This window comes from Bacteroides sp. M10 (assembly GCF_014334015.1).
GTDB classification, from domain to species: Bacteria; Bacteroidota; Bacteroidia; order Bacteroidales; family Bacteroidaceae; genus Bacteroides; species Bacteroides intestinigallinarum.
In genome coordinates, this window is the sequence record NZ_CP060488.1 from 5546898 (window position 1) to 5777583 (window position 230686).

The 230686-nt window shown below is 41.1% G+C and carries 187 protein-coding genes, 4 tRNA genes, 3 rRNA genes, 1 other RNA gene, 3 pseudogenes and 1 riboswitch (2 of these 199 only partly in view); of the genes and pseudogenes, 70 read left to right on the forward strand and 128 right to left on the reverse strand.

Annotated elements, in window-relative coordinates; genetic code table 11:
* Positions 1–92, reverse strand: the 5' portion of a protein-coding gene (locus tag H8796_RS20490; protein WP_004300101.1) for a hypothetical protein. 49 nt of this gene lie to the left of the window's left edge; 92 of the gene's 141 nt are visible here — the first part of the coding sequence; its start codon is at positions 90–92; its stop codon lies beyond the left edge, outside the window.
* Positions 93–452: 360 nt separating this feature from the next.
* Here H8796_RS20490 and trpB point away from each other — a divergent pair, with 360 nt between their 5' ends.
* The 13 genes from trpB (at position 453) to H8796_RS20555 (ending at position 14732) form a co-directional block, all read left to right on the forward strand.
* The gene (trpB, locus tag H8796_RS20495; RefSeq protein WP_099146521.1) at positions 453–1640 is read left to right on the forward strand and encodes a tryptophan synthase subunit beta; all 1188 of its coding nucleotides are present in this window, start codon (positions 453–455) and stop codon (positions 1638–1640) included.
* A gap of 48 nt (positions 1641–1688) precedes the next feature.
* Positions 1689–3095, forward strand: a complete 1407-nt coding sequence (locus tag H8796_RS20500) for an anthranilate synthase component I family protein (protein ID WP_117935759.1) — start codon at positions 1689–1691, stop codon at positions 3093–3095.
* A gap of 45 nt (positions 3096–3140) precedes the next feature.
* Positions 3141–3707 carry an aminodeoxychorismate/anthranilate synthase component II gene (locus tag H8796_RS20505; RefSeq protein WP_008651733.1) on the forward strand — a complete coding sequence of 189 codons (567 nt, stop codon included), beginning with the start codon at positions 3141–3143 and terminating at the stop codon, positions 3705–3707.
* A 4-nt stretch (positions 3708–3711) separates the two neighbouring features.
* Positions 3712–4707 carry an anthranilate phosphoribosyltransferase gene (gene trpD / locus H8796_RS20510; protein ID WP_004300106.1) on the forward strand — a complete coding sequence of 332 codons (996 nt, stop codon included), beginning with the start codon at positions 3712–3714 and terminating at the stop codon, positions 4705–4707.
* A 48-nt stretch (positions 4708–4755) separates the two neighbouring features.
* Entirely contained in the window at positions 4756–5538 is a 783-nt protein-coding gene (trpC, locus tag H8796_RS20515; RefSeq protein ID WP_117935761.1) for an indole-3-glycerol phosphate synthase TrpC, read from the forward strand.
* A 26-nt stretch (positions 5539–5564) separates the two neighbouring features.
* Positions 5565–6188 carry a phosphoribosylanthranilate isomerase gene (locus H8796_RS20520; RefSeq protein ID WP_117971680.1) on the forward strand — a complete coding sequence of 208 codons (624 nt, stop codon included), beginning with the start codon at positions 5565–5567 and terminating at the stop codon, positions 6186–6188.
* 18 nt (positions 6189–6206) lie between these two features.
* The gene (gene trpA / locus H8796_RS20525) at positions 6207–6977 is read left to right on the forward strand and encodes a tryptophan synthase subunit alpha (RefSeq protein ID WP_004300109.1); all 771 of its coding nucleotides are present in this window, start codon (positions 6207–6209) and stop codon (positions 6975–6977) included.
* A 755-nt stretch (positions 6978–7732) separates the two neighbouring features.
* Positions 7733–8773, forward strand: a complete 1041-nt coding sequence (locus tag H8796_RS20530; protein WP_004300111.1) for an asparaginase — start codon at positions 7733–7735, stop codon at positions 8771–8773.
* 241 nt (positions 8774–9014) lie between these two features.
* Positions 9015–11399, forward strand: coding sequence for an LruC domain-containing protein (locus H8796_RS20535; RefSeq protein WP_004317858.1), 2385 nt, complete (start codon positions 9015–9017; stop codon positions 11397–11399).
* A gap of 234 nt (positions 11400–11633) precedes the next feature.
* Positions 11634–11999: a PleD family two-component system response regulator gene (locus H8796_RS20540; protein WP_004300114.1), complete on the forward strand. Its 366-nt coding sequence runs from the start codon at positions 11634–11636 to the stop codon at positions 11997–11999.
* Between the two features lie 17 nt (positions 12000–12016).
* A complete protein-coding gene (locus H8796_RS20545) occupies positions 12017–13174 on the forward strand; it encodes a sugar transferase (RefSeq protein WP_117971678.1) in 1158 nt (385 codons plus the stop codon).
* Between the two features lie 11 nt (positions 13175–13185).
* Positions 13186–14133 carry a glycosyltransferase family 2 protein gene (locus H8796_RS20550; RefSeq protein WP_117971676.1) on the forward strand — a complete coding sequence of 316 codons (948 nt, stop codon included), beginning with the start codon at positions 13186–13188 and terminating at the stop codon, positions 14131–14133.
* Positions 14085–14732, forward strand: coding sequence for a DapH/DapD/GlmU-related protein (locus H8796_RS20555; RefSeq protein ID WP_004303727.1), 648 nt, complete (start codon positions 14085–14087; stop codon positions 14730–14732). The genes H8796_RS20550 and H8796_RS20555 overlap by 49 nt, the downstream gene beginning before the upstream one ends.
* A 543-nt stretch (positions 14733–15275) precedes the next feature.
* On the opposite strand, the gene H8796_RS20560 is transcribed toward H8796_RS20555, so the two are convergent.
* Entirely contained in the window at positions 15276–15887 is a 612-nt protein-coding gene (locus H8796_RS20560) for a LuxR C-terminal-related transcriptional regulator (RefSeq protein ID WP_004300118.1), read from the reverse strand.
* Complete coding sequence (locus H8796_RS20565) at positions 15877–16581, reverse strand: hemerythrin domain-containing protein (protein ID WP_004311871.1); 705 nt, start codon at positions 16579–16581, stop codon at positions 15877–15879. Before H8796_RS20565 ends, H8796_RS20560 begins: the two co-directional genes overlap by 11 nt.
* Positions 16582–16789: 208 nt before the next feature.
* On the opposite strand from H8796_RS20565, the gene H8796_RS20570 reads away from it, so the two are divergent.
* The 10 genes from H8796_RS20570 (at position 16790) to ccsA (ending at position 28730) form a co-directional block, all read left to right on the forward strand.
* The gene (locus H8796_RS20570; protein WP_117971674.1) at positions 16790–17965 is read left to right on the forward strand and encodes a phosphoribosylaminoimidazolecarboxamide formyltransferase; all 1176 of its coding nucleotides are present in this window, start codon (positions 16790–16792) and stop codon (positions 17963–17965) included.
* A 134-nt stretch (positions 17966–18099) separates the two neighbouring features.
* Entirely contained in the window at positions 18100–18606 is a 507-nt protein-coding gene (fldA, locus tag H8796_RS20575) for a flavodoxin FldA (protein ID WP_004311873.1), read from the forward strand.
* Positions 18607–18639: 33 nt separating this feature from the next.
* A complete protein-coding gene (locus H8796_RS20580; RefSeq protein WP_004300123.1) occupies positions 18640–19002 on the forward strand; it encodes a DUF2023 family protein in 363 nt (120 codons plus the stop codon).
* A 390-nt stretch (positions 19003–19392) separates the two neighbouring features.
* Positions 19393–20733, forward strand: a complete 1341-nt coding sequence (locus H8796_RS20585; protein ID WP_117971672.1) for a hypothetical protein — start codon at positions 19393–19395, stop codon at positions 20731–20733.
* Between the two features lie 26 nt (positions 20734–20759).
* Complete coding sequence (locus H8796_RS20590) at positions 20760–21914, forward strand: imelysin family protein (protein ID WP_008776579.1); 1155 nt, start codon at positions 20760–20762, stop codon at positions 21912–21914.
* A 110-nt stretch (positions 21915–22024) separates the two neighbouring features.
* On the forward strand, positions 22025–23455 hold the full coding sequence (locus H8796_RS20595; RefSeq protein WP_117971670.1) for a di-heme oxidoredictase family protein: 1431 nt from the start codon (positions 22025–22027) through the stop codon (positions 23453–23455).
* 27 nt (positions 23456–23482) lie between these two features.
* Positions 23483–24697, forward strand: a complete 1215-nt coding sequence (locus tag H8796_RS20600; protein WP_117971668.1) for a porin — start codon at positions 23483–23485, stop codon at positions 24695–24697.
* Between the two features lie 23 nt (positions 24698–24720).
* Positions 24721–25434: a hypothetical protein gene (locus H8796_RS20605; protein WP_008999702.1), complete on the forward strand. Its 714-nt coding sequence runs from the start codon at positions 24721–24723 to the stop codon at positions 25432–25434.
* Between the two features lie 21 nt (positions 25435–25455).
* Positions 25456–26610 carry a Rid family hydrolase gene (locus H8796_RS20610; RefSeq protein WP_004300129.1) on the forward strand — a complete coding sequence of 385 codons (1155 nt, stop codon included), beginning with the start codon at positions 25456–25458 and terminating at the stop codon, positions 26608–26610.
* 20 nt (positions 26611–26630) lie between these two features.
* Positions 26631–28730, forward strand: a complete 2100-nt coding sequence (gene ccsA / locus H8796_RS20615; protein ID WP_117971666.1) for a cytochrome c biogenesis protein CcsA — start codon at positions 26631–26633, stop codon at positions 28728–28730.
* Positions 28731–29047: 317 nt separating this feature from the next.
* Here the strand turns inward: ccsA and H8796_RS20620 are convergent, their stop codons facing one another.
* The 4 genes from H8796_RS20620 to H8796_RS20635 all read right to left on the reverse strand — a co-directional run bounded on the left by H8796_RS20620 (position 29048) and on the right by H8796_RS20635 (position 35747).
* Positions 29048–29656, reverse strand: a complete 609-nt coding sequence (locus H8796_RS20620) for a TetR/AcrR family transcriptional regulator (RefSeq protein WP_117971664.1) — start codon at positions 29654–29656, stop codon at positions 29048–29050.
* Positions 29657–29673: 17 nt separating this feature from the next.
* Complete coding sequence (locus H8796_RS20625) at positions 29674–31410, reverse strand: ABC transporter ATP-binding protein (RefSeq protein WP_117971662.1); 1737 nt, start codon at positions 31408–31410, stop codon at positions 29674–29676.
* Positions 31403–33175 (reverse strand): ABC transporter ATP-binding protein, encoded by a 1773-nt coding sequence (locus H8796_RS20630; RefSeq protein WP_117971660.1) that lies wholly within the window; start codon positions 33173–33175, stop codon positions 31403–31405. The genes H8796_RS20625 and H8796_RS20630 overlap by 8 nt, the downstream gene beginning before the upstream one ends.
* A 265-nt stretch (positions 33176–33440) precedes the next feature.
* The gene (locus H8796_RS20635) at positions 33441–35747 is read right to left on the reverse strand and encodes a family 20 glycosylhydrolase (RefSeq protein ID WP_117971658.1); all 2307 of its coding nucleotides are present in this window, start codon (positions 35745–35747) and stop codon (positions 33441–33443) included.
* Positions 35748–35931: 184 nt separating this feature from the next.
* Between H8796_RS20635 and H8796_RS20640 the strand changes: the two genes are divergently transcribed.
* Positions 35932–36846: a cation diffusion facilitator family transporter gene (locus tag H8796_RS20640; protein WP_004300135.1), complete on the forward strand. Its 915-nt coding sequence runs from the start codon at positions 35932–35934 to the stop codon at positions 36844–36846.
* Between the two features lie 335 nt (positions 36847–37181).
* Here H8796_RS20640 and H8796_RS20645 read toward each other — a convergent pair whose 3' ends face one another.
* The 8 genes and pseudogenes from H8796_RS20645 to H8796_RS20680 form a co-directional block, all read right to left on the reverse strand.
* On the reverse strand, positions 37182–39521 hold the full coding sequence (locus H8796_RS20645; protein ID WP_117971655.1) for a TonB-dependent receptor: 2340 nt from the start codon (positions 39519–39521) through the stop codon (positions 37182–37184).
* Positions 39522–39634: 113 nt separating this feature from the next.
* Complete coding sequence (locus H8796_RS20650) at positions 39635–39952, reverse strand: hypothetical protein (protein WP_004317848.1); 318 nt, start codon at positions 39950–39952, stop codon at positions 39635–39637.
* Between the two features lie 148 nt (positions 39953–40100).
* Positions 40101–42422 carry a TonB-dependent receptor gene (locus H8796_RS20655; protein ID WP_117971652.1) on the reverse strand — a complete coding sequence of 774 codons (2322 nt, stop codon included), beginning with the start codon at positions 42420–42422 and terminating at the stop codon, positions 40101–40103.
* Positions 42423–42506: 84 nt separating this feature from the next.
* The gene (locus H8796_RS20660) at positions 42507–42887 is read right to left on the reverse strand and encodes a hypothetical protein (protein WP_004317845.1); all 381 of its coding nucleotides are present in this window, start codon (positions 42885–42887) and stop codon (positions 42507–42509) included.
* Between the two features lie 46 nt (positions 42888–42933).
* Entirely contained in the window at positions 42934–44532 is a 1599-nt protein-coding gene (locus H8796_RS20665) for an aspartate:alanine exchanger family transporter (protein WP_004300141.1), read from the reverse strand.
* Between the two features lie 47 nt (positions 44533–44579).
* A pseudogene (locus H8796_RS20670) lies at positions 44580–45482 on the reverse strand (cation diffusion facilitator family transporter).
* Between the two features lie 274 nt (positions 45483–45756).
* Entirely contained in the window at positions 45757–46425 is a 669-nt protein-coding gene (locus H8796_RS20675; RefSeq protein WP_008999681.1) for a bifunctional 4-hydroxy-2-oxoglutarate aldolase/2-dehydro-3-deoxy-phosphogluconate aldolase, read from the reverse strand.
* 61 nt (positions 46426–46486) lie between these two features.
* The gene (locus H8796_RS20680) at positions 46487–47512 is read right to left on the reverse strand and encodes a sugar kinase (protein WP_007752090.1); all 1026 of its coding nucleotides are present in this window, start codon (positions 47510–47512) and stop codon (positions 46487–46489) included.
* A 253-nt stretch (positions 47513–47765) separates the two neighbouring features.
* On the opposite strand from H8796_RS20680, the gene H8796_RS20685 reads away from it, so the two are divergent.
* Entirely contained in the window at positions 47766–48830 is a 1065-nt protein-coding gene (locus H8796_RS20685) for a LacI family DNA-binding transcriptional regulator (RefSeq protein ID WP_004308063.1), read from the forward strand.
* A gap of 30 nt (positions 48831–48860) precedes the next feature.
* A complete protein-coding gene (locus H8796_RS20690) occupies positions 48861–50351 on the forward strand; it encodes a UxaA family hydrolase (RefSeq protein WP_117935793.1) in 1491 nt (496 codons plus the stop codon).
* Between the two features lie 116 nt (positions 50352–50467).
* Here the strand turns inward: H8796_RS20690 and H8796_RS20695 are convergent, their stop codons facing one another.
* The 4 genes from H8796_RS20695 to H8796_RS20710 are packed head-to-tail and all read right to left on the reverse strand — an operon-like array spanning position 50468 to position 54894.
* A complete protein-coding gene (locus H8796_RS20695; RefSeq protein ID WP_187343868.1) occupies positions 50468–52072 on the reverse strand; it encodes an MFS transporter in 1605 nt (534 codons plus the stop codon).
* Positions 52069–53139 (reverse strand): HlyD family secretion protein, encoded by a 1071-nt coding sequence (locus H8796_RS20700; protein ID WP_117935795.1) that lies wholly within the window; start codon positions 53137–53139, stop codon positions 52069–52071. The genes H8796_RS20695 and H8796_RS20700 overlap by 4 nt, the downstream gene beginning before the upstream one ends.
* Positions 53140–53153: 14 nt before the next feature.
* The gene (locus H8796_RS20705) at positions 53154–54473 is read right to left on the reverse strand and encodes a TolC family protein (RefSeq protein ID WP_117935797.1); all 1320 of its coding nucleotides are present in this window, start codon (positions 54471–54473) and stop codon (positions 53154–53156) included.
* Positions 54454–54894 (reverse strand): MarR family winged helix-turn-helix transcriptional regulator, encoded by a 441-nt coding sequence (locus H8796_RS20710; RefSeq protein WP_117935799.1) that lies wholly within the window; start codon positions 54892–54894, stop codon positions 54454–54456. The genes H8796_RS20705 and H8796_RS20710 overlap by 20 nt, the downstream gene beginning before the upstream one ends.
* A gap of 254 nt (positions 54895–55148) precedes the next feature.
* On the opposite strand from H8796_RS20710, the gene H8796_RS20715 reads away from it, so the two are divergent.
* From H8796_RS20715 to creD, 3 genes are read left to right on the forward strand one after another with little or no spacing between them, the layout of a single operon-like run.
* Complete coding sequence (locus H8796_RS20715) at positions 55149–55748, forward strand: hypothetical protein (protein ID WP_187343869.1); 600 nt, start codon at positions 55149–55151, stop codon at positions 55746–55748.
* Positions 55749–56045: a transcriptional regulator gene (locus tag H8796_RS20720; protein ID WP_004313179.1), complete on the forward strand. Its 297-nt coding sequence runs from the start codon at positions 55749–55751 to the stop codon at positions 56043–56045.
* Positions 56046–56071: 26 nt separating this feature from the next.
* Positions 56072–57424: a cell envelope integrity protein CreD gene (gene creD, locus H8796_RS20725; RefSeq protein WP_117935801.1), complete on the forward strand. Its 1353-nt coding sequence runs from the start codon at positions 56072–56074 to the stop codon at positions 57422–57424.
* Positions 57425–57635: 211 nt separating this feature from the next.
* On the opposite strand, the gene H8796_RS20730 is transcribed toward creD, so the two are convergent.
* The 7 genes from H8796_RS20730 to H8796_RS20760 all read right to left on the reverse strand — a co-directional run bounded on the left by H8796_RS20730 (position 57636) and on the right by H8796_RS20760 (position 63237).
* Positions 57636–58316: an RloB family protein gene (locus tag H8796_RS20730; protein WP_117935803.1), complete on the reverse strand. Its 681-nt coding sequence runs from the start codon at positions 58314–58316 to the stop codon at positions 57636–57638.
* Positions 58306–59598: an ATP/GTP-binding protein gene (locus tag H8796_RS20735; protein WP_158577282.1), complete on the reverse strand. Its 1293-nt coding sequence runs from the start codon at positions 59596–59598 to the stop codon at positions 58306–58308. The genes H8796_RS20730 and H8796_RS20735 overlap by 11 nt, the downstream gene beginning before the upstream one ends.
* A 629-nt stretch (positions 59599–60227) precedes the next feature.
* Entirely contained in the window at positions 60228–60749 is a 522-nt protein-coding gene (locus tag H8796_RS20740) for a DinB family protein (RefSeq protein ID WP_117935807.1), read from the reverse strand.
* Positions 60750–60810: 61 nt separating this feature from the next.
* The gene (locus H8796_RS20745; protein ID WP_117935809.1) at positions 60811–61491 is read right to left on the reverse strand and encodes an RNA polymerase sigma factor; all 681 of its coding nucleotides are present in this window, start codon (positions 61489–61491) and stop codon (positions 60811–60813) included.
* A 9-nt stretch (positions 61492–61500) separates the two neighbouring features.
* Positions 61501–61944 carry an N-acetyltransferase gene (locus H8796_RS20750; protein WP_117935811.1) on the reverse strand — a complete coding sequence of 148 codons (444 nt, stop codon included), beginning with the start codon at positions 61942–61944 and terminating at the stop codon, positions 61501–61503.
* 101 nt (positions 61945–62045) lie between these two features.
* Positions 62046–62885 (reverse strand): MBL fold metallo-hydrolase, encoded by an 840-nt coding sequence (locus H8796_RS20755; protein WP_233530358.1) that lies wholly within the window; start codon positions 62883–62885, stop codon positions 62046–62048.
* Positions 62878–63237, reverse strand: coding sequence for a helix-turn-helix domain-containing protein (locus H8796_RS20760; protein ID WP_117935812.1), 360 nt, complete (start codon positions 63235–63237; stop codon positions 62878–62880). Before H8796_RS20760 ends, H8796_RS20755 begins: the two co-directional genes overlap by 8 nt.
* A gap of 166 nt (positions 63238–63403) precedes the next feature.
* Here H8796_RS20760 and H8796_RS20765 point away from each other — a divergent pair, with 166 nt between their 5' ends.
* From H8796_RS20765 to H8796_RS20775, 3 genes are all read left to right on the forward strand, one after another.
* Entirely contained in the window at positions 63404–63931 is a 528-nt protein-coding gene (locus tag H8796_RS20765; RefSeq protein ID WP_117935863.1) for a DJ-1/PfpI family protein, read from the forward strand.
* A 496-nt stretch (positions 63932–64427) separates the two neighbouring features.
* Positions 64428–66023 (forward strand): HAMP domain-containing sensor histidine kinase, encoded by a 1596-nt coding sequence (locus tag H8796_RS20770; RefSeq protein WP_117935814.1) that lies wholly within the window; start codon positions 64428–64430, stop codon positions 66021–66023.
* 183 nt (positions 66024–66206) lie between these two features.
* Positions 66207–69326, forward strand: coding sequence for an ATP-binding protein (locus H8796_RS20775; RefSeq protein WP_117935816.1), 3120 nt, complete (start codon positions 66207–66209; stop codon positions 69324–69326).
* Between the two features lie 48 nt (positions 69327–69374).
* On the opposite strand, the pseudogene H8796_RS25520 reads toward H8796_RS20775, so the two are convergent.
* Positions 69375–70137, reverse strand: a pseudogene (locus H8796_RS25520) (LytTR family transcriptional regulator DNA-binding domain-containing protein).
* A gap of 136 nt (positions 70138–70273) precedes the next feature.
* On the opposite strand from H8796_RS25520, the gene H8796_RS20790 reads away from it, so the two are divergent.
* From H8796_RS20790 to H8796_RS20840, 11 genes are all read left to right on the forward strand, one after another.
* Positions 70274–71575: a Na+/H+ antiporter NhaC family protein gene (locus tag H8796_RS20790; RefSeq protein WP_117935818.1), complete on the forward strand. Its 1302-nt coding sequence runs from the start codon at positions 70274–70276 to the stop codon at positions 71573–71575.
* Between the two features lie 106 nt (positions 71576–71681).
* Complete coding sequence (locus H8796_RS20795) at positions 71682–72218, forward strand: 30S ribosomal protein S16 (RefSeq protein WP_117935820.1); 537 nt, start codon at positions 71682–71684, stop codon at positions 72216–72218.
* Positions 72219–72395: 177 nt separating this feature from the next.
* A complete protein-coding gene (locus tag H8796_RS20800; protein WP_117935822.1) occupies positions 72396–73391 on the forward strand; it encodes a GntR family transcriptional regulator in 996 nt (331 codons plus the stop codon).
* 69 nt (positions 73392–73460) lie between these two features.
* Positions 73461–75236 (forward strand): L-fucose isomerase, encoded by a 1776-nt coding sequence (fucI, locus tag H8796_RS20805; protein ID WP_117935824.1) that lies wholly within the window; start codon positions 73461–73463, stop codon positions 75234–75236.
* Positions 75237–75364: 128 nt separating this feature from the next.
* The gene (locus tag H8796_RS20810) at positions 75365–76003 is read left to right on the forward strand and encodes a class II aldolase/adducin family protein (RefSeq protein ID WP_004308079.1); all 639 of its coding nucleotides are present in this window, start codon (positions 75365–75367) and stop codon (positions 76001–76003) included.
* A gap of 17 nt (positions 76004–76020) precedes the next feature.
* Complete coding sequence (locus H8796_RS20815; protein WP_117935826.1) at positions 76021–77451, forward strand: rhamnulokinase family protein; 1431 nt, start codon at positions 76021–76023, stop codon at positions 77449–77451.
* Positions 77452–77456: 5 nt separating this feature from the next.
* Entirely contained in the window at positions 77457–77849 is a 393-nt protein-coding gene (locus H8796_RS20820; RefSeq protein ID WP_117935828.1) for an L-rhamnose mutarotase, read from the forward strand.
* 20 nt (positions 77850–77869) lie between these two features.
* Complete coding sequence (gene fucP, locus H8796_RS20825) at positions 77870–79180, forward strand: L-fucose:H+ symporter permease (protein WP_117935830.1); 1311 nt, start codon at positions 77870–77872, stop codon at positions 79178–79180.
* Between the two features lie 734 nt (positions 79181–79914).
* Positions 79915–81594, forward strand: a complete 1680-nt coding sequence (locus H8796_RS20830) for a response regulator transcription factor (RefSeq protein WP_117935832.1) — start codon at positions 79915–79917, stop codon at positions 81592–81594.
* A gap of 281 nt (positions 81595–81875) precedes the next feature.
* A complete protein-coding gene (locus H8796_RS20835; protein ID WP_117935834.1) occupies positions 81876–82535 on the forward strand; it encodes a DUF4840 domain-containing protein in 660 nt (219 codons plus the stop codon).
* Positions 82536–82656: 121 nt separating this feature from the next.
* Positions 82657–83349, forward strand: a complete 693-nt coding sequence (locus H8796_RS20840; RefSeq protein ID WP_187344004.1) for a DNA alkylation repair protein — start codon at positions 82657–82659, stop codon at positions 83347–83349.
* Positions 83350–83469: 120 nt separating this feature from the next.
* Here H8796_RS20840 and H8796_RS20845 read toward each other — a convergent pair whose 3' ends face one another.
* From H8796_RS20845 to potA, 4 genes are read right to left on the reverse strand one after another with little or no spacing between them, the layout of a single operon-like run.
* Positions 83470–84801, reverse strand: coding sequence for an ABC transporter substrate-binding protein (locus H8796_RS20845; RefSeq protein WP_008776543.1), 1332 nt, complete (start codon positions 84799–84801; stop codon positions 83470–83472).
* Positions 84802–84833: 32 nt separating this feature from the next.
* Positions 84834–85628 (reverse strand): ABC transporter permease, encoded by a 795-nt coding sequence (locus tag H8796_RS20850; protein WP_004297655.1) that lies wholly within the window; start codon positions 85626–85628, stop codon positions 84834–84836.
* The gene (locus H8796_RS20855) at positions 85622–86422 is read right to left on the reverse strand and encodes an ABC transporter permease (RefSeq protein ID WP_004308090.1); all 801 of its coding nucleotides are present in this window, start codon (positions 86420–86422) and stop codon (positions 85622–85624) included. The genes H8796_RS20850 and H8796_RS20855 overlap by 7 nt, the downstream gene beginning before the upstream one ends.
* 11 nt (positions 86423–86433) lie before the next feature.
* Positions 86434–87825: a polyamine ABC transporter ATP-binding protein gene (potA, locus tag H8796_RS20860; RefSeq protein WP_117935838.1), complete on the reverse strand. Its 1392-nt coding sequence runs from the start codon at positions 87823–87825 to the stop codon at positions 86434–86436.
* 138 nt (positions 87826–87963) lie between these two features.
* Between potA and H8796_RS20865 the strand changes: the two genes are divergently transcribed.
* The gene (locus H8796_RS20865) at positions 87964–89067 is read left to right on the forward strand and encodes a TlpA disulfide reductase family protein (RefSeq protein ID WP_117935840.1); all 1104 of its coding nucleotides are present in this window, start codon (positions 87964–87966) and stop codon (positions 89065–89067) included.
* Positions 89068–89277: 210 nt separating this feature from the next.
* Here H8796_RS20865 and H8796_RS20870 read toward each other — a convergent pair whose 3' ends face one another.
* From H8796_RS20870 to H8796_RS21035, 34 genes are all read right to left on the reverse strand, one after another.
* A complete protein-coding gene (locus tag H8796_RS20870; RefSeq protein ID WP_004297649.1) occupies positions 89278–91842 on the reverse strand; it encodes a glycosyltransferase family 1 protein in 2565 nt (854 codons plus the stop codon).
* A 37-nt stretch (positions 91843–91879) separates the two neighbouring features.
* Positions 91880–93541: a glycogen/starch synthase gene (locus H8796_RS20875; protein ID WP_117935842.1), complete on the reverse strand. Its 1662-nt coding sequence runs from the start codon at positions 93539–93541 to the stop codon at positions 91880–91882.
* Between the two features lie 202 nt (positions 93542–93743).
* On the reverse strand, positions 93744–94208 hold the full coding sequence (locus tag H8796_RS20880; RefSeq protein WP_004297644.1) for a V-type ATP synthase subunit K: 465 nt from the start codon (positions 94206–94208) through the stop codon (positions 93744–93746).
* Positions 94209–94282: 74 nt separating this feature from the next.
* Positions 94283–96100, reverse strand: a complete 1818-nt coding sequence (locus H8796_RS20885) for a V-type ATP synthase subunit I (protein ID WP_117935843.1) — start codon at positions 96098–96100, stop codon at positions 94283–94285.
* Entirely contained in the window at positions 96097–96702 is a 606-nt protein-coding gene (locus H8796_RS20890) for a V-type ATP synthase subunit D (protein WP_004297640.1), read from the reverse strand. Before H8796_RS20890 ends, H8796_RS20885 begins: the two co-directional genes overlap by 4 nt.
* 107 nt (positions 96703–96809) lie before the next feature.
* Positions 96810–98138 carry a V-type ATP synthase subunit B gene (locus H8796_RS20895; protein WP_004297639.1) on the reverse strand — a complete coding sequence of 443 codons (1329 nt, stop codon included), beginning with the start codon at positions 98136–98138 and terminating at the stop codon, positions 96810–96812.
* 29 nt (positions 98139–98167) lie between these two features.
* Positions 98168–99928, reverse strand: coding sequence for a V-type ATP synthase subunit A (locus H8796_RS20900; protein WP_004303858.1), 1761 nt, complete (start codon positions 99926–99928; stop codon positions 98168–98170).
* Positions 99929–99945: 17 nt separating this feature from the next.
* Positions 99946–100788 (reverse strand): DUF2764 domain-containing protein, encoded by an 843-nt coding sequence (locus H8796_RS20905; protein ID WP_117935845.1) that lies wholly within the window; start codon positions 100786–100788, stop codon positions 99946–99948.
* An 11-nt stretch (positions 100789–100799) separates the two neighbouring features.
* Complete coding sequence (locus H8796_RS20910) at positions 100800–101390, reverse strand: V-type ATP synthase subunit E family protein (protein ID WP_008999644.1); 591 nt, start codon at positions 101388–101390, stop codon at positions 100800–100802.
* Positions 101391–101824: 434 nt separating this feature from the next.
* Positions 101825–101935 (reverse strand): 5S ribosomal RNA (gene rrf, locus H8796_RS20915).
* Between the two features lie 77 nt (positions 101936–102012).
* Positions 102013–104892: ribosomal RNA gene (locus H8796_RS20920) — 23S ribosomal RNA — on the reverse strand.
* 152 nt (positions 104893–105044) lie between these two features.
* Positions 105045–105121: transfer RNA gene (locus H8796_RS20925), tRNA-Ala, on the reverse strand.
* A gap of 58 nt (positions 105122–105179) precedes the next feature.
* A tRNA-Ile gene (locus H8796_RS20930) sits at positions 105180–105256 on the reverse strand.
* A gap of 186 nt (positions 105257–105442) precedes the next feature.
* A 16S ribosomal RNA gene (locus H8796_RS20935) occupies positions 105443–106967 on the reverse strand.
* The 16S, 23S and 5S rRNA genes sit together here with 2 tRNA genes alongside, the layout of an rRNA operon.
* 1724 nt (positions 106968–108691) lie before the next feature.
* Positions 108692–110236 carry an ADP-ribosylglycohydrolase family protein gene (locus H8796_RS20940; protein WP_229128506.1) on the reverse strand — a complete coding sequence of 515 codons (1545 nt, stop codon included), beginning with the start codon at positions 110234–110236 and terminating at the stop codon, positions 108692–108694.
* 54 nt (positions 110237–110290) lie between these two features.
* The gene (locus H8796_RS20945; RefSeq protein ID WP_117938167.1) at positions 110291–110908 is read right to left on the reverse strand and encodes an IS630 family transposase; all 618 of its coding nucleotides are present in this window, start codon (positions 110906–110908) and stop codon (positions 110291–110293) included.
* Positions 110884–111300, reverse strand: a complete 417-nt coding sequence (locus tag H8796_RS20950; protein WP_117938168.1) for a helix-turn-helix domain-containing protein — start codon at positions 111298–111300, stop codon at positions 110884–110886. The genes H8796_RS20945 and H8796_RS20950 overlap by 25 nt, the downstream gene beginning before the upstream one ends.
* 202 nt (positions 111301–111502) lie before the next feature.
* A complete protein-coding gene (gene bglX, locus H8796_RS20955; RefSeq protein ID WP_117934834.1) occupies positions 111503–113782 on the reverse strand; it encodes a beta-glucosidase BglX in 2280 nt (759 codons plus the stop codon).
* A 20-nt stretch (positions 113783–113802) separates the two neighbouring features.
* On the reverse strand, positions 113803–115905 hold the full coding sequence (locus tag H8796_RS20960) for a beta-galactosidase (protein ID WP_117934836.1): 2103 nt from the start codon (positions 115903–115905) through the stop codon (positions 113803–113805).
* Between the two features lie 79 nt (positions 115906–115984).
* A complete protein-coding gene (locus H8796_RS20965; RefSeq protein WP_117934838.1) occupies positions 115985–117724 on the reverse strand; it encodes a hypothetical protein in 1740 nt (579 codons plus the stop codon).
* Positions 117725–117729: 5 nt separating this feature from the next.
* Positions 117730–119769, reverse strand: a complete 2040-nt coding sequence (locus tag H8796_RS20970; protein ID WP_147340110.1) for a glycoside hydrolase family 97 protein — start codon at positions 119767–119769, stop codon at positions 117730–117732.
* 7 nt (positions 119770–119776) lie between these two features.
* Positions 119777–121771: a glycoside hydrolase family 97 protein gene (locus tag H8796_RS20975; RefSeq protein WP_117934842.1), complete on the reverse strand. Its 1995-nt coding sequence runs from the start codon at positions 121769–121771 to the stop codon at positions 119777–119779.
* 12 nt (positions 121772–121783) lie between these two features.
* Entirely contained in the window at positions 121784–123226 is a 1443-nt protein-coding gene (locus tag H8796_RS20980; protein WP_117934844.1) for a DUF1735 domain-containing protein, read from the reverse strand.
* A 31-nt stretch (positions 123227–123257) separates the two neighbouring features.
* The gene (locus H8796_RS20985) at positions 123258–125156 is read right to left on the reverse strand and encodes a RagB/SusD family nutrient uptake outer membrane protein (RefSeq protein ID WP_117934845.1); all 1899 of its coding nucleotides are present in this window, start codon (positions 125154–125156) and stop codon (positions 123258–123260) included.
* 19 nt (positions 125157–125175) lie between these two features.
* A complete protein-coding gene (locus H8796_RS20990; protein WP_117934847.1) occupies positions 125176–128571 on the reverse strand; it encodes a TonB-dependent receptor in 3396 nt (1131 codons plus the stop codon).
* A gap of 163 nt (positions 128572–128734) precedes the next feature.
* The gene (locus tag H8796_RS20995; protein WP_117934849.1) at positions 128735–129814 is read right to left on the reverse strand and encodes a FecR family protein; all 1080 of its coding nucleotides are present in this window, start codon (positions 129812–129814) and stop codon (positions 128735–128737) included.
* A 43-nt stretch (positions 129815–129857) separates the two neighbouring features.
* Positions 129858–130442 carry an RNA polymerase sigma factor gene (locus H8796_RS21000; protein WP_229128505.1) on the reverse strand — a complete coding sequence of 195 codons (585 nt, stop codon included), beginning with the start codon at positions 130440–130442 and terminating at the stop codon, positions 129858–129860.
* Between the two features lie 257 nt (positions 130443–130699).
* On the reverse strand, positions 130700–131890 hold the full coding sequence (locus H8796_RS21005) for a clostripain-related cysteine peptidase (protein WP_117934851.1): 1191 nt from the start codon (positions 131888–131890) through the stop codon (positions 130700–130702).
* A gap of 90 nt (positions 131891–131980) precedes the next feature.
* Entirely contained in the window at positions 131981–132382 is a 402-nt protein-coding gene (locus H8796_RS21010) for a hypothetical protein (protein ID WP_004296669.1), read from the reverse strand.
* Between the two features lie 77 nt (positions 132383–132459).
* Entirely contained in the window at positions 132460–133083 is a 624-nt protein-coding gene (locus tag H8796_RS21015) for a murein L,D-transpeptidase catalytic domain-containing protein (protein WP_117934853.1), read from the reverse strand.
* Between the two features lie 134 nt (positions 133084–133217).
* Positions 133218–134078 (reverse strand): RNA polymerase sigma factor RpoD/SigA, encoded by an 861-nt coding sequence (locus H8796_RS21020; protein ID WP_002561589.1) that lies wholly within the window; start codon positions 134076–134078, stop codon positions 133218–133220.
* Between the two features lie 183 nt (positions 134079–134261).
* A complete protein-coding gene (locus tag H8796_RS21025; RefSeq protein ID WP_117934855.1) occupies positions 134262–135797 on the reverse strand; it encodes a trypsin-like peptidase domain-containing protein in 1536 nt (511 codons plus the stop codon).
* A 219-nt stretch (positions 135798–136016) separates the two neighbouring features.
* Entirely contained in the window at positions 136017–137168 is a 1152-nt protein-coding gene (locus H8796_RS21030; protein ID WP_117934857.1) for a dipeptide epimerase, read from the reverse strand.
* 4 nt (positions 137169–137172) lie between these two features.
* A complete protein-coding gene (locus tag H8796_RS21035; protein WP_117934858.1) occupies positions 137173–138153 on the reverse strand; it encodes a C40 family peptidase in 981 nt (326 codons plus the stop codon).
* Between the two features lie 98 nt (positions 138154–138251).
* Between H8796_RS21035 and rnpB the strand changes: the two genes are divergently transcribed.
* The 3 genes from rnpB (at position 138252) to H8796_RS21050 (ending at position 143406) form a co-directional block, all read left to right on the forward strand.
* Positions 138252–138637: RNase P RNA component class A (rnpB, locus tag H8796_RS21040), an RNA gene on the forward strand.
* Between the two features lie 112 nt (positions 138638–138749).
* Entirely contained in the window at positions 138750–140069 is a 1320-nt protein-coding gene (locus tag H8796_RS21045; RefSeq protein WP_117934860.1) for a YihY/virulence factor BrkB family protein, read from the forward strand.
* Positions 140070–140121: 52 nt separating this feature from the next.
* Positions 140122–143406 (forward strand): S41 family peptidase, encoded by a 3285-nt coding sequence (locus H8796_RS21050; RefSeq protein ID WP_117971688.1) that lies wholly within the window; start codon positions 140122–140124, stop codon positions 143404–143406.
* 213 nt (positions 143407–143619) lie between these two features.
* Here the strand turns inward: H8796_RS21050 and H8796_RS21055 are convergent, their stop codons facing one another.
* The 6 genes from H8796_RS21055 to pstC form a co-directional block, all read right to left on the reverse strand.
* Positions 143620–144165, reverse strand: a complete 546-nt coding sequence (locus H8796_RS21055) for a nitroreductase family protein (protein ID WP_008777194.1) — start codon at positions 144163–144165, stop codon at positions 143620–143622.
* A 32-nt stretch (positions 144166–144197) separates the two neighbouring features.
* A complete protein-coding gene (locus H8796_RS21060; RefSeq protein ID WP_004303876.1) occupies positions 144198–144800 on the reverse strand; it encodes a riboflavin synthase in 603 nt (200 codons plus the stop codon).
* Positions 144801–145175: 375 nt separating this feature from the next.
* The gene (gene phoU / locus H8796_RS21065) at positions 145176–145865 is read right to left on the reverse strand and encodes a phosphate signaling complex protein PhoU (RefSeq protein ID WP_004296659.1); all 690 of its coding nucleotides are present in this window, start codon (positions 145863–145865) and stop codon (positions 145176–145178) included.
* A 55-nt stretch (positions 145866–145920) separates the two neighbouring features.
* Positions 145921–146679: a phosphate ABC transporter ATP-binding protein PstB gene (pstB, locus tag H8796_RS21070; protein WP_004296658.1), complete on the reverse strand. Its 759-nt coding sequence runs from the start codon at positions 146677–146679 to the stop codon at positions 145921–145923.
* 8 nt (positions 146680–146687) lie between these two features.
* Positions 146688–147563 (reverse strand): phosphate ABC transporter permease PstA, encoded by an 876-nt coding sequence (gene pstA / locus H8796_RS21075; RefSeq protein ID WP_004321179.1) that lies wholly within the window; start codon positions 147561–147563, stop codon positions 146688–146690.
* A 1-nt stretch (position 147564) separates the two neighbouring features.
* The gene (pstC, locus tag H8796_RS21080; RefSeq protein WP_117934863.1) at positions 147565–148761 is read right to left on the reverse strand and encodes a phosphate ABC transporter permease subunit PstC; all 1197 of its coding nucleotides are present in this window, start codon (positions 148759–148761) and stop codon (positions 147565–147567) included.
* A 177-nt stretch (positions 148762–148938) separates the two neighbouring features.
* Between pstC and H8796_RS21085 the strand changes: the two genes are divergently transcribed.
* The 4 genes from H8796_RS21085 (at position 148939) to H8796_RS21100 (ending at position 153768) form a co-directional block, all read left to right on the forward strand.
* On the forward strand, positions 148939–149751 hold the full coding sequence (locus H8796_RS21085) for a PstS family phosphate ABC transporter substrate-binding protein (RefSeq protein ID WP_004310267.1): 813 nt from the start codon (positions 148939–148941) through the stop codon (positions 149749–149751).
* A 48-nt stretch (positions 149752–149799) separates the two neighbouring features.
* Positions 149800–151539, forward strand: a complete 1740-nt coding sequence (locus tag H8796_RS21090; RefSeq protein WP_004327222.1) for a glutamine--tRNA ligase/YqeY domain fusion protein — start codon at positions 149800–149802, stop codon at positions 151537–151539.
* A 102-nt stretch (positions 151540–151641) separates the two neighbouring features.
* Complete coding sequence (locus H8796_RS21095; protein ID WP_117515045.1) at positions 151642–153093, forward strand: lipopolysaccharide assembly protein LapB; 1452 nt, start codon at positions 151642–151644, stop codon at positions 153091–153093.
* Positions 153094–153123: 30 nt separating this feature from the next.
* Positions 153124–153768, forward strand: a complete 645-nt coding sequence (locus tag H8796_RS21100; RefSeq protein ID WP_117934865.1) for a DedA family protein — start codon at positions 153124–153126, stop codon at positions 153766–153768.
* Positions 153769–153880: 112 nt separating this feature from the next.
* On the opposite strand, the gene H8796_RS21105 is transcribed toward H8796_RS21100, so the two are convergent.
* Complete coding sequence (locus H8796_RS21105) at positions 153881–154765, reverse strand: DUF3078 domain-containing protein (RefSeq protein ID WP_074558996.1); 885 nt, start codon at positions 154763–154765, stop codon at positions 153881–153883.
* Positions 154766–154948: 183 nt separating this feature from the next.
* Positions 154949–155449: a thiol peroxidase gene (gene tpx / locus H8796_RS21110; protein ID WP_074559007.1), complete on the reverse strand. Its 501-nt coding sequence runs from the start codon at positions 155447–155449 to the stop codon at positions 154949–154951.
* A 137-nt stretch (positions 155450–155586) separates the two neighbouring features.
* Between tpx and H8796_RS21115 the strand changes: the two genes are divergently transcribed.
* The 4 genes from H8796_RS21115 (at position 155587) to H8796_RS21130 (ending at position 158388) form a co-directional block, all read left to right on the forward strand.
* The gene (locus H8796_RS21115) at positions 155587–156150 is read left to right on the forward strand and encodes an HdeD family acid-resistance protein (protein WP_004296649.1); all 564 of its coding nucleotides are present in this window, start codon (positions 155587–155589) and stop codon (positions 156148–156150) included.
* A gap of 83 nt (positions 156151–156233) precedes the next feature.
* Positions 156234–156713, forward strand: coding sequence for a DUF4494 domain-containing protein (locus tag H8796_RS21120; protein ID WP_004296648.1), 480 nt, complete (start codon positions 156234–156236; stop codon positions 156711–156713).
* A 6-nt stretch (positions 156714–156719) separates the two neighbouring features.
* Entirely contained in the window at positions 156720–157388 is a 669-nt protein-coding gene (locus tag H8796_RS21125) for a YggS family pyridoxal phosphate-dependent enzyme (protein ID WP_117934866.1), read from the forward strand.
* Between the two features lie 22 nt (positions 157389–157410).
* Positions 157411–158388: a dihydroorotate dehydrogenase-like protein gene (locus H8796_RS21130; RefSeq protein WP_074558993.1), complete on the forward strand. Its 978-nt coding sequence runs from the start codon at positions 157411–157413 to the stop codon at positions 158386–158388.
* A gap of 119 nt (positions 158389–158507) precedes the next feature.
* Here the strand turns inward: H8796_RS21130 and H8796_RS21135 are convergent, their stop codons facing one another.
* Entirely contained in the window at positions 158508–159833 is a 1326-nt protein-coding gene (locus H8796_RS21135) for a PhoH family protein (RefSeq protein ID WP_117934868.1), read from the reverse strand.
* 131 nt (positions 159834–159964) lie between these two features.
* Between H8796_RS21135 and H8796_RS21140 the strand changes: the two genes are divergently transcribed.
* Positions 159965–161455 (forward strand): folylpolyglutamate synthase/dihydrofolate synthase family protein, encoded by a 1491-nt coding sequence (locus H8796_RS21140; RefSeq protein ID WP_004327225.1) that lies wholly within the window; start codon positions 159965–159967, stop codon positions 161453–161455.
* Here H8796_RS21140 and H8796_RS21145 read toward each other — a convergent pair.
* The gene (locus H8796_RS21145; protein WP_004327226.1) at positions 161423–161797 is read right to left on the reverse strand and encodes a RidA family protein; all 375 of its coding nucleotides are present in this window, start codon (positions 161795–161797) and stop codon (positions 161423–161425) included. The genes H8796_RS21140 and H8796_RS21145 overlap by 33 nt on opposite strands.
* 95 nt (positions 161798–161892) lie before the next feature.
* Between H8796_RS21145 and H8796_RS21150 the strand changes: the two genes are divergently transcribed.
* From H8796_RS21150 to H8796_RS21160, 3 genes are read left to right on the forward strand one after another with little or no spacing between them, the layout of a single operon-like run.
* Positions 161893–163509 (forward strand): SUMF1/EgtB/PvdO family nonheme iron enzyme, encoded by a 1617-nt coding sequence (locus tag H8796_RS21150; protein WP_117934870.1) that lies wholly within the window; start codon positions 161893–161895, stop codon positions 163507–163509.
* Positions 163510–163530: 21 nt separating this feature from the next.
* Complete coding sequence (locus tag H8796_RS21155) at positions 163531–164199, forward strand: hypothetical protein (protein WP_117934872.1); 669 nt, start codon at positions 163531–163533, stop codon at positions 164197–164199.
* A 20-nt stretch (positions 164200–164219) separates the two neighbouring features.
* Entirely contained in the window at positions 164220–167501 is a 3282-nt protein-coding gene (locus H8796_RS21160) for a CHAT domain-containing protein (RefSeq protein WP_117934874.1), read from the forward strand.
* Here H8796_RS21160 and H8796_RS21165 read toward each other — a convergent pair.
* From H8796_RS21165 to H8796_RS21190, 6 genes are all read right to left on the reverse strand, one after another.
* Entirely contained in the window at positions 167476–167769 is a 294-nt protein-coding gene (locus H8796_RS21165; protein WP_004303891.1) for a RyR domain-containing protein, read from the reverse strand. The genes H8796_RS21160 and H8796_RS21165 overlap by 26 nt on opposite strands.
* Positions 167770–167791: 22 nt before the next feature.
* The gene (locus H8796_RS21170) at positions 167792–168859 is read right to left on the reverse strand and encodes a RyR domain-containing protein (RefSeq protein ID WP_117935023.1); all 1068 of its coding nucleotides are present in this window, start codon (positions 168857–168859) and stop codon (positions 167792–167794) included.
* 4 nt (positions 168860–168863) lie between these two features.
* Positions 168864–169436: a sigma-70 family RNA polymerase sigma factor gene (locus H8796_RS21175; protein WP_117934876.1), complete on the reverse strand. Its 573-nt coding sequence runs from the start codon at positions 169434–169436 to the stop codon at positions 168864–168866.
* Positions 169437–169440: 4 nt separating this feature from the next.
* Positions 169441–171699: a hypothetical protein gene (locus tag H8796_RS21180; protein WP_117934878.1), complete on the reverse strand. Its 2259-nt coding sequence runs from the start codon at positions 171697–171699 to the stop codon at positions 169441–169443.
* A gap of 127 nt (positions 171700–171826) precedes the next feature.
* Positions 171827–172333: a DUF805 domain-containing protein gene (locus H8796_RS21185; RefSeq protein ID WP_117934880.1), complete on the reverse strand. Its 507-nt coding sequence runs from the start codon at positions 172331–172333 to the stop codon at positions 171827–171829.
* 137 nt (positions 172334–172470) lie between these two features.
* Positions 172471–172830, reverse strand: coding sequence for a hypothetical protein (locus tag H8796_RS21190; RefSeq protein ID WP_117934882.1), 360 nt, complete (start codon positions 172828–172830; stop codon positions 172471–172473).
* A gap of 152 nt (positions 172831–172982) precedes the next feature.
* Here H8796_RS21190 and H8796_RS21195 point away from each other — a divergent pair, with 152 nt between their 5' ends.
* From H8796_RS21195 to H8796_RS21210, 4 genes are all read left to right on the forward strand, one after another.
* Positions 172983–175307 (forward strand): DUF3987 domain-containing protein, encoded by a 2325-nt coding sequence (locus H8796_RS21195; RefSeq protein ID WP_117934884.1) that lies wholly within the window; start codon positions 172983–172985, stop codon positions 175305–175307.
* A 255-nt stretch (positions 175308–175562) separates the two neighbouring features.
* Positions 175563–176051 (forward strand): HU family DNA-binding protein, encoded by a 489-nt coding sequence (locus H8796_RS21200; protein ID WP_117934886.1) that lies wholly within the window; start codon positions 175563–175565, stop codon positions 176049–176051.
* 70 nt (positions 176052–176121) lie between these two features.
* Complete coding sequence (locus H8796_RS21205) at positions 176122–176220, forward strand: smalltalk protein (protein ID WP_004303901.1); 99 nt, start codon at positions 176122–176124, stop codon at positions 176218–176220.
* Between the two features lie 16 nt (positions 176221–176236).
* Positions 176237–176680, forward strand: coding sequence for an N-acetylmuramoyl-L-alanine amidase (locus H8796_RS21210; RefSeq protein WP_009000065.1), 444 nt, complete (start codon positions 176237–176239; stop codon positions 176678–176680).
* Positions 176681–176744: 64 nt separating this feature from the next.
* Here H8796_RS21210 and H8796_RS21215 read toward each other — a convergent pair whose 3' ends face one another.
* From H8796_RS21215 to dnaN, 24 genes are all read right to left on the reverse strand, one after another.
* Positions 176745–176978, reverse strand: a complete 234-nt coding sequence (locus H8796_RS21215) for a DUF4248 domain-containing protein (RefSeq protein ID WP_004296628.1) — start codon at positions 176976–176978, stop codon at positions 176745–176747.
* A 412-nt stretch (positions 176979–177390) separates the two neighbouring features.
* Entirely contained in the window at positions 177391–178122 is a 732-nt protein-coding gene (locus H8796_RS21220) for a WecB/TagA/CpsF family glycosyltransferase (protein WP_117934888.1), read from the reverse strand.
* A gap of 439 nt (positions 178123–178561) precedes the next feature.
* On the reverse strand, positions 178562–179671 hold the full coding sequence (locus tag H8796_RS21225; protein ID WP_117934890.1) for a glycosyltransferase family 4 protein: 1110 nt from the start codon (positions 179669–179671) through the stop codon (positions 178562–178564).
* 4 nt (positions 179672–179675) lie between these two features.
* The gene (locus H8796_RS21230; RefSeq protein WP_117934892.1) at positions 179676–180908 is read right to left on the reverse strand and encodes an O-antigen ligase family protein; all 1233 of its coding nucleotides are present in this window, start codon (positions 180906–180908) and stop codon (positions 179676–179678) included.
* Between the two features lie 3 nt (positions 180909–180911).
* The gene (locus tag H8796_RS21235; RefSeq protein ID WP_117934894.1) at positions 180912–181796 is read right to left on the reverse strand and encodes a hypothetical protein; all 885 of its coding nucleotides are present in this window, start codon (positions 181794–181796) and stop codon (positions 180912–180914) included.
* Between the two features lie 121 nt (positions 181797–181917).
* Positions 181918–183228, reverse strand: a complete 1311-nt coding sequence (locus H8796_RS21240; RefSeq protein ID WP_158570822.1) for a lipopolysaccharide biosynthesis protein — start codon at positions 183226–183228, stop codon at positions 181918–181920.
* A 213-nt stretch (positions 183229–183441) separates the two neighbouring features.
* Positions 183442–184446 carry a glycosyltransferase family 10 domain-containing protein gene (locus tag H8796_RS21245; RefSeq protein ID WP_117934898.1) on the reverse strand — a complete coding sequence of 335 codons (1005 nt, stop codon included), beginning with the start codon at positions 184444–184446 and terminating at the stop codon, positions 183442–183444.
* Positions 184443–185339 carry a glycosyltransferase family 2 protein gene (locus H8796_RS21250; RefSeq protein ID WP_117935025.1) on the reverse strand — a complete coding sequence of 299 codons (897 nt, stop codon included), beginning with the start codon at positions 185337–185339 and terminating at the stop codon, positions 184443–184445. The genes H8796_RS21245 and H8796_RS21250 overlap by 4 nt, the downstream gene beginning before the upstream one ends.
* A gap of 234 nt (positions 185340–185573) precedes the next feature.
* Entirely contained in the window at positions 185574–186557 is a 984-nt protein-coding gene (locus H8796_RS21255; protein ID WP_117934899.1) for a glycosyltransferase family 2 protein, read from the reverse strand.
* Positions 186558–186566: 9 nt separating this feature from the next.
* Complete coding sequence (locus H8796_RS21260; RefSeq protein ID WP_117934901.1) at positions 186567–187457, reverse strand: NAD(P)-dependent oxidoreductase; 891 nt, start codon at positions 187455–187457, stop codon at positions 186567–186569.
* Position 187458: 1 nt separating this feature from the next.
* Positions 187459–188562, reverse strand: a complete 1104-nt coding sequence (gene rfbG, locus H8796_RS21265) for a CDP-glucose 4,6-dehydratase (protein ID WP_117934903.1) — start codon at positions 188560–188562, stop codon at positions 187459–187461.
* Positions 188559–188957 (reverse strand): WxcM-like domain-containing protein, encoded by a 399-nt coding sequence (locus H8796_RS21270; protein ID WP_117934905.1) that lies wholly within the window; start codon positions 188955–188957, stop codon positions 188559–188561. The genes rfbG and H8796_RS21270 overlap by 4 nt, the downstream gene beginning before the upstream one ends.
* A gap of 6 nt (positions 188958–188963) precedes the next feature.
* Positions 188964–189740 carry a glucose-1-phosphate cytidylyltransferase gene (gene rfbF / locus H8796_RS21275; RefSeq protein ID WP_117934907.1) on the reverse strand — a complete coding sequence of 259 codons (777 nt, stop codon included), beginning with the start codon at positions 189738–189740 and terminating at the stop codon, positions 188964–188966.
* A gap of 93 nt (positions 189741–189833) precedes the next feature.
* Positions 189834–191240, reverse strand: a complete 1407-nt coding sequence (locus H8796_RS21280; RefSeq protein ID WP_117934909.1) for an undecaprenyl-phosphate glucose phosphotransferase — start codon at positions 191238–191240, stop codon at positions 189834–189836.
* Between the two features lie 20 nt (positions 191241–191260).
* Complete coding sequence (locus tag H8796_RS21285) at positions 191261–192385, reverse strand: chain-length determining protein (RefSeq protein WP_117935027.1); 1125 nt, start codon at positions 192383–192385, stop codon at positions 191261–191263.
* A gap of 21 nt (positions 192386–192406) precedes the next feature.
* On the reverse strand, positions 192407–194821 hold the full coding sequence (locus H8796_RS21290; protein ID WP_187343870.1) for an SLBB domain-containing protein: 2415 nt from the start codon (positions 194819–194821) through the stop codon (positions 192407–192409).
* Positions 194799–195395: a UpxY family transcription antiterminator gene (locus H8796_RS21295; RefSeq protein WP_004325374.1), complete on the reverse strand. Its 597-nt coding sequence runs from the start codon at positions 195393–195395 to the stop codon at positions 194799–194801. Before H8796_RS21295 ends, H8796_RS21290 begins: the two co-directional genes overlap by 23 nt.
* Positions 195396–195752: 357 nt before the next feature.
* A complete protein-coding gene (locus tag H8796_RS21300; protein ID WP_004321252.1) occupies positions 195753–196697 on the reverse strand; it encodes a site-specific integrase in 945 nt (314 codons plus the stop codon).
* Positions 196698–197058: 361 nt separating this feature from the next.
* Positions 197059–198765, reverse strand: coding sequence for a serine protease (locus H8796_RS21305; protein ID WP_009000042.1), 1707 nt, complete (start codon positions 198763–198765; stop codon positions 197059–197061).
* Between the two features lies 1 nt (position 198766).
* Positions 198767–199510: a 23S rRNA (guanosine(2251)-2'-O)-methyltransferase RlmB gene (rlmB, locus tag H8796_RS21310; RefSeq protein WP_004297025.1), complete on the reverse strand. Its 744-nt coding sequence runs from the start codon at positions 199508–199510 to the stop codon at positions 198767–198769.
* Positions 199511–199551: 41 nt separating this feature from the next.
* Complete coding sequence (gene recN / locus H8796_RS21315) at positions 199552–201213, reverse strand: DNA repair protein RecN (RefSeq protein ID WP_117934911.1); 1662 nt, start codon at positions 201211–201213, stop codon at positions 199552–199554.
* Positions 201214–201245: 32 nt separating this feature from the next.
* A complete protein-coding gene (coaBC, locus tag H8796_RS21320) occupies positions 201246–202454 on the reverse strand; it encodes a bifunctional phosphopantothenoylcysteine decarboxylase/phosphopantothenate--cysteine ligase CoaBC (protein WP_117934912.1) in 1209 nt (402 codons plus the stop codon).
* A complete protein-coding gene (locus tag H8796_RS21325; protein ID WP_004297028.1) occupies positions 202454–203233 on the reverse strand; it encodes a 3'-5' exonuclease in 780 nt (259 codons plus the stop codon). The genes coaBC and H8796_RS21325 overlap by 1 nt, the downstream gene beginning before the upstream one ends.
* Before the next feature lie 101 nt (positions 203234–203334).
* A complete protein-coding gene (dnaN, locus tag H8796_RS21330; RefSeq protein WP_009000039.1) occupies positions 203335–204459 on the reverse strand; it encodes a DNA polymerase III subunit beta in 1125 nt (374 codons plus the stop codon).
* A 153-nt stretch (positions 204460–204612) separates the two neighbouring features.
* Between dnaN and H8796_RS21335 the strand changes: the two genes are divergently transcribed.
* A complete protein-coding gene (locus H8796_RS21335; RefSeq protein ID WP_009000038.1) occupies positions 204613–204987 on the forward strand; it encodes a DUF3127 domain-containing protein in 375 nt (124 codons plus the stop codon).
* A 103-nt stretch (positions 204988–205090) separates the two neighbouring features.
* On the opposite strand, the gene H8796_RS21340 is transcribed toward H8796_RS21335, so the two are convergent.
* The 5 genes from H8796_RS21340 to H8796_RS21360 form a co-directional block, all read right to left on the reverse strand.
* Positions 205091–206665, reverse strand: coding sequence for a DUF3352 domain-containing protein (locus H8796_RS21340; RefSeq protein ID WP_117934914.1), 1575 nt, complete (start codon positions 206663–206665; stop codon positions 205091–205093).
* Between the two features lie 83 nt (positions 206666–206748).
* Positions 206749–207507 (reverse strand): MBL fold metallo-hydrolase, encoded by a 759-nt coding sequence (locus H8796_RS21345; RefSeq protein WP_117934916.1) that lies wholly within the window; start codon positions 207505–207507, stop codon positions 206749–206751.
* Between the two features lie 158 nt (positions 207508–207665).
* Positions 207666–208658 (reverse strand): UDP-N-acetylmuramate dehydrogenase, encoded by a 993-nt coding sequence (gene murB / locus H8796_RS21350; RefSeq protein ID WP_117934918.1) that lies wholly within the window; start codon positions 208656–208658, stop codon positions 207666–207668.
* A gap of 47 nt (positions 208659–208705) precedes the next feature.
* On the reverse strand, positions 208706–209554 hold the full coding sequence (locus H8796_RS21355) for a DUF4348 domain-containing protein (RefSeq protein ID WP_117934920.1): 849 nt from the start codon (positions 209552–209554) through the stop codon (positions 208706–208708).
* Positions 209554–210507, reverse strand: a complete 954-nt coding sequence (locus H8796_RS21360; RefSeq protein ID WP_004311497.1) for an NAD-dependent epimerase/dehydratase family protein — start codon at positions 210505–210507, stop codon at positions 209554–209556. The genes H8796_RS21355 and H8796_RS21360 overlap by 1 nt, the downstream gene beginning before the upstream one ends.
* A 136-nt stretch (positions 210508–210643) precedes the next feature.
* On the opposite strand from H8796_RS21360, the gene kbl reads away from it, so the two are divergent.
* Together kbl and H8796_RS21370 are read left to right on the forward strand one after the other, a co-directional pair.
* Positions 210644–211837 (forward strand): glycine C-acetyltransferase, encoded by a 1194-nt coding sequence (kbl, locus tag H8796_RS21365; RefSeq protein WP_117934922.1) that lies wholly within the window; start codon positions 210644–210646, stop codon positions 211835–211837.
* Between the two features lie 202 nt (positions 211838–212039).
* Complete coding sequence (locus tag H8796_RS21370; protein ID WP_004304023.1) at positions 212040–212447, forward strand: DUF2721 domain-containing protein; 408 nt, start codon at positions 212040–212042, stop codon at positions 212445–212447.
* Between the two features lie 31 nt (positions 212448–212478).
* Here H8796_RS21370 and H8796_RS21375 read toward each other — a convergent pair whose 3' ends face one another.
* The 10 genes from H8796_RS21375 to purU all read right to left on the reverse strand — a co-directional run bounded on the left by H8796_RS21375 (position 212479) and on the right by purU (position 222579).
* On the reverse strand, positions 212479–214743 hold the full coding sequence (locus tag H8796_RS21375) for a sensor histidine kinase (RefSeq protein WP_117934924.1): 2265 nt from the start codon (positions 214741–214743) through the stop codon (positions 212479–212481).
* A gap of 155 nt (positions 214744–214898) precedes the next feature.
* Entirely contained in the window at positions 214899–215378 is a 480-nt protein-coding gene (locus H8796_RS21380; protein ID WP_117934926.1) for a ferritin, read from the reverse strand.
* A 141-nt stretch (positions 215379–215519) separates the two neighbouring features.
* Positions 215520–216680 carry a diaminopimelate decarboxylase gene (lysA, locus tag H8796_RS21385; protein ID WP_004304026.1) on the reverse strand — a complete coding sequence of 387 codons (1161 nt, stop codon included), beginning with the start codon at positions 216678–216680 and terminating at the stop codon, positions 215520–215522.
* A 78-nt stretch (positions 216681–216758) separates the two neighbouring features.
* Positions 216759–218078, reverse strand: a complete 1320-nt coding sequence (locus tag H8796_RS21390; RefSeq protein WP_117934928.1) for an aspartate kinase — start codon at positions 218076–218078, stop codon at positions 216759–216761.
* Positions 218079–218091: 13 nt separating this feature from the next.
* Complete coding sequence (locus H8796_RS21395; protein WP_004304028.1) at positions 218092–218820, reverse strand: cell division ATP-binding protein FtsE; 729 nt, start codon at positions 218818–218820, stop codon at positions 218092–218094.
* A 41-nt stretch (positions 218821–218861) separates the two neighbouring features.
* A complete protein-coding gene (hisIE, locus tag H8796_RS21400; RefSeq protein ID WP_117934930.1) occupies positions 218862–219473 on the reverse strand; it encodes a bifunctional phosphoribosyl-AMP cyclohydrolase/phosphoribosyl-ATP diphosphatase HisIE in 612 nt (203 codons plus the stop codon).
* A gap of 64 nt (positions 219474–219537) precedes the next feature.
* The gene (gene hisF, locus H8796_RS21405) at positions 219538–220290 is read right to left on the reverse strand and encodes an imidazole glycerol phosphate synthase subunit HisF (RefSeq protein ID WP_117934931.1); all 753 of its coding nucleotides are present in this window, start codon (positions 220288–220290) and stop codon (positions 219538–219540) included.
* A gap of 103 nt (positions 220291–220393) precedes the next feature.
* Positions 220394–221113 carry a 1-(5-phosphoribosyl)-5-[(5-phosphoribosylamino)methylideneamino]imidazole-4-carboxamide isomerase gene (gene hisA / locus H8796_RS21410; RefSeq protein WP_117934933.1) on the reverse strand — a complete coding sequence of 240 codons (720 nt, stop codon included), beginning with the start codon at positions 221111–221113 and terminating at the stop codon, positions 220394–220396.
* An 18-nt stretch (positions 221114–221131) separates the two neighbouring features.
* A complete protein-coding gene (gene hisH / locus H8796_RS21415) occupies positions 221132–221722 on the reverse strand; it encodes an imidazole glycerol phosphate synthase subunit HisH (RefSeq protein WP_008643438.1) in 591 nt (196 codons plus the stop codon).
* Positions 221722–222579, reverse strand: coding sequence for a formyltetrahydrofolate deformylase (gene purU, locus H8796_RS21420; RefSeq protein ID WP_004297049.1), 858 nt, complete (start codon positions 222577–222579; stop codon positions 221722–221724). The genes hisH and purU overlap by 1 nt, the downstream gene beginning before the upstream one ends.
* A 442-nt stretch (positions 222580–223021) precedes the next feature.
* Here purU and H8796_RS21425 point away from each other — a divergent pair.
* Positions 223022–223095, forward strand: a tRNA-Asp gene (locus H8796_RS21425).
* A gap of 54 nt (positions 223096–223149) precedes the next feature.
* A tRNA-Asp gene (locus tag H8796_RS21430) sits at positions 223150–223223 on the forward strand.
* Between the two features lie 91 nt (positions 223224–223314).
* Here H8796_RS21430 and H8796_RS21435 read toward each other — a convergent pair.
* The 5 genes and pseudogenes from H8796_RS21435 to H8796_RS21455 all read right to left on the reverse strand — a co-directional run.
* Entirely contained in the window at positions 223315–224478 is a 1164-nt protein-coding gene (locus H8796_RS21435) for an aldo/keto reductase (protein WP_117934935.1), read from the reverse strand.
* A 12-nt stretch (positions 224479–224490) separates the two neighbouring features.
* Entirely contained in the window at positions 224491–225054 is a 564-nt protein-coding gene (locus H8796_RS21440; RefSeq protein WP_117934937.1) for a flavodoxin, read from the reverse strand.
* 76 nt (positions 225055–225130) lie between these two features.
* Positions 225131–225697, reverse strand: a complete 567-nt coding sequence (locus H8796_RS21445; RefSeq protein WP_117935031.1) for a sugar O-acetyltransferase — start codon at positions 225695–225697, stop codon at positions 225131–225133.
* A 39-nt stretch (positions 225698–225736) separates the two neighbouring features.
* On the reverse strand, positions 225737–226564 hold the full coding sequence (locus tag H8796_RS21450) for a carboxymuconolactone decarboxylase family protein (RefSeq protein WP_004304034.1): 828 nt from the start codon (positions 226562–226564) through the stop codon (positions 225737–225739).
* A gap of 11 nt (positions 226565–226575) precedes the next feature.
* A pseudogene (locus H8796_RS21455) lies at positions 226576–226932 on the reverse strand (putative quinol monooxygenase); the annotation flags it as partial.
* Positions 226933–227188: 256 nt separating this feature from the next.
* On the opposite strand from H8796_RS21455, the gene H8796_RS21460 reads away from it, so the two are divergent.
* Entirely contained in the window at positions 227189–228085 is an 897-nt protein-coding gene (locus H8796_RS21460; RefSeq protein WP_117934940.1) for an AraC family transcriptional regulator, read from the forward strand.
* Positions 228086–228107: 22 nt separating this feature from the next.
* Here the strand turns inward: H8796_RS21460 and H8796_RS21465 are convergent, their stop codons facing one another.
* From H8796_RS21465 to H8796_RS21475, 3 genes are all read right to left on the reverse strand, one after another.
* Positions 228108–228485 (reverse strand): MmcQ/YjbR family DNA-binding protein, encoded by a 378-nt coding sequence (locus tag H8796_RS21465; RefSeq protein WP_117934942.1) that lies wholly within the window; start codon positions 228483–228485, stop codon positions 228108–228110.
* A 6-nt stretch (positions 228486–228491) separates the two neighbouring features.
* On the reverse strand, positions 228492–228956 hold the full coding sequence (locus H8796_RS21470) for a DUF4440 domain-containing protein (RefSeq protein ID WP_117934944.1): 465 nt from the start codon (positions 228954–228956) through the stop codon (positions 228492–228494).
* Between the two features lie 142 nt (positions 228957–229098).
* Positions 229099–229974: an AraC family transcriptional regulator gene (locus H8796_RS21475; protein ID WP_117934946.1), complete on the reverse strand. Its 876-nt coding sequence runs from the start codon at positions 229972–229974 to the stop codon at positions 229099–229101.
* Between the two features lie 109 nt (positions 229975–230083).
* A riboswitch (purine riboswitch) is annotated at positions 230084–230180 on the forward strand.
* Positions 230181–230190: 10 nt separating this feature from the next.
* On the opposite strand from H8796_RS21475, the gene H8796_RS21480 reads away from it, so the two are divergent.
* A protein-coding gene (locus H8796_RS21480; RefSeq protein WP_117934948.1) for a phosphohydrolase crosses the window boundary here: on the forward strand, positions 230191–230686 show its 5' portion. Its footprint extends 47 nt past the window's final position; only the first 496 of its 543 coding nucleotides appear in the window; it begins with the start codon at positions 230191–230193; its stop codon lies off the right edge, out of view.

Sequence of the window (230686 nt, forward strand, 5' to 3'; positions counted from 1 at the left end):
GGTTTCATATCCTCTGCTACCAATAACCAATACAATAATAATATAATGAAAATGGCAATAGCAATACCTACTAAAACTTTTCTCTGTTTCATAATTGTTTTTGTTTAAATATTCAATATTTATAAGAACAGTTCAGGTTGAAAATTGTTCTATATCAGAAAAATGAAGGCAAAAGAGAAAAAAAGTCATTTTTTGTTTGCTGTTTCAAACAAAGTGTCTATATTTGCCCCCATAAAATTACAAAAGACAATGAGAACAATGTTAGTAAATACATATTGGTGGTGGCACCCGTTACAACTCCGACAGTCGTAAGGGAGCAGTGCTCGTATGTATATACCTCATTAAAGATATAACAGATTTGAAAGAGCCCTGTCGCAACTTGCGGCAGGGCTCTTTTTATTTGCCCATTTTCGAACAGATTTAGATAATAACATAAAAAAATAGATAGGATTATGAAAAGTTTTTTAGTTGACCAGGATGGCTATTACGGAGAATTCGGTGGTGCTTATGTACCGGAAATCCTCCACAAATGTGTTGAGGAACTGACGAGCAAGTACCTCGAAGTGATTGAAAGCGAAGAGTTTAAAAAGGAATTTGAGCAATTATTACGCGACTACGTAGGACGCCCTTCCCCACTCTATCTGGCAAAACGCCTTTCCGAAAAGTATGGTTGCAAGTTGTATCTGAAACGGGAAGACCTGAATCATACCGGTGCACACAAAATCAACAACACCATCGGACAAATCTTGCTGGCACGCCGCATGGGAAAGAAGCGCATCATCGCCGAAACCGGAGCCGGACAACATGGAGTAGCAACAGCTACCGTATGTGCATTGATGGATATGGAATGTATCGTTTATATGGGAAAAACGGATGTAGAACGCCAACACATCAATGTGGAGAAAATGAAAATGCTGGGAGCTACCGTTATTCCCGTTACTTCCGGAAACATGACCTTGAAAGACGCAACCAACGAAGCGATCCGCGACTGGTGTTGCCATCCTGCCGACACTTATTATATTATCGGCTCTACCGTAGGCCCTCATCCTTATCCTGATATGGTGGCACGCCTGCAATCTGTTATCAGCGAAGAAATAAAAAAACAACTGCAAGAAAAAGAAGGACGTGACTATCCGGATTATCTGATAGCCTGCGTCGGAGGGGGAAGCAATGCTGCCGGAACGATTTATCATTATATCAATGATGAACGGGTAGGCATCATCCTGGCAGAAGCCGGAGGTAAAGGAATAGAAACCGGAATGACCGCCGCTACCATCCAACTCGGTAAAATGGGAATTATCCACGGAGCACGTACCTATGTCATCCAAAACGAAGACGGACAGATTGAAGAGCCTTACTCGATTTCCGCCGGACTGGATTATCCGGGCATTGGTCCGATACACGCCAATCTTGCCGCACAAAGACGTGCCAACGTTTTGGCGATCAATGACGACGAAGCAATAGAAGCCGCTTACGAACTAACTAAACTCGAAGGTATCATCCCTGCACTGGAATCCGCCCATGCATTAGGAGCTTTGAAAAAATTGAAGTTCAAACCGGAAGATATCGTTGTATTGACTGTTTCAGGACGAGGAGACAAAGATATTGAAACCTATTTATCGTTTAATGAACAGCAATAAGTAATTAGTAAACCATCATTCGTAATCAATAATCAAGCAATTATAGAAATGAAAACATTTAATTATACAACTCATAGCAAACAAGTGCTCGGAGATATGCATACTCCTGTCAGCATTTACCTGAAAGTGCGCGACATGTATCCGCAATCTGCATTAATGGAAAGTTCCGACTATCATGCCGGAGAAAATTCCTTGTCATTTATAGCCCTCTGTCCCCTGGCAAGTATCGGTATAAACGGCGGCATTGTCACTGCCAACTATCCCGATAACAGCCGCACGGAAGAACCCCTGACAAAAACCTTCCATGTAGAAAAGGCCATGAACCGGTTTATCAATCAATTCCAGGTGACCGGGGATAATAAGAATGTATGTGGACTTTACGGATACACGACGTTTAACGCTGTGAAATACTTCGAGCACATCCCGGTGAAAGAAAGTCACGATGAGCAAAATGACGCTCCGGATTTGCTATACATATTATATAAGTATGTCATTGTTTTCAATCATTTCAAAAATGAATTGACACTCGTTGAAATGTTGTCCGAAGGAGAAGAAAGCGGCTTGCCGGAACTGGAAGCTGCTATCGAAAACCGGAATTATGCTTCTTACAACTTCTCTGTAACAGGTCCCGTTACCAGCCCTATCACCGACGAAGAGCATAAAGCCAATGTCCGCAAAGGAATCGCACACTGTATGCGTGGAGATGTTTTCCAAATCGTACTTTCCAGAAGATTTATCCAACCTTATGCCGGAGATGATTTCAAAGTGTACCGCGCACTCCGCAGTATCAATCCTTCTCCTTATCTTTTCTACTTCGATTTCGGAGGCTACCGCATCTTCGGTTCTTCACCGGAAACGCATTGCAAAATCGAAGATGGTCGCGCTTACATCGATCCGATTGCCGGAACTACCCGCCGTACCGGAGATGTAGTAAAAGACCGGGAACTGACAGCAGCTTTACTGGCTGACCCAAAAGAAAATGCAGAGCATGTCATGCTGGTTGATCTTGCCAGAAACGACCTTTCCCGTAATTGTCATGATGTACGCGTACTATTCTATAAGGAACCACAATATTATAGCCATGTCATTCACCTGGTAAGCCGTGTCAGCGGTATGTTGAATGAGGGTGCAGACAAAATAAAAACGTTTATTGATACGTTTCCTGCCGGCACATTAAGCGGCGCCCCCAAAATACGCGCTATGCAGTTAATCAGCGAAATCGAACCACATAATCGTGGAGCCTATGGTGGCTGTATCGGTTTTATCGGATTGAACGGCGAATTAAATCAGGCTATCACTATCCGTACTTTTGTAAGCCGAAACAATGAACTCTGGTTCCAAGCCGGAGGAGGTATTGTAGCCCGCAGTCAGGATGAATATGAACTGCAAGAGGTGAACAACAAACTGGGAGCACTGAAAAAGGCGATTGATTTAGCTGTCAAATTAAAAAATTGAAAGCAGAGATAGTATTTGAACAACCATTTTACAATGACAATAAAAATGAAAATATTACTTTTAGATAACTACGACTCTTTCACTTATAACCTACTGCACGCAGTGAAAGAATTAGGGGCTACAGATGTAGAAGTAGTCCGCAACGACCAGATAGAGCTTGATGAAGTAGACCGATTTGATAAAATCATCCTGTCTCCCGGACCGGGCATACCCGAAGAGGCCGGACTACTATTACCTATTATTAAAAGATATGCTCCAACCAAAAGTATTCTGGGTGTCTGCCTCGGTCATCAAGCCATCGGCGAAGCTTTCGGAGCACGCTTGGAAAATCTCAAAGAAGTATATCATGGGGTACAGACTCCGATTACCATCCTTCACCAGGATTTGCTTTTTGAAGGGTTGGGAAAAGAAATCCCTGTTGGAAGATACCATTCCTGGGTAGTCAGCCGGGAAGGTTTTCCCGATTGTCTGGAAATAACGGCAGAAAGTCAGGAAGGACAAATCATGGCAATCCGCCATAAGACTTACAATGTACATGGTATTCAGTTCCATCCCGAATCAGTATTAACTCCGCAAGGAAAAGAAATTATTAAAAACTTCTTAAACGATTAAACTTATGAAACAGATTCTATACAAACTTTTCGAACATCAATATCTGGGACGCGATGAGGCTCGCACCATTTTACAGAACATCGCACAAGGAAAATATAATGATGTACAGGTAGCCTCTTTAATTACCGTCTTTCTGATGCGTAATATCTCTGTGGAAGAATTATGCGGTTTCCGCGATGCATTGCTTGAAATGCGTATTCCGGTTGATTTAAGTGAATTTGCTCCGATAGATATCGTAGGAACCGGAGGTGATGGAAAAAATACATTTAATATTTCTACAGCTTCTTGTTTTACTGTTGCCGGAGCCGGTTTCCCGGTTGTGAAACATGGTAATTACGGAGCAACATCAGTCAGCGGTGCCAGTAATGTGATGGAGCAACACGGTGTAAAGTTCACCAGTGACGTCGATCAACTGCGTCGTAGCATGGAAAAATGTAATCTTGCCTATCTGCATGCTCCTTTATTCAATCCGGCATTAAAGGCAGTTGCTCCGGTTCGTAAAGGATTGGCAGTGCGCACTTTCTTTAATATGCTCGGTCCGTTGGTCAATCCGGTATTACCGGCCTATCAGCTTTTAGGAGTTTACAACCTCCCGTTACTTCGCCTCTATACCTATACATATCAGGAAAGCAAGACGAAATTTGCCGTTGTTCATAGTCTCGACGGATATGACGAAATCTCTCTGACAAATGAGTTTAAAGTGGCGACCAGCGATCATGAAAAGATTTACGCTCCCGAGAGTCTCGGATTCTCCCGCTATAAGGAAACTGATCTGGATGGTGGACAAACACCGGAAGATGCAGCTAAAATTTTCGACCAGATCATGAATAACACAGCTACGGAAGCTCAAAAAAATGTAGTGGTAGTCAATTCAGCTTTCGCCATCCATGTGATTTGTCCGGAGAAGACTATTGAAGAATGTATTGCTCTCGCCAAAGAGTCATTGGAAAGTGGACGCGCATTAGCTACCCTAAAAAAATTCATTGAATTGAACAGTTAATGTTTTATTTTTGCAAATCCATCATTTACAATTAATAATCCCACATCAATGAAAGATATATTATCAGAGATTATAGCAAATAAACGATTTGAAGTTGACCTGCAAAAGCAGGCTATCTCCATCGAGCAATTACAGGAAGGTATCAGCGAAGTTCCGACCTCTCGTTCTATGAAGCAGGCATTAGCCTCGTCTGCATCGGGTATTATCGCTGAATTCAAGCGTCGGTCTCCATCCAAAGGATGGATAAAGGAAGAAGCATGTCCGGAAGAGATTGTTCCCTCCTATGTAGCAGCAGGAGCCTCTGCCCTTTCCATCCTTACCGACGAGAAGTTTTTCGGAGGAAGTCTGAAGGATATCCGCACTGCACGCCCTTTGGTAGAGATCCCCATTCTTAGGAAGGACTTCATCATTGACGAATACCAGCTTTATCAAGCCAAAATTGTCGGTGCCGATGCCGTACTTCTTATCGCAGCCGCATTAGAACCGGAGAAATGTAATGAACTTGCAGAAAAAGCTCATGAACTAGGTCTGGAAGTTCTCCTGGAGATTCATAGCTCCGAGGAATTAATATACATCGACAAGAAAATAGATATGGTAGGAATCAACAACCGTAATCTGGGTACTTTCTTCACTGATGTAGAAAACTCTTTCCGCTTGGCCGGACAGCTTCCCCAAGATGCTGTATTGGTATCCGAGAGCGGTATCTCCGATCCGGAAATAGTAAAACGACTTCGGGCAGCCGGATTCCGTGGATTCCTGATCGGTGAAACATTTATGAAAACACCGCAACCGGGAGAAACTTTACAGAATTTCCTGCAAGCAATCCAATAAACTAATTATTCAAAACGGACAGCCCTATGATTAACGGAAAAATTATCAAAGTATGCGGTATGCGTGAAGCTGAAAACATACAGGACGTAGAGTCTATCGAAGGCATAGATATGCTGGGATTCATCTTCTATCCTAAATCTCCCCGATATGTCTACGAGCTTCCGGCTTACTTGCCCATTCATGCCCGGCGTGTCGGAGTTTTCGTCAACGAAGATAAGCAGACGATCAGTATGTATGCTGATCGTTTCGGACTGAATTATGTGCAGCTCCACGGAAATGAATCGCCGGAATACTGCCGGTCCTTACATTCCACTGGATTGAAAATCATCAAGGTCTTTTCAGTAGACCGCCCCAAAGATTTGAAAAAGGTATATGACTACGAAAAAGTCTGTGATCTTTTTCTGTTCGATACCAAATGCGAACAGTATGGAGGTTCGGGAAACCAATTCGACTGGAGCATCCTGGATATGTACAATGGACATATACCCTTCCTATTGAGCGGAGGCATTAACTCATACAGTGCCAATGCCCTGAAAGAGTTTAAACATCCCCGGCTTGCCGGATACGATCTCAACAGCCGTTTTGAATTGAAACCGGGAGAAAAGGATCCGGAGCGTATCCGGACATTTTTAAACGAATTAAAATCATAATCTAAAAATTCCAACGTCATGAATAGAATTAATCAACTTTTCAATAGCAACAAGAAAGACATACTTTCTATTTATTTTTGTGCCGGTACTCCTACTTTGGATGGTACCGCTGATGTAATCCGCACGCTCGAAAAGCACGGAGTGAGTATGATTGAAGTCGGCATTCCTTTCAGTGATCCGATGGCAGATGGCATTGTTATTCAGAATGCCGCTACGCAGGCATTGCGCAATGGTATGTCTCTAAAACTTCTTTTTGAACAATTACGGGATATTCGCAAGGACGTAAAAATCCCACTTGTGCTTATGGGATATTTAAACCCAATCATGCAATTCGGATTTGAGAATTTCTGCCGTAAATGTGTGGAATGTGGTATCGACGGCGTCATTATCCCTGATCTCCCTTTCCGTGATTACCAAGAACATTATCGTATCATTGCCGAACGCTATAACATCAGAGTGATTATGCTCATCACACCGGAAACCAGCGAAGAACGGGTACGCGAGATAGATACACATACCGACGGATTTATTTATATGGTTTCATCAGCAGCAACCACCGGAGCGCAACAAGATTTCAACGAACAAAAACGGGCTTACTTCAAAAAGATTGAAGATATGCATCTGAACAATCCGTTGATGGTGGGATTTGGTATCTCCAATAAAGCAACATTCCAAGCAGCTTGCGAACACGCTTCCGGAGCTATCATCGGCAGTAAGTTCGTCACTCTGCTCGAAGAAGAAAAAGACCCGGAAAAGGCGATTACCAGACTGAAAGAAGCCCTGAAGTAAGAGCCTCGGATGAAAATTTCCGCAGGCCGCAGGGCTATTTCCGCAAACCGTGGGGCTATTTCTGCAAGCCGTGGGGAGGCCGTACTTCACCCGTGGGACGAGCAGAGACAAGCCGTGAGCTGAACAAAAACAAGACGTGGACTGAACAGGATCGAGGCGTGGGCTGACAATCTCGTTGCCCCTGTCATTCACCGAATCCGAAGTCCGAACAACAACAGCAGCAGTCTTCCTTTCCTCGCCAATATTGCTGCTGTTGTTTACAACAGTAGTAATATTTCTCTTCTCTTCTACTCTACTCTCTTGGGTTTCATTCGGTTTTTGCCCTTTATCCATCGGCGTTTCAGAGTTTTTTTTCCACTGCACTTTTTTCCACTGGTTTTTGCATACTATTAACCACTGATTTGCTGTAGTCATTCTTTGCACACAGATACAGCAACAACACATAAATCCCTACAAGTTGCACTCCCCCTATCTGATATATCATGACGCTCAAATTGTCGCCTGCCCAAAAACAGATTTCTAACGGAAAATACCGGTCATTTTTCATTTTCTCTTTCGTTTTTTATTTAAAGCCGGACACTTCGTCCAACCTGCCCCAAAGATGGGGACATTTTTTCATACTACATATCGCAAAAATGCAACATAGATATTTTTTATAGTCTTGTCCTTCCAACTTTATATAATTCGTCGTTTAGCACTCATTATTCGCATTTAATCCGTATCTTTGCCAATGTTTTAACAGTAATTCAACAATTATGAGAGCAGAAACTCCTTCCGTTTTGTTAATTTACACGGGTGGGACTATCGGAATGATAGAGAATCCGGAAACAGGTGCCTTAGAAAATTTCAACTTCGATCATTTGCTTAAGCACGTCCCCGAACTGAAAAGATTCAACTACCGCATTTCCTCCTACCAATTCGATCCCCCTCTCGACTCTTCGGACATGGAACCTGCTTACTGGGCAAAACTGGTAAAGATCATCAATTACAATTATGATTATTTCGATGGTTTCGTCATCCTTCACGGAACAGACACAATGGCTTACACTGCCTCTGCACTAAGTTTCATGCTCGAAAATCTAAGCAAACCTGTCATCCTCACAGGTTCCCAGCTCCCGATCGGGACTTTGCGCACAGACGGAAAGGAAAACCTCATCACAGCCATCGAAATTGCAGCAGCTAAAAATCCGGATGGTACAGCCATTGTTCCGGAGGTTTGTATTTTCTTTGAGAATCATTTGATGCGTGGCAACCGTACCACCAAAATCAATGCGGAGAATTTCAATGCTTTCCGCTCTTTCAATTATCCGCCATTGGCACGGGTAGGTATCCACATTAAATATGAGCCTAATCTCATTCGAAAACCAGACCCGACAAAACCGTTAAAGCCGCATTACCTGTTTGACACCAATGTAGTTATTCTAACGCTTTTTCCGGGCATTCAAGAGAGTATCGTGACTTCTCTGCTTCATGTTCCGGGATTGAAAGCGGTTGTCATGAAAACCTTCGGTTCGGGAAATGCTCCGCAAAAAGAATGGTTCATCCGCCAACTAAAGGAAGCTACCGATCGTGGAATTATCATTGTCAACATTACACAATGTGCCTCCGGAGCAGTAGAAATGGGACGTTACGAAACAGGAATGCATCTTCTGGAAGCAGGTGTAATCAGTGGATATGACAGTACCCCCGAATGTGCCATAACAAAGCTCATGTTTTTATTGGGACATGGATTACCCAACAAGGATATCCGATATAAAATGAACTCCTGCTTAATAGGAGAAATCACCAAGTCTTAAGTTAAATCCATCTATTGTAACCCCCTGATTTTCATTTTAAACAGTTGTATAAAAGTGAAAATCAGGGGATTTCTCTTCATCATCATCAAGACCGAATCAAACCTAAAAGAGCCAAAGAAGAACCAAAACGGAAGTATAGTTGTTTTCACTCCATAAAATAACAGAAAAAACATTTCCAATAAAAGATATGCAGTTATTTTTGTGATGGATTTGGTTACAAACAATCAAGCAATAATACATTATGATGAAGAAAACAATTCAATTTGTACCCATCATTGCAATAGCGATGGCAGGTACTATGTCTAGTTGTGTTGACTCTGGAAAGGATCTCTATGATCCGTCTTACGAAACACCTAACCCGATGGGAGATGGCTTTGCTGCTCCCGATGATATCGATTGGAACATGATAACCACTAAAAATGTCTCGGTCGAAGTGAAAGATGAAGAAGGAGGACTATTTGCTTATTTAGTTGAAATATATGCAGAAGATCCTTTGACTAATGAAAGCGCTTCCGTGCTCGCTGCAAGGACAGCTAATAAAGAAAACAACTTTAAATTTACAACCGCTGTCAGTCTGCTGCCAACTCAAAAGGGTATTTATGTGAAGCAAACCGACCCTAGAGGACGTGAACAGGTATATCAGTTCGATGTGCCGGAAAACAGTGATAATATTACCTGTAAACTCTATTATGCAGGATCTACTGCACAAAATAGAGCGTTGATGAGTCGTGCCGCTGCTACAAGAGGCCTTTCATTTGAAAAGCCGGATTACTATTCCATACCTGCTAATGCAAAAGAAGTGACTGAAATGTCAGGAACCACTTTGCTGCGTGATGCTTCTTACAAAATCACCTCTGACTATGCCGGCACATTCAAGTTTGACGGTTATGACGGTGAAATTGCAACCAAAGTTTATGTAGATGCTAAATGGACGATTCCCGCAACATTCCAATTCCAAAACGGTATTGAAATCATTGTGATGAATAATGCTAAAATTGAAGCATCAGGAACCATGACGTTCATTAGAAACTCCATGTTGACCATTATGGAAAAGGGAGAAGTGAATGCAGAGGATATATCATTCACCAATGGAGCGCCTGCTGCATTAAGAAACTGGGGTGCACTGACTGTAGCGAACACAATGACACTACATTCCGGTGCAACACTCTACAACAAAGGAACCATAACCAGCAAGAATATCTCAATCAATTCCAATACGAAAATTGTAAATGACAATAAAATCAGTTTGGAAGGAGAATTAAATCTGCCGTCTAATTTCTCTTTGGAAAATAACGGAGAGATTTATGGAGAGAAATTAATTGCAAATTCCGACGCTGTTGCTACCAACAACAACATCATGAAGTTTACAACCATCAGTCTCACCAATACGACTGTCAACAACGCTTGTAGCATGGAAGCAACGACTTCTTTCTATGCCAACGGAGCGACGTTTAACTTTACTCAAGGATATTTGAAAGCTCCTAAAATGGAGTTTGTTAATGGAACAGTAAATTTAAGTGATGGTTCTATGCTGGATGCTACGACAAGTATCAGCATACCTCCCGGTTATGCCAAGTTTTATGGAAAAGGCGAAAATACTTCTATGATAAAATCACCGGTTATCACCGGACAAGGTTTCACATATGATGGAAATTTGGTTATTGAATGTGATAGCCACGTTGAAAAGAACCAATGGTGGGAAAACTTCCATGTACTGAATGGCCCATACTTCACCAAAATGGGAGACTCTAAAGTCATCATCGATGTTTGTACAGGAATTAAAAATGGTGGAAATGAAGGAGGAGATCCTGAAGATCCTAAGTTCCCGATCATCATGGATGATAATCGCAATTATGCTTATCTGTTTGAAGACCAATGGCCTTTATATGGGGATTACGATATGAACGACCTTGTTCTGATTATCAAGGAAAGAAAGATCTCCATCAATAAGAGCAATAAGGCAGAAGAGTTCACGTTAAGTCTTGATTTATCGGCTGCCGGAGCTACCAAGAGTATTGGAGCTGCTATCATGCTGGACGGTGTTCCTGCCAGTGCCATTACGCAGCCGGTGGAATTCAGTGACAACTCTCTTTTTAAAGGTTTCAATGTGAATAGTAATCTGATTGAGAACGGACAGGACTATGCGGTTATTCCATTATTTGACGATGCTCACAAAGCATTGGGAAGAGACCGTTACGAACAGATCAATACGATTGCAGGTCACTCTGCCAATACGAGTCCTAAAAATATCAGTTTCACTATAAAGTTCAGCAATCCTATCTCTGTGGATGAGCTTAATATCAATAAACTGAATGTTTTCATTTTCGTAGAAGGAAACAGAAACCAGCGTAAGGAGATTCATATTGTCGGTTATCAACCAACTAAGTTGGCAAATACCGACTTGTTCGGAGGCAACAACGACGATAGTTCTACTTCCCGCAAGAGATATTACATCAGCAAAGATAACCTGGCATGGGGAATCATGGTTCCGACAGACTTCAAATGGCCTTTGGAATATGTGAATATCAAATCAGCTTACTCGTTATTCGAAAGTTGGGTGACCAGTGGCGGTACTAAGAATGAAGAATGGTGGAAAACTTTTGATTCATCAAGAGTATATAAATAAGCCTAACAATTAATCTTTAACACGGATTCCAGTTTTTATGGAATCCGTGTTTTTTCATTAAGATGCTGTAAGTTGCAATTAATAGAAAAAAAAGATATATCACGAATTTTACTCTCCTGATTGGGGATTATTCTAAAATAATATCTATATTTGCAGTGTATCACAAATATTATGTGACAACAATCTTAATCTATAAATCAAATAACAAAGCAAGCGATAGAAAGGTCTATTCGTATGAAGAAAAAAATATTACTAGTCGACGATAAATCGACAATCGGAAAAGTGGCCGGTGTGTATCTAGGAAAAGAGTATGATTTTACCTATTTGGAAGATCCCATCAAAGCAATAGAATGGCTTAATGAAGGCAATGTACCTGACCTCATTATTTCAGACATTCGTATGCCTCTCATGATGGGGGATGAATTCTTAAGATACATGAAGAACAATGAATTATTCAAGTCAATTCCTATCGTTATGTTATCCAGTGAGGAAAGTACAACGGAAAGAATCAGACTATTGGAAGAAGGAGCAGAAGACTATATCCTGAAACCATTCAACCCTTTGGAACTCAAAATCCGAATCAAAAAGATTATTGACTAATACCGGGTCTTCTACACATGCAATATTTTGTTTATATAGGCAGAGATAGCAAAACAATAGAACTACTCTCCCGACTAAGTATTGGGGTATTCTATGCTGCACCCAATTGTAGCAAAGCTGTCAAAGTATTGGAGAAAATACGCGAAAAATATGACGCAGCTCTATTTTTCGAACAAGTGAACATATCCAAAGATATTGCAGATATCCAATACATGCGTAAAAAGTATCCGGGGCTTTATATGGTACTCGTTATCGACTCCTTATCTAAGGAAGAAGCATCCGAATACCTTAAAGCCGGTATCAACAATACGATAAAATATGAAACAAGCCAGGAGGCTTTAAAAGATTTATCAACTTTCCTTAAACGAAGAAAAGATCAGAAAATAAAGGCACTTCAACTTAAAGCACAAAATATAAATGCTTTTCGCCTGCCTTTATGGAAAAGAACTTTTGATATTTTCTTTTCAGGAATGGCGATATTATGTCTTTCTCCTCTCTTAATATTTACCGCACTAGCTATCCGGATAGAAAGCAAGGGACCCATTATCTACAAATCCAAGCGCGTAGGAAGTAATTATCAGATATTCGACTTTCTTAAATTCCGTTCGATGTATACTGATGCAGACAAGCATTTAAAGGATTTCAATGCCCTTAACCAATATCAGCAGGAAGATGAGGATATTTGGGGAGAAGAACCGGAAGCGGAAGTGAATGAAGAAATCGATGAAGAAGAAATCCTCTTGATATCTGACGATTTCGTAATCTCCGAAGAAGACTACATAAACAAGAAGTCCAAGGAAAAAAGCAATGCTTTCGTTAAGCTGGAAAATGACCCTCGAATAACTAAGATTGGACGTATTATACGTAAATATAGTATTGACGAGTTACCCCAGTTTATTAATATTTTAAAAGGGGATATGTCAATAGTAGGCAACCGCCCTCTCCCACTCTATGAAGCCGAGTTGCTGACAAGCGATGAACACATCGACCGTTTCATGGGTCCGGCCGGATTGACCGGTTTATGGCAGGTAGAGAAAAGAGGCGAAGCCGGTAAACTTTCTGCTGAAGAACGCAAGCAATTGGATATCACCTATGCAAAGACATTCTCTTTCTGGTTGGATATAAAGATTATTCTGAAAACAGTTACTGCATTCATTCAAAAAGAGAACGTATAATCTCCTTCCAGATGATAGACTCTTATATCTACATAATAGATGATCTGGTATTCTTCTGTACAGGGCTTTTGCTCCTATACCTCTTTGTGATGGCCATAGCCTCACATTTCAAACATATCACCTACCCGAAGGCTCAAAAGGAATATGGTTGCGCCATTCTCGTTCCGGAGGGAAGTATTCTTCCGGATGTGTATAAAGAAGAAGCGTACGAGTTTATCACATACAGCGATCTATATCAGGCAATCAACAGTTTAGATCAGGAACGATATGATCTGGTTCTCTTCCTGTCCAATACAGCATGCGCTTTATCTCCGCAATTCCTGAATAAGATATATAATGCCTATGATGCCGGTGTACAAGCCATCCAACTACATACGATAGTAGAAAACCGCAAAGGCATCCGTAATCGCTTCCGGGCTATACGTGAGGAAATAAAAAACAGCCTCTGTAGAGCCGGCAATACACAATTCGGACTGTCATCCAATTTATTGGGGACTAATATGGCAATCGACCTAAAATGGCTGCAAAAGAACATGAAAAGTTCTAAGACTAATATCGAACGAAAATTATTCCGACAGAATATATACATTGACTACTTGCCGGATGTGATTGTTTATTGCCAGTCCGTACCCGCCTGTCCTTACCGTAAACGTATCCGGAAAACAACTTCCTACTTACTCCCTTCCATATTTGAAGGAAACTGGAGTTTCTGCAACCGGATCGTACAACAATTAACGCCTTCTCCACTTAAATTATGTATCTTCGTAAGTATTTGGACTTCGTTGATTACCGTATATAATTGGACCTTATCATTCGGATGGTGGATTGCACTTTTCGGTCTATTAATCACTTATAGCCTGGCAATTCCTGATTATCTGGTAGAGGACAAAAAGAAGAAAAAACATTCAATATGGAGAAGAAAACACTTAAACAGCGAATTAAAGAAAACCCCGGCTTAAAACAGGCTGTACATCGTTTTATCATGCACCCCGTTAAAACTCGCCCTAATTGGTGGATACGGCTCTTCGATTTCATATACCTGAAACGCGGAAAGGGTTCTGTCATCTATCGGAGTGTACGCAAAGACCTCCCTCCTTTCAACCGATTCTCTTTGGGTAAATATTCTGTTGTCGAAGACTTCTCTTGTCTGAATAATGCAGTTGGCGACTTGACAATCGGAGATTATACACGCATCGGATTGAGAAACACAATCATAGGTCCGGTTAATATTGGCAATCATGTCAACCTGGCACAGAATGTAACGGTCACAGGACTCAACCATAATTATCAGGATGCAGAAAAGATGATTGACGAACAAGGTGTCAGCACACTGCCTGTTGTCATCGAAGATGATGTATGGGTAGGCGCCAATTCGGTCATTCTACCGGGAGTAACTTTAGGGAAACATTGCGTAGTGGCCGCCGGAAGTGTAGTCAGTCATTCCGTCCCACCCTATTCAATATGTGCCGGATGCCCTGCAAGAATCATAAAAACATACGATTTCGAGACTAAAGAGTGGAAAAAAGTAGAGAAAACACCTGCTACTAACCATAAATAGTGAGAATAGCTACAGAATATACCTCATAAAGGTGATTGTGACACATTCTGAAACGCATTATCTTTGCAGTATCAGAATTGAATTAATTAGTCATAATTTTATTACGTAGCCACATTTAAGTAAAAAATGAAATAGAGTCCCGCCGAAGCGATTTCGTCGGGATTTTGTTTTTTATTACCTTAATCCAATCCACAGACTTAAATCCCATATAAATAAAAAACGAGCTAATTCTTTTTATAGAACCACTCGCCACTGCATCAGAAAAGCCTAAAGGCTTTTCCATAGTACCTCAAATTTCCTGAAAACTAATCTTCTTTTTACCTAAAAACGTCTTACCTATTGTTATCCTTTTACCTTCTACTAAAAACTTATCCTATTGAACTAAACTAAAAAACTTTTAATACCTTAAACTGTCTAATCTAATACCTTATTTAATATTTTCTTTTACCTTATAAACTAACAGCAATTTCTCAACTGCTTTGCAAAGGTACGAATATTTTTCGTGTACGCAAACGGTTTTATATTTTATAACACTTCCGCAGGCTATAAATCTTTCACATCGCTCAATGCAACCAGCTTATTTACAATAGCATAGATAGTCAAACCGGCAGCACTATGTATTTGCAATTTTTTGCTAATATTTCTTCGGTGTGTAATCACTGTATGAATCGACAAAAAAAGCTTTTCCGCTATTTCCTTATTTGTCATTCCCTTCACCACACAGATGACGATTTCCTTTTCCCGCTGGCTAAGCGTATCCTGATTATCCATCTCTTCTTCTTCGGAAACCACATTCAATAAACCTGCAATTTTCTTAGAAAGAGTTTCCAAATCATCGAATATCGAAATAGACTCGTCATACTTACCCAATAATGAAGCATCTACAAAAGAAGTAACCAACGCTATTAAACGTATTCTTTTACCGGATATTTCTTCTCGAAACTTAGCTACATCAAAGTAATCACCAAAAGTAGGATTGACAATCAACATCTCGGGACATTGCGTTCGGACGCAATCGTGCAAAGCTTCAACAGACAGTAATTCTATTGGTTGTACTTTTACGTTAGAAAGACGCTTCAATGCAGCAGTCAACCCACCACGAATAATTACAGAGGTCTCTGCAATAGCTATTCGAACTACTTCGTTATTTTTCATTTTCCCTAATCCTCCTTTCCAAATTCAGAATAGCAGGAACAAAAATATAGTCCTCAACCTTGCAATGAGATTCCAGTCCGGCTTCGCAAGCATATATGTCGAAAAGAGCCGCGTTCAAAAGATTTTCATTTGTTTTGGCAGGGCAATATTTAATAATGATATTTTTCAGTTCTGTCAATTTCTCCCCTACCTGATCGTGATGCTTGGAAAATGTACTGATCTGATAGTTTTTGGGAGCAACTCCTTTAATCAATGAATCGACATACTTAAATACGGTTTTCTCTTCATAATCCATGTGCTTACGCACCTCTCGTGTATATTCATCGAAAAACTTAAGGATGAGAAAAGCAACATCGTCTTGCGAACAGTCGATTGCCTCGATCAATTTACGACGAATAGCGGGAAGAGAAAAATCCAGAAAATAAATATGTGCCTGCCGCAGATAATCAATCAATGCAGGTATGGAAATATCATCTTTATCTCCATCGAGCCGGGAAAAGCCTTCAGCCATAAAGTTGACTACAATCAGAAAGGTCCGGCAGTCTACTCCATTCAGTTCACACACCTCCTTGACTGTCTTGTCACCGAACCCCAACGAAAGCCCAAAACGACTCATCACTTGCAACAAAGAATAATTATCGCTGATGAGATCGATCATCTTATCAGTTGGCTTATATTTTTGTAAATTATCCATCATACCTATTTATATTAGAGACTGCAAAGGAACGGAATATTTTGCTGAAATACAATCATCATTTATAGGTATTTTAATTCACCGGAAATAGCCAAATACTAATTATATGCTACTATTTTGTAGCGTAACTTTAGGCAAGCTAGTCTTTTTTTAGTAATTTTGTCGCTATCAATTTGTAATTAGTAACTCGTAATTTGTAATTAATAAAATGGCAAACGAACTCGAACTGAAATACGGCTGCAACCCTAATCAAAAGCCTGCCCGTATCTTCATGAAAGAAGGCGAACTCCCCATCGAAGTATTGAATGGACGTCCCGGTTATATCAATCTATTGGATGCATTCAACAGTTGGCAACTAGTGAAAGAACTGAAAGAAGCTACCGGACTGCCGGCTGCCGCTTCTTTTAAACATGTCAGCCCTGCAGGTGCTGCTGTTGCGGTAGAAATGAGCGACACGCTGAAGAAGATTTATTTTGTCGATGACATGAAACTATCTCCATTGGCTACAGCATACGCCCGTGCACGTGGAGCAGACCGTATGTCGTCTTACGGAGACTTTATCGCATTGTCCGACACTTGTGACGAAGAAACAGCACGCATCATCAACCGTGAAGTATCCGACGGCGTCATTGCTCCTGACTATACTCCCGAAGCACTGGAGATTCTAAAGAATAAAAGAAAAGGAACCTATAATGTAATAAAGATAGATCCTGCATACCGCCCGGCTCCTATCGAACATAAAGATGTATTCGGAGTAACTTTCGAACAAGGAAGAAACGAATTGAAGATCGATGAAAGTCTTTTGAAAGAGATGCCTACGCAGAACAAGGAAATCCCGGCTGATGCAAAACGCGACTTAATCATTGCCTTAATCACTTTAAAATATACACAATCCAATTCTGTATGTTATGCCAAAGACGGACAGGCAATCGGTATTGGCGCAGGCCAACAGTCACGTATTCACTGTACGCGCCTGGCAGGAAATAAAGCAGATATCTGGTATTTACGCCAACACCTGAAAGTGATGAACTTGCCATGGATTGAAAAAATCCGTCGTGCAGACCGTGACAATACGATTGACGTTTACATTTCGGAAGATTATGACGACGTACTGGCAGACGGTATCTGGCAACAGTTCTTCACTGAAAAGCCTGAAATACTGACACGCGAAGAAAAACGGGCATGGTTGGATACGATGACAGGCGTAGCTTTAGGATCAGATGCATTCTTCCCATTCGGAGATAATATAGAACGCGCACACAAGAGTGGCGTCAGCTATATTGCACAACCGGGCGGATCAGTACGTGACGATCATGTGATTGGAACTTGCGACAAATACAATATGGCAATGGCATTTACAGGCATCCGCTTGTTCCACCATTAAAAAGATCGACCATTTTTATTCCATATATCCCCATTTATAATGAGAAGGAGACAAATCTTCCATTATAAATGGGGATTTCCTATTTCTTTAAGACCCTCTATCTTTGCAGCGTTACATTTAAAAACGAATCAAAGATGAATAAAATTGGTGTATTTTATGGTTCCACAACCGGAACAACAGAAGACCTTGCCCGTCGAATTGCAGAGAAATTAGATGTACCATCGGCAGATGTATTTGATGTATCCAAGCTAACAGAGGCATTAGTCAATGAATATGACGTATTGGTGCTCGGCTCTTCCACATGGGGAGCAGGCGAACTTCAAGACGACTGGTACGATGGAGTAAAAGTTTTAAAGAAGTGTGATTTATCCCACAAATCTGTAGCCTTGTTCGGTTGCGGCGACTCTGACTCGTATAGCGACACATTCTGTGACGCAATAGGTATTCTTTATGAAGATCTGAAAGATACCCACTGCAAATTCTGTGGAGCAACAGATACTGCAGGCTATACCTTCGATTCTTCCATTGCCGTCGTAGACGGTAAGTTTGTAGGTCTTCCACTTGACGAAGTCAACGAAGATAGCAAAACAGACGAACGTATCAGCGCATGGGCCGAACAAGTGAAACAAGAAATTAGCTAATTTTACCTTAACATAAAAAGAATACTTTGCATCATGGCAACTGAAAGAATCATCCCCGGCGAAATCCGAATTTTTCTTAATCATATTTATGAGTTTAAGAAAGGCGTACGCAACATGGTACTTTACACAATGAGTAAAGAGCACGAAGAATTTGCCATCCGCCGATTGAAAAATCAAAAGATCAGTTATATGATACAGGAAGTAGGTACCAATAAAATCAACCTGTTTTTTGGAAAGGCAGAATGTATGGAAGCCATGCGGCACATCATCATCCGTCCTTTAAACCAACTGACTGCTGAAGAAGATTTTATTTTAGGAGCCATGCTGGGATATGACCTTTGCCAGCAATGCAAACGATATTGCAGTAAAAAAGAAGGTATAAAGATGGCAGTTTAAGCGATAACCTTAGCATAAGTTTAGCTTTGTTTGTATGTAGTTTGTCTGAGTTGAATCGTTTCTGAAAAGGTAGTTTCCTGATGGTAGATATACTCAAGGAAACTGGTTGTAGAAGAAACGATTCGCTCAATTACAAACAAAATCGGTGACACTATGAAATAATAAAGACAACTCTACACACTAACAACAGACAAAGGTGTATATCAGTAAAAATTATCATACTGAAATACACCTTTGTCTGTTTTATTTTATCTACTACTATATTTTTTTTACTCTTTAGATTAAAATTACCTACATATACTGAATTTAAGAAACAACTATGCCTAATATTAGGTATTGCCACATTTTTTAACCTCATCTAACTTTGCAGCCGATAAAATTATTAAAAAGATGAGAAAAATAACAGCAATCGTTATTCTTAGTCTCCTACCTTCTCTTACAATTCCAGCACAGGAGACAAAAGAAATTTCCAAAAGTAGTAATTCTTCTTCTACAGAAGAATATACAAAATTCCGTTTTGGAGGATACGGTGAAATGGTCGCTAATTTTAAAGATTATGGCATCAACCGTTTCTATGGAGGAAACGATGGTAATCCAAAGAAAAACAGGAATACCATTTCAATTCCCCGTTTCGTTTTAGCTTTTGATTATAAGTTCAATTCCAAATGGATACTCGGTGCAGAGATTGAGTTCGAATCTGGTGGAACAGGTACAGCTTTCGAATTAGAAAACACCGAAAACGGTGAATACGAAACAGAAGTTGAAAAAGGAGGTGAAGTAGCTATCGAACAATTTCACATCACACGTTTAATTCACCGCTCCCTCAATGTACGTGCCGGACATATTATTGTTCCGGTAGGATTGACTAACGCACACCATGAACCGATCAATTTCTTCGGAACTTCACGCCCGGAAGGTGAAACAAGCCTTTTGCCTTCTACCTGGCATGAAAATGGTCTGGAAATCTTTGGTTCTTTCGGAAAAGGGTATGCAAGCTTCGATTATCAAGCTATGGTGGTAGCAGGCCTGAACCCTAATGGATTCGATCGTAACACATGGGTAGGTAGTGGCAAACAGGGAATCTTTGAGGAAGACAACTTCACTTCTCCCGCGTATGTATTTCGTTTAGATTATAAAGGAGTTCCCGGTTTACGTGTAGGTGCATCATTTTATTATTGTGCAGATGCAGGAGCCAACTCTGATAAAGAACAGACTTATGCAAACTATGGAAAAATTCCGATAAGAATCTTCACCGCAGATGCACAGTATCGCAATAAATATGTAACGACACGCGGTAATATCTTATATGGAAATTTAGGAAATTCATTAGGAGTGAGTCAGGCAAATGTCAAATTATCCAATAAATCGCCTTACAGCCGTCTGGCTCCGGTAGCGAAGAATGCCGTAAGTTATGCAGCAGAAGCCGGTATTAATATCCGCTCGGTCTTCGGAGGCAATAAAAAGATTCCGGTAATCTATCCATTTGCCCGCTATGAATACTACAACCCACAAGAGAAAGGGGAAAAAGGGCAAACGATGGAAAAACGTTGCCAAGTAAGTATGTGGACAGCGGGATTAAATTGGTACGCTTTGCCAAACTTAGTGATAAAAGCAGACTATGCAACCCGCCAGATTGGTACAAATAAAGTTTTTGGCGTATCAAAGTCATACAACAGTGAAAACGAATTTTCTATTGGAATTGCCTATATAGGATGGTTTATTAAGAAATAACAAATAATCAATTATTTAATTTTTATATGATGAAAACAAAATTCTTTTATGTCGCAGCCCTAATATTGGGATTAGCATTCACAACAACTTCTTGCAGCAGTGATGATGACAACCCAACAGTAGATCCTGCCAATATTGATTACACTCCTGAAAACGCATCAAGCTGGCATAACTACATGAGAAATGTAGCAGCACTTCTAAAAACAGATGCAACCAATCTCTACAACGCATGGAATTCAAGCTATAAAGGAGGTGAAAGCTATGCTTCCCTGTTCAAGGCTCATAGTGGCTCTCCTTACGCAAGCGCCTTGAGCTGTGTGGAAGAAATCGTGGATAAATGCGCGGAAATTGCCAATGAAGTCGGTACTGCCAAAATTGGTGACCCATACAACTTGTATAAAGCCGGAAATACTGAAGAAGCATTATATGCTGTGGAATCCTGGTACAGCTGGCATTCTCGTGATGACTATACCAATAACATTTATTCCATCCGGAATGCATATTACGGTTCTTTAGACGGTAATATAAATGCTAATTCTTTATCTACTGTTATCGCCGGTGCTAATTCATCATTAGATACCAAGATAAAGAATGCTATCCAAAAAGCGGCAAAAGCCATTCAGGATATTCCGCAACCTTTCCGTAATCATATTCCCAGTAACGAAACGGTAGCAGCTATGGATGCTTGTGCAGAGCTGGAAAGTATACTGAAGAATGACTTAAAATCCTATATTGCAAATAATAGCAACAATATCAATACGGACGCAGTACTTAATCCTGTAGTAACACAATATGTAGATGCAGTAGTAGTGCCTACCTACAAAAGTTTGAAAGAAAAAAATGACGCTCTCTACAATGCAGTAATAGCCCTTGCAGACAATCCGTCAAATAGTGCTTTTGAAACAGCTTGTGATGCTTGGATCACTGCCCGTGAACCATGGGAAAAGAGCGAAGCTTTCTTATTCGGTCCGGTAGACGAAATGGGACTTGATCCTAACATGGACAGCTGGCCTTTGGATCAGAATGCTATTGTACAAATACTGAATTCTCAAAGTTGGAGTGATCTCGAATGGAGTGAAGGTGATGATGAAGCTGCTGTCGAATCGGCACAAAATGTACGCGGTTTCCACACATTGGAATTCCTTCTCTACAAAAACGGTGAACCACGTAAAGTACAATAAAGCTTTATCTTAGCTAAGATATTATTGAGAAGTAAAGGTTGGAATTCAATGATCCACCTTTACTTCTTTGGTATGTTTAAAACATATTATTGAAACAAAGTCAATAAACAATGAATCACTTTCTAAAATATTCATTCTCTTTCTTTTGCCTGTTGGCATGCTCTGCCTGTAATGATGACGGAATTGACATATTGGATATCGAGATTCCGGAGGGCTATGCTCTATCAGCCGGAACATCAACTATTTTCTTGAATTCGTCTGTTGCTTATGACACGCCTGCAGATTGGATAACAGGAGCATACGATGTACGTTTCACCCGAGGTGACAGACTATATGACGATGTACGTACAAGTAACAACGGTCATGGCGGCGGACTTGGTCCCGTTTATGCCGGTTATTCGTGCGGCAGTTGCCACCGGAATGCGGGACGTACCAAACCCTCTTTATGGACAGAGGGTGGATCGGGCAGCTATGGATTCTCTTCCATGCTAGTCTACATATCCCGTAAAAACGGAGCTTTCTTTCAAGATTATGGACGTGTGCTTCATGACCAGGCAATCTATGGAGTGCAACCGGAAGGCAAACTGTCTGTGGAATACACTTACGAGACATTTTCTTTCCCTGATGGAGAAGCCTACACACTTTGCAAACCCAATTATACTATATCTGAATGGTATGCCGAAGAAATCAAACCGGAAGATTTGTTTTGTACCGTACGTATTCCATTACGCCATGTAGGCATGGGGCAAATGATGGCACTAGATCCTGTTGAAATTGAAGCACTTGCAGCAAAAAGTAATTATCCCGAATATGGAATCAGCGGACGATGTAATTACATCACCGAACGCGGAGTGAGAAGTCTGGGATTGTCCGGCAACAAAGCTCAACATGCCGATTTAACTGTAGAATTGGGATTCTCCAGTGATATGGGCGTTACCAACAGCCGCTATCCGGAAGAAATCTGTGAAGGACAAATACAAGTAAACCAAGGTAGCATGATGGGGCTTTCTTACGACCAACTGGATGTCAGCACAGAAGAGATGGAAAACGTAGATCTCTATATGCAAAGTCTTGGTGTTCCCGCCCGGCGTAATGTAAACGATCCGCAAGTAATCAAAGGGGAACAGAACTTCTATAAAGCCAAATGCCATCTCTGTCATGTGACCACTTTACACACTAAGACACGTGGTAGTGTTTTATTAAATAATACTCAACTCCCGTGGTTAGGCGGTCAAACGATTCACCCTTATTCTGATTATCTATTACATGATATGGGTTCTGAAATTATGGGAGTCGGACTGAACGACAACTATGTAAGCGGGCTGGCACGTGGAAACGAATGGCGTACTACCCCTCTTTGGGGAATCGGCTTACAAGAAAAGGTCAACGGACATACTTATTTCTTGCATGACGGACGTGCCCGCAATCTGACAGAAGCCATCATGTGGCATGGCGGAGAAGGAGAAGCATCAAAGAACTTATTTAAGAATATGAGTAAGGAAGACCGGGATGCGCTGATTGCATTTTTAAATTCACTTTAAACTAAAAGTAGTATATATAAAGTAATTATGAAGAGATTTATAATCATTGCCATGCTGACTGCCATAATGCCTTTGGCCGCTATGGCACAACATGAAGAAGATACAGAAAATGGTGTAGTATCATTAGCTGGAAGAGAAGGATTCACTATCGAAACCAAGAAAGGAGATTTTGTATTCAAACCCTATTTGCTCGTACAGACCAGTGCAAACTTCAATTGGTACGACGATGAAGGACTGGATAAAGCATACAATCAAGATAACATAGCCAACTCCGGATTTTCAGTTCCTTACGCCGTACTCGGATTCACCGGAAAGGCTTTCGATAAAGTATCTTTCAACCTTTCCATAAATGCGGCAGCCAGTGGAGGCGCATTACTTCAACAAGCCTGGTTTGATGTTCAACTGAAAAAGCAGTTTGCCATCCGGGTCGGTAAATTCAAAACTCCGTTTTCACATGCCTACCTGACAACACTGGGAGAAACATTGTTACCTAGTTTGCCAGTATCACTGACTGCTCCCGTTATCCTCCCCTATTCTTTGAATGCGGTAACCCCCAATATTGGCACCGGATTCGATTTAGGTGTAGAGATTCACGGTTTGGTAGCTGATAAATTCGGGTATGAAATCGGTTTATTCAACGGTACGGGTGCAGCGGTAAATACAGCAACAAAAACATTTAGTGATGACTGGCACATTCCGTCTTTACTGTACGCCGGACGTTTCACCTATATGCCTAAAGGAGTGATGCCCGCTACACAGGGAAATCCGAACAGGCTGAATGAAGACAAAATCATGTTTGGTATTTCTACCTCTATCAATGTAGAAAGTGAAAATGAAAGTACCAATGATTATCGTGCCGGATTGGAGTTTGCAATGCTAAAGAACAAACTTTACCTGGGTGCTGAAGTCTATTATATGAATGTTGGCTTCACAAAAAGACAAAAGATTTCCGAGTCATATAATTACCTGGGCGGCTATGTACAAGGTGGTTACTTCGTTGCCCCCCGTCTGCAAGCAGCTGCACGCTATGATTTCTTCAACCGTAACGGAATGGACACCAATGGTTTTCTAAATATGCCAGCCGTGGGTATGAACTATTTTTTCAGGAACTGTAATCTGAAGTTACAAGCGATGTACCAGTATATTGCCCGTAAAGGTCATGATACCCAACTTGATCGGGATAACGACGATTTAGGTTTGGCAGTACATTCGGCCAGTATTCTACTTCAGTATACATTCTAAATAGCACAAGAAAGGATTTGTTTATGAAAAAATACATTCTTTTCGGGGGGTATCTACTGTTATTGGCATACATCACATCATGCGATGACGGACGTATTTACGAAAAGACAGAGACCCTATCAGAAGAAGGACGCACGCTGAAGATGAGCGGTAAGATCAATGGTATCAGTAAATGGCCCGATGGTTATAGTGTTGTAGTGGCAGGCTTCAGTGATGAGAGCGAGTATGCCGTTGTCACCAAAACAATTCCGGCGGTCGAAGATGATGAGATCCAGGTTACGATGACAGGAGTCAGTGATAAAGTAACCACTATTGAATTGTGCGTTATTAATAAATTGAGAAAACGAGTTATCAGTTTTCAGTCAATGGACGACCTTACAGCAGTTGACGACACCATCCTTATGGATGTGGGAACTGTAAATGTAGGTATGTACCATGGTATTCAAGAAAAAGTATTTAATACGACATGCGCACACTGTCATGGTGGAGGTAGTTCGGCAGCAGCCAACCTGTATCTGACAGAAGGCAAAAGTTACGAGGCACTGGTCAACCGCCCGTCGAAGAAAGTAGATGGCATGTTACTCGTCAAGCCGGGCAGTGCGCAAGAAAGCGTATTGCACACATTATTGAATACCACTATTAGTTCAACCTGGGGATACGATCACTCAAAAGAAATAGTATCATCTCCGATTTTGACCCTTATTGACGACTGGATCAATAACGGTGCGCAAGAATAAATAGTTATTTACCCAACTGATATGAACAACAAAAAACAACAGAATATTCAGTCTGAAAAGACGCTAACAGAGATTTTTAAATATAATGCAGGAGGAGAAGCTTCAGAGTATCATATTATCATTCATTCTACTAAACCGGAAGATACATACGAAGAACAGCTGAATGCAGTATTAAACACCTACGATTATTTACTTACCCAAGAATTGAAAGGAGCAGTTGCCATCCTCAAACGTTATTTCCTTAGTGACGCTGCCAATCAGGCAGATACACTACTGGCATTGACAACCGAAGGTTCGGACTGCGCACTTTCCATTGTGGAACAGCCCCCGCTGGACGGAACAAAAATAGCCTTATGGGTTTACCTGTTGACAGATGTACAGACACAAGTCTTACATAACGGGCTTTTTGAGGTGAAACACAGTGCCTATCGCCACTTCTGGGGCGGTAGTGCATTCAATCGTGCCGCCAATTCGGAATACCAGACCCGTCTATTATTGAACGACTATGTGATGCAACTCATGGAACAAGGTTGTAAACTGGCAGACAATTGTATCCGTACATGGTTTTTCGTGCAAAATGTAGATGTGAATTATGCCGGAGTAGTGAAAGCACGTAATGAAGTTTTCGTCACCCAAAACCTGACAGAAAAAACACATTATATTTCCAGCACAGGCATCGACGGCCGGCATGCCGACCCGAAAGTACTGGTACAAATGGATACTTACGCCGTAGCAGGACTGCAACCGGAACAGATTCATTTCCTCTATGCTCCTACCCATCTGAACCCAACTTATGAATATGGAGTAAGCTTTGAACGTGGCACGTATGTAGATTATGGCGACCGCCGACAGGTATTTATTTCAGGAACGGCAAGTATCAACAACAAAGGCGAAGTGGTATATCCCGGCAACATCCGCAAACAGACAGAACGAATGTGGGAGAATGTGGAAACCCTGTTGAAAGAAGCGGACTGCACGTTTGAAGATTTGGGACAAATGATTGTATATCTGCGTGACATAGCCGACTATGCAGTTGTTAAAGCAATGTATGACAAACGTTTCCCACATACTCCTAAAGTATTTGTTCATGCTCCGGTATGCCGTCCCGGATGGTTGATTGAGATGGAATGTATGGGAGTGAAAGAATGTAAGAATAAGGAATACGCTCCATTTTAATATCATAAAAGATTATACAGTTGAAAAGGTTACTTATTATCTTATATATCTGTCTGGTGGGACTACTCGCTGTGACTACTTTCGTAGAACAAGCGTATGGGACAGATTTTGTAGAAAGAAATATATATCATACATGCTGGTTTTGTTGTTTGTGGGGAACAATTGCCACCATTGCACTTGTTGCTCTCATCCGACGCGCTTTATGGCGACGGTTCCCCATATTGTTGTTTCATGGCTCCCTCCTCGTTATCTTGGTGGGGGCCATGATTACGTTTATCGGAAGCAAAAAAGGATACGTACACTTGCTTCCGGGGGCAACGATAGACAGTTTCCTGGAATCGGAAAGCGGCAGAAAAGCTGATCTGCCATTCACAATACAACTAGATAGTTTCCGTATAGCATACTATCCCGGAACAGAAGCACCGGCAGACTACATCAGCTATATCACCTACTCTCTTCCCGGACAGAAAAATGTTCTATTACACGAACAGATTTCAATGAATCGTATATTTACATCACAAGGTTTCCGTTTCTATCAGTCATCTTTCGATGATGACGGAAAAGGGAGCTGGCTGACTGTCAATTATGATCCATGGGGAACAGGAGTGACTTATGCAGGATATATCCTGCTCGGTCTCTCCATGATTTGGCTACTATTTTCCCGCAGTAGTGATTTCCGACGCCTGCTAAACCACCCGCTACTTAAAAAAGGAGGTGTATTTATACTGTTTATTTTCTGCCTTGCAGGTAACATGCAAGCACAAAAAAAACTCCTTCCTGCATTGAAACGAACACAAGCGGACAGTTTAGCACAGGAACAGGTTATTTATCACGACCGGGTAGTACCTTTCAACACATTAGCCCGTGATTTCATTCAGAAACTGACAGGAGAAGCTTCATATAAAGGATTGACACCTGAACAAGTGATAGGTGGCTGGTTACTTTATCCGGAAGTGTGGAGAAATGAGCCATTGATATACATCAAAAATACAGAATTACAGCATTTATTAAACATACAAACACCTTATGCTCGATTAACTGATTTATTTGACGGTTCTGTTTACCGTCTCCGTGAACATTGGCAACGTGAACAAGGACAACAAAGCAAACTCGCCAAAGCAATCCAGGAAACAGATGAAAAAGTAGGCCTGATCCTGATGTTGGAAAAAGGAACATTCATCCATCCATTACCCACTGATGGCAGCGTGCAACCTCTCTCCGAACTGGAAGTGAAAGCAGAATTACTCTACAACCGGATTCCGTTCAGCAAGATTCTTTTTATGATAAATCTGTCATTGGGAGTGTTGTCTTTCCTGCTTCTACTTCATAACAGCCTGCAAAGAAATATCCTCTCGCCCAAAGCCAAAACGATTTCCCGCACAGCAGGAACTTTCTTTTCTGTTGCACTCTATCTTGCTTTCATATTCCATTTAGCAGGATATTGCCTGCGCTGGTACATCGGCGGTCGTATTCCACTTAGCAACGGTTACGAAACCATGCAGTTTATGGCTCTTTGTATTCTTTTGATAGCCTGTCTGCTCCATCGAAGATTTTCATTTATACTTCCATTCGGATTCCTCCTCTCCGGCTTTGCTTTGTTGGTTTCCTATCTGGGACAAATGAATCCCCAGATAACCCCATTAATGCCGGTGCTCGTCTCTCCATGGCTAAGTATTCATGTTTCATTGATTATGATGTCTTATGCCCTATTGGCATTCATCATGCTAAACGGAATACTGGCATTATGCCTCCGGAAAAAAGAATCGGAAAACAATGTCTCCGGAAACGACGCTATACAAGACAACCGGATAGAACAGTTGACGCTAGTCAGCCGCTTGCTGCTCTACCCTGCCACCTTCTTTTTAGGAGCAGGCATCTTTCTGGGAGCAGTTTGGGCAAACGTTTCCTGGGGACGATACTGGGCGTGGGACCCGAAAGAAGTATGGGCACTGATTACTTTTCTGGTATATGGAGTAGCCTTCCATTCACAAAGTCTGCGCATTTTCCGCAAGCCTCTATTCTTCCATATCTATATGATTCTTGCTTTCCTGACCGTCTTAATGACCTATTTCGGGGTAAATTATGTTCTTGGAGGGATGCATAGTTATGCAAACGCCTGAACCACCATATATAGCTAGTAATTGATAGAAGAATACCCATTTTAGGGGATTGCGGGAAAAGCGGAAAGCCCCTATCTTTGCAGTATCAGAATTAAATTAATTAGTCATAATTATATTACGTAGCCACATTAAAAATACATAGAAATCGGCCGAAGTGATTCACCCGCATTTCTTTTATTTGGTTGTTAAGTTGAAAAACCATATAATGTATTCATTTTGGAATATGAATAGATGACATATTCTAAAAGAGGCAAGGACGTCCGGCTTGTGAAAGCCGGACGTTTTTTTATATCAGTAAGAGAATAAAGTGAGAGAGCTCATGCATTCATGAGCTCTTTCCAACCAGCCGTTTCAAAAGCGATATACTCCGCTATAAACTTCTCCATCTCTTCTTTCTTCACAGGATGCAACACCAGCTCTTCGAGTAGGGCAAACAACCATACCGTATTCAGGTGAATAAAGAAGTTAGTTATTACTATATTGATATGCGGATATTTCTGCTTCATTCCTTGAAAAAAAACAGAAATCGTACGCGTCATCAAATCTGTATATTCAGAACGGAAGTTCTCCAAAACAGAACCTTGTGCCTGAAAAAGCAGCAACCGCAAACGGTCACGATGTTCAGAGACCAATCTGATATATTCCCGTACAGACATTTTCTGATAATCCGAATCCATAAAGACGTCTATCGTCATCTGATCTGCATCGTGATTATAAATCATAGCATACAGATCATTCAATACCGGTTTCAGAATCGTACGGAATATCTCATCCTTATTGGTGAAATAATGATAGATATTACTCACCGTCACCCCTGCCCTCGAAGCTATTTCACGCATAGAGGCATCCTTGTATCCCTTTTCCAGAAACACTTCTTCGGCTGCCTTCAAGATTCCCTCTTGTATATCTCCTTTCAAAAATTGCATAGTATCGTTGCTACTTATCAATTCATATTTGTAACCTGTCTGTTCACCATCCGGGCAAATATACCATTTTTCTTTTTCAATTCCTCCGGTGTTCCCATTTCAGCAACACTTCCATTCTCCAATACTACAATTTTGTCGGCATTGGCAACGGTGCGCATACGGTGCGCAATAATCAGCACCGTTTTGTTACGTACCAATTCAGATATACCTGCCTGTATCTTGGTTTCATTCTCAACATCAAGCGAAGCCGTAGCCTCATCCAACAGAACAATCGGAGCATCCTTCAACAAAGCGCGGGCAATGGAAATACGCTGACGCTCACCGCCGGATAATGTTTCTCCATTCTCACCAATAATCGTCTGGTATCCCTGCGGCATTTTAGTGACAAACTCATCACATTGTGCCAAGCGGGCAACTCTCCGGACTTCCTCATCCGTAGCATCCCGTTTGCCAATACGGATATTATCCATAATGGAAGCATTGAAAAGAACTACATCCTGAAAGACAACGGAATAGTTTTTCAACAAAGTTTCAGGATCAATCCGACTGATATCCTGCCCGCCGAGGGTAATCTTTCCCGACTGGATATCCCAGAAACGTGCCGCCAACCTGGCCGCCGTACTCTTGCCACTACCTGAAGGACCAACCAAAGCCGTTTTTTCACCTTGCCGGGCAATAAAAGACAAGTTATTCAGAATTTGTTTTCCCTGCTCATAAGCAAAGTCTACCTGTCTGAATTCGATATCATAACCTTGAGGAGTGAATTCGGTAGTCCCGTTTTGTACCGGCAATGCTTCCATCTCATTCATTCTATTGATACGCACATCCAAATAGAACAAAGCGGCAATATTATTCATCACCTCACTGACCGGAGCATACACACGCGACCCGATAACCATAAATATAAGATAGGTAAACAAATCAACCGTACCCGAAGCCAAGAGATTGGCACCAACGATAATAACGCTTGCCAGTCCGAGTTTCAATACACTCTGGGAACCGTTTACCAACATGCCGAGCACCAGTTCATTACGAGTCAATACCTTTTCATAGATATCAATGCTCGCATCCAGTTTTTCCAGATAGTCTCTCTCCTGATTGTAGGATTTTATCTCCTGAATGGTATCGAGTCCTTCCTGGATATGCTCGGTCACCATCCGCTTGTTCAGATAATTACTTTCATTGCTTTTCTGTATTTCCTTCTTCGAGAAAAGAAGGATTGCGGCAGCAAGCGGCACTACCCAGAACAAAGCAATCGTCAACTGCCAGTTATAAAATGCCATGCCGACGGTAATAAGCAGAATACTGATAATGGAAGCAAACAACTGGGGAACCGCATGCGAGAAAGTATGCTCGAGATCAGTGCAGTCATCCATAATCGTGGCAGTGAGGTCGGAAAGATTCTTTTCGCCAAAGAAAGCCAGAGGCAACTTGCGAAGTTTTTCCGCCAATGAGATACGCCGGTTTGCACTCTCATCATAAACGGTGGTATAGGTACTACGATATTGCAATACCGCAAATATATACATGACTATCATAAAGACAATACCGAGTATGCTATAATAGAGAATACCATGCGTCACCGAAGCCGAAGGCTGAAATACAGGACGAAGATATTCCTCAAGAAAAAGAAAAACAAATACCGCCGGCAACATCAATACAATATCGAGTAGTGTAGTGAAAAACACACCTTTACAGAAATCTTTCGCTCCTTTAGTTGAAAGGGCAAAACGTCTTTTTATTACTTCAATCATTAGAAACCTCCTTTCCTATTGTCCAGCGAACAGATTGCTGGTATTCATTCCACATATGATAATAGATGCCTTGTTTTCCAAGCAGGTTGGCATGTGTACCTTGTTCCGCAATCTTCCCCTTGTCAATGACGAGGATATTGTCGGCATCAGTGATGCTTGAAAGACGATGAGCAATCATCAATACGGTTTTTCCTTTTGTCAGTTCTTTCAAGGCTTGCTGGATGAGATGCTCATTTTCGGGGTCGGCAAAAGCAGTCGCCTCATCCAGTACAATGATGGGAGCATTTTTCAGGATTGCACGTGCCAGTACGATCCGTTGCTGTTCCCCGCCGGAGAGATATGTTCCCTCCGTACCAATCTTCGTATTCAGTCCGAGCGGAAGTTTATTGATAATTTCCCGGCATTGTGCCATATCTACTGCCCGTTCCACTTCCTCCATTGTCGCGTCGGGATTACCATATTTGATATTTTCGAGCAGAGAAGTCTTGAACAGCTTTGTATTCTGGAACACGAAAGAAATATATTTCATCAGTTCTTCGGGAGCGATTTCTCTTACATTGATGCCACCTATTAAAACTTTCCCTTCCGTTGCCTCCCAGAAACGGGGAACTAGACGGGCAATCGTTGTTTTCCCTCCGCCCGAAGCTCCGACAAGAGCTACTGTGTTTCCTTGCGGAATAGTGAAACTAACATCATCCACCGCCTTTTGATTAGCTCCCGGATAGCTGAAGGAAACTTTTTCGAACTGAATACTGAATTCCTTTACCGGTTGTGGATGCGCTACAACAGTCAGGTGCTCATAAGCAACCAGATTCTCAAGACGTCCGATAGCTTCACTCGCCTGCCCCAAAGCCTGATTGAGATACATACTCTTCATGATACTTTGGGAGAATACAGGAGTAATGAGAACAAACAGGAAGAAATTAAGTAATACCGATGCATAATTACCTGAATAACCAATCAGCAAAATAGCCAACGGAGCAAGGAAAAACACAAAACCATTGATTATTACGGTATAGAGCGACATCGGCTTCTCCCACATTCGTGTATAGCCGAATACCATTTTATTATAATTCATGATACAGCGGTGAAAGTTTTTGAAAGAGTAAATAGTCTGCTGGAAAACCTTCACTACGGGAATTCCTCTCACATACTCTACAGCTTCGGTATTCATTTCCTCCAGAGAGGTCATGTAGCTTTTCATAAACTGCCGTCCCTCCGCATTCATCATAAAACCCATAACCAGCATGGCAATAATTACAGGGACGATACATGCCAGACCGAGTATCCAATCGAACACAAAAATCAGTATGGCAGCTACCAACGGCACTAGAAAAGTAGCCGCAAGGTCGGGCAACTGATGTGCCAGAAAACTATGGGTAACCCCTGCATTGTCATCTATAATCTTGCGAATACGTCCGCTCGTATTAATGTCAAAGAAGCCGAGAGGCATACGCACTATCTGGCGCATGGCTTCTTTACGCAAATTCGATTCAACCCGAAAAGCTGCAAGATGCGAAGACATCAATGCGGCAAAATAAAGGACGATGCTCGCCACGGCCATGCCTGCCGCCCACCAGGCATACGTCACCACATTACCGGAAGAGGTTATCTCTCCGTGTTCAAGCAGTTCTCTCACAATCAGCCAAATAAGGATATAAGGCAACATGCCCGCCAGGGCACTTAGGGCAGACAGCAGCATTGCCGCAGGCAAAAGCACTTTCCGTTTACCCATGTAGTTCTGAAGTTTTTTCAATGTACTCATAACGTACGTTCAATCTATATTAAGTTCGACAATCATTTAACTTATCGCTTGTTTTCAAAAAAGAACAATATTCGAAATCGTTCAAAAAAAAGAGAGCTTATATTTCTATAAGCTCTCTTCATCCCATTCAATCCGGTGCATGTGCACCTTTGATATATGATTAATCTCGACTCGTCTCTCACTGATTCGCATAAGTTTTCAAATATTTTCTGCAAAGGTACAGCTCGCCGGCAAGACGGACAATACCTAAAAATAATGAAATTTGCTATTCATGTTTCAGCCATGCACTTGGCAATACTTCTTTTTCACCTTTTTCATTCACCAGTTCCATCTGCAATACGCCTCCGTTACAATCGAAGTAACGTACCTCTATCGGATGAAGCCCAGCTTTCAAAGCCTTCTGCACAATAATCTCTACCGGCGAATGTGCTCCATCATTATCTCCCAACAATTCACCGTCAAGCATTAATGTGCTACCGTCGTCCGAGAGAAGGGCAAATGTATAGATACCATCGGCAGGAACTTCCAGATAGCCGGTCAATACCAGACCGATATTTCCTTTCACCTCTTCGGGAATGGATGCCGATTCCACCACATACTCCCCTTTGACAGGAGCTGCATCAATATCCGCACAAAGATTACCACGGAAATCGTGCCATACTGCTTTCAAGCCGGGCTGCAAAGCAGCCGGAGCAGTCACCGCCTCCGCATAAGGAGCCTTTACATACTTGGTACGCACCACATCCGAAGGAGAACCATCCGGACGGAAAGTGCGGAAAGCGAAATCCGTAGTCTTCCCAACTTCCAAAGCACCGTTATAAAGAGCTGATTCTTTGGTAGGCATACTGCCGTCTGTCGTATACCGTATTTCAGTACCGGGTAACGGGCAGGTCAATTCCACAGTTGTTTCATCAATAAATGCATTCACTTTATAGAATCCCTGCAAATCAGGCACCCTATAATTTACCCTCATCACATCCATCCGCTTAAATTGCGGAACAAGCTGACGATAAAATTCTTCGAGACCCGGTTTAGCTGTCGGCTCCGCCCAAGCTATTTCACTCAACGCTATCATACGGGGAACAATCAAATATTCAATGCGCTTCATTGTCGGAATCCATTCAGCCCAGAGATTCGCCTGCACACCCCAGATATATTTCTTCTGTTCCGGCGATAACCGCTCGTCTGCACACGGATCATACGCAAGTATTTTCTTTACTGAATTCTGATCCTGCGCATAATCGAAATAGAAATATTCATTCGGACAAGCAATCACTTTCTGCTTTTGTGCAGTTGCCGTAGGCAATGCATCTTTCGCCCAACTTCTCCACCAGGTAATGGCAGCATCGGAAGATAATCCGTCGGATACCACTTCATCCCAGCCTATGAGTTTCTTTCCGTTGGCAAGGAAGAATTTCTCCATGTCACGTACAAACCATGCCTGAAGTTCTTCTACCGAACCCAGTTTCTCCGTACGAATCCGTTTCTGACAAAGAGGACATTTCTTCCAGTTGGCTTTTTCCACTTCATCACCACCCATGTGCACATATTCATAAGGGAAAAGTTCAAAAACTTCTTTGAACACATTCTGACAGAACTCCAGCGTTGTATCTTTGCCCGGACAGATAGGAGAAGAGAAAGTTTCCCCCCACCCGATTAATCCGTCGCACGCCAATTCCGGATATTGACCGATAGCTGCCAAGAAATGTCCCGGCATATCGATCTCGGGAATGACATCGATACCTCTTTGCGTAGCATAGGCTACTATTTCTTTTATATCATCATGAGTGTAATAACCTCCATACAGCGTATCTCCTTCCACAATGCGTATCTTATCTTCCGGAATCAGGAAATCGGTATTATCTTCTTCTTTCGCACGTGCCATACAGGTACGATCCTGCGTATTGAATTTACGCCAGGCCCCTTTTTCTGTAAGCAACGGGTATTTCTCGATCTCTATACGCCAACCCTGATCGTCGGACAGATGCCAGTGGAACTTATTAAGTTTATACAAAGACATCAGATCTAATACATGCTTCACTTCTTTTTTATTCCAGAAATGGCGGGAAGCATCCAACATAAATCCACGCCATTCAAACCGTGGCGCATCTTCTATTTGCACGACAGGGATAGAATAATTCTGTTTCTCTCCCTGCACTTCTATCGTTGCAGGAAGCAACTGGCGAATAGTAGTAATAGCAGAAATAATACCCGAATAGTCAGTTGCCTCTACCCGAATATACTCCGGCGTAGACTCAAGTTTATAAGAGCCGGGCTTTCCAACAGTATCCTTCAACTGAAAATACATATCTACCTGACTCTTATCGGTAGTGACTTCAACAGAAGACGATATGACATTCCGAAGAATCTCCTGCAGATACCCGACAGCCGGAAACAAGGACTGATCGGAAACCCCAATCTTCATTCCATCTTTTAAAACAAACGAGCCAGACTGCTCGGTCAGACTAACGGGGGTAGGTAAGATTGCAATCTCTTGCTTGACGGTAGGCGTGCAAGAAGAAAAAATACAAGCTGACACAATGAGAAAAGAGCTACTTAGTTTTTTGAACATGCGGTTAACTATTTAATAAATTAATTGTCCTGTTTTTAATTGACCATCTATATATAATACAACTAAAACGTATAAACTACTAAAAAGGCAGAAAAAGTTTTTTGCGACTTCATATCACAGACTCCTATTAATGTTTATCTTTGCTCCCCAATCCCATTACAAACAATTATAAAGAGTCACTTCAATGTCAAGAGAGAAAATACTAATCACAACCTCGTGGATCAGCACAATTGGCAATGCAATCTTGTCCGTATCCAAAATCATAATCGGTTTATTTGCCGGTAGTTTAGCCGTAGTCGGCGACGGTATCGACTCGGCAACCGACGTCGTTATCTCTATCGTTATGATTTTTACGGCACGCCTCATCAACCGCCCTCCTTCAAAGAAATATGTATTCGGATATGAGAAAGCGGAAGGGATCGCAACAAAGATTCTATCACTCGTGATATTTTATGCCGGTGTACAAATGTTGCTATCATCCACTAAAAACATCTTTTCAGATGAAGTGAAAGAGATACCATCGGCTATCGCCATCTATGTCACTATATTTTCTATTATCGGTAAACTCTTACTGGCTTCATACCAGTACAAACAGGGAAAGAAGATCAACAGCTCCATGCTCACGGCAAACGCTATCAATATGCGTAATGATGTTGTCATTTCAACCAGTGTTTTGTTAGGATTGATATTTACTTTTATCTTCAAATTGCCGATACTCGATTCGATAACAGGATTGATAATCAGTCTCTTTATCATCAAATCTTCCATCAGCATCTTCATTGATTCCAATGTGGAGCTAATGGACGGGGTGAAAGATGTCAATGTATATAATAAGATATTCGAGGCTGTAGAGAAAGTGCCCGGTGCCAGTAATCCGCATCGCGTCCGGTCACGAATGATAGGGAATCTCTATATGATTACCCTTGATATAGAAGTGAATCCACAAATCACGATCACGCAAGCCCATGAGATTGCCGATGCAGTGGAGAAGAGCATCATTAATTCGGTAGATAATGTATACGACATTCTGGTACATGTGGAACCTGCCGGTAAATGTCAGACAGGAGAAAAATTCGGGGTCGATAAAGATATGGTTTGATCCATCTCTACACAGAGTTTTTTTCACTTTCCTCTATCACCTATCACCGACACTTCCAAAAGCTCTTATTCATGGGGATTTCAGGGGTGGTGACAGGTTGTTTGCAACCTATCACCGCATCTATCACCTATCAACGCCCGATCAATCAATGATTAACAAGGAGAAAAGAACAGGTCTCTATACGACATATTAGTTTCAGCCGCTTGAAACTTTTAGTTTCAAGGCTTGGAACAAAGTGTTTCCCGGTGTGAAACAAATCGTTTCACCGTTTGAAACAAAGTGTTTCAACGCAGGAAACAAAAAGTACCGTGCCGGGAAACTATTTTTATGACCGATTAATAGCTGATCTTTACTCCGGCAAAGAAACTTCTCGGCAAAGAAGGACCGTAAATATAACCGGAATCCCGGTTAGCTCCTCTGTCAAAGTCCTTCTGATAAGACTCAAAAATATTCTGAACTCCGCCGTTTAATTGCAAATCAACCGTTTTGTATAACTTGAAGTCATAAGCCAGTTTCACTCCCAAATCAAAGAAACGAGGTGTTCTGATTGCTTCCGCTTTTCTTTCAGGCATTTCACCCAGTTCGGCATTCTCGGCGGTGATATCCATACGTTGCACCAACATCCTGCCGGTATAGGTTCCTGACAAAGCAATAGATAAAGGTTTGATGGGGGTACAAGTAGCAGTGAAATAACCGTATGTATCGGGAGTACGGAAAATCTTCTTTTCTGCCGGTGCATCGTCATGCCACTTATGCGGTTCATCGTACCGGCTACGTTGTAAAGTTAATCCCGCTTGTATTTGCAGGATAGAAAGATAAGCCACTTTACCTTCCAGTGTCAATCCCATCACTTTAGCACCGGGGCCATTGCTACGTGTTTTCACTAATATACCATCACCACGGTCGTAAGGTTCGCCCAATACAAAAACATCGGTCAGTCTTGTATAAAAACCCTCAATCAACAAATTCGTCTGGAATGCTCCGAAACGATGATACATATCTGCAGAAGCACTGAAACTTTGGGATTTCTCTTCTTTCAAATCCTTTGCACGCTCGATCATAGCCACCGTTCCGCCCACATTTTCAATATGCATATCCTCATCAAAAGCCTGCGGAGCACGAAATCCGGAAGAATAGCTTAAACGCAGGTTAATATTCTGGGTAGGATTAAAACGCAAGTTGGCACGGGGACTAAAGATCACATTATCCACCATATTATGCTTATCCAGACGACCACCAATCAGAATCCCCCAACGGTCGTTCTTCCATTCGTTCTGCAGAAAAGCACTGTAAATATTCACCGTCTGATCCGTGTGACGGTTATATCCCCACATGTTATCTTTTAGGCGGTCACGGTTATATTCAAGCCCTGCCGTGAGATCAGAAGGCATAAAAAAGCACTTGTCAAACGTATGTACGTATTGTGCACCACCCATAGCGGTTAAATCCGTTGTCTTTCCATAGGCTTTCAGAGGATCGTTACCCGGTCCGTAATAGCTGTCCCGGTCTGTATTGGCAGCCGATGCAAAGACACTTAGACGGTTCTTTTCATCCGGAGAGAAATAATCGAATTTCAAACTTCCACCATCAATAGAATGTTGCAACTGCTCCGCAATATGCGCTTCGTGAGGAGGACGGTTCAACATATCCCCTCCACGACGGAATTCCTGCATGTGGTGATATTCAAAGGTCAGTTTGGAATAAGTACTTGTTTTCAGATAAGAGCGGAAACCCACTGTCTGATTCTTCAATTTGGGCAGTTCGGTAAATCCGTCTCCGTCATAATCATATCCCGACCGATAACGGTTCTGACCAAAGATATACAATCCGGCACGATGATCGTCCGTCACCAATGAAGCATTCAGTGAGGTGTTGTTATCGAATGAGGAGCTTCCTCCTAAAGAAGTTATGGTGTGTGACAGCTGACCGGAATTGCGCAAAGGCTCTTTGGTGATTATATTAATGGTTCCTGCAATAGCCGAAGAGCCGAACAAGGCAGAGCCTCCCCCACGCATCACTTCTACACGTTCAATCATACTGGCAGGAATCTGTTCCAGTCCATACACTCCGGAAAGGGCACTGAATACGGGACGCGAATCTATCAGAATTTGCGTATATGGTCCGTCCAGACCATTGATACGGACTTGCTGGAAGCCACAATTCTGGCAATTTGTCTCCACACGCACTCCGGGCTGGAAGTTCAATCCTTGTGATAAAGTGGAAGAGTTAGTGGTTTCAAAGAGTTTCAGGTCGACGACATTCACCAAAGTAGGAGCCATACGACGTGTCGTTTCACTCCGATTGGCGGAAACTACTACTCCGTCGAGAGCAATCGCATCCTCTTCTATTTCAAAATCTTCTTCCAGTGTCTTTCCTTTTTTCAGAGTTACGTTGCGGGTCACTGTCTTGTAACCTACCGAACTAACTTCCAGTATAAAATTTCCTTCCGGCAAATTCTTCAAAAAATAATGTCCGGTAGCATCAGTCACGGTTCCTATGGTCGTTCCTTTCAGTGCAATGGTGATGTATGGAAGATGTTCTTTCGTTTTTTTATCCAGTACATGACCTATTATATTCGCATCGGATTTCTTCAGTTCAGGGTAGTCCGGACGTTCAGCCAATGCGTATGACAAGACACAGCACAGGCCGACCAGGACTAAAAGATATTTCTTCATTGTCGTTAGTCTTTTAATGTTTTAATTCGAAAAATAATAATAAAGGGAAAGGGAAGCAGCGATCGTTAATCGTTGATCCTAATACATAAATACTGTTCCCCCAAAAAGATAAACTAAGCGACAGGAGGTGCTCTAAGAGATATTACGCCCGGACAAGAACGGTGAAAATGCTCTATTTGCGGGCGGACAAACAGGATGCATAATAGAGATAAAGCAGCAACAGAGAATGTTGGTATCAAACCGCTGTCGGTCACCAACACATGACTCAAGAGATGAATTAGTTGGAATTCAACCGTTGTATGGCTATGTTCGCTGCCTTTTTTAAATGGATGTGAATGGACAATTGTAACCCCGTTGACCACATGGGAGTGAGTAAACAAAGTGATTCCTGCCATGTACGAGATAAACAGTACAGGCAGAAACCACTTCATTATATGTAGGTACAATTGTTTCATTCGGTCATCTTGCACATTTATTCTGTGCACCTAAGTCAAGGTTTAGTTTGTTTTTTGCAAAGATAAGGATTGTCTCCATGCAAAACAATCCCTATTTATGACGATTTTAAATCTTAATCGAATTTTAATAACTTATCTTCACTCCGGCAAAGAAACTTCTCGGCAATGACGGACCATAGATATAACCGGAGTCACGGTCAGCCCCTTTGTCGAAGTCGTTCTGGTAGGCATTGAAAATATTCTGTACGCCGGCATTCACCTGCAAGTTCATCGACTTGTAAAGTTTGAAATCATAGGCAGCCTTCAAACCGATATCGAAGAAGTCCTTCGTATTCACCGTTATCGGTTTTTCAAGGAATCCCGGAACTGGTTCGTGGGGAACCAGCATCGAACCGGTATATGTACCGGAAAGAGCGATAGATAATGGTTTTATCGGGGTATAGGTTGCTGTAAAATAACCGTAAGTATTCGGTGTACGCATCATTTTCTTTACAGCCGGAGCTACTTTGTTCCATACGTGCGGTTCGCTGTAATGGCTCTGCTGCAAAGTGATTCCTGCCTGAAGCTGGAATTTAGTCAGGTATGCCATCTTTCCTTCCAAAGTCAGTCCCATCACACGGGCTCCCGGTGCATTGTAACGTGTACGTGTTAGGATTCCATCCACTATCTCTCCGTCGGTAAGGGCAAATACATCTGATAATTTTGTATAAAATCCTTCTACCAAGAAGTTAACCTGAAACGCACCAAAACGATGATAAATATCTGCCGAGGCACTCAAGCTCTGTGATCTTTCTTCTTTCAGATTATCGGCCAGTTCAACCATCGCCACATTACCGCCCACATTCTCCACATGCAAATCTTCGTCAAAAGCCTGCGGAGCACGGAAACCGGATGAGTAACTGAAACGAAGATTGATGTTTTCTGTCGGGTTATACCGCAGATTGGCACGCGGACTGAATATCACATGGTCAATCAGGTTATGTTTATCCAAACGACCGCCAATCAGAAATCCCCAATGCTCATTCTTCCATTCATTCTGAAAGAAAGCACTACCGATATTCACTTTCTGGTCTACTGTACGGTGGTATCCCCACATATTGTCTTCCAGTTTATCCTGATTGAATTCTATTCCGGCAGTCAGGTCAGCAGGCATGAAGATACATTTTCCGAAACTATAGACATATTGCGATCCTGCCATCCAGTTTAAGTCGGTGGTGTTTCCGTAGGCATTCGGATCTTGGCCGCCACCATAATAGCTGTCACGATTGATATGCTGCGCTGATGCAAACACATTGAAACGATGTTTCTCGTTAGGTGAGAAATAGTCAAATTTCAGTCCTCCACCATTGATCGAGTGTTCGGTCTGTTCCGCCACATTCGCTTCGTGAGGCGGACGGTTCAACAAGTCTCCTCCCCTACGGAATTCTTCCATGTGGTGATATTCAAAAGTTAGTTTCGAATATGTCGTTGTTTTCAGGAATGAACGGAAACCGATGGTCTGGCCGTGTATCTTGGGGATTTCAGAATATCCGTCACCATCATGGTCATACGCGGAACGATGGCGATTCTGACCGAAGATATACAAACCGGCACGCTGGTCGTCCGTCACAAGTGATGCATTCAGCGCCGTACTGTTATCAAAAGCATCGCCATCACCAATACCTGTAATGGTATGCGATAACATACCGGAATTGCGCATCGGTTCTTTGGTAATGATATTGATTGTTCCGGCAATAGCAGACGAGCCGAACAAAGCAGATCCGCCTCCACGCATCACTTCCACACGTTCTATCATGCTGGCAGGAATCTGCTCGATGCCATACACACCGGAAAGTGCACTAAAAATAGGACGGGAATCGAGCAGGATTTGCGTATAAGGGCCATCCAGTCCATTGATACGCACTTGCTGGAAGCCGCAATTCTGACAATTAGACTCTACACGGACACCCGGCTGAAAGCTCAATCCTTGTGCCAAAGTCGTAGAATTGGTATTCTCAAAGATTTTCAGATCCACCACATTCACCAGTGTCGGAGCCAGGCGACGGGTAGTCTCGTTACGATTGGCAGATACTACTACGCCATCCAAGGCAACTGCATCTTCTTCTATCTCGAAATCTTCTTCCAATGTGCGCCCTTTCTTCAGCGTCACATTCCGTCTGACGGTTTTATACCCCACCGAACTAACTTCGAGCACAAAATTGCCTTCAGGAAGATTCTTCAAGAAATAATGCCCGGTAGCATCGGTTACCGTTCCGATGGTAGTACCTTTCAAGGCGACTGTTATATAGGGCAAGTGTTCTTTGGTGTTTTTATCAAGAATATGGCCAACGATATTGGCATCTGACTTACGTAATTCAGGATGATTAGGATATTCATGAGCTTGTCCTTCAAGGGCAGGCAACAATGCGCAGCACAAGCAGACAAGCGAAAAGATGTATTTCTTCATTTTTCGTTTGTTATTCGTTTTCGATAAGTATTCACATGGATAGACAGATAATGCCCTACCTCATGCAAGGTACGGTATCATCATTCAAAGAATGGAGAAACGAATAGCCGGAGGTGCTCTAAGTCCCACTACCCCATGATACGGACAGTGATAGTGAGCATACGGTGAACGGCCGAGCAACAAATACAATAAGAAAGGAATAAAAAGGGAAAGAGCAAAAACTACGGCTGCACCGTCTGCCGTTAAATGAGACAGAAAATGAATCAGTAGCAGTTCGACTGTAGAGTGTTTATGTGCCGCCCCTTTCTTAAACGGGTGTGAATGGACGATTGTCACGCCATTGACCACATGCACGTGGGCAAAGAATGTGAAGCTTACCAGATACGACACAAACAGTATCGGTAAGAAGTAGCGTGTAATATTCAATAACAATCGTTTCACCTCATTTTTTCTTTGAGGCGGCAAAGATACGAACTATTTATTTAACAATCAATGATTATACAAAATTCTGTTAATATACTGCCGAAGCTATGATTTGAATAAACAGAATCAGAAATACCATGGCAATCGGATAAACAGTTGCGTAAGCTACGCTCGGTATGTTACTGTCCACCATTGAATCGGCAGCAGCAAGTCCCGGAGTACTCGTCATACCTCCCGTTATCGTTCCCAGCAAATCGAGCAGACTGATTTTAAATACCAGACGTCCGACAATAGCTGCTACAAGCATCGGTATCAATGTGATGGCAGCTCCTACTCCGAACATCAGCAATCCGCTTTCCTGGAAAGTGGCTACCAGATTCTTACCGGCAGAAGTTCCCACTTCGGCAAGAAAAAGAAGCAGACCTAACTGGCGCAACAACTGATTGGCAGGTCCGGACATAGACCAGATGATGGGGCCTGTCTTACCAATCGCACTCAACACAAGGGCTACCATCAATACTCCGCCGGTCAGTCCCGGAGAGAATGACAGACTATCAGAGAAAGATATATTTATTTTGCCGAACAGCACTCCCAGTACAATACCCATCGCAATGGGGAAGAAATCCGTATCAGACAGTTTCTTCGCATTGTTACCCAGCAGGCGGGCTACTCCTTTAAGTCCTTCTTTCTCACCGACAACCATCAATTTATCACCAAACTTCAAAGCGAGATCTGGAGATGGAGACAAATCAATACCGCTTCGACGGACACGAGTCACTGTACAACCAAAATTTTTCTGTAAGTTCAAATCACCCAGTTGTTTATTTATCATGTCCTTTTTGGTCAACAGTAAAGATTCTATTTCCTGCGTTTTATCCAAAGGCAGTTCGCCTTCTTCTCTCTTACCGATTAACACAGCAAGCTGATTTAATGATTCTTCGCTACCTACGGCTTGTATGTAGTCTCCTTCACGCAGCACTGTATGGGCTGTAGGAATAGATATTTCATCATTGTGCTTCAGACGGGAAATAACAGCGCCCGTCATACCGCGTGCATTAATTTGCATCAGGTTACGGTTGAACACATGCGAATTGGTGACACGGTAGATACAAGTAGTCAGTTCTGGAAATTGTCCGCGACGTTCTATCTCCAGGCGACGGGCTTCTTTATCCAAATCTACCCGCATAATTTTAGGTAACAGTTTGACAAACAGAATCACGCCGATTACTCCAAACGGATATGCGATACCGTAAGCAATGGATGCCAAAGGAGAATTGGTACTGTCAATAGCAACCGCCAGACCCGGTGTACTGGTCAACGCACCGGCAATCAGACCGACAATACTCGGTGTATCAATATCAAATGCGTACTTCAACCCGACTGCGGTCAGGCAGGCGGAACAAATTATAAGCATAGTAATGAGAATAAGCGTCTTTCCTTTACTGCGGAAAGAATCGAAGAATCCGGGCCCTGCCTGAATACCGATGGTAAAAATGAAGAGCACCAAACCGAAGTTTCCTAATTCTTTAGGAATGATAACACCAAAATGCCCGAAAAGAAGGGCAATGAAAATAACTGCCGACACATCAAGAGATAATCCTCTGATTTTTATTCTTCCCAGCATAAACCCTAATGCGACAATCAGGAAAAGGGAAAAATAAGAGGAATGCAATAAGTCAGTAAACATAAAAATAAAGGTTAGTTAGTTTAAGGGCGCGAAGGTACGGATTTTATTTAATCCTCACAACATTCGTTGCTGCAAGTAGCTCTTTCGTCTTCAAACTCCAAAGTGGCATGATGAATGCCTGCCTCTTCGAGTGCTTCCTTTATATGATGTTTCACTTCCTCCAACTGTGTGATATTATCAATGACAACGTGGGCAGTCAGAGCGGTTTCCGTTGTGCTTAACGCCCAAATATGCAAGTGATGGCAATTCTCCACACCGGGTTATTCCACGATAAGTTGCTGTATCTTTTGAGCGTCTATCCCCACTGGTACTCCATCCAAAGACAACCGGAGACTGTCATGAAGCAATCCCCAGGTAGAGACAATAATAATAACAGCAATGCCAAGTCCGATAATCGGGTCAATGATGCTCCATCCTGTATACGTAATAATAATACCGGAAGCAACTACACCGACAGATACCAGTGTATCTGCTGCCATGTGCAAGTAGGCCCCCTTCACATTCAGATCCTTATCTTTATCTTTCATGAAAAGCCATGCAGTAAGCGCATTGATGACCACTCCCACCCCAGCTGTCCATGCGATAGCGGAACCATCAACCGAAACCGGATGAAATAATTTGTCTATGCTCTCGGCAATAATAATGCCAACAGCAACCAACAGTATAACTGCATTTAATAAAGAAACAAGTATCGTGCTCTTCTTATATCCATACGTGTAACGACTATTAGGGTGAACTTTCTCCAACCGGAAGGCCAACATGGCAAGTACCAGACTGGCTACATCACCCAAATTATGCCCGGCATCGGAAAGTAACCCCAAAGAATTATAATAAAATCCTACTCCGAATTCTACTATGACAAAAGTTATATTCAGAGCGATGCCTATGATAAAAGCTTTATTGAGCGATGTCAACCGATGACTATGTTCGTGGTGATGATGAGGTTCCATATTATATATTGTTATTATATCCAATATACAAAAAAACATCTTACCCGAAGATTAGTTCATCCCTTTCCACTTTTGGCAGTATTAACGGTTTCTCAAAAAAAACAAGCCACCGAAATGAGTCACTCATTCCGATGGCCTATCCCCTTTAAACACCTTTAAACAAAATGAAAATATGCCTCATATACTAACTAAACTAACTAACCCTCGAGGCATATTTTAAAGAGGCTGTCGCATCAACCTCTTTTTATTATAGATAAGCTTTCGCTCTCTAATCTTATTTACGAGCTTCGGCAATATAACCGAGAGCTTCTTTACATTTGGCAGTTACATAAGCCCAGTCTTCTGCTGCCACCTTATCATTCGGGAACAGTTTAGAGCCCATACCTACACAGAATACACCGGCTTTGATCCATGCAGTCAGGTTTTCCTTAGTAGGTTCTACCCCACCTGTTACCATCAGCTTAGACCATGGCATCGGAGCCATCAAGCCTTTTACAAAGTTAGTTCCATAAACATCACCCGGGAATACTTTGCAAAGATCGCAACCTACTTCCTGTGCAAAACCAACTTCCGATACAGAACCGCATCCCGGAGTGTAAGCAACCGAACGACGATTACATACCTTAGCTATTTCAGGGTTGAACAACGGACCTACTACGAAGTTAGCACCCAGTTGCAAGTACATAGCAGCAGTAGCCGGATCAACGATAGAACCGATACCAATTGCCATTTCAGGACATTCTTTTGCTGCGAACTTAACGATTTCAGCAAATACTTCCTGTGCAAAGTCACCACGGTTTGTGAATTCGAAAGCACGAACACCACCGTCATAACAAGCCTTTACTACTTTCTTTGCAACTTCTGCATCTTTGTGATAGAATACAGGAACCATTCCTGTAGAGCCGATCTTATTTAATACGGCTATTTTATCGAATTTTGCCATCTTATTATTTACTATTTTAAAATGAATTGACTTTATAAACTTTCAACTCTCTATTACCTATTTATCTCTGTACGCGACCGCTTGCGTCACCACCAGCCAATGCTTCTACTTCTTCTACAGAAACAAGGTTGAAGTCACCATTGATAGTATGTTTCAAAGCAGATGCAGCAACTGCAAATTCAAGGGCAGCACCCTGATTAGGTTTAGTCATCAAACCATGGATAATACCACCGGAGAAAGAGTCACCACCACCTACACGGTCGATGATCGGATCGATATCATAACGTTTTGAAGTATAGAATTCTTCACCGTTGTAGATCATAGCTTTCCAGCCGTTGTGAGTAGCAGAGAAAGATTCGCGCAAAGTAGAAACTACATATTTGAATCCGAATTCTTTCATCATTTGCTGGAAGATACCTTTGTAACCTTCAGCATCTGTGTGACCAGCTTCAACGTCAGCATCCGGTTTGAAGCCCAGACAAAGTTCTGCATCTTCTTCGTTACCGATACATACGTCTACAAACTGCATCAACGGTTTCATAATAGACTGTGCTTTTTCTTTAGTCCACAGTTTCTTACGGAAATTCAAGTCAACAGAAACAGTTACACCGTGACGTTTTGCAGCTTCACAAGCCAGACGAGTCAACTCGGCAGCCTTGTCAGAAATAGCCGGAGTGATACCAGACCAGTGGAACCAGTCAGCACCTTCCATGATTGCATCAAAGTCGAAATCAGCAGCGTCAGCTTCAGCAATAGCAGAGTGAGCACGGTCATAAATAACCTTGCTAGGACGCATAGAAGCACCTGTTTCCAAGTAGTAGATACCTACACGGTCGCCACCACGAGCAATAAAGTCTGTCTTTACGCCATATTTACGCAATGCGTTAACAGCAGACTGTCCAATTTCGTGTTTCGGTAATTTGGTTACGAAATAAGCGTCATGTCCGTAGTTGGCACAGCTTACTGCAACGTTAGCTTCACCACCACCATATACTACATCAAAAGAATCAGATTGAACAAAACGAGTATTACCCGGAGTTGATAATCTAAGCATGATTTCGCCTAATGTAACGACTTTCTTTCCCATAATCTTATGTTTTAAATTCTAAGTTATTAATATTATGAACTTTCAATTTATCATTTCAGCCCTATTTTAGGGGTTAACACATTGATTATATGACCATTAATCTACAAAATGACTAACACTACATACCTTTCGTGTGCGGGCACAAAGATACAACAATTTTCGTAATTACAAAAATTGTTATATATTTGTATCGAAAATATTAAGATTATTATTGTGTGCGAGCACAAAAACCGATATAAATAAAGGTTATCGTATGAATAAATTGCCCGAAAGGATCAGAATCAAAGACATCGCCCGTCTAGCAGATGTATCAGTGGGAACAGTAGACCGCGTTATTCACGGACGTAGCGGAGTATCGGAGGCCAGTAAGAAACGCGTAGAAGAAATTCTGAAGCAGCTTGACTACCAGCCCAATATGTACGCCAGCGCTCTGGCTTCCAACAAGAAGTATACGTTTATCTGCCTTTTGCCGGAGCATCTGGAAGGCGAATACTGGACGGCTGTAGAAATCGGTATTCATGAAGCTATCGCGACCTATTCGGATTTCAATACTTCGGTGAAAATCAACTATTACGATCCATACGATTATCATTCATTCGTCAACGCCAGCGAAGCCATCCTGGCCCTGCAGCCAGACGGAGTGATGGTAGCTCCTACCGCTCCGCAATATACGAAAGGATTCACCGATCAGTTGCAGGCACTGGATATACCTTATATATATATAGACTCCAATATTAAAGAGGTTCCTCCCCTCGCCTTCTTTGGTCAGAACTCACGTCAAAGCGGATATTTCGCTGCTCGAATGATGATGTTACTGGCACGGGAGGAAAAGGAAATTGTGATTTTCCGCAAAATACATGAAGGAATTGTAGGATCTAATCAGCAGGAGAACAGAGAAATCGGTTTTAGGCAGTACATGAAAGAACATCATCCGTCTTGTACTATACTGGAACTTGACTTGCATGCCGAACGCAACGACGAAGATAACGAGATGCTGGACGAATTCTTCCGCACTTATCCGATGGTTAAGAACGGAATCACTTTCAACTCTAAAGCCTACATCGTTGGCGAGTACCTGCAAAGCCGTGGAAAGAAAGACTTCAATCTGATAGGCTATGACCTTCTGGAACGGAATGTCACCTGCCTGAAAGAAGGAAGTATCTCCTTCCTCATCGCCCAGCAGCCGGAACTGCAAGGAGCCAATGGCATCAAAGCTCTATGCGATCATCTTATTTTCAAGAAAGAAGTGACTCGTATCAACTATATGCCCATTGATCTGTTAACAGTAGAGACAATAGACTATTACCATAGCAAATAACAACAAAGTACAACTTTACAAGTACATTACATGGAAACAAAGTATTTAAGAATTAATCCTGCCGACAACGTTGCCGTTGCCATTGTTAACCTCCCGGCAGGAGAGCATCTTTCTATAGATGGCATTGAGATTACATTGAACGAGGATATTCCTGCCGGACATAAATTCGCACTAAAGAATTTTGCGGAAGGTGAAAATGTAATCAAGTACGGTTACCCGATCGGACATGCACGAATGGCAAAGAAACAGGGTGACTGGATGAACGAAACAAACATCAAAACCAACCTTGCCGGATTGTTGGACTACACGTACAACCCGATTCAGGTTTCTTTAGATATTCCTCATAAAGATCTTACTTTCAAAGGTTACCGTCGCAAAAACGGTGATGTAGGTGTAAGAAACGAGATATGGATTATCCCGACTGTAGGTTGCGTAAACGGTATCATCGGACAACTGGCCGAGGGACTGCGTCGCGAAACCGAAGGTAAGGGAGTGGACGCCATCGTCGCTTTCCCACACAACTACGGTTGCTCGCAACTTGGTGACGACCACGAGAATACGAAAAAGATTCTTCGTGACATGGTGCTCCATCCCAATGCAGGTGCTGTATTGGTAGTAGGCTTGGGATGTGAGAATAACCAACCGGATATATTCCGTGAATTCCTGGGCGAGTTCGATGAAGACCGCGTCAAATTTATGGTTACCCAAAAGGTAGGTGACGAATATGAAGAAGGAATGGAAATCCTGCGTGATTTATATGCAAAAGCCTCTAAAGACGAACGTACCGATGTACCTTTGTCCGAACTTCGTGTGGGATTAAAATGCGGTGGTTCTGACGGTTTCTCCGGCATTACGGCCAACCCATTGTTGGGTATGTTCTCCGATTTCCTGATTGCACAGGGAGGTACAAGCGTATTGACTGAAGTTCCGGAAATGTTCGGTGCAGAAACGATCCTGATGAACCGTTGTAAAAACGAAGAGCTGTTTGAACAGACTGTCCATCTGATTAATGACTTCAAAGAATACTTCCTGTCACATGGAGAGCCTGTAGGTGAAAATCCTTCTCCGGGCAACAAAGCCGGTGGTATCTCTACTCTGGAAGAAAAAGCACTGGGATGTACCCAGAAATGTGGAAAGAGTTATGTATCCGGCGTAATGCCTTACGGCGAACGTTTACAGAAAAAAGGACTCAACCTGCTTTCTGCTCCGGGCAATGACCTGGTTGCAGCCACTACTCTTGCAGCAAGTGGATGCCACATGGTACTTTTCACCACCGGACGCGGTACTCCTTTCGGCACTTTTGTTCCGACCATGAAGATTTCCACCAATTCAACCCTGGCTAAAAACAAACCGGGATGGATTGACTTCAACGCCGGTGTGATCGTAGAAAACGAACCGATGGAAAAGACTTGTGAACGCTTCATTGATTATATCATCAAAGTGGCAAGCGGTGAATTCGTAAACAACGAAAAGAAAGGCTATCGCGAAATTGCTATCTTTAAAACAGGGGTAACCTTGTAAACAGGTCGCTATCTGATACAACAAATATATCGAAGATAAAAGATACATTGTTAAAACAATAGAGTTGCTATCCCGTTCAACTTATCATTGAGTGAAGGATAGCAACTCTTTTTTTGTTATACCATATCATCGCCTGTTTTCTTAAACGTAACGCGGATTGTTTTATGGAAAGGAATAAAACGAGAAATCACAGCTATGACAACAGATATAACCAACAAATAACCCAGAATCTCTTTCAGTGCCAGCAACAGGCTTTGTTGTTGTAGCGTATTATATAAGGAGTTGGTTGCCAACTGCGCAGCCTCATCATACGGATGTCCCTGTGTCATCGCATTGTTCAGCGACTGGCTATAGCGTGCTGACGACAATGGATCAGCAACTGTTATAGTCTCCGACAAAGAATACATATATTTTTGTTGCAGTCGGTACAGTACATTACTATAAAAAGAAGTCGCCATGATAGGTGCCAACACGGAACGGAAAATAATCAGGAAGAAAGCATTCGACAATAAGTATTTCGGATTCAAGTCTTCCACGGCAAACAGGGCAAAAGCAATAATCAAAGTCAACATACCCAAACCACGAAAGAAGATAGGCAGGTAGAGCATCTCATACGTACTATCCGGAGAAATGCCAAAATACAAAATGGCAAAGAAAATCACAAAGCAACTCATTCCTCCCGCTATCAGAAAACGGAAACGCCACCGTTGCCAGCGAAACCACCAAAAACAAATAAAGGCGCCGACTACATATCCCGGAAGTAAATAAATATAAAGAGAATAGGTATGCGTAGTATCTACTTTCAGAATAACAGTCAGATAGTTAGTCAGCAAAGTGGTTGATGTACTGAAAAACATCACGAGCATCATATAAAAATAGCCCACAATTGCTTTGGGTTGGAATAAAGGAGCCAGACTTACATAAGGATTCTCCGAACGGCTTTGATACCAGATGAACAGTGCAATCAGCATAGGTGCTATTACAATATAAATACATATCTTGCCGGAAGCCATCCAATCGAGCACTTTGCCATAATTGATAACGTACATCAACATCAGCAACCCGGCTGAAATAACAAACATCTCACGGATATGCAGATCAGACCATGCGACAGCTTTTATGGGACGGTTATGCCGGAAACAGATGATAACAAACAGAATGGAAATCAAGATCAATACCATCATAAAGTAGTACATATACTTCCAGTTATAATGATACGCCAGTAAAGCCGTTACCAGCATCGAAGCTTGTCCCCCACCGTAAACCAACGGATAAAAATAAGAATAGAACTCGCTACGCACATTCTTCGGACTGAAAATCTTCTGGGCATAACGAATAAACCACAACATAAGAAACCCTTTCAAGAAACCGACAGCAAAACTACAGACAATCAAAATATCTGCGTTTTGCGTACGCGCACAAACCCAACTCAATAAGAATTGCAGTACTAAATCAATCAATAACAGAGATTTCACGGAAAAGGCTGCCAACACCTTAGGAATAATCGGGTATGCGATAGCCATACCCGCCGAAGCAGCGTAATACCCCATCGTAATATCTTCCGAATTAGTACCCAGCGTGTTCGACACTTCCAGCATACTGCCTGTATACGAGCCATTGAGCATAGTGACCGGAAGAATTACGATGAAAATGCTGATAAGCCCAAGCCAATCGGGCACCCATTGACGAACAGGTGCCTCCAATTCCTTCATGGTAATCATTTGCGTAAAGCTTCTGTTTCCACCATCATCCCGGCTCTCAACTGTGCCATTTCTTCCGGAGAAACATCTTCCAAGTCGATACGCACAGGGATTCGCTGCTGTACCTTTACAAAATTACCGGCAGAATTATCTGTAGGAACCAAGGAATATTTAGACCCGGTTGCCTCGGAAATTGCAGTGACTTCCCCGTGAAAAATCTTTCCGGGCACTGCGTCTACTTTAATACGCACCTGCTGGCCAATATAGATATTAGCAATCTGCGTTTCTTTATAATTAGCGGTAATCCACTTGTCCTTGTTACGCACCAAATAAGAAATAGTCTGTCCGGTCTGCACATATTGACCGGGTTCAAGCGTACGCCTACCCATATATCCATCATAAGGAGCAGTGAGAACCGTATAAGACAGATTCAGCTTAGCCAAATCCAGGTCTGCTTCTTTACGCAAAATGGCAGCCTCCGTACCGGTTGTTTTCTTACTTGTCTCCGCATATTGTGATAATGCCGCCTGTTTCTGTGCAACTAATGCCTGATAACGTGCCTTTGCTGCCTCATAAGCAGCTTTCGCTTGCTCATACTGCTGTTCCGGAACAGATTCTTCTTTCAACAAACGTTCAAAACGATGATAATCCTGTTCCAATTGCCAGAGTTTCGCTTTCGCTTCAGCGATGTTGGCATCCTGTACGGCAATATTCGTATGGGAAGTTTCAATACCCGAATGAAGAACATCCTGCGAGCCATGTGCATCCAACAATGCAGCTTCCGCTTCCTTTACCTTAATCTGATATTCACGATTGTCAAGCACCAGCAGAGTATCTCCCTGATGGACATATTGATGCTCCTTAAAACGAACCTCCTTGATATAACCCGAAGCCCGGACATTCAAAGGAGCTACATATTGATCTACAAAAGCATCATTAGTCACTTCGTAATTGACATAACGCCAGAAGTAATTAACAGTCCACCAAAGCCCGGAGACAGCTAAACAGATACATACCAAATTTAAAACGATATTACGAACCCTTACTTTTTTCAGTTTCTTCTGTTTTTCTTTCCATTCAATTGCCATATCTGTTCTGTTTATTAAAGACGTCCACAAGCCTTCTGAAGTTGATAATAAGTATAAATCACACGAGTGCGTGCAGTGACCAGCTGCAATTCCACATTCAAACGGACGGAATTCGCATCAAGTAAATCAGTCAGGATAGCCAGTTGATTCAGATAACGATTCTGCATAATACGGTAATTTTCTTCCGCTTGCCGGACAGACAGTTTTAGAGCCTCTACCCTCTGCAACGCTTCCCTGTGGCGTAAAAATGCCGAACGCACATCCATGCGGATTCCCTGCATTTTCTGTTCTTCTTCATTCTTCCGCAAAGACACCATCAGTTTACTCTCTTTTACTTTATGATTGTTCTTGTACAGTGAAGATAAAGGATAGGAAACCGATACGCCCACATTCCAGTTATTGTTATACATATCCGCCAATGTACGTGAAACGGGACGTGCCAATGTATTCGATGCATATAGCGACACACTGGGAAGAGATAAGGATTGGGCAGAACGGATTTCATTCCTTGCCAATTCTGTCTGTGCGCGAAGCAGCCTCATCGCCGGATCATTTTCATACGCCTGAACAATATAGTCATCATAGGACTGCAAAGCAACTGCCTGATAGAGAACGGTTGTATCCGGTTGTAACAACAAGTTCTCATCCTGCCCCAACAAGATATTGAGTTGCTGAGATACAAGCGCAATGCTATTTTCCGCTTCCTCCAAAGACAGTCGGTCATTAGTCAGCTGCATTTCGCTCCGCAATACATCATTATTGGTAATCAGCCCCTCTTTTTTCATTCGCCGGATATCGCGTAACCGGAGTTCCGACTCTTCAATATTCCGTGTCAGTATCTCATGCTGCTTAAACAGACTAAACAAGTTCATATACTGATTGAGTAACCGTAACTTTATTTCCGCCTCATCGGTCAACGTTTGTAGTTCGGCAACTTGCTTTTCTATATCCGCTTTATGAATGGCACTTCGGATTTTACCACCCTGATAGAGAGGCTGTGCCAGATCAATCGCATAATTTTGTGACCAGTCCGGCGCTTCCGGGTATGAAGGATCGGATAATCCCCGTTCCCAAACAACAGGCTGCCCTACAAATCCCCCTTTCAGTCCGATCTGCAGTTCCGGTAACTGTGCAGACCGTGCGGTCCGTATCCGCTCCTGTGCCATAGATTCTTTCATTACATCCGCCTGAAGTTGCAGACTATGCTGTACTCCCCGTTCAAAAAGCTGATCGATAGTGAGAAACAAAGAATCGGTTTGTGCATTTATGGATTGAACAGCCAAAAACAGGCTAGATAAAACCGCCCCATACTTCTTATACATTTTCAAGTACATCGCATACACTCTTTAATTCAGACAACATAGTTTCAATGCTCTCTATACCAACAATCTTTTCTGCGTATACATAGACCTGATCGAGAATCGGACGAATCTGTTCTTTAAATTCTTCTCCTTCGGGAGTCAGGAACACCAGTTTATTACGACGGTCGGCAGGATCTTCTTTCCGGTGAACATACCCTTTCTTTTCCAGATTATTCATCAAATTGGTGAGACATGCCTTATCTTTTGCAATGCGTTCCGCCAATATCTGCTGACTAATTCCCTGCTCATGCCATAAACTACTCAATACCTGAAGCATCTCAAACGTAATACCCGCATTATTTTTTCTCAATGTCCGTTGCATAGACCGGCGGAAAGCCATACGGGTACGAACAATCTGCAACATGAGTTCTCTAAACTCTGCTCCTTCTCTCATTTTCTATTCTCTTTTTACCTGTTTCGTTTCGGCGGCAAAGTTAGGTATTTCCTTCGGATTAGTCAAACGTTTGACTAATTTCATTTTCAAACCCTCTTTATCTAATTTCTGGCTATTCGTTCATTCACGCATTAAACAACTATATATGAACGCTTTATCATACCATTCAAATATTTACCATTAAAATATTCAGGCAAAAAGTTTGTTCATCTGAAATCTTTTATTTTACTTTGCACTACAAAGTACTTTTTTATATGAATAAAGATAAAGTATTAGAATCGGTAAATGAGATAAAAGAGTTGATGGAAAAGTCCTCCAAGTTTATCTCTCTAAGTGGTCTCGCTGCAATCATGGCGGGCATTTACGCATTAGCTGGCGCATACATCGCCACACAAGTTATCACCCCGGGCACACATTTAATGGTTGCTCTCGAACTAATGGCTATTATAGCCTCGCTCGTATTGGTAGCAGCTGCGGTCACCGCCTGCATCCTGTCCTATTATAAATCCAAGAAGACAGGACAGAAATTTTTCAGCCGCCTCACTTACCGGGCATTGTGGAACTTTTCTCTTCCGATGCTGACCGGAGGTGTTTTATGCATCTCCATCATGATGCATGAGTATTATGACATCCTGGCTTCCGTCATGCTTTTATTTTACGGACTGGCACTGGCCAACGTATCCAAGTTCACTTACTCCAGTATCGTATGGTTAGGATATGCTTTCATTTGCCTGGGAGTCGTAGATTGTTTTTGGGAAGGTCATTCACTGCTGTTCTGGACCATCGGTTTTGGCGGTTTCCATATTCTTTATGGCATATTGTTCTATTTACACTACGAAAGAAAGAGATCATAAATGATAGAAGCATTCCAATATATTAATAAAGCATTCGAAAGCAAGGTCCGGCTCGGTATCATGGCTATTCTGATGGTAAATGAGGAAGCCGACTTCAATTTTCTGAAAGAGCAGCTCTCTCTGACAGACGGCAATCTTGCCAGCCATACCCGTGCCCTGGAAGAACTGGGATATATCGTATGCAACAAAAGTTTTGTCGGACGAAAGCCACGAACTGTTTTTCAAGCAACCCCGCAAGGCAGAGAAGCTTTCAAATCTCATATTGAAGCCTTAGAGAAATTTCTAAAATCAAAATAAATAATTCATCAAAACACTACTGGCTTATGGACGGTTTCAATGAAAATTCAAATGAGCAACAGGCGCAGCAACCTATGGGATGTCTCCACCGTTTCTCCAAAACAATCAAGGTTGTCATCATCGGGTTATTAATTCTTCTCCTGATGATACCGATGTTCATGATTGAAAATCTTATTTCCGAACGGGGACGAACCCAGGAAGAAGCTATCGACGAGGTAAGTGAAAAATGGAGTCTGGCACAGACCATCACGGGCCCCTACCTGAATCTCCAGTATCCGGTCGTCATTGAAAATAACGGCGAGAAGAAGGTTTCTATCAAAGACCTGATACTTTTTCCCGATGAGCTCATGGTCAGCGGGCAACTAAAGACTGAAATTCTGAAAAGAAGTATCTACGAGGTCAATGTATATCAATCGGAACTGACATTGAAAGGATCATTCAGTTCGGAAGAATTGAAAAAGAGCAGAATAGATATGGAACAGTTGCAGTTTGACAGGGCGGCTATTTGCCTGAATATGACCGATATGCGGGGTATCAGCGAACAAATCAGCATCACTTTGGGAGATTCTGTTTATATATTCGAACCGGGTATGGACAACAGAGGAATAGATAACACCGGAGTTCATGCAATCGCAAACTTATCGGAGTTGAAACAGAATAAAAAACTACCTTATGAAATAAAAATCAAACTGAAAGGTTCGCAGTCACTCAACTTTATTCCATTGGGTAAAACAACCCGTGTAGATCTGAAAGCCAACTGGAATACGCCTAGCTTCACCGGTAACTATCTGCCTAATAACCGCAACATTACAGAGAAAGAATTCTCTGCACAATGGCAGGTTTTAAATTTGAACCGGAATTACTCACAGGTGATGGTTGACTACAACAACTCGAACATCAAGGACATTGAGAACTCCAGTTTCGGCGTTAACTTCAAAATCCCGGTGGAACAGTACCAACAGTCCATGCGTTCTGCAAAATATGCAATCCTGATTATCTTACTGACTTTCGGAGTGATTTTCTTCACCGAAATTATGAATAAGACCCGTATTCATGCCTTGCAGTATTTATTGGTAGGACTGGCACTCTGTCTATTCTACAGTTTGCTCCTCTCCTTCTCCGAACACATCGGATTCAATCCTGCCTATTTATTATCTTCTGCACTGACCATTACACTGGTAGGCGGATATATGTTCGGAATCACCAGGAAAAAGAAACCGTCATTAATCATGTCAGGACTATTAGGTATACTCTATATCTATATATTTGTCCTTATCCAACTAGAGACTTTCGCATTATTGGCAGGCAGCTTAGGACTGTTTATTATACTGGCAATAGTGATGTATTTCTCAAAGAAAATAGACTGGTTCAATGAATAAGAATATGCTTTTCAAAAGAGCGTCATTAGACTAATAATAAGTTATATCAACCTATCATTAGCTTCGCACTTTGTTTGCGAAGCTAATGATAAAAAATAGCAAATATCATCTTTTTCGAACATCATTAAAATTCTTAAACTACCGTATTTACATTATCCTTCAACTATTTCTTCAACAAAGAACAAAAGTATTAGCTAACAATTTCATCAAATTACTTTTTACTCTTCGTTGGGTTTAAAGTTGGTAATATTTCACCAATAAATTTGTTAAATCTAGGTTCACCTATCTTCTCCATCAGAGCTTCTGCCAAAAGATAAACTTTCGTTTCTTTACTATCAGGAAAATAACTCTTTAAGTGAGAATCATTAGCTTTTGCATTTACTATTGCATCTTTCAACAATGGCAAGTATTTCAAATAAAAATAGCCACCTTTTTCTTGCTTATGCAATGCTTCTTTCACTTTTTGAGCTTTTGAACAATCAATATCCTTCAAATCTTTCAGTTTATGATATAGCAACCATACCTCAAAACAGGGGTTACTTATTATAATATTCCAGTTTGGAAAATTATTACAATACTCTGCAAGTTCTTCAATCTGTTTTCTTGGCCAATTATCAACATCAATAACACACCACAAAGTATCATTATCTTTTTCAGAAAGCCCGACTTCTTCAATATACCGCTGCACTCTTTCAAGCACTTTCTTTGGCGCCGAATCCCGTTTTCCGATTCTATTTTCAATAATATCGACTTTAATTCTATCAATCATACTAAAAGGGCGAAAATACTCCGGTTCCCTCTCTGTTCCTTCACAAGCTATTGCAAAAAGGCTGTAATCACGTGTCTTTTCTTGCTCTACATTTTTATCGTACCCTCTTACTTTAAATCCCATTGTATTCCCAATTTAAGTCCTCCAATTTTGAAAGAAACGGTATCGCGCCAAAACGTCCGTTAAGGTAACCTTTTTCTATATCTAAATCATTTCTTGGTTTAAAATCATTAAGGGTATACAAATGTGTACTTTGCACTTCCTTATCTTTTTCTGCAAACCATATTTCGTCTGCCCTGAAAATTTTGCAATTCAATAAACCAGCTTCGTGCGTTGTAAAGATCAGTTGCCCCTTAATGTCATCGTCATCCATTATTTTTTTTACGAGAGTATGCAACAATGATGGATGTAAACTTCGATCTAGTTCATCAACGACATATGTCCTCTCTTTCTTAAGCATAGAATTGATCATTGGAACAAAGTCTAATAATCGTTGGGTTCCGTCTGATTCTTCATTTAACTCAAATGCCACTTCCTTTCCACTTATAGTTCGATTGGTAATCAAGCTCTTAATAACATATTTTCCTTCTTCCTTTGTAGCTGATACAGAACGCCCTTTTCCACGAAATATCACGAACTTTTTTTCATCAATATCTTTCTTTATATCATCAATATCTTCATTCTCCGGCATTTTTTCTCTCTTAAAAAAAGTGTCAAAGTCCTCATTCTTCAAAGCAAGACTATCGATTCCTAAATCAAAAGAATGCAATAGTTTTTCCGAGAAGCATTTAAATTCATTATTAATATAAATATTTGTAGCCAATGATATCGGTCTATAATTTGGATATATTATACATAAGTATTTTTTAAACCACTCACAAACATCGCCTATCTCGTCTATTTTAAGATTCTTATTTTTTGAAATCAACAATTCATCATTTTGAAGTAAATTGTCTTCCATCAAAGAAATCAGCATTTTACTCTCTTTTGTCATAAGAAACTTCTCATTCATAGTAATCACTGGATGCTTCTTTTCTTCGGAATATTTTCTTTCAAAAATTTTTTTGGCATTTTTGATTCCTGTTTGATATAGCCATTCTTCCAAACAAAGTCCAGAATCAAAAATAACTCCATACGTATACACCTTATTTTTTATCGAAAATTCTATTTCATACGATATTGGCATCTTATCAGCATCTTTTGCTAATTTATTCTTTACCTTACCTGCTCTTGCAGGAATCTTACCACTATTAACGAGGATTTGCAAACTATCAATAGCCCTAATCAGATTAGATTTTCCAGCCCCGTTAGCCCCATAGATAGCCGATGCTTTAAGTACATTCAAGTCCTTCTTAACCGAATACACATGTTCCTTATGACTTTTTAGCGATTTAGCAGCTAGCATATTAAACTCCGTTTCTTCAAAAAAAGAAAGGAAGTTAGATACAATAAACCTTATCAACATATGTTTTACATTTATATAGTTACAGCTACAAATAAAACGAAAATTTCTCATTAAATATCACTTTTCTGCATTTATTTCAAAAAACAATCATCAGACAAGAGGATTTATCGTTTATAAGTCACAAATAGTCTCGGAATTATTTAACAAATAACCGGCTTTTCTTCTGAAACACTTGACAAACGGCTTTTTATTTTGTATCTTTGAGAAAACAAAATCTATAAACGACATGAATATAACAAGAAAAATAGATACATAAAAAGCTCTTAAACTGATCTTATTCAGGACCAATACAGATATATTATAGGGCAATGATTTGACGATCATTGCCCTATTTTGTTTGTATTTATACACATAACTTTTTCTATGATCTCCCCAAACGACTAAAATAGTTTTTAATAAACTCTGATACCGTTTATAATAAACTACCCCAAAGTTTATTATAAACCCAAATTGCGTTTATTAAGAATGTCTTCTTCGAATGTAAAAATAGAGAAATGCACTTTCATACAATAAAAGGATATAAATAAGCCGTTCATTCATACAGTAACATAAACGAACAAAGTTGTTTTTTATTTCATCCAAACGATTGGATACCCCAAGTTTCTTTTGACAGCTTCCATTTCCGCACTGTGCCACATTTCATGCTTAAAGCTCCACGACAATGCCTCATATTTAATTTCAGCAACAGGATGTTTAAACGGGAGGGGTTGCAAACACTCTGCCAAAACATCATCATTCAATATTCCCAGACTCTCGATACAGATCTGATGAACGATTTCCATTTGTTCTCTCAATTCAGCAACCGGAATCAAATCTTTCTCTATGGAACGATGCAATGTCCCCATGCCATTAAATATTCTATTATATTTTTGGATAGGCACCCACTTTCCTACCCTTTCATTCACACCGGTAACAGCTGTCAACGTGTGGAAATTCTGCGAAACAAGCAGATGCCCCACTTGCCAGATAAAGTTAGAATCTGTTCCTTCAGGAATAACATACCACAAATCTTCCGGCAATTCAGACATCAAACGATTCACAAATGTGCGAGCTTCTATAATCTGCTCCTTCAAAAAATCAATTTTACTCATAACTATATGTTTTTAAATTATACATATAGTTAGTGGAAAAGTAAATGAGCTTTGTGACAACTTACTGCAAAAATTTCTCCCAATAATTTTTCCTTGGAAGTTCTTTTTCAAACTTCTTATATAAATCGGCAAGCCTCATCATTCGTTGTACTGTTGCATATTCCTTATCCATATCAATAGAATATACCGGTTTACAAATACGGCATTTACAAGCACCATCGGGATTATACAACGGACAAGTATCATTCATAAAAGCAGTGATTTTCTGAATGGAACGATTATAAATTTGCCGCACATTACTTTCTTTCAGTTCCATGATTTCGCTAATCTGCCGATAAGGCAACCCGACATTTTCTCTAAAGATAAAAATCAGACGGGCATCGTTATTCAGACAATGATTCAAAGCCGTGATACACCAGTCACATCTTTCTTTTATCCACTCCCGCTTCGCTTCTTCCCCACCCGAGTATTCGATTTCCGGCAACGCACGGAAATATTCAAATTCCAACATTCTCACCTGCCGTTCACATTCCGCATACCTGCTTATAGTGCGACGAGCGATAGTATATATCCACGTAGAAAATTCCGAATCGCCTTTAAAGCTACTGATACTTTTGCAAAGTTCATACCACACTTCCTGCGCTGCTTCGCAAGCGATTTCTTTATTCTGAATCATCCGGTGAGCAATCGTGGAAATCATATTTCCATATTTTTTCACCAAATGATTGATATCCATTTCCATCGTTACACACTAAAATGTTTTCTTCAAATATATCATATCCACCAACTGCACACCATCCTCATACATCGGATGATCGTAGTTGTCAGTAAAGAAATTCTTTATCCGGTGAGAAACCGTGAAACCACAGTGTTCATAGAAAGATCTGGAAGAAGGTACATCGCCTGTACCCACTAACATTTCAAAACACTTTCCCTGATAATATTCAAATAAAAATTCGATTAAACGTTTTCCGTACCCCTGCCGTTGAAAGAAAGGAACGGTAGCAATATTCTTGATTTCATAAATACCTTCCCCCTCACGAGTCACTACACAAAGAGCTTTCAATCCGTTATCATAAAGAACGAACATATCACCGCGCTCCAAATACCGGTCAATCATACTTTCCTGTTCATCAGCCAAGAGTAATAATTCGAGAAATTCTTTTTTATCTGAAGTTACTAGCTTTATCTCCATATTCTTAAATATTTGAATGGTGTTATAATCAAATGTATGTACTAATATACCTGTTTATCCACTCATCGAGCGACTTGTTGCAAAATCCTTCCCTCTAACCTTTAAAGAAGTATTTTCTCCAGATCATCAGGCACATATACCAGTCCGGAAAATTCCCGGGACGCTTCTTCCGTATAAGACTCCTTACGAGTGGCTAATGTCTTATCCTCTGTATGATATAATAACAGACGCTTTATTCCTAATTGTTGTGCCAGTCTGCCCGCATCCAGTGCAGTACTATGATGTTTTTCATAAGGTTTGAAACGCTCGCGATCCTTATATAAACAGAATGCTTCACACAATAGCCAGTCCACACCTTCAGTATATGAGCGAACTTGCTCATTATACGGTTCATCTCCCAAACAAACCAAAGATTTGCCGTTAGGTAATAATGCCCGGAAACCGTATTGTTTTTCTTTGGTGGAAGCAATATCAAAACATTGTAAACTCAAATCACCAAGCTGAAGAGTATCTCCGTTTTTTATTTCGTAGAACTCAATATGTTTATTGATAGCTTTCATAACCGAAACAGGCAGCGTCATGCGACATATTTGCTCCAGCACCATCAGCACTTTGTCGTGTCCATACACACGGAATGTTCCAGAATAATGCCCGTTTGATGCCCGCTGTGCAATGATACGTATCATCCAGACAGCCCCCAGTATATGATCGGTATGTACATGCGTCACAAACATATCGTGTATACTGTCGATGGGTACATCTACTTTTTCCAATTGGTTTAAGATTCCATTTCCACCACCTCCATCGACCAGTAATACAGTCTCTTTCGTTTGGAGGATAAAACAGGTATTATAACATTTGGTAACGGTAGCATTGCCCGTTCCGAGCATAATCAACTCCGTTTCTATCTGATTCATTTCTGCCATTGCCAATTCATTCATGTTGCTGATTTATTTGCCTATGTTCCAGAACGGTATCCATATTCTCCAAAGCCCATCCTACCAGTCCTTCAATATGAGGAATCAAAGTGCCACCCGTATCTGTCAGGCAATACTCCACACGGGGAGGTACTTCGGCATACACTTTCCGCTCCACCAATCCGTCTGATTCTAAAGTACGTAACGTAACAGTCAACATTCTTTGAGAGACATCTTCTATCGTTTTATGAATATCACTAAAACGCATCGTACCATTGGCATTCAACGTAATAAGCACCAGCATCGACCACTTGTCTCCCAAGCGGCTTAACACATCTCTTATCGGACAATTTCCTGTCGGATGAAAGTTTTTCATTCTTTAACGTTTTGTATTTTATTGAAATTCAGCAATAGTTACCTTTATGTAACTTCCTTATTTTCAAGTACGTTCTTGCATTTTTCAAACAAGAAAGATACATTTGCATCACAAAAGTAATAAACTTACTAATAATAACTATTGTTTCATTTAAATAATTATGATTATGGCAAAGAAAGTTGCAGTTTTAGCAGTGAATCCGGTAAATGGTTGTGGACTATTCCAATATTTGGAAGCATTTTTCGAAAATGGCATTTCATATAAAGTATTTGCCGTATCGGATACGAAGGATATTAAAACAAATTCAGGAATCAGCCTGACAGTAGATGACATGATCGCTAATTTGAAGGGACACGAAGATGAATTCGACGCACTCGTTTTCTCATGTGGCGATGCAGTGCCTGTATTTCAGCAGAATGCTGATAAGCCCTACAATGTAGATTTAATGCAAGTCATTAAAAGTTTCGGAGATAAGGGAAAAATGATGATCGGACATTGTGCCGGTGCAATGATGTTCGACTTTACAGGAATTACCAAAGACAAGAAAGTAGCAGTTCACCCATTAGCCAAACCAGCCATTCAAAACGGAACAGCTACTGATGAGAAATCAGAGATAGATGGTAACTTTTTCACTGCTCAAGATGAAAATACCATTTGGACAATGATGCCGCAAGTTATCGAAGCATTAAAATAATGCCGACAGCGCAGATATAAAATAATAAATATAAACATTATTATTTTAATTCACGTATCCGAAGATAAAAAAGTGCGTTCCTTTAAAAGGAACGGTGTGTTTCTCGGTGTGCAACGAGTCGTTTCTTTTAAAGGAACGACCCGTTGGTTTTAAAGGAAAAATGCACATTTATTACGTATTAATAATCAACCACTTACAGATTCAAAAAATTCTAAGACCGACTAACGTCCCCAAACAGCATTTAATTCTATAAATCCGCACAAGTCCACCTCTTTATTTCTCAAAAGGCCGTTGTTAGTTAACTAAAATCCAACGGAAATATCATATTTTACATTCTCTTTTCGTACCAAGAAAAAGAAAAACGGAACATTACAAAAATCCGAAACAGCGTTCATCATTTTTTAAAAGTCCGTATATTAGCAGCTTGAAGATTTGAAAGAGATAAACAGGATACTCCTTTCGAGTTTAAATAACCAAACAAGATGCCTAAAACAATATGATTAGAGAGAGAGAGAATTACCATGCATTTTTACTTCATTTTTTAGAAAGACTGAATAGCTGTGACTCTATTGAGAAAAAAATCACAGAATCACTTACGGATATTTGCGAATATTATGGTTTTAAAAGAGCATTCATTTATCAAACGGATGGATTTCGCTACTTTTATTTAAAGGAAACAATTGGCAATAACGACAATATCCTACGCCAGCGTTTTGAAATCAGTGAAATGAGCAATCAACATATTGCCCACGCAAATGGCAAAAGCAAACCTTTTTATGCTTGCAGAACCCAAAATGCTTCCTGGGATGATGTGGACATCATTGATTTTTATAGAGTCGATTCTTTACTGATCCGGCAAATTCAAGACTCCGAAGGAAAAATCATCGGATTCATCGGATTTGCAGACAGGGAGCATGCAATATCTTTCATCGATGAGGAACTGCAAATGATTCATCTCATTTTAGGATCACTCTCCAAGGAAATAGCAGTGCGTGAATATAAGGAAAGAGAAGTGCGGGCAGGCAAGACTTTAAGCAGCATCATGAATAACATGGGGGTTGACATCTATGTAAACTCTTTCGATTCTCATGATATGCTATATGCCAATGAATCCATGGCTGCCCCTTATGGAGGCATCGAACATTTTGAAGGAAAAAAATGCTGGCAGGCTCTATATAAAGATAAAACCGAAGAATGTGAGTTTTGCCCTAAAAAACATTTGATTGACGAAAACGGGCAACCGTCCAAAGTCTACTCCTGGGATTACCAACGCCCGTTCGACAAATGTTGGTTCCGGGTATTCAGCGCAGCATTTGCCTGGATCGACGGACAGATCGCACACGTTATCACCAGTGTAGATATTGACCATCAGAAAACCATTGAGGAAGAACTAAGAATAGCCAAAGAAAAAGCGGAAAACCTGGATCGTTTAAAATCAGCTTTCCTTGCCAATATGAGTCATGAAATCCGTACTCCGCTAAACGCAATTGTCGGCTTTGCCAGTTTGCTGGTCGAATCGGATGACAAAAAGGAACGTCAGGATTATGTCGATATCATGCAGGAAAACACTGAACTTCTTTTGCAACTGATATCCGATATTCTCGATTTATCAAAAATAGAGGCCGGAACACTCGACTTCACCATGGATCATCTGGACATCAAGAGCTTCTGTGAAGATATAATGCGCAATTATGATATAAAAAAGGATAAACCCGTACCGGTTCTGCTGGCACCCGGTTTGCCCGAATATTATATATATACAGACAAGAAGCGCTTGATGCAGGTGATTACGAACTTCATCAATAACGCCCTCAAATTTACGGAGACAGGGCAGATTACTCTTGAATATCATCTAAAGGAAAATACGAATGAAATAAAATTCTCCGTTACAGATACAGGTATGGGTATTGCTCCCGAAAAAGTCGATAAAGTGTTCGACCGTTTCGTAAAACTCAATTCTTTCTCAAAAGGTACAGGATTGGGATTGTCCATTTGCAGAAGTATTATCGAGCACCTTGGTGGTACTATCGGCGTCGAATCCAAATTGGGAATCGGCAGTCGTTTTTGGTTCACTCACCCCTATACAGGCTGATAAAAAAGTATGCTAGTACTCGCAAAAGGCGAGTTTAGCATAAAAAAGAGCGAAAGTGTCCGATAAAACAAGTATTCCGGCAAAATTAATCATAGAAATAATTTTTCAAGCCTTTTTTTCACTACATTTGTCCTACTAAAATAAAACAAAGTGAAATAAAAATACCACAAGCAAACATTTATCATGAATATAAGAAAATACCTATGGCTCTTTTTTTTATGTTTCTTGTCTACATCGTCTATCCAAGCTCAAAGAAACTATATAGATATTCCTAAATACATTCTATGTATCAACTCTTATGCAGAATCTACACCGTGGAGTAGCCGGATGATTTCTACTATATCGGAATACGTACAAAAGGATCCTCAACTGGCGTTGTATGCAGAGCATATGAACACACTGATGATGGACAATGATTCTATTTTAGGAGAATTTAAAAATATGATTTCCCAGAAATACTCGCAACCACATCCCCGGTTATTGGTATTATTGGGAAGTCCCGCATTTACGTTAAGAGATGAATACAGAAAATTATGGGGAGATATACCTGTTATTCTCTGTTCGGAAGAAGCTTTTCAAGGACCGCAAAAAGCTTACTTCCAGAAAAAAGAGATTGCACCAGCCGATCGTACTCCGATATCGCAGTTCGCCGATCCTTATAATATGGTTTTCCTGTATTCGAATCTTTATCTTCGCGAAAATATACAACTTATCAATCACCTAAAGCCCAACATCGAGAAATTTATATTCATTGGCGATGAACGGGAAATTAATTTAAGTAATAGCCTGGACATTCAGGATGAATTAAAAAGAAACTATCCTCAGATCGAATATCAGTTTTTAACACCACGAAAGATGACTACCAATCAATTGTTGGACTCACTGTATCGTGTCGACTGCCAAACAACAGGTGTATTATTCGCATCCTGGTTTTATAAACAGACATTTGCTGGCAATACATCATTAATAAGTAACGACCACAAACTTATCGTGACAACTGCCGCTCCTGTATTCACCCTGAATATGACAGACATTACCGAAGAAAACGGGGGAATGATAGGTGGTTACACTTATAATCAAAAAATATATAATCAGGAATTGGTTCATGCCATATCAGCTATCCTTGAAGGGAAACAAGCCCGTGAACTTTCCTTCTATATGCCATCAGACGGCCGTCCCATCATTAATTATGCAACATTACTCCGTAAAGGGATCTCCCCTTCCTTGTGTCCGTCAAACACACTCTTTTTGCATAAGCCACTTTCGTTTTGGGAACAAAACCAATATTTTATCATAGGTTCTTTATCTTTTATATTTCTACTTGCCCTGTTTTTCTTTTATCGAATCCGCAACTTTAATATTATAAAGAAAATGCAACAGAAGGAAATAGACGCCATGGCTAATTACAAAAACCTGGTGAACAATATGCCTATCCTTTATATGCAGGAAGAACTCATCACGGATGAAAAAGGTATACCTGTCGAGTTGATTTATCGGAAAGTCAATGCACAGTTTGAAAAGAGTTTCCTCGGTAAAGAGGAGGTGATTGGGAAAAAAGCAAGCGAGATTTTCCCGGAATCGATGCCGGAATTTTTGCATTTCATAAAGAAAGCACTTGATGAGAATAAAGCAATTACTTTCCCTTATTACTTCAAAAAAATCGACACTTTCTATGATGTGATACTCAAAGGGACACAGCACAGCAATATTATTGATGTATTCTGCCTGGATAGTACAGAACTACACAGGGCACAACAAAAGCTAAGCACTATCAACAATAAGCTCTCCATGTCTCTCGACGTGGCTAATATCGTACCCTGGAAATGGGACTTACAAAGCCATACTATCCTATGCGACATCAACAAGCCGATAGAACTCAGTATATTGGGAAAAGATGTATCCGAAGAACAACTGGCAGTGCCCGATAATCAATATTTCTCCAAGATATTCAAGGAAGACCGGACACGGGTGGAGCAAGCCTACAAAGACTTGATAGAAGGTCGTTCAAATAAGGTAAAAGAAGAATATCGTATAGTCAACACTCATAAGGGACTTCATAGAATAGACTGGGTGGAAGCGCAAGCAGCCGTTGAAACCCGGGACGAAAAGGGAGATCCGTTGACTTTGGTAGGTTCTTCACTAGTCATTACCGAACGAAAGAAGATGGAGCAGGAATTGGTGAATGCCAAAAACCGTGCAGAAGAATCGAATCGTCTGAAATCGGCTTTCCTGGCAAATATGAGCCATGAGATACGTACGCCCCTTAATGCCATTGTTGGTTTCTCGGGTATATTGGCTTCTACTGAAGAGGAAGAAGAGAAACAGGAATATGTGAGTATCATTGAAAGTAATAACACTTTGTTGTTGCAACTTATCAGTGATATATTGGATTTATCCAAGATAGAAGCAGGAACACTGGATTTTAATTATTCCAATGTAGAGATTAATGATTTGATGAGTGATTTGGAAAACAGTTGCCTGTTAAAGCTCAAATCGGACAAGGTAAAATTGGAGTTTGTAGCTCCCGAAGAACCTTGTTGCGCACATATAGAAAAGAACAGATTATCCCAGTTAATCATCAATCTTATAACAAACGCCATTAAATTCACCGAACAAGGCAGTATCCGTTTCGGATATAAACGGGAAAATAATGAATTGTATTTTTATGTCGCTGATACGGGTTGCGGTATCCCACAAGATAAACAGGATAGTATTTTCGGACGCTTTGTCAAGCTGAACTCATTTGCGCAAGGAACAGGACTCGGGCTTTCCATCTGCCGGACGCTTGTTGATAATATGGGCGGTAAAATCGGTGTAGAATCAGAAGTAGGTAAAGGCTCTACGTTTTGGTTTACATTGCCCTACAAACAGGCAGAGAGTGTAGAAAAAACTTCCCAAAAGGAGATACAGACCATCAGCATAGAGAAAGACAAACTTGTTATCCTGGTTGCCGAAGATAACGAAAGCAATTATAAACTGTTCGAGTCTATTCTAAAATATGATTATCATCTGATACATGCCTGGGACGGACAGGAAGCTGTTAATCTGTTTAAAGAGTATAATCCGCAAATCGTACTGATGGATATCAATATGCCTGTCATGGATGGATATGAAGCGACCAAAGAGATTCGTAACTTTTCTGCCAAAGTACCAATTATAGCCATCACAGCCTTTGCTTTTGCTTCGGATGAGCAGCGAGTTATGGAAAGTGGCTTTGACGGTTATATGCCGAAGCCGATTAATGCCCGCTTGTTGAAGGCACAGTTGAAAGACATCATGCACAAACGCATTGTTTTGTTGTAAGACGGATAACTGCCGTTTGATAAATCAGTCATTGAATCCTTCAGACATTTAGCAATTCAACCACATTCTAAAAGAAGCCATTTTGTCTTTACTGACTATGATTTTATCTTTGAAAGGGGGTAGCATATGTACGACTACCTTCTCTAAGAAGTAGGATTCAATACGCTGAATAGCATCAATACAGACAAGAGTCTGACGGTTCGAAAAAACCGGTCGGGATCAAGTTGTTCATACAGTCTGTCTAAAGCCAGGCCAATAAGATATTCACGTTTTTTATGTGTCACGGCAAAAGTCAGCTTATTCTCTGAATAAAAATAAGCAATATCACTGACTTGCAGAGTTAGCAGCTTCTCCCCACTGAAGATTAAAAACCGTGTGCGATACTTTTTAGCTGTGGACAAAGAAGATTCTTGTGCAACAGTGAGCTGTTGCAAGACTTCCACCATCCAGCTTTCAGCTTTGAAATCATGGATATAGTTTTTACTTAATCCCTCAAAACGCAAGATGGTCTGCAACAACCGTTCCTCATGAATCGGTTTTAAAAGATAATCAATACTGTTTGACAGGTTATTTTTCTCATACAGCGCTTTTATCTGTTCAAACACAGCTTTTGCCTGATTGTAGATAGCTTCCGCACGTTCTTTGCAAATACGGAAATCACGGGAATCTATTTCAGCAATCATATCTCCACGATGGTAGAAATTTTCTGTATACAGGCATACACTTCGAAACAGTCAATCGAGCCAGCCACCTTGAAAGAAAGCTCTGTTTCCTTGAATGGTTTCGAGATAAACGAAAAGAGAAAAAGTATTCGTTTTTAAATTGCCGAGACGGAACAAAGAATGGGACGAAACGGAAAAAGAAAGGATGAAATTTTGAGCCTTTTATCGTACTTATGTGTTTCCTTACTATCTTTGCAGCTTGAATTATTACTGTAATATCCATTTATGACTGAAGAAAAAATACATAAAGACCGTCCCGGAAATTGGTGGGCATTGAGTCCGCTACTCGTATTCCTCTGCCTCTATCTGGTGACTTCCATCCTCGTCAACGACTTTTATAAGGTGCCTATCACTGTGGCCTTTCTCGTCTCTTCCTGTTATGCCATCGCCATTACACGCGGCTTGAAACTGGACCAGCGTATCTACCAATTCTCGGTAGGAGCTGCCAATAAGAATATCCTCCTGATGATATGGATATTCATTCTTGCCGGAGCTTTTGCACAAAGCGCCAAGCAAATGGGGGCAATCGATGCCACCGTCAATCTGACACTGCATATCCTTCCGGATAATCTCTTGCTGGCCGGCATCTTTATTGCCGCCTGTTTCATCTCTTTATCCATCGGAACCAGCGTGGGAACCATTGTCGCCCTTACTCCTGTTGCCGTAGGATTGGCAGAAAAGACGGAAATAGCACTCCCTTTTATGGTAGCTATTGTAGTAGGCGGCTCCTTTTTCGGAGATAACCTGTCTTTTATCTCCGATACCACCATTGCCTCGACAAAAACCCAGGAATGTGTAATGCGTGATAAATTCCGGGTAAACTCCATGATAGTGGTTCCGGCAGCCATCATCGTACTGGGTATTTATATATTCCAGGGACTGTCCATTACTGCTCCCGCCCAAACACAAACCATCGAATGGATTAAAGTGATACCTTATATAATAGTATTAGGAACAGCCGTTGCCGGCATGAATGTGATGCTCGTACTTATAATAGGTATATTGACAACCGGCATCATCGGCATCGCTACCGGCAGTTTCGGCATATTCGACTGGTTCGGTGCCATGGGAACGGGAATTACAGGCATGGGAGAATTGATTATCATCACTCTACTGGCCGGAGGTATGCTCGAAACGATCCGTTATAACGGCGGTATCGATTTCATCATCCGGAAACTTACCCGCCACGTCAATGGCAAGAGAGGTGCCGAACTAAGCATTGCCGCCCTGGTAAGCATCGCCAATTTATGTACTGCCAACAACACGATTGCCATTATCACAACCGGACCGATTGCCAAAGATATTGCCATAAAATTCCATCTCGACCGGAGGAAAACAGCCAGTATCCTCGATACTTTTTCCTGTCTGATACAAGGAATTATTCCTTATGGAGCACAGATGCTGATTGCAGCAGGACTTGCCGGCATCTCCCCTATCAGTATCATCAGCAATCTCTATTATCCGTTTACAATGGGAGCATGCGCCCTGCTCGCTATATTGTTCCGCTATCCGAAACGGTATTCGTAAAAAAGATGCGAAATGTTTGTCAATCAAAAGAAAAGCCGTATCTTTGTGCCCGCTATTACGAGATAATAGCATAATTCAAATCAATCATTAAAAACAATTATTAAAAATGGCAACTAGAATCAGATTGCAGAGACACGGACGTAAAAGTTACGCGTTCTATTCAATTGTAATTGCAGACAGCAGAGCACCACGTGATGGTAAATTTATTGAGAAGATTGGTACTTACAACCCAAATACCGATCCTGCTACAGTAGATTTGAATTTCGACGCTGCATTGGCATGGGTACTGAAAGGTGCACAACCAAGTGACACTGTACGTAATATCCTTTCTCGTGAAGGAGTTTACATGAAGAAACATCTTCTGGGCGGTGTAGCAAAAGGCGCATTCGGAGAAGCAGAAGCTGAAGCTAAATTCGAAGCTTGGAAAAACAACAAACAGTCAGGTTTGGCTACTTTGAAAGCTAAACAAGACGAAGCTAAGAAAGCTGAAGCGAAAGCACGTCTGGAAGCAGAAAAGAAGATCAACGAAGTGAAAGCAAAAGCACTCGCTGAAAAGAAAGCTGCTGAAGCTGCTGAAGCACCTGCAGAGGAAGCTGCAGCTCCGGCTGAAGAAGCTCCTGCAACAGAAGCTGCTGCTGAATAAATTTCAGCAGATTCCGAATAAGAAATTAGGAAAAAGCTATAATCCTCTCCGGTTCGCCGGAGGGGATTTTTTTATTACTTTATGCTATAAAACATAGCAAATAATTATTCTCTTTCAGAATAAAATGTCTTTCTTTGCATCAGCATAGTTCAGCACAGTATTATTCATTTTTACAGCATGAAACGAACTGATAAAAAGGCAACATTCGGACAACAGTCGAGCAAGGTTACGCAACTAGCGGACGCACTTAGCCAGGCAATCTCCAGGAAAGAATTTCTTGAAGGAGATTCTTTGCCTTCCATCAATCAGTTGAGTGCTCAATACGGAGTATCACGCGACACCGTTTTCAAGGCTTTCCTTGATTTACGCGAACGAGGGCTGATCGACTCCACTCCCGGAAAAGGATATTACGTGACGAGCCAGGTGACCAATGTTTTATTACTGCTCGACCAATACACTCCTTTCAAAGAAGCTTTATACAACAGTTTCGTCAGACACCTGCCTATTAATTATAAGGTAGACTTATTGTTTCATCAATACAACGAGCGGCTGTTCAATACCATCCTCCGGGAATCCATAGGAAAATACAACAAATACATCGTGATGAATTTCGATAACGAGAAATTCAGCACAGTTCTCACTAAAATTAATCCTACCAAATTGCTACTTCTTGATTTCGGCAAATTCGAAAAAGAGAAGTATTCATATATCTGCCAGGATTTCGATGAATCTTTCTATCAGGCATTGCATTTGCTTAGGGAAAGACTGAAAAACTATCACCAACTTGTTTTTCTGTTTCCGAAAAGCCTGAAACACCCTCAAAGCAGCAAGGAATATTTCACCCGTTTTTGTCAGGAACAGGGATTTCTCTGTGAGGTTCAGGAGGACATCGAGAACCTGACAATACGCAAGGGAGTTGCCTACATCGCTATCAAGCAACAAGATGTAGTAAAAGTAGTAAAGCAAGGCAGATTGGAAGGACTGAAATGCGGAAAGGATTTCGGCCTGTTGGCCTACAATGATATTCCTTCTTACGAAGTGATTGATGAAGGAATAACCTCATTGAGTATTGATTGGGAAATGATGGGAAACGAAGCAGCCAATTTCGTTCTCAATAATGTACCGATACAAAAGTTCTTGCCGACGGAAGTAAGGCTCCGAAAGTCGCTTTAATTTTTTTTTTGCAATATAATCAGCACAGTTCAGCACAGATATTAATTAATCCTTTAATAGATAGAAACCATGAAAAAGTATCCGAAAATCGGGATTCGTCCCACAATCGATGGCCGCCAGGGTGGCGTTCGCGAAAGCCTTGAAGAAAAAACAATGAATCTGGCTAAAGCAGTAGCCGAGTTAATCAGCAGTAACCTCAAAAACGGTGACGGCAGTCCGGTGGAATGTGTCATTGCCGATAGTACTATCGGACGTGTAGCCGAAAGTGCCGCCTGTGCGGAAAAGTTTGAAAGAGAAGGAGTAGGTTCTACCATTACCGTTACTTCCTGCTGGTGTTACGGCGCAGAAACAATGGATATGAATCCTTATTATCCGAAAGCTGTTTGGGGATTTAACGGTACAGAACGTCCGGGAGCGGTATATTTGGCAGCGGTATTGGCAGGACATGCACAAAAAGGTCTTCCTGCATTCGGTATCTACGGACGTGATGTGCAGGATCTGGACGATAACACAATCCCTGAAGATGTATCGGAAAAGATTCTTCGTTTTGCACGCGCTGCACAGGCAGTAGCTACCATGAGAGGCAAATCTTACCTGTCAATGGGTAGTGTGTCGATGGGGATCGCCGGTTCTATCGTCAATCCTGATTTCTTCCAGGAATATCTGGGAATGCGTAATGAATCAATAGACCTCACAGAAATCATCCGTCGGATGGATGAAGGCATCTATGACCACGAGGAATATGCCAAGGCAATGGCATGGACTGAAAAACATTGCAAGACCAACGAAGGCGAAGACTTCAAGAACCGTCCTGAAAAGCGCAAAACCCGTGAGCAGAAAGATGCAGACTGGGAATTCATTGTAAAGATGACAATTATCATGCGCGACCTGATGACCGGAAATCCCAAACTGAAAGAAATGGGATTCAAGGAAGAAGCTTTGGGACACAATGCTATCGCAGCCGGTTTCCAGGGACAACGTCAATGGACGGACTTTTATCCTAACGGTGACTATCCGGAAGCTTTACTCAATACTTCTTTCGACTGGAACGGCATCCGTGAAGCATTTGTGGTAGCTACCGAAAATGATGCCTGCAACGGTGTAGCCATGTTGTTCGGACATCTATTGACCAACCGCGCACAAATATTCTCCGACGTACGTACTTACTGGAGCCCTGAAGCTGTAAAACGTGTAACCGGCAAAGAATTGAGCGGTGCGGCAGCCAACGGTATCATCCACCTTATCAATTCCGGTGCAACGACTCTCGACGGTTCCGGCCAATCATTAGATGCAGAAGGTAATCCGGTTATGAAAGAACCTTGGAACCTGACGGATGCTGATGTAGAAAACTGTCTCCAGGCAACCACCTGGTATCCGGCAGATCGTGACTACTTCCGTGGTGGCGGCTTCTCGTCCAACTTCCTGTCAAAAGGTGGAATGCCTGTAACCATGATGCGTCTGAACTTGATTAAAGGCTTAGGCCCTGTCCTGCAAATTGCAGAAGGATGGACAGTGGAAATCGATCCGGAAATCCATCAGAAACTCAATATGCGTACAGACCCGACATGGCCTACCACCTGGTTTGTGCCCCGTTTGTGTGATAAACCGGCTTTCAAAGATGTATATTCAGTCATGAATAACTGGGGAGCCAATCATGGCGCCATCAGCTATGGACACATCGGCCAGGACTTAATCACTCTTGCTTCCATGCTCCGCATCCCGGTATGTATGCACAATGTAGAAGAAGATCAGATGTTCCGCCCGGCTGCCTGGAATGCTTTCGGCATGGACAAAGAAGGATCAGATTACAGAGCTTGTGCAACTTATGGTCCTATTTATAAATAAACAAGTTTTTTTCGTCCTGTATAAATAAATATTTTAACTTTGCCGTTTGTAGGGACGGGGTCCCCCACCCGACACATACAAATGTCGGGATAGCCCCGCCCCCTACAGCGACTTAAATAAGTAAGACTATGATTACTAACGAACATATTGAACAGTTCATTGCACAAGCACATCGCTACGGGGATGCAAAGTTAATGCTTTGCAGCAGCGGTAACCTTTCCTGGAGAATCGGCGAAGAAGCATTGATTTCCGGTACGGGTTCCTGGGTTCCCACACTTGGCAAAGAAAAGGTTTCAATCTGCCATATTGCCAGCGGCATTCCTGCCAATGGTGTAAAACCCTCTATGGAAAGTACATTCCATTTGGGTATTCTCCGTGAACGTCCGGACGTCAATGTCGTTCTCCATTTCCAATCGGAATATGCCACCGCTGTCTCCTGCATGAAGAACAAGCCGGCAAATTTCAACGTAACAGCAGAAATTCCTTGCCATGTAGGTTCGGAAATACCTGTGATTCCATATTATCGTCCCGGCTCACCGGAACTGGCGAAAGCCGTGGTAGAAGCCATGCAAAAGCATAACTCGGTTTTACTGACCAACCACGGACAAGTGGTGTGCGGAAAAGACTTCGACCAAGTATATGAACGGGCTACTTTTTTCGAAATGGCTTGCCGCATCATTGTTCAATCCGGCGGTGATTATTCAGTGCTCACACCGGCAGAAATTGAAGACCTGGAAATCTACGTATTAGGAAAGAAAACCAACTAATATCCAGGCATATTACCATGAAAGATACCATCAAACACACTTATTTAGCAGCAGACTTCGGAGGCGGCAGCGGGCGAATCATCGCCGGCTTTCTTCTCAACGGCAGGCTGGAATTGGAAGAGATATACCGCTTCTCCAACCGGCAGGTCAAACTAGGCAATCATATTTACTGGGACTTCCCGGCTCTGTTCGAAGATATGAAAACCGGACTAAAACTGGCTGCACAAAAAGGATATGCCGTAAAAGGTATTGGTATTGACACTTGGGGAGTGGATTTTGGACTGATTGACAAACATGGAAACCTGTTAGGAAATCCTGTCTGTTACCGGGATGCAAGAACGGAGGGAATGCCGGCAGAAGTATTCAAGTGTATGGATGAACGTCGACATTATGCCGAAACCGGTATTCAGGTGATGCCTATCAATACGCTGTTTCAACTTTACAGTATGAAACAAAATCAAGATGCACAGTTGGAAGTTGCCCGGCAACTTTTATTCATGCCCGATCTCTTCAGTTACTTCCTGACAGGGGTAGCCAATAATGAATATTGCATCGCCTCCACCTCTGAATTACTCAACGCCCAATCACGCAACTGGTCATTCGATACCATACATACTTTAGGTCTTCCCGAGCATCTGTTCGGTGAAATCATTCTTCCCGGAACAATCAGAGGCACTCTAAAAGAGGATATTGCACGCGAAACCGGACTGGGTGCCGTAGACGTTATTGCCGTAGGTTCACATGATACAGCCAGTGCCGTAGCTGCTGTTCCTGCTGCAGAAAGTCCCATCGCTTTCCTTAGTTCCGGCACTTGGTCGTTACTGGGAGTTGAAGTGGACGAACCCATATTGACGGAAGAAGCAAGAAAAGCTCAATTCACCAATGAAGGAGGTGTAGACGGTAAAATCCGTTTCCTCCAGAATATAACAGGATTATGGATTCTGCAACGCTTGATGAGCGAGTGGAAAGCGTGTGGCGAGGAACAAGATTATGATATAATCATCCCGCAAGCAGCTGAAGCCGAGATTGATACAATCATCCCTGTAGACGACACCATATTCATGAATCCGGAAAATATGGAGAACGCGCTTATTCATTATTGCCGGAATCATGCTTTGCAAATTCCCCAAAACAAGGCAGAGACTGTACGATGTGTGCTCCAGTCATTAGCTTTCAGATATCGGCTGGCTGTGGAACAGCTCAACCGCTGCCTCCCTGCTCCAATCCGTCAGTTAAATATCATCGGAGGAGGATCACAAAATAAGTTGCTCAACCAACTGACAGCTGACGAACTCGGTATTCCTGTTTATGCAGGTCCGGTGGAAGCCACTGCAATGGGAAACATTCTTACGCAGGCAATGGCTAAAGGAGAAATTGCCGATCTTCGTGAATTGCGGGAAATTGTCACTCGCAGCGTTACACCACAAGTATATTATCCTAAAAAATAAAGTATATGGAAACATCTAAAACCGGTTATCAGGTTCAATCTTATGACGTTCCCGTCAAACGATATTGCCAAACCCTTGATTTACGCGATTCTCCGGAACTAATCGCCGAATATCGGAAAAGACATAGCCAGGCGGAAGCATGGCCGGAAATTCTTGCCGGTATCCGGGAAGTTGGCATCCTGGAAATGGAAATTTATATCCTGGGACCCCGACTGTTTATGATTGTCGAAACTCCCCTTGATTTTGACTGGGACACGGCAATGGAACGCCTGAACACCCTTCCCCGCCAACAGGAGTGGGAAGAATATATGGCTATCTTCCAACAAGCCGCACCCGGAATGACTTCCGCAGAGAAATGGAAACCGATGGAAAGAATGTTCCATTTGTATAATACTTAAAAAAAATACCAGAAACAACCATGAAACACACCAAGCAGTCCATCCTTTCGAAAGATGGCATCAGTTATCTTATACCTTTTATTCTCATTACCTCCTGTTTTGCGTTATGGGGATTTGCCAATGATATTACCAATCCGATGGTAAAGGCATTCTCTAAAATCTTCCGGATGAGTGCCACCGACGGGGCATTGGTACAGGTTGCCTTCTATGGAGGCTACTTTGCAATGGCTTTCCCGGCTGCCATCTTCATCCGCAAATATTCCTACAAAGCAGGTGTTTTGTTAGGACTGGGTATGTATGCTTTCGGAGCCTTCTTATTCTTCCCCGCCAAAATGACGGGTGAGTACTATCCGTTTCTGATTGCTTATTTTATTCTGACCTGCGGATTATCTTTCCTCGAAACAAGCTGTAATCCGTATATTCTTTCCATGGGAACGGAAGAAACAGCTACCCGGCGATTGAACCTTGCACAGTCTTTCAACCCGATGGGCTCACTTCTCGGAATGTATGTAGCCATGCAATTCATTCAAGCGAAATTGCATCCGATGTGTACCGAAGACCGCGCATTGCTTAACGACAGTGAATTTCAGGCGATCAAAGAAAGCGACCTTAGTGTCCTGATTGCTCCTTATCTTATCATCGGACTGGTTATCGTAGCGATGTTGCTTCTGATACGGTTCGTCAAGATGCCCAAAAATGGAGATCAGAACCATAAAATAGACTTTTTCCCTACACTGAAACGTATTTTCACCCAAACACGTTATCGTGAAGGTGTGATTGCCCAATTCTTTTATGTAGGTGCACAAATTATGTGCTGGACGTTCATCATTCAGTATGGAACCCATTTGTTCATGTCGCAAGGTATGGACGAGAAAAGTGCGGAAGTGTTATCACAGCAATATAATATTGTGGCAATGGTGATATTCTGTATCAGCCGTTTCATCTGTACATTTATTCTGCGCTATCTTAATGCAGGCAAATTATTGATGATTCTCGCTATCTTCGGAGGTATTTTCACTCTAGGAGCTATCTTTCTTCAAAATATCTTCGGACTCTACTGTCTAGTAGCAGTTTCCGCTTGTATGTCACTGATGTTCCCCACTATTTATGGCATTGCCCTGAAAGGCATGGGAGATGATGCGAAGTTCGGAGCTGCCGGCCTCATCATGGCTATCTTAGGAGGCTCTGTTCTTCCCCCGCTACAAGCAAGCATTATTGATATGGGAAAAATTGGCTGGTTGCCAGCTGTCAATGTATCATTCGTTCTGCCGTTTATTTGCTTCCTTGTAATTATCGGCTATGGTTACCGCACAGTGAAAAGAAACTGGTAGAATACATATCTAAAAATAGTGACGGTATCCCGACACGATACTGTCACTATCTCACTCAAATAGTGACGCCATCCAGCAGGGATAGCGTCACTATTTTTTTCCTTTACTTCCAATCATATTGGTGTTCTTCAATCAGAAAGAAGGTTATCTGGATAATGGAAAAATGGTACACCTCTTTCACTCTTTTGCCATCCTACAACAACAAATCGCTAACAAATCATAATTATAATTCACCATCTTTCTCCATAAACACACCAAACGACAACAAACGATTATCGAATATTCATAACATCATCCACTTGTTACAACTTATCAGTATTTTTACTTCGCAGGAACAAATCGTACTTCCTTTTTTATCTATATATGAGAAAATATAAAATGGTACTAATCAGGATATGCATTGATAGTACCGAATATACAACACGCTCTCCTCCATCAATATTTCCACGTGGTAAATAAAAACATTCAATAAACAAAAAATAGATCTATTTATCATTGTTGCTTGGAGGAAGTTCACCATTTCTCAAAGAATGATTCAAACTGTTAGGATTCAAGCTCTTTATATAGACTTTACTTTCAACTATCACTCCTCAAAATATAGATACTTATGAGTTTATAGTTTGAGTTTATGAATATACAACTATGAGATTATAGTTACATTGAATTTACTCTTTTATCCCAAACAAAAGAAATAGGTATATCTCATCTAAGTGGCGCTATTAAAACAAATTAAAATGAAATACTCAATAATAACATCCCCCCTCATTCCCATTGTCATAACTATACCTCTCATTTATCAGTTAAACCTTGTCACACTGTTTATCGCAGGTGGAATTTCAATTTATTGGATTCTGTCTTTCATCATTATACAAAAAGAAAAGAATTTCTTAAGAGAAGGGATTCGACATTTTATAGACTCTTTCGGGAATATCCGCACTCCAATCACATTGATTCATACCCCTCTGAAAACAGCATACAATGATCATTGTCCCAAAAGCGCCAAAAGGGAATTGTTACTGGCGATCCGAAATATAGATTGTCTCAACGAACATTTAACCGGCCTAATGAACTTGAAACAGTTATTCGTTCATTCCGGAAATGTGGACATCGCAGAATATGAATTGGGAAAGTTTATCAGGAACAAAGTCGATTCTTTAAGAGAACATGCCACCAACAATCAGATCAAACTGGAAGTAAAAGCTGAATTCGGGTATGCCAGTGTCTGGTTCGACCAAAGCAAGGTATCTCCAATTGTTGACAAATTCGTAAGAAACGCCATAGACCATGCCGGACAAAAGCAAACAATTATTCTGATTATTTCTATCAACCCCCAAAACTGGCAAATTAAAATAAACGGTTTCAAAAGCAGGAAGTGTTACAAATGCAAAAAACGTCAGCTACTCAAACGAGGAGAAGAACTTGAATATAGTTTTGCTAAAAGTATATTTTATAAGAAACTGTTAAGACTGTGTAAAGGCAAAATTATCATCAATCATTCCCAACATAGTATTCTATTAAGATTTCCTTTGAAATATGCACACAAAAGTATGTCAGAATATACTCCCATACAGTTCTCAATCAGTCAGGAAGAAAAAAAGATCGATTCTCTGTTTTGTAAAGAGAATCATAAAAGAGGGTCAGCCAAACCTACCGTACTCCTTGCCGACAGCAATTCAGACTTCAGATCTTATCTGGAAACACGCTTATCAGAACACTTTACTGTAAAAAGCTTCAGCAACGGCCCGGAAGCCCTGATATACATCAGAGAAGAATACCCGGACATCGTGATTTGTGACATGATGCTGCATGGAATGTATGGAAATGAACTTTCTTCAAGACTTAAAACATCCGGAGAAACCTCCATCATACCTATTATTCTTTACGGCTCATATCTGGATGGAAAACATCGGAACACAAGAGAGGCCTCTTTAGCCGATGTCTTTTTACACACCCCTTTTCATGTAGAAGATTTAAAAATAGAAATGAACGTTCTAATCAAAAACAGTCGTTTCCTTAGAAAATCATTCCTACAAAAAATATTCGGGGAACAATTCTTAAAAGTAAAAGAGAACGAAGTTCTGAATGAAAATAATTATGCATTCATCAATCGTGTGAAGGACTATATTCTAAAAAATATAGATCAGGAAAACTTGACTATTGATGAAGTCGCATCCGAGTTATATATGAGTAGAACTACCTTCTTCAATAAATGGAAATCACTGACAGGAGAAGCTCCTAAATATTTTATATACCGGATTCGCATGGAAAAAGCCCGTGAATTGCTAGAAAGCGGGAAATATTCTGTAAATGTGATTCCGGAAATGATAGGATTGAAGAATCTAAAAAACTTCCGTCAAAAATACAAAGAGTATTTTGGAATAACGCCAAGTGAATCCATTACGAAAAAACAATAATATGCCAAGTCTGTTATCTGCTGAAGGTGTGTCATAATGAATAATAAAACGCAGATTAACGCAAATTATCGCAGAAATAATTTTATAAGTCGTTGATTAATATATCAATATAATTGAAATAATCTGCGATAATTTGCGTTAATCTGCGTTTTGACTCTCAACAGCGTTCGTACAAAAAATGTTCTATTTTTATTTCTTTATGCAGTATTTCACAAATACCGGCATTTACTCTATGTACGTACACCTTAATTTTGAAAATTAATAATCTAATTTAAAACAGTATGAAAATTATAACTGAAATAAAAAAAGCTTGTTGTTTTAATCGTTTTGCTTTCCTAGTAATGTCATTAGGCCTGATAGCCACTTTTACAGCATGTAGTAGTGATGACGATTCTGATATTCCCGTATATTCACTTAAAGATGTGGAAGGTAATTATTCCGGTAATATGCTAACAGAAACTGCTCCATCCGTCAATCCACAAAACTATTCCTCCAAAGAAGAACAGCCGCAAGGAGCCACAGTTACCGCTGAAGTTAAGGACAATCAGATTATGATAAAAAAACTTCCGGTTGACGATCTGATCAAAAGTATCGTCGGTGATGAAATAGGTGAAGTTATCATTGAGACTTTAGGCGATATCGATTACAACATTCCTTATACCGCTGCCTTTAATGATGATAGCAAAGGCTCCATTCTACTTCAACTAAAACCTGAACCTTTGGAAATAAAATACACGATCCCTACCCAAGTACAAACAGAGGGAGAGGAAGCTCCTCAAATTACTGTAAAAGTAACCATAGAAGCGGAAGAAAAGGGTCAATATACATATAATGATAAAAAACTCTCCTTTGTAATCAAAGCCACCCAAGTGGAAGTAGAAGGAGAGCCGTTTGAAAACTTCTCGGCTACCACATTCAGTTTCGACATGGTCAAAAAGTAACTGATCGGATAAACTTTCCCACGTATTTTTATTAGGATGGGAATTGCTCAAAAAGAGTATGCCTGCACATAGCGCGCATACTCTTTTTTTATACCTTTGCGAAATAACCAACGACATGAAAATGACTACAACTGAAAACATCCGGAAAGAATTACAAGCATCAGTAGATTCTAAATATCAGGAATTTCATTCTTCCCTCCTCCCGGGAGCAAACAATATTCTCGGCGTACGCATCCCCCAACTGCGGACAATGGCCAAAGAAATTATTAAGAAAGAAGACTGGCATACATTTGTCGAATCAACTGATACGATTTATTATGAAGAAACAATGCTTCAGGGAATGATTATCGGACTGGCAAAAATGGAACTTGAAGAACAAATGAAATACGTAACGATGTTCGTTCCTCGCATAGATAATTGGGCTGTATGTGACATATTCTGCAGTGAACTGAAAACTGCCGTGAAAAGAGGAAAAGAAAACGTATGGCAATTTATCCAACCCTATCTGAAATCCTCTAAAGAATTTGAAATACGTTTCGGAATTGTGATGCTTTTCCATTATGTAGATGACGCGCATATTGATTCGTTACTGAAATATGCCGACTCATTCAATCACAACGCCTATTATGCACGCATGGCTATGGCATGGATGATATCATTGTGTTTTATCAAATTTCCCCAAAAGACAATGGAGTATCTGAAACATAGCACACTGGATAACTGGACTTACAACAAGGCACTGCAAAAAACAATCGAGTCATTCCGGGTAGATAAGGACACCAAGGACATTCTCCGAGAAATGAAAAGACGATAAATACCAAGCACGGCGAAATCCTGCTATCAGCATTCTGTTCACCGTGCTTCTTATTTCTTACCGTAGATACCGCTTTTATTTTCCACCTAATTTATTTTTTGTTTGCAATCCGGAGAAACACTAATTCCTCCTGACCTTTTTCCTTCTACTTCTACGTCTTTGTTGTTTCTGACGGTTATAACGCTGCCACTTCTTATAAATCATCCAACCACTCATCAATGCAACAACGACGAAAATAAGAATAGTGATACCCACTCCCAAATTATCTCCTTTAATACGCGACCAAATATCAAGAACTTCTTTTGTCTTATCGCCAAAATCACGAATCATGGCACATCGTTCCACCACTTTACGATCCGGATATTGTATTTTATCAATCTGTACGCTGTCTGCGCCCGGTCCAAAAAAGTAACTTAAATCGGAATAATAATGAAGAGTAGTGTCTATTTTCTCTTCTAGTATTTCGGGAGTGGCTATAGAACTTACATATCCGCAGAAATCCATATTACGCAAGGCAATATCCGGACGGCACATAAAGTTAATAAAATAACTAGCCGCTTCCGGATTTCTGGCATATTTCGGGATCACCCAACCGTCATACCAGATATTACTTCCTTCTTCGGGAACTTCATAATCCAAATCCACTCCTACCGCATTGGCCTCTTCAATCGCCCAGATTGCATCACCGCTCCAAGTCATATTCAGCCAAGCTTTATTTTTCGTCATCATTTCCTTGCCAAAGTCCGCTTCCCAGCCAGCAATGTTCGGTTTCAAGGCTTTTAAGTATTTTTCAGCCAACTCCATCGCACGTGGAGAATAGTCGTTCATCAACTCTTCCACTGTTACCGTTCCCTCCTTCAGTTCCTTTGCATGCGCATAGATCACGGCTGTTCCATAAGCATCACGATAACTATCCTTCATCAGGATCTTTCCGGCATACTTTTTATTCCAAAGGCAATCCCAGGACAGAGCTACCGAATCGGGCACATAAGCCCGGTTATACAGAATACCTGCCGTCCCCCACATATAACATACAGCATAGCGACTGGCTTTTTCACCTGGCTGACTCAATTTATTAATCTGCTTACGAATAAATGGAGCCACATTATTCATGTAATTGGGAGAATGTGCGAAATTCGTGTCGATAGGTAGCAACAAATGCTTCTTCAGCATACGCTCGATGATGTATTCCGAAGGACAAACAACATCAAAATCTTCATGCCCCTTTTCAATCTTCGTCAACATGATTTCGTTGATATCGAATGTCTGGTAAACGATACGGATGTTTTCACCGGTCTGTTCTTTATAATATGCCTGGAAATCCTCAAGTACACCTTCACCGATGTAATCCGCCCAGTTGTAGATTTTAAGAACCCGCTCACGAGGTTCACCGGAATTATAACACCCGGTCAAAGCCAATAAGAGCAGGATAGCAGGAATTATTCTTTTCATATTATTTACGTAGTAGCACATTTGATAGTCTATTAATCTTTTTTCTTCGTTTTTCCTGCCCGGTAATTGATTACAACCAATAACGCCAGTACCACGACAAAAATGATAGCCGAAAGCGGACGAAGTTCCGGGGTCAAACCTCCCTTGCGGGCATCGGCGTAAATATAGGTAGAAAGCGTTTCCAAACCTTGGTTACCGATAGTGAATACAGTAACGGCAAAATCATCAATGGAGAGTGTCAGTGCAAGCATAAAGCCGCTAATCATTCCCGGACGAATCTCCGGAATAATGACTTTCCATAAAGCCTGCATAGGAGTAGCTCCCAGGTCGAGGGCAGCTTCATAAATATTCGGATTCATCTGCTTCAAACGGGGCAATACACTCAAAACAACGTACGGGGTACAAAAAGTAATATGAGCAAGCACTACGGTTGTGTAGCCTTGTGTGATCCCCAGAGATACAAACAAAAGAAACAAGGATATACCGGTGATAATATCGCCGTTCAGAATAGGAATACTGTTCACAAATCCGATCGCTTTGCGTGAACGGGCTTTCAGATTGAATATACCGATAGCAGCGATGCTTCCTAATAACGTAGATGCCGTTGCAGCGAGTAGAGCGATAGTGATCGTATTAATCAATGCATTCATCAAAGAATGATGAGCGCCGGTAGTGAATAACGAAGAATAAAGTTTGGTAGAAAATCCCGTCCAGTTACCCAACACTTTCGCCTCTGTAAATGAGTAGATCACAATAATCACGATCGGAGAATAAAGCAAGAGCAGCAATATCCACAAATAAGTCTGTGCAAATATCTTCTTTACCATAGCCCGCCTCCTTCATTTGAGTTTTCCTTATCATCGGTGCTGAACAGGGAAGTAGCAGCTATCAATAGCAACATGATGAGCGAAAGTGCCGCTCCATAGTTCCACATACTGTTATTGATATTTTCCTGAATCGTCGTACCAAAGAGTTTGATGTTATTCATCGTCAGCAACTCGGCAATGGCAAATGTCGATATAGTCGGCATGAACACCATCATGATACCACTCATCACCCCCGGCATGGAAAGCGGAAGGACTGCTTTCAGAAAGACTTGCACAGGATTGGCTCCCAAGTCTTGCGCCGCCTCGATATAGCTATGATCCATCTTCTGCAAAGTGTTGTAGATAGGATAAATCATGAAAGGGATAAAGTTGTATACCATACCGAATATCAACGCTCCCTCGCCCAACGGCACACTGAAAAAGTCGAATAAGGCAACAGTGGCAAGGGTACGCACCAGAATATTTACCCACATCGGCAAAATAAACAGTACGACCATCGTCTTGGAACGGTTCAGCTTGCTGTTACTCAATATCCAGGCAGCAGGATAACCCAGTAAAATACAAACAAGGGTGGTAATAATGGCAATACCAATCGAATAGACAAAGGTATTGATTGCTTCGGGATGTTCGAAGAACTTCTGAAAATTGGCGAGTGTCAAATGACCGCTATCATCGGTAAAGGCATATACGACAATTAAGAACAACGGTATAATCACAAAGATCGCCGAAAAAATAATGTAAGGGAGAGTCCAACTCTTACGTGATGACAAAAAGACTATAAACCTCTTATTCACTTCCTTTCCTGTTAATCGGTTATTTTAACTATACGAATAGCATCTGGAGGGATGGTAATACCTACACGGTCACCATCGTCCCATACATCGTTCGTATCTACAAATACATTCTCGTCCCAATCTGACAATACAGTCAGATGATAATGGTCACCCTTGTAAAGGATGAATTTCACCTCACCCGTCAGCGTTCCGTCTTCTTCATTATCCTGAAGAATTACTTTATCAAAGTCTACTTCCACTTTGACATTCGTATCGAAAGCGATTCCTTCCACCGGAACACATTCAAAGTTACAGCCCAAGAATTCCACATGAGTAGCATCCAGCAATTTTCCTTCGAATGTATTGCAAACACGCTCTTTCTTCATGATATGAATATCGAAAGGTTTCACCAACAGACCAACTTCAGCCCCTACTTCAAAATGATGGTAATCCTGCACCAAGAATTCATATCCGCCGCACAACACCGTCATTTCATAATGCACTCCTTTAAAAATAGAAGTCTCCACCACTCCTACCAACTGTGCCATTTCCGAAACGGGGAAAATATAAAGATCCTCCGGACGAATGACTACGTCCACCGGAACATTCTCGCCAAATCCTTCATCCACACATTCAAACTCCGTACCGCAAAAACGTACGAGTTTATCATGAATCATGGTACCGTTGAGGATATTGCTTTCTCCGATAAAGTCCGCAACAAAAGCATTGATAGGTTCATTATAAATATCAATCGGCGTACCGATCTGCTGAATCTTTCCTTCACTCATCACGACAATCGTGTCACTTAACGTAAGTGCCTCCTCCTGATCGTGAGTGACGTACACAAACGTGATTCCCAAAGATTTATGCATTTCTTTGAGCTCCATTTGCATATCCTTACGCATTTTCAGATCGAGCGCTGCCAGCGGTTCATCCAACAACAACACTTCCGGCTCATTCACGATGGCGCGGGCAATAGCTACACGTTGTTGCTGACCACCGGAAAGAGAATCCACATCGCGGTATTCATAATCCGTCATGCCTACCATTTTCAAAGCAGCTTTCACCTTCTTCTCAATGGTCTGTTTCGGTGTTTTTTTCAGTTTCAGGCCGAAAGCGATGTTATCATACACATTCAAGTGCGGGAACAAGGCATATTTCTGGAATACCGTATTCACCGGACGCTTATGGGGAGGAGTTTGTGTTATTTCCATCCCCGAAATTCGGATTTCGCCTTCCGAAGCTGTCTGAAAACCAGCAATGAGACGCAACAACGTGGTTTTACCGCAACCGGAAGGACCAAGAATAGTCACAAACTCGCCCTTTTTCACGTTCAGAGTCACATCATCCAATGCTGTTTTATCGCCAAAGTACTTCGATACATGGCTCACCTCAATGATGGATTTATCTTCTTGCATATTCATACTAAAGTTTGGGCTGCAAAGGTACACATTTCTGCGGTTTCCACCTACGTGTTAATCTAATATAACAGTGTTTTTCGATGCCCGACAGAAAAAAAATCTATCTTTGCATAAATATTTATTCACCAATTTTACAAAAGCATGAAAAAGTTTACTTATTTAGTTATTGCAACGGCAGCGTTAAGCATGGTAGCTTGTACTGGCGGAAACAAAGCCGGATACACTATTACAGGTACAGTAGAAGGTGCAAGCGATGGTGACACCGTTTATCTTCAGGAAGCCAATGGTAGAAATCTGACCAAACTAGATACAGCCGTTATCACCAAAGGTACTTTTACCTTTGAAGGCACACAAGATTCTGTGGTTAGCCGTTATGTCACTTGTGAAGTGAACGGAGAACCGTTGATGATCGACTTCTTCCTGGAAAACGGAAAAATCAACGTTGCCCTGACCAAGAATAATGACGCTGTTACCGGTACTCCCAACAACGATGCATACCAGGAAATCAGAGCTCAAATCAATGACATCAGCAAAAAAATGAATGCCATTTATGAGGCAATGGGCGACACATCTTTAAGTGATGAGCAGAAAGAGGCCAAACAAAAAGAAGGTGCTCAGCTGGAAGAACAATATGACAAAGCAATTAAAGAAGGCGTACAGAAGAATATCACCAACCCGGTTGGAGTATTCTTGTTTAAACAAACTTTCTACAATAACTCTACGGACGAAAACGAAGCTTTGTTGCAACAAATTCCTGCAAATTTCCAGAATGACGAAACAATCGTAAGAATCAAAGAGATGACTGACAAGCAGAAAAAGACTGCTGTAGGCACTCAATTTGTTGATTTCGAAATGCAGACTCCGGAAGGAAAGACAGTGAAGTTGTCTGATTATGTGGGTAAGGGAAAAGTGGTATTGGTTGACTTCTGGGCTAGCTGGTGCGGTCCTTGCCGTCGTGAAATGCCGAACCTGGTAGAAACATACGCTAAGTACAAAGGCAAAAACTTCGAAATCGTAGGTGTATCTCTCGATCAGGATGGTGCTGCATGGAAAGAAGCAATTAAGAAGCTAGACATGACTTGGCCGCAAATGTCCGACCTAAAATTCTGGCAAAGTGAAGGTGCACAGCTTTATGCTGTAAACAGCATTCCTCACACTGTATTGATCGACGGTAGCGGTAAGATTATTGCTCGCGGTCTGCACGGAGAAGAGCTTCAAGCTAAAATAGCAGAAGCTGTAAAATAACAAATCCAAAGAAAGGCTTTTCCAAAGGCCTTGAAATTTATACAAGGCTGTCTCAAATATAAAATGAGACAGTCTTTTTTATTTGCAAGACTTTACGACCCACTCTCCAAACAGATAAAAAATTCAGCCCCTGTCATTCTCAAAGAATACAGGGGCTGAATGTATGTATGAAAGTGAGGGAGATATACTCCCCTACTTTTACTTAAGCAATTAGATAAACCAACGTACGTAGCAGAAGTCCTGACGGTGTGGAAGTTCCGGATTCTTCGGGAACATACGGTAAGACACCTTGAAACTACCTGCATTTGACAAGCTGTGTTTAACCTGGAATGTATACAAGTCGCCTTCTTTCTTGACTACACTGAACGGTTCTACAGAGTAAACATGTTGTTTTCCGTCTGCAGTTGTGTAAGTAGTAACCAATTCAAGTCCCACTGCATCATTCAAGCCTTTTTCATCGATAACGTAAGTAATAGTATATTCTTTTCCGCTTTCGATATCACCATTCTTCAGCTCTTCTACCTTGTCACAAGATACGATTTCAATAGAATCCCATTTAGCAACCACATCTTCTTTCCAAGCTGCGATTTCTTTTGCTTTTGCATTATCGTTAGCAGCCAAAGTCTGGAAACGTTTTGCCAGTTTACAATAGAACTTGCTATAGTAATCATCCAACTGACGCTTCATGGTATAATGAGGAGCAATCTGTGCGATAGAATTCTTCACCACTTTGATCCAGCCTTCAGAATATCCCTTCTTATTACGTGCATAATACAACGGAAGGATTTCAGTTTCAAGAATACTGTAAATAGTAGCAGCATCCAGCTGATCCTGATGTTCCTGATTCTGGTAAGTACGTTTTTCAGTCAACGCCCAACCTGCACCTTCACGGTAACCTTCCAGCCACCATCCGTCTAATACGGAGAAATTGACAACACCGTTCATCAAAGCTTTTTCACCTGATGTACCGGATGCTTCCAACGGACGAGTCGGAGTATTCAACCAGATATCAACGCCGGAAACCAGACGACGAGCCAGTTGCATATCGTAATTCTCGAGGAAGATAATCTTACCCAGGAATTCCGGACGACGAGAGATTTCAATGATACGCTTAATCAAGCCCTGGCCTGCTCCATCGTGCGGGTGAGCTTTACCTGTAAACAGGAATTGTACCGGATAATCAGGATTGTTCACGATCTTAGAAAGACGATCCAAGTCGGTGAACAACAAGTGTGCACGTTTGTAAGTAGCAAAACGACGGCCGAAACCAATCAACAATGCGTTCGGATTGATCTTATCCATCAGTGAAACGATACGAGAAGGATCTCCCTGGTTCTTCAACCATGTATCGCGGAATGACTTACGGATATAGTCAACCAACTTATTCTTCATAGTCATACGAGTCTTCCAAATCTCTTCATCGGGCACATTGTAGATAGCTTCCCAAATCTTAGGATTAGACTGATCGAACCAGAAGTTTTCGTTGAAATATTTAAAGTATAATTCTTTCCATTCTGTTGCACTCCAAGTTGGGAAGTGAACACCATTCGTTACATATCCTACGTGGCTTTCTTCCGGGAAATAACCTTTCCAGATAGAAGAGAACATTTCTTGAGAAACTTTTCCGTGCAGCCAGCTTACACCGTTCACTTCCTGTGAAGTGTTGCAAGCAAAAACAGACATACAGAAACGTTCGCCCTTGTCGCCCGGATTGTTACGTCCAAGATCCATCAAGTCATCCCATGAGATACCCATTCTGGAAGGATAACCACCCATATATTTGCCGAACAAACCTTCGTCAAAATAGTCGTGACCTGCAGGCACCGGAGTATGAACAGTATAAAGAGAAGAAGCGCGAACCAACTCAATAGCCTGGTCGAAAGTCAATCCAGTAGCTACATAGTCGCAGATACGCTGAACATTAATCAATGCAGCATGTCCTTCATTACAGTGATAAACATCTTTCTTGATACCCAGAGCTTTCAGAGTCAGGATACCACCGATACCCAACAAGATTTCCTGTTTCAAACGGTTTTCCCAGTCGCCACCATAAAGCTGGTGAGTGATAGGACGGTCGAATTCACTGTTCATTTCATTATCCGTATCAAGCAGATACAAAGAAATACGTCCAACGTTTACACGCCATACGTTTGCATGAACAAAATAATCAAGATAAGGAACATCAACTATCAACGGCTGACCATTGGCATCCATTACGCGTTCAATAGGAAGTTGACCGAAGTTCTGTGCCTCGTAGTTGGCAATCTGCTGTCCATCCATAGACAACGTTTGAGTAAAGTAACCGTAACGATACAAGAAACCTACCGCACACAAATCAACATTGCTGTCGGAGGCCTCTTTCAGATAGTCACCAGCCAATACGCCCAGACCACCGGAATATATTTTCAGGACGCTGCTCAAGCCATATTCCATGCTGAAATAAGCTATAGATGGGCGTTGCTCATCCGGCTTCACATCCATGTAATCTCTGAATTTCGTATAAACTTCATTCATTCTTCTTAGAATCACCTTGTCTTTTGCCAGCGCTTCCAGCTTCTCATAGCTCATACGTTCCAACAACAGTACTGGATTCTGTCCACATTCTTTCCAAAGTTCCGGATCTAGATCTCTAAACAGTTCAGTCGCTTCAAAATTCCATGCCCACCAAATGTTGCGTGCGATTTCAGACAACTTCTCCAACTCTTCCGGTATACGTGATTTCACAGTAACCTCTTTCCAGTTGGGAGTATTCACATTACTAACTTTGATTTTCATAATGTTTTCGTTTACTTATTGATAAATAATTTCTTCCTTAACTCAACTGACGTATCCTTGCCTTACGCAAAGCGATATCATAAGCTTCATAATAATATTGTATAAAGTGCTTCCATAAAGCCTGCTCTGCAACTTCAGCAGCACGCTTACGGATTTCCTTCACCTCTTTCTCTGTCTTATCCGCAAACAACGTAATCGTATCTTTGATACCATCCGCCACTTCCGAATAATTATAGTCCGAACGATGCAGCACTTCTACTCCATCATTAATGCCATGCTGGTTCTTCAGGCTGTTTACCCAGAGTCCGAATCCTGCCAGATCCGTAGTGATTGTCGGCACATGGAAAGCTACACTTTCCAGCGGAGTATATCCCCACGGTTCGTAATAAGAAGCATAAACACTCAAATCCTGCCCCAGCAATATATCATAATATTCTTTATTCATGATGCCATCACGACCATCCAGATAACAAGGAACAAAAATCACCTTTACCTTATCTTCCGGACGATTGCCCATTCCCAGATATTTCAACATGTCCAACACCTGGTCATGAGTCATATTATGCAGCCAATGAGTGATAAACGGTACTTCGAGGGGAGTGTCGAACTTATCTTTGCTCTTCAAACGTGCCTGCAAATCCTCGCGAGGCTCTCCCACCCAACCGGGTACATTGATGAATGCCAATACATTCTTATGCAGTTTCTTATCCCTGTTCAAGCGGTTTAATGATTCCAAGAAAACATCAATACCTTTATTCTTAAACTCATATCGCCCACTGGTTCCGACAATTAACGTATCATCATCCAGATTTGTTCCCAATAATTTATTGGCAACATTGAGCATCAAGGTACGTGCACGCTTACGCTTACCGGTAAATGTACTTCCTTTCGGCACAAAATCATCTTCAAAACCGTTCATCAGAACAACATCTGCCGGTTTATCCAGTAATTCCTTGCATTCATTATTGGTTATTTCACTCACCGTAGTAAAACAGTCTACATAATGTGCAGTCTGTTTCTCAATCGAGTGTTTCGATTGCATGTTCAGCTCCTGCGCCATCTGGTCGCCATTATAAGCAAACAGATAGTCATACAACGGCTTATGGTTACCGGCAATGGAACGACCGATAGACGTAGCATGGGTCGTAAAAATAGTAGCAACCTCCGGCACAGCTTCTTGTACATAAAGTGCTCCCATTCCAGTCATCCATTCATGTGCCTGATATACCACCTTATCCGTTTCCGTCAAGTTGTAGCGATAGAAACTCTCCACCACTCTTCCTGCGGCATAGGAAAACATAGAAGCCTCGTCGTAATCGCCATAGGCGTGCAACGAATCTACTTGATAACGATTCCACATTTCTGTGTATATATCGTCTTTTTTTTCAAAAAAAGGTTGGAAATCAACAAGAATGACTATGGGTTCACCGGGGATATTCCATCGTCCCACACGGACAGAAAGTTCGTCTTTCTCAAGCGCATGCTCTTTCCAGGCAGCACATAGGTTATCCGACTCGATGAATAGAGGGTTCTCTTTTCCTTGCCACACATCAGGACCTATGAAGAAAATTCTGTCGCGGAATTTTTCCTGTAATGTATTCGCCCGTGTCGACAAGACGGTATATATCCCTCCCACTTTATTACATACTTCCCAGCTGGACTCGAAGATATAATCGGGGGTTAATAAATCTTTTACCATATAATATATTAAAACTCTTTTTAGTATGCGAGTGCAAAAGTACACATTATTCTTTGAAAAATAATACTTTATACAAAAAATATGAGTTAAGAAGAAGAAAGAAACGTTGTCCTACAATGAAAAAAGAATATCCCCTTGCATATGCAAAGCTACATATACAAGGGGATTGAAAGTCCTTTATAGGAAATATTCTTGCTAAAAATTATGCAACGAGTGCGCTACCAATCAAGAAGGTTGCAGCCAAAGCAACGATTGCATAGAGTTCGGGGAATACGGCAAGGATCAACGTATTGCTAAATACATTGTGTCCCTGGCCGATCGCTGCGATACCATTTGCACAAACTTGTCCCTGGCGGATAGCGGAGAATAAAGCAACCAATCCCAGAGCAATACCTGCACCAAGCACTGCTGATGCCTGGATAGGTGTAATTTCAGGAGTCAAAATACCGAAGATTGTCTGAAACATGAAATAACCTGCAAAACCATAAAGACCCTGTGTACCCGGAAGAGCTGTCAATACCAGGAAGTTACCGAATGCGCTATCATTCTTCTTCAATGCTCCGATAGCAGCATTACCTGCAATAGTTACTCCGTAAGCACTACCGATGCCCGACAAACCAACCATAATCGCGATGCCAATGTAGGCGATAAACAAATTCATTTCCATAATCTTATTCTATTTTTTATTGTTTAATTCTTAAAATATTAATTCTCAATTTCTAATTTTTTATCTTCTAATTTTCAATTTCTGAACGGTTTGTACTCTTTGCCGCCTCCTTCATATCCGGAGTTCTTGAAGAACTCAACGAACGTCAGACGCATCGGGTGAACCATTGCACCCAGCACATTCATAAAGATATTGATGGCATGACCGATAACGAAAATCAGTACCATAACAATCGGGCCTGCTATTACATTATCCGGACTCATACCTACTGCCAGGCTGTTGAATACTCCCGCCAAAATACCTCCGGAAAGTCCGAGGGCAAACAGACGAACGTAAGACAATACATCGCCAAGCAAACCGGTGACCATATTATATGAATCCCATAATCCCAGTCCGATATTCAGGAAAACATTCTTTCCCGGACTGTTATAAAGGAAAATCATAGCAGCCGAAACACCCAGAATAACCAAATGTACTGTACTTCCCATCGGCATTACCTCCGGCAACAAAGCCGAAACTGCCATGGAAACCAGCAGGATGATCCATCCGATAGTTGCCACTGCATATTTGAAACCAAACTGAATGGTCTGATTCACCGCCTTCAACACCATACCGAATAGTATCTGAATAGCTCCCAATATCAACGATAATTGGAACATATCATTGTTATCCATCAAGACGGCATGTTTCAGACGTTGAACAATCGGCCAGTTCAAATCGTAGATATTCGCTCCGAAGAACGTACCTGTCAGCAAACCGCAGAAGAATGTTGAAACAGCCAATACCTGTATCAATGAAATGATCGACTTCATCGACGGAGTCACTTTCTTCGCCATCAACCGATAGGCCGTAGCTCCCAGGAACAGGAACACCCCATATCCGGAATCTCCCAGACAAAGTCCGAAAAAGACCATAAAGAACGGGGCAAAGAACGGAGTCAAGTCCAATTCATTATACTTCGGAAGCATATACAACTTACAGATCGGTTCGAACCAGGCAAAGAATCCCTTATTATTCAATCGAATAGGAACATTATCGCCCGGCATCGGATCGGTAATCTCATAATATACATGTGCGTCATTCAAGTAAGCCTCTATTTCCACTTGACTGAATGCAGGTGCCCATCCTTCAATTAACATCAGTTTGTCACCGGCAGTCTGTTCGGAACTTAACACCACCTTAGAGAACTCAATCTGGCTTTGCAGCTCTTTCAGAGCAGCCTTCAAGGAAGGAATTTCCGTTTCGGAAAGCGTAACCAGCTTCTTTTCATTCTCTTCAACGGCCTGTTCGGTCGTATTGTAAAGCGTTTCAAGGTGTGCCAAAGAGTATGCAGGTAATTTCGCCTGTTCTACATCCAAATCCACTTCCTGCCCGCCTTTCGTCAGAGTCACGAAGAATACTTTAGAAGAGATGCGGTTCACAATCATTGCATTGTATTCCGTTTCCCACTCTTCCTTGTAATTTCCTTCCGAACAGCTATAAAAACCGATTACATAACCGGCATTTTTCAGCTTCTGAACATTGTCCGGTTCAAAGTTGCCCCAGGCTTCCAGCGCTTCTTTCTCTTTGGCATAGCTTTGCAACTGCTGCGACAGCTTTCCATGCTCTGTTTGCAGGGCATCCACTTCGTCCAGCACTTGCATACCACGGGCAGCCGTTCCGCCTTCCGTAGCAATTACGGCATTCTTTTCATGCTTCTGATTCTGAAGCAACTTCAAGGTAGCCGCCAAGCGATTGGAAAGACGAATATTCTCCTGCAACTCCGTGTTATCGGCAGCCCCCTGTTGTTTCTCCACAATATGGACTACCCCAAGTTCACGCAGACTGTTCAGGAATTCTTCATACTCTTTGTGATAAACCAGGAATGTGAGTTTCTTCATTTTTGTAATCATGCCTCTACCTCCTTCCTTTTTTCTTGATGGGACTTCATGATCTTTTGCGAAGATTTCGACAAGTTTTCTTCATCTTCCATGAATCGTTTGATCTTTCGCAATGCATCCTGATAGCCCGGTATCTGCACCTTCTCAAAAAGGTTCACCTTTTGAGTGGTCTTTTTCCTTGCATGTTCTAACAAGTTCAGCTTGGCGAGCATAAATTCACGTTCAATTGCCGTATGAGCCAGCTCTTCCAATAGATGGATACCGTCGGCATACCATTTGGGAGCATTAAACATACTGTACGGACGTATCTCGAATTCTACATTTTCGAGCAACGGTACGCGCACACCCGCAATCTTTTTCACGCCAAGATGAACATCATTCACCTTTATTAATGAAGCGTCAAACTCATTCCAAAGGGCGAACATGGCTTCATAGGCTTGAATTTGTTGTTCCAGCCTATCCTCCAGATCGGCAGCTTCCGTTTTACAGCGTTTCACTTCCATGCGGAGGGCGCTTTCCTTATTCTTAATAATAGGAAGCGTACGCACCCGCACTTTCAGTTGCTTTTCGAGCTGCTGAAGAGAGGTTTTGTTATATTGAAACTTTATAGCCATCTCGTTGATTTACTAATTTAACAATTTACGATCAGACGATTGAAATTACTTCTTATAAACATATATAATCCGTCCACTATCATCCTAATAGCAAATCGTCTAATTGTCTAATTATTTTGTTTCGGCCAGTATTGATCCACCAAGTCTTTCTTGATATTCACTTCTTCCGGACGGAAATATTTACCGAACAAGCCCCAGGCAACGTCCAGCATTTCAGTAGTATCAAGATTGACATCAATAGCCAACAACTGATTGGAATAGTCCTTCGCAAAAGCCAACGTACGTTCGTCGTAGTTGGTCAGGTCGAAACCATTTTCCATCTTCGTCTTAGCGTTAGCGGCATCGGCATACAGACGTACAGCGGCATTCATCACTTGCGGATGGTCCTTACGTGTCTTCTTACCGGTTACCAGCTGTTTCAAACGAGACAATGAACGGAACGGGTCAACAATTACCTTACCGATATCACTATCACGACGCAGGAACAACTGACCTTCAGTGATGTAACCCGTATTATCAGGCACAGCGTGCGTAATATCTCCACCGGACAAAGTAGTCACCGCAATAATAGTGATTGAACCGCCGGAAGGGAACTGCACTGCCTTTTCGTAAATCTTTGCCAAATCCGAGTAAAGCGATCCCGGCATAGAGTCTTTCGAAGGAATCTGGTCCATACGGTTAGATACGATTGCCAACGCATCCGCATAGCTCGTCATATCCGTCAATAGTACCAGCACTTTCTCATTATTATTTACTGCAAAATACTCTGCAGCAGTCAATGCCATGTCCGGAATCAACAAACGTTCTACCGGAGGATTTTCGGTCGTATTCATGAAACTCACAATACGGTCCAGCGCACCTGCATTAGAGAACACATTCTTAAAGTACAGGTAGTCGTCATTCGTCATACCCATACCTCCGAGGATAATCTTATCCGTTTCAGCACGTAAAGCTACGTTTGCCATTACCTGATTAAAAGGCTGGTCGGGGTCGGCGAAGAACGGAATCTTCTGACCCGATACCAGTGTATTGTTCAAGTCGATACCGGCAATACCCGTTGCAATCAGTTCCGACGGCTGTTTACGTCGAACCGGGTTCACAGACGGACCGCCAATTTCCACTTCCTGTCCTTCAATGTCCGGACCTCCATCAATCGGATCACCGAAAGCGTTGAAGAAACGTCCGGCCAGCTGCTCACTCACTTTCAATGTAGGCGATTTGCCGAGGAATACTACTTCGGCATTGGTCGGAATACCCTCCGTACCTTCAAATACCTGCAAAGTGACATCGTCACCGGCAATCTTAACCACCTGTGCCAGTTTACCGTCCACAGTGGCAAGCTCGTCATACCCTACTCCTGTCGCTTTCAGCGAACAAGTAGCCTTGGTAATCTGAGTAATCTTGGTATATATCTTTTGAAAAGCTTTTGTTGCCATCTTTGATAATTAAAATTATAAATTAAAGATTATGAATTGACACTTCTTTCGGCAATCAATTCCTTCAGTTGTTTCTGGAATCCTTCATACTGTTCCGATTTAAACTTCGAGTAGTTCATCTGCTTACAGACATTAATCATCTTCTTGAAGTAATCCATTACTTCGTTGAAGTTATCAAAGTCAAATTCCGTATGACAGATGTCGATTATCATGTTCAGAATATCTTCCTGACGTTCCATCGGAGTTACCGCATCAATTTCATCAAAAGCATCCTGTTGCAGAATAACAAAGTCAATCAATTCTGATTTCCAGAAAATCACATGATATTCTACCGGTACACCATCATCACCGAGGATATTGATCTGTTCGGCAATTTCCTTACCGCGCTGTAAACGGGTTTTCAGTTCGTTTACCTTTCCAATCCATTCATCGTTGATATGACCTTTGATATACTCCTCAAATTCCGGGTATTCGATATATTTTGAATAAGAATCAATCGGATTCACTGCCGGATAACGTTTCTTATCCGCACGATCCTGCTCCAAAGCATAAAAACAACGAGCTACTTTCTTCGTATTTTCAGTCACCGGCTCCTTCAAGTTACCACCCGCAGGAGATACCGTACCAATAAACGTAATAGAACCCGTTTCGTCATTACTTAGTTTTACATATCCCGCACGACCGTAGAAGTTGGAGATAATAGCCGAAATATCCATCGGGAAAGCATCCGGCCCAGGCAATTCTTCCATACGGTTGGACATCTCACGCAAAGCCTGTGCCCAACGGGAAGTAGAATCCGCCATCAACAAGACTTTCAATCCCATGGAACGGTAATATTCCGCCAGTGTCATTGCTGTATATACAGATGCTTCACGGGCAGCTACCGGCATGTTGGAAGTATTCGCAATGATGATAGTACGTTCCATCAACTTACGTCCCGTATGCGGGTCTACCAGTTCGGGGAACTCGGTAAAGATTTCCACCACCTCATTAGCACGTTCACCACAAGCCGCAATGATAACGATATCCGCTTCCGCCTGTTTAGAGATAGCGTGCTGAAGCACTGTTTTACCAGTACCGAACGGACCGGGGATAAATCCCGTACCACCTTCCACAATCGGATTCAGCGTATCAATCACACGTACACCAGTCTCCAACAATTTGAAAGGACGCGGTTTCTCCTTATAATTCGTCATCGCACGTTTCACGGGCCATCTCTGAATCATAGTCACAGGAATATCATTTCCTTCTTCGTCTGTCAGGATAGCAATTGTATCTTCTATCTTATAATCACCTTCCGGCATGATTGTTTTTACGGTAGCCGTTCCTTTCATAGTGAACGGAGCCATAATTTTCAACGGCTGGAAGTTTTCATCCACCTGTCCCAACCATGCAGAAGCCTGCACTTTGTCGCCTACATTCGCCAAGGGTACAAAGTGCCATACACGTTCTTTATCCAACGGATATGTATATTGTCCTCTTTTGAGGAAAACTCCATCCATCTTGTCGAGGTCATTTTGCAGACCATCATAGTTTTTCGATAGCATACCCGGGCCTAATGTCACCTCAAGCATGTGTCCTGTAAATTCGGCTTCGGCGCCCACTTTCAGTCCACGTGTGCTTTCAAACACCTGGACATATACATGTGAACCTACAACCTTAATCACCTCCGCCATCAACTTATCGCCACCGGTCGAGATATAACAAATCTCATTCTGAGCTACCGGTCCATCAACGACGAGGGTCACCATGTTGGCAATAACGCCACTAACAGTTCCTTTTGTTGCCATATATTTTTTTTATTTTATTATCTGAATTCTGCAGGAATCTGCACTTCGTTCTTCAGCGATTCGATAATGCTTCTGAACAACTGATTACCTCTTTCCTTATCCAGTGAAATCCACCGTTCAATCATTTCCAGCTTCAGCAGGAAAGCGAAAATACGTTCGATAGTGAAATAGTCGAAGAAAATAGCATCCTCCATCCAATTCCACCGCAAAGCATCCAACTTCTTCTCACGCTCCACCAGTTCTGTAATCTCACTGATTTTCACTAACGATTCAAACACATCCACCTCACCGGACAATCCGAAATCGCGGGCACTCGATGTACGCAATGCTTCGCATACTTCCGTATCTCCCACAACGTTGGAAGCAATATCCCATTTGAATTTACGGCTAGTAAATGCAACAAGAATATTATTGATGTTCAGGTTGAATTCAAACCAGGCAGAAACGAACTTATTCCCACAGTTCATCGCATACTCATAATATAGAGCAGCCAGATGATCCTCGTGTAAAACCGTACTTTCAGCCGGAGTATTCAGATAATCAGTAATAAAAGTGGATAGATAGACCGGAAATTCTTTAGGACTGATTTCTCCGCCTTCTCTCAGAATAGAAATATATTCAGAGAGTTCTTCAGCAGAGTAGTTTCCCCGTTTGTCGATTTCCGCTTCTTTATCTTTGAGAAGTTTCAGCACATTTGCATTATCAAACTTCAGATAAAACAAGTCAATCAACTTCTGGTCTGAAGCAGACAATCCATCGTAGATTTCAGTTTTAAAATCGGCTACTGTATAGCTCAGTTTGCTGTCTTCCAGCGAAAGTTCCGGCAAACCTGCTACCAAGTAATAGTACTTACTACTCATAGTCGCTTCTTTTAAAATAGCATTTCTACTAATTGAGGACGCAAGAACGCTTTGAAGTAATTCATGAATTCTTCTTCTCCGAAGTTCACCTTATACGAACCGTCCGCCGGAGAAACAGTGAACAGAGTTTTGATACCATTTACTTGCTGAATGGTCACTCCCTTGTCTAATAAAGCTTTTGCATGAGCTGCAAAATACTTTTTCAGTGATTCCGCATCGGCTGTTGAGATGACGATAGGCTCGTCTACACTCCATTTGGATGCCAATGCTACGATAAACGCATTCAGATAATCTTTATCCTGAGCGAAATCTTTCACAGAAGCGGTTATCAACTTGTCAGTTACCATCGTAGCCACCTCAGATTTGAGTGCGTTCACAGCCTGACCGGCAAATAGTTTTAACTCTGATTTAGTATTCTCTGCCAACTCATCAGCAGATTTACGAGAGGAGTTTACAATTGATTCTGCCTCCTTGCGGGCATCCTCAATGATTTTCTTAGCTTCTTCCTGAGCATTCGCGATAAGTCTCTGCGCTTCCTCGTTTCCTTTTTCCACGCCTTCACGATAAATCTTATCGGTCAACTCTTGAATTTTGTTTTCCATATTAACAGGAGAATTTAGTATTATTACTATATTAACTTAACTGTGTGTCCTTTATCTGATTCTCGCCAAATTTACAAAAATCAATTTGATAAAAAAGAGAAAGAAGAAAAGAAAAAGAACCGTTTGCGAAAAAATCACAGTCCTACACCTATTTTGTTCCGATTTAGTCCTTTTCCTATTACTAAATGACACATTTACCGGATTTTTCAAGCCGGTAAACAAATATAAGAAATCCAAAAGACATTTGGAAACATGTAGATACTTAAAACGGCAAATGGGATATTAATACAAGATTAAATAACAAAGGCTATCGGTATTTCACCAAATTCATAAAAAACAGGAAAACAAGCTGGCGGAAGTTGAATATTGATAAAAACAGAAGTGATAAAACACAGAAAGCCCCTTGATTCATTTTGAATCAAGGGGCTTCTTAAAAACGGCGGCTACCTACTCTCCCACTGTTACGCAGTACCATCGGCGTGACGAGGCTTAACTTCTCTGTTCGGAATGGGAAGAGGTGGAACCCTCGTGCTATAACCACCTGAATAAGGTTATGACATGATGAAAAGTAAAATCCTAGTGTCTAGAAAGCTAAACGTATATACCCAACCGGTACATGTTCGAAAGAAAGTGAACGGGCAATTAGTAATGCTCGGCTTTGATGTTACCACCTTTACACCTGCATCCTATCAACGTCATCGTCTTTGACGACCCTAAGAAATCTAATCTTGTGGCTGGCTTCGTACTTAGATGCTTTCAGCACTTATCCAATCCCGACTTAGATACCCAGCAATGCACCTGGCGGCACAACTGGTAAACCAGCGGTCAGTCCAACACGGTCCTCTCGTACTAGTGTCAGAGCCACGCAAATTTCATACGCCCACGATAGATAGAGACCGAACTGTCTCACGACGTTCTGAACCCAGCTCGCGTGCCACTTTAATGGGCGAACAGCCCAACCCTTGGGACCTTCTCCAGCCCCAGGATGTGACGAGCCGACATCGAGGTGCCAAACCCCTCCGTCGATATGAGCTCTTGGGAGGGATCAGCCTGTTATCCCCGGAGTACCTTTTATCCTTTGAGCGATGTCCCTTCCATACGGAAACACCGGATCACTATGCTCTAGTTTCCTACCTGATCGACTTGTCTGTCTCCCAGTCAAGCGCCCTTATGCCATTACACTCTACGGACGGTTACCAATCGTCCTGAGGGCACCTTTAGAAGCCTCCGTTACACTTTTGGAGGCGACCACCCCAGTCAAACTACCCACCAAACAGTGTCCTCGTTTCTACGAGTTAGAACTCAAATAATCAAAGGGCCGTATTTCAACAGCGACTCCACAAATACTGGCGTACCTGCTTCAAAGTCTCCGGCCTATCCTACACATCAATTACCCAAATTCAATGTTAAGCTATAGTAAAGGTTCACGGGGTCTTTTCGTCCCATCGCGGGTAATCGGCATCTTCACCGATACTACAATTTCACTGAGCTCACGGTTGAGACAGTGTCCAGATCATTACACCATTCGTGCAGGTCGGAACTTACCCGACAAGGAATTTCGCTACCTTAGGACCGTTATAGTTACGGCCGCCGTTTACTGGGGCTTCAATTCAATGCTTCTCTTGCGATGACATCTCCTCTTAACCTTCCAGCACCGGGCAGGTGTCAGGCTGTATACGTAATCTTTCAATTTGGCACAGCCCTGTGTTTTTGTTAAACAGTTGCCTGGACCTATTCTCTGCGCCCAACTCTCGTTGGGACCCTTTATCCCGAAGTTACAGGGTCAATTTGCCTAGTTCCTTAACCGTGAATCACTCAAGCGCCTTAGTATATTCAACCCGACTACGTGTGTCCGTTTACGGTACGGGTACCTTAAAGATTAAGTTTAGCGGATTTTCTTGGGAGTATGTTTACACGCACTATTACCTTGTTCCGAAGAACGCGGTATACTATCAGGTTCGACTCTTATCCTGGATTTGCCTGGGATAATCAACATCTACACCCTTCAACGGACTATTCCGTCAGTCCGCGGCGCTGTCACTCCTCCGTCTCCACGTCACTCTTTAAGGTAGTACAGGAATATTAACCTGTTCTGCCATCGGCCTCACCGTTCGGCTGAGCCTTAGGACCCGACTAACCCTGATCCGATTAGCGTTGATCAGGAAACCTTAGTCTTTCGGCGAGGGGGTTTCTCACCCCCTTTATCGTTACTTATACCTACATTTGCTTTTCCACACGCTCCAGCAAAGCTCACGCTTCACCTTCGACGCAGAGTGGAATGCTCCCCTACCGATCCTTACGGATCCCATAGCTTCGGTAAATTGCTTGATGCCCGATTATTATCCACGCCAAACTCCTCGACTAGTGAGCTGTTACGCACTCTTTAAATGAATGGCTGCTTCCAAGCCAACATCCTAGCTGTCTTAGCAATCTGACTTCGTTAGTTCAACTTAGCAATTATTTGGGGACCTTAGCTGATGGTCTGGATTCTTCTCCTTTAGGACATGGACCTTAGCACCCATGCCCTCACTCCTGGGATCGAACTACTGCGCATTCGGAGTTTATCAAGACTTGATAGGCGGTGAAGCCCTCGCATCTTATCAGTCGCTCTACCTCACAGTAGTAATTCCCAAGGCTGCACCTAAATGCATTTCGGGGAGTACGAGCTATCTCCAAGTTTGATTAGCCTTTCACCCCCACCCTCAGTTCATCCGGAAGCTTTTCAACGCTTATCGGTTCGGTCCTCCAGTTAGTGTTACCTAACCTTCAACCTGACCAAGGGTAGATCACTTGGTTTCGCGTCTACTCCTTCCGACTAATCGCCCTGTTCAGACTCGCTTTCGCTTCGGCTTCATGTCTTAAGACACTTAACCTTGCCGGAAAAAGTAACTCGTAGGTTCATTATGCAAAAGGCACGCCGTCACTTCTTACAAAGCTCCGACCGCTTGTAGGCGCACGGTTTCAGGGACTATTTCACTCTTCTATTCGAAGTGCTTTTCACCTTTCCTTCACAGTACTGGTTCGCTATCGGTCTCTCGGGAGTATTTAGCCTTACCGGATGGTCCCGGCAGATTCACGCAAGATTCCTCGTGTCCCGCGCTACTCAGGATACCACTACGCTTCGTTTAGCTTCGAATACCGGACTATCACCGTCTATGGTCCCATTTTCCAAAGGGTTCTTCTCACTAAACTTCTTGCGATGTCGTGGTCCTACAACCCCAATATTGCCGTAACAACATTGGTTTGGGCTAATCCCCGTTCGCTCGCCACTACTAGGGGAATCATTATTATTTTCTTTTCCTACAGGTACTAAGATGTTTCAGTTCCCTGTGTTAGCCTCTTGCTATGCAAGATGTCATTCCTTCAGAATGACGGGTTGTCCCATTCGGAAATCTTCGGATCAAAGGTTATTTGCACCTTCCCGAAGCTTATCGCAGCTTATCACGTCCTTCATCGCCTCCGAGAGCCAAGGCATCCGCCATGCGCCCTTGCTTACTTTCTTTCAAACTTCTTAAATTGAAAATTGAGAATTGAGAATTAAAAAATAATACTCAATGACAATATCAATCACGTACGGTTTGATATATACTTTTAGCTCTTACTAAAATTTTACTTTTTGTACATCATGTCAAAGATCGTTTCTCTTTTCAGAGATGGTGGAGAATAACGGATTCGAACCGTTGACCCTCTGCGTGCAAGGCAGATGCTCTAGCCAGCTGAGCTAATCCCCCAAGAGGTTATCAAGAATTGCTGCATTCCGCTTACGCGTCATTCCTTCGTTCTTGAGCTTGGTAGTCCCAGGCAGAGTTGAACTGCCGACCTCTACATTATCAGTGTAGCGCTCTAACCAACTGAGCTATAGGACTAGTTCAACCTTGTCTACCTGTATGTTAGACTCGGCTTCTTTTTTCTCTTGTTTATCTCTATCTATACTTCTATAGATGGTTGATCTATATATTATAAATAAACAAGTACCAGTAGTACAAAAAACAGAACCTTTAAAGTCTATAAGTGGCTGTCACGTTTAGGTGACAGTTACGACATCGCTCCAGAAAGGAGGTGTTCCAGCCGCACCTTCCGGTACGGCTACCTTGTTACGACTTAGCCCCAATTACCAGTTTTACCCTAGGACGCTCCTTGCGGTTACGTACTTCAGGTACCCCCGGCTTTCATGGCTTGACGGGCGGTGTGTACAAGGCCCGGGAACGTATTCACCGCGCCATGGCTGATGCGCGATTACTAGCGAATCCAGCTTCACGAAGTCGGGTTGCAGACTTCGATCCGAACTGAGAGAGGTTTTTGGGATTAGCATCACGTCGCCGTGTAGCTGCCTTCTGTACCCCCCATTGTAACACGTGTGTAGCCCCGGACGTAAGGGCCGTGCTGATTTGACGTCATCCCCACCTTCCTCACATCTTACGACGGCAGTCTCTCTAGAGTCCTCAGCATGACCTGTTAGTAACTAAAGATAAGGGTTGCGCTCGTTATGGCACTTAAGCCGACACCTCACGGCACGAGCTGACGACAACCATGCAGCACCTTCACAAATGCCTTGCGGCTATATAGTTTCCTACATATTCATTTGCAATTTAAGCCCGGGTAAGGTTCCTCGCGTATCATCGAATTAAACCACATGTTCCTCCGCTTGTGCGGGCCCCCGTCAATTCCTTTGAGTTTCACCGTTGCCGGCGTACTCCCCAGGTGGAATACTTAATGCTTTCGCTTGGCCGCTTACTGTATATCGCAAACAGCGAGTATTCATCGTTTACTGTGTGGACTACCAGGGTATCTAATCCTGTTTGATACCCACACTTTCGAGCATCAGTGTCAGTAACAGTCTAGTGAGCTGCCTTCGCAATCGGAGTTCTTCGTGATATCTAAGCATTTCACCGCTACACCACGAATTCCGCCCACCTCTACTGTACTCAAGACTGCCAGTTTCAACTGCAATTTTACGGTTGAGCCGCAAACTTTCACAACTGACTTAACAATCCACCTACGCTCCCTTTAAACCCAATAAATCCGGATAACGCTCGGATCCTCCGTATTACCGCGGCTGCTGGCACGGAGTTAGCCGATCCTTATTCATATGGTACATACAAAATTCCACACGTGGAAAACTTTATTCCCATATAAAAGAAGTTTACGACCCATAGAGCCTTCATCCTTCACGCTACTTGGCTGGTTCAGGCCTGCGCCCATTGACCAATATTCCTCACTGCTGCCTCCCGTAGGAGTTTGGACCGTGTCTCAGTTCCAATGTGGGGGACCTTCCTCTCAGAACCCCTATCCATCGTAGTCTTGGTGGGCCGTTACCCCGCCAACAAACTAATGGAACGCATCCCCATCGATAACCGAAATTCTTTAATAAAAATATCATGCGATATTCGTATACTATCCGGTATTAATCTTTCTTTCGAAAGGCTATTCCAGAGTTATCGGTAGGTTGGATACGTGTTACTCACCCGTGCGCCGGTCGCCATCTCTTCTATTGCTAGAAGAATGCTGCCCCTCGACTTGCATGTGTTAAGCCTGTAGCTAGCGTTCATCCTGAGCCAGGATCAAACTCTTCATTGTAAAAGTATTTTTTATCATCGGTTAAGATGACTTTTTTGCTCTGTTCAGGACGCCGTAAATTTATTGACCTTATTCAAATACCTATTAGTCTTAACTGTATCGCTACTGAATAAGACAAGTATTGACGGTTCTATTTTTTTACTTGTACTACTTGTATTGTTTATCAATATTTCAAAGAACTTGTTGCTTTCGTTTTAAAAGCGGGTGCAAAGGTAAGGGCTTTATTTTTAACTACCAAACTTTTTCGGAAGTTTTTTTTCAGTTTTTCTTTTTACTCGATTTCTCTGGCTCTCTATGCGAAAGGGAAAGAATGTATGAAAGAATAACTCTTGCCTATTTTCTTTGCGAATCGGAGTGCAAAGATAAGAACTTTATTTATTATAATCCAAACTTTTTCGGAAGTTTTTTGTTCTTTTCTTTAAGTAAGATTCCGCTTTTTCACTAAGTCAATTTATCAAGGCTTTCTTCTCTTGGAAAGCGGGTGCAAAAGTACGCCCTTTTGGTATACACTCCAAATATATCAAACTATTTTTTCTAATTATTTTTGAATACATTTGCTAAAGTGCTGATGCAGAACGATGTTGTAGAACATATTTTTTAAGCATGGGTGGGGTGTGCGCGGAAATGACGAGAGGGCTACACATTATTATATCACACGCGGGCGCGTAGGTGCGCCGGGGAGCAGTTTGCGTTAGGGAGCAATTAAAGAATCAGTTCATTAAAATTAGAGGAAAGAAAGATAGATATAAGAGATAGTGGTTTTATAGTGGATTCCATTCCTTAGTTTGATTCATTAATATGATACTTGTGTGAGAATGATACGTAGAATCTCTTCGGTTATTGAAAAGGATTTTTTGTTTTCATTTTTCATGTTCTCATAAGATACATAATAATCAGCTGTAAATCAAATAGATAACACTATGAGAAATAAAAGAAAAAAGGGTATTTCTCATAGATTTTCCATGATTTAGTTCATAAAATCACGCATTTCTCATAGGGTTTAAACCATTTCTCATCTTATTCTCATACTCCGTCTATACATTTTACTCATTTCTCATACAGTATAACTGTAGTTTTTCCAGACTTTTGCCGAATTTACGATTCCCCCTTTCCTTCTTCGGTTTTATTAAGCAACTTCTTGCTATTTAATGCTTTCCTGTATGTTATTTACCTTATACCTTTATGTTTTTTCCTAATCATTGTTATTTCTTCCTACCACTATTCGTATCGTTGCACTCTAGTGAACAGATCGTTGCACTGGAGTGAACGGTTCTATCCACTCCAGTGCACAGACCTTTCCACTTTAGTGGAACGATTCAGATACCGGTAGGAAAACATGCGAATACCTACTCCATACACTTCCAGAAACGCCTTATAATATATTATTAATCAATACAGAACTGAATATGTAGCATTAAATCTATTACAAAAGCCTCTTTGACCTACGAAAGATTATGAGAAATGCCTTGAAAAGCTATGAGAAACACCTTGTTTTGTGCACAAAATGCTGGTAATACTATGAGAAATACCATTTCCTATTTTATTTCTCATAGTATTACATACCTGATTTACAGAAGATTATTACGTGTGTTATGAGAACATGAGAAATGAAAACGAAAAATCATTTGCAGAAACCCATGATTTTATGGATAGTTCTACACAAAATCATGGACAGTGCTTAATATGATTGACTATCAACTGCTTTTACAGAGATTGCCTATCGTTTATTCAGGATGTACTTCAGTGCCCTTCACCGGTTGATCCGAATAAGTCACATACTCAAACGATCGCAAAATATATCTCTCATCCGATTTATTCACTTTGACCGTTACCGTGTGCTTTCCTTTCGGTAATTGGTATCTCCAGAATAAATCATTCTTTCTATTTCTAAAATCAGTAGGGAAATCAGATCTTTCTATTTCTTTACCATCAAGAAATAAAGTAGCATACACTTTTCCATCAGGAAACTCTGTACTCTTTTTGACGGCTTCACCCCTCAAAACGAAACCTGTCCCTTCGAAATCAAATGAGATTTCCTGTATATCATCGTGATTAAAACTAACTTTTTTAGCAGGATATATCCCTTCGAAACAGACTTCTAATCTTACAGTTTCCGGTTTTTGCACTTTAATAACGACTTGTTCATTGTCTACCTTTCCAGCATTTCTTTGAATCATTTTCAGAGAATGTCTGTAACTCATATCATAAACAGTATTCAATGACATAGAAGTACCTTTAATAATTATATCCTCTCCACCTTTCAAGCCTTTCATCCAATAATCGGGTATATTACTATAACCATGCATCGTTCCTAAAATACCTCCGGCAGTACAAGGATTGCAGTCCGAATCCTGCCCTGCCCGAGTTGATATTTCCAATGTTTTAGTAAAGTTTCCATTTCCATACAATAATCCTAAAACAACATAGGCAGCATTAATACGAGCATCACAATCAAGAGGACTAAATGCCCCTTCAGGACTACCTACATCATCAGTATGCTTCTTCTCCAATTCGAACCATGTTTGTTTCCAATCGTTCGGATATTGCTTATGCCATTTGATCAGATCCGCTATACACCGATAAAATTTACTTTCACGTGGAATTGTTTTTAAAGCTTCTGTAACAATAAACTCGATGTCATCAGATACAAAAGCCAAAGAATACATTGCTCCTATATATACACCTCCATACCAGCCATCTCCATAACTCATGATATGCCCTACTTTATCATTAATTGCAGAAGCAGAATTAGGCATCCCCGGGCACATTAGTCCAGAAAAGTCAGCCTCAATTTGATAGTCAATATTATCTGCATGCGGATTATTCAGCCAATGTCCGGATTCCTTAACCCCATGCATAATATTATAACGTGCTGCTTGATTAGCCCCCCATAGATTATAGTCTGCATAGGCCAAAGCATGCGCAAAAGAATCAACAGGTGCATCAAGCCCTACATTCTCCAGAACATCCATAAACGTTAAATTAACATATAAGTCATCATAGAGATCAGGCCATACTCTCATTGTTTCTTTTACATATCCTTCATGCCACGGAATTGTGTAACAATCCTGAATTAAAGTTCCTTGATAACGAAACTCTGTAATACTTCCGAAAGTCACTCCAATAGTTTGACCAGCCCATCCTCCCTTTATTTTATCCAATAAACGAGCTTTCGTCATGGTAACAGTTGAAGGCAATTTTGAAGCCCCACTCACCCAAAGAGGTATAAACGACAAACATAGATAAGTTATAAAAATCTTGATATTCATTTCTTTTTCGTTTTATTAGTTAATAATTTTTTAAGTAACTGTTCAAAATTAATTTTACAAATATGAATAATTCACGAATAAGTTCGTACCCACAGACGCCAAGGCCCTGTTCGTACAATAGAAAAGCGAGTCCGTAGTCTCGTAATCTATCGGTCTTATCCATTTACCCTTAAGTATACGCCAAAGAATCTCGGCAGGATTAAGTTCTGGAGAATAAGGTGGAAGATAGAAGAGGAACAATCCTCTTTTCTCCCAAATTTTCCTCAGTTCTTTAACTTTCCGATTTCTATGAACAGAAGCATTGTCCAAGACAATTACAGTCTTCTTCGTTACATTGAAAGAGAATCTGTCAAGATAGTCCACAATCTTGTCTGCGTTGATGGACTCTTTTGTGGTAAAGCCTTTATATTGGTTCCTTTTGGTAATCATGCCAAAAATATTAAGCCGGGCAGCTTTCTCGGATGGGATGTAAATATCCTCATTCTTGAATTGCCAGCCATATGGAACATAACCATTTGTACAGACATGACTTTCGTCGGCATAATATAGCACAAGTTCTCCTTTGGAATCAAGTTCTTCAAGTTCTTGCAACTTCTCTTTCTTGTATGCGTAGAGCTGCGGTGAGGGTTTGCCCCTTGGGCGTTTTCTTATACGCTTATATCTTGCACCAATGTTTCTAAAAAACGTTTGAAAGTAATATCACTGGCTTCTTTACCAGTCGCATTCTGCCATGCTTCACGTGCTTTGGACACACTCTGACGGTCTTCCTCAATTGCCTTGCGGACTGCTTCTTCATCAGAACAATCCATAATAGGCTTTCGCCCCTGACCAGGACGTGTCTCCAAGCCTTTGATGCCATTTTCTTCATAACGTTTTACCCATGTGTAGACAGTAGGTACTGTTACCTCAAGCATTTCTGCTATTTGGGGAGCTGATTTACCTTCTGACTTCAGCAATATGGATTTGCATCTGATACGAAAACTATGAGTAGGGCCATTATGATAGCCTTTCTCTAATTTGAGGCGATCAACCTCTGATAATTCAAGTACTTTTATTGGTTTCATAATTCTATTTTTTCTATAAAACGGAAAATGAACCATATTAGTACTGATATATATAAATAATTTAGATCACCTACTTATCAAAATAATGCACCAATATTGAGCAGATACATTTTTTGTACCTACAAATCATAAAGAGCTACTCATTTACAGTCTATCCGTATCTCTTCTAATTCCCCAAAATGGCTTACAAGTATCTGTCCTATTATTCAGCCTTAAAGCATTTAATTTGTACGTCACGAGAGTTCGGTCCCACCATTACCTCAAACTCTCCAGGTTCATACACATATTTCAATTCTGAATTATAAAATTTCAAGTCAGCAGTAGTGATGACAAATTGCACATCACAACTCTCTCCCTTTTTCAGAAATACACGTTTAAAACCTTTCAGTTCCTTTACAGGACGGGCTATCTCTGCATATACGTCATGCAAATAGAGTTGAACTGTTTCATAGCCATCATAATCACCTTTATTACTCACAGTCACAGACACCGTCAATTTTCCATTAGCAGATAAAGTATCTGAACTCAACCGCATATCTCCATAAATAAAATTGGTATAACTCAGACCATATCCGAAAGGATAAAGAGGTTCGTTACTTATATCAAGATAGTTGCTGGAATAACGATTAAAAACATTGCTATCCGAATCCGGACGTCCTGTGTTCAAATGATTATAAAATAACGGTAATTGTCCTACAGAACGAGGGAAAGTCGTTGTCAACTTACCACTCGGAGTTATTTTACCAAACAATACATCTGCAATAGCATCACCAGTTTCACTACCCCCAAACCATACATTTAATATAGAATGAATATGTTCATTCTCCCAATTCAAGACCAACGGACGTCCCGTAAACAAAAGCAATACAACAGGCTTACCTGTCTTTACCAAAGCTTTTAGCAAGTCTCTCTGGGCATCGGGAATCCCAAGTTCCGTACGTGAAGCCGACTCACCACTCATCTCGGCACATTCGCCCAAAGCAGCAACAATGATATCAGCACGCAAAGCCGTACGAAGCGCATCATCCAATAATTGTTGATTATCACCACGCTCCAAAGGTCGTATTCCGACAGCTCCCCTTTCAAGGTTCTCATCATAATAGATATTACTTCCTTTGGCATATAATATTTCAGCCTCCTCACCCACTGCTGAACGTAGCCCCTCCAACAAAGTAGCATGACGGGAAGGAGTACAGGTCATACTCCACATTCCACACATATTGTTACGAGCATCAGCCATAGGGCCTATCAAAGCAATCCGTCCTTTTCGTTCGAGCGGAAGCAAATTTCCAGTATTCTTTAGCAGAACAAACGTTTCTGCAGCTATTTCACGTGCAGCGGCACGGTGATCCTCCGTATAAAGCACCTCCTTCGCACGTAAAGTATCACAGTATTTATATGGATCTGAGAAAAGGCCCAACTTATACTTTGCCTCCAACACACGTCGACAAGCAACATTGATCTGTTCCTCAGTAATCATTCCTTCTTGCAAAGACTCTTCCAAGGTATTCAGAAAACCACAAGAAACCATATCCATATCTGTTCCTGCCTGTAAAGCACGTATGGAAGCCTCCTTCAAAGGAGCTACTCCATGGGAAGACATTTCAGCAATGGCATTATAATCCGTCACCAACAAACCACGAAATCCCCATTCATCACGCAGCAGATCGGTAAGTAACCATTTATTAGCCGTAGCTGGAATACCATCTACCAAATTAAAGGAACTCATCACACTGCCGGCACCAGCCTCAACAGCTGCCCGATAAGGAGCAAGATATTCATTATACATACGTTGCCGACTCATATCAACCGTATTATAATCCTGACCTGCTTCAGAAGCACCATAAAGTGCAAAATGTTTCACACAGGACAAAATTTCATCTTTCCCTTTCATGTTGTCTCCTTGATAACCGCGTACATATGCTTTTGCCAACAACGAACCCAGATAGGGATCCTCTCCGTTGCCTTCGGCAATACGTCCCCAACGGCTGTCACGACAAATATCGACCATAGGACTAAATGTCCAACTGATACCATCAGCACTAGCTTCAACGGCAGAAATACGAGCCATACGTTCAACAGCCAACGTATCCCAGCTACAAGAAAGTGCCAAGGGAATTGGAAAAATCGTTTCATAACCATGTATAATATCAGCACCAACCAATAAAGGGATTTTCAAGCGGCTTTCCTCCACGGCTAAACGCTGTAAAGCATAAATCTTACTCACACCCTTTATATTAAAAAAACCACCAATTTCCTGTTTACGGATCATATCTCCAAGTTCACCATTCATTACAGAACCAGTCACAAGATCACCACCGGAAGGCAAATTCAACTGACCCAGCTTCTCACGGAGCGTCATTTGGTTCAGCAGATCTGTGACAAAACGGTCCATTTCTGTATCTTTACTTTTGTTAGATTGCGAACAGGAAAAGAACATACATCCACACAAAACATAAAATACAAGATTCCTTATTTTCATATATCTTTTTGGCTATTTGATTATTTATTTGTTTTTTCTTTCCATATCACTACCCCGGCAGGTTCAAGACTGGCACTACCAATCAATATTTCTGCATTATCCGGAATAACAATCTTCTGAACGTCTGATGTATAATTCAAGGCAATGTAAAAACCATCACGCCACTCCTTCACTACCCCATACGGTAAATCCTCAGTGGAGATACCTGCTTCCATATATATACGACGAATCACTTCCTTCTCAAGTTTACCATCATCAGTATCAGTTCCAATATACGTCACCGTTCCTTTACCTAATTTACGATGTATCACTGAAGCAGCTCCTCTATAAAACTGATCTGCATACGTAGCCCATACCTGTGTGCCTTCAGAAGGAGTTATTACATCTGCCCAATTGTTCCAAACATATGTTTCACCATCCAAAGTGACATTTCCCCACAAGTGACGCGGCATATGATCATAAAACAGATGATCTATTCCAGCCAATACATAAATAGGTGCAGCCAAGGGTGCTTCCCACAATTTAGCCTCCCGATCTTTTTGTCCGGTCCTACAAGTCAAAATCAAGTTTCCACCGTTCTCTACATATTTTGTCCACCGATCTATCAACCTATTATCAAGCAATTGGTAAGCAGGTGCTATCATGAAAGGATAATCTGAAAAATTCTCTTTCTCTGATATCACATCAACAGGAGCAGCAAAAGATTTCAATAAATTATAATATTTATAGATATGCGGCATAGTCCACCATTGCTCTGTTTGCCTCTGAAATTCCATTTCCCAGTAATTATTCATATCGAAAAGCAAACCGATACGACGAGCAGCCAATTGACCTGGTATGTGTGATTTCTTATCATAAGCTTCACGCAATATTTTCATCTCCTCCGCAACACGCACATATTCCTCACCTCCTGGAGAAAGAGTAACCCCATCGGTCATTAACATACCATAATGATACTGTTCACTGCCTTTCAGAGGTTGACGAAAACGATAATTGCATACAAATTTCCCTCCGCCTGCAAAGACATGATAAACCCACATCCGAACAGCACCGGGTAAAGGTTGAGGATTATATATACCCCAATTCACTTGTCCGGGTTGAAGTTCCATCACTCCATACGTCTTACCTGAGCGATTGCGAAACAGGTCGTTTGAAAAGCCCAAATCCTCAGGAATTCCTAAACGGAACCCTTGATCCCCTATTCCCTGATTGTGCCCGGTCACCAGATAACGAGTGTAAGTCAGAAAATCCACATGATCTATCCGTACAGGATCAACCGGATTAAAAACCGGAATCAAATTGGTAGTAATCCACTGTTCCCTCTTAATATACCGCCGCAATATATCTGCCTGCATATTAACAAAGTTTGCAAGCTCATCTGCCATAAAACGATTCATGTCAAGCATCGCATGAGGATTATTCTTTTCAGGAACTTCTTGCTGATTAGGAAGCCGTACCTGATCAAAATGCTGATAAGTTTCGCTCCAAAAAGAAGTTCCCCAAGTATCATTCAGCTTATCAATTGTACCATATTTCTTTTGTAACCAGACACGAAACTTCATCTGTGCATTTTCGCTATAATCGACTACTCCATAATGTCCTGGTTCATTGTCAATCTGCCAACCAATAATAGTGGGATTATTACCATAACGTTTTGCCAGCCGAGATACAATATTCTCCACATAACTACAGTAACGGTCACTGCTCCATGAAGCATGTTGACGTCGTCCATGTTGAATCTGTACACCATTATCCCGCTGAATAAGAATATCAGGATATTTCTTAGACAACCAAACCGGTGGTGTAGGAGTAGGTGTACACATAATTACCTTCAGACCATATTTCTCTGCTAAAGATACGGCACGATCCAGCCACTCAAAATGATACTGCCCTTCTTCCGGTTCCATCATAGACCAGGCGAATTCGGCAAAATGAGTAAACTGAATACCCATTTCCGACATTCTTTTCATATCACGCTCCCATTGCAAAGGATCCCATTGTTCCGGATAATAATAGGAACCCAAAGCAAATAAATTTTCTTGAGGGAACGATGTTTCTGTGGAAGATTGTGAAAATGCAGTAGCAGAAAATAGTATACTTAAAATTAAAAATATTTTTTTCATTGATTATTCATTTAAATCCAAGAAGAGGCTTTTATTACACCTCTCCTTAGATCTAAGCTAAAAAGGTACATATATAGAATTATTCAACAACTATTTCTGACTCCCACTTTAATTTAGGAGTATCGCCTGTAAAATCCCAAATATCAGAATTCCATCCCAATGCAGATTTACCGGCAGTTTCCTGTAAAGTAGTCTCTCCCCGGCTTCCGTTATATCGGAAATCATTCAAATTTGCATTTATCTTATCCTCTGTGAAATTTTGACTAACATCTACCAAATTATTATCAACCATCAAAGGAATATCATAATTAGCAAAACAATTCTGTAGCGTTAAATTAGAGCCATTTATCCATCCCGTAACAAGTCCGGAGCCTAAATCCGATAATGATGTTACAGACTGGTTCCAAGCAATACATCTTTGCACTGTACTATTATTACATCCGTCAGTTCGACCGACAATTCCACCAGCATTAGTTTTAGCTATAATTCTTGCCGTTGAATAACAACTGGAAATAGTTGTCGCTGAGGACATTTCTCCTGTTATACCTCCTGCTGCTCTTCCATTCTCAGCATTGACTATACCTAAAGAATAACAATCACTAATAGGACAATTAGCCGTTTTTGCTGTAATACCTCCAGCATAAGCTTCACCACTTTCACCAACAGCAGTCACAGTTCCACCGGCATAATAGCAACCGGAAATACTTCCTCCGCTATTATTACAGTCCCCAACAAGACCTCCCGCAGCTGTTCCTGTAACATTTGCAGCAGAAGAACTATTTAATATACTACTGCCTTGTCTCAACACACCACAAATACCACCAGTTGCAAAAGCCGGATTTCCCCAATCCCAGCTCATATTAGTATCTCCACTAACGGAACCGCTGACGTGAGTATTGACTATTCTTGTTTTAGGATTAGAGTACCCCCAATGTCCCACGGCACCAGCAACAATACCTACCGGTCTTCCCGTACCGGAAACCGTTGCATTTTCAAAGGTGATGTCTTTACATGAACCTATCAACACTCCGAAAAAACTGGCATACGGAACACCTTCACAAATCCAATTACTGATCTTATGATTGTTACCATTAAAATGGATAACACGATATTCTCCCCAATCCAAGTTACCACCGGCATCAACCAAAGGTGTCCAACTTTCTCCAGCCAAGTCAATATCATTCTGAAGTTCAAAATAAACCTCCTCTTTAGCAGCAACCCCATCTACTTTTATTTTCATCGTTAACAAATCATCAACAGAACTCAAAAGATATGGATTGGTTACAGTTCCTTCTTTTGCCGGAATCTCAACCCTAAATATAATTTTGCTTTTCGTAGATTCTATTTTCGCTTCTTCCGTAAACGAGCGTACATATAATCCAAGCACATATACCTGAGGAACACTCGTACGTGGGGGTTCTACAAATGAAATGGTAACCGTCTTTTTTGTTTCACCTGTTAAGAAAATAACCGGATTATCATCAATTGTCCACTGTCCCTCTGAGAAATATTTGTATGAATGACCTTCCGGTAATTCTTCGTTTACTTCTTCTTCCGTTAATTTAGCAAATAATGCAACAGTCTCTTCCGCATCCACACTTCTTTCAATATCAAACTGAAATGAGGGACTTGTCCTAATATCGATGATATCCTGTAATCCCGATGCGACTAAAGATATAACGATATTATCCGGCTGCCCGGGACCTTCCGGTTTTTCAATCTCGTCATTATCTAAAAAAATATCTTCATCCTTAGAACATGAATAAAAAGCTATCACACAAATAAATAGCCATAAGATATATAATTTATAGTGTTTCATAATAATTATTTTTGGAAAGTTTTTTTATAAATACGTGCTGCAAAACCACCTCCAGGAGCCATTTTGATAGTCAAAGATGTCGCACTAGAAACATTCTTTACTTCTTTCACATAATGCTCTGCATTCGAGGCAGCATCGTCCGCATCTCTCATTAACTCCATTGTATATTCACCCGCTGTCAAGAAAGACAAAGGAACGGTTACAGTACGCACATCCTTATTGTTCACCCCGCCAATAAACCATTCACCATTATGCCCTTTACGAGCAATAATAATATATTGACCTATTTTTGCATCCAAAGGAACCGACTCTTCCCACACAGTAGGAATCTTTGCAATAAAATCTATCGACTCCTGATTATTATTATAATTTGTAGGTCCATCACATAGTGTTCCCAACGGACTAAATATCGAAATGAACAAAGCCAACTGCTGACACCGCGTACCTTCACATGAGCGTTTAGTCCACTGACCGCCAACCGGAATATTTTTCATAGCTCCAGGAGTATAATCCGATGGTCCTGCCAACTGACGGATAAAAGGAAACGTCACAACATAGTCAACCATATCCTTCAATCCTACAAATCCGGTAGAGGCAAACTCCATACCTTTCACCGCCTCATAAGTTACAATATTAGGATAGGTACGTTCCACTCCTGTCGGCTTCGGACAACCATGATAAATCATCAATAAATTATATTTTGCGGTTATTTCTGCTGCTTTATAGAAACGTTCCATGATACGTTGGTTATCATATTCCCAAAAATCAATTTTAAAACCTTTAATTCCCATTCTGGAATATTGCCGGCAAATTGTCTCCATATCTCCGTCACTAAAGTTGGCAGCACCACCCCATAAGATCAGACCTACTCCTTTCTGTCTCCCATATTCAATCAATTCTTCCAGCCTTATTTCCGGACGTGCTTCCGCTAAAGAACTTCCGTTCAATGCCCAGCCTGAATCCATAATATAATATGGCAATCCTTTGGAAGCTGCAAAATCTATAAAATGCTTATATGTATCATAAGTTTTTGCACTTTCTCCTCTTCCATCCCACCAACTCCAATAATCCCATGCTGCCAAACCGGGTTTAATCCATGAAGTATTTGTAATCTTAGAAGGAGCTGCCAATCTATAAACCATATCATTAGATAATAAATCCATATCACGTTCTGCCACACAAAATACTCGCCAAGGAAAAGTACGAGCACCATTACAGTCCGCAATATACTCTGCATAACTTCCTATTTGGTAATGACTGCCATTATTCGCCGCAGGCTCCATATTTGTAGGATAAGCAGCAAAAGTAGCATTCAATACATTATCAGTATTTAACTCACGACTCAAGAACAACCCCGGATAATTGACTGCATCTGATTCCGCAATACACAGTTTCTTACCATTACCACACACAACCAACATAGGTGTCATTATAAGTTTGTCTTTTATCACCCCATTGACGGTAGTCAAAGTATACATTTCTTCAAAGCCTGAATTAAACTTATCATTTGGAGAAAAACTACTTTGGGGAGCATAAGCTGCATAAATCTGGTTGTTTTCAGTAAAAGTAAAATCAGCCTGTTCGCCATAGATCTTATAATTATCTGTACGTTTAGATATGAAACGATAGGCCATACCTTCATCATACACTCGAAATTCCACATCAAAATCATCCCCAAAATCAAGATACAATCTATTATATCTATCAGTAACCGTCTTTTTTAAATAGAACGATGTAGAGAAAGATTCATTGACGGACTCCTCTTTAGCATCCTTCAATTCTCTACCGCCACCCCAGACAATCCCACGTCCCAATTGTAACGATATAGTGGACTCAGCAAGCATAGGAGTTCCTCCATAATTCAAATCAAAGGTCAGTTTCTTTCCCGTACTGACATTGACTTCCAATAATCCATTAGGAGACTTTATCGTAAAGTCTTTTCCCGTAATGGAACCTCCTCTCGCCAGGTTATCCTCATCAGAATCCTTACATGCAGTAACCAATACTAATAAGAAAGCTATTCCTTTTATAAAAAAACTTTTCATATCCTTTTTATTTTTTTTGAATAATCCCAGCAAATCCCCCTCCCTGTGCCATTTTGACAACAAGTTTCCGGCTTGATGGTATATTAATTATCTCTTTAATATAATTTTCAGGATTCACGTCGGCATCTTCCGCATCACGAACCCATTCAATCTGATAATCTCCAACAGGAAGAAAAGAAAAATCTAAAGTAATGGTACGAGGCTGTTTATTATTCACTCCTCCTACAAACCACTTATCCTCTTTTTTCCGGGCCATCACAATATATTGCCCGATCATTCCATGCATAGGTATTGTTTCATCCCAAGTTGTCGGTATTCGGGAAATAAACTCCACAGACTCTTTATTAGCATAATAATTGGTAGGACTATCACACAACGAACCAATAGGACTAAAAATAGTGATGAACAAAGCAACCTGTTGGCAACGGGTACCTTCACTTGCTTTAGGAGCCCAACCCAATTTTCCGATCGGTAAATTTTTCATAGCTCCCGGCGTATAATCAGATGCTCCAGCTATTTGACGAATAAAAGGAAAAATTACATTATAATCAATCATATCATATGCTCCTACTATTCCAGTTGAAACATATTCCATTCCTTTTATCGCTTCATAACTCATGATGTTTGGATAAGTCCGATCCAAACCTACAGGTTTGGGACACCCATGATAGATCAACAATAAATTATATTTAGCGGTAATCTCCGCTGCCTTAAGCAATAGCTCCATCATACGTTGGTTATCGTATTCCCAAAAGTCTATTTTAAATCCTTTAATCCCCATACGTGAATAATGATGGCAGAGCTCTTCCATGTTATCAGCAGCAAAGTTAGCTGAACCACCCCATAAAAGAAGTCCGACCCCTTTCTCTTCTCCATATTTCACCAATTCATCCAAGCGTATTTCCGGCCGTGGCTTAGCCATTGAAGCACCATTATTTTCATATATAGCCCAACCTGAGTCCATTACATAATAAGATAGTTTTTGGGATGCCGCAAAATCAATAAATCTCTTATACATATCAATCGTCTTGCCCTCTTCACCTTGGCCTTCCCAATTATTCCAATAATCCCAAGTGGCTAATCCCGGCTTGATCCAAGAGGTATCCGTGATACGGGATGGGCTTGCCAACCGATAAACCATGTCATTACTCAACAGATTGATGTCATTATCAGAAACACACAGAATTCTCCACGGAAAGGTCCGCGCCCCATCGCATTTGGCAATGCAATCTGTATAGTTTTCCATTTTATAAAAAGAGTCATTCCAGCTTCGTGGTGCCATTTTTTCCGGATAAGGCGCATATGTTCCACTTAATATGTTAGAATCATTTCCTACACTTGTTAAAAACATTCCCGGATAACTGATCACATCAGATTCTGCAATACAAAGTTTCTTTCCCTCGTTTCCAACGATTAATGCCGGTGTCATTATCAGCTGATTTCCAACAATTCCACTTAAACTTGTTTCTGTATACATTTCTTCAAAACTGGAATTGAATCGATCATTTGCATCCGCCCCTCCACGAGGAGCATAGGCAAGATAAGAACGATAATCTCTATCAAACCTAAAATCAGCCTGTTCTTTTACTATTTTATAAGAACCTTCATATTTAGAAATGAAACGATATGCCATCCCTTCGTCATAAGTACGAAATTCAATATCAAATTCTTTACCACAATTCAAGATCAAACCATTATAGCAGTCGGTAACTTCCTTACGTTGATAAAAAGGGCTCTTTATCACACTATTGCTTTTTACCTTTCTTGCCTTGACAGTCTTTACTTCCTTTCCCCAAGTCTGTCCATTATCCAATTGCATACTAATAGGCGAAGGTAATAACATCAACAATCCATCATACTTTACAGAATAAGTGATTTGCTTATCTGTTGAAATTGTAACAAGCAATCTACCATCAGGAGATTTCACTTGATAGTCATGGGCAGCCAATAAGGCTGCACCATATATCACCATACTAAATAAAATAAATATTTTTCTCATCATTCTTTCTGTTTTTTATTTTCCCCACAAACGGAATTCTGCTAAATTCAATGAACCATCTCTTCCACTTCCCGGGTATCTGATTTCACCATTTCGCATACTTTCCGGACAGGCAAACCGCAAATAAGAGAAAGAAGTCGCTGCTGAGAAAACGCCGGATTTATAATCCGTACTTGCGGTCGTAGGCAAAGCATCAGTAGTATTGTTCAGTGTAGTTATTAGTGTCCAATTACTCAAATTATCACCGCCTACATTACTACCATATAAATAAATAGTTATCGGATCTTCATGATAATCTCCACTACGAGTAGTATAACCAATAGAGAAATCAGTTATAGGAGCAGTTAGCGCGATATCAAAATAATAGCCAATCTCGGAGACCACATATTTAGAATACCAAGCGTGCCAGAAAGTTTCTTTATTATTATCCACTAAACTTTCCAATTTACCTTCATTATTCTGTTCTGAATGAGGGCTGGAGAGTTGTCCTGAGTTTAAAGTTATTTTAGCACTGTTTCCAAATGGGTTTGTAACTATCAAAAAATAAGGATCATCTAAAACAAAACCTTCTTCCGTACAAGTGACAAGTCTTATCGGTACAAAATAATTTGTTCCTGATACCAGCCCATCTGACTGAATATCCAGCACTAAATCTGTCACAGCCTTACTGTAGCCTTGTTCAAAATCAAACGAATTTAAACTAAGAGTTACATTCTGAGAAGGCATCAATACACATTTTGAGGAAGGATTATTCCGGTTATATTCATCTAATAAACTTGTAGCATCAGAAGCATAAGCTATTTCACACGAAAAATCCCACTGATTATTAGAGACATTTGCTATTTCTGCACTCACATTGACAGATAAAGATAAATTGTTTTCAAGGTTTATCTTTTTACTCTTCTCCGAAAATCTAACAGTCGGAGTATTAACTGCCGTAATCTTTAAAAACAGAATGTTTTTATCTGAATTAATAGAATCAGAGTCACTAACTAACTTCAATGGTAATACCCACAAATTAGTAGGATTTCCTTCCTCCATCAGTTCCTTGATAACAGAAGGCACCAATGATACATTACAATATTTATGCAGTTCTTCCGATGCGAACAATAATTCTGAATTTTCCAAGGTATATGTTTTTTTAGGAAGAACCTTATAGTTCACAGCTTCAGGAATACTATATTTCTCATCTAACTCTTTTTGTGACATCACCTCAATATAAGCATTCGCCTCCAAAGCCGGATTACTCCCTGCTTTACAAACCACAAATGAATAATCATAAGTAGGAGTCGAGCTTAATTGTGGTAATTCAAGATCAACGGAACCACTATCTTTGATATATAGGATTTTATGATATTCTTCAGGAAACAAATTCTGATAGTCAGATTCTCCATTATCACAAGAAAATAACATTAACAGACATCCTCCCAATAACGAAAAAAGATATTTATTCTTCATAATAGTATATTTACAAATTGTTGAAATGAAATTAATATCCCGGTGCCTGAATCATTTGCGGATTACTATATACCTCATCTGCATACACAGGAAGAAGATACATACGATTGTCCCACATAAATGGCTGATTTATCCTGGTCCGCACATTAAATTCATCAAAAGAAGGATCATACTTCTCCAGTACATTCAGACCTTCTCGTACACCAGCTTTCAAATTATCCGGAGCAATCATCCAACGACGCACATCATAGTAACGATGACCTTCTCCCCATAATTCAACAAATCTTTCATTACGTACCCAGTCCATCAGAGACATTACCTTCAAATCACTTTCTTTCAATTCAGTAACCCCTGCCCTACGACGTATTGTGTTTATATCCGCTAACGCTTCTTTAGTCATATCTAAGGCAGCGTAACATTCTGCACGATTCAAATAGAGCTCGGCCAAACGGAATAATGGTACCGGATAATTTACATTATTACCTTCACCGCCACTCTCAGAAGTAAAACTCAAATCAGGTTCAACAAATTTCTTACTTAAAAAGCCCGTAGGTGAATAATTCCGATTCACTTGTGGATTACGCCCCTGCCTGCTAGAACTCTTCATATTAAGTTGCAAAGACTTTCCATTGACTAGCTGTTGTGTATACTCTCCTCCATCAAAAGCCATCCATGCATAAAAACGCGGTTCACGATCTACACATAGATTAATAATATCAGATCGGCCACTCACACCTGCAGATTTTAACCAACGACTTTTATCCACAAACTTTTCATCATTTTCCGGTAACTTTCCATTTTTTGTACAAAAGTGTTCCATTGTATATAAAGTGGGGGCCATTTGACTATATCCAGATACCCATGAGCCATTTCGTTCAATAATATTCAAAGGTAAAGGCGACCAGAATCCCACAACAACGTATGGTACAATTCCCCATAAATACTCAAAATTACCTTCATCAGGAGTAGATTGTAATACAAAACTCATCAATTTAACATGTTCCACAAAGTCTTTATCAGAATTTCCCGGTATATATGGATCTTTCAGATTCGCAGCTCTTGAGGGCATATTATCTAAAAGCAGCAATTTATTCCCTCCTTCATCTTCAGCCCACTTCAAAGCATAATCACAAGCTGTCAGAGCCTTTCTCCATTTTTCCGGTTCATATGAATTGCTCACTAATTCCTTTCCATATCCGGGGGTTTCATATGTCTTATTTTTCCATCCTTTATCCGGGAAACCACCATTCCACAAGTCAGAAGCGGCATAAAGCAGCAAACGAGCTTTCAAAGCATAGCAAATAGAAGAAGTCGCTCTTCCCCACTCCGATGTCGTACGATAAGCAGGAAGATCAGTGGCTGCTTCATCACACTTTCTACAAATATAGTCTACAACATAATCAAAATGTGAACGTCCCGGAATCTCCGAAACAGGAGTGGTCATTGGCATAAAACGATCAATCACAGGAATTGGTCCATAGTCTACCAACAAACGAAAATGGTAATAAGCAATCAAAAAATTGACCTCTGCCCTATATTGCGTTTTCATGGCCTCATCTACCCCTAACGGACTGGATTTATCTAGTTGTTGTAAGAACAAATGGCATTGTCCAATAGCATTATATGCATTATGCCAATGTCCGTAATCTATTACAGATGAGCTTAATTGATTATAACTAAGTTTCTGTAAACCACTATTCATCTCAATTGAGTTGATAGTTTCATCTGTAGAAGGATTGTCAAAAGTGACCGTATTCTCAACACCACTATAACAAGAATACAGAAAGTTACGTACGGCATTCGCATCTCTCATTGTATCATCCAGATTCGCCTGTTCAGGTGGAATTACTTCCAAATAATTGCAAGCAGATAATAACCCTATTGACAAAAAGATTTGTAGGAAATATCTAAAAACAGCTATTTTTTTCATATTATTTGTTTTTATAATATTAGAATTTCAGTTGAACTCCCAAATTAAAAGTACGAGACAAAGGATAAGAATCATAACCTAACTCCGGATCCCATAGTTTAAACGGACTCCATACAGCCAAGTTATCACCACTAAAATAGACACGACAATAAGGAAATGTATATCCCAATTCAAGCGTTTTGAAACGAATAAAATTTCCATTACGCATCCAATACGAGCTAGCCTTCATATTGTTTTCAATCTGACTATTTTGAACTCCTAGTCTCGGATAGGCAGCACTTGGATTCGGATTCTTTTCTGACCAATAATCCTTAGCAATAAAAGCCATTAAGTTACGTTCGCCATATGACACATCCGAAAAGAAAGGAGAAATACCATTAATCATTATAGTACGTTGGGCAGAACCATTAAAGAATACTCCGAAATCAATTTTTTTATAAGTTATATTTATGCCCAAACCATATTGAATCCGAGGAATATTACCATAATCTGATAATACTACCATATCATCCTCAGTAATGAGTCCATCACCATTCACATCACGATACTTTATATCACCCGGCATAACCGTACTACCTAAGCTCTGGGTCGGACTTACATTAATTTCTTCCTGACTAGCGAACAAACCTTCTGCAATATATCCTTTCGTTGTACTTAATGGTCTTCCCGTATCCGATTTCCAGACATAAGGATAGTCCGGTTCATCTTTATATACATATTTATTTTTATTATACGTAAGGCTACCACGCATATCAATGATAAACTCCTTAAAAAGCTCTTTGCGCCAATTGATACTGAATTCATACCCCATATTATCAACGGCACCAATATTACTCCAAGGTACAGCATTCTGATACCCCATAATAGCCGGCCATGAAGCACGTCTCATCAGGATATTATACCTTTTATCATAGAAATAATCAAAAGTCAGATTCACTTGATTAAACAATTCCAGATCCACACCAATATCCAATTTCTTTACCCGTTCCCATCCTGCATTCATCACTGCATACGAATTGACAACAGGTCCCTTATATGCATCTCCTCCAACATTACCAAGATAACCGGTATGATATACTCCACTGCCTGTCAAATTGACTCCATCCAGATATAAGAAGTGTGCAGCAGCAGGATTTGCCTGAAGCCCGGTTTCATCACTACCCACCAATCCATATGAACCACGAATCTTAAAATAGTTGACATACTTCTCCATTGGTTTCCAGAAATCTTCACCGCTGACAACCCAACCTAGTGACATAGCCGGAAAGAATTCAAAACGATCCTCTTTCCCCAAACGTTCCGTACCATTATAACCGAAATTGGCCTCTACTAGATATTTGTGCTTATAGTCATAAGTAAAACGGCCTGAAAAACCTTGATTACGATTTGGCAAAGTTCCATTACGATATTCACGTTGCATATACATCAACATCCCCGATACTGAATGTTTCTCTCCGAAAGTACGTGAGTAATCAATTCTGGCATCCAGATAAATCGTATTATCATTTCCTTTCTTTATCTCACCTTCCTGAATATATTCTTGTCCACTATTACCTATACGATCTAATCGCAGATTATCTTCTGTAGAACTCATCTTTGCCAAGTAATAAAATGGTTCCATCGTACGCGTATAATTAGAAGATGCATAACCCTTAAAATTCACCAATGCTTTAACTGACAACCCTTTTGTTATAAAACCCAAGTCCTGTTCAATATTTAAAGTCGTATTCAAAGTACTATAATTTTCCTCCTTAAAAGACTCCATCATCTTCGCATATGGATTAAGATATGTCCTTTCTCCCTGTGTAAGCCAAGCATTACCAAAACGAATATGGGTATCACCTTCCTGGCTAGGATAAGTGGCTGGAAATGTAATAGGATTGGCATAATAAGCATATTTAAATAAATCAGAGACAGAATATCCGGGTCCTTTATGGTGCCCAATTTGTGCATTCATCCTCAATCCTACTTTAGTAGTAGAAGTTAGCTTGTAAGTGATATTATTTTGAAAAATATAATCCCATTGATTGATATTATTATCGAAAGAGTAAGTTTTAGGTATATCCAACATACCGGTATTATGATTGGCTTGCAAACTCAAATAATATGTTACACGCGAACCACCACCGGAAACATTCACATTTGCTCTTTGATTCATTGTCATGTCTTTAAACATCACATCACGCCAATTTACATCCGGTGCCAGGTAAGGGGAAGTATGCGAACGTGTTAAATCAATTATATCTCTGGAATATTTCAAACCAGCATCGGGATTACGCGTCAATAAAGCTTCATTATAGATTTCCATCCAAGTGGCTCCATCTACATAATCCACCATTTTTGTCGGTCGCATAAATGAATTCTCAAATGAAACATTAATTGTCGCTTTGGAGTTTTCCATACCATCTTTAGTCGTGACAAGCATAACACCATTAGCTCCACGCGCACCGTAAATAGCAGTAGCCGAAGCATCTTTTAATATCGAAAAACTTTCAATGGATTCCGAAGGTATACGGTTTAAATCACCAGAAGATATTTCCACTCCATCCATTAAGATAAGAGGAGTAGCGCGCCCGCCGAAAGTACTGACACCACGAATATAAAATTCAGAAGCAGCTCCCGGTTCTCCGGTTTTAGTGACAGCAACCACACCAGCCAATTTTCCTGCAAAATTATTTGTTAAAGCAGATGAAGGGCTACGCAACCCCTCACCTTTTACAGAAGTAATAGACCCCGTTACTGATATTTTCTTTTGCGTTCCGGCTCCTACAACAACTACTTCACTTAACATTTCATTATCGGATGCCATCTTCACATTCACAATACCTAAATCACCTACCATTAATGTTTGTTTCTTATATCCTATATAAGAAAATTCTAACTCTGTATTATTTGAAACCTCTATTGAAAACTTTCCATCCAAATCTGTTATTGTACCTACTCCCGGTGTATCTTTAACCGAAATACTGACTCCAACCAATAACTCGTCAGTCGAAGCATCTATAACTGTACCTATTAGTTTACGTTTCTGTCGTTTTTTATTTTGAGAATCCTGTTGGACGCTATTCTTTTTCAAAGAGATTTGTCGATCTTTGATCTCATATTGAACATCCATGCCTTTAAATAACTGATCCAAAACAAAAGTTATAGGTTTATCTTTCACTGATAAACTCACTTTTCGTTTGGTATCAATTGTATTATTGTAGTAAAAGAATATAAACTCACTATTCTTCTCTATATAATCAAGAACCTCTTTTACGGTTTTATTCCGTACTTCAATCGTGAAAGTTTTCTCTTGATGATATATTCCTACATTGACAGAGTAAGAATGCAAAGAAAGAAAACAAAAACTAAAAAGGAATAATATGCGAGATATTTTTATCCTCGCAAAAAAGTCTGCATTGTTATTTTTCATATATTAGCAACGAATTAAAAAATTAAACAATCTTGAACATTGTTTCAATTTGATTATAGCTGAATGATAGCGCAATATCGTTCAGCTATTTTTTATGGGGTCTTTATTTCTCATAAAAAACAGGTGTAATAATAAGGTTAATAAATTAAGTTTATTCTATCATCTATTCCTTTCTCACATATATTTTATCATCTAAATTTTCATAATAAATAGGAGCGGAAAATGATATAGTGTGTAAGACGTCTTCTAACTTTTCTTTTAAATCCAACTTTCCAGAAACCAGCATTTGTTCAACTTCCGGATCTAGAATAAATTCCTTTCCATAATACAGATTTAACTTCTTGAATACTCTATCCAATGGTTCATTTGTATACATCAACATATTCTTCACCCAACATACATAAGGTTCTATGTCTACATTTTTAGGAGCATCCAGCTGCCCGGCATGAATATCGACCAATTGCCCCGGAGCGAGCTTCACTTGTTTTTTACTCTGATTCTTTATATTTACACTTCCTTCAACCAATACTACAGATGACATTCCTTCCGACGGATATGCTGATACATTAAACACCGTACCTAACACTTGCACTTGAAAATCCTTTGTCTTGACTATAAAAGGAGTCTTTTCATCATGAAATACATCCAAGTAAATCTCACCTTCTACATAAATCTCACGTCTATTCTTATTAAAATAACTAGGATAAACGACACGTGTTCCCGAATTTACCCATAAACGAGTACCATCTGACAAAGTCAACTGAGTTCTTTTTCCTTTGGGAATGATCAGCTGGTTGAACTCCATTTCTTTTTCTTTCACCTCAAGCTGATTTATCGTATCAGAGTTAACAACTACTGTTCCACACTGAGAATAGACAATATTTGCATCATTCGCTCCAACTTCTATTTCTTTCTTCCCAGGCATTAACAATATTATCTCACTATCTGCTGATTGACTTATTTGATTTTCTGCAAACTCTGTTATTGTGTTATCTTCTATATAATAAGACATGAAATGTTGCCCCAGCAGAAATATACCCAAAAAGATTGCAGCTACAGATGAAGCTGTAAATATATAAAGGATACGACGCCGGGTATTTTCAGCCCTTTCAATACGAACCTGAGATTCTATACGCTTCCATAATTCATCCATTCCCGTAGGAGTACTTGTTTTCTCCGACGATCTAAAATGCTGAATTAGTCTTCGCGCAACATGTGTTATATTGGATTTATTCTTTTCCATTCTTTATTACTCTTTATATTAGATACGGTAATAAAGAAAAAAACTACTCACTTTTTAGGAAAAAAATAAGAGAAAAAATAAATAAATAATTGTCATCAGCTATTTTCATCCTAAGTTTTGTCAAAGCACGAGAAACTAAATTCATGGAAGATTGAGGGTTAATATCCAGTATTACAGCGACTTCCTTATAGGACAATCCTTTAATATAACGAAGATAGATCGCTTCTCTCTGATTGTCAGAAAGACTTTTATAAGCTTCCATTATTTTTTTACTAAGCAATAATTCTTCATCATTATCTTTAAATAGTGCCGCCAAGTAAGTATCATCAACTGTCAATTCAAAAGATAACTCATTTAAATCCTCTACCACCTTCAATGATGACAGCTTATCAAACAATATATTTCTCAAAGACTTTAAAAGATAGGATCTCACATAATCTGTGGATGATAAACGGCTACTATTGCATAATTTGACGAAAAGGTCCTGAATGGCATCCTTCACCATTTCTTCATCCGTACAATATTTAAGCCCATAGTTCAGCAACAATTCATAATGCCTCCTATATAACACTTCCAAAGACATCATGTCCCCCTTCAACATAAGGTTCCATAAAGCAATGTCCTCCATTTTATAATAAGATCCCTGTTGCATGATTAGTATTAGAGCCCATTCAATTTTAAAAGATTAATATAATAAAGAGTGCTTCTTCTCTCCTTAAAAGTTTTTCGGATACTACAAAACACATATAGGATGAATTTAGAAGAAATACAGCGGCAAGTTATCAAGTTTTTTTTGAACTCGCAAGAAAGATATCAATAAATGCCACCAAATAAACAGGAGAGATTCAACATCGTGCATCCATAATATCAGATTTACCGTCCTTATCACCAACCTGTCTCATCCCATCCGGCAGCGGAGTACCATTGTATCGACTGACGATAAAAAGGATTTATCTCCTCTTCATACGACTGACGAAATATATAAGTAGAAAGTCCTGCAGAGCCATTCATCAAGAAACTACCGCCATAACTGGAGTAATTATTAGGAGTAGTCTTCCAATAAACCACAGCAGCATCATAAGCAGCTTTCCAAGCCTCATATTCGCTAGTCTCACTACCTAAAGAACGTATTAATCCATCAAAATCATAATAATACTTACTGGACCGACAATCATAACAGAGTATGCCCGATGTGGCTATCGCTTGTCTGCCCTTAATATATTTCGGAATAATCTCACTACTGCTTTTAGCCAGTTGTTCCAACATGGAAGTGTTCACAACAGAAACAGAGACTCCTGCCGTCCAGGGATCACCTAAGCCCCAATTATATGGCAATTTGCCAGTATAAAGATTTTCATCTGCATAAAATTCAAAATATGCCTTTGCTATGTCCGTAGCCGATGCATTATTGGCAAACATAGCCGGAACTACTTTCTGATATGGAGCACCCGGCGCGGGTATCTCTGTCGGAGAGCCTATTATGTAATCCGCATGTTCCTTCAATTCATAGACCACTTCAACAGATTGCATAAAGCATGCATCGAAAAGGAGAAAACTCAAATGAGGCGCATTACGCAGAACATCTTTTAACTCGGAAATATCCATGTAATTTGAACCACCATCCTGTCCCCACCAACGGGTTTTATTTTGCGATTTTGCCAACCATCCTTCTCCATGAGACCACAAAACCAACCCATAACTCTGTGCGGGATATTCAGAAAATGCCGTGTTGATAACCTCCTTCATCTTAGAGACATCTACAGAGTTTCTTCCTTCATACGTAGCGATTACCTCCTGTACGACATTCTTCTTTTTATCCTTCTTCAATCGAATTAGTTTAGGACTTGATCCGGTATCAATGTATACGAGTAGGTTATAAGAGTTATCATCTACAGACTGCATCCCCTCTGTCATTTCCGCCAAATCCTCTGTGGCAAAGCTGCGAAGAGAATTATCACCTGCTATATAAACAAGAACTGTACGCATCTGGACTCCTCTTTCATCATCGTCATTATGACAAGCGATTACCAGCATAGCCAAACACACAAACAAGGAGAATATTTTTATCTTTTTCATTAGATTTCAAGTTTATTACGAGGCAAAGATAAAAAAATAAGAGATGCAAAGCTGCATCTCTTATTATATTAACAATTTAACTATTGCTTATTATTCTTCCGGTTTCGTAAAGTGGAATTTATCAGAATCAATCCGCGACACCGTCATTCTATTATTTTTCTTGTATTTATTCAGAATCTTCGTTGCCTCTTTTTCTAATTTCTTCTTGTTTTCCGAGAAGTAAATCATACATGTACTATTCTGTTGCAACTGGTTATCCTCCAAATAATTCTTCAACTGATAACTATATAACTCACGGTGAGACAAGAAACCTTCCTTGCTAACTTTCGCACTATCTAATATCTGAATGTCCGTGAAATAGACTACTGTATCCGTAAATGAGGCAGAAATTCCAAAAGCATAAACCGGTTTAGAGTGGTCTTTTTTCAAGGAAAAAGCGGAGCACATGGTAAACACAAGTGCAATTGCAAATAGTATTTTTACGTATTTCATATCATATAATTTTTAACCTTGCAAAGGTAACAAAAAAGAGGAGATTACCTCTATTTATCTCAAATAAATAGCATTTCTTAGTCATAGACCCATAGCAGGACTGGTTTCTTTTCCGCTTTGAGCAACCCGTCAACTTTCCTCATCACTTCATCAGATATTACAGGACACCCTTGACTGATTCCTAACGGAAGATGCAAAGGATACACCTCTGTTTCCGGCAACGGAGTATAAGAATGCAACACGATATACCGCTTGAAAGCATTATCATTCGTCGCTTCCAATCCATGTAATTTATAATGAATATTGATTCCCCACTTGCTATACGACCGGATACCCACTTTGTATTTCCCCAAAGAAGAGCAATAACTACCTTCCACATTGCTGAATACAGGCTTGGACACAGTGCTATTTTTCCCATATCCATGAGCACAGAGACTGGCATATTTCACGGAATCTCCTTTGAAATCCCATACAAAAAAACGCCTTTTACCAGAATGAATACTGAAATCTACCAGAAAGCAATAATTCGTATTATATCCGTTCTTATCACAATAAGCCTTTCCCACCTGTGCTTTTTCCCGCAAACGCTGCTCTACTTTAACAGGCACCGAATCAGAAGAGGATGCCGCACATTTTGCATACGCCACCATCCCTGCTCCCAAAACAATAAGAACCAATGATATTAAAACTGACTTTTTCATAAAACTCGCATAGTATAAGATTGAATTATAGAATGGGGCTTATGTAAAAAGTCGCATAAGTACATTCTTCTATATGAAAAGTGCGACTTATGCGACTCTAATTCTTTTTTCTTTCAGAAACTGATATTCCTTACTTATCCCAAGTAAGATTTGAGCAATTTACTACGATTACTTTGTCTAAGTCTTCTAATTGCTTTTTCTTTAATCTGACGAACGCGCTCACGTGTGAGGCCAAATTTATCGCCGATTTCTTCCAATGTCATTTCTTGCTGTCCGATACCGAAAAACATCTGAATGATTTCTTTTTCTCTATCGGTTAACGTAGAAAGAGCTCTATCAATTTCCCTCGCAAGAGACTCATTAACCAGAGAGCGGTCCGCCATTGGCGAATCATCGTTAACCAACACATCCAACAGGCTGTTATCCTCCCCTTCCACAAAAGGCGCATCCACCGAAATATGACGGCCGGATACCTTCAGCGTATCAGAGATTTTATCAACCGGAATTTCCAGTTCGTCTGCCAACTCCTCGGGAGACGGACGCCGCTCGTTTTCCTGTTCAAACTTCGAGAAGGCTTTGCTGATCTTATTCAGCGAACCTACCTGATTCAACGGGAGACGAACAATACGCGACTGCTCTGCCAATGCTTGCAGAATAGACTGGCGAATCCACCATACAGCGTAGCTAATGAACTTAAATCCACGTGTTTCATCAAATTTCTCGGCAGCCTTAATCAGTCCTAAATTGCCTTCATTAATCAAGTCAGGCAAACTCAAACCTTGGTTCTGGTACTGTTTAGCCACAGATACGACGAAACGAAGATTGGCACGTGTCAATTTTTCCAATGCTACACGGTCACCCTTACGAATGCGTTGAGCGAGTTCCACTTCTTCCTCGACAGTAATCAGGTCTTCACGGCCGATTTCCTGCAAATACTTATCAAGAGAAGCGCTCTCTCTGTTAGTGATACTTTTGGTAATCTTTAGTTGTCTCATTCTTTAAAAACAGATTTGGAGTGCAAAGTTACGACAAATAATTTGTTAACATACAAAATTAAGTAACTTTTACACTATATTTTTCATCTAATAAAACAAAAAGAGATGCCGACAAGTTGATTGGCGGCATCCTTTTTCTATTTCATTAGCTTATCCTGCAATCTTCTTACCTTATTTTATATATTACTCTTGAGTCAGATCGACAGCGAAATATCCGCGTTTACCTGATGGGAACACACCGGTCAGGAATAATACCTGGTTCGGAGACTTAACAGCAGCTTTCATCACTTCTTCCAGATCGCTGACTTTGCGCATCGGCTGGTCATTAGCTTTCAGGATAATGAAGCCTTTACGAACTCCTGCATCTGACATCTTACCGGAGGAAACTCCTGTCACTTGCAGACCGTAGCCCAGATTCAATTGCTTCTTCACGTCATCCGGCAACTCTTTGAAAGCAGCTCCCAAGATTTCCATGCCTGCATCTTTCACAATCTTGGTAGTACCTTGCTCGTTCTTCAACGTTACTTCAACGGTCTTTTCCTTCTTATCGCGCATCAGTTTCACTTTCACCTTATCACCCGGACGATGTTTAGCAAGTGCTTCCTGCAAGTCAGCCATATTGGATACTTTCTTATTATCCACACCGATAATTACGTCATCCACTTTGATATCAGCTCCTGCAGCAGAACCATTCTCTACGATTTCAGAAACCCATACTCCTTCTACAACACCCAGTTCTTTAGCTTTATCTGCCAGTGTCTTACCGGATTTGTCAATCGGTTGACGGTCGTCCATCAAACTGCTACCGATAGAGCCACCACGAATACCGAGCAATGCACGTTGTACTGTTCCATATTGTTTCAAGTCGGCAATTACTTTCGTCATAATGCTGGTCGGGATAGCAAAACCGTATCCTGCATAAGCACCTGTCGGAGAAGAAAGCACAGAATTGATACCAACCAATTCACCTTTGGCATTTACCAATGCACCACCACTGTTACCCTGGTTGATGGCAGCATCCGTCTGGATGAATGATTCTATACCACCATTATATACTCCCAGAGAACGGGCTTTTGCACTTACGATACCGGCAGTTACAGTAGAGTTCAAATTGAACGGGTTACCTACTGCCAATACCCACTCTCCTACTTTCAACGCTTCGGAGTCCCCCACCGGAATAGTCGGGAAATCATCACCCTCAATTTTCACCAGCGCAAGGTCGGTGCTGGGGTCAGTGCCAATCACGCGTCCTTTAAATTCACGGTTATCATTCAGTTTCACACTGATTTCATCCGCACCTTCAATCACGTGGTTGTTCGTTACGATATATCCATCCTTCGAGATGATTACTCCCGAACCAAAACCTACACGAGGTTGAGACTGTACCTGACGTTGCTGTCCGCGTCCATCACCAAAAAAGAAATCGAAAATGTCCGGCGCTTGCTGAACAGTTCTTGTCTTAGCTTCTTGAGTAGACCTTATATGTACGACAGCATGAAGCGAATTCTCCGCAGCCTGGGTCAAATCAACAGGTTGGGCGTTCACAGCATCAAAAGCGGCCAATTTTACATTGGGATTCTGCTTGAACATCTCATTGAAAGATGTCTCTTTGGCAGCTTCGTTAGATTGCAACAATTTGTAAGTTGTCAATCCTGCAACTCCTGAGCTAAGAAGAACGATTGCTCCTACTCCCAGAATGTTCTTTGTTGTTTGTTTCATGATTTATAATTCTTTAAAATGTTAATATTCGACATTGTTTTAACTTTTACGACGTTAAAATAATAACAAATATCGTTCACTTATTCTACTTGTCACTCTTTTTTGTCCACTTTTAACAGAGAATATTTGGAGCTTAACAGCGGTTAACGACAACACCTGACAAATTTACATTCGTTGTATGTCAGATGGCTTTAACACTCTGACATTCATTCAGTAAAGTCAGATTTTCATGACACCGATTCCGGGTAAGTCATTCAGGGTGATCTTTCCTTTCACCACTTCCCCCCCTTTAAAGCGATCATTAGAGATAAGCAGGTTGCCATCCAGGTCGGCAAAATCCACTAATGGCGAGAACTGTGAAGCAGCAGAAATAGCACAGGAAGTCTCTGTCATACAGCCCACCATGACACGCATGCCGAGTGCATGAGCCAATGTCACCATCTTCCATGCTTCACGCATACCGGTACACTTCATCAGCTTTATATTGATTCCCGTGAAAGCGCCTTTTAAAGCGGCTACATCTCCCAGACGCTGCAAGGATTCATCCGCAAATATCGGTAGCGGGCTCTGTTGCGTTATCCAGGCAATATCCTCTAGCTTCTCTTTAGGCATGGGCTGTTCTATCATCACAACGCCTTTTTCTTTCAGCCAATGAATCATATCGAGCGCGTATTGGCGGTCTGTCCATCCTTGATTGGCATCTATCGCTATCGGAAGGTCTGTTACCGAACGAATGGTTTCAATCATCTCCTTATCATTGTCCCGTCCCAGTTTCACCTTTAATATATTAAACTGATCGGCACACTCTTTTGTTTTCGCCCGCACTACATCCGGCGTATCAATGCCTATCGTAAAGGTAGTGGAAGGTGTCTTTTCTTTGTTCAATCCCCATATCTTATACCAGGGAGCGCCCAATAGTTTCCCTACCAGATCATGAAGGGCGATATCTACCGCAGCTTTCGCTGCCGTATCCTTTGGCGAGAGGCTGTCAACGTATGACAAAATGTCATCTAACTGAAAAGGATCACTAAACTGTTCCAGATTCACTTTCCCAAGGAAATTCATCACAGACTCTACTGTTTCTCCCAAATAAGGAGGCATAGAGGCTTCTCCATATCCCGTCACGCCTTCATATTCTATTTCTACCTGCACATCGGGAGTTGTTGTACGCGAATAAGTGGCAACTGTAAACACGTGCCTCAACTTCAATTCATAAGGGAAAAAAGTCATTTTCATCTTCCCTCCCAAACCGAGCTTATTTATATGAATGGTAGAAAGCAATGATTCTCCGGCTAGTGCCTGACGAGCTACTAACCCCGAACCGAAAGCAGCCAAAGCTGCCGTTTTCAAAAAATCTCTCCTGTTCTGCATTCTTTTATTGATAAAAGGGGTTCTTATTTGTGGTATTCATTCCTTTCTCCTTATTTATATAAGGTAAAAAACGGACAGCAAAAAGTAAACGCTTCGTGTTGAATTCATCATAGTTTTGATCCGCAGGATTCATGCTGCTGACATGCACATCTCCCAATGCGTGGATAAACTGCTTGTTTCCGAGGTAAATGCCGACGTGAGAAATACCTTCTTTACGTTCCGCAGTCGCTTTCCGGCCGAAAAACACCAGATCTCCCCGTTTGACATTAGAGAAGTCAGGAGCAATATCGATATGTTCGCCCACATAGGCCTGTTGAGAGGCATCTCTCGGGATAATAATGTCATGCATAAAAAGTACGGTCCGTACCAGTCCGCTACAATCCACTCCCTTGGAAGAGGTTCCTGCCCATAGATAAGGAATTCCCATCATCGAGTAAGCTGTTTCAATGATGCTTTCAACATCTTGTTTCAGTGAAGCTCTCCATTGGGTTTCGGGCTGCGAAATAGATTTCGGGATATAGGCTTGTCGTCCATCCGGATAAGACACTTTATAAAAAAGCCTTGTATTTCCTTCCCATTTCAGACGGTTGCCTGCCACTACATCAGATACGGGCCGTGATTTTTCATCCGGTTTCTCATACGCAAATCCGTAGTGCGAGGTAACCACTATCTTTTCTGCCCGGTTCCATTCATCATACCGTTCTTTCGACATGGGGGTAATCACCATCCGGTGCACCCATCCGGTATAATCATCCGGTGTTTGTATCTCGTACCAACCGTTATACTGAAGCACCTTGACCGGCATTCCCAACAATGCCTGCGTACTCATGCCGGAAGTAAATTTGCCTTCCTCGCGCAAATTGCAAACTGAAATATGTACTACCCCATAAGCCGAATCGGCAGGCATGGGACGTATTTCCTGTGCTTGCAGGCTAGCTGCCATCATCGCCAGGAAACAATAGAAAAGGAGGATATTCTTCTTCATTAAAATCCATTTTAATGATAGCAAAGTTAGAAATTATTTCTATTTGTGATACTTTCTTTGGCTAAAACAAAATAAATGACGTATTTTTGCAGTCTAAAGCAGTTGGCCGGTCTGTCGCGTGCATGTTTCGTGCAGGAGGAAAGTCCGGGCAACATAGAGCATCCTACTTCCTAACAGAAAGCTGTCCGCGAGGGTAGAGTAACGTAGAAGAAAATAACCGCCGCTCCTTTCGGGGAGAGGTAAGGGTGAGAAGGTGGGGTAAGAGCCCACCAGTCGCATGGCGACATGCGGGCTGTACGTCTTAGGAGTTGTAAGGTCATGTAAACCGGCGTTATGAGAGTTGCTCGCTCCATGTCGGAGGGTAGACCGCTAAAGTGTCGTGGTGACACGCCACTCAGATAAATGACAGGCACCTGATATAATCAAAGATTAATAATCGGAAATTATATGGGTACAGAACTCGGCTTATAGGCTGACTGCTTTTTCTTTTAATTATCCATTTAATTACAAATGACTAATGGATGAGGATCGACTGTTCGAGCAAGTCTGTTGTAATCAGTAATTAGTTGCTTGCAATTAGTAATTAGCGAAGAACTATGAAGAAGAAAATCACCGATATATGGAAGTTTCTTACGTATGACATCTGGCGCATTACGGAAGACGAAGTGACCCGAACCAAGTTCTCACTCTACAATATTATAAAGACCGTCTATCTTTGTATCAATCGGTTTACCAAAGACCGGATGGCCAATAAAGCTTCTGCACTTACTTATAGCACATTGCTTGCCATTGTACCCATACTTGCCATCCTGTTTGCCGTAGCGCGTGGTTTCGGGTTCGATAATCTGATGGAACATCAGTTTCGCAACGGCTTCGGAGGAAATATAGAAACGACAGAGGCCATTCTCTCATTCGTCAACTCTTATCTTTCACAAACCAAAGGAGGTATTTTCATTGGAGTTGGTTTGGTAATGTTGTTATGGACGGTTATCAATCTGGTCAGTAATATTGAAATCACCTTCAACCGTATCTGGGAAGTGAAAAAAGCACGATCCATGTATCGCAAGATTACAGACTATTTCTCCATGTTCCTGCTGATGCCGATTCTGATCGTGGTATCCGGAGGACTTTCTCTATTTATGAGCACCATTCTCAAGCAGATGGATGACTTCGTTCTGCTCGCTCCTGTCATGAAATTCATGATACGGCTTATTCCTTTCGTCCTGACATGGCTGATGTTCACCGGGCTGTACATCTTCATGCCGAACACGAAAGTGAAATTCAAACACGCTCTCATTGCAGGTATTCTGGCAGGGTCTGCTTATCAGGCTTTTCAGTTCCTGTACATCAACAGTCAGTTGTGGGTGTCAAAGTACAATGCCATTTATGGTAGTTTTGCCGCACTTCCCTTATTCCTGCTTTGGTTGCAGATATCTTGGACAATCTGTTTGTTTGGAGCCGAACTGACGTATGCCGGACAGAATATCCGCAGCTTTAGCTTTGACCAGGACACCCGGAACATCAGCAGACGATACCGGGATTTTATATCCATCCTGATTATGTCACTCATAGCCAAACGATTCGAAAAGAACAAACCGCCCTATACGGCTGCAGAAATATCGGAAGAACATCAGATTCCCATCCGGCTGACAAACCAGGTGCTTTATCAGTTGCAGGAAATAGAATTGATTCACGAGGTTGTTACCGACGAAAAAAGCGAAGAAATCGGTTACCAGCCTTCAATGGATATCAATCAACTAAATGTGGCTGTCCTGCTGGACCGTTTGGACACATACGGCTCCGAGAATTTCAAAATTGACAAAGACGAAGAATTCAACGACGAATGGAAGGTACTGACCGAATCCAGAGAAGAATACTATAAAAAAGCAAGTAAAGTATTACTGAAGGATTTGTAGAAAAGTCAAACCTTAAATCGCGAAAATGAACTTAACACAATATTAGAAAAAAATGAAAAAGCTACTGCTAAGTGCATTTGTCATCTGTCTAGCAGGGACAAGCATTGCACAAGAATCTCCTTTATGGATGCGCCACTGCGCTCTTTCTCCAGACGGAACCACCATTGCATTTACCTACAAAGGAGACATCTACACGGTACCGTCAACCGGCGGACGTGCCACACAAATCACCACCAATCCGGCTTTTGATACGGAACCGGTATGGAGTCCCGACAGTAAACAAATTGCCTTTGCATCGGATCGCATGGGAAGTCTCGACGTTTTCGTCGTATCCAGTGAAGGAGGAGCACCCCAGCGACTGACCACTCATTCAGGCAGTGAGAAACCTGTTGCCTACAAAGACAACAAACACATTTTATTCACAGCCAACATTGCTCCCTCTGCCGAAGATGTCGGATTTCCTTCCGGTCAGTTCCAGCAAGTGTACGAGGTAGCCGTGACGGGAGGACGCCCCGCTATGTTCTCATCCATGCCAATGGAGTGCATCTCTATCAATAAGGAGGGAGTGATGCTCTATCAGGACAAGAAAGGATACGAAGACTATTGGCGCAAGCATCAGGTATCCCCTATTGCCCGTGACATCTGGACATACACTCCCGGAAAAACCCCTGTTTATCAAAAACAAACTACTTTCGGAGGTGAAGACCGCGAACCGGTATGGAGTCCTGATGGTAAATCATTCTATTATCTAAGTGAAGAGAAAGGTTCCTTCAATATATTCCAACGTACTCCCGGAGCCACCACTTCCCAACAAATCACTTTCCATACAAAGCATCCCGTACGCTTTCTAAGCATTTCAACCACCGGCACACTCTGTTATGGTTATGACGGCGAGATTTATACACTTGTTCCGGGCAAACAACCCCAAAAGGTAAACATAAGTATCCTGGCAGACAAGAATGACAAAGATATTATCCGCCAAATCAAATCCAACGGGGCTACCGACATCGCTGTATCTCCCAAAGGAAAAGAAGTCGCATTCATTATGCGCGGTGATGTTTACGTAACCTCTATTGACTACAAAACAACCAAACAAATCACCAACACACCCGATCAGGAACGTAACATCAGTTTCGCTCCCGACGGACGCACACTCGTCTATTCTTCAGAACGCGATGGATTGTGGCAGCTTTACACTTCCACCATCGTACGCAAAGAAGAGAAACAATTCACCTATGCCACAGAATTGAAAGAAGAACGTTTGACAAACTCCAAAGTCGCTTCTTTCCAACCACAATTCAGTCCTGACGGTAAAGAGGTTGCTTTCCTCGAAAACCGTACCGCTATCCGCGTCATCAATCTGAAAAGCAAAGCCGTACGCACAGTGATGGATGCCAAATATCAATATTCTTATGCCGACGGTGACCAATGGTTCCAATGGAGCCCCGACAGCCAATGGATTCTATCAGACTTCATTGGCATAGGAGGCTGGAACAATAAAGACGTCGTTTTGCTGAAAGCCGACGGAAAAGGCGAAATGGTCAATCTTACCGAAAGCGGATACAGCGACAGCAACGCCAAATGGGTGTTGGGTGGAAAAGCAATGATATGGAACAGTGACCGTGCCGGATACCGTAGCCATGGTAGCTGGGGAAGTGAAGACGACACCTATATTATGTTTTTCGACGTCGATGCCTACAACCGCTTTCTGATGAGCAAAGAAGATATTGCCTTACTTGAAGAAGCGGAAAAGGCAGAGAAAGCAGAAAAAGAAAAAGCCAAGAAAGAAAAGGCAGAGAAGAAAGAAGACACTAAAGACAGTAAGAAGAAAACGAACCAGAATGAGAATGCGAAAAAAGACAGTACGGAGGTGAAACCTCTTACATTCGATTTGGAGAATCGTTTTGACCGCATCGTTCGTCTAACTGTAAATTCTTCCCGCCTGGGTGACGCTGTTATGAGTCCGAAGGGTGATATTCTTTATTACCTGGCAGCTTTTGAAGGAGACTATGACCTTTGGGAGCATAAACTGAAAGAAAATACGACTAAAATATTATTGAAAGGAGTTGGCGGCGGCTCGCTCATACCGGATAAAGAAGGAAAGAATATCTTTATGTGCACAGGCGGCCGATTGAAGAAAATAGAGATTGCCGGTAGCAAAATTACACCGATAGAATTTGAAGCATTCTTCGATTACCGTCCTTATGATGAACGCGCATACATCTTCGACCACGTTTGCCAGCAAGTAAATGACAAATTCTATATTGCCGACTTGCATGGAGTGGACTGGAAAGGATATAAAAAAGCATACGAACGCTTCTTGCCCCACATCAGCAACAATTATGACTTCACGGAAATGTTGAGTGAATTGCTTGGCGAATTGAATGGTTCCCATACCGGAGCCCGGTTTGCAGCAGGAGGCAGCGCAATGCCTACCGCTACTCTGGGAGTCTTTTACGATGAGTCATACGACGGTGCCGGGTTAAAGATCAAGGAAATCATGAAGCAAAGTCCTTTCACCCAGAAAAAGACAGAAGTGAAGGCAGGTTGCATCATTGAAAAAGTAGACGGCACAGCGATTGAAGCCGGTGCTGATTACTTCCCGTTATTTGAAGGCAAAGTCGGACGCAAAGTAGTACTTACCGTATACGATCCTTCTACTAAAAAACGTTTTGAAGAAACAGTAAAAGCAATCAGCTATGGAACTCAAAGCGACCTGCTTTACAAACGTTGGGTAGAGCGCTGCGCCAAGAAAGTGGAAGAGCTTTCCGGCGGACGCATTGCTTATGTACATATTAAAGGTATGGACAGCCCCAGCTTCCGCAAGATCTATTCCGAACTACTCGGCCGTTATCGTAATAAAGAAGCCGTAGTGGTAGATACCCGCCATAATGGCGGCGGATGGCTGCACGATGATGTAGTCACCTTACTTAGTGGAAAGGAATATCAACGTTTCGTGCCACGCGGACAATATATCGGCAGCGATCCATTTAACAAATGGCTGAAAGCCTCATGCATGCTAACTTGCGAAGACAATTACAGCAATGCTCATGGCACTCCTTACGTATATAAGACTCTAGGCATTGGTAAACTGGTAGGCGCCCCGGTGGCAGGCACGATGACCGCCGTGTGGTGGGAACGCCAGATAGATCCGTCTATCGTATTCGGTATCCCGCAGGTGGGTTGCATGGATATGCAAGGCAACTATCTCGAAAATCAGACCTTGCAACCTGATATTCTAGTTTATAACGAACCGGTAGCCAGCCTGAAAGGAGAAGATGCACAACTGAAAGCAGCAGTAGACTACCTATTGAAAGATTTGTCAAAAAAGAAATAAATATAGCATTATTGATGCCGCTTTTCTGGCGGCATCAATAATATACTAACTATCAACACCTTAAAAAAGCTATTTATTGGTTTTAAAGAAACAGGTCGTTCCTTTAAAAGGAAAGCATCGTTGGTTTAAAAGGAACGTCCCCTTCCTTTAAAACCAACGATGCTTTCTGTTATATGCTTATCCTAAAGGGCTAAGAATATAATTATTTTTCAATCAATAACGATTGTATGAAATCACCTTTTCTTTCGGCTTCCTTATCTTCTTACGTTTTTCCTTTGCCGGATAGCCAATGACAATGTCCAGCAATAAACGTTTCGAAGCAGGAATACCGGCAAGCTGTTTCAGCTCTTTTTCATCGAACCAACCCAGAATACAAGAACCCAAACCTTCGGCTTCAGCTGCCAGAGAAATATGAGCAGCCGCTATTCCAATGTCGATCAACGGGAAATGCTTGCCTTTTACCTTTCCGCCAAGCAGGGAGGTTATATTAGCAGATTCTTCTACAACCAGAATATGCACGGGAGCATCTTTGGCAAACTTATTCATTCCCAAGCCAGCAGCAGCTTTCCCGGCTTTTTGAGCCAGTTCCTTATCTGTGATGACCACAAACCTCCAAGGTTGTGCGTTGCAGGCCGAAGGCGCCAAACGTGCAGCTTCAAGTACCCGTTCCAACTTTTCCGGCTCCACCGGACGTTCCTTATCATACGAACGGTCACTTTGACGAGCCTGCACCAATTGAAGAAAATCAGTATATGCCATTTCCAATCCTCCGGTCACTTATTTATATTTTCTTATTTATATTGAATCATCCGGCTGATATACTTGCCGATAATATCGAATTCGATATTTACCACACTGCCAATCTCAAACGTATGGAAGTTCGTATGCTCGTATGTATAAGGAATGATAGCCACCTGGAAAGTATCATCCGTCGGATTACATACCGTCAAGCTAACACCGTTCACAGTCACCGAACCTTTATCCACAGTGATATATCCGCGTTTCGCCATCTCCTTGTCAAACGCATATCGGAATGTAAAATACCAGCTGCCTTCCGCATCCTTAATATCGATACAAGTAGCAGTCTGATCCACATGTCCCTGAACGATATGTCCGTCCAACCGACCGTTCATCATCATGCTACGTTCAACGTTCACCTTATCCCCCACTTTCAACAAACCGAGGTTAGAACGCTCCAACGTTTCTTTCATGGCAGTCACCGTATACGTATCATCCGTCAGAGTCACTACCGTCAGGCATACACCATTGTGAGAAATACTCTGGTCGATTTTCAACTCATTCACAAACGAACACTTAAATGTAAAGTGTATATTCTCCTGGTCTTTCACCAGTGCTACCAAAGTAGCATATTCTTCTACGATTCCAGAAAACATAATTCTATTTACTATTTACGATTTTACAATTGAAAGTACTCTCTTAATGCAAGGGTCAAAGATACGAATAAGGAAGCAGCTTAGAAAATAAGAGCAAAAAAAAATGGGGCTTTTCACAAAGCTCCATTTTTCAGTTTTCAATAGGTATTAGTTTTTTTTTAAGGTAAAAAGATTGTTTTCAGGATAACGGTGCAAATATAGGCGGTTTTACCGATACTATCCAAATTATAAAACATGTCATATAACATCTTTTTGAAAATTCTTTGGATTTATTATCATTTGAAGCAAAATCTCCTGTAACTTGTCCGTTACAGGAGACAAATATAAGATAATTTTTTAAGGAGCCCTAATTTCTGTTTAAAAATCGGCAGAAAATTACTTTTCCGGGTAATTTTCATCCGTTTTTCCACGATGTTTTAACACTTTGGCATCAATGAAGAAGACAATCTCCTCGGCAATGTTGGTAATATGATCTCCCGAACGTTCCAGTTTACGGAACACACTGACTAAATCTACGCAAGTATGTACAGCTTCCGGATGTTCGATAATATAGTCTGAAAGAATCCCTGTTGCATCCGCATTGATTTCATCCAGCAAATTATCCTTAGCAAACACTCCTGCCGCCAAATCATTACTCTCTTCATTCAAGGCACGTTTTGCCAGTTCCAGCATCGACAACACCTCTGCTTGCATCTCTGCCAGGCGGAGACGAGACAACAGCTCCGCATCCAATACCGGTTCTTTGCAACGAAGTACAAAACGGGCAATTCCTTCCGCAAAGTCACCCAAACGTTCCAAGTTCGTATTGATTTTCAACATAGCCAACACAAAACGAAGATCAATCGCCACCGGATTATACAATGCGATAATATCTTCCACATCACTATCTATCTTCAATTCAAAAGCATTCACCCTGCGTTCGCGAACCATCACCTGTTGAGCCAGCTCCTTGTCAAGGGTCAACACAGCCTCTCCGGCACGGTCAAGCTGGTTGTACACCAAGGTCCACATTTCATCAATTTCCTTCTTCAATAGGATGAGTTCCGATTCTATAAACTTTACCATAGTCTATTATATATAAATGATTAATATTCTATCAATTGGGTTCCAGATACCCGGATTACCCAAAACGTCCCGTTATGTAATTCTGGGTAGCCTCTTTCTCCGGATTGGTGAATATCTTTTTCGTCTGATCGAACTCCACCATTTCTCCCATATAGAAAAACGCCGTCTTATCACTGACACGGGCCGCCTGCTGCATATTATGCGTAACGATTACAATCGTATAATCCTTCTTCAGTTCATGAATCAACTCCTCCACTTTTGCCGTAGAAATAGGATCGAGCGCAGACGCAGGTTCATCCATCAGCAATACCGAAGGAGAGACAGCCATCGCACGGGCGATACAAAGACGCTGCTGCTGTCCGCCGGACAGTGCATAAGCCGATTCCTTCAACTTATCTTTCACCTCATCCCAAAGAGCCGCTCCTTTCAATGTTTCCTCCACACGCTGGCGAATGAAAGCATTATCTTTTATTCCGTTCACACGAAGTCCGTAAGCCACATTCTCGAATATGCTTTTCGGGAAAGGATTGGGACGCTGGAACACCATTCCCACATTCTTGCGGAGTTCGTCCACTTCCACGCCTTTCGCATAGATATTATGTCCGTCGATACGGATTTCTCCCTCCAGACGGGTAGCAGGAATCAAATCATTCATCCGGTTGAAAAGCCGGAGGAAAGTAGATTTGCCACAACCGGACGGTCCGATAAAAGCAACAACCGATTTTTCCTCAATCTGCATGCTGATGCCCTTCAGTGCATGAAAGTCCCCATACCAGAAGTTCACATCACGCGCATCTATTTTCACTGTATCCATATACTAATTTAGTTCGTTTTTACTCTTTTCTCAAAATACTTTCTCAAGGCATTAGCCAGCAGATTCACCAACAGGATAATCATAATCAATACCAATGCCGTGCCATAAGCCAGCGGCAGTTGTGCCTCCATATCCGTTCCACTGGTGGAAATCACATACAAATGGTAAGGCAAGGCCATACACTGATCCAAAATGCCGGTAGGAAGTTGCGGCAGGAAGTATGCGGCACAAGTAAACAGAATCGGCGCCGTCTCTCCCGAAACACGTCCCAAGGCGAGAATCAACCCAGTGATAATGTTCGGCATACCCATCGGCAGAATAACGTGCCATATCGTCTGCAACTTCGTCGCTCCCAATGCCCGGCTACCTTCACGCATACTGTCGGGAATGGCTTTCAAGGCTTCCTCCGTTGTCCGGATGACCAAAGGTACGCAAAGCAAACCTAATGTCAAAGAGCCTGCCAGAATACTATCACCAAACCCCATATAATTGACAAACAGCGCCATACCGAACAATCCGAATACGATGGAAGGAATACCGCTCAAGTTATTGGTCATCACCCGGATAAAACGTACCAACCTGCCTTTCGGCGCATACTCATTCATATAAATCCCACTCATCACCCCTATCGGAAATGCAAACAGCGCACTTCCCACCATCAGGTAGAAGGTACCGACAATAGCCGGCCAGATACCGCCACCTGTCATTCCGTCCGTAGGAGCCGAAGTGATAAAATCCCAACTGATAGCACCGATTCCCTTATAGATGATAAATCCCAGAATCGCAAACAATATCAATACAATGCAAAGACTCAACAACCGGAAAATCCCGAAAGCAAATTTCTGCGAACGGTGTTTAGCTTTATTATTACTCCGTATTTCCATCTTATTTACTACGTTTTAATCCTTTAGAAGAAATATATTCTACACTAAAGTTGATAATCAATGTAATGAAGAACAGTACGACACCCAACAAGAACAATGCCTGATAGTGCGGACCACCTGCAGGAGCCTCTCCCAGTTCGGCGGCAATCGTAGCCGGAATGGTACGTAAAGGCTCAAGAATGGTTGTCGGAATCACAGCCGCATTACCGGTCACCATCAATACCGCCATCGTCTCTCCGATAGCACGTCCGATGCCAAGTACCACGCCGGATGTAATACCCGAAATAGAATAAGGAATTACTACCTTATATATAGTCTGCCATTGAGAAGCCCCCAACGCCAGACTCGCTTCCCGCATTGCACGCGGACAGTTACGCATCGCATCTTCCGTCACCGTTATGATGGTAGGCAATGCCATAATGGCCAGTACGATACTCCCTGCCAGGCCGCTCTCTCCCACCGGAAGATTAAACAACTTCTGAATCAACGGAACGATGACAATCAACCCGAAAAAGCCATAGACCACGGAAGGAATACCGCTCAACAGTTCGATAATCGGTTTCAGCCAGTTCCGCACTTTCGGGTTTGCCACTTCAGACATATAGATAGAAACCGAAAGCCCGAACGGCAAAGCAAAAAGAATGGCGAACAGACTCACCCACAACGTACCGGTAATCAACGGCAGGAAGCCGAATTGAGCTGCCGGAGTGGCCGTAGGAAACCATTCGGCACCCGCAAATACATCTTTCACGGAAATGGTGTTATCCTCTATGAAATGCACCGCGTCCGGATGAACAATAAACTTCTGCGGAACAAAAGCTACGATACCCGGTGTTTTCTCTACCAGTTCCGTAATCTTGTCGCCTGCATATTCATAAGCAGGTCCCAGCTCCTCTTCCGTATAATACTGCGTTATATCCTCCAAACGAAAAACCCGGATAGGGAGATCTTCCCCACCGAGTTCCTTCCAGTTTGTGATCTCCTCATCAAAAACATTTTTTATCTGTGCAGGGCTCAACACACTAACTTTGTTGCTCTTATTCAGCGCCAACACATATCCCTCTTCAATCACCTTACTCTTGAACAGCCCGAAAGCTTCCGAGAAAAGGAAGAGTACAATCAGCAGAATAGTAATACTTGTCACGAAACCGCTACAAGTCAACATTCCTTCTATAATCCTTTCAAATACCTTTTTCATACCTACTATGATTTCTGATGCAAAGAAAGCGTCTCTTTATTAAGGAGGTGTGACTAACGTTTGAAGGAAATGTTTCAATCATGTTACGTTTGTGTTACAAGTATCATTTCCATTCCGGATGAAATGGAAATGTAATATCCGATTGCTTAATTTGCAAAGTCAATAAAAAGAAGAAATATGAAAGTGAGAAGAAACTTATTAATCGCCCTTTCCTTACTCTCGCTCGGTGCCAACGCACAACGTATAAAAGGTAGCGACACGGTACTGCCTGTCGCACAACAGACAGCAGAGCGGTTTATGAACCAGCATCCGGATGCCCGTGTCACTGTAACCGGTGGCGGAACCGGTGTGGGTATCTCCGCTTTAATGGATAATACAACGGACATTGCAATGGCTTCCCGCCCGATCAAGTTCAGCGAGAAGATGAAAATTAAAGCGGCAGGAGAAGAAGTAAACGAAGTGATTGTTGCCTACGACGCCCTCGCCGTGGTGGTGCATCCCTCTAATCCGGTGAAACAGCTGACCCGCCAACAACTGGAGGATATTTTCCGGGGGAAGATAACCAACTGGAAACAGGTAGGCGGAGACAACCGAAAAATAGTAGTCTACTCGCGTGAAACATCGTCCGGTACTTACGAATTTTTCAAAGAGAGCGTACTGAAAAATAAAAACTACATGGCAAGCAGCCTTTCCATGCCGGCAACAGGTGCTATTATCCAGTCTGTCAGCCAGACCAAAGGAGCTATCGGATATGTAGGACTGGCCTACGTGTCTCCCCGTGTCAAAACGCTTTCCGTGTCTTATGACGGAAGCCACTACGCCACCCCTACGGTAGAGAATGCCACCAACAAAACCTACCCTATCGTCCGGCCGCTTTACTACTATTACAATGTAAAAAATAAGGAACAAGTTAGCCCCCTGATTCAGTTTATTCTTTCATCCGACGGACAGGACATTATAAAAAAGAGCGGTTATATTCCGGTTAAATAAAAAAAATGTCCTACTTTTGTAGCCTAAATACAGATAACATTAACCGTTATGACAGATATTAAAAACGAAGAAGCAGGCGAAAAGAAAAGCTTGAACTTTATTGAACAGGCAGTAGAGAAAGACTTGAAAGAAGGTAAAAATGGTGGAAAAGTGCAGACGCGTTTCCCGCCCGAGCCCAACGGCTATCTTCACATCGGCCATGCCAAAGCTATTTGCCTTGATTTCGGCATCGCAGAAAAACACGGCGGTGTATGTAACCTTCGTTTCGACGACACAAACCCTACCAAGGAAGATGTGGAATATGTAGAAGCTATCAAAGAAGATATCCAATGGCTAGGCTACCAGTGGGGAAATGAATATTATGCTTCCGACTATTTCCAGCAATTATGGGATTTCGCTATCCGCCTGATCCAGGAGGGAAAAGCATATATCGACGAACAGAGTTCCGAACTGATTGCACAGCAGAAAGGTACTCCTACCCAAGCAGGTGTGGAGAGTCCTTACCGGAACCGTCCTATCGAAGAGAGCCTCGAACTTTTTAAGAAAATGAATAGCGGCGAGATCGAAGAAGGCGCTATGGTGCTCCGTGCCAAGATTGACATGGCTAATCCGAATATGCACTTCCGCGATCCGATTATTTACCGTGTAGTGAAACACCCGCACCACCGTACGGGTACTACCTGGAAAGCTTATCCGATGTATGACTTCGCCCACGGACAGAGTGACTTCTTCGAAGGAGTGACTCATTCTCTGTGTACACTTGAATTTGTGGTACACCGTCCGCTTTACGACCTCTTCATCGATTGGTTGAAAGAAGGAAAAGACCTGAACGACAACCGTCCCCGTCAGACTGAATTCAACAAACTGAATCTAAGTTACACCCTGATGAGCAAACGTAACCTGCTCACACTGGTGAAAGAAGGATTGGTAAACGGATGGGACGACCCTCGTATGCCGACTATCTGCGGTTTCCGCCGTCGCGGTTATTCACCGGAGTCCATTCATAAGTTTATTGATAAAATCGGATATACCACTTACGATGCCCTGAACGACATCGCCCTGTTGGAAAGCTCTGTCCGGGATGATTTGAACAGCCGTGCTACCCGTATATCTGCAGTAATCAACCCGGTTAAACTGATTATCACCAACTATCCGGAAGGACAGGTTGAAGAACTGGAAGCAATCAACAATCCGGAAGATCCGGAAGCAGGAAGTCACCTGATCGAGTTTAGCCGCGAATTGTGGATGGAGCGCGAAGACTTCATGGAAGACGCTCCCAAGAAATATTTCCGCATGACACCGGGACAAGAAGTACGTCTCAAAAATGCTTATATCGTGAAATGTACCGGTTGCAAGAAAGACGAAAACGGTGTAATCACAGAAGTATATTGCGAATATGACGCAAATACCCGCAGTGGCATGCCGGATGCGAACCGCAAGGTGAAAGGTACGCTCCACTGGGTAAGCTGCAACCACTGCCTGCAAGCAGAAGTACGTTTGTACGACCGTCTGTGGAAAGTGGAAAATCCACGTGACGAACTGGCCGCCATCCGCGAAGCAAAAAAATGCGAAGCACTGGAAGCCATGAAAGAAATCATTAATCCGGATTCATTGAAAGTTCTGCCCAACTGCTACATAGAGAAGTTCGCAGCTACCCTGCCTCCACTCTCCTATCTGCAGTTCCAACGGATCGGTTACTTTAATATCGACAAAGAATCAACCCCGGATAAACTAATCTTCAACCGTACAGTAGGGTTGAAAGACACATGGGGTAAGATTAATAAATAACTAAGCTTTCAAGCTTAACTTTACAATGGGGCTGTGTCAAAAGGATCATTATCTGAACTTTTGCAACAGCCCCATCTTAGCAATTAAAAATCTAAAAGTAAAATGGGTAGAAAAAATTCGCCATCAGCAAAAAAGGAACTAGTCACACTAATCACAAACTACGAAGAAGCAAAAGCAGAAAACCGACAACTTTATCTGGATGCTGACCAATTGGCCGACATCGCCGACTGGTATGCCTCCGAGCGAAAATTTGAAGAAGCACAAGAAGTAATCACTTATGGACTTAAAATACATCCGGGAAACACAGATTTGCTTATAGAACAAGCATATCTTTACCTGGATACCCAAAAGCTGCAAAAAGCAAAAAAAGTAGCGGATTCGATTACCGAAGAATTTGATTCCGAAGTGAAACTGCTGAAAGCCGAACTATTGCTGAATGGAGGAAAACTGGAGGAAGCTCAATGGCTGTTAAGCACAATAGCGGATGCCGACGAGCTGGAAACAATCATTGATGTTGTATTTCTATATCTGGACATGGGATACCCGGACGCAGCCAAAGAATGGCTCGACAGAGGTAAATCCCGTTATGCCGAAGATGAAGAATACATGGCTCTCACAGCCGATTATCTGGCATCGACCCATCAGGTAGAATCAGCCATCACCTATTACAATAAACTCATTGACAAATCTCCGTTCAATCCGTCCTACTGGATGGGACTGGTGAAATGTTACTTTGTCCAGGAACAAATAGACAAAGCCATCGAAGCCTGTGATTTTGCATTGGCAGCCGACGATCAGTACGGGGAAGCTTATGCCTACAAGGCACATTGTTTCTTCTATCTGAACAATTCGGATGATGCCATCGAGAATTACCAAAAGGCGATTGAGCTCAAAGCCATTCCCCCCGAACTGGGTTATATGTTTATGGGAATATCCTACGGTAATAAAGAAGAATGGCAAAAAGCTGATGACTATTACGACAAAGTGATCGAACGTTTTGAAGAAGACGGAGACAAGCAGTCTATTTTATTGATAGACACCTATACCAGCAAAGCATTCGCCCTGTCTCACCTGGAAAGGTATGAAGAGGCCCACGAACTATGCGAGAAAGCCAAAGAGATAAACCCGAACGAGGGATTAATCTATCTGACAGAAGGGAAACTATACCTGGCAGAGGAACTGGAAGACGAAGCTGCCATCTCTTTCGAAAAAGCGATAGAGATCAACCCGAACATAGAAATGTGGTATATGATTGCCTCTGCTTATTCGGAAAGTGACTATCTGATCGAAGCGAAAGAATACTTTGAAAAAGTGTACCAGATAAATCCGAAATACGAAGATGTGACAGAGAAATTGAGTGTTCTTTGCCTCATGCACGGTGAAATCGACAACTTCTTTAAATATAATAAGGAATGTGAGCACCCACTGGAAGAAGACATGATCCTGGATCTGTTGAACAGTCCCGAACACAGAGAAGAAGACGAAAGAACTCTCAAAGAAGTGTGGGAACGCATGAAAAAAGAGAATAAGAAAAAAACAAAAGGAAAAAAATAAATCAATTTATAAATTCTATCCTCAAAAAACATGGAATCAGTAGCAGAACTTCTTAAATGGGTATTAGAAAACTTGAACTATTGGGTAGTCACTATTTTTATGGCTATCGAAAGCTCTTTTATTCCCTTCCCCTCGGAAGCCGTAGTACCCCCTGCCGCATGGAAAGCTATGGCAGACGACAGTATGAATATCTTTCTTGTTGTCCTATTTGCAACCATAGGAGCAGATATCGGTGCATTAGTAAATTATTACCTCGCCCGCTGGCTGGGTCGCCCTATTATTTATAAATTTGCCAACAGCCGCTTAGGACACATGTGCCTTATTGATGAAGAAAAAATACATCATGCAGAAGAATATTTCAGAAAACACGGTGTAGCTTCCACTTTCTTTGGCCGCCTCATTCCGGCTGTACGTCAGCTTATCAGTATTCCTGCAGGATTAGCCGGCATGAAAATAGGTCCTTTCCTGCTTTATACAACTCTCGGCGCTGCTATATGGAACAGTATATTAGCTTTGCTCGGATACCTGATTTACCGTTTCACAGACCTCAAAACGACTAACGATGTCTATGTAATGGCCACCGAATACAGTCACGAAATCGGCTATGTCATTATAGCAGTGGTGGTAATTGTAATCGGTTTTCTGGCTTATAAAGGACTGAAAAAGAAAAAATAAGTATCAGGTATTAGGTATCAAGTATTAAGTATTACCATGGCTGTTTGATTAATTGTGTAAACAACAATTAGAGCAAAATAGCCAGCTACGGTTAATACTTAATACTTGATACTTAGAAATTAAACTGAACTCCTACTCCCAATATCTCTTTAAATTGCACACGAGCACCTTTTGTACCATCCTTTTGCACGATTTTCACATCATCGTCATACATCAGGTTAGTAGTAAGTGTGGTTGAGAACCATTTATTGATAATCATATTTATTTGTACTTCCCAGTTCACGTCTATATTCAGCGGCTTATGCAGATAATCGGAATATAGATCCAAACGTGAATATACCGTCATATTCTTCAAGAATTCATATTTGGCTTCTCCTTTCAAGTTAGCACCGAAACTGGATAATAGATGTTTGCCCGGATCAACTCCATAAGCTCCTTCGTCAGAGAGACGGTCATTGAGCACAAATGTTCCGCGCCACGCAGCAGGAGACAATACAACGGTAAATATCTTACCCGGATCATACGTAAAGCCCAAACCGGTAGTCAAATAGGCAGGAGCCATAAATTCGGAGATAGCAATGTCTTTATTGACGGAGTAGTCATATCCCGGAGAAAACTGTGTCTGGAAAGTAGCGAACGCACTGGCATACCAGTTTTTGGCAATAGAATAGCCATAATTCGTATTCAAATAGATCTTATCATTTGCTTTCCTGGTTCCATCATCACCAGTCTTATTTAATCCATAAGCCAGTTCAATACGATTATTCCACAGATGTTTTCCTTTCTTATAATTAATCTGATAAGTACCCTGCAAGTCAAAGGCAACGGAGTTATCACCTCCGGCAGCCCAATTAGTGAGGCTCACTTGCGTTAGTTTCAGTCCGGCAAATCCTTCTTTTGTCCAGGGAGAAGTTTGTGTGCTATCGGCAGTTTGGGCCGACAAGGTTCCAGCGCCCATACATAACAGGGCGATGAATAGAGTTTTCATTTTGTTCATGATAGTTGAGGTTTAGTGTAGAAAAAAACACAACCTAACAAGAACAGAGCCTTGGCAGTTTACCAAGCCTTTTTACCAGTTCCCATTAGGTCAAAAAGTTTAAATAAGTATTAAGTGTTAAGTATTAAGTATTAATCGTAGCCGCTGATTTGCCGCGGTTAATACTTAATACTTTATACTTTATTATTGTATCGCAGCTAAAGCTTTGTCATAATCAGGCTCCTGGGTGATTTCAGGAACAAGTTCCGTATATGCAATTTTGCCATCTTTGCCAATCACAACTACCGCACGAGCCAAAAGTCCTGCTAACGGACCATCTGCCATACGCACTCCATAACTTTCGTCGAAATCAGAGAAGCGGAAATCAGACAATGGAATTACATTTTCAATACCTTCTGTCGTACAGAAACGGCCGTGTGCAAAAGGAAGATCCTTAGAAATAGCCAATACTACCGTATCTTTCAATCCGGCAGCCATTTTATTAAACTTACGTACAGAAGTTGCACATACGCTGGTATCCAGACTAGGGAAAATATTTAAAATCACATTTTTACCATTTAAATCTTTCAGAGAGAAAGAAGATAAATCTGTTTTTACCAGCTCGAAGTCAGGAGCTACCTTACCTACTTGTATAAATTCACCGATCAGTTTCACCGGTTGTCCTTTGAAATTTGTTGTTGCCATAATGCATGTATATTTAAAATTTACTTTATATAGGAAACAACTATTCCCCCAAATATGTTCACGGAAAACCTTTTCTAAATTCAATTTGTTATTCCTCAACGAAATCACTCTAGTGTTCAATTTAAAATATAAAATGTATGGAAACTGTATTCAATGAGATTCAACATTCAGTAAAAAATTGGTGGACTTCTCTTCTTTTGGGAATCGTGTATATCATTGTAGCCCTTTGGCTCATGTTCTCACCCGTAAGCACCTATGTAGCACTAAGTATCATTTTCAGTGTATCGATGCTGATAAGCGGTATTCTGGAAATCATCTTCGCTCTTAGCAACCGGAAAGGCGTCCCGAGCTGGGGATGGTATATCGTAGGAGGACTGATCGACCTCGTTCTGGGTATTTACCTGATTGCCTATCCGATGGTCAGCATGGAAGTTATCCCTTTCATCATAGCCTTCTGGCTTATGTTCCGAGGGTTCTCCTCCACCGGCTATTCCATCGACCTGAAACGTTACGGAACCCGCGACTGGGGCTGGTACATGGCTTTCGGTATTCTTGCCATCCTGTGCTCTCTTTTAATATTATGGCAACCCGCCATAGGAGCGCTCTACGCAGTGTATATGATTTCTTTTGCTTTCCTCATCATCGGACTTTTCCGTGTCATGCTTTCATTTGAACTAAAGAATCTGCATAAAAGAAAATAAAAAGCTTTCGGCACTTACTTTGGGATTTTGTTTATCTTTGTAGGCAATTTACATAAATCAATTAATTAAAAAGGAAGAAAATTATGGCAATGCATACATGGTTTGAGTGCAAGATCCGTTATGAAAAAGTAATGGAAAACGGAATGCAGAAGAAAGTAACTGAACCTTATCTTGTTGACGCACTCAGTTTTACAGAAGCAGAAGCACGGATTATTGAAGAAATGACTCCGTTTATCTCCGGAGAATTTACCGTTTCGGATATTAAACGTGCCAACTATAGCGAACTTTTCCCCAGCGACGAAGAAAGTGCCGACCGCTGGTTCAAATGCAAACTTATTTTCATCACTCTGGATGAAAAAAGCGGTGCTGAAAAAAAGACTTCCACTCAAGTATTGGTACAAGCTGCCGACTTGCGCGACGCAGTCAAGAAACTAGATGAAGGAATGAAAGGAACCATGGCAGATTATCAGATCGGTATGGTATCCGAGACTCCGCTCATGGATGTATATCCTTACAGCGCCGAACCGAATGACAAACCGGAGTTTGATCCGTCAAAAGCATAAGTAACAATGAGTATTGCTGACAATTTAAAGCAAGTACTGGCCGAACTCCCGCAAGGAGTCCGGCTGGTTGCTGTCTCAAAATTCCATCCCAATGAAGCGATAGAAGAAGCATATCAGGCGGGACAGCGTATTTTTGGAGAAAGCAAAGTGCAGGAAATGACAGCTAAATACGAAAGTTTGCCCAAAGACATTGAATGGCATTTCATCGGACACCTGCAGACGAACAAAATCAAATACATGATACCATACGTAGCGATGATTCATGGAATTGATAGTTATAAACTGCTGGTCGAAGTCAACAAACAAGCTGTCAAAGCGGGACGTACTGTGAACTGCCTGTTGCAGATTCACGTTGCGCAGGAAGAAACCAAATTTGGTTTCAGTCCCGAAGAATGTAAGGAGATGTTGAATGCCGGAGAATGGAAAGAGCTGACTCATGTACGCATCTGCGGATTAATGGGGATGGCCAGCAACACCGATTGTATTGAACAAATCAACCGGGAATTTTGTTTACTAAATAGGCTCTTTAACGAGATAAAAACAACTTGGTTCATCCACTCCGATACTTTCTGTGAGCTGTCGATGGGAATGTCACATGACTACCACGAAGCCATTGCCGCAGGAAGTACGCTGGTACGAGTAGGAAGCAAGATTTTCGGAGAACGAATTTATTAATCAGGAGTAAAAAACATTCATTATGACCGATTTAAAAACTACTTTCGCAGGGCTTTCCCTTAGAAACCCTATCATCATTAGTAGCTCGGGGCTGACCAACAGTGCCGGCAAAAACAAAAAATTGGCCGAAGATGGTGCCGGTGCAATTGTTCTGAAATCACTGTTTGAGGAACAGATCATGCTGGAAGCAGACCAACTGAAAGATCCGGCTTTCTATCCGGAAGCCAGTGACTATCTGGAAGAATATATCCGTGAGCACAAGCTATCCGAATACCTGACTTTAATAAAAGAAAGCAAGAAGGTATGCCCCATTCCTATCATTGCCAGTATCAACTGCTACACTGATTCCGAATGGATTGACTTTGCAAAGATGATTGAAGAAGCTGGTGCCGACGCATTGGAAATCAATATCCTTGCCCTGCAATCGGAAGTGCAATATACATACGGTTCATTCGAACAACGCCACATCGATATTCTCCGCCACATCAAAAAAACAGTCAAGATACCTGTAATCATGAAACTGGGTGATAACCTGACAAATCCTGTGGCATTAATCGATCAGTTGTATGCCAACGGTGCAGCAGCAGTTGTTCTCTTCAACCGTTTCTATCAGCCGGACATCAACATCGAAAAGATGGAGCATATTTCAGGAGAAGTATTCAGTAATGCTTCCGACCTCGCCACTCCGCTCCGTTGGATCGGAATTGCGTCTGCAGTAGTAGACAAGATCGACTATGCAGCTTCCGGTGGTGTTGCCAACGCAGAATCAGTAGTGAAAGCTATCCTTGCCGGTGCTTCGGCTGTAGAAGTTTGTAGCGCAGTCTATCTGAATACAAATGCATTCATCGGAGAAGCCAACCGCTTCCTCTCCGCATGGATGGAACGCAAAGGATTCAAGAATATAGCTCAATTCAAAGGCAAACTGAATATTAAGGATGTTCAGGGTGTTAATACATTCGAACGTACACAGTTCCTGAAATATTTCGGAAAGAAAGAATAAGGAAAAAGCATACTCAATCAATAAAGAAACGGTGAACAAATTGTGCTATTTGCAACAAGATGTTCACCGTTTACTTTTTTAATCACTTATTAATTTATCTCGCTTAGCAGAGAAATCTGTTATAACAGGTTGCTTGCCAGTTCACTCAATTCACTTCGTTCACCTTTCAGCAAATTGACGTGTGCAAAGATATTCTGGTCTTTCATACGATCAATCATATATACCAGGCCATTGGACTGACTATCCAGATAAGGTTGGTCAATCTGCTGAATATCTCCCGTAAATACCATCTTCGTGCCTTCGCCTGCACGGGTGATGATTGTCTTTATTTCATTCGGGGTCAGATTCTGCGCTTCGTCAATGATGCAATACATTTCGCTCAAACTACGACCACGGATAAATGCCAGAGCTTCAATCACCAGCTGCTCGCTTTTCTGCATATCTTCTATGCGCTTCACTTCGGTAGAGTTTGTAGCAAACTGACGTTTTATGACGTTCAGGTTATCAAACAACGGCTGCATATAAGGAGCTACTTTTTCCTGTGCGTCTCCCGGAAGGAAACCGATATCCTTATTGGAAAGCGCCACAACGGGACGTGCCAGCAAAATCTGTTTGTAATCCGTCAGCTTGCCCAAAGCAGCAGCCAAAGCCAGCAAAGTCTTACCTGTTCCTGCTTTTCCTGTCAGAGCCACCAGTTTGATGTTCGGGTCATTCAGAATCTCAAAAGCAAAACTCTGTTCCGCATTCCGTGGTTCGATTCCATAATTCTTACCCTTCATCACACGGATAATAGAATGGGTAAAAGGATTGTAGCGTGCCAATACACTATTCCGGTCACTCTTCAATACAAAACATTCATTGGGATGAATCAAATCCTTAAAGTCGAATTCACTCAAGTCAATTCCTTCTTTTGAAGAATAAATACGGTCGATCAATGCCGGATCTACATTTTCAAAAATCTCATTAGATTTCTCGAACACATCTACATTTACCACCTTATCCGTAATATAATCCTCGCAAAGCAATCCGATAGAACGGGCTTTCATGCGCAGATTCACATCTTTGGTCACTAAGATAGATTTCATTTTCGGATACTTGTCTGTCAGGTATTCGGTTGCCGCCAAAATCAAATGATCGGGTTTCTTTATAGGAAACGATTCCCACACTTTGGTAGCCGGCACATTGCTCGTCACCACAAACAGACGTCCCAATCCTTCGCCAAGCTTCACTCCGTCGGAGAAAAGCTCGTCGCTTGTCAGCACATCCAATTCGCGCACGAACTCACGAGCATTGAAATTTATCTGCTCGTTTCCTTTTTTGAACTTATCCAGTTCTTCGAGTACAACAAGAGGGAGGTAAATATCATTTTCCTGAAAATTCTTCAAGCAATTGTAGTCGTGAAGAATAACATTTGTGTCTAACACAAAATTTTTCTTAGTTCCCATGATTTCTTAGATTTAAATGTTGATATTTGCAATCTCATTCGCCAATCCCCCATTTATAGTCAGATTGACGGTTCTAAAGATAAACAAATTAGTGGGCAATAAAGATTGCCCGACGTTAAATATTATAAAACATGGACTATCAGAACACTTTAAAGTACTTATATGAGAGTGCGCCAATGTTTCAACAAATAGGAGGCAAAGCATATAAGCCAGGTTTAGAGACCACACACAAATTGGACGAACATTTTGGGCATCCTCATCAACAATTCAAGACGATACATATCGCCGGAACCAATGGAAAAGGATCCTGTTCACATACCATCGCAGCCGTATTGCAGTGCGCCGGTTACCGGGTAGGACTATTCACCTCCCCTCATTTAATCGACTTCCGCGAACGTATCCGTATCAACGGTGAGATGATACCGGAAGAGTATGTAGTCAATTTCGTAGAAGAGCATCGCTCTTTCTTCGAGCCGCTGCACCCTTCATTCTTCGAACTGACCACCGCTATGGCATTCCGTTATTTTGCCGACCAAAAAGTAGATGTAGCAGTTATCGAAGTAGGCATGGGCGGAAGATTGGACTGTACGAATATCATCCATCCGGATTTGTGCGTTATCACCAACATAGGCCTCGACCACACCCAATATCTGGGTGACACGCTGACGAAGATTGCCAAAGAGAAAGCCGGAATTATCAAAGAAGGAGTTCCGGTCGTTATCGGCAGAGCCCAAGGGGCAGTGAAACGTGTATTTACCATGAAAGCTAAAGAAAAGAATGCGCCCATCGAATATGCCCGTGAAAATGCCCGGTACTGGGACATGGAAATAGTTCCTTATTCGAAATTGCAAGAAATAAGACCGATGATGGACAACACAATTCAGAGCATGCACGAAATGATCGAAGCAATGGACGAACAATCAGAAGAAGAGGCAAACCAGATGCGGCAAGCATTACTCATGTTAGACCTGTCAGACAGTCTACGTACGCTAGACCAGATACTCGACAAAAGAAAAGATGCTATCAAAATCCACAATGAGATGTTTCCTTTCGGACTTTTCACAGAGTTGAGCGGAGCTTACCAATTCGAAAATATGTCCACCATCCTAAAAGCCCTTGCGACACTGACCCGTCTGAACTACAACATCAGATCCCAAGACTATCGCGCAGGTCTTGCAAACGTATGTCAGCTCACCGGTCTGATGGGACGTTGGCAGAAAGTACACAGCTATCCGGATATTATCTGTGACACGGGACATAATGTTGATGGAATCGAATATATCCATGTACAGCTCAATGCCATTCACAAAACCTTCGGTCAGGAGATCCATTTTGTATTCGGCATGGTCAATGACAAAGACATCCGAGGGGTTCTGCGAGCATTGCCGAAATATGCCACCTATTATTTTACCAAAGCAAGCGTTAAACGCGCGCTTCCGGAAAATGAACTACTGGCATTGGCAGAAGAAGCCGGATTGAAAGGTACCACCTACCCCACTGTTGTAGAAGCTGTACAGGCGGCAAAAAAGAACTGCCCCCCAAAAGATCTGATCTTTGTAGGAGGCAGCAGTTTCATTGTCGCAGATTTGTTAGCGAACCGCGATACACTCAATCTCTACTAACGCATCCTTTGGCAGAGCTTTTACGGCAACCGCCGAACGTGCCGGAAAGGCTCCGTCAAAATACGTGGCATACACACCGTTCATCCCCGCAAACAAGGACATATCCTGAAGAAATACAGTGGTTTTGACAATGTTTCCCATTGTCAATCCTGCTTCTTCAAGAATGTGTTTGATATTCTCCAACGACTGGCGTGCCTGCCCTTCTATGCCTTCCGCCATCTGTCCCGTAGCGGCATCAATAGGCAACTGACCGGACACAAATACCATACCATTGGCTTCTATCGCCTGACTATAAGGGCCGATAGCCCCCGGAGCTTTCTCACTGCAAATTACTTTTTTCATATATATTTCTTTTTTCTGTTTACCGAATTTCAAAGATAAAAATAAATTTCGAGTAAGATTGACAAATCTGTTTCTTTTTATTATCTTAGCAGCTGATGAGCAAGCATAATTACGACATATTCATAAGTTACCGTAAAAGAAGTTCGGGCGACAAGCCTGAAATGCTACAACTGATGCTGGAAGAATCCGGATTCCGCAAAAGGGTGAGCTTTGATAAAGACAATTTAAACGGTCGGTTTGATGTTGAGTTGATTCGTCGCATTGATGAGTGCAAAGACTTTATTATGTTTATGGTGCCGGAGACGTTTACAACGATCCGCCCGCTCAATGAAGAAGCGGTCGAGACAGTCGAAAAAGCAACATGGGACATGGAAGAAGTGGCTTTTTACGAACGGATGGCGTCCTTGACCTATGAAGAGTTTGAAACAGAAATTAAGCAGATCAGCCGTACCGGAGAAATCGATTTTGTCCGGATAGAATTAGGCCGTGCGTTACACCGCCGGAATAGAACCCCCAAACAGATAAATATCATTCCGATTGCTCCGCAGGAAAGTGAAAGCTATGATTTTGCCACCCTGCAACTACCACCGGACATTAGCGGATTAAAAGACTTTCAAGCTGTATTTTACAGTAACTCACGAGTAGCCCGATTCAAAGATATAAAGGGTGACCTCCTGAAACAAATGTTGTCAAAACCTTCTTATGTATCTGCTAAATGGCTTGTGATGACTTTCATTGCTCTATTATTAATAGTAGCAGGAAGCAAAACTTATACTTCCATCCAAAGAACGGCAGAACAAAAATTGGAATTCAAGGATTGTCGCACTTATGACGATTACAGTAGTTTCATAAAGAAACACCCGGACAGTTCTTTGAAATCTACGTGCGACTCCATCCTGCATGAATTCAATGCACTCCGGAATGACGGACGCGCCTCCGTAAACAACACCGGAAACAGGGATATAAAAGACAGAGAGAAAGAATGGGTAGACGTAAAATGGAATCCCACAATCACACTGCCCCAGCTCCGCTCCCTGGTGGACATGATGAATAATATGCTGCTGATTCCGGCCAAAAACAAAGAATTCATCATGGGGAAAACTATGGGAAAAGGATATGACTCACCGCAGCACACTGTTGTATTAAGTTCCGATTATTATATGTGTAAATACGAAGTAACACGTTCGTTGTGGTATGCCATTATGAATGACTCCATTGTTACGGAAGAAGGCATGCTGCCTATGACACATATAACGTGGAATGATGCAGAGACCTTCACCAAGAAACTGAACAAGCTCACCGGTTTATCTTTTTCCCTCCCTACAGAGGCGCAATGGGAATATGCAGCCGCCGGAGGCGAAAGCTATCCTTATGCCGGTTCAGACAACATTCGTGATGTAGCCTACTATGCCTCCAATGCCAATGAACGCCTGCATCCCGTTGGCGAGAAACGCGAAAACGGATTCGATTTATACGACATGTCAGGCAACGCCGCCGAATGGTGTACAGACTGGATGAGCCGGTATGAAAATACACGGGTCACAGATCCCCAAGGTCCGGCAGAGAATCCCGGACACCATAAAAAGATAGTGAGAGGAGGCAGCTACCTGGCCAACGAACGTGATATGGACATTCGCCATCGTAGCGTACAGACTTACGATACATCAGAACCACATATCGGATTTCGTGTGGTACTTAATCCTATTCAATAACACTATGAATGCAAAATAAAAATGAGCAGGAAAACTATTTTCAGAGTATTCATCCTCCTGTTTTTTTTCATCGGAGGGCAAATGAGTGTCAATGCACAGACAACGACACCCTTTGAAACGGTGTTCGACGCCTGTAAGAAAGCATGTGAAGCATTGGACGGCGGCTTTGCCAGTGGCGAACAACTGCTGGCAGTAAGCAAAACGCTGCGTGATGCAGCCCCTATCCCATTAACCGTCAAACAAACCCAGGGCGATGTTTTGAGCCTGAAAGGACATCTGGTATTTGACTACGAATTCATTCAAGCCTGCGTTGATAATGAAACAATCTATGAAATTGCGGACAAGTATGCAGCAGAAGCGAGGATGAGAGGTGATAAGGACTCCGCCAACAAAGTAAGATTAGATACCAAAATGGTGGCTGCCGGTCAGACCTGTACTTTCGAGATTCCGAGCTGTTCGGGAACCTCGCAGATAGGCTGCGTGGCAGAGGTGAATCGCTCTTTCAGTTGGAAAATAAAGACAATCGGTTATCAATCGAAAAGTGAACGGGAATACAAATGTAATGACAGTGTCCGGAAAGGTCTTCCTTTCCGTAAAGAAAAGGTTAGCTCGGACGAACGGTATAAAATCATCGTCTCGATCACCAATAAAAGCAAGAGAGACGGGAGCTTTGCCTTGATCTTATTTTAATCCACTAAAATCTCTATTATATGCGACAATTCATTCTATCTCTATTAGCCTGTCTATGTCTGACAGCCTACTCACAGACTGCAAGCCAAGCCGACCTACTGGTTGAAGAAGCTCAAAAACTAGAAAGTAAACAAGATTACCCAACCGCCATTACCAAACTGAAACAAGCGGACGAATTATATGTCAAAACGGGAAAGACACAGAGTGCGGAACGTGCTACCTGCCTGCACATTCTCGGCCGCTGTTATCTGAATCTGGAACGTCCCGAAGGACTAACCTATACACAAATGGCAGCAGATATGCGCAAGACCATACTGGGCGAAACAAATATCAAATATATTTCCTCCCTGAACAACACAGGACTCTACTACCTGACTGTTGCAAAAGACTATCCTAAAGCAGCAGAAATTCACAGCAAGACATGGGAATTGTGCAGTCGCATTCAACCCCGTCCCGAACAGGCATTCATGTTTCATATCAATCTCGCCCGCTGCTACATAGCTTTAGGAGAAATGGACAAAGCAAGTGCCATTGTAGAAGAGGAAATAGCCATCAGTAAAAAGATGTATGGCGAAAAGTCCCTTTCAGTAGCCCGTCAACTCCAGCAGATAGGTTCGTTGTACTACCTGTCGGAACGTAAAGACGTAGGGGTAACTTATTATGAGCAGGCCTTCAACATCTTTCCTGACGATTCAAAAGAATACGAGCAACTTCTCGATTGGATATCGTCCATCTACCTGGAGCTGAACAATCAGCCGAAAGTATTGGAATACATGAAATTGGCAGAATCTCACAATAAAAAAGAATTGGAGAAGCCTTGCGACGAGCCCGTTTGCCTGACCGAGCGTGCACAGTATTTTGCCAGTATAGGTGACAACGACAAGGCAAGGGCACATTTTCTGGAGGCTTTAAAGAAATGCGATGTGAATACCCATAAGGAGATCGTTTTTAAAGTACGCCACAACTATGCGCAATTTCTCTCCGGAATACAAGATCACGCATCTGCCGGCGAATACTACGAACTGGCAGCAGACATCCTCCGCAGCAATCCTGCCGAACAGGCTAAATTTGCATTGGAATCTTATCTGGGCGGACTCAATTATAGCATTGCTGCCAAGTATGAGGCCTCCAATCGTATGCTCAATCAGGCACTGTCGGTTTATGCACAGATGTTGCCGGACAGACTGGACAAATATGTAGACGCCTCCATTGCATTGTGCCGTAACTACGGATTCACCAAGGAATATGGAAAAGCCCTCGAAATACTTGCAAAAGCCGAAAAACAGCTTCCGACGGGTGATAAGTCAGATAAGATGGGGGAAATCCTCCGTTCCAGAGGCAGTATCTTATACCGACAGAAACAATATGCAGAAGCAGCAGCAAACTACCAACAAGCTGCAGACATTTACAAAGTTCTTCCCGGCAGTGATGTAAAATATCAGGATGCACTTAGCAGTCTGAATCGTTGCCACACCATGATGGGCAATGAGACAGCAGCCAGGCAGACAGAACAGGATGCCGAACGTCAACGAATGGCGGTTTTAAACAGATTATTGAAAGAGAATCTTGAACAACTGGATGCTTATCGCCTGCAATGGGGAGAAGACGGGTTGATGTATGTCTCCGCATTAGGGACTATCGCTGACATCTACTATACCCAAGGAGAGACCGACAAGGCATTAGCCTATATGGAACCTTTCCTCTCCGGTGAAACAACCGCACTGCGTAATCTTTTCCGTCTCTCGAAAGCCGATGAACGCCTGGCATTCTGGAAGGATATCCGTTCCTCACTGGACAGTATTCCTCTCCGTGCAGCTAATATCACCGCAACAGGTACACTTGAACAAAAACAACGTTTTGCCCGGTTAGGTTACGATGCATTATTGTTTTCGAAAGGTATTATGCTCAATTCGTCTATTGAACTGGAGTCTCTGATCCGCGCTTCGGGAGATAAATCCCTGCTCGACCAATACAACAAGGCTACCCTCATGGCGGAACAAATTTTATCCATGCAAAGTGAACTCCCGAATGCAGCCAATCAGACGGAAGCACGGAAAAATATTATCCGCCAGAAAGAGGAGTATGAACAGTTGCAACTGGACTTGATGCGAAAATCTACTGATTTCGGCGACTATACCCGTTATCTTTCCGTCAAATGGCAAGACGTACAAAAGCATCTGCATGGAAACTCCATCGCCATAGAATTTGCTCTCATAGACGATGAATTACTAGCTCCGGACAAACACCTGGCCGCTTTCGTACTTCGTCCGGGCGACGTATCTCCCACCGCAATCAAGTTAATGAATCAGGAACTGCTATCGAAAGAAATGCAATCGCCTACGGCTTTTACCGCAACCGAAAACAGGGCACATTTCTGGAAAGCGCTGGATGAATATATCAGCAAAGCGGACACTATTTATTTTTCACCAGACGGGATACTTCATCAGCTACCCGTAGAATATCTTCCGTATGGAGCGGGTAACCTACCGTTAGCATTCCAGAAAGCCGTCTATCGTTTATCGTCAACAAAAGAAATTGCACTCGATAGAGCTTCGCTGAACTACTCATCAGCCGCACTTTTCGGAGGATTAGACTACGAAATGGCTTCAACCAAAGTTCGCAATATTGTTTCTACAGATCATAACTCCGGGAAATTCCGTAACGGACAGAATGGGTATCATGAGTTACCATATACGCTCAATGAAGTAAATAACGTAAATTCCCTGTTGAAAGAAAAGAAGATTAAAACCAATCTATTCGTAGGTGAAAACGGAACGGAAAAGCAGTTCCGGGCACTCGACGGCAAAGCTGTTTCGTTGATTCACATAGCTACTCACGGAGACTATAAAGAATTGAAGCAACGTGAAGCCGATGATGCGATGAAGCATTGCTTCCTGATTATGTCCGGCGCCAATGCCACGGAAGAGAATAACGACGGACTGCTCCGTGCAGATGAAATCAGTACACTAAACCTCCGCGGTTGTCGTATGGTTGTTCTTTCTGCCTGCAACACCGGTCAAGGTACTCTTGGTGCGGATGGTCTTTTCGGTCTTCAACGAGGCTTCAAGAATGCAGGAGTACAAACCATCCTCATGACACTTTCAGCTGTTGACGACCAGGCCTCCATGCTTCTCATGACTAAATTCTATGAGAACATCATTTCAGGGTTATCCGAACGACAGGCCCTTATCAAAGCGCAACAGTACCTTCGTGAGAACGGATATGCAGACAGTAAATATTGGGCACCATTTATCTTGTTGGATGCAGGCAGATCGCCTATTCCTCATCCTTCGAGATCTTAAACCCTAGTTTCATAATCAGTTTCAAGGTTTCCACCGAAGAATTTCTGTCGTACACCTTTTCTTCTTCAGGTAATTCTTCATACGGAACCAGACACGGATGCTGCTTCAACACATCATCCCGCTTTTTTCCATACGTCCAACCTTGTTCTATTCTGGTTTTCGACCAGACTTCATGAACATTCTTAGCCATCTCTTCTACCAGGTATTCCAACTCCTTCGGGAGTTGGATATGTCCTGTATCCACCGGATTGGGAATATACTCTTTCATTTTATGATTCATTATTTATATATTAGCGGAACAATTTCCAATCTATCTTTTTACCACAATGACTGCAATAAATTTGGTCCATAAAAATAGATGCACCACATTCACAGACTTTGGCATCGCCTTCATTCTTCAATTTTCTCATCAGCTCATTATGAAGAGCCGTATCGCCCCGTTTGATAATACTATACCCCAGCTTTTTCATTAGTTTGATCGTATCAAATGCCATACGTCGATCATATTCTTTTTCCGAATAAGGAAGCATGGAATAAGGCACCATGTCCGGAGTCTCTTTCTTCTCGTCATCCCTCTGCGGTCCATAAGTCCATCCCTCTTCCTGGCGCTGGTCGGCCCAGACTTCGTGCGCATTTTCAGCAATGGCTTCACGCAATTCAATCAAATCAGTGCTCAATTCAACATCTTCCAGATCAATGGGACGCGGATTATAATCCAGATCAGGCACTTTCACCCTCGCCAAATATGCTTTCGCATCATTCCATGCCGCAATAAAGTGATCCTTGGGATAGGCCGTACTTTCCTCTCCCGCTGCAGGATCATAAAGCGTCACTTCCTCTTCATTTACGTCAAGCACTACTGCTGCATGATAAGCAATTTCCTCCTCGCTATTTCCCGGCAACCGGCAACTGTTTACCACAACAATCGCATCATGTCCGGCCTTGAGGGCACGTATGACACTGTCAATACTGGAACCATAACTGCGCATCACAATCAATCCGCGTCGTTCGAGCAGGCGACCTACACTATGCAAAGGAGTTCCCCTCTCCCTCAACCAACTATTATTCCTGGCCTCCTCCGAGAGTTCGTCCGAATTATATTCAATCTTTCTACGTTTCAAAATAAACTGCTCACACTGGAAATCACAAAGATTACCTTCCGAGTTGGCTGCCATCTGCGCCATTGGCAGGAAGTCCGTTTCTTCATCATCAGCTCCCATCATGGCATCCAACTGTTGGGACAAGATAAATTCCTCTTGCAAACTTTCATCAGTCGCCAGATATTCAAGTACCAAAGCTGTTTCTTCAGCATTCGTCTTACCTTCTTCAAAAGCAGCCAACAATTCTTCGGTTATCATATTTTTATCTTTTGTTTTCATACTTCTTTTTATCATTCATAGCTAAGTGAGCCAATGCTGCCAGCGCACGCTTTTTAATATTGTACAGATTAGCAACAGTTATTCCTATAGATAATGCTAAAAATTCAGGTTCGACCTCTTTGAGTACTAATTCCCTGATGACCATCACATACCGCTTATTCGACATCAGATCGAACAAACGTTCCAAATCAATCTTTGCGGCTATTTTCGATTCAGAGTCATCTATTTCTTCTTCATGATTCTGCTCATAAAGAGGCTCTTTACTCTCGTCTTCTATCATCTGTTCACGTTTTTTCTGTTCCCGGAAAAAACGGATTGCCACAATCTTAATCCATGTTCCAATGGTGCTACGTCCCTCAAAATGACGAAGAACGGCAGCATCATTCTTCATTAGATGATAGTAGAGTTCGCTGATACATTCATCGTAATCAACCTGGTAATCAAATATCAGCTTAATTACATTGATAAACAACGGACGATATTTTATATTGAAAAACCAATCGGTGATTTTTTCATCCCGATTGATTAATCCGTCGACAATTTCCTGATCTGTCATATAGTTAGTTCTTTTTCAATCTAAAACTTAGCTCAACCACACACTGGTCATAAGGGATGGTTTCCGGATATTTACTTCTTAAAATATCATTATCGACGATGCATTTATGCTTCTTCTGCTGAAAGTCTTTATCTCCGTCACACGTTACAAATCCTTGCAGTTCCATACATGCATTCCAACGCAAATGTTCGCACTTACTCAAATTATCAAATAATGTACTGGAAACAACGTCACAAACCTTAGAATAGTTCAATGTATGGGCATCACGCTGCGTCAGCTCAACCATCTCTTTCAATCTTTCCTTATTATCTTTGCCATCCTCTCCCATGGCCCCGGCTAAAAACTTTTTGGTATCGATATGCCATACATTAGCCCTATCCTGCTCTTCCTGATAAGCCAATTTAATTTGTGCATCCAAGCAATGCTTGTCCCGCAATGCCTCTCTACGCGCATTCCATTCTTCTTCCGCTGTTTGCTTCAGGTTTTCCTTCGCTTTCTTCTTCTCTTCAATTTCCTTCTCATTCGTTTCAGGCATTGCGTCAATCATAATTTTCTGATATGCATAATAAAATTCCTTTGCCAAGACTTCAAGCACATCTGTTGATACCACATCGTATGAGAATATTTCTTCCTGCGCTCCAAAAGTTATGATTACATCCCGGGTATTGCCATAAATATTAAAATACTCTTTTATTTGCTTCAGCTGAATGGTGTTGCAACTTCCATTGACACGCAGATAAATCCTAAAGTCATTGAAAAAATCCTTCCTATATCGATAGGCATATTCGTAGAGATCAATCGCCAATGCCATCCCTTCATTATCATTTCCTATAGCAATTACAACATAGTTTAGATCATGAATGATTTCAGAGAGTTTTTCCCAAAAACGTTCGGAATGGATAGACATTTCTTCACACCATTCCAACTCATTTTTCCTCTCCTTCAAGGCAGGTGCTTTCATTAAAAAATCACCTTTCAATTCATCTATATGTTCATCAACCACATATATTTTTTGAGGGTTCCTATTGCCATTTACATCAATCAATGCCCCAAACTCATATAGAAAACGAAATGCGTCACGTCCGGTTTCTCCAAAGCCAATAATCATCGACGTAAAAGGTTTCTTTACACAAGCCTTCGATGTATCGACATCTACAAAATTCACGGGGTGATTCCTCACATTCTTTTTTAATTGCAATACAGCAAGATTAGACGAGTCGATGATATGAATCTGATGTTTCAACCCATCACATATTTCCAACTTCTGGTTCTGGTTGTTCTTACGCGCATGGCAATAAATCTGAACCTGATTATGGACTCTATCTTCTTTACATTTCGCTATTTCCTTAAAAACAGACACCGCCTCCAGATTCAGTTCTTCATTGGGAGACAAAAAATAGAAAGTTGCCTGCGGGTACTTCTTGATTAGGTTTCCCAATCTCCTCAATCCGAGATATTTGTATAAATCAAATTCCGATTTGACTTTATCTATAACCCGGCCTGTGATTCCAAATTTAGAGTTAACCAGTATGCCGTCAAGCTCTTCTATCTTTTCTATGAATTTTTCAGTTCCGTCATGAGACGAATTAAAGAAATGACTGAATGTGAACCGGCCATGAGAACTGCTTTCATTAGCAGAAAGCAACCTCACAAAAATGAACTTACAATTCTCCCATCCTTCTTCATTCTTCCCCTTTAGCTCTGCCGCTTTTTTTCTTATGCTGTTAGCCAGCAATATCGCATTATCATTGACACCCCAGAAAATAAACAGTCGGCATTTCTTCTTTCTTGAAAGATTCGCCACACATAACCGCACCCATGAGATAAATCTGAATCCTAACAGTTTGATGATAAAAACCGCACTCACTATAACGGCCAGGAAATGTATCACAGAAAATATCGTCATGTAGAAAGGATCATGATGCAGATCTTCAGGAACCTCCAAAAGATCGGAATGCGAAGCGAACATTTCCATAGAAGACAGAGCAGACCTAAACGCCAACGCTATCGAATTACTGTCACTCCCTCCCTCATTAAAAGCGTACCAATATATCAGGAAACCTGCAATAAATACCGTACCTGCAATCCATTTCAGGTTATCCACTAAGAATTTCCGTTTCTTAAAAAGCAGGTATACCAAACCTATCCCGATAATGATTAACAAAAGGGTAGAATATCCCCATTGATTTAAAAAACAAGGGTCTGTCGCGTGCTGTGCATTGCATTCACCAGTTTGAGAGATTACTGTGCTTAACATATACATATTCGATAGATTGATTATTTATTCTACAAATTTATACAAAATATTGAATAACAAACAGGTTAGTAATAAAAAAACCTCCTGCAAAACGAATTTTGCAAGAGGCTTTCTTATTTCTTCTTTAATAAGATTATTCAGCTTTTTCTTTATTCTCTTCCGCTGGAGCTTCTGCAGGTGCGGGAGCATCTTCTACCGGCTTGTCAACTTTCACCTCTTCTCTTGAAACGTTTACAGTCACATTTACAGAAGCAGGCTGTGCCTGATATGGCATACGGTTTTTCGGATCTGCCCCATAAGGATTAGGACCTACCGTACCATCTGCAAACAACATATACAATGCAAAAATCCAACCAACGATAGGTACACAGCACAACAAAATCAGCCAACCGGATTTGTTTAAGTCGTGCAGACGTTTCACACCCTGTGCCAGAGAGAACCAGATGGAAGCAATCATAGCAGCAAGACCGATCAATAAACCAAATACTGATCCCCCGGCCGATCCGCTGGCAGCACCCAACACAAATGTACCTACACCTAGTGCCCATGCAATACTAGAAACTACACCACCGATAATGCCCGACAGGAAATATTCAATTCTACGAATACGCCCGTCAAATGAGAAAGGAGCTTTGAACATAATTTATTAAGTTTATATGAATAAATAAGTGAGATATTCTCTGTGTTTCTCAATATGAAAGCAAAGATATAAAAAAAATTAAATAAAGAAAGAAATCAGGCAAAAAGAATAAAAAAATGCCCTATTTCCTGTAGAAATCACAATTTCACTCCATCCCAATGCATCACTGCCACCCATTCTGTCGGCTGACAAGTTCCGCAAGAACGGTGCGGAACCGTAGCGACCACCAAGTCACAATGGGAAAACAGTACGATTCTTAACTCCTTCAGCAACATATCCATCTGAATAATCAAATGAAGATATTTCGTCATACACCGGATCACCCGTACATACTGATAAATGCACATATCCTCTCCCCGCCTTATCTCCCCTAATGTTTTAGGAGAGACAGCGAATTCGCTTATGAAAAAACTGTTACTGAAAATACGATCCGCACTCATTAAAGTCAATACCAAATTGCTTAAGAACTCATAAGGTTCCTGTTTTTCTTTTGCCATGTTATTCTATGATTAATAAATTATAATATTTCATTTTTTATTTGCTTTATCAAGTACTATCCACATAGGGAAGCAACCCTATTTTTAATATCCCGACCTTTGTTCCCGTTATCTGATAATCAGGTAGCACAACCTTACAAAAACAATTTTATATGAAAGTTTTAGAAGAAATCAAAGTATCGGTTTACGAAAACGTGTATTCCAAAAAGCCTAAAGTCATGTCTTTCCTTGAGGTCATCATCATGTGTATTCATCCTGTTTATGCAACGATCATCAACTCTATCCGCCGATATCATGCGGAAGGCGACCATGCCGCCGCACAGAAATTGAAGACTCAACTCCCCTGCTTCACTCCGGCAGGCACATTTGACGGAGCGCATGCCATCAAATATTTTCTGCTCCCCAGCCATATTGTCGGGCTTGATTACGACCATGTAGCCAATCGTCTGGAAGTCATTCAACGGTGTGCGGCAGATCCTCATACGGTGGCAGCAATAGAAAGTCCGACCGACGGTGTGAAAGTCTTCGCCTATGTGGAAGGTATCGGAGGCCGCCATCGTGAGGGGCAACAACTGGTGAGCCGTTATTACAACCAGTTGCTCGGATTGGAAAGCGATCCGGCATGTAAAGATGAAAGCCGCCTCTGTTATTTCAGCTATTCCCCCAACGGTTATATTGCCAGTCTCTATCAGGCATTTGTTCTGGAACCGCCTGTGAAAGAAGCAAAATCTTTTTCTGAAAATGAAGTACTCCCTCCCTTTCCTCTTCAAAATAATCCTCCGGAAAATGTATCTGAAGAAGAAATCTCTCAATTTATTTCGTCCTATATTTTCTTTCATCCGCTAACAGCCGGTCAACGCCATTCCAACGTCTTCAAACTTGCCTGTGAAGCCTGCCGCCGGCACTATCCCCAGGAAAGCATATTACGCGAACTTACCGCATTTTTCGAACACACGGATTTTCGTTCCGAAGAGCTAACAAGTGTTTTATCGTCTGGATACAAACAAGTTAATGAACATGCATTCACTTCCACCCCAGCCAATGAGCCCTCCTTTCAAAAGGACATAAGGACAAAAAGACCTTATGGTACTACAGAAAATTCCGATGCCGACGATGAAGCCTATTGGTTGGGAGAGGAATTCCGGAAGGGAACTCCTTTATTTCCTCGAAGTTTGTACAATAATCTTCCCGATTTACTGAATGACTGTATCATTGAAGACGGAAGCGAACGCGAACAAGATGTCGCTCTCCTTTCCGATCTCACAGCCTTGAGCGCAGCACTTCCGCAGACTTTCGGAATCTATAATCATAAGAAATACTCCACGCATATATTCAGTGTCATACTTTCACCTGCCGCCAGTGGTAAAAGCATCGCCCAAACCGGACGATACCTGTTGGAGGAAATACATTCAGAAATTCTTGCCACCAGTGAATCCATGATGAAAAACTACCAGACTGTACATAGCAGCTGGCAATCAGAATGTCAAAAACAGAAAAAGAAAGGAGATGCATGCTCCGAAGAACCGCAAAGGCCTCCTTTCAAGATGTTATTCATTCCTGCCACCACCAGTTATACCCGCATGCAAATGCAGATGCAGGACAACGGTCCACAGGGAAGCATCATTTTCGACACGGAAGCACAAACGCTATCCACAGCCAATCATCTGGATTGTGGCAATTTCGATGATATGCTCCGCAAGGCTTTTGAGCACGAAAATATAGAGTCTTCCTACAAGGCCAACGGCCTCATTCCAATCTATATACGCCATCCCAAATTGGCTTTGCTGCTGACGGGTACTCCCGGACAAATAGACGGCCTATTGAGCAGCTACGAAAACGGATTGCCCAGCCGCACCCTGATTTACACTTTCCGAGAGGCTCCGCACTGGAAAGAGATGGGCGATGACTGCATCTCGCTGGAAGATTCTTTCAAACCGATTGCGCATCGTGTCTCTGAATTATATAACTTCTGCCTGGCTCATCCGGTTCTTTTTCATTTCAACCGCCTGCAATGGAACCGTCTGAATGATATCTTCTCACGTATGCTGTCCGAGGTGGCATTGGAAGGCAACGATGACCTCCAAGCCGTAGTGAAACGCTATGCTTTTCTGGTGATGCGCATCAGCATGATCCAGACCCGTATCCGGCAATTTGAAGCAACCGATCTTTCTCCCGAGATTTATTGCACGGACGCTGATTTTGAACGTTCTCTTCAAATCGTTCTATGTTGTTACGAGCATAGCCGGTTGTTGCACTCATCCATGCCGTCTCCTTCGGTCCGTCCACTGAAGAATCCGGACACTATTCGTAATTTTGTTCAAGAGTTGCCCGACAGTTTCACGACAGATGAAGCAATTCAGATTGGCGCAAAATATGATTTCAACCATCGTAAGGTAACACGTCTGCTAAAATCGCTTAATGGAGTAAAAATCAATAAGATATCCCATGGTTCTTACACCAAGATGAATGAGCAATAGTCACATCTGTCCTTTTTGTCCTTTTGTCCTTTTGAAGAGTCCGGAAAAACATCGGGAGATTTGAAAAAAACATCTCATTGATTGAAATCAAACATTGGGAAGTTTCGATACAAATCTCCCGATGTTTTTCTTTTTATCTGTGCGCCTGTGTGCGTCATTATGCGTCATGCCGCTTTCCCGATGTAGTACTTTTGTCATGTAATCGATTACAAGGCAATTAAACAATTAAAAATTAATGATTTAAAATTAAAAGTTATGGCACAGAATTACACTCTCATGGCTCGTAAGAACCTGTTGAAACCTAATGAAACTCCGAAGTTTTATGCAGTGGCGCGTAGTGGTCGTAAAGTGACGGTCAAGGAAGTTTGCAAACGTATCACTGAACGTTCTTCTTACTCCAAAGGGGAACTGGAAGGTTGTATCGGTGAGTTTTTGCTCGAAATCGTCAATGTACTGGATGAAGGAAATATCGTCCAGATGGGTGACCTGGGTAATTTCCGTATGAGTATCAAGACCGGTACTCCTACCGATACGGCAAAGGAATTCAAGGCATCGTGCATCAATAAGGGCAAAGTGCTCTTTTATCCGGGTAGTGATCTCCGCAAATTGTGTAAGACGTTGGATTATACATTGTATAAGAGTGATTCTTCCACTGATTCGGATAAAGATCCGCTTCCTGATGATGGCGGTGATGATAATCAGGGAGGTTCCGGCAGCGGGGAAGCTCCGGACCCGGCAGCTTAATTCGTCAGTTACGGCTTGGTTATTGAGTTTATGATGTATCAGTAGTATTTATTCTTTAATTTAAATTTATATGAAAAAGCAACTTTGGAAAAACATTCTCCAGTTTATCGTGACTATCGCGACTTCGATCATTTCGGCTATCGGTGTAACGTCCTGCGTGGGACATTAATCTCCTGCTGGCCGATATGGAAAATTCAGAAGAAAGCTATCTCCCACGTGAGATTAAGTTGTTGGTGATTCATTGCAGCGCGACGCGCTGCAATGTTTCCTTCACCGTAGAGCAGCTTCGACAATGTCATCTGCAACGAGGTTTCAAAGATATAGGGTATCATTTTTACATCACCCGTAATGGAGAACTTCATCATTGTCGCCCGGTATCGGAGCCGGGCGCGCATGTGCGAGGTTTCAACCGGCATAGTATTGGAATTTGCTATGAAGGTGGTTTGGATGAAGAAGGTCGTCCGGCGGATACGAGAACACAGGCGCAGCGCTTTGCGCTACTTGACTTGTTGACGATTCTCAAACATCAGTATCCGGATGCACAAATCCTGGGACATTATCAGCTTAGTGCTTCGATTCACAAGGCTTGCCCATGCTTTGACAGTCGAAAGGAGTATATGGATATATAAAAAAAGAACTACGGGAGCTGGCGAAAGTGCAGTCTCCCGTAGTTCTTTTTTATGTTTATATCACTTATAGTTCTCCCGGCTTTCCCAAGTAATAGGTAATAAGCCGTACTTCTCTCACAGAAAATGCCTTTGTTTTCGGATGAAAGTCAGTAGATAGTATTTCATTCATCAGCGGCTTGCACCTCCGCATCCACCTCCGGAGCTTATTAACCGAAGCACGAATCGTCAAATCAGGAAAATACATCTGGGCTAACTCTTGTTTATTATAACATTTCACTACAAAGTCTGAATGTTCCATCGTTTCTTTATTACTGTTTTCTATGCTATAAAGTTACAAATATTTCAACATATAAACAAAGAAAACGGATATTATTATCCAGTATAATGAAAGTAAAAAAATATCAACGATCTTCACAGACAGTTGATATAGTGGGAAATTCACATCGGCTTTAACCTCCGATGTCAGGGCGTAGATCAGAAATGTACCGTCGTACGATTTCCAATCCACAATGTAGGAGAATCATGCCGTTACAGCATGAAGCTAGGGACCTACATTTTTTTCATCTCACATACGAAACACTCACGTGTTTATTACATCTCAACATTTTATTTTATATACAAACATCTAATTATTAGCACAACTAGCTCTGTGAAAATTTCTATAAAATTCCAATAACATACTGATGCAATAATCATTAGAGTTATTAATTTTACAATGAATGTTTACACTCTTTACACATATTCCACATAAATAACAAGTTGCCTATGATATATCTTTTCCACATTCTACGTGGTTCTTTCAATAACCGATAACACCACTCCAGCGAGTTCCGCTGCCACCACATAGGAGCACGTTTTACAGTTCCGGCATAAAAATCAAAAACAGCACCAATCGTACCACAATGGCAATGAATCTGTAATTCATTCCAATGAGTATATATCCATTTCTCTTGTTTTGGAGCAGTCATACCTATCCATAGCAAATCAGGGTTAGCTTCATTGATAGCAGTTATAATTGCATTATTTTCCTCTTCATTAAATTCTGATTTATAAGGAGGAGAATAAGTTTCTACTTCAATATTAGGAAAATCCCCTTTACTCCGTTGCTTTATCATTGATAATACCTTTTCGCTACTACCCATAAAAAAACACTTTCCACCGCTATGGTTTAGTTTTTCCATCTCAAACATGAATAAATCCCAACCAGCAATGCGTTCTTTCGGCTTAGATTTCGCATTTAACCAACGACAAGCTTTGACAATACTTGCACCATCTGGAATTAATACATCACCTTGTCGCAAGGCTTCGGCAAAGAGCAAGTCTTGCTGTGCGGTGTTATAAGAATGAGCATTGATAGTATTAATCAGCAGTTTACCAGATGGCAAAAAGGTTAACCCTTGACGGTTTTCTACCAAAGGTAAGTTTTTCAAATTCAAGAACATTGTATATTGCAGCTTTATCTCTATAATATTAATTATATATGAGAAAGATTCTGAGACAAAATTTCGACCATTCGATGCTCAAAGCACTGTCGAGTAAATTCACTATAGATTTTTTATAACCTGTATCTCCCAATGTAGCTCTTAATTCCACATCAGCTAATAATTTAACTATGCAATATCAGCTAATGAAACAAAATTTTTCTTTTCACAAATCAGATCACTCCATTTCTCACAAGATCTAGTATTCCTACTTCACCTGTTGAGATAATAGGTGGCTTATACACATATATATTTCAGGAACTTATTCATACTAACCTGCCTATATCAGACAATTCACCAGCTGTTGCTAGATTTATATAATAGCAGTCAAAAGAAGAATCTATAAGTTTACCTTTGGGGATACATCTTCCTCTATGGTCGTGCATAGGAGGGAAAAACTCTATTTTTCATTATCTACCACTATCATTTGGTTTATAATCTTCAAATATTCTTTAGTTATAATGGACCATCTAAACTTATCTCGCATTCGAAAGTTTCTTTCGCCATTTTTCTGAATTAGTATAGGTTTTTTGGATAACTCAAGCAATATTGACGTTAACTCCTTTTGTGTTTTAAAATAAAAGCCACCGTCTTTATTTTGAATAATATCTAAAGCAACACCTACCCTCGTCGTTATAATATTAAGCCCTAAGACAAATGGTTCTGCAATACATTGCCCGAATGTTTCACTACTGCTTGCTATAACAGCCGTGTTACTCTTCCTATAATATGTTAGTATCTCCTTTTTTGAACAATATCCAGGGAATAAGACCTGTTGATCGCAATCTAAATCCTTACATAAATTTTTCATCTTTTGTAATAGTTCACCACTTCCAGGTAAAATCAATATAGATTTCATATCATGAGTAATGTTTCGGTATTCTGCAAATGCTCTTATTACTGTATCCTGATTTTTCCCTATCCGAAATTGGGCCGGATATATTAATCTCAAACTATCCATAAGTAACGGTTGATAAGAACCCACAAAGAAATTCTCATCAATTCCTAAAGGTATTATTGAAATTTTATAAGACAACCAATGAAAACTATTTTTCAATGATGTGCACATGCATATAACTTTATCCACAAAAAAAGTTAAGAGAAAAGTCAAGAGAAATCGAGCTATACAGGATTTAAATCTCTCATTATTCCTATATGCATGGATCGTATATATCATTTTAAACTTTCTACGCACACATAAAACATACTTCACATACATAATAAGTGCCAGTTCCCAATTTGTTTGAATGTGTACAACGTCTATAGATTGCTCTTCAATAATCTGTTTAAGTTGAATTGCATTCTTCTTAAAAGATTGGTGTTCTACTAAACCTGGCAATATATAATTAGGAATCAATAAAGAATTAATTTTCTCAATCAAACCAGGCTCCTGTTCCTTTGTACTTAATATAGCACATACTTTCTTATGTTGTTTGTGCAATGCAATTAATTGATCTATTAATAAAGCCGAATTACCAAGTCCGCTTTCTACAAAAAAAAGAATATTCATAGAATTAAATATATTTATTCACATCTCTGCTATCTAATACATAAATAAAAACAGCTAAATACGAAAGAACTAAAGGGCTCGTATACGCATGCCCACCATAAAAGGCATGACCTATAAAACAAAGAAAAGCTATTATGCACCAATAATCTAGTATATTATGGCACTTAATAAAATTCTGCATACATGCAATCAACTTTTTTATAGGAAGCAGTAAAACGGGGATAGAAAAAAAAAGTCCAAATTGGCCTATTAAATCTAAAGGATCAACTTCAGCAGCTTTCGGTTCTCCCAAATATAGCTGGTGTTGGTTTTCTATTAAATAAAAATTACCTCTACCAAAGCACCAATCAAAAACATTAAAGTTAGTAATCGTTTTAATCGATGCATCTATCAAATATCTTCTCCCTGAAGCCTCCAAAAAGATTGCACCAATATCTTCATATTTCCTTGAGAGGTAAGAATCTTCTTGAATAACCGATATGACATTAACTAGTACATAATTGGATATAACTAAGACCCCAAGCAAAGTTATCAATTTTATTTTATATGAGCTTTTATAATCCTCAAATTTAACAAGTAAGATACTTAAAGCAAAAAAAAGTAGTATAAAAGCGGTTCCCAAATAGCAAGTTATGCTACCCACTAAGCAAGAGCCAATAGACATTATTATTAATGCAATAAAGTAAAGTACATCTCCCGTTTTTTGGAATGAATAGCATGCTAAAATATTTAGTAAAAGTATAGTTAATCCAACATCATTCATTGCTACAAAAAAACCTTTTGTGCCAAAAGTGTTTTCTGTATAAGCAGCATAGCCCGCACCTGTTATAAAACAATAAACTAAAATAATAGCTGCCAATACTCCATATAAAATCGCAGCCTTTACAACTATCCCACGATCATGAAAATAACGATTTTTGAGTATGATACTTAAAACAAAATAGAAGTTCATTATTTTCACTATTGCCATGAAAACAGCATTGGAATAAGCACCTATGAGAATATGGTATATTAATAAAGCAATACTTGATAATATTAAAATTTTAATATTATTGGAATATTTAGTACGAAATAGATAGATAGCTGAAAATAGAATAATCATTCCACGATAAAGAATACCTATAGAACTCTCACCCGTACCATTCGTACCTCTCAGATAGCCATTAATTATATCAATAACTACAGGGAAAGATAACAATAGAAAGGGAAATACTTTTTTTAATTTAAGAACCAACATATGCTATAAAAAAAACTCAGGAGCATCTTTTTTCAACTTTTCAACAGAAGGTAGTAATTCCATTTCATTATTTACATTTAATAAGATATTGGGAAAAATAGATTTACCCAATCTCATATTATTTTTTATAACATCAATATCAATTTCACCTTGATCATTAAAAATTTCTTTTGAATGACAGTCTAAAGCATGTGCATAAGATTTCAGTTTATTCACAACAAAGGCCTCATCTCCTAACCATGAATGATGATATCCTTTTATCCCTTCCAAGCACTTCATCTTATTTAATAGTTTAGACTGTTCTCCCATTTTTCTTAGATAATCGGAATCATTATAAAAGTTCTCTCTTAAATATTTTCCTTTTACTATAAAAATTCGGTAGGAATAATGAGTAGGCCCACTCCAATTGGAACAAAACAAATTAAAATAAAACATCGTGAAATGTATTTTTATAGTGATTACACCATAATGATTAACCGCATCAATTATCTCATCAGCATATTTACTATCTATTATCTCATCTATGTCTGATAATATTAGTATATCATCATCCTTATAATTACTATTCCAGAGCGAATAATTACGCGATACGCCCTCATTATACCAAGCTGTATCTCTTACCATATTATTCATCCACCGACTAATTGGGTGAACAAAAAAATGAGGAATATATTTACGTGGCTTTTTATATAACTTTAAAGCATCCATTTGATGATAATGAACTTTCTCACAATCATTTTGAAACATATAGTCATGACTTGTATATTTGAATGATTTATCAAATTCAGTTATATGAATTTCATCAACCCACTTACTTGCCTCTGCGATATTTATATCTGCCACTAAGTTTTCATTATAAAATGGGCAGCATAGAATAATTTTACTCATAAAAGAACCACTTTAGTTTAATATTTTCCTATAAAAACACATAAATATTTAGTATAGACTAACCGCCCGGTAAAAAACAACAAATACTTACATGCCACAACCTTCATTTAGCGAATATCTTCTATATTCTTCTATTATTGATTATTTTCCTTAAATCCCAATACACCCAAACAATAAATAATCCCCACATAAATATTAGATTTAATATCATTAATTCAATCCCATACTGTTGAACGACCCACGGTATTACTATAAGAACATAAACAAACATAATAGAATATCCATAAACAATTGCATTCAACTTATTGGTTGCATTTTGTAATAATGAAACATTATCAAAAACAATTCTTATTGAAAACAAGATTCCGACTAACACAAACATAGCCACATTTGACTTAAACTCATTCCCAGCAATAAATTCCATAAAGAAATCTCCTAAAATAGAAACTAGAATTACAACACAAGAAAAGAAAGTAATTGTTATACATACAGACTTTTTCAACAAACTCCAACACCAATCATAATTATGCTTTTGAAAAGCAGAAGCAAGTTCACTCCATAATGGATTAAATGCACTCTGATATATACCACCAAAAAATGAAAAAATTTTCTGCACAACATTTATATTAGCTGCTACCCCCAAACCTACCATAGAGCCTGCATAAATTGTTAATACATTCTGTAGAAAGCTACTAAAAAGCTGTACACTCAAAAATTTAACACCTATGGTTAACATTTCTTTTATCTTATGATAACAATCCCTACAATTAAAAGAATAAGCAAACCATCTTCGCTTATAAACAAAGTAAAGTGTACCCAATAATGAAATCAATAAATTAGATGTAAAATAAGCAACAGCAACATATGTAATATGAATTTTATTAACAGACAAACATAAAACCATCATAAATGCAACAATTGACTTCACCGAATTCACTATAGAATAAAGTTTTGACTCCCCAAATGAAAAAAACAAAGGGATTCCCATACCAAATGGTATGTTAAAAAGAAAAATAAACTGTATTATTAAAAATATTGATCTTCCTTGTTGCCTTAAATACTCATTATCCGTTTTAAATAAATGTTCAAATGGAATATAACTTGATATTGATAATAAAATAATCGACAAAAAGATGGCCAAACACATAAAAAAAATCAAAGCCGAGTAGAAATACTGTTTAGAAGTGGCGAGACCTTTGGAGCCATTCAGGATTTCTCGACTTATTATATTTCTCAGAACATTAACAACACCAAAATCGCCTGTTACAATAACAGCAGCAATAGATGTTACACTTGCCCAAAGTCCATATTCCTCTTGCCTATAAAAATTCAACAAGACAAAAATAAGCAAAAACTGTAAAACGCTACCAATAATGGAAGATGCCACTACCCAAGAGACACCTTTAAACAAAATATTATATCTACTATACATAAAATATGCAAGCATCCTATTCGAACGCAAATTGCTAAATTCACCTACCTTTTTACACTAAAAAAGATTTGAATAATCTTAATTAATTCAATAAAACTCAAAATAGATTCCCGTAATCAGTGTATTCACACATAAAACCTACAACTATATTTTACACAACAGTAGGACTTCAAGCTATTAAAAAAACACAATAACTCTCTATTATTAACCAATTTATAGCACAATATTAAATTGCCAAGCTATTATCTGAATGATTTTATCTTTTATCGAATACTGCATAGGAGAAATTATCTCATTACAATATTCTTTTTTACAAAAAGAATATTGTTCTATACTCTCTACTATATTCGATATAATACAAAACATATTATATTTATTCAGAACTAAATTTCTTGACTCAATGATTGAATTTACAGAATCTTCATATTTTGAAGACAAAAGAACTGTTTTTAGTTGATGAATAGCTACTTCAAAATTGTTTATATCAATAGTATCCATTGAGTCATTTGAAAAATATTCATTTATATTTGTGCACCCATAATAAATAGGATAACATCCAGCTAAGAAACAGTCTGCTAATTTTTCCGTCCAATAATTAGGATAAGAACAATTCTCTATCACGATAGAATATTTATAACGTGAAAGAACATCCCATTTGTCAGATATTGATTTGTACCCATTCCCATATACATCTACTAAATCTGGATACTCTTTCAAAACCCGTTCCACAAAACGTACCCTATTTCGATGCCCTTTTGTAAATGTCTTATTAGAAGTTATTAAGCAAATCTTATTTAAACGAGAATGCAAATTCTCATTTTTCCGAAAATCAAGATAGGTTAGATATTCGTTGCTACTACACTGATGTGTATTTTCACGCAAATGACATCCAACCATCCATGGCAATAATGGAATGGATAGTTTCACTGAACCATCAGCTATTTTCTTTTGATGACAGCCATACACTCTTCCAAACTGCTCCAAAAATTTACTATTATATTTTTTCACATAAGGAGGCTCCCCTAGAAAAATTATTCTTTGAGTTTTAGAAAGAGTCGTTTCAATTTCTTCTTTTAAGCTATCAATTACGACAATATAGTCATAGTCATCTACTTCGGAGAAAACAAATTCACAATTCCCCCATACAGTTTTAGCAGGATTTGGAAATTGTCTTTGTAGTGGAATATTAAAAGGAGCAGGAATATAAACCTTTATCATTTTGTGTAAAACTTCAACAAACGTAAAATATATTTAGGAAAATAATTGAATAAAGAATATTTATAAAATAGAAAGAGTGCTTTCCTTTTATATGGGACATCCCCAGTCTTCAATTGTAAATCACGCAAATAATTATAAATATTAAAAATTCGCATGTCTAATAACAAGCTTTGATCTTCTACTTGAGTTGAAAAAAATTTAATTAAAGACAAGTATTGAATAAACTCATGATGTTGACTATCTTGACTTGGAGATATAAAATAATACATATAACATTGAGGTAGGTATACTACTCCTCCTTTATTTGCAATAGCAGAAATAAAGGAGCAATCACAATATTTCCCTCCTTTGAGCCAATCCATTTTAGCCCCAATAATTTTGGATCTTCTATACATAAAAGAAGGGAAAGGAGCGATATTACCAATAGCATATTGTCTTACAACACTTCCGCTATTTTCCATTTTTTTTATATTTTTGGAAACAAACATTTTCTTCTTTGTATTCTTCCCATTAATATTTAAATATCCACTACAACCTACTGCACTGATTTCATCATGAGTGAATAAATATTCATATAATGCACTTACCATATTAGGTAACATCTCATCATCATCATGAAATAACATAAAATATTCACTAGTATTAGTTGCTAATATATAATTAAAATGAGCAACTAAACCTGATGAACATTCCTCTCCCCTTCTGATATAGCTTATCCTTGCATCACTATTTATGATATTTTTCAACAGACTTAATGTATCTTCATTATCCGAATTATCTGATATAACTATCTTCAAATTCGGATAATTTTGTCGTCTAACTGAATTTAAAGATCGTAACACCTCATTTGGTCTATTGTGTGTTAGAATATACACGCAAACATCTTTACTCATTCCAATCATTTTTTTATTAATTCAATATACGTCCAATTTGTACGTCACCCATTCAGAGTTCACTCATTATCAAATATTTACGCACTTAATACAAGCAAATATTGCTAATTATTTCCTCAAACATAGTAAGCATCATTTTTTAATTGGTACATCCTTTTATATAAACAGTTAAATAGGCCTTCATTAATTAGTGAAATAACAAGACATCGAAATTAAACGCTTACAACTGTTAATTTAAGAATTACTAAACACTCGTTTTCGGACAAACTTATATATCCAACTAGGAAATAAAAATATAAATATTAGCGTCCATAGCTTTCTACCAATAGTAGATTGACTTTTCAACATATCTTTGTATATAGGACGATATTCACTTTTAAATATAGATGTTTGAGACATGATAGAGAAAAACTCCCTATTTCTATTCCCCTGAGAACTCCAAAGCTCTCGCGCTGATTTTATCAATCCCCACTTCTCAAAATCCGCATACATATTAGGTATCCCAATAAATCGATAATAGGGAGATCTACTCATCCATGGACGATTATAAGGTTTTCGTTGGATACATAGAGGGTATGGTATATAGCATATTTTATCAAACATAAAACCATGTAATATTTTACCCAAAAACTCGTAACCAAAATGAGAAGAAGTTATTACCTTTCCTCGATTACGTTTCCAAAGATCATTCTTAAATATAAATGAAGATAGAAAAGTTATATCAAGGGCATGTTCTACTAAAAAATCATTGATTGTATTAAAGAATTCAATCGAACAACTGGTATTTCTATCATTTACCAATAGTTTATTAATACAATCAATATTATCATCATAACCGACCAATCGATTATAATGAACTAATCCCACATCTGAATACTCTTTTACTATCTTTAATAAAACATCTAATAGATAAGGGGCAGGAATGTCATCATCTCCCCACATCAAAATATACTTGCCATTTGCTAAATCATTTGCTCTGGATATACTATATCCGACATCAACATGTTCTGCAAAATTAACAAAACCGACATTTTTATTTTTAAGGTTATATTTCTCCAAAAAGGAGTCAGTTCCATCCGTTGAAGCATTATTACATACACAGAAACTAATATCATTCGCGTTACGATTTACTTGATCAAGAAAACAGTCTAGAGTCAATTTTAAGTATTCTTTCCTATTAAACGTAGGAAGTACTATTGAAATTAGTTTATCATACATGTTTCAAACTTAATATTTATCAATTACATCAACAATACTGATATTTGCCTCAAAACCTATAGCTTCACGGAGTTTCTTGCCATCAAGAGCCAAATATTTCATGGTGGCATCATTACGTTGTACAATTCCAAAGCAATCAGATGGTATTTTTTTACCCATAGAACGGTGAATCTTTGATACAATTTCTCTAACAGTTACAGTTTCCTTACCCTCAATATTATATACTCCAGATGGGAGATTCTTCTCCACGGCAAGACCGATCACGCATGGAACTTCACTTACATAGATATATTGTCTCGTTTGGTCTCCTGCCGTAAAAGACAGTTTCTCACCATTACGTATTGAATATATAGTGTAAGGAATCAGACGCTTCGGGTTTTCGCCTTCACCATAAATAGTCGGGATATAGAAATGCCAATGTGTGAAGTTGTGCTTGTATGAAGCAACGAAACTGCTCAACATACGCTTGCTGACAGTGTAATCATTCGGTGCAACACATATAGATGAGAGAATATCTTCTTCTGTGAAGTATCTCTCATCGCACGTCTCACCCATCTCAAATACACTGCCAAAAGTCACAAATCGACCTTCATAGTCCAGTTCCTTCAGTTTGTTACAAATAGCAACAGGAACCGTTACATTGAGGGTATATATAAGATTATAGTCTTCATTTAAGTTTGATTGAATGCCTGCACCAATGGCATAGATAATAATGTCACTCGTTAACAATCTGTTATAATTGAGATCAGTATCCATCAAATTCACCTTATAGAAATTGTCGTACTTATGGCCAACAGGTTCATCAAGTCCATACATGTCCATATCCCATCCTTGCAGATTGCTGTATCGAGCTATGGCAGTAGAAAGAAAGCCATTTGTTCCTAATATAGATATTTTCATATTATCCTATAAATTTATTAATTTCCTCTATGCACAATGCATAGACATCCTCATTCTTATATCGCTTATACCAATCCACGACAAGTTCTATACACTGCTGCATGTTCATGCGAGGCTTCCATTCAAGACGAATCTTTGCCTTATTGATATTGAGCATAAGAAGCTTAGCTTCATGAAGGGCATTGGGATCTGAAAGGTCACGTAGTTTATTAGCTATAAATTCAAATGAAACTTCATCGCTATGGTATTTTTTTACTATTTCAGTAGCAACTTCCCATACAGTACAAACAGACTCTGAATCAGGACCGAAATTCCATCCCTCATTATATTCAGTCGGATGTTCCCACATCTTTTGGGCAAGCATCATATAACCAGAAAGTGGCTCAAGCACATGCTCCCAAGGACGAACTGCTTTAGGGGAACGAATGTCTATTATATTATTTGCCTCCAATGCACGAATGCAGTCAGGAATGATACGGTCTTTTGCCCAATCCCCACCACCAATCACGTTACCTGCACGAACAGAAGCGATGGACACAGTGTGTTTCTTGCCATAATCTGCTTGATTGAAGAATGAGCGTCTCCAGGACTGGATAGCCACCTCACATGCACCCTTTGAAGAACTATATGGATCGTATCCCCCAAATGGACTGGTTTCAACATAACCCTCTTTCTGCTCATTATTGTCGTAACACTTGTCAGTTGTAACCATTATTCCCACTTTCACACTCTTAGTGGCACGAATAGCTTCCATTATATGAATAGTACCCATGACATTTACTTCATAGGTCTCTACTGGAATATCGTAAGAGAGACGAACGAGTGGTTGAGCAGCCAAATGAAAAACTATCTCTGGCTGATATTTAGCAAAGACTTCTTTCATCAATTCTCTATCCCGAATATCTCCACGCAAATCAGCTTTAATCTTCTTTCCGATTCCGGATAAGACATAATTATCCCGTTCAGAAAATGGATCTAGGGCTATACCAATAACTTCAGCTCCTAGTTCATGCAACCAAATGCTCAACCATGCCCCTTTGAATCCAGTATGCCCTGTTACAAGGACTCGTTTACCTTTATAGAAATTCTTAAATATATCGATCATAATTGATAAATAATAGTATCGGAAGGGTTATAAGCAAGATCAGTGTAAGCCAACACTATAAAATTGCTATCACTTAGATTTTCAAATATATGTGCCACATTATTAGGAACAAATACCGAAATAGGATTTTCAAGAGACATCACTACTTCCATCTTTTCATGTGTCTCGACATCTTCAAGCTTCAGCATGGCTTTACCTTCAATAACAGTAAACCATTCTACCGCCTTTGGATGATAGTGTCCACCTTTCGCTTGCCCTTTCGTCCCCATAGTGAGATAAACTTCTCCTGTATGAGAAGGTATGTTTTCTTCCGTACCAGTAATCACTTTCAAAAACCACCCTCTTTCATCCTCAACAAGGTGACGAGGAATAATCTTTATTCTATCTTGTAGCATTCTATTTTACCATTTTTTCCAAGGAGCCTTCCCTAAAGCGAGAAGTTCCTCAAGCATTTCCATTTCACGTTTATTATCCATACACTGCCAAAAACCTTTGTGGCGATAAGACATTAATTCACCTTCTTCCGCAAGTTTAACAAGAGATTCACGTTCAAACACTGTAGAATCGTTTTCGATATAATCAAAGATTTTCGAGTTTAGTACCATGTACCCAGCATTAATAGAAGCTCCATCAGAGATTTCTTTCTCACGAAAAGCTTTTACTGCGTTATTACCACCTATATTGAGTACCCCCTTCTCCTGTTTCAAAAAAACTGAAGTTAAACTTGCTATCTTTCCATGTTTTTTATGAAACTCCAATAATTTTTGAATATCTACATCACAAACACCATCTCCATAAGTCATAAAGAATGGTTCATTTCCAACATATTTTTGAATCCGTTTAATACGCCCACCTGTCATGGTATTAAGCCCCGTATCAACCACCGTTACTTTCCATGATTCACAGTGATTCTCATGAATAGTTATCTCATTTTTTTTCTCTGTATAGTCAAATGTAATATCACTATTATGAAGAAAATAGTTGGCAAACCATTCTTTTATGTACTGCTGGCGATAACCAGCACAAATTATAAACTCTGTAAATCCATAGTAGGCATATTCTTTCATAATATGCCATAAAATAGGCTTACCACCAATCTCAATCATAGGTTTGGGCTTGAATTGAGATTCTTCTGAAATACGTGTACCGAACCCTCCAGCAAGAAGAACAACTTTCATATATACAAATAAATATTATTTATTTTTACATTACTACAATTTTGAATTAAGTAATTCTATTTCAATAGTCATTAGTTGAAGCTTTTATCCAATTTAATATGCATTCTTCTCCCCCATAATCACATTTGCCACAGTCTTATAAATGATATATAAATCAAGCAATATTGTCCAATGTTCCATATACCAAATATCAGCTTTTACACGTCCTTCCATCTGTGACAATTCTTTAGTTTCACCACGGAAACCATGTGTCTGCGCCCAACCGGTTACACCGGGTTTAATAAAGTGGCGTACCATATACTTATCAATCAACCGAGCATATGTCTCTGTATGAGCCAACATATGAGGACGAGGACCGACTATTGACATATCACCTTTAAATACATTTATAAGCTGCGGAAGTTCATCAATATTAGAACGCCGGAGAAAATCTCCAAAACGGGTTTTCCGAGGATCATCAACTGTTGCCTGTTTCTTATCCGCTTCTTCATTGACCTTCATAGAACGAAATTTGTAACACTTGAATTCCCGACCATTTAATCCGGTTCTCATTTGTGTAAAGAATATAGGACCGGGAGACGTTAGTTTAATAATACTTCCCACGATAAGATAAACAACTGGAAAAATAGTGACTAAAAAAATGCCGGATAAAACAATATCGAACACCCGTTTTAATACACGATTTTCCATTTTACTAAGAGGTTCATACCGCAAATTTAAAATCGGCATATTGCCAACCATACTATGCCAGATACGCCGGGGAAAACCTTTACAAACATTAGGAACACCATGAAAATAAAGCAAATGATTCTCACAGTAATTTATAATAGAAACATTGTAACGTCCCTGCTCCATTGACAAAGAACAAAATACATGCTTTATCCCCGTTTGTCCAGACATAAAATCGGCAAAACCGTCAGGATTACCCAAATATGGACATTGAGATGAAAGAATATCATTAGATTTAATATCAAAATAACCGACAACCTCATAGATAGACGCCAGAGAACTATCCATTTCTTCGTATAACATCTGCATATTATTACCTCCACCTATAAATACTGCATGGCGTTTATGATTGCCTTTAGCACAATAACCAATCAGTGAACGACGAATAATGATACGATAGATGCTTAAAACGACAAAGAGAATAAAAAAATAGATGACAAAAAATAAAGGAGAAACAATAGAAATTCCGCTAAAAGCCATGATACATGCCCAAAAAACAGAAAACATCATAATATTCTTCAAAACACGCAATACAAGCTGATCCGCACGAATTTCTCTGCTGTTCCAAGCCTTCCCACGGGAAGCAGAACACGCCAAATAACAAAGACTTAAAGAAGTCATCATCAAAGAAGCAGTACCAGAAAAAGGCGAATACACAAACGCTTTTTCCCAAAAGAGAAGGAGCAGGAACAAACTGAAGTTCAGAATAATCAGATCTCCCAAAACCACAATAAGTTCTACGACTTTATTTATCTGGTTAGTTGATGCCATTATCACCTTATTTATGGATTTTAGGCCTGTATTTCTTTGAACTTATTCAGAATATTTTTCCCAAATAACTTCCAGGATATAACAATACAAACAGATAGAAAGATAAATGCCAATATATATATCTTTTTACTGGTTCCTGAAGGATCCAATGGAACCACTGCAGGTTCTACTACAGCAAATACAGGCTTCTCTTCCTGAACTTTGGCTCTGGCAACCTGAAGTTGACTGGCAACCTGACTATATACTTGGTAAGCAAGACTCATATCATTCTGTAATCGCTCTTGTTCTGCACGAACACTTTGCAATATGATATTATCATGAGAATCCATATAATCGGCATATTTTTTCTGCGCGGCATAATATTCTTGCTGACGTTCTTTAAACAATTTCTCCAGATAGAGACAATCCTCTTTTGCCTTGAAAGTACGATAGTCTATGATGTATTCCTGCAATTTCTTTACGACAGAATCGGCAACCACTGCTGCTACTCTAGGATTTTGCAAAGTTACAGCAACGGAAGTCATAGATGTTTTCTTATCTACAGAAGCAGTTATCATTTTCTTTAGAATTTCAATCTTCATAGACTCCATCTTAGATAATTCAATTGTACCCTGATTCGCTTTACCGAAAGATATTGATTCATCTTCTTCAGTAAATAATGACTTAACTCCACCAAGTACCATACTTGGAAATCCAATTACATAACTCCACCAAGGGGAAGATTCTTCATCCAAATAAGTGTTCAAAGCCATATTTTCATCTTTCGATACAGGTATCCTCATTGTAGAGAGTTCTAATAAAAAAGGAGTAGAAGAAACAATATCTGGAGACAAAGAGGCATTCAAAGCATCGGTTCCATCCCCCATAGTAACACCACTTCCTAAGAAAGAAGCAGCCAAACCTGATAAACCACCTTCTTTAGAAGTACCCATCTCCGGAGAAAGGGTGACTGTTACAGTATATTGTTTAGGAATACTTAAAGCAATTATAATTCCTATCACTAATCCAATACCAACTGCTTTATAAATTGTCTTACGAATAGCAATAATCTTACGGAGAATATCCATTAAATCGATTTCAATTTCATCACCCTGATGATTATTTTTCCCTTGTTTTACTTCTCTTTCAGATTCTCCTTCTATCATAGTCATATAAACTATTATTCTTTATTTTTTTATCAGATTGGCAATCGAAGCAACCATCATTCCTAAAGTACTAAATGTAGTAGCATAACCTAAGATATTTCCAATATTAGTTTTCTTCTTAGCTTTACTAGGCACAATTATCTCACAACCCGGCTCAATCTGTTTCTTACCACTACCTTTCACCTTAGTCACCTGACCATTCATGTATACGATAAATTTCTTACTCTTCTTTGCATTTTCAGAATAACCACCAGCTTGATTCAGGTAATAATCTATATCTTCACCCTTTATATAAGAAACTGTATTCGGAACCATTACAGCACCATTGATCGTAACCGTATTATTGTTTTTCGGGATAGAAATCACATCACCTTCACGCAAGACAATATCTGCTGTACTACCAGGATTCGCGAGCGCCTTTTCCAAGTCAATGCCAACACTAAAGGTATCTTCCACACGGACACCTAAAGAGTCCATCATAGCCTCACCCAACTGTCTGCTCATCAAGCGGATCACATCACCCATGCGTTTCTTTTCACTTGCATTGGCCACACGAGTCAATTTGGCACCACGTAAGTAGGCATAATTCGTTGCACCTCCCGCTTTATTGATTAAGTCAGAAAGACGTTCTTCACGACTGGTCATAGCATAAGAGCCTCCGAACAGAATTTCACCTTCAACAACTACATTCTGTTGAGCTTGATAACCCGGACTGCGACGTACATAAACTTCATCGTAAGGTTGAAGGACAAAGCCGGGAGTTCCATCTACAATAAAACCTTCTTTTAGGGAGAATGTATATATCTGGCCGATAGTATCGTTATCTACTGTACTACGAGGATTCTTAATTCTACGGGATACATCTACACGAACTACAGAAGCGGCTTCACGCAAGCCACCCGCCTGAATAATCAAGTCTTCAAGGGTCATGTTATCAGCATAAGGATAAGAATCCGGTTTGGCTACTTCACCGTGGATTACGACGTTGCCTCTGTCTTCCAGGTCATGAATACTCGGAATATAAAGGATATCGTTTTTCATCAGGATGATGTTTTGGGAAGTACCATCCATGATAGCTTTAATGTCTACTGGAACAACTTCGGTAGTCAAGTCCTCACGCTGGCGGTAGAGAACGGCACGGTTCAAGAAGGCATCACCGGTCAGACCTTGAGCTTCGTTTACCAGTTCACGGACTGTATTCAGCTTTCCATTCAACTGGTAGATGCCGGGACGATAAACGGCTCCGCGAATTTCTAGTTTGTTGATGAAGCGGTTAAGGATGGCTTCAGCGGTCACAACATCACCGTTTCGCATTTTATAGACACTATAGTCAAGGTCTTTGACCGTATTTACTTCATATTCCTGTCCATTCTGGCGTACGACACGCAATGAACGAGTGTAGGCGTCGGCTTCAAAGCCACCGGCATAGCTGATAAGAGTGGATAGACTCTCATCCTTTTTCATTTCGAAACGCATTGGACGTTTCACTTTTCCGTCGATCTTAACCAATACATCATAGGCAGGGACTATTACTACATCACCTTCCTGAAGCCGGATGTCATCCTGAATGTTTCCTTTCATGATAAATTGGTAGACGTCGATCGTGGCGATATTTTTGCCATTACGTACCAGCTGTACATTGCGAAGGCTTCCTATGTCACTGACTCCACCCGCACGGTAAAGTGCATGGAAGACTGTAGCAAAAGAAGAGAGGGAGTAAGTACCCGGTTGGACAACCTCACCCATTACATTGATCTGGATAGTACGTATGCTGCCCAAAGTCAGACGGATGTCAGAGGTGGGATCATTCGCATTATTAAGGCCATTATATATCTTGTTTAATGTCTTTTTGAGATAGTCATTGGCTTCAGCAATAGTTAGTCCGTTCAGGTTGACAGGACCTATTTTCTGAATGTTGATCGTGCCGTCAGGAGAAATCTGTTGGCGGATAGTGTTCTGGCTGGCTCCCCAGATATCAATAATCACTTCATCACCGGGACCCAGACGATAGTTCAAGGGAGTAGCGATGTTGACGCTGGGTTCAAAAGTCAGGTTACGGGTGTTGAAAATATTTCGTCCGAAAACCTGATTGCCACGTGCGAGGTCTTGAGTGCTCGGGTGGTCTTCCAGCATATCGGAAGTGTTTTCTTTCATTTCCTCACGAAGACGTGATTCATTGACATCGGTACCCGTTGCATTGGAAGCATTAACATTGTTTTGTTGTTCATATAGTTGCTTCACACGAGTTGCCTGTTCTTTGGTCACACCTCTACGTGCCAGTTCAGAGGCTAGTTGTTTCTGTTCTTTACCTTGGCGGATGCCATCCTTTACATATTCAAGAACTTGGGAGTCGCTCATGCTTTGAGCCATTAAAGGAGAAAAAACTCCCAGCAACAGAATGAATAGAAATACGTTAAATTTTCTTCGTGTTGTCATTGGTGATCTTTGTGGGTTCTACATAACCGATTGGCATATCTACACAAGCACAGCCAAGCATATTTAAACGAACGGCAATCTTACTCTTCCCGCCTACAGTCACAAGTTCGCCAACAAGTCCACTCAAAGGACCTTTTATGACACGAACTTTCTCACCACGCGCTAGTGGAGTATCATTCATACAGACTGCTTCTTCGGAATAATCGAGCATGAAACGGAAACGTGCCATCTGCTCGTCAGGAATAACGGCAGGAGTGCTCTCTCCACGCATAACCATATAACGGCTGACCGTAGAAAATGAAAGGACTTCCATACGTTCTTTTGGATTGACATGTACAAAAACCATCATTGGGAGTAAGACTGTATCAACCATCTTACGACGGTCACTCCATTGATGAATTTGCTGCTGAACGGGAACAAAAGAATCAATTCCCATCTTAGATAAACGCTCGGCAACTTTCTTCTCGTGGTGCATTCGAACGAGTGCTACATACCAGCGTTTTGAGTGTGCTACGCCTTCCCCTGTCCCACTACTAGGCCCGGCATTTACTGATTTCGGTTTCGTTAAAATCATATTTTTTTACCCCATGTTCATCCGTTACTTCTTAGGTAACGGACAACACACATATAGAATACACATCGCTGTGAAAAAAGGAAAAAAATCGATTATGAGGGAATATAAAAGCGGGCACCTAACATTCAATATAAAACATTCTTGAATTTAGGTAATAAAAAGCCTTTGAGCATGAAGATGTTATCCTTCATGTTCAGATAGATTCATGTTGCATATTTTAGAGAAAAAGGAAAAAAAGAAGTTTATTGTTTGTTTGCTATTAATATTTTTACCTATCTTTGTAGCGAATATAATTCCGTTACCTAAGAAGTAACACCAGCATTAAGTCCCTAATCCATAATGCTTTAATAATATAAATCAGAGCATTTTAAAATTGCAAACGTAAGAATAATTCAATTTATTTACTTTTGTTCTTTCTTCCAATTCGAAACCCTTTAAATATATCTGTGTTGTTTTAATAGATTTGTGTCCCAGTGATTCGCTAATCATTTCGATAGGTACACCTCTGTACTTGGCAGTCGTAGCCCAAGAATGACGAAGCGTATACGACGTGACGGGCGAATGTAGCCTTAATTTTCTGGACAGGCTTTTCAACTCATTATTAAAACGTCTCAAAGCTGACTGATACTCACGATAGGCTCCTTCTTCATTCCGCTTGTACGCTCCGCTTAATATCCGGAAAAGATAATCTGGATAACCAGAACTCCGGGCGTCAGATTTATTATACAATCCCCCAATTGCATTCTGCGCTGACTCCAGCACTTCTATACTCATAGGAGTACCGGTCTTGGTACGATTGTACTTCAAAAGCCCCCGCTCCAGATTAGACTTTTCCAAATGGGCTAAATCAGAAAAAGGCATTCCACAAAACTGAAATAACAGATTGGCAATGGCCTGCGTCCGACGAAGCTTTTCCGATTGAGGATCTTTGTTTAATAGCATGTGAAGTTCGCCGATCGGGATAGCTTTCTTCTGACGTGTATCCACCCCGGTAAAAACATCCCGGAACAAACCATGTACATAAGGAGCCTGATGCATATCGACACCACGATTGTAGATACTACGCAACATACGCATATACGTAGAAATCGTATTGGGCTTCAAACGGGAAGCCATCAGATAGTTGCTATACCTCTTTAGAGTTTCACGGTTTATCTTACTAAACGTGATGGATTGAGTTCCACAAAACTGCGAAAAAGAACGAATAGCGTGTTTATACACATGGGCCGTAGAATAACGACCCTCTTGTCGCAAACAATCGATGTAATTGTTTGCACAAATAGTAAATCGATTTTTTTCCATAAATTATAACTTATCTCATACGTGTTATTAAAAACGTGCGGAATATAGTAAGATTATAGATAAAATGAACCACAATTTTAAATTTACTTACTGTTTTAGATAGAATTTCGAATTATTTCTAAAAAAAATAAGTGAAGCCATGCAGTATTTTCAATAACCGTGCATTTAACTTATAAAAGAGGAAAAAAAGAGAAATCAAACCATATATCATTAAAACCTACAACCTGAGCTTAACAAGTGAAGTGGGGAAAAATAAAAAAAAGAGAGAGAGTTTTTTATACAACGTCCCCAAAAACGAGGAATCCCTGCCAATTTTCGAGTTGGCAGGGATTTATTTTTCATCTTCAAGAAGATGATCTTTTTACTTGCAGTATTTGGTTATCAATTCATCTGCGTTCGGATCACCCAATTCTTTCGCTTTCTTAAAGTTGCCGCAAGCTTCATCTGTCTTCTTCAGCTGTATCTGGCAAAGTCCCAATAAACGGTAAGCCTCACCATATTTAGGATCAGTCTTCAATATATTATTCAAAATCTGAATAGCTTCTTCATACCGTCCTACACGGAGGTTTATAACTGCATGCTCTGCCTGATAGGTGAGGTCTGTCGGATTCATCTCGATGGCCTTGGCAATATCGTCTAAAGCGCGTTGAAACTGACGGGCTTTCAAAGCTGCCTGTTCGCGATAATAATAGAACACGTCGTTCACTTCTCCCTTGACTGCCGTATGGTAAGCATCATAATCGAGCATTGCATTTCGTGCCTGGTCGGCATTCATATTCATCTGCGCACGTTCCAACAAGTATGGAGCAAAGTCGGCTGTAATTGGTTGCGGGCAACGGGCAATACAGCTATCCATTAAGGCCACCACTTCTTTCGGATCCCCTTTCAGCAGTTCCTTCGTTTTGGCAGCACTAAAGAAAGTGGCCGGAGAAGCAATATTGCTGGCATTTACCTTTTCATAAGCAGCCAAAGCACCGGCATAGTCTTGTTGGGCAAACAGTATATCGCCTTCCATTTGAGTGTAAATTGGCAGCGGATCAATAGCAATTGCCTGACGGACATTCTTCAAAGCGGTGTCATACGTCCAGTCTTTGTAAGTTTTCTCCGGCTTCGATAATTGATAAGCATACATTAGCTTACCTATATTATAATATACATCATCTTTCTTCTGGGCTACTTTCAGAGCCTGATTAAAGTCGGCAACGGCTTTATCATACCAAGTCTGGTCGTCTTTACCTTTAGATGCATAATAATTGGCACGACGGAGATAACCATCTGCATTGGCAGGGAACTGGCGGATGAAGTCATCCAACAGCTTTTCATAGTCCTCGCCCGAAAGGCTCGAAGAGGCCATGAACAGATATACTAATGCCTGATCTTCCGTTTCGGGTAAACCTTTCCGGATACCAATGCTTTTCAAGGCAGCGTCTCCCAAAGAAAGAGCACTGATTTTCTGCGACATGGCAAAAGCTGCTCCCGCCGCATAGCAAGTAGTCACCGTATCGATACCGGATGATTTCTGCGCAATACCAAATACCTGACCTTCCGCATTCATCACCGGACAGCTCACCATCTTATCTTTCATATGCATGCTCAATGTATAATAATGGTATTCTCCGGCTACTTTGGAAACATCTTTCACCTTACCATTAACACAAGCAATGCTTTTCTGCGTAGAATAAGGAAGCATCCATGCTTCGGCTCCTGCCACCGGGGCTGTTTTGGCAACGATCAGCGCAGGCACTTTCTTCTCGGTGATAGCCACACGGAACTTAATGACATCATACATATCATTCGCTCCAAGTATCAGGCTGACCGGCATCTGCTTGCCTTCGGAAGTAATCACTACCGCACGTTCAGCTCCTTTAAAAAGAGTATAATCTGATAAAGCCAATCCGTCTTCGGACACAAAGAATCCGTTTCCCGTATTCAGCATTTTATCATTCTTGTCATAAGTCACTATTGAGAAGACTGCACGTTTTGCCTTCTCTACCCATTTTGGGGTTTGTGCCATGCTTCCTTGTACCAGAAAGAAAAGCAGTAAAGGTAGAATTAAAATCTTCTTCATATCAGTCATTGTTTCTTTGTTTCACAGCTTCGTAAATCAAGATACCGGCAGCTACAGAGACATTCAAGGATTCGATAGTGCCCAGCATCGGAATTTTTACCCATTCATCACAGAGGGCAAGGTTCTCATAAGAAACTCCTGTATCCTCCGCTCCCATTATGATGCAGAGGGGACCTGTATAATCGGCCTTGGTATAGTCATAATCTCCTTTTTCGGTAGCAGCCACAATGCGGAAACCACTGTCTTTCAGATATTGCAGAGTCGAACGGAGGTTCTGTTCACGGCATACCGGAAGAGTATGTAGTGCTCCTGCCGATGTTTTCACGGCATCAGCATTGACCGACGCACTACCCCGGACAGGAATAATCACAGCATCGACAGCTGCACATTCGCAGGTACGTGCAATCGCCCCAAAATTGCGTACATCAGTCACTCCGTCGAGCATAACAAAAAACGGATTTTTTCCTTGCTCAAACAAGAAAGGAACAAGATCCTCCGCTTTCTGATAAGTCACAGAAGAAATGAAGGCGATCACTCCCTGATGATTTTTCCGGGTAATACGGTTGATACGCTCTACCGGAACACGCTGAACAGGTATCAGCGTACCTTTCAAAGCTGCAAAAAGCTCCTTGGAAAGATCACTTTGAATATCTTTCTTCACGAGGATCTTATCTATCTCTTTTCCAGCCTGAAGGGCTTCTATCACGGCACGAACGCCGAAAATCATTTCACTTTTATCTAACATCTGGTTGATTTTCTATTTTACTATTTACTATTCACTATTTATCAGTTGCGGGCAAGCAGGGATTTGGCATTGCTAAGGGCAGCTTCAGTGAGAGTGGCGCCACTAAGCATGTGAGCTATTTCCTCTACTCGTTCTTCGTCAGTGAGACGGCGGATATGGCTGTTGGTTTCCGTATCGCTATCTTTCTTGTATACCTTATAATGAGCACGCCCACGGGCAGCAATCTGCGGCAGGTGGGTGATACTGATTACCTGACGGTTGCGGTCGCCCATCTCCTGCATCATGTCCGCCATACGGTCGGCTATTTCACCGGAGACTCCGGTATCTATTTCATCAAATACGATAGTCGGTAGTTTGACGGCTCCGGCAATCATTGCCTTGATAGAAAGCATGACACGGGCAATTTCGCCTCCTGAAGCTACGGAAGAGATATTCTGCAAGGTACCGTTCTTATTGGCGGAAAACAGGAAGTTGACTGTATCCTCTCCTTGCAATCCCGGCTCTTTCTTCAGTCCCATTTCTATCTGGAAACGAACATTCGGCATTCCTAATGGAATCAACCGGGCAGCCAGCTGTTTTTCTACTTCACGAGCAGCTTTCGTACGGGCTTTGGTCAGCACTTCTGCCTGTTGTTTCACTTGTTTATATTGTTCCTCTTTGCGAGCAGTCAGTTCGGCGATACGCTCATCATAGGAAGTGATGTCCGACAATTTGCTACGGTATTCATCCGTTAGCGCTATCAATTCGTCAAGGGTTTGTGCCCGATGTTTCTGCTGTAAGGAATAAATCAGATTCAACCGTTCATTCACTTCGTCCAGACGGACCGGATTGAATTCAACGGAGTCACTTTGTAAGGAGACTTCGTGCGAAATATCTTTCAGTTCGATATAAGCGCTCTCCATACGTTCGGTAAGTTCCTTGGCCGGCTGATATACTCTTTGTAGATTATTCAGTGTATTCAGACTGTCTTTCAGATAAGAAAGCAATCCGCCTTCATCCGAAGCAAACGACTGTTCCACCCGGTAAAGTCCGGCTTTTATCTCTTCTGCATGACTTAATGTTTCAGCTTCCTGCTCCAGTTCTTCCTGTTCGCCTTCCACCAAACGGGCTTCTTCGAGCTGTTCGAGTTGGAAGCGAATATAATCTTCATCGGAGCGGCTTTTCTCTGCCAGCGACACTAATTCAGCGAGTTCGCGATCAGTCTGTTTCCATTCGTCATAACACAGATGGTATTTCTCCAATGCAGCATCATTATGTGCCAGAATATCAAGTACATTCAACTGAAATCCCTCTTTATTAAGCAGCAGATTCTGATGTTGCGAATGTACATCTATCAGCTGTTCGCCCAGCTCTTTCACTTGTGCCAGCGAAGCAGGAGTATCGTTGATGAATGCCCTGCTCTTACCGGAAGACTGCACTTCACGACGCAAAATGCACTCTTCATCATATTCCAGCTCATTTTCTTCGAAAAACGGGCGCATACCATAAGCAGATATATCAAAACGTGCCTCTATGATACACTTGGAAGCTCCGTGGCGAATCGCTTTCACATCGGCACGCTGTCCTAGCAGGAGTCCGATAGCTCCCAGAATAATTGATTTTCCGGCTCCCGTTTCACCTGTTATAACGGAAAAGCCTGTTTCAAAACTGATATCCAGTTTTTCTATCAATGCGTAATTCTGAATGTATAGTGAACGTAACACCTTATATTTAATTAAAAATTGAGAATTGAAAATTAAAAATTCGAAGATAGGGTGGCTACCAGACGATTGATGATGTCCTGGGCTACTTCTGTTTTCGGTTTCAGGGGATAGTCTGTACGACCTTTCCTGTCGATGATACTTATTTTATTGGTATCATGGCGGAAACCGGCTCCAGCATCATTCAACGAGTTGAGCACGATAAAGTCGAAGTTTTTGCGTTCGAGCTTTCCTTCGGCATTCTGCTGCTCATTATTGGTTTCGAGGGCAAAGCCAACCAATAACTGATTTTTCCCTTTCAGTGCTCCTAAATTGGCAGCGATGTCTTGTGTTGCCTGAAGATGGAGGGTTAGTTCCTCTTCTTTCTCCCGCTTTATCTTCTTGTCGGCCACTGTTTCCGGACGATAATCGGCTACTGCCGCGCAAAGAATACCTGCATCAGCATCTGGAAAATAAATTTGTGCAGCCGCATACATTTCTTCTGCTGATTCCACATCTACACGCCGGATACGGGAATGTTTCGTTTTGAGCTGCACAGGACCTGTTATCAATGTCACCTGTGCTCCACGACGGGCACATTCTTCTGCCAATGCGAATCCCATCTTTCCGGAAGAATAATTACCTATGAAACGCACCGGGTCAATCTTTTCGTAAGTCGGTCCGGCTGTAATCATTACTTTCTTTCCGGATAGTTCGTCACTCGAAGCGAAGAATTCATCCAATACCCGGATGATGTTTTCCGGCTCTTCCATACGTCCCTTTCCTACCAAGTGGCTGGCTAATTCTCCTGTTCCCGGCTCGATAATGTGATTACCGTAGGAACGCAGTATATCCAGATTTTTCTGGGTGGCGGGATGGGCAAACATATCGAGGTCCATTGCCGGAGCAACAAACACGGGAGCTTTTGCCGAAAGATAAGTTGTTATGAGCATATTGTCGGCTATTCCATTGGCCATTTTGCCGATAGTAGAGGCAGTGGCAGGCGCAATCAGTACAGCATCCGCCCACAATCCGAGATCGACGTGGCTATTCCACGTTCCGTCACGCTGGGCAAAAAACTCACTGATGACCGGTTTGCTGGTCAAAGCCGAAAGAGTGATGGGAGTAATAAATTCTTTTCCCGCCGGAGTAATTACGACTTGCACTTCCGCTCCCTGTTTTATCAGTCCGCGAATGATATAGCACGCCTTGTACGCGGCAATACTGCCGGTAATTCCAAGAATTATTTTTTTTCCTTTTAGCATTATTTTGTAATCAAATTACTCATTTCACGCAAACGGATTTTTGTCAATGCCGCCTTAGTGTTCAGCGTGAAATCACTATTCAAAATCCAACTGTAATATCCGGGATCTTTCTTCAAAACCTCGGCTACAGACATTCCTTTATATTTTCCGAAGTTGAATACTTCCACCCCATTATCATCGTACACCATGCGTCCGGCAAAGTCTACATTCTTGCTGAAACTTGAATAATCTGCCAGGAACGCAATATCATTCTGAAGATCGGAGTAACGGTCGAGTTGTGCTTTCAGCACTTCGTAAGTGGCCCGTGTATCTGCTTCGGCAGTGTGTGCATCTTCCAGATTTTTGTCGCAATAGAATTTGTACGCAGCAGACAGGGTGCGTTGTTCCATTTTGTGGAAGATCACCTGCACGTCTACAAATTTGCGTTTCGTCATATCAATGTCCACTCCGGCGCGAAGGAACTCTTCGGCAAGGACAGGAATATCAAAACGATTGGAATTAAATCCTGCCAAATCGCAACCTTCAATGTCCCTGGCTATGTTTTTCGCCACTTCTTTGAAAGTAGGGCAATCGACTACATCGGCATCATAAATACCATGTATAGCAGAAGATGCTTCCGGGATATGCATTTCAGGGTTGATACGTAATGTTTTTGCTTCTTCATTTCCATTCGGATATACTTTCAGATAGCAGATTTCAACAATTCGGTCTGTGTTGATATTGGTTCCAGTTGTTTCTAAATCAAAAAAAACAATGGGATTTTTCAGGTTTAATTTCATTTCTAATTATTTTTTCCACCACAGAGTTCCACAGAGTTCCACAGAGTGTTTTATGTATTTATTGCTCTGTAGAACTCTGTGTTATTTTGCGGTGATTACTATTAATCATTTAGCATCATCGGCATCAGCAGCATCAGCAGGTCTTCGTTTTCTTCCTGCTCTACCGGGATGATTACTCCGGCACGTGAAGGATCTGCCAGTTCGATGATTACTTCGTCTGCTGAAATATTGTTCAGGATGTCGATGAGGAATGTCGATTTGAAACCGATGCTCATTGCTGCACCTGCATACTGGCAAACTTGTGTTTCTTCAGCAGAAGTAGAGAAGTCAATATCTTGTGCGGAAATCACAATCTGGTTTTCCTGCATACGGAGTTTAATCAAACTGCTTGCCTGCGATGAGAAAATAGACACACGACGCAAAGCTCCTACCAACTGTTGACGGTCTACGGTCACTTTGTGCGGGTTGTTCTGCGGAATTACCGAGTTGTAGTTCGGGTAACGTCCTTCAATCAGGCGGCAAACCATCCGGTAGCTTTCGAGCATGAATACAGCATTACGTTCATCGAATTCGATCGTCACTGTGCCTTGTTCTTTCGGCAAAAGATTCTTAAGCAAGGTAGCCGGTTTCTTCGGAAGGATAAAGGCTGCACGCTCGTTACCTTTGGCTGCCAATGTCTTGCAACGTACCAGTTTATGACCGTCTGAAGCAACCATTGTGATGTCTTCTGTGGTAATATCGAAATAAATACCGTTCATCACCGGACGAAGTTCGTCATCGGCAGTAGCAAACACCGAACGGTTGATACCTCCCAGAAGTACACTTGCCTCCATTTCTACACGGACTGCATTATCACCCAGTGTAGCCGATTGCGGGAATTCATCCGCATTCTGCCCCATCAGGCTGTATTTTCCGTTCTGGTACTGCACTGTTATTTCATAATTATCCGGATTGATTTCAAATGTAAGTGGTTGTTCCGGGATTTCTTTCAGTGCATCAAGCAATGTTTTCGCTACTACGGCAAAACGCCCGTTCGTATCGCTTTCATTCACTTCTACGGTAGTCACCATCGTTGTTTCACTGTCGGATACAGTCACAGACAATGTTCCGTCTTCCAATTCGAAGAGGAAACAATCGAGAATTGGCAGCGCATTTTTTGAATTAATCACACGGCTGATGGCCTGTAAATGGCTGGAAAGAGCAGTACTTGAAACGATAAATTTCATATATTTTCGTGTATTTAAGTTTTAAATGTTCTATCGCACAAAGTTACGAAAAAAGATTTGGGCTGCCCAATAAAACAAAAGAAAAAAACAGGCATTGTGTGAGGGATATTACTAAAAAATTGTAACTTCGCCCCAGAATTTAAAATTATCGCAATGGAATTTACAGGAAAAATCATCGCTATCCTCCAGCCCAAAGGAGGAGTTTCAAAAGCTACCGGCAACGAGTGGAAAGCGCAAGAGTTTGTTATCGAAAGTCACGACCAATATCCACGCAAAATGTGCTTCGAAGTATTTGGGGCAGATAAAATAGATCAGTTCAACATTCAAATGGGCGAAGAACTGACTGTTTCATTCGACATCGATTCTAACCAATGGCAAGACCGCTGGTTCAACAGAATCCGTGCATGGAAAGTAGAACGTGTCAGCGCAGGTGCCCCAATGGCTACAGGCGGTTCCGTTCCTCCCGCAGCTCCGTCGGCAATGCCGGAATTTACTCCGGGCGACGCAAAAGACGATCTGCCATTCTAAACCGAAAGTCATTCGTCGGACGAATAAGCATAAAAAAACTCCCGATAGAATTTAATTCTGTCGGGAGTTTTTTTATAGAATGATTGTATATAAACCACGATTTTTATTCTGATTTATATTTCAAAACAATATTGGGATATACTACTCCATCGGTACAGGCAAACTGGACAAAGAGTGTAAAATTACGGAAAAAGTCTGCATTGCGCAGGAAGAAATCCGGTATGAAACGGACGTGATTTTCCGATTGCCGGAACACGTGATCGAAATCCGCCATCAGCATAAAATGATATGAATCAGACAGGTGATCCATGCCCGTCTGATAAGCCATTGCCCCATTAAGCACTTCCCCTTTATCCAGTTGGCGAATATAATGCGACAGGCTATCCTCATCCGGAGCGAGCAACAAACGTCCGCCATAAAATGCTGCATACACATCCAAAGTCGGTTCAACAAAACTGGTCAGTTGTTTAAACAATGTTGTTTGAGGCAACCGATAGACCAAGTATGCCTTATTTACAGTATAACAAAAAGTAATACGGGGAGTTTTTCTTCCTTCATCTGCCGGAGCAGTATTGACAAGGGCACGAAGCATCCTTTCAGCTTCCGTCACATCTGCCACAGACAGGCTCAAGACTGCCGCTGCATCCTGCAACGTATCTTCACGCTGGAAGAGACAGGCAACCAGGTCTTGCCCGGCATTTTCCATCAGATAGCGGGAAAATTCCTTATCTCTATTCTGCACTTCACTCGTGCGGACTGCCCCGTTCTGCTCCTGCGCATTTCCATAAGAAAGCAAAGACGCCCAGTCCGTAATTCCCTGTCTGCTAAAATAGAAAGCAGTGGAGGGCAGTGCTTCACCCGGGAAGCCTTTGACTGATTGCTGCTGGCGAAGTTGGTTTATAAAGGCAAAGCAAGTGTCTGCATCATGAGTGATGCCAGAGAAATAGATAAAATCATCTTTCATCTTCATGTCAAATTCCGTCCATCCCATCATCCCTTTCATACGGGTATAGATTGTGGCGGCCGCTGCACTTTTTTTCGGAGCACGCACTCCTGTAAAGGTAGGGTCATCCGCCAATGATTTGCCACTCTTATATGCATCAATAACATTTTCAATCAGTTTTTTCTGAAAACTTAATGTCATAAAATCAGACGTCAGATAGCAGGCTAGAAAATCACCATCTGCCATCGGGTAAATGATTATTTCCTCTCCTTTGTAAACAAACGTTTTCGGTGGATAAAGCGAAGATATATATTTACGCACAAACCTGTTCACCAATTCCTTATCCCCATTTCCCAATCTGCAATAAAGTACCTGGTTCCGTTCGTTATCCGGTTCGTGGAAACTAATCAGCATCTGATTCATTTGCCGGCTCAAGCCATGGGGAGTATCTTCCGAGAGGGCATAAAGGCTTTGTTTCAGATAAGAAAAAAGTTTGGATACATAAAGATATTGCTGATTTTTACTACAAGTCAGATCATCGACCTCCGCTACAAATTCGAGCACATCATCGGTAACAAATACGGCTGAAGTGGTGGATGGAACCAGTTCATAAAGATTAAAATCTTTCTGCCCTTCGGCCGCCGACAGTCTAAAAAAAGAGTACAATGCGAAACCTGAGCACAAAAGTACAACAGAAGACGTGATCGCTATTTTCACTATCGTACGAAGTTTCATAATATTCGCTGTTTATCGGCTAGGTGCAAAAATAATAATTTCTACAAAGAAAACAAAACTTTTGCTAAAAATTTCACCGATAATCAAAGATAGATATCCAATCCGTCGAATGCCAGGTGAATATTTTCCGGAAGGCTCTTTTCAACCTCCGCGTGCAAGCCCATATCATGACTCATGTGTATAAAGTACGTCTTCTTTGCCTGAATGCGCTGCGCCACTGCCAATGCTTCTTCCAAATTCTGATGAGTAGGATGCGTGGCAATCCGAAGTGCATTCACTACCAAAACATCTATTCCCGCCAATTGTTCATAGGATTCTTCGGGCATGGTCAGCATATCAGTGATATAACCTAATTGCCCGATACGATATCCCAGAATAGGCAATCGGCCATGCATCACACGTAAAGGAAGTACCTCCGTGTGGTTAACAGAAAAGGCCTGTCCCACCGAGATTTCCTGCAAAGGAATGTCAGGAACTCCCGGATAACGATGGTCAACAAAGCAATAGGGCATACGCAAGCGCAAGCCTTGCGCCACATAATTTTCCGCATAAATAGGCACTGAACCAAATCGGCAAAACGGACGCAAATCGTCCAACCCGCCCACATGGTCATAATGTTCATGCGTAATGAGCACACCATCTATCTTCTCAAAAGGAAGATGCAATACCTGTGTCCGGAAATCCGGACCGCAATCTATCAAAATCCGCGCATCATCTGTCTCGACAATAGCAGATGCGCGCAATCGGTTATCTTTCGGATCGGTAGAAGTACAAACCGGACATGTACAGCCGATTTGGGGGACTCCCGTCGATGTTCCACTTCCAATGATTCTTACTTTCACTTGTTTAATTGAGAATTGAAAATTGAGAATTAAAAAATAATAGTTGAGAATGAGAAATTTGGAATTGAGAACGAAAAAAAGAAAGGTTATAGAGTATTTCTACACCTGAACACTTTTCATTATTCATATAGCTATTCTTCATTCTCAATTTTTACTTCTCAATTTATTAAGTTAACTTCCGGATGAATATCAATGCCGAACTTCTCACGGACAGAGGCTCGAACTGCATCTGAAAGCGCAAGGATATCGCTACCTTTTGCTCCACCAAGATTCACTAACACCAATGCTTGTTTATCATGCACGGCAGCCGGGCCTAAAGCCTTACCTTTCCAGCCGCATTGGTCGATCATCCATCCTGCCGGAATTTTTACCCGACCATCCGCCAGTTCATAGTAAGGTATCCGGGGATATTCCTGCTGCAGGGCTTCCAGTTTTTCTTTCGGCACAATGGGATTCATAAAGAAGCTGCCGGCATTCCCCATTACCTTCGGGTCGGGCAACTTGCTCTCACGAATATCAATTATCACTTTCCGTACAACAGAAAGCGTCAATGCCGGATATTTTTCAAGCTCCTGACGAATGGTTCCATAATCTAACGTATAATGTTCTTTTTTACTAAGTCGGAAACGGACATAGGTGACAAAAGCCGACTTGTTTTCCGGGCGTTTAAAGATACTGTTGCGGTAGGTATATCCACACTCTTCCACCGAATAAACGCGTTCTTCAGCTTGAATGTTCACCGTTTCCACAGCTGTTATCAGATCTTTCACTTCAACACCATAAGCTCCGATGTTCTGTACCGCGCTCGCTCCGACCTCACCGGGAATGAGTGACAGGTTCTCCGTTCCATACCATCCATGTTCTACACAACATGCAACGAAGTCATCCCATACTACCCCCGCTCCCACTCGTACCGACACAGAATGCTCATCTTCCTCCGTCACTTCGATTCCTTCAATGCGGGAATGGAGTATCAATCCGTCGTAATCTTTGGTAAACAACAGGTTACTGCCGCCACCAATATGCAAAAAAGGTGTCACAATGGCACCTTGCACAATCAGCTTCTTCAGTTCTTCAACCGAAGAATATTCTAAAAAACGAGCGGCACTGACATCGATGCCGAATGTATTGTAGGGCAAAAGAGAATACATATATTTTTAGTTATAAGTTATACTGTTATAGTGCGTCGTAACCTGTATCAGATACTTGTATCTTCAAACTTATACAATTCCCATTCTCCGGCTTTCCGGCGGAAATAAAGGATATTGGAAAAACCATTTCCGATACCTTTCAACGCCAGGATTTTCGTGGGCGAATCATCGTCATTCCGCTGTCCGTAATTAATATTAGAAAGGCGGTCGACAGGAAGTACCGGTTTGAAGGCAAACCACTGATTAAGGTCGAGGGTTGTCTCCAGAATAGAGAAATCATCGTCCGGATCGGTGGTTACAAAAGCCAACGGCTCCCGCACACGCTGACTCTGAAAAAGACTATCCGTTGCAAAATGTCCGAAAAACTCAACAAAGTTTTCATTATCACTTTGCTCAATGGGTCGCAGGTTGATTGCCTCCAGTATCCATGCACCTTTGATACGTTCAAAATAGTATCTTTTTACCATTCGTGTTTTCACGAACATCCACTCTACCTGCACAGAAGTGAGGGAGGTATCTCCTACTAAATCCATGTCTTCTTCTCTATCAAACAGCAGTGTATAATAATGCTGCTTGGTAAACAAGTCATCATGCTTCCAGTTGCGTTCCTCGATGTTTGACTTCTTATCTCCATTGTAGTAGGGCAATGGAAATTTTACACGCTGACGCTGTAACACATCATCGGAAGCAAAATTGTAGATAAAATCATCGAAAGATTCATCTGCCTGTATAGGCTGCGGATCTTCCGGCGATTTATCATGGTGGCTAGAATCGGCTATCTGCCGGATTGAATCCACCTCTTTAGTAATAGATGCGAAGGGGTCAATATTTGCTTTCTTGTTTCCACAAGAGCTCAATATACCGAGCAGTATGACCCCTGCAATTAGTTTTTTCATTATTTCAGTTTCTCTCTTAACTTTTCAAGCATATCCACCGTCATGCTTTCCAAATTGTAGGCCGGCTTCCATCCCCACTCTTCACGAGCACAGGTATCATCCAGACTATCGGGCCAGCTATCGGCTATGCGCTGTTTCAAAGGATCTATATCATAGATCATCTCAAACTGCGGCACATGCTTCTTGATAGCCTGATATATCGTTTCCGGGTCGAAACTCATGGAAGCGATATTGAAAGCATTGCGGTGTATCAATCTTGCCGGATCGGCTTCCATCAGCGTGATTGCTGCATTCAGCGCATCCGGCATGTACATCATATCCATTAAAGTGCCTTGCTTAATGGGGCACACAAACTTTTCTCCTTTCACTGCCGAGTAGTAAATATCGACAGCATAATCGGTCGTACCTCCTCCCGGAGGGGTCACATTCGAAATAATGCCCGGAAAACGGACAGCACGGGTATCGACACCGTATTTATTAAAATAGTAATCACTCAACAACTCTGTTGTTACTTTAGTGACTCCATACATGGTACGCGGACGTTGAATAGTGTCCTGCGGTGTTTTCGTGTGAGGCGTACTAGCTCCAAACGAACCGATAGAACTCGGAGTAAACACTGCGCACCCTTGTTCACGTGCCACTTCCAGCACATTCCACAATCCATCGATACCTATTTTCCAAGCCAGCTTGGGTTTCGACTCGGCAACTACGGACAACAGAGCAGCCAAATTATAAATCGTATCGATGTGATACTCTTTTACTACAGATGCAATCGCCTCGCCGTCCGTTACATCAGCTATTGCCGACGGTCCCGACTCCTTTAATTCCCCTTTAGGTTCTGCACCCGGAATATAACCAGCTACTACATTTGCATTTCCGTAACGTTTCCGTAGCTCCATCGTTAGCTCCGACCCTATCTGTCCGGTAGCTCCAATAATCAAAATGTGTTCCATTTTTTCTTCTGACTTAGAATATCAAGCTTAAATAGTGCGCAAAGTAAGCACTTTTTTTTCAGATTTTAATCAAAAAGACATTGTTATTCCAAGAAAAATTGTGTCCTTTGCAATATAACTTAATCACCCAAACACTATGTACGGTAAAATGCAAGAATATCTCCGCCAAACATTGGCTGAAATCAAGGAAGCCGGACTTTATAAAGAAGAACGACTGATTGAAAGTGCGCAGCAAGCTGCCATCACTGTAAAAGGTAAGGAAGTATTAAACTTCTGCGCAAACAACTATCTAGGATTGTCCAATCATCCCCGATTAATCAAGGCTTCGCAGGAAATGATGAATAACCGTGGATACGGAATGTCGTCCGTCCGTTTCATTTGTGGAACACAAGATATACACAAAGAACTGGAAGCTGCCATCTCGGACTATTTCCAGACTGAAGACACAATTCTGTATGCTGCCTGCTTCGACGCTAACGGCGGTGTATTCGAACCACTTTTCTCTGAAGAGGATGCCATTATCTCGGACTCGCTAAACCACGCTTCTATCATTGACGGGGTACGTCTTTGCAAAGCGAAACGTTACCGTTATGCCAATGCTGACATGAAAGACTTGGAAAGATGTCTGCAAGAAGCGCAGGCGCAACGTTTCCGTATTGTTGTTACGGACGGTGTGTTCTCAATGGATGGCAACGTAGCCCCGATGGATCGGATTTGTGATCTTGCCGAGAAATACGATGCGTTGGTAATGGTGGATGAATCCCACTCTGCCGGTGTGGTAGGTGCCACAGGTCATGGCGTAAGCGAGTTGTATAAGACTCACGGACGTGTAGATATTTATACCGGAACGTTGGGTAAGGCTTTCGGCGGTGCACTGGGAGGATTTACCACCGGACGTAAAGAAATCATTGATTTACTCCGTCAACGCAGTCGCCCGTATTTGTTCTCCAACTCATTGGCTCCGGGTATCATCGGTGCAAGTCTTGAAGTTTTCAAGATGCTGAAAGAGAGCAATGCCCTGCATGACAAGTTGGTTGAAAATGTAAACTACTTCCGTGATAAGATGACGGCTGCCGGATTTGATATTAAACCGACGCAAAGTGCTATTTGTGCGGTAATGCTGTATGATGCGAAACTGTCTCAAATTTATGCTGCACGCATGCAGGAAGAAGGAATCTATGTGACAGGTTTCTACTATCCGGTAGTGCCGAAAGATCAGGCCCGCATCCGTGTACAGATTTCTGCAGGACACGAAAAAGCACATCTTGACAAGTGTATCGCTGCATTTATCAAGGTAGGCAAAGAGCTTAACGTATTGAAAACGGAATAACTTCGAAGCAAGGTTTCCTTGCGGAATCTATATTTTAGGCACGGATTACACAGAATACACAGATTTCACGTATCTTACACAGTTGCTTTATAACAAGCATCATTCTAAAAAATGTATAATACGTGAAATCTATGTAATCTGCGCCTAAAATTTTCTTTTATAAAATGAATTTTGAACCGCTACTTGACTATAAAAATAGATTATGGAAGAACTGACTCTCACTACTCCTGCCCTACTTTTCTCGGCAGTTTCATTGATTTTACTGGCTTACACCAACCGTTTCTTATCGTATGCCCAACTTGTACGCCAACTGCGTGACCGCTACGTGGAGAATCCTTCGGATATCACTGAAGCTCAAATCGAGAATTTACGGAAACGGTTAAACCTGACCCGTACAATGCAAGGACTGGGTATTGCAAGCCTTTTTCTCTGCGTAGTCAGTATGTTTCTTATTTATATCGGACTGCAATTATTTTCTGCTTACGTCTTCGGACTGGCACTGATTCTGTTGATAGCTTCTCTAGGCGTATCTTTCCGCGAAATACAGATTTCCACCCGTTCACTGGAGATTTACTTGGGAACAATGGAGAAAGGGAAAAACAAGAAATAATACGGTTGGCATTCCCTTCCATTAGTTTTTATCAAGACACTACCCGGCAAGGAAGGATGACCGTAAAGCGACTTCCCTTGCCTACTTCGGATTTGAGTTCAATCCTTCCACCCAACTTTTCTATAATCACCTGACAAATAGAAAGTCCCAATCCTGCTCCCTGTGAGAATTCGTTCTGTTTGTAGAAACGGCTAAAAATCATCCGTTGTTCTTCGCGTGGAATACCTCTTCCTGTATCTTCTACATAAATTCGCACATTACCTTCATCCGGCAGATAAATATACCCTAATTTGATATATCCGGTTTCCGTAAACTTACTGGCATTATTCAAGAAGTTTGTTAGAACTTGTATCAAACGCTCTCTATCCACATTAATTTCCAAAGGTATATTATCTACTTCTTTCAGGAATTCCAGGCGTGGAGCAATCAATACCTGGTGAGTCATATAAATGTCATCAATCAGCTCTCTCACTCTACATTTCTTGAATGAGAAAGACATATAGCCTGATTCGATACGGGAAAGCTCCAGAATATCGTTAATCAGTTTGAGCAGCAACTCGCTGTTCTTATTAATAGTACCGATATATTCTTCGCGTTCTACGGAACTCAATCCATCTTCCAATGCCAGAATATTGGCAAAACCAACAATCGAATTGAGCGGAGTACGTATCTCATGGCTCATATTTGCCAGAAATGATTGTTTCAATTCTGCCTTTTCAGCGAGTAAGCGTGCAGCTTCCAGTTCCTCCTCACGATCTTTTATATCCTGTATGTTGAGCAATAAACCTGCTGTTTTATATTCGCCACCCGGTAGCTGTTTAGTAGTATAACGAAACTCCCACCACTGATATCCTTTGCCGTCGAAGTTACAACGCACCTGTACTACTTTCTTTTGGGCTGTTTTCAGATTTCTCCAGTTGAACTTCACGCCCTCCCACTGGTTGGGGTGAATAAAACTCACGAATTCTTTAAAAGAAAGTTGCCTGGGGGCTAATCCTAGGGAGTGCCAAAATGCATCTTCAAAAATAAAACGACCTTCATCCAACCTCCAAACATACGTCATTCCACCTTCAATGGCTAATGACAAAGTCTCCTTTTCATCAGCTAATGCAATAAGCGCCTGTTTTTTTCTCGTCTGTTCCCGAAGGTATAACCACCAAAGCGAAGCAAAGAGAAATGTCAGGAAAAGAACTAATGAAGCGACTAAAGTTCCCCATAGAAATGGATACTTGTCTCTGAACGGGATATTGATAATGCTATATTTTGCAGGAATACTTTCCTTGCCCAAGCCTATTTGTTTCATTGTATTCCAGTCTACGACATACTCTTTCCGACTTTCAACAATGGGTATATCCGAGGGGCTTGTGCCATGTAATATGCGAACGGCAGTTTTCACCTCTTCTTCTACCTGAATAGGCAGCGAAGTGATGTATCCACCCAACAACTTCTCACCAAACCCAAAGGCTTCATTAATGGCTGTCAGACTAGGACTACCACAGATACTCCCAATATTAATAGTGGTGTAATCACGTTTCAACTGGATATAACATTGATCGCGGTAACTCCTGTTCAAAACCCACATAAAAGTAGCATCCGAATGGTTTCTGGCATTACGCAAAGGAATAGCCATGAAGCGGGTATAGCCTTCTTCCTGCACCAAACGTATCTGTTCTTCAGGAGAAAGTTCGGGATTATCTATGAATCCGGTCACTTTATGTCCTTTAAACTGTTCCTTTGCATCTCTTCTGATTTGTCTGTCAATATAGGTAGTATCGAGCATGGTAAACAAACGAACGTGCTCACCGAAAAGCTCTTTTGCTACACTGATATTCTCATTAAAGGCTATCTTGTCATGAAAGCCAGTCACATTGGGATGATGTTTCAGTAATCCCCAATTCGGATAATTGACACCACCAAAAACCACAGGCACTTCTTTCGCCAACTGAATCCCGCATTTCATCAATGAATAAGTAGCCTGGTCTTCATTCACCAGAATCACTTCCGGCCGCCAGTCTCTCGATACGGAATCAACCAGAAAGCGCATCCGTTCGAGTTCCGGTTCCTCCCAATAGGACTCACAGTCTAAATAAACGGTACGAATATCAGCATCAATTTTCTCTTTTTCAAATTGCTCCGCTATCATCCGGTTAAATTCCGGATAAGCCGCATAAGTCTCCTCATAAGAGTGGACAACTAAAATACGTCGTTCCTCTTTTTGAGAACAACTACTCACCCCTAAAAGGAGCAATAAAGATAAAAGGAGCAATCTTATAATTCCTCTGTTCAAACCATTCATTTATAATAACTGGGATTAATTTCTCTCTGACTCGTAATACAAAGGTAGTTTATTTTCGAACATAAGCCAAATAAGTGAAAAAAAAGAAGCTGCCTGAACAGGAATTCAGGCAGCTTCTATCATATATTAAAGAACTATTTTTCAGAGTAGTATCATTAACGCTGTCCCAATTGTGAGTCTACAAAGAAAATTCCGGTATCACCAGCTTTCTTGATTTTATCAACAATGCCTTGCGCAGTAGCTTCTTCTTCTACTTGTTCGCGAACAAATCCCCACAAGAAATCCTGTGTTGCTTTATCTTTTTCAGCAGCAGCTACGTCTACCAGCTTGTCTACCAATTGAGAAACATGACATTCATGTTTGTATACGTGTTCGAATACTTCCAGAGGAGTACCCCATCCATTAGGAACAACATCTATTTTATCAACTTTAGCAGTTCCTCCACGTTTGATGATATAGTCTGCCATGGCATAAGCGTGTTCCATTTCTTCCTGGGACTGCTTTTTCATCCAATGAGCAAATCCACTGAAACCTTCTCTCTCAAAATAGAAAGACATTGCTAAATACAGGTTAGCAGACCACATTTCAGCAGTAATCTGTTCGTTAATTGCATTCTGTAATTTTTCTGAAATCATAATCGTATTTTTTATTAAGTTGTTAATGTAGTTTCTTTTTGAACTCATTACAAAAATAACAAGCTTTCAGTTAAAATTGTTCCATGCACCCTATATTTTTAAACTACATTCACATTTTGATTGTAGCGGTTCATTTTTTACTTACACCAGTTCGTCGGAAGTATATCCTTTCGGCAATTCACGACAGTTGTATCCGGAAGCCATTATTTCACCATAAGCACCAGCAGAGCGAAGGGCTATCAAGTCACCGCGCTTCACTTTGTTCAGGTCAATTGCTTTTCCGAAAACATCAGACGATTCACAGATCGGTCCTACTACATCGTATGCCTCCAATGGTTCTTCGGAAGTAATATTTTCCATTTTATGGAATGCCTGATACAGAGCCGGACGGATAAGGTCGGTCATACCTGCATCCAGGATGGCAAATTTCTTCCGTGTGCCTTGTTTTACATACAAAACCTTAGAGATTAAGGAACCGCACTGTCCTACAACTGCACGTCCCAATTCAAAATGCAAGGTCTGATAAGGACGCAATTTCAGTTGTCCGGCATAGGTAGCAAAGTAATCCTTGAAGTTCGGAATAGCCTGACGATTGGGATGTCCGTAGTCAATTCCCAAACCACCTCCTACATTAATATGTTCTACCAGAATTCTGCGAGCTTCCAGTTTATCCTGTAATTCATTGACACGATTACAGAGAGCTACAAAATCGCCCATATCCAGAATCTGTGAACCGATATGGAAGTGAAGCCCGATAAACTTTACGTTTTTCATCTCCTGTGCCACATCTATCACCTTGTCCATATCCTGCATGCTGATACCGAATTTGTTTTCTGCCAAACCGGTAGTGATATTTGCGTGAGTATGTGCGCCTACATCCGGATTGATACGGAAAGCAACATTAGCCACCTTATTTTGAGCAGCAGCCAATTCATTGATTACTTCCAGTTCGGGGATAGACTCTACATTAAAACAGAAGATGCCGTACTCCAGCCCGAGATTAATTTCCCAGTCTGCTTTACCGACTCCTGCAAAAACAACTTTATTGGCCGGAAATCCTGCACGGATAGCGGCACGAATTTCTCCACCGCTCACACAGTCGGCTCCCATTCCACTCTCACGAATGATGGTAAGTACTTTCGGGTTAGCATTTGCTTTGACAGCGTAATGCACTGAATAATTAGGATATTTGGCAACCTCATGGTTAATAGCCGACAATGTATCGCGCAGCACTTTGGTATCGTAATAATAGAAAGGTGTCTGCAAAGTGCGGAATTTATCGATTGGAAATATTCCCTTCATAATTCGAAAAACTTGTTTAGTTGGTTAAAAAAGAGCGCTTTTATCAGTTCGGTAAAAGCGCTCGTATTATTTGTGGAATTATTTGCCGTTGAAAAGCATATCGCTCAACGATTGTAAAGCTACTTTCTTATCACACTCCCGAATGAGGAAGGAGATGTTGTAGTTACTTCCTCCAAACGAGATCATTCGCACCGGTATATCGCGCATCGCATCGAGTGCTTTCGCTTCAAAACCGACATTTTCCCATTCAAGGTCACCTACAACGCAGATGATACACATTTCTTTATCAACGGTTACTGTTCCGTATTTCTTCAGGTCATCCAGAATCTCATTAAGATGTTTCGTGTTATCTATCGTAACAGATACACCGACCTCTGACGTACAGATCATATCGATAGATGTCTGATAGCTTTCGAAAATTTCGAACACCTTACGCAAGAAACCATGAGCCAATAACATGCGGCTGGATTTAATCTTAATAGCAGTGATGTTATCTTTTGCAGCTACTGCCTTGATCTTGCCTTTTTCCGTGTCGTTAGAAATCAGTGTGCCCGGAGCCTCCGGATCCATTGTGTTCAACAGGCGGACAGGGATATTGGCATATTTAGCTGGCTGAATACAAGTAGGGTGCAGAATCTTTGCACCGAAATAAGCCAACTCGGCTGCTTCTTCGAAGTGCAGCTGACGTACCGGAGCGGTCTTGTCAACAATACGCGGGTCGTTATTGTGCATACCGTCGATATCTGTCCAGATCTGGATTTCGGAAGCGTTCACTGCTGCTCCGATCAGAGAAGCGGTGTAGTCGCTACCACCACGTTGCAGGTTGTCTATCTCACCGTAAGCATTGCGGCAGATGAAACCTTGCGTAATGTAGATTTCCGTATCCGGATAAAGATCGAGTTGAACACGCAACTTATCCTTAATATATACGGGATCCGGTTCTGCATTCTTATCAGTACGCATGAATTCCAAAGCCGGAAGCAACACGGACTTCACACCACATTCCTGCAGGTAGAAGTTTACCATCGCCGTAGAGATAAGCTCTCCCTGTGCCAAAACCACTTTCTCTTCGAACAAAGTGAAAAGGTCTTTAGTATAGGAGCGGATGTAGTCGAAGTGGGATTTGACAACTTCAAGACCTTTCTGTTTATATTCCTGGGTTGCAAAAAGCTCATCAATATGCTGTTTATATTTTGCTTCCAGCTTATTAATAATCTCGTTGGCACCCTCCGGATTCTTCTTATACAGATAGTCCGAAATTTCCACCAATGTGTTTGTTGTTCCTGACATAGCAGAAAGAACAACAATCTTCTGTTCACCATCGGTAATCAATTTGGCTACTTCCTTCATGCGCTGAGCAGAACCTACGGAAGTTCCTCCAAACTTTAAAACTTTCATTTTCGTTACTGTTTTAGTTATCTATATTTAAATCTATTTCTATTGTTCTCTGTCTGGGCATGTATTCATCGGTCACATCTACAATCTGATGGTCGGCACAACGATATACCCTGCCCGGATAATCTTTCAGCAGTTGCAAATTGTGCGTCGTCATCACTACCGATGAGCCGGATTCGCAGATATTGTGCAACAATTCAACGATGGCTTTACCTGTTTCCACATCCAGATTTCCGGTTGGTTCATCCGCCAGGATGATAGCCGGAGAATTGAGTACGGCACGTGCAATCACAATGCGCTGCTGTTCGCCACCGGAAAGTTCGTTCGGAAGTTTATAGCCTTTGTTGGACATTCCCACCAGTTGAAGCACTTCTTCAATGCGATCCTGTATCTCCTGTTTGTTTTTCCAGCCTGTGGCACGAAGCACAAATTCCAGGTTATTATATACAGTACGGTCTGTGAGCAGCTGAAAATCCTGGAATACAATGCCTAACTTGCGGCGCAGTTGCGGGATATGCTTACGTTTGATAGATCGCATATTATAACCCAGCACTTCCGCTTCACCGTCAATTACATCCAGTTCGCCATAAAGAGTCTTGAGCAGACTCGTTTTTCCCGAGCCTACTTTTCCGATCAAATAGACAAACTCTCCTTTGTGCAATTCCAGATTTACATCACTTAGCACACAGAGTTCCTGTTGATGGATTTCTACGTTCTTATATTGTATCAACGCCCCGTCATCCATGCCGACTCCCGTTTTTATTTTTAATTTCTAATCTTTACTTATTAATGCTTCTTCCATGTACTGCTATGTCTTTCCTGCAGTTCACGTGCAAGATCTTCAATGCGATAGCCTTTTGAAGCAAGCAATACAATCATGTGATAAATGAGGTCGGCACCTTCGTAGATCAAACGTTCGTCAGTACCGTTCGTAGCTTCGATCACTGTTTCCACAGCCTCTTCACCTACTTTTTGAGCCATCTTATTGATTCCTGACTCAAACAGGCTGGTTGTATAAGAACCTTCAGGCATTTCTTCGTGACGCTTGTCTATGAAGTCCTGCAATGCTTTCAGGAACATGACCGGTTCTTCGTTTTTCTCACCCCAACAAGTGTCTGTACCTGTATGACACACAGGGCCTACCGGATCTACTTGAATCAGTAATGTATCATTGTCGCAATCAGCCTTTATAGATACAACATGAAGGAAGTTACCGCTTTCTTCGCCTTTTGTCCATAAACGATTCTTCGTACGGCTAAAGAATGTAACTTTTCCGGTTTCTACCGTTTTATCATAAGCTTCTTTATTCATGAACCCCAGCATCAAGACCTTACGTGTCTCGTTGTCCTGTATGATAGCCGGAACGAGTCCGTTCATTTTATCGAAATCCAATTCCATTTTTATATAAGTTCTAATTACTATTTCAATTTACAATTACTATCTATCGCCTACGAATGTTTTTTTACCTGATGGTAATTCCTTCGCCGCAAAGATACGATTTTAATTCGGGAATTTTAATTTCTCCGAAGTGAAAAACACTGGCAGCCAATGCAGCATCTGCCTTTCCCTGTAAAAAGACATCACGGAAGTGCTCCTTACAGCCTGCACCTCCCGAAGCTATGATGGGAATGGAGAGTTGATCCGCTAAAGCGGCAAGTGCTTCATTTGCATAACCGGCTTTTACACCATCGTGATTCATGCTTGTGAAGAGTATTTCTCCTGCTCCGCGTTCCTGTGCCTCTTTGGTCCACTCGAACAGGTCTTTATCCGTTTCGATACGTCCTCCGTTCAGGTAACATTTCCAACCGTTTTCGGTCTGTTTGGCATCTACAGCCAACACACAAACCTGTGAGCCGAAATTCTTTGCTATCTCGTCAACCAACCGGGGATTACAGATAGCGGAAGAATTGATAGAAATCTTATCTGCTCCTGCATTCAGCAGACGGTCTACATCACTTAATTCATTGATTCCACCGCCTACGGTAAATGGGATATTGATATTAGCAGCAATCCGTTTTACCAATTCCGTAAAAGTCTTACGTCCTTCATGGCTTGCAGTAATGTCCAGAAAAACAAGTTCATCTGCCCCCTGTTCACTGTAAGCACGACCTAGCTCCACCGGATCACCAGCTTGGCGCAAGTTGACAAAATTCGTTCCTTTCACGGTTTGTCCGTCTTTTATATCCAGACAAGGTACTATTCTTTTTGCTAACACAATCCTATTTTATTTATTGTTCAACAATTTATAATCTATATTCCTAAAGCTTGATTCTTATCTTCCTTATAATAAAGGTATCCTATTTATTCAGATACGCTCATTATAGAAAAATTCTCAAATCTTGTAAGGTGATATGTCCTTCGTATAATGCCTTACCGAAAATAACTCCGGGAACACCAGCCTCATCTAAGGCAACAATATCATCCACCTTGCTCACCCCGCCACTAGCCATCAGATAAAGGTCAGGGAATTTCGCCAGCATCTCTTTATATAAATCAATAGAAGGGCCACTCAACATTCCGTCACAGCTAATATCCGTACAGATTACTTTTCGTATCCCCTTATCTATATAATTTTCGAGAAATGGAAAAAGTTCACAGGCACTTTCATCTTTCCAACCATTGACGGCTATCTTATGATCTTTTACATCTGCCCCCAAAATAATCTTCTCACTGCCGTATATTTCCAGCCAATGACAGAATAATTCCGGATCTTTCACCGCAATGCTTCCTCCGGTTACCATCTGCGCACCGCTCTCAAAAGCAATTTTCAAATCTTCATCACTCTTTACTCCCCCACCAAAATCTATGACGAGAGAAGTGCGTGCAGCAATCTGTTCCAACACCCGATAGTTAACAACATGATGAGAAGCAGCACCGTCCAAGTCTACCACATGAAGCCTGCGAACACCGTTCGCTTCAAACTCCTTAGCAACTTCCACCGGATTCTCATTATACACCTTTTTACTATCGTAATCTCCCTGGGAAAGGCGTACGCACTTTCCGTCAATAATATCAATGGCTGGAATAATTTCTATCATCTATTTACTATTTGTATCTTAGAGGTTTAAAAAGTTTGTCAGAATCTTCTCTCCTGTCTTACCACTTTTCTCCGGATGGAACTGGGTAGCATAAAAGTTATCTTTATGCAGCGCAGCACTGAACGGGTGAATATAGTCAGTTGTAGCAGCAGTAAAGTCGCAGGTCGGCACATAGAAGCTATGCACAAAATAGACAAACTCTTCTTCGGTGAACCCTTCAAACAATTTGCTATTCGTTTTTCCAATGGTGTTCCATCCCATGTGCGGCACTTTATCTTCATGTTTCTGCGGGACAAAACGTTTCACATCCACATCAAAGATATTCAAACAATCGACTTCTCCTTCTTCGGAATACCGACACATCAACTGCATGCCGAGACAAATTCCAAATACAGGCTGACGGAGATTCTTTATCAGTTCGTCCAGTCCCGTTGCTTTCAAGTGGTTCATGGTAGTTTCCGCCTCTCCTACTCCGGGAAAAATAACTTTATCAGCCGATTGGAGTTCTTCTTTATCAGCAGTAATCACCGCTTCTACCCCCAACCGTTTTAAAGCATAATCCACAGAACGAATATTGCCGGCATTGTATTTTACAACTGCTACTTTCATCAGCTAAATATTACTGTTTTATTTTTATAAGCCAAAACTTTGCGCTCGATGTGCTTCTGCACTGCACGCGAAAGAACGATTTTTTCCAAATCCTTTCCTTTATTTACGAGGTCTTCAATAGCATCTTTATGAGTGATGCGCACTACATCCTGTTCAATAATCGGTCCGGCATCCAGTTCTGTCGTTACATAATGACTAGTTGCACCAATAATTTTCACCCCTCTCTGGAAAGCTGCGTGATAAGGCTTTGCCCCTACAAACGCAGGAAGGAAAGAGTGATGAATATTGATAATCTTATTCGGATAAGCATTAATCATCTGTTCGGAGATCACCTGCATATAGCGTGCCAATACAATAAATGTAATCTTATGTTTGGCAAGCAGTTCCATCTCTTTGCGTTCCTGTTCTTCTTTCGTCTCCTTGGTGATAGGGAACAGATAGAAAGGAATTCCGAAACGTTCTGCTACGTGCTGCAAATCCGGATGGTTACTTATAATAAGAGGTATCTCTACATTCCATTCTCCTGCCGTATACCGGGCTAGCATATCGAAAAGACAATGTGACAGCTTGGATACGAAAATAGCCATACGTGGTTTTACATCAGAAAAATAAAGACGGAAATCCATTTCATATTTTTGCCCGTAGAGTGTTCTGAAATAATCTTCAATTTTTTCCTGTGGAACCAGAAAATCTTTCAGTTCCCATTCAATACGCATGAAGAAGATGTTCTCTACATGATCTACATACTGATCCAGATAGATAATATTTCCTTTGTTTACCGTAATAAAGTCTGTCACTTCCGCAAGGATTCCCGGTTTGTCGGGACAGTGCAATAACAGTTTGGCTGTTGTCATCATTCTTTTTACTAATTAACGATTCTAGGCAGATTATTTTCTACCTTTCTAATTTTAGTCCGCAAAAATAACGATTTATTGCAAAATTACGAATTATTCAAGCAGAAAGTTGATATAAAAACGGTGATTTCTTACAGATAGAAAGATATCGGGAGTTATTTTCAATGAAAAGAATGACAAACTTTAGGATAGTGACGCCATTGCCTTCGGATAGTGACGGTATTCCATCGTGATAGCGTCACTATAATGACCGGATACCGTCACTATCCGATCAGAAGAAAAACGAATATTTTTTTTCATTACAAAAGTACTCAAAATGAGACACTAAGCATTTTTCTCGTTTTTTCTTGAAAAAAACTTTTCTCAAAACGCTTGCAGGTTTACAAAAAACAACTACCTTTGCACCCGCAATCGAGAGAGATGCAGATTAATAAATTGAAATTCTGGTGCGTTAGTTCAGTTGGTTAGAATACATGCCTGTCACGCATGGGGTCACGGGTTCGAGTCCCGTACGCACCGCTTCTTTCATTAAGAAGCAAAGAGAATAGAAATGAGTTAATCCAATTAAAATTTGGTGCGTTAGTTCAGTTGGTTAGAATACATGCCTGTCACGCATGGGGTCACGGGTTCGAGTCCCGTACGCACCGCAAAGGAGAATGAGTAAAATCATTTTCCTTTTTTATTGATAATAAATGCTTATCTAATTCACAGTTCTATCTAATAGAAAAAAAGAAATTCTCAACGACCTACCTGCCGTTGCTGTTCTGCATTATATCGGTCTCCTATAACAGGAATAGCTACAACGGCATCCTCCAATTCTTTCCACTCCTCGGGCGAAAGAGCAAAAGACAACGTATATAGGTTTTCCTCGAGATGTGACAGTTTCGTCGTTCCGGGAATTGGCACGATCCAAGGTGCTTTCTGCAACAGCCAGCCGAGTGCTACTTGCGCCGAGGTCATGCCTCGCGTGCGGCCAAAAGCTTGTAGAACATTCACGATACGGGTATTCATCCGCATCGCTTCCGGCTGAAAACGTGGCAAGGTCTGGCGGTTATCATTGTTCGGATCAAAAACCGTGTATTCATTGATACAACCACCCAGAAAACCGCGATTTAACGGACTGTATGGAACAAAACCGATACCCAATTCCCGACAGGTGTCGAGCACTCCGTTTTCTTCCACCAAACGATGCATCAAATGATATTCACTTTGAATCGCTGTGAGCGGACATACAGCATGAGCCTTGCGAATACTCTCGGCACTCACTTCACACATTCCCCAACGCTGCACCTTCCCTTCTTTCATCAGGTCGGCGATAGTCGATGCTACCTCTTCCACCGGAGTATCCGGATCAGCACGGTGCTGGTAAAACATGGGAAGTGAATCAAGTCGGAGGCGACGGAGTGACTCTTCACAATAACGACGGATGGTTTCCGGGCGGCTGTTCTGACGCCCCGTGGCTTTTCCGTTAATTACCTCATGTCCGAATTTAGTCGTTACGTTAATCCGGCCTTTAAATTCGGATAATGCTTCCCCGGCTAGTTCTTCATTCGTTAGCGGTCCATAGATAATGGCGGTGTCGAAGAGCGTAATGCCACGATCTACCGCTTCATGCAACAAGCGGATGCACTGTTTCTTATCCGGATGTTGACTGCGGTTGTAAGTCATCCCCATCACACCGAAACCAAGTGCCGATACTTCGAAAGCCGCCTTACCTGTACCCAATACTCGATGCTCTCTGATACGTGCAATTCCATTATCAGTACGGGATGTTTCGGGTTGCTTCGTTTCAGATGCAAAAACCTTATCCAATCCAGTCGGCACAGCCAATGCTGCTCCCGCCAGTGCCGTCGCCTTGAGAAATCCGCGACGGCTAATATTCATTTTATTGTTCTCTTCCATAAATTTACGTTTTTATATTACTCCTTTCGCCCACTCTCCGGCTTGCTTAACGCTTCCGTTCAACAACTGCCCTTCTCCCCATGTAATTTTTGGATAAAGTTTCTTGAGTTGTTTTACACTATTAGTTATCGAGCTTCCTCCGGAAGTAGCGAATGGAATAACGGTTTTACCGGAGAAATCATATTTCTCAAGGAATGTGTTGACCGGACGCGGACATAAATTCCACCATATCGGGTAACCAAGGAATACCACGTCGTAATCTTTCAGTTCAAGCGCTTCTCCACCCAATTCCGGACGTGAATTTTCAGTCGTCATTTCAATTGAACTACGGCTACTCTTGTTGTTCCAGTCGAGATCTGCCGAGGTATAGGCCGTAGCGGGAGTTATCCGGTAAAGTTTTCCGCCAACCGTTTTTGCAATGGCATCGGCAGCTTTTTCTGTAGTTCCAGTACAAGAGAAATAGGCAACCAGGATTTTCTTATCGGACTGTACATTAGTATCCGTTATCTGATTCTGCGCTTTTGATGAGCAGCTAAAGCAAAGGAGACTCATAAATATGAATATAATCTGTTTCATTTTATTTTGATTTTAAATATTTCTTATCACTAATTAGCTTAGACATTATCACGTTGGAGTAACCCCACAGGCGTTTTCATTCTTCTATTATTTTGATAAAATGTGCAGGAACACCACCTACAACCGTATTCGCTTCCACATCTTTTGTCACTACAGCTCCAGCACCTACAACAGCATTATCACCGATAGTCACTCCCTGAAGAATCGTCGCGTTAGAACCTATCCATACATTCTTACCGAGCACGATAGGTGCAGGATAAGTCGTTTTACGGTCTTGCGGAGCCAACCCGTGATTAAGTGTAGCAAAAATGACATTATGCCCGATTTGACAACCGTCGCCAATAGTCACACCACCATGATCCTGAAAATGACAGCAGGCATTAATAAACACACCCTCACCAACGGTAATATTCTTACCAAAATCCGTATAAAACGGTGGAAAGACCCGGAGCGACGATGGCACCTGATAACCGAACAACCCGGAGAGTAATCGGCGCACTTCGTCCGGTGTATGATATGCCGTATTCAGTTGGAAGGTGATACGTCTTGCCTCATTGCTCATATCGTCCATCAAACGATGTATTTCTTCTGTATTAAGCGCCTTGCGCGTCTTTACATATTCCTTAAATTCCTCGGTAGTCATATTATTTCCTTTCAAAAGATAAAACAGGATTAACAAAAATCATCGTTTGGTCTGTTCGAGTTTGTTATACTCGTCATCTGTAACCGGTTCAAGCCACTCATTGGAAGTGTTTTCACCGGAAACTTCGAAAGCCAGATGAGCAAACCAACTGTCGGCAGCAGCTCCGTGCCAGTGTTTCACATTGGCAGGAATATGAATAACCGTACCAGGCAGAATCTCTACCGCCGGTTTACCTTCTTCCTGATACCAGCCTCGACCGGCTACACCGATAAGCATCTGTCCGCCACCTTTCGTTGCACGGTGAATATGCCAGTTATTGCGGCAACGCGGTTCAAAAGTAACGTTAGAGATATTCACCTGCTCGCGCGAAACCGGAGCAAGATAACTGTTACCAATAAAATACTGTGCATAGGCTGTATTGGGTTCGCCAATAGGGAAAATCATCTCACGCTGGAAAGCTGTTTTGGCATCCTCACCAACAATATCTTCAGACCATACTCCTTTTGCCAAATTGAACGCCGCCCACGCCTTCGGCCAACCTGCATAAAAACCTATATGAGTGATAATCTCTGCGATCTCCGTGCGGGTAATGCCGTTCTTCTTCGCCGACTGAAGATGATAAACGAGCGAATTGTCCGTGATTCCCATACTGATAAGGGAGGTAATGGTTACTAAACTGCGGTCACGCAGACCGAGTTTGTCAGTGCGGCTCCAAACTTCTCCAAAGAGAACATCGTCATTAAGTTCCGCAAACTTGGGGGCAAACGTTCCTAACTGGTCACGTCCTGCCGTCTGTACTATCTTTTCTTGTGCCATAACATTGAGTGTTAAAATACTAAATACTGAAAATAAAAGGAGTTTATTCATAATCATTTCGTTTATTGAATGAAGTTATTAATGCAATTTGCGGGGTTAAGCGGCGTTTGGTCAGAGAGTACGAGAGTCTTAACCATGTGCAGCGTTCCTTGCTTGTACTTTTGAAAATGCTCCGATGCAATATGAGATTTATAAGCCTCCTGACTCGCATAAGTTTCAAGAATAGTTATCCTGACAGGATTCTCTTTTTCGCTGACGGCATACATAGTCAGCACTCCCGGTTCAGTACGCAAGGAGACTTCACCCACTTCGGTCGCATATTTCATATATTCTTCAAGATACTCCGGATAAACCTCAATTTTCGATAGCCGCACAATACCGTCAGCCGCCATAGGTAATTTGGCGCACATACCAGGCTGTTGTTTTGTATCCTTTTTCCCTGTCATACTGCATGATAACATAACGAATAAAGACAAAACACTTAGAATTATTTTTCTCATCATCTTCTATCTTTTCATTGTTAAACTTCTGATTGCAAATTTACTGCGATAAAACGAGTGGGCTTGTATATGATTTACTGATATTTGTACCCAAATCCTCGATTCTGTAATAAAGCCATCTATAATTCAAAGAAAATGAATTATATTTGCGATAAAGAATATAAAAGAAAGGATTATGGAAGAGGTTATTAAACTTGATGAGGTAGATAAATACAACAAACTTTTCGGACTCGAAACACGACACCCGTTGGTAAGTGTTGTTGATCTGTCAAAAGCAACGCAATGGCCGGAACATTGCAAAATCAACTACGGCGTATATGCTCTTTACTTGAAAGATACCTACTGTGGAAATATCATGTATGGGCGCCAGAGTTACGACTATCAGGATGGTACGATTGTCAGCTTTGCTCCAGGCCAAATAGTAGAGACAAAGCTGATTAAAGATGTACAACCAAATGCTCATGGCATCCTGTTTCACCCCGATCTGATTCGTGGCACAGCACTCGGTCAGGAGATCAAGAACTATTCTTTCTTTTCCTACGAAACCCGTGAGGCATTACACCTTTCAGAGGAGGAACGAGAGACCGTGATGGATTGCCTGCATAAGATTGAGATAGAACTGAAACACAACATAGACAAGCACAGCCGCCGATTAATTTGTGCCAATATCGGACTACTGCTCGATTATTGCATGCGTTTCTACGAACGACAGTTCACAACACGCGAAGAAGTGAACAAAGATATCATCGTCCGTTTCGAACGGTTGCTGGATGAGTATTTCGACAACGAGACTCCACTACGAGAGGGATTACCTACCGTTAAATACTTTGCCGACAAAGTATTTCTATCAGCAAACTATTTCGGAGATATGATTAGCAAACAGACGGGACAGACCGCCTCGGAATATATCCAAAATAAACTGATCGAACGCGCCAAAGAAGCTTTGCTGGCAACAGACAAGACTACAAGTGAAATTGCTTACGGATTGGGATTCCAATATCCGCAGCATCTAAGCCGGATGTTCAAGCGGATTACGGGTTGTACCCCCAATGAATTCCGCTCACAAAATTAGTCTTTATACGAAAAGGCGATCTTTATTGTGTAACACATGCTATTTTTTTACTACTAGCTTTAGAGTTATTTTTTCCATATATCAAATTATATGATTCTTCACAGAGTCTTTTTATCTCATCATCCGGCATATCATCATTAAACCGGATGCTAATCCAATATTTGAGACTTGAATTAAAAGGTGCACCTACCGCATAATACATCGCTTTTAGTTCATCAATCACCATTGGATCACATTTAATGGTGCACCTATCAAATTTACTTATATCAAAAAAGCAAAACATTTTGCCTTTCACATAAAAGACAAGTATATCTTTCGCCCAACGAAATGCCCCAAAGGGCATTTTCTCTGTAACACCGGGTAAGGATAAACAAAATTCTCTAAACTCTTCTATATTCATTATAAGTTATACAATTTCTTTTTCTGTTCCGAATTTCTTATCCATCGGGCGGATGAATGACCATGTAGAATGAATAACATGCCACTCTCCATCCGTTTCTTTCTGAAAAACTTCAATACAATTATATTCCATATCAATAAGAGTTGTCTTGGCAAATAGTTGATAGGTCAAAACAGCCATATCTTGCCCAAACTGTACACGAGGATTCGAGAAGTCATAACTGTCGGCAAAAAGTTTCCCTTCGATTGTTTTCAAAAATTCAGCGATAGTGGCATGGTTATCAACACGTTTGGTAACCACTGCATCAAAATAGGAAAAGCTATGTTTCGACCAAAGCTGTTCATATCCTGATGTATCTCCTTTGAACCATTTGTTGAGCGCTGCCTTCTCTAGCCCGATAATGTACTCGGCAAGCCTGTATTCTTCTTCACTGTTATATTGCCATATAGCAGTCACTTTCTGTTGCTCCATATTCTTTCGTTTTTTAAGTTTGCAATTATACAGATTATAATAAACATCACATAACCTGTATATGGATTTATGGATGCAAAGATAAAGGGGTTTATCCAAAAAGCTGTTTCACAAAACGGGAAGTACGTTTCACAATTCGGGACTATTGACGATTATACTCCCGAAACTGACTAGGAGTATCTCCCACACTCTTGCGGAAAAGACGTACAAAATAGGAAGTAGTATTAAAATGAAGTTTTTCGGAAATTTCCGTTATCGACAAAGAAGTATAAATCAGCAAACGCTTTGCCTCATTTATTGCACGGTTCAGGATATATTGTTTGGTAGACATACCAAGATGTTGAGTGATTATCTTATTCAGATAATTAGGGGTGATACACAAGATATCTGCATAATGTTTGACATCACAGTGTGTCTCAAAATCTTCATTCACCTGTTTCTGAAAAGCAGCAATATAACGTAGCACGGCTATTTCGGTATCTGCATTAACTGTAGAAGTGACATTTTCAGCTCTGTTTATTAGTGTAAGTGTCTCATAGAGCATAGCCCTTAACAAATGTTGGTCTTTACTAGAACTATTGTTATCAATCTCCGATTTCATATTCTTATAAAGATAGATCAGCCTCTCAAATAAATCTTCTCCAAGATGCAAGAAAGAAGATGGCCGATCAGAACGCAGATAAACAAATTTGTTCAGGAACAACGGGTCATTAAAGAACGAGAGCAAAAATTCTTCCTCAAAAAGCAAATGTACACCTTTCAGTTTATAGTCTGCCGGCCATGACCAAATATCCCCCGGACGGGAACACGCCACCATTCCTTTTTCAACGCACTGCTTTTGCCCGTTTATTGCAATATCTTCTGCACCATCCATAAACAGAATAATGCTATAAAACGATGTACAATATACAGAAGTCTGGCTGATATCTGCTTTCATGACATCAATGTCTATAACATCTATGAGTAACTCGTTCCCATATTTATGTTTATAGAATTTATATAGAGGTATTGATTTCATCGCTTGGCATTATTTTACTTTGCAAAAGTATACATTTGTATAATCAAAGCAAAATGATATTTGCATCAGGCAGAAGAGAAATATAAAAATAGAATTATACCAACTAATTATTATATCTTTGTACCCATGTTATATATACTTGTAATTGGACAAGCGTCTCTACAAACTACCGTAAATAGTTACTTATAACAGTCAATTAAAAAAAATACTATAGTTATGAGTTACATTACAACTTTTACGGGGAAGCATTTCGACCCCATCCACCCTGTTCCTGAAAAAATTGATGTGAAAGACATCGCTCATGCCTTGTCTTTGATCTGTCGTGCAAACGGTCATACCCGTTTCTTTTATTCTATTGCCCAACATTCTATCGCGTGCTGCAAAGAAGCTAAAACACGAGGGCTTTCCAACCGTATACAGTTGGGATGTTTGTTGCATGACAGCAGCGAAGCTTACATGTCAGATGTGACACGTCCGATAAAAGCCAAACTTACTGAATATCTTAAATTCGAAGATCACCTGCAAAATATGATTTGGAATCATTTTATTAGCGAACCTCTCTCGGATACAGAAAAGAAAGCAATATTTGAAATTGACGACGAGATGCTTTCTTATGAATTCATACACCTTTTGCCTGAAAGTATTTCTGACGATTATAAATTCATTTTATCCAGACCAACATTAGAATTTATAAACCCTACAATCGTTGAGG

What these genes read in the sequence shown, in the direction of transcription:
- trpB (WP_099146521.1), top strand. Translation starts at nt 453, where the DNA reads ATGAAAAGTTTTTTAGTTGACCAGGATGGCTATTACGGAGAATTCGGT.
- H8796_RS20500 (WP_117935759.1), top strand. Translation starts at nt 1,689, where the DNA reads ATGAAAACATTTAATTATACAACTCATAGCAAACAAGTGCTCGGAGAT.
- H8796_RS20505 (WP_008651733.1), top strand. Translation starts at nt 3,141, where the DNA reads ATGAAAATATTACTTTTAGATAACTACGACTCTTTCACTTATAACCTA.
- trpD (WP_004300106.1), top strand. Translation starts at nt 3,712, where the DNA reads ATGAAACAGATTCTATACAAACTTTTCGAACATCAATATCTGGGACGC.
- trpC (WP_117935761.1), top strand. Translation starts at nt 4,756, where the DNA reads ATGAAAGATATATTATCAGAGATTATAGCAAATAAACGATTTGAAGTT.
- H8796_RS20520 (WP_117971680.1), top strand. Translation starts at nt 5,565, where the DNA reads ATGATTAACGGAAAAATTATCAAAGTATGCGGTATGCGTGAAGCTGAA.
- trpA (WP_004300109.1), top strand. Translation starts at nt 6,207, where the DNA reads ATGAATAGAATTAATCAACTTTTCAATAGCAACAAGAAAGACATACTT.
- H8796_RS20530 (WP_004300111.1), top strand. Translation starts at nt 7,733, where the DNA reads ATGAGAGCAGAAACTCCTTCCGTTTTGTTAATTTACACGGGTGGGACT.
- H8796_RS20535 (WP_004317858.1), top strand. Translation starts at nt 9,015, where the DNA reads ATGATGAAGAAAACAATTCAATTTGTACCCATCATTGCAATAGCGATG.
- H8796_RS20540 (WP_004300114.1), top strand. Translation starts at nt 11,634, where the DNA reads ATGAAGAAAAAAATATTACTAGTCGACGATAAATCGACAATCGGAAAA.
- H8796_RS20545 (WP_117971678.1), top strand. Translation starts at nt 12,017, where the DNA reads ATGCAATATTTTGTTTATATAGGCAGAGATAGCAAAACAATAGAACTA.
- H8796_RS20550 (WP_117971676.1), top strand. Translation starts at nt 13,186, where the DNA reads ATGATAGACTCTTATATCTACATAATAGATGATCTGGTATTCTTCTGT.
- H8796_RS20555 (WP_004303727.1), top strand. Translation starts at nt 14,085, where the DNA reads ATGGAGAAGAAAACACTTAAACAGCGAATTAAAGAAAACCCCGGCTTA.
- H8796_RS20560 (WP_004300118.1), bottom strand. Translation starts at nt 15,887, where the DNA reads ATGAAAAATAACGAAGTAGTTCGAATAGCTATTGCAGAGACCTCTGTA.
- H8796_RS20565 (WP_004311871.1), bottom strand. Translation starts at nt 16,581, where the DNA reads ATGGATAATTTACAAAAATATAAGCCAACTGATAAGATGATCGATCTC.
- H8796_RS20570 (WP_117971674.1), top strand. Translation starts at nt 16,790, where the DNA reads ATGGCAAACGAACTCGAACTGAAATACGGCTGCAACCCTAATCAAAAG.
- fldA (WP_004311873.1), top strand. Translation starts at nt 18,100, where the DNA reads ATGAATAAAATTGGTGTATTTTATGGTTCCACAACCGGAACAACAGAA.
- H8796_RS20580 (WP_004300123.1), top strand. Translation starts at nt 18,640, where the DNA reads ATGGCAACTGAAAGAATCATCCCCGGCGAAATCCGAATTTTTCTTAAT.
- H8796_RS20585 (WP_117971672.1), top strand. Translation starts at nt 19,393, where the DNA reads ATGAGAAAAATAACAGCAATCGTTATTCTTAGTCTCCTACCTTCTCTT.
- H8796_RS20590 (WP_008776579.1), top strand. Translation starts at nt 20,760, where the DNA reads ATGATGAAAACAAAATTCTTTTATGTCGCAGCCCTAATATTGGGATTA.
- H8796_RS20595 (WP_117971670.1), top strand. Translation starts at nt 22,025, where the DNA reads ATGAATCACTTTCTAAAATATTCATTCTCTTTCTTTTGCCTGTTGGCA.
- H8796_RS20600 (WP_117971668.1), top strand. Translation starts at nt 23,483, where the DNA reads ATGAAGAGATTTATAATCATTGCCATGCTGACTGCCATAATGCCTTTG.
- H8796_RS20605 (WP_008999702.1), top strand. Translation starts at nt 24,721, where the DNA reads ATGAAAAAATACATTCTTTTCGGGGGGTATCTACTGTTATTGGCATAC.
- H8796_RS20610 (WP_004300129.1), top strand. Translation starts at nt 25,456, where the DNA reads ATGAACAACAAAAAACAACAGAATATTCAGTCTGAAAAGACGCTAACA.
- H8796_RS20620 (WP_117971664.1), bottom strand. Translation starts at nt 29,656, where the DNA reads ATGCAATTTTTGAAAGGAGATATACAAGAGGGAATCTTGAAGGCAGCC.
- H8796_RS20625 (WP_117971662.1), bottom strand. Translation starts at nt 31,410, where the DNA reads ATGATTGAAGTAATAAAAAGACGTTTTGCCCTTTCAACTAAAGGAGCG.
- H8796_RS20630 (WP_117971660.1), bottom strand. Translation starts at nt 33,175, where the DNA reads ATGAGTACATTGAAAAAACTTCAGAACTACATGGGTAAACGGAAAGTG.
- H8796_RS20635 (WP_117971658.1), bottom strand. Translation starts at nt 35,747, where the DNA reads ATGTTCAAAAAACTAAGTAGCTCTTTTCTCATTGTGTCAGCTTGTATT.
- H8796_RS20640 (WP_004300135.1), top strand. Translation starts at nt 35,932, where the DNA reads ATGTCAAGAGAGAAAATACTAATCACAACCTCGTGGATCAGCACAATT.
- H8796_RS20645 (WP_117971655.1), bottom strand. Translation starts at nt 39,521, where the DNA reads ATGAAGAAATATCTTTTAGTCCTGGTCGGCCTGTGCTGTGTCTTGTCA.
- H8796_RS20650 (WP_004317848.1), bottom strand. Translation starts at nt 39,952, where the DNA reads ATGAAGTGGTTTCTGCCTGTACTGTTTATCTCGTACATGGCAGGAATC.
- H8796_RS20655 (WP_117971652.1), bottom strand. Translation starts at nt 42,422, where the DNA reads ATGAAGAAATACATCTTTTCGCTTGTCTGCTTGTGCTGCGCATTGTTG.
- H8796_RS20665 (WP_004300141.1), bottom strand. Translation starts at nt 44,532, where the DNA reads ATGTTTACTGACTTATTGCATTCCTCTTATTTTTCCCTTTTCCTGATT.
- H8796_RS20675 (WP_008999681.1), bottom strand. Translation starts at nt 46,425, where the DNA reads ATGGCAAAATTCGATAAAATAGCCGTATTAAATAAGATCGGCTCTACA.
- H8796_RS20680 (WP_007752090.1), bottom strand. Translation starts at nt 47,512, where the DNA reads ATGGGAAAGAAAGTCGTTACATTAGGCGAAATCATGCTTAGATTATCA.
- H8796_RS20685 (WP_004308063.1), top strand. Translation starts at nt 47,766, where the DNA reads ATGAATAAATTGCCCGAAAGGATCAGAATCAAAGACATCGCCCGTCTA.
- H8796_RS20690 (WP_117935793.1), top strand. Translation starts at nt 48,861, where the DNA reads ATGGAAACAAAGTATTTAAGAATTAATCCTGCCGACAACGTTGCCGTT.
- H8796_RS20695 (WP_187343868.1), bottom strand. Translation starts at nt 52,072, where the DNA reads ATGATTACCATGAAGGAATTGGAGGCACCTGTTCGTCAATGGGTGCCC.
- H8796_RS20700 (WP_117935795.1), bottom strand. Translation starts at nt 53,139, where the DNA reads ATGGCAATTGAATGGAAAGAAAAACAGAAGAAACTGAAAAAAGTAAGG.
- H8796_RS20705 (WP_117935797.1), bottom strand. Translation starts at nt 54,473, where the DNA reads ATGTACTTGAAAATGTATAAGAAGTATGGGGCGGTTTTATCTAGCCTG.
- H8796_RS20710 (WP_117935799.1), bottom strand. Translation starts at nt 54,894, where the DNA reads ATGAGAGAAGGAGCAGAGTTTAGAGAACTCATGTTGCAGATTGTTCGT.
- H8796_RS20715 (WP_187343869.1), top strand. Translation starts at nt 55,149, where the DNA reads ATGAATAAAGATAAAGTATTAGAATCGGTAAATGAGATAAAAGAGTTG.
- H8796_RS20720 (WP_004313179.1), top strand. Translation starts at nt 55,749, where the DNA reads ATGATAGAAGCATTCCAATATATTAATAAAGCATTCGAAAGCAAGGTC.
- creD (WP_117935801.1), top strand. Translation starts at nt 56,072, where the DNA reads ATGGACGGTTTCAATGAAAATTCAAATGAGCAACAGGCGCAGCAACCT.
- H8796_RS20730 (WP_117935803.1), bottom strand. Translation starts at nt 58,316, where the DNA reads ATGGGATTTAAAGTAAGAGGGTACGATAAAAATGTAGAGCAAGAAAAG.
- H8796_RS20735 (WP_158577282.1), bottom strand. Translation starts at nt 59,598, where the DNA reads ATGCTAGCTGCTAAATCGCTAAAAAGTCATAAGGAACATGTGTATTCG.
- H8796_RS20740 (WP_117935807.1), bottom strand. Translation starts at nt 60,749, where the DNA reads ATGAGTAAAATTGATTTTTTGAAGGAGCAGATTATAGAAGCTCGCACA.
- H8796_RS20745 (WP_117935809.1), bottom strand. Translation starts at nt 61,491, where the DNA reads ATGGAAATGGATATCAATCATTTGGTGAAAAAATATGGAAATATGATT.
- H8796_RS20750 (WP_117935811.1), bottom strand. Translation starts at nt 61,944, where the DNA reads ATGGAGATAAAGCTAGTAACTTCAGATAAAAAAGAATTTCTCGAATTA.
- H8796_RS20755 (WP_233530358.1), bottom strand. Translation starts at nt 62,885, where the DNA reads ATGAATGAATTGGCAATGGCAGAAATGAATCAGATAGAAACGGAGTTG.
- H8796_RS20760 (WP_117935812.1), bottom strand. Translation starts at nt 63,237, where the DNA reads ATGAAAAACTTTCATCCGACAGGAAATTGTCCGATAAGAGATGTGTTA.
- H8796_RS20765 (WP_117935863.1), top strand. Translation starts at nt 63,404, where the DNA reads ATGGCAAAGAAAGTTGCAGTTTTAGCAGTGAATCCGGTAAATGGTTGT.
- H8796_RS20770 (WP_117935814.1), top strand. Translation starts at nt 64,428, where the DNA reads ATGATTAGAGAGAGAGAGAATTACCATGCATTTTTACTTCATTTTTTA.
- H8796_RS20775 (WP_117935816.1), top strand. Translation starts at nt 66,207, where the DNA reads ATGAATATAAGAAAATACCTATGGCTCTTTTTTTTATGTTTCTTGTCT.
- H8796_RS20790 (WP_117935818.1), top strand. Translation starts at nt 70,274, where the DNA reads ATGACTGAAGAAAAAATACATAAAGACCGTCCCGGAAATTGGTGGGCA.
- H8796_RS20795 (WP_117935820.1), top strand. Translation starts at nt 71,682, where the DNA reads ATGGCAACTAGAATCAGATTGCAGAGACACGGACGTAAAAGTTACGCG.
- H8796_RS20800 (WP_117935822.1), top strand. Translation starts at nt 72,396, where the DNA reads ATGAAACGAACTGATAAAAAGGCAACATTCGGACAACAGTCGAGCAAG.
- fucI (WP_117935824.1), top strand. Translation starts at nt 73,461, where the DNA reads ATGAAAAAGTATCCGAAAATCGGGATTCGTCCCACAATCGATGGCCGC.
- H8796_RS20810 (WP_004308079.1), top strand. Translation starts at nt 75,365, where the DNA reads ATGATTACTAACGAACATATTGAACAGTTCATTGCACAAGCACATCGC.
- H8796_RS20815 (WP_117935826.1), top strand. Translation starts at nt 76,021, where the DNA reads ATGAAAGATACCATCAAACACACTTATTTAGCAGCAGACTTCGGAGGC.
- H8796_RS20820 (WP_117935828.1), top strand. Translation starts at nt 77,457, where the DNA reads ATGGAAACATCTAAAACCGGTTATCAGGTTCAATCTTATGACGTTCCC.
- fucP (WP_117935830.1), top strand. Translation starts at nt 77,870, where the DNA reads ATGAAACACACCAAGCAGTCCATCCTTTCGAAAGATGGCATCAGTTAT.
- H8796_RS20830 (WP_117935832.1), top strand. Translation starts at nt 79,915, where the DNA reads ATGAAATACTCAATAATAACATCCCCCCTCATTCCCATTGTCATAACT.
- H8796_RS20835 (WP_117935834.1), top strand. Translation starts at nt 81,876, where the DNA reads ATGAAAATTATAACTGAAATAAAAAAAGCTTGTTGTTTTAATCGTTTT.
- H8796_RS20840 (WP_187344004.1), top strand. Translation starts at nt 82,657, where the DNA reads ATGACTACAACTGAAAACATCCGGAAAGAATTACAAGCATCAGTAGAT.
- H8796_RS20845 (WP_008776543.1), bottom strand. Translation starts at nt 84,801, where the DNA reads ATGAAAAGAATAATTCCTGCTATCCTGCTCTTATTGGCTTTGACCGGG.
- H8796_RS20850 (WP_004297655.1), bottom strand. Translation starts at nt 85,628, where the DNA reads ATGGTAAAGAAGATATTTGCACAGACTTATTTGTGGATATTGCTGCTC.
- potA (WP_117935838.1), bottom strand. Translation starts at nt 87,825, where the DNA reads ATGAATATGCAAGAAGATAAATCCATCATTGAGGTGAGCCATGTATCG.
- H8796_RS20865 (WP_117935840.1), top strand. Translation starts at nt 87,964, where the DNA reads ATGAAAAAGTTTACTTATTTAGTTATTGCAACGGCAGCGTTAAGCATG.
- H8796_RS20870 (WP_004297649.1), bottom strand. Translation starts at nt 91,842, where the DNA reads ATGAAAATCAAAGTTAGTAATGTGAATACTCCCAACTGGAAAGAGGTT.
- H8796_RS20875 (WP_117935842.1), bottom strand. Translation starts at nt 93,541, where the DNA reads ATGGTAAAAGATTTATTAACCCCCGATTATATCTTCGAGTCCAGCTGG.
- H8796_RS20880 (WP_004297644.1), bottom strand. Translation starts at nt 94,208, where the DNA reads ATGGAAATGAATTTGTTTATCGCCTACATTGGCATCGCGATTATGGTT.
- H8796_RS20885 (WP_117935843.1), bottom strand. Translation starts at nt 96,100, where the DNA reads ATGATTACAAAAATGAAGAAACTCACATTCCTGGTTTATCACAAAGAG.
- H8796_RS20890 (WP_004297640.1), bottom strand. Translation starts at nt 96,702, where the DNA reads ATGGCTATAAAGTTTCAATATAACAAAACCTCTCTTCAGCAGCTCGAA.
- H8796_RS20895 (WP_004297639.1), bottom strand. Translation starts at nt 98,138, where the DNA reads ATGGCAACAAAAGCTTTTCAAAAGATATATACCAAGATTACTCAGATT.
- H8796_RS20900 (WP_004303858.1), bottom strand. Translation starts at nt 99,928, where the DNA reads ATGGCAACAAAAGGAACTGTTAGTGGCGTTATTGCCAACATGGTGACC.
- H8796_RS20905 (WP_117935845.1), bottom strand. Translation starts at nt 100,788, where the DNA reads ATGAGTAGTAAGTACTATTACTTGGTAGCAGGTTTGCCGGAACTTTCG.
- H8796_RS20910 (WP_008999644.1), bottom strand. Translation starts at nt 101,390, where the DNA reads ATGGAAAACAAAATTCAAGAGTTGACCGATAAGATTTATCGTGAAGGC.
- H8796_RS20940 (WP_229128506.1), bottom strand. Translation starts at nt 110,236, where the DNA reads ATGAATATCAAGATTTTTATAACTTATCTATGTTTGTCGTTTATACCT.
- H8796_RS20950 (WP_117938168.1), bottom strand. Translation starts at nt 111,300, where the DNA reads ATGAAACCAATAAAAGTACTTGAATTATCAGAGGTTGATCGCCTCAAA.
- bglX (WP_117934834.1), bottom strand. Translation starts at nt 113,782, where the DNA reads ATGAAAATAAGGAATCTTGTATTTTATGTTTTGTGTGGATGTATGTTC.
- H8796_RS20960 (WP_117934836.1), bottom strand. Translation starts at nt 115,905, where the DNA reads ATGAAAAAAATATTTTTAATTTTAAGTATACTATTTTCTGCTACTGCA.
- H8796_RS20965 (WP_117934838.1), bottom strand. Translation starts at nt 117,724, where the DNA reads ATGAAACACTATAAATTATATATCTTATGGCTATTTATTTGTGTGATA.
- H8796_RS20970 (WP_147340110.1), bottom strand. Translation starts at nt 119,769, where the DNA reads ATGAAAAGTTTTTTTATAAAAGGAATAGCTTTCTTATTAGTATTGGTT.
- H8796_RS20975 (WP_117934842.1), bottom strand. Translation starts at nt 121,771, where the DNA reads ATGATGAGAAAAATATTTATTTTATTTAGTATGGTGATATATGGTGCA.
- H8796_RS20980 (WP_117934844.1), bottom strand. Translation starts at nt 123,226, where the DNA reads ATGAAGAATAAATATCTTTTTTCGTTATTGGGAGGATGTCTGTTAATG.
- H8796_RS20985 (WP_117934845.1), bottom strand. Translation starts at nt 125,156, where the DNA reads ATGAAAAAAATAGCTGTTTTTAGATATTTCCTACAAATCTTTTTGTCA.
- H8796_RS20990 (WP_117934847.1), bottom strand. Translation starts at nt 128,571, where the DNA reads ATGAAAAATAACAATGCAGACTTTTTTGCGAGGATAAAAATATCTCGC.
- H8796_RS20995 (WP_117934849.1), bottom strand. Translation starts at nt 129,814, where the DNA reads ATGGAAAAGAATAAATCCAATATAACACATGTTGCGCGAAGACTAATT.
- H8796_RS21000 (WP_229128505.1), bottom strand. Translation starts at nt 130,442, where the DNA reads ATGGAGGACATTGCTTTATGGAACCTTATGTTGAAGGGGGACATGATG.
- H8796_RS21005 (WP_117934851.1), bottom strand. Translation starts at nt 131,890, where the DNA reads ATGAAAAAGATAAAAATATTCTCCTTGTTTGTGTGTTTGGCTATGCTG.
- H8796_RS21010 (WP_004296669.1), bottom strand. Translation starts at nt 132,382, where the DNA reads ATGAAATACGTAAAAATACTATTTGCAATTGCACTTGTGTTTACCATG.
- H8796_RS21015 (WP_117934853.1), bottom strand. Translation starts at nt 133,083, where the DNA reads ATGAAAAAGTCAGTTTTAATATCATTGGTTCTTATTGTTTTGGGAGCA.
- H8796_RS21020 (WP_002561589.1), bottom strand. Translation starts at nt 134,078, where the DNA reads ATGAGACAACTAAAGATTACCAAAAGTATCACTAACAGAGAGAGCGCT.
- H8796_RS21025 (WP_117934855.1), bottom strand. Translation starts at nt 135,797, where the DNA reads ATGAAACAAACAACAAAGAACATTCTGGGAGTAGGAGCAATCGTTCTT.
- H8796_RS21030 (WP_117934857.1), bottom strand. Translation starts at nt 137,168, where the DNA reads ATGCAGAACAGGAGAGATTTTTTGAAAACGGCAGCTTTGGCTGCTTTC.
- H8796_RS21035 (WP_117934858.1), bottom strand. Translation starts at nt 138,153, where the DNA reads ATGAAGAAGAATATCCTCCTTTTCTATTGTTTCCTGGCGATGATGGCA.
- H8796_RS21045 (WP_117934860.1), top strand. Translation starts at nt 138,750, where the DNA reads ATGAAGAAGAAAATCACCGATATATGGAAGTTTCTTACGTATGACATC.
- H8796_RS21050 (WP_117971688.1), top strand. Translation starts at nt 140,122, where the DNA reads ATGAAAAAGCTACTGCTAAGTGCATTTGTCATCTGTCTAGCAGGGACA.
- H8796_RS21055 (WP_008777194.1), bottom strand. Translation starts at nt 144,165, where the DNA reads ATGGCATATACTGATTTTCTTCAATTGGTGCAGGCTCGTCAAAGTGAC.
- H8796_RS21060 (WP_004303876.1), bottom strand. Translation starts at nt 144,800, where the DNA reads ATGTTTTCTGGAATCGTAGAAGAATATGCTACTTTGGTAGCACTGGTG.
- phoU (WP_004296659.1), bottom strand. Translation starts at nt 145,865, where the DNA reads ATGGTAAAGTTTATAGAATCGGAACTCATCCTATTGAAGAAGGAAATT.
- pstB (WP_004296658.1), bottom strand. Translation starts at nt 146,679, where the DNA reads ATGGATACAGTGAAAATAGATGCGCGTGATGTGAACTTCTGGTATGGG.
- pstA (WP_004321179.1), bottom strand. Translation starts at nt 147,563, where the DNA reads ATGGAAATACGGAGTAATAATAAAGCTAAACACCGTTCGCAGAAATTT.
- pstC (WP_117934863.1), bottom strand. Translation starts at nt 148,761, where the DNA reads ATGAAAAAGGTATTTGAAAGGATTATAGAAGGAATGTTGACTTGTAGC.
- H8796_RS21085 (WP_004310267.1), top strand. Translation starts at nt 148,939, where the DNA reads ATGAAAGTGAGAAGAAACTTATTAATCGCCCTTTCCTTACTCTCGCTC.
- H8796_RS21090 (WP_004327222.1), top strand. Translation starts at nt 149,800, where the DNA reads ATGACAGATATTAAAAACGAAGAAGCAGGCGAAAAGAAAAGCTTGAAC.
- H8796_RS21095 (WP_117515045.1), top strand. Translation starts at nt 151,642, where the DNA reads ATGGGTAGAAAAAATTCGCCATCAGCAAAAAAGGAACTAGTCACACTA.
- H8796_RS21100 (WP_117934865.1), top strand. Translation starts at nt 153,124, where the DNA reads ATGGAATCAGTAGCAGAACTTCTTAAATGGGTATTAGAAAACTTGAAC.
- H8796_RS21105 (WP_074558996.1), bottom strand. Translation starts at nt 154,765, where the DNA reads ATGAACAAAATGAAAACTCTATTCATCGCCCTGTTATGTATGGGCGCT.
- tpx (WP_074559007.1), bottom strand. Translation starts at nt 155,449, where the DNA reads ATGGCAACAACAAATTTCAAAGGACAACCGGTGAAACTGATCGGTGAA.
- H8796_RS21115 (WP_004296649.1), top strand. Translation starts at nt 155,587, where the DNA reads ATGGAAACTGTATTCAATGAGATTCAACATTCAGTAAAAAATTGGTGG.
- H8796_RS21120 (WP_004296648.1), top strand. Translation starts at nt 156,234, where the DNA reads ATGGCAATGCATACATGGTTTGAGTGCAAGATCCGTTATGAAAAAGTA.
- H8796_RS21125 (WP_117934866.1), top strand. Translation starts at nt 156,720, where the DNA reads ATGAGTATTGCTGACAATTTAAAGCAAGTACTGGCCGAACTCCCGCAA.
- H8796_RS21130 (WP_074558993.1), top strand. Translation starts at nt 157,411, where the DNA reads ATGACCGATTTAAAAACTACTTTCGCAGGGCTTTCCCTTAGAAACCCT.
- H8796_RS21135 (WP_117934868.1), bottom strand. Translation starts at nt 159,833, where the DNA reads ATGGGAACTAAGAAAAATTTTGTGTTAGACACAAATGTTATTCTTCAC.
- H8796_RS21140 (WP_004327225.1), top strand. Translation starts at nt 159,965, where the DNA reads ATGGACTATCAGAACACTTTAAAGTACTTATATGAGAGTGCGCCAATG.
- H8796_RS21145 (WP_004327226.1), bottom strand. Translation starts at nt 161,797, where the DNA reads ATGAAAAAAGTAATTTGCAGTGAGAAAGCTCCGGGGGCTATCGGCCCT.
- H8796_RS21150 (WP_117934870.1), top strand. Translation starts at nt 161,893, where the DNA reads ATGAGCAAGCATAATTACGACATATTCATAAGTTACCGTAAAAGAAGT.
- H8796_RS21155 (WP_117934872.1), top strand. Translation starts at nt 163,531, where the DNA reads ATGAGCAGGAAAACTATTTTCAGAGTATTCATCCTCCTGTTTTTTTTC.
- H8796_RS21160 (WP_117934874.1), top strand. Translation starts at nt 164,220, where the DNA reads ATGCGACAATTCATTCTATCTCTATTAGCCTGTCTATGTCTGACAGCC.
- H8796_RS21165 (WP_004303891.1), bottom strand. Translation starts at nt 167,769, where the DNA reads ATGAAAGAGTATATTCCCAATCCGGTGGATACAGGACATATCCAACTC.
- H8796_RS21170 (WP_117935023.1), bottom strand. Translation starts at nt 168,859, where the DNA reads ATGATAACCGAAGAATTGTTGGCTGCTTTTGAAGAAGGTAAGACGAAT.
- H8796_RS21175 (WP_117934876.1), bottom strand. Translation starts at nt 169,436, where the DNA reads ATGACAGATCAGGAAATTGTCGACGGATTAATCAATCGGGATGAAAAA.
- H8796_RS21180 (WP_117934878.1), bottom strand. Translation starts at nt 171,699, where the DNA reads ATGTATATGTTAAGCACAGTAATCTCTCAAACTGGTGAATGCAATGCA.
- H8796_RS21185 (WP_117934880.1), bottom strand. Translation starts at nt 172,333, where the DNA reads ATGTTCAAAGCTCCTTTCTCATTTGACGGGCGTATTCGTAGAATTGAA.
- H8796_RS21190 (WP_117934882.1), bottom strand. Translation starts at nt 172,830, where the DNA reads ATGGCAAAAGAAAAACAGGAACCTTATGAGTTCTTAAGCAATTTGGTA.
- H8796_RS21195 (WP_117934884.1), top strand. Translation starts at nt 172,983, where the DNA reads ATGAAAGTTTTAGAAGAAATCAAAGTATCGGTTTACGAAAACGTGTAT.
- H8796_RS21200 (WP_117934886.1), top strand. Translation starts at nt 175,563, where the DNA reads ATGGCACAGAATTACACTCTCATGGCTCGTAAGAACCTGTTGAAACCT.
- H8796_RS21205 (WP_004303901.1), top strand. Translation starts at nt 176,122, where the DNA reads ATGAAAAAGCAACTTTGGAAAAACATTCTCCAGTTTATCGTGACTATC.
- H8796_RS21210 (WP_009000065.1), top strand. Translation starts at nt 176,237, where the DNA reads ATGGAAAATTCAGAAGAAAGCTATCTCCCACGTGAGATTAAGTTGTTG.
- H8796_RS21215 (WP_004296628.1), bottom strand. Translation starts at nt 176,978, where the DNA reads ATGGAACATTCAGACTTTGTAGTGAAATGTTATAATAAACAAGAGTTA.
- H8796_RS21220 (WP_117934888.1), bottom strand. Translation starts at nt 178,122, where the DNA reads ATGTTCTTGAATTTGAAAAACTTACCTTTGGTAGAAAACCGTCAAGGG.
- H8796_RS21225 (WP_117934890.1), bottom strand. Translation starts at nt 179,671, where the DNA reads ATGAATATTCTTTTTTTTGTAGAAAGCGGACTTGGTAATTCGGCTTTA.
- H8796_RS21230 (WP_117934892.1), bottom strand. Translation starts at nt 180,908, where the DNA reads ATGTTGGTTCTTAAATTAAAAAAAGTATTTCCCTTTCTATTGTTATCT.
- H8796_RS21235 (WP_117934894.1), bottom strand. Translation starts at nt 181,796, where the DNA reads ATGAGTAAAATTATTCTATGCTGCCCATTTTATAATGAAAACTTAGTG.
- H8796_RS21240 (WP_158570822.1), bottom strand. Translation starts at nt 183,228, where the DNA reads ATGTATAGTAGATATAATATTTTGTTTAAAGGTGTCTCTTGGGTAGTG.
- H8796_RS21245 (WP_117934898.1), bottom strand. Translation starts at nt 184,446, where the DNA reads ATGATAAAGGTTTATATTCCTGCTCCTTTTAATATTCCACTACAAAGA.
- H8796_RS21250 (WP_117935025.1), bottom strand. Translation starts at nt 185,339, where the DNA reads ATGAGTAAAGATGTTTGCGTGTATATTCTAACACACAATAGACCAAAT.
- H8796_RS21255 (WP_117934899.1), bottom strand. Translation starts at nt 186,557, where the DNA reads ATGTATGATAAACTAATTTCAATAGTACTTCCTACGTTTAATAGGAAA.
- H8796_RS21260 (WP_117934901.1), bottom strand. Translation starts at nt 187,457, where the DNA reads ATGAAAATATCTATATTAGGAACAAATGGCTTTCTTTCTACTGCCATA.
- rfbG (WP_117934903.1), bottom strand. Translation starts at nt 188,562, where the DNA reads ATGATCGATATATTTAAGAATTTCTATAAAGGTAAACGAGTCCTTGTA.
- H8796_RS21270 (WP_117934905.1), bottom strand. Translation starts at nt 188,957, where the DNA reads ATGCTACAAGATAGAATAAAGATTATTCCTCGTCACCTTGTTGAGGAT.
- rfbF (WP_117934907.1), bottom strand. Translation starts at nt 189,740, where the DNA reads ATGAAAGTTGTTCTTCTTGCTGGAGGGTTCGGTACACGTATTTCAGAA.
- H8796_RS21280 (WP_117934909.1), bottom strand. Translation starts at nt 191,240, where the DNA reads ATGGCATCAACTAACCAGATAAATAAAGTCGTAGAACTTATTGTGGTT.
- H8796_RS21285 (WP_117935027.1), bottom strand. Translation starts at nt 192,385, where the DNA reads ATGATAGAAGGAGAATCTGAAAGAGAAGTAAAACAAGGGAAAAATAAT.
- H8796_RS21290 (WP_187343870.1), bottom strand. Translation starts at nt 194,821, where the DNA reads ATGACAACACGAAGAAAATTTAACGTATTTCTATTCATTCTGTTGCTG.
- H8796_RS21295 (WP_004325374.1), bottom strand. Translation starts at nt 195,395, where the DNA reads ATGATTTTAACGAAACCGAAATCAGTAAATGCCGGGCCTAGTAGTGGG.
- H8796_RS21300 (WP_004321252.1), bottom strand. Translation starts at nt 196,697, where the DNA reads ATGGAAAAAAATCGATTTACTATTTGTGCAAACAATTACATCGATTGT.
- H8796_RS21305 (WP_009000042.1), bottom strand. Translation starts at nt 198,765, where the DNA reads ATGAAGAAGATTTTAATTCTACCTTTACTGCTTTTCTTTCTGGTACAA.
- rlmB (WP_004297025.1), bottom strand. Translation starts at nt 199,510, where the DNA reads ATGTTAGATAAAAGTGAAATGATTTTCGGCGTTCGTGCCGTGATAGAA.
- coaBC (WP_117934912.1), bottom strand. Translation starts at nt 202,454, where the DNA reads ATGCTAAAAGGAAAAAAAATAATTCTTGGAATTACCGGCAGTATTGCC.
- H8796_RS21325 (WP_004297028.1), bottom strand. Translation starts at nt 203,233, where the DNA reads ATGAAATTAAACCTGAAAAATCCCATTGTTTTTTTTGATTTAGAAACA.
- dnaN (WP_009000039.1), bottom strand. Translation starts at nt 204,459, where the DNA reads ATGAAATTTATCGTTTCAAGTACTGCTCTTTCCAGCCATTTACAGGCC.
- H8796_RS21335 (WP_009000038.1), top strand. Translation starts at nt 204,613, where the DNA reads ATGGAATTTACAGGAAAAATCATCGCTATCCTCCAGCCCAAAGGAGGA.
- H8796_RS21340 (WP_117934914.1), bottom strand. Translation starts at nt 206,665, where the DNA reads ATGAAACTTCGTACGATAGTGAAAATAGCGATCACGTCTTCTGTTGTA.
- murB (WP_117934918.1), bottom strand. Translation starts at nt 208,658, where the DNA reads ATGTATTCTCTTTTGCCCTACAATACATTCGGCATCGATGTCAGTGCC.
- H8796_RS21355 (WP_117934920.1), bottom strand. Translation starts at nt 209,554, where the DNA reads ATGAAAAAACTAATTGCAGGGGTCATACTGCTCGGTATATTGAGCTCT.
- H8796_RS21360 (WP_004311497.1), bottom strand. Translation starts at nt 210,507, where the DNA reads ATGGAACACATTTTGATTATTGGAGCTACCGGACAGATAGGGTCGGAG.
- kbl (WP_117934922.1), top strand. Translation starts at nt 210,644, where the DNA reads ATGTACGGTAAAATGCAAGAATATCTCCGCCAAACATTGGCTGAAATC.
- H8796_RS21370 (WP_004304023.1), top strand. Translation starts at nt 212,040, where the DNA reads ATGGAAGAACTGACTCTCACTACTCCTGCCCTACTTTTCTCGGCAGTT.
- H8796_RS21375 (WP_117934924.1), bottom strand. Translation starts at nt 214,743, where the DNA reads ATGAATGGTTTGAACAGAGGAATTATAAGATTGCTCCTTTTATCTTTA.
- H8796_RS21380 (WP_117934926.1), bottom strand. Translation starts at nt 215,378, where the DNA reads ATGATTTCAGAAAAATTACAGAATGCAATTAACGAACAGATTACTGCT.
- lysA (WP_004304026.1), bottom strand. Translation starts at nt 216,680, where the DNA reads ATGAAGGGAATATTTCCAATCGATAAATTCCGCACTTTGCAGACACCT.
- H8796_RS21390 (WP_117934928.1), bottom strand. Translation starts at nt 218,078, where the DNA reads ATGAAAGTTTTAAAGTTTGGAGGAACTTCCGTAGGTTCTGCTCAGCGC.
- H8796_RS21395 (WP_004304028.1), bottom strand. Translation starts at nt 218,820, where the DNA reads ATGGATGACGGGGCGTTGATACAATATAAGAACGTAGAAATCCATCAA.
- hisIE (WP_117934930.1), bottom strand. Translation starts at nt 219,473, where the DNA reads ATGGAATTGGATTTCGATAAAATGAACGGACTCGTTCCGGCTATCATA.
- hisA (WP_117934933.1), bottom strand. Translation starts at nt 221,113, where the DNA reads ATGATAGAAATTATTCCAGCCATTGATATTATTGACGGAAAGTGCGTA.
- hisH (WP_008643438.1), bottom strand. Translation starts at nt 221,722, where the DNA reads ATGAAAGTAGCAGTTGTAAAATACAATGCCGGCAATATTCGTTCTGTG.
- purU (WP_004297049.1), bottom strand. Translation starts at nt 222,579, where the DNA reads ATGATGACAACAGCCAAACTGTTATTGCACTGTCCCGACAAACCGGGA.
- H8796_RS21435 (WP_117934935.1), bottom strand. Translation starts at nt 224,478, where the DNA reads ATGGAAGAGAACAATAAAATGAATATTAGCCGTCGCGGATTTCTCAAG.
- H8796_RS21440 (WP_117934937.1), bottom strand. Translation starts at nt 225,054, where the DNA reads ATGAAACAGATTATATTCATATTTATGAGTCTCCTTTGCTTTAGCTGC.
- H8796_RS21445 (WP_117935031.1), bottom strand. Translation starts at nt 225,697, where the DNA reads ATGACTACCGAGGAATTTAAGGAATATGTAAAGACGCGCAAGGCGCTT.
- H8796_RS21450 (WP_004304034.1), bottom strand. Translation starts at nt 226,564, where the DNA reads ATGAATAAACTCCTTTTATTTTCAGTATTTAGTATTTTAACACTCAAT.
- H8796_RS21460 (WP_117934940.1), top strand. Translation starts at nt 227,189, where the DNA reads ATGGAAGAGGTTATTAAACTTGATGAGGTAGATAAATACAACAAACTT.
- H8796_RS21465 (WP_117934942.1), bottom strand. Translation starts at nt 228,485, where the DNA reads ATGAATATAGAAGAGTTTAGAGAATTTTGTTTATCCTTACCCGGTGTT.
- H8796_RS21470 (WP_117934944.1), bottom strand. Translation starts at nt 228,956, where the DNA reads ATGGAGCAACAGAAAGTGACTGCTATATGGCAATATAACAGTGAAGAA.
- H8796_RS21475 (WP_117934946.1), bottom strand. Translation starts at nt 229,974, where the DNA reads ATGAAATCAATACCTCTATATAAATTCTATAAACATAAATATGGGAAC.